This is a genomic window from Brachybacterium hainanense (genome assembly GCF_042434575.1).
GTDB lineage: Bacteria > Actinomycetota > Actinomycetes > Actinomycetales > Dermabacteraceae > Brachybacterium > Brachybacterium hainanense.
The window spans coordinates 1-220,584 of the sequence record NZ_JBHLSV010000001.1 but is presented as its reverse complement, the minus strand read 5'-3'; the positions used below and the strand labels follow the sequence as shown (position 1 = coordinate 220,584).

The following is a 220,584-nucleotide window of genomic DNA, read 5'->3' as shown; positions in this document are numbered from 1 at the left end:
CAGCGACCGCCAGGCGGGGCCGCAGCCCCAGCTCCGGGAAGCGCGCCGGGATCCGGCGGTAGGACTCCGCGTGCAGACGCCCCATCCACCCCAGGCTCACCAGGCCGACCCCGATCTCCCGCATCAGCTCACTCCCCGCCCAGCTCGGCGATGATCCGCTCGCGCATGCGCCGATGGATCGCATCGGCCTGCTCCTCCCAGCCGAACACGCACACCGAGACGGGGCCGTCGTAGGCCCGCTCCCGCAGATAGGCGAAGGCACGGTCCCAGTCGATCTCGCCGTTGCCGATCTCGTTGTGCTGGTGCACGCGCGCGTCGACCCCGGGCGGGTTCACGATGTAGCGGTTGCCGACGTTCGCGGTGTGGTCGAAGACATCGGCCACATGGAGGTGGCGCAGGCGATCGCCGGCGTAGTCCATCATCTCGCCGACGTCCCGGGCTCCGCGTCCCAGGTGGAAGGCGTGCGGGAAGCAGAACTCGTAGTTCAGCCAGTCGCGGTCCACGCCGCGGATGATCTGCACGGCGCGGTCGTTGTCCTCGACGAAGTCGTAGGGGTGCGCCTCGATCGTGCACTCCAGGCCGTACTTCTCGAAGTGGGGGATCAGCTCCTCGATCGAGCGGTAGAACTGGTGCTCGCTCTGCCGGGGCCGGGTCGGATCGCCCGAGAACTCGGTCGCGATCAGCGGCACCTCGAGGGCGTCGGCGATCTCCAGCAGACGACGCCAGTTGCGCACCTGTGCCTGCCGCTCCTGCTCATCGGGACTGGCCCAGTCGAAGACGGGGTTGAAGGACCAGATCTTCACCCCCGTCTCCGCCATCGCCGCCTTCACCTCCGCGATCTGGTGCCGGTCGACCTTGGGGTAGTGGTGCCATTCGTGGAAGTCCGCGCGGGGGGACAGCTCGAGGTAGCGGTAGCCCAGCTCCGCGGCCTTGCGCACCTCGCCGGCGACCGAGAGATGCGGGTGGTACATGCTCGGATCCAGCAGGACCTTCACCATCGGGGTCTCCTTGCAGATCAGCGCAGGCCCAGGCCGCAGTCGGCCAGGAACTCGCGGGTCGCGATCGCATTGGGCAGCGGGAGCTCCGGATCGCAGGGATACAGGTCCTGCTCGCAGATGACGTACAGCTCCTTGTCCATCGCCGCGAGCTTGGCCACCAGATCGCGCATGTCCGGCAGCCCGGCGGGCGGGCGCACCGAGGCGCCCTTGGCGACGGCCTCCCCGAAGGGCCAGTCCTTCTCGTGAGCCTCGCGGGTGATGTCCGGGTCGAAGGCCTTGATGTGCACGTATCCGATCCGCTCGGGATACTCGTCGATCATCTGCAGCGGGTCGCCGCCGCCGTAGACGATGTGCCCCGTGTCCAGGCAGAACGACACGAGCTCCGGATCGGTCGCCTCGAAGACACGGGCGATCTCCTCCGGGGTCTCGATGTGGCTGTCCCCGTGCGGGTGCAGAACCATCGTCAGCCCGTAGTCGTGCTTCATGATGCGGCCCAGCTCGTTGGCGTTCTCGACGTAGCGCCGCCATGCCTCGCCGGTCAGCTCGCGCTCGTCGGTGAACTCCCAGGTCTTCTCGTCGCGGTACATGGGCGGCAGGTGGACCATGTACTCCGCGCCCACGGCCGCATGCGTCTCGGCGATGGCCCGGAAGGTCCGCTCGGTCTCCGGCCAGGCCTCCTCCTGGTGCAGGATGCCCCAGCCGGTCCCGGCCACCACGCGGAAGCCGTGCTCGTCCATGACCGAGCGCAGCTCCTTCGCGTCCTTCGGGAAATAGCCCCACGGCCCGGTCTCCATCACGGAGAACCCGGCCTGCGCCATCTCCGCGAGCGCGGTGCGCCAGGGGATCTGCTTCTCGTCCTCGGGGAACCAGACGCCCCACTGGTCGGGGCACACGCCGATGGTGAGCTTGTCGAACGGCGCCTCGGGGTTGCGCGAGAGGTCCGCGGAGGCGGGGGTCTGTGCGGTCACGGCGGTCGTCTCCTGGAAGGTCAGTCGTGGGTGGGGAAGCTCATCGAGGCCTCGACGTGCTCGTCCTGGCGGGGCCAGCGCGTCGTGATCGCCTTCTGACGCGTGTAGAAGCTGATCCCCTCGGGCCCGTGGGCATGGTGCTCGCCGAACAGCGAGTCCTTCCAGCCGCCGAAGGAGTAGTAGCCCACCGGGGTCGGGATCGGCACGTTCACGCCGATCATGCCCACCTGGACCTCCTCCTGGTAGCGGCGCGCGTAGTGGCCCGAGCCGGTGAAGATCGCGGTGCCGTTGCCGAAGGGGGAGGAGTTCACGAGCTCGAGCGCCTCGTCGAAGTTGTTCACGTGCATGACCACCAGCAGCGGCCCGAACACCTCGTCGGTGTAGGTGGGGTGGCTGCGGTCCAGGTCCGTGATGACGATGGGGCCCACGAAGTTCCCGCCCTCGTAGCCCTCGACCACGAGGCCGCGGCCGTCGACGACGATGGTGGCGCCGGCCTGCTCGGCCTCGTCGGCCATGCGGATGACGCGCTCGCGGGCCTCCTTCGTGATGACCGGGGGCATGTCGGTGGCCGGGTCGTCGCCCGGTCCGACCTTTAGCTTCCGCGCCTCGGCGGCGATCGCCTCGACGAAGGCGTCATGGACGTCGCCGACGGTGACGGCGACCGGCACGGCCATGCAGCGCTCGCCGGCGGAGCCGAAGGCGCCTGAGGCGATCTGCGCGGCCGCGAACTCGATGTTCGCATCGGGCATGACGACGGCGTGGTTGTTGGCCCCGCCGAGGGCCTGCACCCGCTTGCCCGCGGCCGATGCGGTGGCGTGGACGTGCTTCGCGATCGGCGTGGAGCCCACGAAGGACACGGCGGCGATGCCGGGATGCGTGCACAGCGCGTCGACCGTCTCCTTGCCGCCGTGGACGACCTGGAAGACGCCGTCGGGCAGGCCGGCCTCCTGATAGAGGCGGGCGACGATGTTCGAGGCGGAGGGGTCGCGCTCGGAGGGCTTGAGGACGAAGGCGTTGCCGGTCGCGATCGCGATGGGATGCATCCAGAAGGGCACCATGGCGGGGAAGTTGAAGGGCGTGATGCCCGCGACCACGCCGAGGCTCTGGCGCATGGTGTGGCCGTCCACACCGGTGGAGACGTTCTCGGAGAAGCCGCCCTTGAGGTCCTGGGTGATGGAGGTGGCGAACTCGAGGGTCTCCAGGCCCCGGGCGATCTCACCCTTCGCGTCGCCGATGGTCTTGCCGTGCTCGCGGGAGATGGCGACGGCTATCTCCTCGGTCGCGTCGATGACCAGCTGGCGCATCCGGTACAGGATCTGGGTGCGCCGGGACAGGGAGACCTGTGCCCAGGCGTGCTGCGCCTCGCGCGCGACCTCGACCGCGCGGTCCACGGTCGCCGCATCGCCCAGGTGCAGCGTGCCCACCTGTGCGCCGGTCGCCGGGTTCAGGATGGGCTGGGTGGAGCCGGTGCCGTCGGCTTCCTCGCCGGCGATCCAGTGCTTGACGTCGTACATGATGCTCCTTCGTCGGGGAGGTCGTGGGGGCTCGGGCGCAGAGGTGCGCGGGAGGGGGCGTGCGGGTCAGAGGTAGTGGCGCTGCGGGGCCTTCGCGGCCTCATACACCGCGGAGGCCTGCTGCGTGGACTCCAGACGGGAGACCTGGGAGACGGGCACGTCCCACCAGCCGATGCCGGGCGGGTTCGGGCCGTACAGGTTCGTGTTCACGACGATCGCGGTGGCCTGCGCGGAGGACTCCGCGCGGCGGAAGGCGGTGCGGAAGTCCTCGGTGGAGGAGACCTCCTGCACCTCGATGCCGTAGGAGCGGATGTTCGCAGCGATGTCCATCGGCAGCTTCGCCCCGTCGAGCAGGCCGGACTCCTTCGAGCGCATCCGGTACTTCGTGCCGAAGCGCTGGGAGCCGTGGGACTCGGACAGGGAGCCGATGGAGGACCAGCCGTGGTTCTGCAGGATCACGAGGATGACCTTCACGTCCTCCGCGACGATGGTCGCGATCTCCTGCGGGGCCATCTGGAAGGTGCCGTCGCCGATGATCGCGACGACCTCGCTGTCCGGGGCCGCCATCTTCGCGCCGAGGGAGGCGGGCAGCTCGTAGCCCATGCAGGAGTAGCCGTACTCGAGGTGGTACTGCAGCGGGGAACGGGCCTTCCACAGCGCCTGCAGGTCCCCGGGCATCGAGCCGGCGGCGTTGATGAGGATGTCCGTATCGCCCATCATCTCGTTGAGCGCGCCGAAGATCTCCGTCTGCGCGGGCAGCTCCTGGTCGTGCGGGGCGAAGCAGGGGGCCACGCGCTCCTCCCAGGCGGCGACGAGCTCGCGGGCCCGGGCGACGTGCGCGGCATCGGCGCTCCAGCCGTCCAGCTCCGCGACGAGCGCCTCCAGGCCGGTGCGGGCGTCGGCGACGACCATCTCGGCGGAGTGCTTCGCGGCGTCGAAGGCCTTGACGTTGAGGTTCACGAAGCGCACGTCCGGGTTCTGGAAGGCGGTGTGCGAGGCGGTCGTGAAGTCGGTGTATCGGGTGCCGACGCCGATCACGACGTCGGCCTCGGCGGCGAGCGTGTTGGCTGCGTCGTTGCCCGTGGAGCCCACGCCGCCGACGCTCGCCGGGTGATCCGCGCTCAGCGCGCCCTTGCCGGCCTGCGTGTCGGCGACGGGGATGCCGGTCGCCTCGGCGAAGGCGGCGAGGGCCGCGGAGGCCTCGGAGTAGATCGCGCCGCCGCCGGCGACGAGCAGGGGCTTGTTCGCGGAGCGGATGATGCTCGCGGCGCGCTCGAGGGCGGCGGGCTCCGGGACCGGGCGGCCCACGTGCCAGGTGCGCTCGCGGAAGAACTCGACGGGCCAGTCGTAGGCCTCGGCCTGCACGTCCTGGGGCAGGCAGATCGTCACGGCGCCGGTCTCCGCGGGATCGGTGAGCACCCGCATCGCCGCGAGCGCGGAGGGGATGAGCTGCTCGGGTCGCCAGATGCGGTCGAAGTAGCGCGAGACGGGGCGGAAGGCGTCGTTGACGCTGACGTCCATGGCGCGCTCGTCCTCGAGCTGCTGCAGCACCGGGTCGACGGCGCGGCTGGCGAACACGTCGCTGGGCAGGATCAGCACGGGGATCCGGTCGATGGTCGCGAGCGCCGCTCCGGTGACCATGTTCGTGGAGCCGGGGCCGATGGAGGCCGTGCAGGCCATGGTCTGCAGGCGGTTGCGGGTGCGGGCGTAGGCGACGGCGGTGTGCACCATGTTCTGCTCGTTGCGCGCCTGGTAGTAGGGCATGTGCGCCTCGGCCTCAGCCGCGTCGTCCGTGGCCGGGTCGAGCTGGTTCTGCAGGAGCGCCTGCCCGAGGCCCGCCACGTTGCCGTGCCCGAAGATGCCGAAGGTCCCGGAGACGAGGCGGTGCCGCTGCCCGTCGCGCTCGCTGTGCTGCGCGGCGAGGAAGCGGACGAGGGCCTGGGCCACGGTCATGCGGACGGTGCGGGCGGGAGAGGTGCTGGCGGATGACGTGCCTGCGTGCTCGCTCAATGCTGCCTCCGGAAGTGGGGCCCGCTGCGGAGGCGGGCCGGGGTCGGTGCCGGGGGAGCGGATCGCCTCGGCCGTGAGTGCATGGGTCCAGCATGACGATACCGCCCGATGATGTCAACGCTTTGTCTGGACAAGAAGAAAGTGCGTCGCGCCCGGTTGGGGGTTTCGCGATCGTGGTAGCACGTGCTAACGTCGCCGCCACGCCATCGCGAGGCCAGACATGACCGGACAAGAACGTCCGGTCGTCGGATCGGACGCCGCAGTCCGGTCGACCCCCGCCTCGCGCTCTCCCGCCGCCACGGAGGATCCATGAGCTCCCGCCCCCGTCCCCGTCCGCTCTCCGTCGCCGTGATCGGCGCCGGCATGGCCGGTCGCACGCACGCCAACGCCTGGCGCCAAGCCGGGACCGTCTACGAGCTGGGCCTGCCTCCCGTGCGCCTGGCGACCATCGCCGATGCGCACCTCCCCTTCGCCGAGGACGCCGCCGCGCGCTACGGCTACGAGAGGGCCGTCGGCGACTGGCGCGCCGTCGCCGAGGACCCCTCCATCGACGTGGTCTCGATCGTCGTCGGCAACGCCCTGCATCGCGAGATCGCCGCCGCGCTCGCCGAGGCGGGCAAGCACGTGCTGTGCGAGAAGCCCCTCGCCGGGACGCTCGAGGACGCCCGCGCCATGGCCGAGATCGAGGCCGCCCATCCCGAGCTCGTGCTCGCCACCGGCTTCACCTTCCGCCGCAACCCCGCCGTCGCCCAGCTCGCGCGGCTCGTCGCCGACGGCGCGCTCGGCACCGTCAACCACCTCGAGGGGCGCTACTGGTGCGACTACGGCGCGGACCCGCTGGTGCCCATGGCCTGGCGGTACAGGGGGCCCATGGGCTCCGGCGCGCTCGGGGACATCGGCAGCCACCTGGTCGACACGGCCGAGCTCATCGGCGGCCCGATCGACTCCGTCTCCGGGGCCGTGCTGACCACGTCGATCACGGAGCGCCCCGTGGCCTCCGCCGCGGTCGCCGGAGGCCGCGGCGTGCAGGCGAGCGCCGATGATCCCCGTGAGCCCGTCGAGAACGACGATGTCGCGACCTTCACCGCTCGCTTCGCCTCCGGCGCGGCCGGCACCTTCTCCTGCTCCCGCGTCGCCTTCGGCCGCCCCAACCAGATGGCGATCGACGTGAGCGGCTCGCACGGCTCGGCGAGCTGGGACCTGGCGCGCGCCGGGGAGATCCAGCTCGCCGACGCCACGAGCCCCGCAGGTCTGGGAGGCTTCCGCCAGGTCCTGGCGAACCCTGCCTTCCCCTATTTCGCGAACGGGTCCTCGATGGCCTTCGCCGGCGTGGGCCTGAACCAGATCGAGCAGTTCACCTACCAGGCCCATGCCTTCCTCCAGCAGGTCGTCGCGGCCCGCGGGGAGGGCGATGCCGGCTCCCTCCCGCCCTGCGCGACCTTCGCCGACGGCTATCGCGAGATGCGCATCCTCGAGGCGGTGGCCCGCTCCGCCGCCTCCGGCGGTGCCGCCGTCGCCATCTCCTGACGCCGAAGGCCCCGACCCCTGCGTCCCGATCCCGCTCGCCCGCACGCCCGCGAAGGAGACATCGATGTCTTTCACCTACGGCGCCTACACCGCCTGTCTGCATGACCGCCCGCTCGGCGAGGCCCTCGACGTCCTGCGGGGCGTGGGCCTGACCGGGGCGGAGGTCAACACCGGCGGGTTCATCCCCTCGCCTCACGCCCCCGTCGACCTGCTGCTCGCCAGTGCGCAGGCCCGAACGGAGTACCTCCGAGTCTTCGCGGACCGGGAGATGCGGCTGACGGGGCTGACGGCCTCCGGCAACCCGCTCTCCCCGCTGCCGAGCGAGGGGATGGTCCACGCCCACGACCTGCGCCGCACCATCGAGCTCGCCGGCCTGCTAGGGGTCCGGGACGTCGTGGCCATGTCGGGAACCCCCGGCACCGATCCGGGCGCGCGATATCCGGCCTGGGTCGTGAACCCGTGGAACGGGATCGACCTCGAGGTCCTCGAGCACCAGTGGTCCGTCGCGGTCCCGTTCTGGCAGGAGATCGATGCGCTCGCCCGTGCGCACGACGTGCAGGTCTGCCTCGAGATGCACCCGCGCAACCTCGTCTTCTCGCCGCTGACCTTCGAGCAGTTCGTCGAGCGGGTGCGTCCCACGAACATCGGCGTGAACCTGGATCCCTCGCATCTGTTCTGGCAGCAGATGGATCCGATCGTGTGCATCGAGAGGCTGGACTCGCACATCCGCCATGTGCATGCGAAGGACACGGCAGTGCTGCCGGGGGCGGCGGTGCGCGGCGTGCTCGACACCGCCTTCGGGCCGGTCCCGGAGGATCCCGCGCAGCGCACGCCCACCGGGATCGGGCACTACTGCTCCTCGTGGCCGGAGGACCCGGCGTGGCGCTTCGTGGCGCTCGGCGAGGGGCATGACACGGACTACTGGTCCCGGTTCCTCGCGACGCTGTGCGCGGTGAACCCGGATCTGCATGTGAACATCGAGCACGAGGACGCGGCCTTCGGCCGGATCGAGGGGATCGAGCGCGGAGCCCGCACGCTCCTCGCGGCCGCGGCGTCCGCGCGCGCCTGAGCGGGGCGCCGGCGGATCGGGACCGTCCCGGCGGCCGCTCCCGGAGCGATCGGAGCCCGGAGACGGCAGCCAAGCTCCATATCTTTGTCTGGACAAAGCAGGCAGAGTGTGCGACGATGTCAGGGCGCCCCCCTGGAGCGCATCGACGCAGCCCGCCCCGCATCCTCCGAGACCCCGGGAGGTCCCATGCCCCTCGTCCGCATCACCACCCAGGTCGGGCGCACCCCGGCGCAGATCCAGGAGCTCGGCGACATCGTCCAGGACGTCATGCTCGAGCACTTCGCAGCCCCGCCCGGCGACCGGTACCAGATCATCGAGGAGCTCCCCGTCGGCGCGATCCGCGCCGAAGACACCGGGCTCGGGATCGAGCGGAGCGCCGGGGTCACGATCATCCACATCACCCAGCAGGGGCGGGACGCCGCCCAGAAGCAGGCCGTGTACGCGCGGCTCGCGCAGCGTCTGGGCGCGGCGGGCCTGGTCCGACCCGAGGACCTCGTCGTCGCGGTGGTGCTGAACGGCCGGGAGGACTGGTCCTTCGGGCATGGCCGGGCGCAGTTCCTCACCGGAGAGCTGTGATCGACTCCTCGGCCACGCCGAGCCACCGCGTCTAGTTGTATGGACAAAGTTCTCTTCGGAGGGCAGGATGTTCCCATCGGCCCCGGCAGCCGCGGGAACGACCCCGCCCGGCAGCCCGGACATCCGGCACCAGCACGGACCCACCGCCAACCACGCCTCCTCCGCGGAGGCCCACGACCCAGGGAGGCACCCGTTCCCATGGCAGCAGATCTCGACATCATCACCTTCGGTCGCAGCGGGGTGGACCTGTATCCCCTCGCCGTCGGAGTCGGCCTCGAGGACGTCTACAGCTTCGGCAAGTTCCTCGGCGGCAGCCCCGCGAACGTCGCCGTCGCCGCGGCGCGCCTGGGGCATGCGCCCGCGCTCATCAGCGGCGTGGGCGAGGACCCCTTCGGCCGCTACGTCCGGCAGGAGCTCGTCCGCCTGGGCGTCAGCGATCGCTTCGTCATCACGGCCGAGGAGCTGAAGACCCCCATCACGTTCTGCGAGATCTACCCGCCGGACGACTTCCCGCTGTACTTCTACCGCAAGCCCAGCGCCCCCGATCTGCAGGTGCGCCCCGAGGACCTCGACCTCGACGCGATCCGCGAGGTGCCGCTGTTCTGGTTCTCCGGGACGGGCCTGTCCGAGGAGCCCAGCCGCTCCGCCCACCACGCGGCCCTCGCGGCACGCGGCCGCACCGCCCACACCGTCTTCGACCTCGACTACCGGCCGATGTTCTGGTCCTCGCCCGAGGAGGCGCGCGAGCAGTACCGCCATGCGCTGCAGTTCACGACGGTCGCGGTCGGCAACAGGGAGGAGTGCGAGGTCGCCGTCGGCGAGACCGAGCCCGAGCGCGCGGCCGACGCCCTCCTCGAGGCCGGCGTCGAGATCGCGATCGTCAAGCAGGGCCCGAAGGGCGTGCTCGGCAAGACCCGCGACGAGCGCGTCGAGGTCGCCCCCAACCTGATCCAGGTCATCAACGGCCTGGGCGCGGGGGACAGCTTCGGCGGTTCGCTGTGCCACGGCCTGCTGTCCGGGCAGTCCCTCGAGGAGACGCTGACCCGCTGCAACGCCGCCGGCGCGATCGTCACCAGCCGCCTCGAGTGCTCGACCGCCATGCCCACCACCGAGGAGATCGACCTGCTCATCGCGGGAGGCGACCCGAACCACGGGCAGACCATCGACGAGATGCTCGCGGGGATCCACGACCGCGGCCTCGCCCAGGAGGCCCGCGCATGATCACCCCGATCACTCCGGCCGGCACCGATGCCGATGCCTTCGCCCGCAGCTACGCCGAGGTCACCGACATCCGGGTGCAGGACCCCGGCCGGATCGCCCGCCTCGCCCGGACCCGGCGCCGCCGCACCGTCGCCGACACCGACGGCCGCATGCTCATCGTCGCCGCCGACCACCCCGCGCGCGGCGCCCTCGGCGCCGGCAGCCGCCCCACGGCGATGGCCAGCCGCACCGACCTCCTGGACCGCATGCGCGCGGCGCTCGCCGTGCCCGGCGTCGACGGGGTGCTGGGGACCGCGGACGTGCTCGAGGACCTGCTGCTGCTGGGCGCGCTCGAGGACAGGATCGTCTTCGCCTCCATGAACCGGGGCGGGCTGCAGGGCGGGTCCTGGGAGATCGAGGACCGCTTCACCGCCTACGACGCGGCCTCCATCGCCGCCGCCCGCTTCGACGGGGGCAAGATGCTCACCCGCATCGACCTCGAGGACGACCGCACCTCCCGCACCCTCGCCTGGTCCGCGGACGCCGTCACCGACCTCGCCCGCCACGAGCTGATCGCCATGGTCGAGCCCTTCTGGTCCTCGCGCCGCGACGGGAAGGTCGTCAACGACCTCAGCCCCGAGGCCGTCATCCGCTCGATCCATGTCGCCCAGGGGCTCGGCGCGACCAGCGCCTACACCTGGCTGAAGCTGCCGGCGGTGCCCGACATGGAGCGGGTCATGGACGCGACCACGCTGCCCACGCTGATCCTGGGCGGTGACCCGGTGGGCGCGGACCCGGACGCGGTGCGCGCCACCTGGGAAGCGGCCCTGGCCCGTCCCAACGTGCGGGGCCTTACCGTGGGGCGCACCCTGCTCTACCCCGAGGATGACGACGTCACCGGTGCTGTCGCCGCCGCCGTCGACATGATCCGCTGACCTGGAAGGACATCTGGAATGAATGAGCTGCACATCCCGGCGGGAGCCTCCGCGAGCGGGAGCTTCGACACCGTCATCGACCCGGGCGGGCGCGAGGGCTGGGTCCACACCGGGCTGCGCGTCCTCGCCCTGCCGGCGGGCGGCGGCGAGACCTGGACCGCGCACGGCGTCGAGGTGATGGTGGTGCCGCTGACCGGCGCCTGCGAGGTGAGCATCGGCGAGGAGGCCTTCGCCCTGCGCGGCCGGGTCGATGTGTTCGCCGGTCCCACCGACGTGCTGTACGCCCCCGAGGGCACGCAGCTGCGCATCGCGAGCGCCGCGGGCGGCCGCTTCGCGCTCGCGACCGCGGCCGTTCCCCCCGCGCAGCGGGGAGAGCACCCCGTCGCGGTGATCCGCGCCGAGGACGTCCCCGTCGAGATCCGCGGCGGCGGGACCATGACCCGCCAGGTCCGCAACTTCGGGTCCGTCGGCGCCTTCGACGCCTGCGACAAGCTCATCGCCTGCGAGGTCGTCACCCCCGGCGGGAACTGGTCCAGCTACCCGGCCCACAAGCACGATACGACCACCGAGACCGAGTCCGAGCTCGAGGAGATCTACTACTACGAGGTCCAGAGCGCGCCCGACGGCGGGCCCGGCTTCGGCTTCCATCAGACCAGCTCCACGGATCCGGAGCGGCCCATCGACGTGCTCACCGAGGTCCGCAGCGGCGACACGGTGCTGGTCCCGCACGGCTGGCACGGCCCGTGCGCCGCCGCCCCCGGGCACGACATGTACTACCTCAACGTCATGGCGGGCCCGGCCCCGGAGCGCGCCTGGAACATCACCGACCATCCCGAGCAGACCTGGGTGCGCGGCACCTGGGCCGCCGCCGGCCCCGATCCCCGCCTGGCCTGAGCGCCGGCACCTCCGAGGAGAGCTTCATGAGCAGCACCGAGACCGTCCCCGCAGCCCCGTCCCTGCCCGCCGACGTCCGCGTCGGCGTGATCGGCGTGGGCCAGATGGGCGCCGACCACGTCGAGCGCATCGCCCGCCGCATCAAGGGTGCGCGGGTCAGCGTGGTCACCGACTACTTCCGCGAGAAGGCCGAGGAGATCGCGGCCGGCATCCCCGGCTGCCGGGTCGCAGACGGCCCCGAGGAGCTGATCGCCGCCGAGGACGTCGACGCCGTCCTCATCGCCAGCCCCGGCGCCTTCCACAAGGACCAGGCGATCGCCTGCATCGCGGCCGGGAAGCCCGTGCTGTGTGAGAAGCCGCTGGCCATGAACCCGCAGGACGCCTACGCGGTGGTCGAGGCGGAGAAGGCGGCCGGGCGGCCCCTCGTCTCCCTCGGTTTCATGCGCCGCTTCGACCGCGAGTACGCGGAGCTCAAGGACGCGATCGACTCCGGCGAGCTGGGGCAGATCAGCATCATCAACTGCAAGCACCGCAACGCCCGGACCCTGCCCGGCTTCGTGGACGCGATGATGGTCTACGACTCCGCGGTCCACGAGATCGACGCGATCCACTACTTCCTGGACGAGCCGATCGTCGCCGTCCAGGCGGTGCTGCCCGTGCCCGGCCCGCGAGCCGACGAGGGCCAGCACGATCCGATGATCCTGCTGCTGCGCACCGCATCCGGCCGGATCGTCACCGACGAGCTGTACGTCAACACCGACTCCGGCTACGAGGTGCGCACCGAGGTGCTGGGCTCTCGCGGGATCGCCACGATCGGCCAGGAGATCGCCCGGGTGACGACGCAGAAGCCGGGCGGCGCCTGGGGCGGCGCGATCCCGGCGGACTTCCGCCCCCGCTTCGTCGACGCCTACGACGCCGAGGTCCAGGCCTGGATCGCCGCCGTCGCCGACGGCTCGCTCGTCGCCGAGCGCTCCGCGACCGCCTGGGACGGCTACCTCGCCGCCGCCGCCTGCGAGGCCGCGGAGGCGGCGCTCACCACGGAGGGCTTCGTCCCGGTCACGGTGCTGTCCCGGCCCTGACCCGCCCCGCCGTCCCGGTCCCGAGCGATCGGGACGGCCCTCGACGCTCTTCGGGCGTCCTCCCGGCTGCCCGCCTGCGCACCGCGCGTCCACCGCGCGGTCCGCGGCGACCCCGGCGGACGCTCGTCCACCCATGACAAAGGAGTCATCATGTCCGATCATCACCCCGATCCTGCGGAGCGGGACCTCCCGCCGCTGGGCACCGGACCGTTCCGCTCGCGCCTGGCACAGATCACGGTGATCGCCTGCTTCGGCGGTCTGCTGTTCGGCTACGACACGGGCGTCGCCAACGGCGCCGAGGGCCCGATGCAGATCGAGCTGGGCCTGTCCGATCTCCAGATCGGCTTCGTCATCAGCGCCCTCGTGTTCGCCGCGGCGATCGGCGCCTTCGTCGGCGGCACCGTCTCCGACCGCATCGGCCGCAGGCGCAGCATCCTCATCATGTCGGGTCTGTTCCTGGCCGGCGCCCTGCTGGTGGTCCTGTCCCCGGCAGGCCCGCAGCTGGGCGAGTTCTACGCCCCCGGCTACGCCCTGCTGATCGCCGGGCGCATCCTGCTGGGCCTCGCCGTGGGCGCCGCCTCCTCCGTCGTGCCCGTGTACCTGGCCGAGCTCGCCCCGTTCGAGATCCGCGGATCGATCGCGGGCCGCAACGAGTTCGCGATCGTCACCGGTCAGCTGGCCGCCTTCGTCGTCAACTACGTCATCTTCGCGACGCTCGGACACCTCGACGGGATCTGGCGGATCATGTTCGCCGTCTGCTGCCTGCCCGCGATCGCGCTCTTCGTCGGGATGCTGCGCATGCCGGAGTCGCCGCGCTGGCTCGTGGACAAGGGACGCCGCGCCGATGCGCTGCAGGTGCTGCGGACGATCCGCTCCGAGGAGCGCGCGGTCGCGGAGATCGGCACCGTCGAGGACATCGCCGGGGAGGAGAAGGAGACGTCCCAGGTGGGGATCCGCGCCCTCCTGACCAACCGCCACCTGATCACGATCCTGCTGATCGCGATCGGCGTGGGCTTCGTGCAGCAGCTCACCGGCATCAACTCGATCATGTACTACGGGACCCGGGTGCTCGAGGAGTCGGGCATGTCGGAGGCTCAGGCCCCGCTGGCGAACATCGCCTTCGGCGTGGTGGCCGTCCTCGGCGCGGTCATCGCCCTGCGGAACATGGACCGTCTGGACCGACGCACCACCTTCCTCATCGGCCTGGCGCTGACCTCGATCTGCCATGTGCTGGTCGGCATCGCGTCCGTGCTGCTGCCCGAGGGCAACCCGGCCCGCCCGTTCGTGATCCTCGTGCTCGTGGTCGGGTTCGTCCTGTCGATGCAGACCTTCCTCAACGTCGCGGTGTGGGTGTGGCTCTCGGAGATCTTCCCTCTGCACATGCGCGGCCTGGGGATCGGCATCGCCGTGTTCTTCCTGTGGATCATGAACGGGATCGTGGCGCTGTTCTTCCCCTCGCTGGTCAGCGGCGTGGGGATCACCGGCACGTTCTTCCTGTTCGCGGGGGTCGGCGTGCTGTCGCTGCTGTTCGTGTGGCGCTTCGTTCCGGAGACGCGGGGCGTCAGCCTCGAGCTGCTCGAGGAGAAGGTCACCACTGGCGAGATCCATATCGTCACGCGGAAGAAGCGCGTGGTCGATGCGCTCACGCGCAGGCGCTGAGCTCGGATCCTGCGGCGCGCCGGGGGAGGGGGCCCGCGAGGCCGTCGGCCCCGGCGCCCGCGTGCACTAGATTTGTCATGACCAGCCCTCACGCACGAAGGAGTCCGGCATGGCCGTCGCCCCGCAGGACCGCTTCCAGGTCCAGCTCACGCTGGATCGCTCCGCCGGGTCACCGCTGTACATGCAGCTCGCCCGCGGGATCGAGGCGGCGATCCGATCCGGGGAGCTGACCCCCGGATCGCGGCTCGAGAACGAGCTCGAGCTCGCCGGCCGCCTGGGCCTGTCCCGGCCCACGGTGCGCCAGGGCATCCAGGAGCTCGTGGACAAGGGGCTGCTCGTGCGCAAGCGCGGGGTCGGCACCCAGGTCGTCGAGTCGCAGGTGAACCGCCCCGTCGCGCTGACCTCGCTGTACGACGACCTCGCGCGCGCCGGGAAGAACCCGAGCACCGAGGTCATCGAGTACCGCATCGGCAGGCCCTCGGCGGAGGCGGCAGGCCGCCTGCTGCTCGAGCCGGGCGAGCTGGTGCTCGAGCTCATGCGGGTGCGCTCCTCGGACGGGGAGCCGCTCGCGCTCATGCGCAACACGCTCCCGGAGCGGATCGCCCCGACCCGTGAGGAGCTCACGGCCAGGGGGCTGTACGCGGCGCTGAGGGAGCGCGGCGTCATCTCCGCGGTCGCACATCAGCGCATCGGCGCGATCACGGCAGACGAGGAGCACGCGGGCCTGCTGGGGGAGACCGTGGGAGCGCCCCTGCTGGTCATGGACCGCAAGTCCTTCTCGAACGACGGCGCCGTCATCGAGTACGGGCATCATCTCTACCGCGCTTCGCGGTACAGCTTCGAGGTCACCCTCGTCGACGGCTGATCATGGCCGGAGCGGGCGGCGGCACGCACTAGGATCTGCTCGTGAGACCTTTCGTGCTGATCGCGACCCGGGCCGAGGACGACGCCGCCGACACCGAGTACGAGACCTTCTGCCGGTTGACCGGGCTCGCCCCCGAGCAGCTGCTGCGGATCCGACTCGAGCGCGAGCCGCTGCCCGAGCTCGACCTCGAGCAGCTCTCCGGCATCATCCTCGGCGGCAGCCCCTACAACGCCTCGGACCCCGCCTCGTCCAAGTCCGCGGCCCAGCTGCGCGCCGAGGCCGAGCTCGCCGGCCTCATGGACCGGGTGATCGCCGAGGACCTGCCCCTGTTCGGCGCCTGCTACGGGGTCGGGGCGCTCGGCACCCACCAGGGCGCGATCATCGACCGCACCTACGGCGAGCAGGCCGGGGCGATCACCGTGCGCCTCACCGAGGAGGGAAAGGCCGACCCCCTGATCCGCGAGGCCGGCCTGCCGGACGAGTTCCTGGCCCTCGTGGGCCACAAGGAGGCCGTGCGCGAGCTGCCCCCGCACGCCGTCCACCTGGGACGCGGCGAGGCCTGCCCCGTGCAGATGTTCCGCATCGGCACGCGCCAGTACGCGACCCAGTTCCATCCTGAGCTCGACAGCGAGGGGCTCGTCGTCCGGGCCGGCATCTACCGGGAGCACGGGTACTTCGAGCCCGCCGAGTTCGAGGAGCTCGCCGCGAGGGTCCGCTCCGTGAAGGCCGACGAGTCCGCGGCGCTGCTGTCCGCCTTCGTGCGCCTCTACGCCCGCTGAGAGCCGCAGGCGCGCCGGGAGCCCCCGCGAGAACCTCCCGCATCGCCCCCGGCGCGGCGTCGCGGTCCCCGGCACGCGCATTCCGTAGGCTCCCGGCATGCCTCGGTACACGCGCGAGCAGGTCCGGCGACGTCGCCGCACTGTCGCCGGATGCTGCGCGGTCCTCATCCTCGTCCTCGCCGTGGCCGCCGTCTCTTGCACGATCCGCGTGGTCCGCGGCACCGGCGCGGAGGCGGATCCCGCCGAGGCATCGGCCGCTCCGGCGACGACCGGGGTGCGCCTCGCCGATCCGGAGGCGATGACGCTCGCGGAGACCCCCGCGGACGCCCCCGCCCGCGCCCAGCTCCCGGAGGGCATCGAGCTCGAGCCCGGAGAGACCATGGGCATCGACGTCTCCTCCCATCAGGGGCAGATCGACTGGCAGGCCGTGGCGGGGGACGGCTACACCTTCGCCTACATCAAGGCGACCGAGGGCAGCGGGTACACCGACCCGCAGTTCGCCGCGAACTGGAAGGGCTCCGGCGAGGCGGGGCTGACCCGCGGCGCCTATCACTACTTCACGCTCTGCTCGCCGGGCGCGGACCAGGCTCGGGACTTCCTCGCCGCGGTACCGCCGGAGGATGCCGCCCTCCCTCCGGTCCTGGACCTCGAGTTCGACGGGGCCTGCCAGGAGCGGCCCGAGGCGGAGCAGGCGCAGGCGGAGATCGACGCCTTCACCCGGAGCGTCGAAGCGGCCTGGGGGCGGCGCGTGGTCGTCTACTCCTCGAGCGAGTGGCGCCTCCACTACGGTCTTCCGGTGGGGGACGGCCGCGCCGCCTGGCACTACGACGACGATTCCCGTCCCGAGGACGGGGACTGGGCCGTGTGGCAGGTCCGCTTCGACGGACAGGTCGCGGGGATCGGCCGCACCGCGGACGTGGACGTCCTGCGCAGCGAGGTGCTGCGGGAGTTCTCGTCGATCAGCGAGGACGAACGGGTGGCGCTGTCCGGTCAGCTGTGAGCGGTCCGCGACCCCCGTAGGAGGCGACGACCTCCTCGAGGATCCCGGTCCAGTGCTCGAGCAGAGCCTGGCGCTCGGCCGGGCCCAGCAGGCGCTCCTGATGGATCGCGATGGTGGTCCCCTGGGCGGCCTCGACCAGCGTCACCTGGAAGACGGTCTCGTGGTCCAGCTGCGGCGGATGCCAGCGCAGACGGATCCGCCGACCCACGTGGCATCCGGTCACCCGGCCGCGGACCAGCTCGCCGCGGCGCAGCGGCGCCCCCACCATCTGCGGGACCGAGTCGACCTCGAGCCAGGAGAGCAGCCATTCGTTCAGGAGCCGGTGCCAGATCTCCTCGGCATCGGCCCGGACGGTGCGGCGCACGCCGAGCTGCCATCCGGCATCGCGGGTCAGGCCGACGGGAAGGGAGCGGTCGACGTCGGGGAGGGTGTCCATGCCTCTCACTCTAGGAGTGCGCGGCGGATTCGGGGAGAGGTCCGAGGAATCCGACGATCGGATGCCCGTCTCCGTTCCCGATCTGCTCGCCTGGCCGTTCCCGGACCGTCACCTGCGCGCTCGGGTCCTCCGATCTCCCGGCGCGTCACTCTCCGACGATGGCGAGATGCAGCTCCCCGGGCACGGTGTAGTCGCCGGTCCACTGCTCCCCGTCGAGATAGACGCTCGGCGTCCCGGAGATCCGCTCGAGGGCCGGGGGATAGACCGTGTCGTTGACCCAGCCCGTGTAGGTGTCCGCCGCGATGCACGCCGCCGTGTCCTCGTCCGCGCCGAGGCCCTCGGCCAGATCCGCGAGGTCCTCGCTCGTGAGCGAGGGGCCCTCGGCCTGCTGGGCGAACAGGGCCTCGGACATGTCCCAGAACAAGGCGGGATCCTGTGCGTACATGCAGGTCGCGGCCGATGCGGCACGCTCCGAGTAGCCGGCAGAGGACGCGTTGAGCATCGGCAGCGGGCGGATCTTGAGGTTCACCATCCCGTCCTCCGACAGCTGGCGCAGATCGGGATCGTTGATCTCCGCGAAGTCCGCGCAGTGCGGGCAGGCGAAGTCGATGTACAGCTCGACCTCCGGCGAGGCGGCCGAATCCGTGCCGAAATGCAGATGGTCCGTCTCCAGGACGGCGGCATCAGTGCTGGGAGCAGGGCCGGACGCAGTGGGCGCGTCCGGCTCCGCGTTGCGGATCACGAGGTAGGCCACCACGCCGATCCCGCCGATCACGAAGGCTGCCACGGCCGTCACGGCGCAGATGATGCCGATGATCAGCGGTGCCTTCGAACGGCCGGGAGGGGCAGGGGGAGGTGTCATCGGAGCGTCCTTGCCTGGGCGGGATCGGGGAGGTCGGGGTGCGGGGGTCGGAGGTCACGGAGGTGGGGTGCGGTGTCCGCGGACCATGCGGATCTCCGCGAGGTCCTCGAGCGAGGGGTCGACCTTGCGCAGGCCGTCCTCGACGAACCCCATCTTCGTATAGAAGCGGCGGGCGCGCGGGTTCTCCTGCGCGACCCATAGGCTCGCCGGCAGGTCCCCCAGCAGCTCCGTGAGCAGGGCGGCGCCCGTGCCCGTCCCGTACCAGGGGGAGAGCACGTACAGGGCGTGCAGCTCGCGAGGGTCCTCCTCGGCCGGGCCGGTCAGCGCGAAGCCGATGACGCCGCCCTCCGCGTCCCTCGCCACGCGGAGGCGCTCGGCGATCCGGTCGGGATGCCAGCGTGTGATCAGCTCCCACATGCGCACTCGGCCGGCGAGCGCCTCCGCGTCCCAGAATCGCTCCGGCAGCAGATACTCGTAGGCCTCGCGCCAGCCGGTCACGTGCACCTGCGCGATCGCAGCCGCATCCGCGGGGACGGGGAGGTCGACCCGGGCAGGGGCGGGGGAGGGCGTGCTCACGGCTGCAGCCGCCGATGCGTCCAGCCGCCCTCCGGCGCGCGCTCGTACACGATCCGGTCGTGCAGCCGGCTCCCGCCCCCCTGCCAGAACTCGATCCGCTCCGGGACGAGGCGCAGCCCGCCCCAGTGCGCAGGACGCGGCACCGGCTCTCCGGCGAAGCGGGCCTCGACCTCGGCGTACGCGGCCTCGAGCGCGGCCCGCGAGGCGATCGGCTCCGACTGCCGCGAGGCCCAGGCGCCCAGCTGCGAGCCCCGGGGACGGCTCGCGAAATAGGCGTCGGCCAGGGCGTCCTCGACCTGCTCGAGGCGCCCCTCGATGCGCACCTGACGCTGCAGCGCGTACCAGGGCAGCAGCATCGCGCCCGCTGGGCTCGCGAGCGCCTGGCGCCCCTTGGCCGAGCGCAGGTTCGTGTAGACGACGAAGCCGTTCGCGTCATGCCCCTTCAGCAGCACCGTCCGCGAGCGCGGCTGCGGCCCCGCATCGGTGAGCTCCACGGTCGAGAGCACCACGGCCGTGGGCTCGGCGAGGTCCCCGTGATCCGCGCGGCGTGCGAAGGCCTCGGCGAGCCAGGCGTCGAACAGCGGCATGGGGTCCGCGGGCTCGGCATCGGTCAGGCGGCCGGCCCGGTAGTCGGTGCGCTCGGAGGCGAGGCGTGCGGAGGCGTCGGTGTCGGGAGCGTGGTCGGCGGAGGGGGCCATGGCACGATCCTAGGGGAGCCCTCCCGCGCCGGAGCCGGGACGGCCCGCGCTGCGGAAGGAGCGCAGGCGGGAGTCCTGCACCGCGGCGACCTCCGACTGTCGACGACCTGGGGCCCGGGGGAGGAGGGACGGCTTCCCGGGCGATCGGGCGGATGACAGCATGACCTCATGAACGACACCCCGATCCCGCAGCCGCGGCTGCGCACCGCGCGCCTGCTGCTGCGCCCCTGGCGTCTCGAGGACGCGCCGATGCATCGGCGGCTGTGGGAGGAGCGGGACCCTCGGGTCCCGGCGAGCCGGAGGATCGACGCGGAGGGCCGGCCCACCCTCGCCGATCTCGAGGACCGGATCCGCCGGGGGCCCGCTGGCCCGGGCCTGGGAGTGCTGGTCCTCGAGCGTCGCGAGGAGGGGGATCCGATCGGATACTGCGGGCTGATCCGCGGCGGGAACGCACCCCCGGACGCTCCGGAGCTCGCCGTCGAGCTGCTCGCCGATCATCACCGCCGCGGCTACGCGACCGAGGCGGGGCGGGCCGTGGTCGAGCATGCCCGGGCGCAGGGGCATCGGCGGCTGTACGCGACGGTCCGGGACTGGAACACCGCCTCGCGCAGACTGCTGGCGGGACTCGGCTTCGTCGAGGACGGGACGGCCGATCCGGATCCGGTGCATGGAGGCTCGCTGCTGACGATCCTCGATCTGCGCGGCTGAAATACCCCGAACCGCGGGTATCACGAACGCACGGTATCGGGTAGTCTGTCGCCAGCCGTCCTGCCCCGCCGTCGAAGGAGACCCTGTGCCCGAGGCTGTCATCGTCGCCGCCGCCCGCTCGCCCATCGGCCGCGCCCGGAAGGGGTCGCTCGCCGCGCTCCGCCCGGACGAGCTCGCCGGGCAGATGCTCCGCGCGGCTCTGGACCAGGTGCCCCAGCTCGATGCGGAGAGCATCGACGACCTGCAGCTGGGCTGCGCGATCCCCGAGGGCTACCAGGGCGGCAACCTCGCCCGCACCCTCGCGGTCGCGCAGGGCCTGGACACCGTGCCCGGCGCGACCGTCACCCGCTTCTGCGCCTCCTCCATCCAGACGACCCGCACCGCCTTCCATGCGATCCGCGCCGGCGAGGCGCACGCGGTCATCAGCGCCGGCGTCGAATCCCTGTCCTTCAGCACCGGCAAGCTGCAGGAGGAGGACACGCGCAGCCCTGCCTTCCAGGAGGCCTGGGAGCGGACAGCCGCCCGCGCTTCCCGCGAGATCCCCGCGCCCTGGCACGACCCGCGCGAGGACGGCCTGCTCCCGGACCCGTACATCCTCATGGGGCAGACCGCGGAGAACGTCGCCGAGCTGCGCGGCGTCACCCGCGAGGCGCAGGACGCCTACGCCGTCCGCTCCCAGCAGCGGGCCGAGGCCGCGATCGCCTCCGGCTTCTTCGCCCGCGACATCACCCCCGTCGTCCTCCCCGACGGCACCGTGATCGCCGCCGACGACTCCCCGCGCCCCGGCGTCACCCTCGAGGCCGTCTCCGCGCTGCAGCCCGTCTTCCGCGAGGACGGCACCGTCACCGCCGGCAACTGCTGCCCCCTGTCCGACGGCGCCGCCGCCCTCGTCGTCATGTCCGACGTCCGCGCCCGCGAGCTCGGCATCACGCCGCTGGCCCGCATCGTCTCCACCGGCATCTCCGGCATCAGCCCCGAGATCATGGGCCTCGGCCCCGTGGAGGCCACCCGGCGCGCCCTCGCGCTCGCCGGCATGAGCATCGGCGACGTGGACCTCGTCGAGCTCAACGAGGCCTTCGCCGCGCAGGTCATCCCCTCCGCGCAGGACCTCGGCATCGAGGAGGACCGGCTCAACGTCCACGGCGGGGCGATCGCGCTCGGCCACCCGTGGGGCCAGACCGGCGCCCGCATGACCACCACCCTGATCCACGGCCTGCAGGAGCGCGATGCGCAGGTGGGCCTCGCGACCCTCTGCGTCGGCGGCGGGCAGGGCATGGCCCTTCTCCTGGAGAGGATGTCCTGATGACCACTCGCGAGACCCCTGCCTCCGTCGTCACCGAGCGCGCCGTGGTCAGCGCCCTGGACCCGAGCGCCGCGACCGCGGCGGAGCTGCTGCCCGTCCACGCCGACCACTACTCCCTGTTCCAGGACGTGACCGGTTCCGAGCTCGAGGCCTGGGCCGCGGCCCGCGCGATCGCGGCGGACGTGCAGCCGATCATCGACGACGCCTGGGACCGCGCCGAGTACCCGACGCACCTCATCGGCCGCCTCGGCGAGCTCGACCTGCTCGTGGACGGCCTCGACGTGCCCGGGCACCGCGTCCTCAGCCCGCTGGGCGCGGGGCTCGTGAACATGGAGCTGAGCCGGATCGACGGCAGCGTCGGCACCATGGTCGGCGTGCAGGGCGGGCTCGCGCTGCGCTCGATCATGCTGCTGGGATCCGAGCAGCAGAAGCAGCGCTGGGCCGAGCCGCTCGTGACCGGAGCGGAGCTCGGGGCCTTCGCCCTCACCGAGCCCGACCACGGCTCCGACTCCGTGTCCCTGGAGACCACGGCGCGTCGCGACGGCGACCAGTGGGTGCTCAGCGGGCAGAAGCGCTGGATCGGCAACGGTGCCGGCGGCCAGGTATCCGTCGTCTGGGCCCGCGTCGAGGACCCCTCCGACGAGGCGCTGGACGGCCAGGTCGGCGGCTTCCTGGTGCGACAGGACCTGCCCGGCTACCGCGCCGAGGTGATCCGCGGGAAGGTGTCGCTGCGCGCCATCCACCAGGCCCACATCACCCTCGATGAGGTCCGGGTCGACCTCACCGATCGTCTTCCCGGCGCCCGCTCCTTCAAGGACACCTCGCGCGTGCTCTTCGCGACCCGGGCGGGTGTGGCCTGGGGAGCGCTCGGCCACGGCATCGCCTGCTACGAGGCGGCGCTCGAGCACGCCACCACCCGCATCCAGTTCGGCAGGCCGCTCGCGAAGGCCCAGCACGTCCAGGTGCGGCTCGCGGACATGCTCGGCACCCTCACCGCCATGCAGCTGACCTGCGTGCGCCTGGCCGAGCTCGAGGCCTCCGGCCGGATCCGCCCCGAACAGGCCTCCCTCGCGAAGGTGCAGAACACCCGCGGGGCCCGGGCGATCGCCGCGAACGCGCGGGACCTGCTGGGCGGCTCCGGGATCCTGCTCGAGAACCAGGTGATCCGCCACCTCGCGGACGTCGAGGCCCTGCACACCTACGAGGGCACCGACACCATGCAGTCGCTCATCGTGGGCCGCAGCGTGACCGGCACGAGCGCCTTCGTCTGAGGCCTCCGGATCCTCGCGGCCCGGCCCGGCTCCCTCTCGGTGCCGGGCCGCGACACGCCGAGGAGACGCGTCCCGGCCGACGAGTTCTGTCGATTTGACACGCTCGATAGGCTCTGGACACGTCCTCTCTCCTCATCAATGGGTGTGTGCACTTCCTCAGAGCCTACGGTTCGCAGACAGCCCGTCCAGGGCTCGATCCGGCGCGGAATCACCAGGTCAGGACCGTAAAGTGGAGCCATGGACATCGCCGTGGGGAACCCCTTCGACCTCGATGAGCTCTCCCGCCACCGCCGGCTGAGCCAGCTCGGCGCCGCGACCCTCACGCTCGCCGTGCTCGCCACCTCCCTCTCCCTCACGATGGAGGCGCTCACCCACCTGGGCAGCCTCGTGCAGCTGCTCGTGATGGCGTTCCTGCTCGTCCTCGCCCAGGCGGGGGCGCTCGGCGCTCTGCTCCTGCGCCCCCTCGCGCTGCGGGTCCTCGGGACCGTCGTCGCGGTCCTCGCCCTGCTGCTGCTGGAGAAGGTAGGACCCGGCGGGTTCTGGATCCTCGCCGTCGCGACCGCCGTCGCCCTCGGGGCCCGGGAGGCCGCCGCCCGGTGGCGGCGCCTGGCGTCCGCGCTGCTGGTGATCTTCGCGGCCGCCGCCGTCGCGATGTGGGGGAACTCCGTCGCGACCGCGGGCTTCGTGCGGGCGCCGATGGTCCTCGCCTGCCTCCTCGCGCTGCTGGCGGGCCTGCTCCTGCTGCTCAACTTCCTCGCCGGCCGCGATGCCTGGGGCTCGGCGATCGTGGTCTCCGGGCTCAGCCTCGGCATCGGAGGCCTGTTCGGGTTCATGGGGTCGATCCTGGATGCGGCCCGCGCCGGGGAGGACTCGCTCTCGCTGATCCTCTTCGGCGTCGGCATGCTGGGCACGTCTCGCCTGGACATGATCCTCGCGCTGGTCACGGCGCCCGTGATCGTGCTGGTCGGTCTGGTGCGCATGATGCGGGGACCCGAGGGACGCGCACGCGGCCACGCTCCCGCGTCTCCTCGCGTGCAGGCCCTCGCCCTCGTGCTCGCCGGGCTCACCCTGGTCCCCGCGCTGCTGGGCCTGCTCAGCGACGACCTCGGCGCGGTGATCGGCCTCGTCGTCGACGCGGCGTACTCGATCGTCTGGGTGGTGTGCCTGGTCGCCTGGTACCGCGCGCATCGCGGGGTGATCGCGCACCGGCTGCCGCTGACGGCGCTGAGCCCGGACCACGCCCTGGTGCTGGGAACCATCGTCCTCTCGCCGCTCGTGCGCGGCGTCCTGTCCTGGATCGGGATCATCATCGAGGGAGGGCCGATCTTTGCGAACCTCTGACCTGTCCCCGCGCACACGGGAGCTCCCGCTGCGCCTGCCCGTGCGGATCGTCGCCGCGCTGTACGCGCTGATCCTCGTGGGAGGTCTTCTGTGGTCGGTGCAGGACTTCCTGTTCTCCGATCGCCAGAACGCCGCCGGCACCCACGCGGATCCCGCCGCCCTCGAGGTCGGCGAGGAGATCACCGTGAACAAGATGCGATACCACGAGGGCTGGTCCCTGGCCGAGGACCCCGAGCACGGCAAGCCCACCGTCGTCGACCTCCGCGTCACCAACGAGCACGGGGACGGCCTGCTCCTTCCGGGGGACCGGGACGTGCTGGTGGACGTGTACTTCTACCGCGGGGACCAGGTGGTCTACGAGGTCCTGTGCGAGTCGCCGGGCGCGGTCGCCGCGGGTGCCACCGCGGAGATGGACTGCGCCCCGTACCTGTACGACTGGACCGAGGACTACGAGAGGATCGAGTTCGTGCAGGTCGACCGGAGCTGACGTGGCAGGGCCGAACGGTTCGTCTCCGTCGGATGGAGACGTTCCGAGCGCCCGGATCCGCACCGAGGGAGGCGAGCACGGCGCGAGGAGGCGGTGATCTCAGCGCTCGGTCCCATGGGATCGCAGGCCCGGGACGCGGTGCCCGTACCGCCGCGTGCCGTCGTCTCCTCGGGTCATGCGCAGGTTCGGCTCCTCTCCCTCGGGGAACAGGATGAGCCAGTCGACGTCCTCCGCAGGGAGGGCGCTGTCGATCCCGAGCGTCGCGAAGACCTCGGCGACGCTGATCCCGACGTCCAGGGCGATCCGCTGCGTGGTCTGCTCCGCGTCGAAGCGCTCGCGTATCTCGCGCTGCACCTCGGCCGACGGCTCGGCCGGGCTCCGGCGGGCACCGGGTCCCGGTGCGGCCTCCTGCCCGGTCCCGGCCGGACTGTCGCGCAGCACCGCCTGCACGTCCCCCAGGCTGAGGCAGGTCTCGACGGCGATCCGGTCCGGCGACTGACCGGCAGAGGCGCGCGAGCGCACCTCGCGGGTCAGACGGGCGATTCGTGCGGCGGAATCGGATTCCGGGACAGGGGGCATCGTCGGCCTCAGCTCACGAAGGCGGTGGCGCCGAGGATAGCGGAGAGATCCGGGTCGACGGCCCCCGATGCTCAGGCGAAGCGGTGCCCGAACAGGCGGAGGCCGTGACCCCGGTGATGCCCGCGGCCGGTGCGGGCGCGCCCCTCGCGGGCGGGGCGGTCCGCGGCCTCGGCCCGGCGCGCCGCACGGGCCTGCTCGAGGGCGAGATCATCGGTGCGGCGGCGCTCGGCACGGAGGCGCCGCAGCTCGGCGAGCTCCGCGGCGTCGCCCCAGGCGGCGTGGAAGGGGCGGTAGACGATCGGAGCGGGAGTCGGGTCGGCGGCGGTGCGGTCCTCGGTGATGGTGCTCGTCGTGTTCATGGCTCCACGATCCCGCCGCGAGGGCGTCCGACGCGTCGCCCGCGAGGATCGACCGCATCATCCCGGCGGTGGATCCCGCGCGCGGAGGACCCAGACCGGGAGGTGACGCAGGCCCCGGACGGCGCCTACAGTGAGCCAGACCCCATGGGAGGAGACGCCGATGTCCCCGCGCGAGTTCGAGGAGAAGGCCCTGCCGCCGCTGCGCCTGGCCGCACGCCGGATGAGCGTTCCCGACCAGCCGTCGGTCGGAGCGGTCGTGGGCGGCCTGTTCGACGCCGCGGCCGAGGCGATCGGCCCGGCCGCCGCGCGGGCCGGCACGGCCATCGCCCTCTATGACATGGACGGAGACGGCGTGCACATCACGGTCGGCTTCACCGTCGACGGACCGACTCCGGGCCGGGCTGAGGTGCTCGAGATCCCGGGGGTGCCGCATGCGCTGTGCACCGTGCATCTCGGCTCCCCGGAGGGGATCGGGAGCAGCTGGGCCGCGCTGCACGAGGCCCTCGCCGCCCGCGGGCTCACCCCGACGTGGCCCAGCCGCGAGGTCTACCGGGAAGGCGAGCCCGAGGATCCGTCGGGCTGGGTGACCGAGCTCCAGCAGGGGTTCGACCCGGCCGGGCGGCGCACGGACTGAGCGCGCGGCGTCCGGAGCGCAGCGCGGGCTACCCTGCGGAGGGACGCGGTCCGGCCCGGCGGCCGCGGCGGAAGGAGGGGATCACCCCGCATGAGCACGCACAGCACCCCGGTTCCGCAGGCGATCGATGCCCCGCTGACCCGCGCCGCGACCTTCCTCGTCCTCGTCCTCGAGGACGGGCCAGGGCCGCTCGCCGCGGTCCGCGAGGCTCTCGGAGGGATGGAGGACCTGCTGAAGACCGTCGGCTTCCGCAGCCCCGGTGGGCGCCTGAGCTGCACGGTCGGCATCGGCGCCCGGGTCTGGACGGCGCTGACCGGTCGCCGGCTGCCCCGGGAGCTGCACCCCTTCCGGGAGATCGCCGGCGCGAGGCATACGGCTCCCGCGACCCCCGGGGACGTGCTGCTGCACATCCGCGCGGACCGGGCGGACCTCTGCTACGAGGTCGAGCGCCTGCTGCTCGCGCAGCTGGACGGGCAGGTCACCACGGCCGATGAGACCACGGGCTTCCGCTACTTCGACGCCCGGGACCTGCTGGGCTTCGTGGACGGGACCGCGAACCCCATCGGCCCGGATCTGCCGGAGGCGACGCTCGTCGGGGAGGAGGACCCGGAGTTCGCGGGCGGCAGCTACGTCGTCGTCCAGAAGTACACGCATCCGCTCGCGGCCTGGGAGGCGCTGAACACGCAGCAGCAGGAGCAGATCCTGGGCCGCCGCAAGTTCGACAACGTCGAGCTCCCCGATGCCGAGACGGGCCAGAAGTCCCACAAGACGCTCGCCACGATCGAGGACGCGGACGGCGAGCACGACATCCTGCGCGACAACATGCCCTTCGCCCGGCCCGCGGCGGGGGAGTACGGGACCTACTTCATCGGCTTCACGCGTCGGCTGTGGGTGCTGGAGCGGATGCTCGAGCGCATGTTCATCGGCGACCCGCCCGGTCTGCATGACCGCCTGCTGGACTTCTCGACCGCCCGTACCGGCAGCACGTTCTTCGCGCCCTCCGCGGAGCTGCTCGCCTCCCTCGGCGACGAGCCCGAGCCCGACAGCTCTCTGCTCAGCCGCCGCGCAGCACCTCCGCCACCTCGGCCGTCGGCCCGGTCGGGCACAGGGGGAACCGCAGGGTGATCGTCGGGGAGGTCTCGCGGGTCAGCGCGAGCTCCTCGGACGCCTCCGGGCAGGAGCCGGCGGCGGCCCCGTCCAGCAGCAGCACGTTGATCGGGGCGAGCAGCGCCGCCGTCCCGTCCCAGCCCAGGTCGCGCGATGCGGCACCCTCCTGCCGGAGGGCCAGCCCGTCGGCGAGGGTGGTCTCGGTCGTGTACGCCTCCCGGTCGCCGATCTCGAAGCGCCAGGTGTCCGAGGGGCGCGCGAGGTCCGCCACGCGCTCGTCCTGCATCCCGCGGGCCGTGAGGAGGAGGGCGCGCAGGGGCGTCTCCTCGTGGCAGTCCTGCACCGTGGAGCTGTGCTCCGTCATGCCGGTGACCTCGACGGTCGTGCTGGGGATGTCCGTGCAGGGGACGCGCTCGTCCTCCGAGAGCCGGCGCTCCCAGGCGAGGTAGTCCTCCACCGCCTCCACCGCGGTCTCGCGCTCGGCGGGCTCCAGGTCGCGGGTGACCGTGTAGACCACGGCGTCCTCAGGCACGGTGTAGCGGCTGGTGATCGTCTTCGGGCCGATGCTGATGCTCGACTCGCCGAAGAAGCCCGCCATCCCGCCGGACGGGCTGCGGACGGTGATGACGTCCTCGGCACCGAGCTCAGGGGCAGGACCGAGGGGGAGGGGCAGACCGGGCACCATGCAGCCCGACAGCAGCAGTGCGAGCCCGGCGAGCAGCCCCGCACCTCGCCGCGGCCGATGCGGGATGCGCCGCGCAGTCGTCATGTCTCCCCCTCCAGCTCGGGGCGGCCAGGGTATCGCGAGCTTCGTCGTCCCGGCGCCTACCGCGGCGTCCGCGCACCCCAGAACGACAGGCGCCGGCGCAGGCGGAAGCCGAGCTTCTCGTAGGCCCGGATCGCGCCGGTGTTCTCCGCGGAGGCGTGCAGCAGCGCCCGGTCCCCGCGCTGCTGGATGTGGAAGGCGATGTCGAGGACCATCCGGGAGGCGAGGCCCTGGCGGCGGAAGCGGTCATCGACGCAGACCGCGCTGATCTCGGTCCAGCCCGCAGGGTGCAGGCGCTCCCCGGCCATCGCCACCAGGCGGCCGCCCCGGCGCACACCGACGTAGCGGCCCATCTCGTGGGTCCGGGGGCGGAACGGGCCGGGCCTCGTCCTCTCCACGAGGTCCATCATCTCCGCGGCATCCTGCGCGCCCAGCTCGACGGCCTCCGCATCGGGTCGCGGGCTCAGCTGCTCGGTCTGGACCAGCTGGACGCCGGGCACCCGGTAGACCTCGGTCCAGCCCGCGGGCAGCACCGGCTCCGCGTGGGAGATCCCGACCTCGGCGTCGTGGCCCATCAGCTCGATGATCGCCTCCCACACGTCCGGATCCGCGAAGTCGCGCACCCCCATGAAGGGAGAGACGTCCTCGGGGTAGCGCCGGACCAGATCGCCGCCGATCGCCAGCGGGGCGTGGAATCCGGTCAGCGAGGACCAGGCGGGGTTGTCGAGTGCGCTCTCCCCGGGCAGGACGGGGCGGGCGGCGGAGGGGTCGGCAAGGACCATGGGGGCTCCTTCTCACGGGTGGGTCTGCGCTCACGCTAGACCCCTCCGGCGCGCTCTGGCACGGCAGGATCTCGCTCTGTGACCGAGGACGGGCTCCGGGGATTCCTCAGAACTGAACGATCGGTAGGTGACCACTGGACGGTTGTTATGCGACCGTGATCCGTCGGTCGCCCGAGGCCCTCGCGAAAGGGCCCTGCACCCCGCGTCCGAGGGTGGCGGAGGCACTGGCCAGCCCCTCATTCGTCCATCTCCTCCGGGGTCGGTCGAGACGGCTCACGAGACGTCCCCGTGACGTGAACCCCGGGTCGGATATCGCCTTGACCTGCGCTCATCGACCCGGATCCGGTTTGAGAACTCGCCATGACGGTGCCAGCGTGGAGCGTCGGGCCGGTCGCCGCGCAGCGCTCAGGAGCACACCGCCATGCGGTCGCGCGATCTCCGCAGCGGGATCGGCCTCCCTGCCGAGAACATCGAAGGAGCCTGAGTGCCAGTCATTGCAGCCGACGGTCTGTACAAGGTCTTCGGGCGTCGCCCGGGCCGCGGGGTCGAGGCGCTCGAGAACGGGGCCACCCGCGAGCAGCTGCGAGAGGACGGGTTGACCGCTGCCGTGATCGATGCGAGCTTCAGCGTCGAGCCGGGGGAGATCTTCGTCGTGATGGGACTGTCCGGCTCGGGCAAGTCCACCCTCATCCGGATGGTCAACGGCCTGTGGCCCGCGACCGCCGGGGAGCTCGAGATCGGCGGCGAGAACCTCGCTGCGATGAATCCCGCCCAGCTGCGCCAGGTGCGCCGCGAGCGGATCTCCATGGTCTTCCAGCACTTCGCGCTGCTGCCCCATCGCACCGTCGGCGAGAACGCCGCCTACGGGCTGCAGATCGCGGGCATGAACCGCGCCGACCGCGAGGAGAAGGCCGCCGAGGCCCTCGAGATGGTCGGTCTGAAGGGCTGGGGCGGCTACCGGCCCTCCGACCTCTCCGGCGGCATGCAGCAGCGCGTGGGCCTGGCCCGGGCGCTCGCCGCCGGCACCGACATCCTGCTCATGGACGAGGCCTTCAGCGCCCTGGACCCCCTGATCCGGCGCGATATGCAGGACCAGCTGGTCGACCTCCAGCAGCGCCTCGAGAAGACCATCCTGTTCATCACCCACGACCTCAACGAGGCCATGCGCATCGGCGACCGGATCGCCATGATGCGCGACGGCCGCATCGTGCAGATCGGCACGAGCGAGCAGATCCTCAACGAGCCCGCCAACGACTACGTGGCCCGCTTCATCCAGGACGTCGACCGCAGCCGCGTCCTCACCGCGGAGGCCATCATGGAGCCGCCGCCCTCGGTGCTCGGCGCCGGACAGGGGCCGCGCAGCGCCCACAAGCTCATGCGCGAGCAGCAGAACTCCTGGCTCGTGGTGCTGCGCCGTGATCGCACGCCGCAGGGCGTCCTCTGGGAGGAGGACGTCGCCGCCGCCGTGAGGGCCGGGCAGGACGAGCTGCCCTGGTCCGACGTCCATGAGATGCCGGTGGTCGACGCCCAGACCCCGATCGCGGAGCTGTTCGCCCTGTCCGCGCAGCACCGCAGCCCCCTCGTCGTCACCGGGGAGGACGGCCGCTTCGCCGGCGTGATCCCCCGCGTGACCCTGCTGACCGCAGCCGGCGCGATGCAGAACGACGACCCTGCCGACACGACCACCCAGGAGGCCGACGCCCGATGAACCCGACCGGCGACTTCTTCCTCCGCATTCCCCTGGGCGACGGCGTCAAGTGGCTGATCGACTGGCTCAAGGACAACGTGTCGTTCCTCTTCGACGCCTTCAGCTTCGTCATGACGTTCCTGATCGACGGGCTGTCCGACCTCCTGCTGCTCCTGCCGGCGCTGCTCATGGTCGTCGTGTTCGGGCTGCTGTCGCTGGTCTTCCGCTCCTGGAAGTTCGCGATCGCGACGGTGCTGTTCTTCCTGTTCGCCCTCGCGATCGACGTGTGGGAGCCGATGATGCAGACGATGGCGCAGGTCATCGTCGCCACCGCCTGCGCGATCGTGATCGCGGTGCCGCTGGGCATCCTCGCCGGCGTCAGCCGGACCGTCAGCACGATCGTGCGACCCGTCCTCGACTTCATGCAGACGATGCCGGCCTTCGTCTACCTGATCCCCGCGGTCACCTTCTTCTCGATCGGCGTGGTCCCCGGCATCTTCTCGACCATCATCTTCGCGCTGCCCCCGGGGGTGCGCATGACCGAGCTCGGGATCCGCCAGGTCGACGGCGAGACCGTCGAGGCGGGTGAGTCCTTCGGCGCGACCCCCGGACAGATCCTCACCGGCATCCAGCTGCCGCTGGCGATCCCCACCATCATGGCCGGCATCAACCAGGTCATCATGCTGTCGCTCTCGATGGCCGTGATCGCCGGGATGGTCGGCGCCGATGGCCTGGGCAAGCTCGTCGTCCAGGGCATCAACACCATGAATCTCCCGCTCGGCGTCGAGGCCGGTGTGGGCGTCGTGCTCCTGGCCGTCTTCCTGGACCGCCTCACCGCCGCGCTCGGCAATCCCGGCTCCTACCCCTCCTCCCTCATCGCGCTGATCCGGGCATCCCTCGCTCGCAGCGCCGCCGCCCGCGCCGATGCCGAGGCGGCAGAGGCCGAGGAGCCCGTCCCCGCAGCAGCCTGACCGCCATCTCCCGACCGCTCTGAAAGGACCCTCGATCATGATGAACCGACGCACCTCCCGACCCTCCACCTCCTCCGCCGTCTCCCGCCGTGCCGCCCTCGCGGGCGGTGCGGGCCTCGTGGGCGTGGGGCTCGCGGCCTGCGGCTCGGGCGGCGACGGAGGCTCCGGCGACGACAAGACCATCACCCTGGGGTACATCGCCTCCTGGACCGATGGGCTCAGCACCGCATACCTGCTGGACAACCAGCTCACCGCGATGGGCTACACCGTCGAGCACGAGCAGATCTCCGATGCCGCGCTGCTGTACACGGCGCTCGCCAACGGCGACGTGGACATCTACCCCTCGGCGTGGCCCGAGGTGACCCACGCCGACTACATGAAGGAGTACGGCGAGGACATCGAGGACCTCGTCGCGTACTACCCCAACGCGAAGCTCACCATCGCCGTTCCCGACTACATCGACGACATCGCCTCCATCGCGGACCTCAAGGGCCAGGGCGACCGCTTCGGAGGGCGCATCGTCGGCATCGAGCCCGGCGCAGGCCTCACGAAGGCGACGCAGGAGCAGGTCATGCCGCAGTACGAGCTCGAGGACGAGTACGAGCTCGTGACCTCCTCGACCACGGCCATGACCACCGAGCTCGAGGGCGCCGTGAAGGACCAGAAGGACATCGTCGTCACGCTGTGGCGTCCCTTCTGGGCGAACTCCGCCTACTCGGTGAAGGATCTCGAGGATCCCCTGGGCGCGCTCGGCGAGACCGAGGCCCTGCACTTCCTGGCCCGCAAGGGATTCGGCGAGGAGCACGCGGACATCGCCGAGTTCATCGGCGGGATCCAGCTCGACGACGACCAGTACGGCAGCCTCGAGGACAAGGTCGTCAACGAGTTCGGCGAGGGCAAGGAGGCCGAGGCCGTTGAGGCCTGGCTCGAGGAGAACCCCGACGTGCTCCCGGCGATCGACGCGTCCTGAGCCGACCCCTCGTGCATTCGGGAACCCGCGCCGACCACCCCTGACCGCATCCGCGGTCGGGTGAGGGAGCGCGCCCTGCGCGACACCGCTCGACCAGAGGCCGACGGCCTCCGCCTCCCGGGGCGGAGCCGTCGGCCTCTTGCATGCCCCCGACCCCCTGACAAGGAGACCCCATGCAGATCACACGACGGAGCACCCTTCTCGGCGGCGGCCTCGCCGCCCTCGCGCTGGCCGGATGCTCCGGCGGCGGAGCATCCGACCGCCCGATCCGGATCGGCTACATCGAGTCCTGGACGGACACGGTCTCGCTCGCCTTCGTGCTGAAGAGGCAGCTCGAGGCGATGGGCCATGAGGTCGAGTTCGAGACCCTGGGAGATGCCGCGCTCATGTACGCGGCCCTCGCCAGCGGGGACATCGACATCTTCTCCTCGGCCTGGCCGGACGTCACCCATGCCTCCTATATGGAGGAGTTCGGCGGGGACATCGAGGATCTCGTGACCTACAACGCGGGCGCCATGAACATGCTCGCCGTCCTCGACCGCACCGACATCACCTCGATCGAGGAGCTCGCCGCGGATCCGGGTCGCTTCGGGGGACGGATCATCGGGATCGAGCCCGGCGCCGGGCTCACGGGCATGGTCACCGACGCCGTGATCCCCGAGTACGGCCTCGCCGATGCCGGCCTCGAGCTGGTCACCTCCTCGACCGCGGCGATGCTCGCAGAGCTCGAGAGCGCCACGGATTCCGGCGAGGACGTCGTGGTCACCCTGTGGAAGCCGTTCTGGGCGAACCAGGTCTACCCTGTCCGGCAGCTCGAGGATCCGCGCGGCGCCTTCGGCGAACCGGAGACGATGCACGTGCTGGGGCGCACGGGCTTCGCGGAGACCTGGGCCGATGCCGCCGCCTACATCGGCGACCTCGCGCTGAGCGACGATCAGTATGCGACGCTCGAGGACAAGGTCGTCAACGAGTTCGGCGAGGGCCAGGAGGCCGACGCGGTCGAGGCCTGGATCGAGGAGAACCCCGACGTGCTCCCGCCGCTGCCGGAGACCCAGGGCTGAGCAGGAGCGTCACTAGACTGGGATGAGAATCGGGCGGCGCCCGCGCGGTCGATGCGCGGGCGCCGCCCTCCCCGAGCACGGAGGACCGGACATGAGCGGAATCGACCGCGGCTTCATCGACGCGCTGCCCAAGGCAGAGCTCCACCTGCACATCGAGGGGACGCTCGAGCCGGAGCTGAAGCTCGAGCTGGCAGAGCGCAACGGTGTGGACATCGGCCAGAGCAGCATCGAGGACGTGCGCGCGAGCTACGAGTTCACGGATCTCACCAGCTTCCTCGCGGTGTACTACCCGGCGATGGAGGTGCTGCGCACCGAGGACGATTTCCGGGATCTGGCGCTCGCGTACCTGCGCCGGGCCGCCGCCGACGGCGTGGTCCGTGCGGAGATCTTCTTCGACCCGCAGGCGCACACCAGCCGCGGGGTCCCCTTCGCCACCGTGATCGACGGGCTCTGGTCCGCCGTGCAGGAGGCGCCGTCGCTGGGCGTCGACGCCGCTCTGATCCTGTGCTTCCTGCGGGACATGAGCGCGCAGTCGGCGATGGAGACGCTCGAGGCATCCCTGCCCTACCGCGACCGGATCGTGGGGGTGGGCCTGGACTCGGACGAGCGCGGCAACCCTCCGGAGAAGTTCGCGGCCGTGTTCGCGCGGGCGAAGGAGGTCGGCTACCGGCTGACGATGCACTGCGACATCGACCAGGTCGGCTCGATCGAGAACATCGGCACGGTCCTGCACGAGATCGGTGTGGAGCGCATCGACCACGGCACCAACATCCTCGAGGACCCTGCGCTGGTGGCGGAGGCCGTCGAACGCGGCATCGGCTTCACCTGCTGCCCCGTCTCGAACTCCTTCGTCACCGCGGACATGAAGGGGGCGGAGATCCTCGCCCTGTCCCGCGCCGGGGCGAAGGTCTCGATCGCCTCCGACGATCCGGCCTACTTCGGCGGGTACGTGGGCGACAACATCGAGGCGCTCGCCGCGGCGCAGGAGCTGACCCGCGAGGACGTGGTGCGCCTGGCCCGCGACTCGATCGAGATCAGCTGGGCCGATGATGCCGCGAAGGCCCGCTGGCTGGCGCGGATCGACGAGCTCGCCGGCTGAGAGGATCCTCGGGCTGCTGCGCCGTCCGCGGGCGGCGCCATCCGTCATCGGCGGATCACGATTCGGGAACGGAACCTCGGAATCCGGGCTTGGCCTGGGATGATGCGCTCAGGCACCGTGCACGGTCGCATTCGTCCTCTCCTGACGCGAGGTCCCGATGGTCTCTGATTCGCCCGGCGATCCCTCCGGCGGCGCCCCCGATCCCTCGTCCCTCCCGGACTTCCAGGCCGGGCAGGCCGATGCCGCCCGCAGCGCGGCACCGTCGTCCGCGGAAGGCGCCGTCCCCGTCTGGCAGATGCCGCCTCCGGGGCAGCTGCCGGGCGCGGGGGCGCCGGCGGCCCAGGAACCCGCGCCCTTCCCGACGGCTGTGCCCGTCCCGGAACGGCGGGGGATGGGTCCCGGCTGGATCGCGGCGATCGTCGCGGTGGTCGTCGTCCCCGTGGTCGGCGCGGTCGCCCTGGGGGCGATGGCGCTCATGGGCCTGTTCGTGGTCTTCGAGGGCTCGGAGCAGGAGACGTGGTCCGAGCAGGGGTGGTACGACGAGGAGGGGGTCTACACCGAGGGCACGGTCATCGACGCCGCGACCGGCGCCGTCGTGCCCGGGATCGGGACCGGGGACCGGCCCGCGGAGGTCGGCGCGCACACCTTCACATGGCGGGACGAGTCCGGAGGCATCGTCGAGGTCACGGTCGAGGACGTCGTCTGGGATGCGACGGATCTGGTCGCGGCCGCGGACCCGGACAACCCGCCTCCTGCGCCGGGGCACGTCTACGTGCAGGCGCAGCTGCGGATCGGGTACGAGGGACCGGCGTCCTTCGACGCCTTCAGCTCGCTCTGGATCAGCGCGGAGAACGAGGACGCCTGGAGCTATTACGACGAGGTGACGGCGGAGCCCGGGAATCCGCTGCGGGGGCAGCGGCTGATCCGGGACGGGGAGGAGATCACCGCCGAGGTCCTGTTCGAGCTCCCGGGCGGGGACCGGACCCAGGCCCTGATCGTCGTCAAACCGTCCTTCGGGATGCCGCTGTACGCGTGCGACGTCTGATGGGCCCGGTGTCCGGCTGACCGCGGTGGGGACCACCGCACGGGAGGTGCGTCCTCAGGCCCGGTGGTGGTCGTGGCGCACATGCTCGGCGGAGGCGTCGCAGCCCGCGGACCAGGGTCGATGCAGGTGCACGGCGTGGTCTCCTGAGCCGAGGCGGGCGCAGGCGAGGTCGACGGCCGCGCAGCCCTCGAGCCCCACCCAGGCCGCATGCATGTCAGGGGCGGCACCGGCGGCGCACACCCATTCCTGCGTCCAGGCGTCGAGCGCCTCGACGGAGCGGACGCCCCGGGCGGTGCCGCCGCGGTGCAGGTAGGTGAGCGTGATCCCGGCGGGGTGCGGCAGGCGGGGGGAGATGCCGTCGGGCATCTCGAGGTAGATGCTGCCGGCCGCCTGATCGGGGAACTGCTCGAGCATGGCCCGGAGCAGGGGGAGGTCGGACTCGTCGCCGATCATCAGATAGCGCTCGGGAAGGCTCTGCACCGTGCTGCTCCTCGGGGGTCGATGTGCGGCTCCGGGCCGCCTGGGATCACGCTAGGCGAGGCAATTACGGAACGCAAGACTTGCCTTAATGGATGAGATGCGCCTGACGCGCGAGGCCTCGGTGGACAGTCCGAGATCGGTGCGGCACGATGTATCTGAAACTCCCGGTATCAGGCAGTGCCGGGCGCATCGCCGTGGAAAGGCCGAAGATGTCCGCATACACCGAGCACGTCACCCGGGTCCTCGCCGAGGATGTCCGGCACCCCGCGCTGGGGAACGTCGCCGTCCTCCGCTTCGCACCGCCCGAGGGCAGCAACCGGCCCGCGACCCTGGGCCCGCGCTCGGTGGATGCCGTCGCCTGCGCGATCGGCGGCGCCCTGGACCGTGCGGCGGCGGGCGAGATCGCCGCGATCGCCCTCACCGGCGAGGGCCGCGTCTTCCTCGCCGGCGCCGACCTCGCCATGTTCGCGGATCCCGCCGTCGCCGCTCGGTCCGTCGGATCCATGACCGCCGCCGTCCACGCCCTCCATCTGCGCGTGCGCACGAGCCCCGTCCCGATCCTCGCCCACCTGGGCGGCGTCGCCCTCGGCGGCGGTCTCGAGATCGCCCTCATGGCCCATGTCCGCACCGCGGCCCCGGGCGTGCGCGGGATCGGCCTGCCCGAGACAGGTCTCGGCATCCTGCCCGGATGGGGCGGCACCACGCTCCTGCAGAGCGTCGTCGGCGCGGAGACCGCGACCCGCATGATCCTCGAGGACCCGGCGCGCGACCGGCAGCTCAGCGCCGAGGCCGCGCTCGAGATCGGACTCGTCGATGCGCTCGCCGCCGACCTCCCGGCGGCCCTCGACGCCTTCGCGGAGATCGTGCGCACCGGCGCTGCCGACCGCCCGGAGGCGCTGCCGGCCGCGGGGTCGGAGCGTGCCGCCGAGATCCAGGCGGCGCTCGTAGCCCCCCACGGCCACGCCGAGACCCGCCGTGCCTGGGCGGATCGCCGCGTCGTACAGGGGGCGCCCGCGGTCGCCCGGGCCGCCGATCTCCTCGCCCAGCTGCCCGGAGCGACCCTTGCCGAGGCCCTGGACCGGGAGGCGCAGGCGCTCGCGGACCTCCTCGGCTCCGATGCCGCCGCCGGATCCCTCTACTCCGCCGAGCTGCTGCGCCGGGGGAAGCCCTCCCGCACCCCCGTCGAGGGGGCGCGGGAGCTGCGCCGGGTCGGCGTCGCCGGCGCCGGGCTCATGGCCGCCCAGATCGCCGCGCAGCTGGCTCTGGGCCTGCGCGTCCGCGTCGTCCTGCGGGACCTCGACGCGGAGATCGCCCGGACGGGGCTCGACCACGCCCGGGAGATTGTCCTCGCCGCCGGGGCGCCCGAGGTCGCCGAGCTCCTCTCGGCCACCGCGGACGTCTCCGAGCTGGCCGGCTGCGACCTGGTCCTCGAGGCCGTCCCCGAGGTCCTGCGGATCAAGCAGCAGGTCTTCGCCGAGCTCGAGGAGGTCCTCGACCCGGCGGCGCTGCTCGTCTCCAACACGTCCTCCCTCTCCGTCGCCGCGATGGCGAGCGGCCTCGAGCATCCCGAGCGCGTGCTCGGCCTGCACTTCTTCAACCCGGTCGCGAAGATGCCGCTCGTCGAGGTCATCCATACCCCCGCCACCGATGCGGCCACGCTCGCGACCGGCCTCGAGGTCGTCCGGCGGCTGCGGAAGTTCGCGGTCCGCAGCGCGGATGCGCCCGGCTTCGTCGTCAACCGCCTCCTGTTCCGGGTGCTGGGAGAGGTCTTCGCGAGCCTCGACGCCGGTGCCGACCCGCAGGCCGTGGACGCCTCCCTCGACGAGATCGGCATGCCGATGCGCCCCCTAGCCCTCCTGGACCTCGTCGGGCATGCGGTCGCCGACCACGTCGGAAGGGTCCTCGCGGCGGAGCTGGGGGAGCGCTTCCACGCCTCGCCCGCCCTCGGCGCCTGGGTTGATCGCGGGGAGCCCTTCACCCGTCGTGACCCGGAGAGCCCCCACGCGGCGGTCCGGGCCGAGGTCGCCGAGGTCTTCGGCTCCGCGGCCCGGGACGCGGGCAGGGCCGGGGAGGCGGCGACCGGCCCCGAGCTGCGGGAACGGGTGCTGCGGGGCCTCGCCGAGGAGATCCGTCTCATGCTCGACGAGGGCGTGGTCGAGCATGTCTCCCAGATCGACCTCGCCCTGATCCTCGGGGCGGGATTCCCTCGCCACCGCGGCGGCGTGTCCGTCTACCTCGACCAGTGCGGCGCTGCCGAGCGCGCCACGGGCGGCACCTTCCACGCGGACCGCTTCCGTCGCGCCTGAGCGCGGAGCCGGCCATGGGGAGGAGTCCCCATGGCGGGCCCGCAGGCGGCGCCCTACCGTGGATCCGTCCGGAGCGTCCGGACCTGCGCTCCCCCTGGAGAGGAGGAGCGGCCCCCGCCCCGGGGCGCCGCGCCAGCCATGAGCACTCCGCCGTCCGGCTCCGATCCCTGGTCCCAGCCCTCCGGCTCCGCCGGCCCTGCGGCATCCCCTGACCTGGGCGGCTACGCCCCGGCCCCCTATGAGGCCGTGGGCGCCGGGCTTCCGGACTACGAGTCCCCCCAGCCCGCGGGCGGCAGCTCCTCGGACTTCTCGCAGTCCTCTTTCCCGGTCGGCGGGCCCGCTCCGGTGCAGCCTGCCCGGGGCGGCGGCAAGGGCACGGTGTGGGCGCTCGTCGGCTGCGCCGGCTGCGCCGTCATCGTCCTGCTGCTCGTGCTCGTCCTGGGCTTCGTGCTGGTCCTGCGTCCCGCCGATCAGCCCGAGCCGGCCACCGTCGAGCCCACCGCCACGACCGAGAGCGATCCGGCCACGACGGAGAGCGATCCCGCCACGACGGAGGCCGGTCCGACGGATGATCCGGTCGCCTCGGGCGCTCCGGCGGCGGAGGGGGAGCGCGGCACCCTCGAGGCTCCGCTCCCGGCCGGGACCATGGTCACCGTCGAGGCGGCGGATGTCGACGGCAGGACCGACGTGAGCCTCGGCCAGGTGAACTGGAACGCGGACGAGGTCATCGCCGGCGTCTGGGAAGGCAATGAGAAGCCGCAGGCGGGCAACGTGTTCATCCTGGTCACCGTGACGTACACGTATCACGGCGAGGGCACCTACTCCCCGGCATGGGACCTGAACACCGACTTCACGGGTGCGAGCGGCACCGAGTACACGTGGTCCCCGGTGCTGACCCCGCAGAACTTCACGGACGCCGCGGACCTGACCGACGGTCAGAGCACCACCTGGGATGTGGCTTTCGAGGTCTCGGCGGAGGACGCGACCGCCGCGACTGGCAGCTTCCACGTCTACGAGATGCTCAACTGGGAGGACGAGGGCTTCTACGTCGCCGCGCAGTGAGGGGCCCGGGCGTGGGCGCTCGGGCGGATCCCGGCCCGGCGTCTCGCGGCCGGCGCAGGGGAGCCGAGCTGACCTGCGTCGTCGATACCTATGAGGGGGATCGCATGGCCCTCTGATGTGCCGTTACGATGGTCCGCATGTCCTCTGCCCCCTCCTCCTCCGCTCACCCCGCGGGCGGTTCCGGGACGTCGGCCCCCCGTCCGCGCGCCGCTGATCCGCGCCCGGCGCGCACCCGGCAGGCCGTGCTGGACGCGATGATGCGCCTGGCCGCGGGTGGGACGGGCGACATCACGGTGTTCTCGCTCGCCAAGGAGGCCGGCATCTCCCGGGCCGCCTTCTACACGCACTTCTCCGACCTCGAGGACGTCGCGATCGCGATGATCCGACCGGCCCTCGAGGGCCTCGAGGGCCTCGACGAGGCGGATCGCGCGGCGGGCCTCGAACCTGCTGAGAGGGGCATGAGGAGCCTGCTGCGGGTGATCGGCGTCCTCGTCGACCGGGCGGAGGTGGTCCGTGTGGTCAGCCGCTGGAAGGTCTCTGCCGCCGTCGACAGCATGATCACCGCGGCCTACGCGAACCGCTTCGAGGAGATCCTGCGCCAGTACCCGGCCGTCCTGCCGGGGACCGGGGGAGCCGAGGAGCAGCGGAGGTACGCGCTGTTCCTCGCCGGGGGCCTGTTCGTCTCTCTCGCGACCTGGCTGACGGCCGAGCCGCAGATGCCTCTCGAGGAGGTCCGCGACCGTGCCCGCGGCATGGTCGAGCATCTGCTGCGGATCGCCGCGTCCGCCCAGGAGCGCACCGGCTCCTGACCGTCCCCGGGGACACGGCCCGGAGTCCGTCAGCAGGTCACGACGAGCCGGAGCAGGGTGCGGGCGCCGAACCGCACCGCGTCCACGGGGACCCTCTCGTCGACGCCGTGGAACATGGCGGAGAAGTCCAGGTCGGCGGGCAGCCGGAGGGGCACGAAGCCGTATCCCCGGATGCCGATGGTCGAGAGGGCCTTGTTGTCGGTGCCGCCGCTGAGGCAGTACGGCAGGACGCGCGATCCCGGGTCCTCCGCCTCGATCGCGGCCGTCATCGCATCGATGAGCGGACCCGTGGTCGGGGACTCGACGGAGACGCTGACGCTGTCGAGGATGACCTCGACGTGCTCCCCGGCGAGGTCCTCGAGGAGCGCGAGGAGCTCCTCCTGGTGCCCGGGCAGGAAGCGGCAGTCGATCCCCGCCTCCGCGAACTGCGGCACCACGTTGACCTTGTAGCCGGCGTCCAGGGTGGTCACGTTCATGGTGTCCTGCAGGGTGCCGGCGACGAAGCGTCGCGCCCCGCCCAGACGCGGCAGGATCCCTTCCGGATCTGCGGGATCCCAGCCGTCGCCGGTGATCTCGGTGACCCCGTCGAACAGCTCGCGCACGCTCGCGATGCACTCCTTCGGGAACTCGTGCGCGTCGATGCGCGCGATCGCCTGCGCGAGGCGGACGATCGCGTTCTCCGAGGTCGGCATCGAGCCGTGGCCCGCACGCCCGTGGGCCCGCAGCCGACCCCAGGCCAGACCCTTCTCCGCGGTCTGGATCAGGTACGCGCGCACGTCCTCGCCCGTCTCCTGCTCCGGGAGGGTGATCGAGTAGCCGCCCACCTCGCTGATCGCCTCCGTGCAGCCGGCGAAGATCTCCGGGTGGGTCTCCACGACCCACGTCGACCCCCAGGTCGAGGCGTTCTCCTCATCGGCGAAGAAGACGACGACCAGGTCGCGCGGGGGAGTGATCCCCTCGCGCGCGAGGTGCCGGACCACGGCCAGCATCATGCCGAGCATGTCCTTCATGTCGACGGCGCCGCGGCCATAGATCATGCCGTCGCGGATCTCGCCGCCGAAGGGGTCCACGCTCCAGTCCTCCGCCGCGGCGGGGACCACGTCGAGATGGCCGTGCAGCACCAGGCCGCCGCGATCCCGGTCCACGCCCGGGATCCGCAGATGCACGCTGGCCCGCGTTGGTGCGGCCTCGATGATCTGGGGATCCAGACCGACCTCGCGCAGGCGGGCGGCGACGTACTCCGCCGCTTCGATCTCCCCTCGGCCCCAGCGCGCGGGGTCGTCCCCGCCGTAGGTCGTCGAGTCGATGCGGATCAGCTCCTGGGTGAAGCGGACCGCCTCGTCCTGGAGGAGCTCGAGATCGCCGCCGACGAGCTCCGCGAGCGACGCGGCGGGCATGGTGGCGGGGGAGGGGGCGTCAGGCACGGGAGTTCCTCCGGAACGGGATCGGGTGCACAGGTTCGGCCAGCCTAGCGGCGCGGGGCCGTGCACGCGGGACGGTCAGCGGTTCGATGCAGGGATGTCGCATTCTCCCCGGAAATGACGGGGCTGCGCCGAGGTACCTGGAGAATGTGGATAACTCTGCATGGGGAGGAGTGGTGGATTTCGGTCCATGTGAGAGATGTGGCATGACGTCGCAGGTCACACGAGTGGTTATGATGTCCGGGTGGCTGACGATGGGCCCGCGGATTATGGAAGGAGGAAAGCTGTCCACAGGGCTCGCGAAATGGCGCTCGACAGGGTAGGATGAAGAGGATTTCGAACACAGGTACGAGCCGGATGTGACGCCGGTGCGCAGGTGCAGGACACGGAAGCCCGGGAAGGAGGAGCAATGCTGGAGGATCGCCGGACCGCGACAGGAGCAGAGGACGCTGCAGTGCGGCCCGCCCTGGAGGGCGCTCCGATCCCGGGAGGTGTGCTGCGCCCCGCCGGCCCGGCGGGCCCGACCGCCTCCACCGGCCTGCAGGGTCCACGGGAGGTCCGCCTGCTCGCCCCCACCTTCGGCCCCGGGCAGTCCTGGAGGGTGGAGGACCCGCGGCACGCGGCCCGGCGTGCGGCCTATCGCCAGGCGATGGCGGACGGGGCTCCGCTGCCGATGGCCTCCGTCCCGGATCCTCCTCTGTCCGGCGTCGCGGCCTTCGTCTCCGCGGCCCCGGCGGCCATGCGGGCCACGAAGGTCGTGCGGCCCCATGCCAGGGAGACCTTCCTCGGGCACCTCGCCGAGAGTGGCTGGCAGGCCCCGGACGGCGTGGTCATGAGCGAGGCCGCCCGGCTGATCTGGGACCTCGGCACGGCGGAGGGCCCCGCCCTCGCAGCGAAGTACGCGGCCCTGGCGGCCCTGCGGCATCCGGCCGACGCCGCCGATGCCGCCGACGCCGGGACCGGGGAGGCGCCCGGGGCCTCGGCGGCCGGCGCCCCGGCGGAGGACGACGACGATGTCAACGCGCTCGTGGCCGCCGCGGCGCTCCGCATCGGCGTGCGCCGTGCCCGGCATCTGGTCCGCGACGCGCACCGTGCCCTGACGTCCTTCCCGGCCTGCTACGCGCAGCTCGCCGACGGGCGGTTCCCGGCCGGCTGGTTCACCCGCATGCTGCGGGACACCCGCGACCTGACGGAGGTCGCGCGCCAGGGGATCGACCGGCTCATCAGCTCGTGGGACCTGCGGGTGAGCCCCGAGCGCTTCGAGAAGCGGCTGCGCGAGCTGGTCCGCTGGGCGGAGCAGCTCGAGGAGCAGGAGCGCCGCGAGCAGGCGGAGCCGCCCGCACCGGTCGAGCGGTCCGTGCAGATCATGGATGTCGGCAAGGGCATGTCCTGCCTCCAGGTGTACGGGCCTGCGCCGGAGGTCGCCTCCCTCGCGCGGCGGCTCGACGTCACCGCGCGTGCCGTCCAGGCCGCGCAGCGCGCCGCCGTCGCCGCCGGCGATCAGGAGATCCCGTGGGACGTGGACGGGCTCGTCGCGGAGACGGGCTCGGTGCTGCGCAAGGACGTGCTGCGCTACCTCCTGCTCACGCGGGCGCAGCTCTCCGCGGACGGCGTCGACATCCCGCGGGACCGCTTCCGGCTCGTCGTGACCGTGCCCGCACTGACGCTCCTCGGCCGCTCGGAGGCCCCGGCCTCCCTCGACGGGATGACGCCGCTTCCCGCGGACATGGCGCGCGCCCTCGCCGGCACCGAGGACACCTGGTACCGCGTGCTCACGGATCCGTGCACCGGGACGTTCCTGCCGCTGCCCGCCCAGACCTACCGGCCCACCGCCGCGATGCAGGAGCACCTGCGACTGCGCCACCCCCGCTGCGCCGTCCCCGGCTGCGAGCGGTGCTCCTCCTTCGCCAGCCAGTGCGACCACATCGAGGAGTTCCTCGACGGCGGCCCCACCGATATCGAGAACCTCCACTGGCTGTGCGAGCACCACCACCAGCAGAAGACGGAAGGGCTGCTCGACCCGACCCGGGTGCGCGCGGCCGGACCGGATGCCGCGGGCAGCTGGCAGCCGGGCACGACCCGCTGGCTCCTCGGTGCGAACCGGGGGCAGCACGTCGTCATCGACGAGCGCGACGACGTCGACATGATCGGCGCCGAGGCCTCCCGATGGCTCGTCGACCACCTCCGCGCCCACCCGGACGCGCCCTGCGATGCGCTCTGCCTCTCCGGAGCACGCCGGGATCCCCTCATCGACCCGGCGGATCGATCACCGGGCCCGGACCGCGACCGATCGCCCGACCGCGCCCCCGAGGCGACCGAGAAGCGCATCCTCGAGCTGCCCGCATGGTCGCAGCACTGGCCGCGGCTGTGGCGATGGCTGCTCAGCGAGGACTGGAGGAGGCTCGAGTCCCCGCGGATCCTGCCCCTCCCGCCGCCGACACCTCCCGCGATCCGCTGCGACGCCTGCGGGCACGAGCATCCCGCCCCGGTACCGGCCCCGGTGCCGATCGGATCCCTCGCGCGCGTCGATCTCACCACGATCGCCGAGCCGCCGGACGGCTGGGGACCCCAGGGCCCGCCGCCCTTCTGACCGGCGGCTACACCTCCCGGCGCTGCGGAGCGAGCGTGGTGATGATCGCCGAGTCGTCCAGCGCGCCCTTGTCCTGAGCGGCCCCCAGCAGGAACAGCTGCTGGGCGGCGCTCGCGACCGGGACGGGCAGGCCGTGACGGCGCGCGGCATCGGTCACGATCCCGAGGTCCTTCACGAAGATGTCCAGCCGCGAGAGGACCTCCGCGCCGTCCTCCTCGTACGCCTCGAGCATGCGCGGGCCGCGGTTGCCGAGCATGAACGACGAGGCCGCCCCCGCCTGCAGCGCGTCGAGCGTCGCCGCCTGGTCCAGGCCCAGCCGATCCGCGAGCGCGAGCGCCTCTCCCGCCGCCGCGATGTGCACGCCGCACAGCAGCTGGTTCACCGTCTTCAGCGCCTGCCCGTCGCCCGGCCTCCCGCCGACGATCGTGAGCGTCGAGGCCAGTCGCTCGAGCACCGGCCGCGCGACCTCGAGATCCGCGGGAGCCGCCCCCACCACGATGAGCAGGTCCCCGTCGCCCGCACGCACCGGACCGCCCGAGAGCGGGGCATCGACCAGACCGATCCCCGATTCCGCGAGGCGACCGGCCGTCGCGACCACCGGATCGATGCCGACGGTGCTCGTGAGCAGCACGACCGCGCCACGAGCGAGGTGCCGGGCGATCCCCTCCGCGCCGAACAGCACCTCCTCCAGCTGGGCGCCGTCGCGGACCGCCAGCAGCACCGCGTCGGCGTCGGCGACCGCCTCCCGCGCCGATCCGGCGACCGCGACCCCTGCCTCGGCGGCCAGGCGCCCTCGTTCGGCGGAGATGTCGAAGCCGCGCACCGACAACGCCGGATCAGAGGCGAGGCGGGCGGCCATCGGCAGGCCCATCGCCCCCATCCCCAGCACCGCCACGGTGCGCCGCGCCTGGGCGCTGAGGACGCGGGTGACCTGCAGCAGTGACGCGTCGTCCCCGACGTTGCCGGCGAAGACGACGAAGGGGATCCCGCGGGCGGGGCCGTCGACGGCCTGCCACAGGGAGACGACGCCCGGGAGCATCGGCCCGCGCACCACGGCGCGACGGATCTCCAGTCCGTGCGCGGCCACATCCGAGGAGGTGATCCCGCCCTTGGCGATCACGAATCGCGGCGGTGCGGCGGCGAGGGTGCGCCGCACCGTCTCCACGACCGCGGCGCTCACCGATCGCGCGATCGCGAGAGAGCTCTCCCCGTCCTGCGTGCGCACGAGCTCGCGCGAGGTGTGCACGATGACGTCGCCCGCATCGAGCGCCGCGACGATCGCCGCGACGCGCTCGCGCAGATGCCGCTCGCGCGCGGAGGGCTCCAGCAGCAGCGGCACCTCCAGCTCGATCGTGCGCGCGCCCGGATGCCCCGCCCGCAGCCGCTCCAGCTGACGGGTCGTGAGCCCCACGTGGGAGCCGACCACGATGAGGCCTCCCCGCGTGCGCCGCGTCGGATCCTGCCCGGCGTAGACCTCGGCCGCGGTCAGCGGCGTGCGCGGCTCCTGGCCGATGCGGGCGCGCACGAACGGCGGCCCCACCCGGCAGATCGCGCGCAGCCCGTCCTCCTCGGCGAGGTCCAGGCCGGCGGCGAGCGCGCGCATGTCGTCCTCGTGCTCGGCATCGGCCACCATCACCCGCGCCCCCGAGCGCAGGGCGTCGGCGATCCCCTCGGCGCCCCCGCGCAGCAGCGCGAGGTCCAGGACCTGCACGTCCGCGGCCCGCACGCGGCCCGTGGTCTTCTCCTCGACCCAGTCGGGCAGGTGGCTCGCGCGGTAGCCGAAGCTCGCATCGCGCGCGAACTCGGAGGACCCGACGGGCGTCAGCGTCCCGTCGGCCCCGCGCAGCAGATGCGTGCCGTCGATCGTGACCCGGCCGGCCTCCGGGAAGGCCGGCACCAGCAGCACCAGATCCGCGCCGCGTCCCGTGACCTCGGCGAGCACGCCGTCCAGGACATCGGTCTCGAGCGGGAAGTGTCCGCGCAGCGTCGAGTCGGAGCGGGAGACGAAGGCGATCTCCACCCCCGTCTGCCGTGCGGCGGCGAGCGCGGCCCGGGCCACCTGCTCGTTGCGCTCCGCCGCGGCCTCTGCGTCGAGGCTGCGGCTGTTGGTCAGGACGTACACGGCCGCCGGCTCCTGCGCGAAGGCCCACAGCAGGTCCGGGACCTCCCAGCGCGTGAGGACCGGCAGGTCGTGGACCGACTGGGTACCGGTCGGGTCGTCGTCGAGGACCACGAGGATGCGCCGCGGAGCGGACATGAGGACTCCCTAGCTTGTAACATGTCTGACATCTGACAGGGTGCAGTGTGGCATGCGAGAATCACGCAGGGCAAGACCGGATGAGGAGGCCCGATGGTGCGACGGCTGCTGGTCGAGGACGTCCTCGACGGCCTGCGCGAGCGGATCATCGCCGGCGAGTTCCCGGTCGACTCCCCGCTGCCCGGGGAGCTCGAGCTCGTGGGGCAGTACGAGGTCAGCCGCGTCACCGTCCGCGAGGCGATCAAGGTGCTGCACGCCCAGGGCCTCGTCCGGGCCGAGCGGGGACGCGGCACCTTCGTGAACCCCATGCGCCGCTGGACGTCCCTGCCCGCGGTCGTCCGCGCTCTCGGCGCCCAGGGCGATCCGCGCCAGGTCTCCCTCGACCTGCTCGAGATGCGTCGCGTGCTCGAAGGGGGAGCGGCGGAGCTCGCCGCGCAGCGCATCGGATCCGAGGAGCTCACCGCGCTCGCGCGTCTGCTCGAGACCATGCGCGGCGCCTCCGCAGCGGCCGATGTCGAGGCCTTCGTCCGTGCCGACCTCGGCTTCCACGCCGAGATCCTCGCCGCCAGCGGGAACGCGTTCCTGCCGGTGCTCATGGAGCCTCTGTCCGCCGTGCTCGCGGCGGCCCGCGCCCAGACCAGCGCCGTCCCGGAGATCCAGGCCCACGCCATCGAGGAGCATGCGCGCATCCTCGCAGCGCTCGCCGGGGGCGACGGCGCCGCGGCTCGCACGGCCATGGACGCGCACATGCAGCAGACGGCGGAGGACCTCTCGCGCTACATCATCGCCTGAAACCCCAGGATCCCCCGCGAGAACCAGAGGAAGAACAGCGCGAAGCCGATCATGACGACGGCGGAGAGGATCGGACCCGCCAGCCGGAGCAGGTTCGGGGAGCCGCCGTCCTTCGGGGCGATGAAGCGGTCGGGCCGCTGCTCGTCGTAGCAGACCTCCACCTCCATGCCGGTCCGGTCGAGCATGCCGACGTCGGAGACCGCCGGGATCGCGCGCACGCGCTGCCCGTCCCGGGTCCGGAACTCGATGGTCTCCACCAGGGCGCGGGTGGTGCGCGAGCCGCTCGAGCCCGAGGAATGGGAGGTGACCTGGAGGTTCGAGCTGATCACGGTTCCGGTGGTCCGGGCCCCGCGGGAGGTCAGGGAGAGCGCCTGCAGCAGCCGGCGCACGGCGCGGAGCGCGGTGACCAGCGCGATCGCGATGATGAGCAGCGGGACCGCCATGAACAGGATGCTGAAGTGCTCGAACATGCGGACACCCTACGGCGGACAGCCGCCCGCTCCGGCGGGCGCCGCCGTACGATCCCCCTGTGAACAGTCCCGACGCCGCCTCCGCCCCGCCGACCCGAGCGCGAGCAGGGGCGCGCGTGACCGCGACCCTCGCGATGCTCGCGATGATCGGCCCGTTCACGATCGACACGGTCTTCCCCGCCTTCGGTCGGATCGGCGCGGAGTTCGGCAGCGACGAGGTCGCGCTCCAGCAGCTGGTCAGCGCCTACCTCGCCTCCTTCGCGATCATGTCGGTCTTCCACGGCCCGCTGTCCGATGCGCTGGGCCGCAAGAAGGTCATGATCGGCGGGCTCGTGATCTACACGGCCGCGATGGTCGCCTCCGCCTTCGCCCCGGACCTCGGCGTGCTCATCGCGCTGCGGATCGTGCAGGGCGCGAGCGCGGGTGCGGCGACGATCGTGAGCCGCGTCGTCATCCGCGACCTGTTCTCCGGGGCCGAGGCGCAGCGGCTCATGGCGAGCGTGATGATGATCTTCTCCGTCGCGCCCGCGATCGCGCCGATCCTCGGCGGCTGGGTGCTGCTGCTGGGCAGCTGGCGCCTCGTGTTCCTCGCGATCTCCGTGTACGCGCTCGTGGTCATCGCGCTCACGGTCCTGCTGCCGGAGACGCTGCCGCCGGAGCGGCGCTCGCCCCTACAGGTGCGCGCGATCCTCGGCTCCCTGCTGCGGGTGGGCCGATCGGGCCGCATGCTGCGGCTCGCGATCGGCTCCGCCTTCGGCTTCGCGGCGCAGTTCATCTACATCGCGGGCGCCTCGATCTTCGTCACCCGCCTGCTGGGGATGGGCGAGCAGGACTTCTGGGTGCTGTTCCTCCCGCTGATCATCGGCATGATCGCGGGGGCATGGGTGACCGGCCGGACCGCGGACCGGGTGCCGCGGCCGCGGCTGATCACCCTCGCCCTGCTGGCGACGCTGCTGAGCGCGGTCATCAACGTGATCCTCGCGCGCTTGGGCCCGCCGGTGGACGGCACTCTGGGCTGGGGGGCGCTCGTGGCCGTGATCGGCCCGCTGCTCATCGCCTTCTCCGTGGCCGTGTTCTTCTCGCCGATCCAGCTGGAGATCCTCGACCTGTTCCCTCACGAGCGGGGAACGGCCGCCTCGCTCTCGACGTTCTTCTCGCTCGTGCTGAACGCCCTGCTGGCCGGTGTGATCACGCCGATCGTCATGGTGGACCTGGGCTCGGTCGCGCTGACCTCGCTCGGGTTCATCGTCCTCTCGCTCATGCTGTGGGGCTGGCACCTGCGGACAGAAGCGCGTCGATCTGATTGATCGCCGAGGTCGAGCCCTCGACGACGCCCATCGCGAGGACCTGCTCGAGCCCCTCCCGGCTGGGGAACGTCGAGGTGTAGACGGCCTGCGTGCCGCCGTCGGCCTCGGTGAAGGTGTAGACGTTCACCGACTCCGGCAGCTCGGTGTTCTTGGCGAAGGTCTCGTCGGCGAAGCCGTCGCGGAAGGTGAAGGACCGGGGCTCCTCGACCGCATCGACCTCCCAGTAGCCGTAGTGCCGGTCGCCCTCCGGTCCGGTCATGTAGTAGGTGACCCGGCCCCCGGGGGCCAGCTCGTGGTCGACGACGGTGGCCGGGTACTCGACCGGGCCCCAGACCTTCTCGAGCTGGCGCGGGTCGGCGTAGATCTGCCAGACGCGGTCGAGCGGCGCGTCGAAGCGGGCGGTCAGGGTCAGGGTGAGGGCGTCGAGGTCGTGGGTCACGTCGGTGACGGGCATGGGTCATTCCTTCTGGGATGAGCTCGTCAGGAGCTGGTCGATGCGCGCCACGCGGCCCCGCCAGATCGCTTCGAGCTCGGTGAGCATGTGCTGGACCGAGCGCACCGCCTCGACGTCCCCGCGGGCCAGGGATTCCCGGCCCGCGCGGCGCCGGGTGATGAGGCCGGCCCTCTCGAGCACCGCGACGTGCTTCTGCACCGCCGTGAGGCTCATGTCGTACTTCCTCGCGAGCGCCGACACCGAGGACTCGCCGCTGAGCACGCGCCGCAGGATGTCGCGGCGTGTGCGATCGGAGAGCGCATGGAACCAGGCGTCGGCCCGGTCCTCCTCGTCGATGTCGAGCACGGAGCCCAATCTACAACCATGAGGTTGTAGGTTGTCAAGGGGTCGAGGTGACGCAGATCATGGCCGCGGAGTAGGTTGGGGTCATGGACTACTCCGGGAAGATCGTCGTCGGGCATGACGACTCCGCCGCCTCCTCGCTCGCCGTGCGCTACGCCGCCCGCCTGGCCCTCGCCGCCGGCAAGGAGCTGCGCATCATCCATGCCTGGATCTGGCCGCTGCTCGGGAAGAACGTCGAGCCCGTCGACGGCGTCGCCGACTCCGGCCTGCGCAATCAGGCCCTCGCGCTGCTGCGCGGCGCGGCCGAGGAGGCGCGGGCCGCCGCACCGGGGGTGCAGGTCGGGACGTCGCTCATCACGGGGCATGCGCGCGTCGTCCTCGGCGAGGCCTCCCGCACCGCGGACCTCGTGGTGGTGGGGCACCGGGGGCTGGGCGGCTTCTTCGGCATGCTGCTGGGCTCGGTGAGCCTGGGCCTGGTCACTCATGCCGGCTGCCCGGTGCTCGTCGTGCGCACCGAGGAGGAGCCCGAGGGGCCCGTCCTCGTCGGCGTCGACGGCTCGCAGGCCGGCGCCGAGGCGGTCGTCTCCGGCGTCCGCATCGCCCGCATGCGGCGGTCGCCGCTGAAGATCGTCCACGTCCACCGCGTCGTCGACGGGCGCTCCGCCATGAGCGCGCAGGAGGCCGCCCAGGTGCTCGAGGAGGGCGTCGCCCAGGCGCGCGTCGAGCTGGGCGAGGACGCGGGGATCGAGGTGACCGGCGAGCTGGTCGAGAGCCGCACGGTCCCGCAGGGTCTCCTGGCCGCCGCGCAGGAGGCGAGGATCGTCGTGGTCGGCTTCCAGGGGCAGGGGCGGCGCCGCTTCGGCTCGACCGCGCACGCGATCATGCATCATGCCCCCGGCAATGCCGCGATCTGCCGCCATGAGCATATCCCGGTCGAGACCGACGAGGCCCCGCAGGTCGTCGAGGAGAGCTGAGCGCTCAGGCGGCGGCCTTCTCCTTCAGCTGACGCTTCACGCGGGCCAGCATCCCCGCCATGCCGCGCAGGCGCAGGGGGCTGACGACCTCGGCGAGGCCCAGCTCCTCGGTGACATCGGCCGGGACGTCGAGGATCTGGCCCACGGACAGGCCGTCCAGGCCCTCCGCGAGGATGCCGGCGAAGCCGCGGGAGGTCGGGGCCTCCGGCGGGGCCGAGAAGAACAGGCGCGCCGCGGCGTCCCGCCCCGTGCCCTCGACCTCGGTGATGAGGAAGATCGGGGACTGGCACTCCGGCACGGGCTCGAGCAGCTCGGGATGGTCGGCGTAGCGCTCGGGCAGCGCCGGCAGGCCCCGGGAGAACTCGAGCAGCAGCTGGAGGCGGTCGCGCCCTCCGAGCGCCTGGAAGTCGCCGACGATCTCCGCGAAGGCCTCGGGCAGGACGCGCGGGGACTCGGGGCTCATCGGGCCGTGACCTCGCCCGGCTCCGTGCCGATCGCGATCGGCAGGCGCACGGCATTGCCCCATTCGGTCCACGAGCCGTCGTAGTTGCGGACGTCCTCGAAGCCCAGCAGGTAGCGCAGCACGAACCAGGTGTGGCTCGAGCGCTCGCCGATGCGGCAGTAGGCGATGGTCGCCGCGGCGGGATCGAAGCCCTTCTCGCCCAGGTAGATCGCCTCCAGCTCCTCGCGACCCCTGAAGCGCCCGTCCTCGGCGGCCGCCCGCGCCCACGGCACCGACTGCGCGGTGGGGATGTGGCCGCCGCGGACCGTGCCCTCCTGGGGGTAGTCGGGCATGTGGGTGCGCTCGCCGGTGTACTCCTGGGGGGAGCGGACGTCGACGAGCTGACCGCCCAGGAAGTCCAGGACCTGCTCGCGGTAGGCGCGGATGGGGGCGTCCTCGCGCTCGATCACGGGGTACCGGGCCGGCTCGCGGAGGGGGACGTCGGTCGTGTACGCGCGACCCTCCGCCTCCCAGGCGGCGCGACCGCCGTCGAGCAGGCGCACGTCCGGATGGCCGAACAGCTCGAAGACCCAGAGCGCATAGGCCGCCCACCAGTTCGACTTGTCGCCGTAGACGACGACGGTCGTCTCGCGGGTGATGCCGTGGCGCCCCAGGAGCTCCGCGAAGGCCTCGCCGTCGATGTAGTCGCGGGTCACCGGATCGTTGAGATCCAGGTGCCAGTCGATCTTCACCGCGCCGGGGATGTGGCCCGTCTCGTAGAGGAGGACGTCCTCGTCGGACTCGACGACCACGAGGCCCTCCGCCCCGAGGTTCTCCGCGAGCCACGCGGTGCTCACGAGCTTCTCCGGATGCGCGTACTGCTGGAGGGAGGCGGCGGGATCGAACGGGACGGTCATAGCGTCTCCTTGGGTCGATGGTCGATGGTTCCAGTGTGTCACTGCTGCCGAGGATCCGCACCGGCGGTCGCGAGCACGGTCACACTCACACCGCGTGCTCGGCGAAGGCGGCCCGGAGGCGGGAGGCGTCCGCGCCGTCCGCGAGCAGGACCTGCAGCAGCAGCCGCGCCTTGTGGGCGCTCAGCAGGCCGGCCATCACGGCCCCGGCCCGCTGCAGGTCGACCTCGCTGCCGGGATAGGAGTAGTGGCGGTCCGAGGTCCCGCCGCGCGGGGTCCGCGTCGCGACCACGACCGCCGTGCCGCCGGCGATGTGCGCGCGCACCCGGTCCATCGCCGCGGCCGGCACGTGCCCCATCCCCGAGCCGATCAGCACGAGGCCCGCGAGGCTCCCGGCCGGGACGGCGTCCAGCAGCGCGGCCTCGTCGCCGATGCCGAGCGCGAGCACCGGCACGGAGGGCAGCTCGCGGGGCAGGTCCCCGCCCACGAAGCCGCGGCGCGGCAGCGGGCCCTGCAGCAGGTGCAGGTCGTCCGGGGCGACGATCGCGAGGGGGCCGCCGGGCTCCGAGCCGAAGGCGCCCACCTCCCGCGAGGACAGCTTCGTCACCCGGTCCGCGAGATGCGCGGCCGCGTCCATCACCACGAGCACGCCGAGGCCGCGCGCCGAGGGGGCCGCGGCCGCGAGCACCGCGTCGCGCAGGTTCGCCGGGCCGTCGGCGCCCGGGGCATCCGCGGCCCGCATCGCGCCGGTGAGCACGAGCGGGGCCTCCCGGTCCCAATAGCGCTGCAGCAGGAAGGCGGACTCCTCGAGGGTGTCGGTGCCGTGGCTGAGGACCACCCCGAGCGCGCCCCCGTCCACCGCCTCCCGGGCCAGATCCAGAGCCGTGCGCAGGTCCGCAGGGCGGATCGAGGGGGAGCCGATGTTCGCGATCTCGCGGTGACGGACCTCGATCGCCCCGGCGTCGATGCCCGCGACCGCCGCGGGACCCCGCGAGCCCGGTGCGGCGGCGCCGCTCGCGTCCTGGGACATGAAGATCGTGCCGCCCAGGGAGAGGACGATGACGTGGGGGGAGGTCATCGGGCCAGGATATCGGGCGCGGCGCGGCGCAGGAGGACCACGACCTCCTCGTGCTCCGTGTGCGGGAACATGTCGACCAGGCGCCCGGCCGCCACCTGCAGGGACGGCATCGCCGCGAGGTCCCGGGCCAGCGTCGTGGGATGGCAGCTGGAGTAGACGACGTCCCGCACCCCGCTGTCCTCGAGGAAGCCGGCGAGCTCGGGGCCGATGCCGCGCCGCGGCGGGTTCACGATCACCGCCTCGGGAGGCCCCGATCGCGCGGCCTCCGCGATCGCCCAGGTCGTCGCATCGGCCGCATGGAAGGTCGCCGGGATGCCCTCCGCCTCGGCCGCCTCGCGCGCCGCCTCGATCGCCTGCGCGGACAGCTCGACCCCCGTGACCTCGCGGCCGGGGGTGCGCGCGCAGTGGAGCGCGAAACCGCCCACCCCGCAGTACAGGTCCCAGACCGAGGCCGGCCCGACCTCGTCCATCCACGCCGCGACCTGCCGGTACAGGGCTCCGGCCACCTCCGTGTTGGTCTGCAGGAAGGACTGCGGGCGGATCCGCAGCGTCACGTCCCCGGTCCGCATCCTCAGAGCCGCATCGCCGACGAGGTGGATCTCCTCGCGGCCCTCGAGGACCGCCCTGTGCTCGGGGTGGATGTTCGCGCTGACCACTCGCAGGCGCGGGGCGCGGGAGAGCAGCGTGGGCAGATGCTCGCGGATCCGGGGCAGGGGCGCGGTCGAGCGCAGCACCAGGCGGAGCATGAGCTCGCCCTCGGGAGAGATCGTCACCAGCACGTGCTTGAGCTCCCCGCGGCGCCGCGCCACGTCGTACGGCGGGACCTGGGCCCGGCGGATCAGCCAGCGCACCTGCTCGAGCAGCTCCTCCACGCCCGGCGGGTACAGGGGGCAGTCCACGAGGTCGACGCCCGTGGCGATGCCGAGCACGGGCTCCGCGGCGGTGCCGGTCGCGACCATCTTCGCCTTCGCGCGGAAGCCGGCGTCGGCGCTGAGGACCGGCGGGGACCACACCGGCCCGCCCGGTGCGGCGAACGGGGCCAGCAGCTCCTCGACGCGAGCGCGGGAGCGCTCCACCTGCGCGTCCCGCGGCATCGCCAGCAGCGTGCAGGAGCGGCAGGTGCCCGCGTCGAAGTGATGGCAGCGCACCGGGGAAGTCTACGGGGGGCGGTAGGGTCCGAGCATGGACGCGGCGCTCGGGGCAGGTCTCGCGGCGGGCCTGGTGGGGCTCGCCCTCGGGCTCGCGGCCGGGCTGCTCCTGGGTCGGCGCCGTCCGCGCACCCCGGCGCGGGAGGCCCCGCCCGTGCCCGAGCGGACCGTCGTCCGCCTCCTGTCCCATGAGATCCGCACCCCGCTCGCGCTCGTCAAGGGAGCCGCGGATCTGCTCGCCGAGGAGAGCCCGGGCCCGCTGAACCGGCAGCAGCGCTCCTTCGTGACGACCATCGTGGACAACACGACGCTCGTGATCGGCATGGCGGAGGGCTTCCTGCTCGAGGCCCGCTGGGACGCGGGCGCCCCCGACCTGGACCGCACCGCCGTGGACGTGCGCGCGCTCGTGCGGGAGACCGTCCTCGAGCTGCGACGGATCCGCCGTCGGCCCGTGGAGCTCGACAGCCGCGGGGGTCCCCTCGTCCTCGAGGCCGATGCGGGCATGATCCGCCAGGTGCTCTGGAACCTGCTCGGCAACGCGATCCGCCACGCCGGGCCCGAGGCCCGGGTGGCCGTGCGCGTGGACGAGACGGCCGAGGGCGCCGTGATCGAGGTCGCCGACGACGGCGCCGGCATGGACGAGCAGGCCCGCGGTGACCTGTTCGCCCCCGCCCGGAGCGGCCATCCGGAGGGCACCGGGATCGGCATGGACGTGATCACCCGGATCGTCGACGCCCATGGCGGACGTGTCGTGGTCGACACCCTCAGCCGCCGCGGAACCCGCATCATGGTGGTGCTGCCCTGGCCGGAGCCGGGCGGACCGGATGCGAGCAGGCAGGAGGGCTGAGATGGGGGAGGCGGACCCGCGCGCCCCGCGGATCCTGGTCGTCGACGACGAGGAGCAGATGACGGCGATCATCGCCTTCGCCCTCGAGACCCAGGGGCTGCGGACCGTGACGGCGCGCCATGCCGCCGCGGCCCGCGAGGTGCTCGCCGGCGGCGGCATCGACCTCGTCGTGCTCGATGTGATGCTGCCGGGGGAGAGCGGCGTCGAGCTGTGCCGCAGCCTCCGCGAGACCTCCGACGTGCCCGTCATCCTGCTGACCGCCCTCGGCGAGGTCGACGACCGCGTCGCGGGTCTCAGCGCCGGGGCCGACGACTACCTCACCAAGCCCTTCAGCCCCCGCGAGCTGGCCCTGCGGGTCAGCGCCGTGCTGCGCCGCACCGCCGCCGCGGGGGCTGCGGGCTCCGCAGCGGACATGCTGCGCTGCGGGGCGCTGCGGGTGGACCCCGGCGCCGGGGCCGCGAGCTGGGACGGCGCGCCCTTGCAGCTGCCGGAGACCGAGCTGCGGCTGCTGGCCCGCCTCGCCCAGGAGGCCGGGCGGCCCGTGCCCCTGCGCTCCCTGCTGCGCGACGTCTGGGGGACCGCGAGCACGGAGGGCGGACGCGACATGGTCAAGTCGATGGTGTACCGCCTGCGCCAGCAGATGCGCTCCCAGGGCGCCCCCGAGGACCTCATCGAGGCCGTCCGCGGCCAGGGCTACCGCCTGCGGGTGCTGCCCGCGGAGCATCGTCACCGAACGTCACCGGGCGACACCCCGCGGTCACCGAGCCGCTGACAGGGTGGCATCGACCCTCCCCGACGATGAAGGAGAACGATGTCCGCCCCGACGAAGCCGGCCGCGACGACGCGCCGCGGGTTCCTCGCAGCCCCGCCCCCCAGGCCCCGCCTCAGCGATGAGGAGGTCCGCCGGATCTACCCCCGCCGGCGCTTCGGCGTGTTCATGGGGATCTTCATCGGCTACGCGGGCTTCTACCTGATCCGCAACAACGTCTCCCTCGTGGCGCCGCTGCTCATGGAGGACACCGGGATCGATGAGGTCGGGATCGGCCTGATCGCCAACGCCGTCCTGTTCGCCTACGGCCTCTCGAAGTTCTTCATGGCCACGGTCTCCGACCGGTCCAACGCCCGGTTCTTCCTGCCTCTGGGCCTGGCCCTCAGCGCGATCGTGAACCTGTTCGTCGCGACCGTCCCGTGGGTCTCCGGCTCGATCGCCGTGTTCGCGACCGTCATGTTCATCAACGGCTGGTTCCAGGGCATGGGCTGGCCCGCCTCCGGCCGCACCCTCGTCCACTGGTTCTCCACCAACGAGCGCGGGTGGAAGACCTCCATCTGGAACACCGCCCACAACGTGGGCGCCGCGGGCCTCGGCGTCGCCGCGGCCGCCGCCCTGAACTGGACGGCCGACGACTGGCGCGCCGCCTTCTGGTTCCCCTCCCTGATCGCCCTCGTCGTCGCCGCCGTCGCCTTCTGGCTGATGCGCGACACCCCCGAGTCGGAGGGCCTGCCGCCCATCGAGGAGTACCGCGACGACCCGGCGAAGGTGTCGATCGAGCTGGACGGCGAGGAGAAGCCGTCGATGTGGCAGTTCGTGCGCACCCACGTGCTCACCAACCGGGTGATCGTGCTTCTCGCCGTCGCCAACGTGTTCGTGTACGCCCTGCGCTACGGCGTCCTGAACTGGATCACCGTCTACCTCGCCGACGTCCGCGGCGCGGAGATCGGCGACGGCATCACCGGCTTCGTCACCTTCGAGCTCGCCGGGATCCTCGGCACCCTCGCCTGCGGCTGGATCTCCGACAAGATCTTCCGCGGCTACCGCTCCGGCACCGGCATGCTGTTCATGGCCCTGGTCGCGCTCGCCCTGCTCGCCTACTGGCTGCTGCCCCTCGGCGCGCCCATCTGGATCTCCATCGTCCTGGTCGCCGTGATCGGCGGGCTCATCTACGGCCCCGTCATGCTCATCGGCCTGCAGGCCATCGACCTCTCGCCCCGCGAGGTCGCCGGGACCGCGGCCGGCTTCACGGGCCTGTTCGGCTACCTGCTGGGCGCGACCCTCGCCTCCTCCGGCGTGGGGCTCATGGTCCGCTACCTCGGCTGGGACGTCGCCTTCGGCGTGCTGACGGCCTGCGCTCTCGGCGTGGTCGCGATCATGGCGGTCATCGGCCGCGAGGAGAAGAAGCTCATGCGCAGGGCGCACTCCTGAACCGCCGCTATCGTGCAGGGTCATGAGGACCCTCCGCCGGATCGCCGCCCAGGCGGTGCTGGGGGCCGTGCTGCTCGCGACCGCGGGCTGCACGGCCCCTGAGGCATCGGCGTCCGTCACCGTCCTGTGCTCGAACGACGCGGCGATCTGCGCCGCCTGGGCGGAGGACTTCGCGCGGCAGACCGGCACGGCGGTGACCATGGACCGCCTGCCCACCTCCGAGGCGCTCGAGCGGATCCGTCGCGGGGAGGGCCTCCCCGAATACGACGTCTGGCACGGCGGCGGCTCCGAGATGTACGTCGCCGCCGCGCAGGAGGGGCTGCTCGCCCCGTACCCCTCCCCGCAGGCGGAGGGGATCCCCGCGGAGCTGCGCGAGCCCCGCGGCCGATGGACCGGCGTGTACGTCTCCTTCCTGGGATTCTGCGCCGATGCGGCGCGGCTCGAGCAGATCGGCGCCCCGGTGCCGCGCAGCTGGGAGGACCTCCTGGACCCCGCGCTCGCCGGCTGGGTCAGCGCCGCCTCGCCCCGCACCTCCGGTACCGCCTACACCACGATGCTCGTGCAGCTGGACCGCCGCGGCGAGCAGGAGGGCCTGGACTACCTCTCCCGGCTCTATGCCCAGGTCCCGCAGTTCACGCGCTCCGGGACGGCGCCCGCCCAGGTCGTCGCCCAGGGCGAGGCCGCGGTCGGGATCAGCTTCGCGCCGTACTGCGAGGCGGCCGCCGCCGCGGGAGCCCCGGTCACGACGATCCTGCCGCGCGACGGCACCGGCTATGAGGTCGGCGCGGTCGCCGTGCTCGCCGATGCTCCCCATCCGGCGGCGGCTCGCCGCTACGTCGATCACGCGGTCTCCGAGCAGGGCCAGCGCTCGGGGGCATCCTCCGGGATCCACCAGGTCCCCACCCAGACGGGTCTGCCGGGATCCTTCGGCGCGGTGCGCGGACGGCTCGCGGCGCCCCTGCTGATGGCGCCGCTCGAGGAGCGCGCGGCCCGTCGCGACGCGCTGCTGGACTGGTTCGCGGCCGAGGTCCCGCAGTGAGCCGCATCGGCTGCGCGGCCCGCGTGCTCCCGCTCGTGCTGCTGGTGGGAGCGGCGCTGGCCGTGGGCTGGCCGCTGCTGCGCATCCTGGCCGAGGCCCTCGCCTCCCTGCGCGGCGGGATCGCACCGGGGCTGGGACGGACCGCGGCCGTCTCCGGGGCCCTCGCCGCGGGGGCGACGGTCCTGGCACTCCTCGGCGGGCTCGCGGCCGCGCTGACGGCCCGCTGCCTGCCGCCGGGACCGCGGCGCCTCCTGGACGTGGCGCTGCTGTCGCTGCTGCTGGTCCCGCCGTACACGGCGGCGGCCGCCGTGCTCGCCCTGGGCGGGCGCGGCGGCCTGCTCCACGGGATCCTTCCGCCCCTGCTCGGGGCCCGGGGCATGCTGGCCGCGCTCGTGATCACCCTGCTGCCCTACCCCTACGCCGCCGCCCGCCTCGCCTGGCGCGGGGTGGACCCCCGGCTCGTCGATGCGGTCCAGGTGCACGGCGGAGGCGCCGGGCGGGTGCTGCGGCTCGTGCTGCTCCCGCCGCTGCGGAGGCCCCTCGCCGCGGCCTGCGTGCTCATGCTGCTGACCGCGCTCGCGGACCCCTCGATCCCCGCCGTGCTGCGCGGGCGCGTCCCCACCCTGGCGCACACCGCCTATCTCGAGGTGATGGCCTGGGGCGATGAGGGCACCGCCGCGCTCATCGCCGTGCTGCTGGCCCTGCCGGCGCTGCCGCTCCTGCTGCTGGTCCCCTCCGGCCCGGGCGCAGGACTCACCGAGCCGTGGTACGGCCACGGCGCCGGTCCCGCGCTCGCGCTGCCGACCTCCCCGCTCCTGCATGCGGCCCGCCTGCTCACCCTCCTCGTCCTCGCCGGGATCGGGGCCCTCCTGGCCGCCGCGATCCTGCGCACCGCCGGCGCGCCCGGGGAGCTGCTGGGGCAGGGGGCGGTCCTGACCCTCGTCTCCACGCTCCAGCACGCCCTGCTCGCCCTCCTCGTCGCCGTGCCCGCCGGGCTCGGCACGGCCCTGCTCGCCTCCCGCGGGCCGCGCGGACTGGCCTCCGTCGTCGACGGCGCGCAGCTGGTCCTGCTGGTGCTGCCGGGCACGACCCTCGGGCTGGCCGTCTCCCTCGCCTACCGCCTGGGGACCCCGACGCCGCTGGGCATCCTGCCCCCGCTCGTGGGAGGAGCCTCGCTCGGCTCCGGATCGATCGCGATCGTGCTCGTCCTCGCCGCCTCGACCGCGCCGCTCGTGCACGTCGCGACCCGTGCCGCCCGCGCCCAGATCCCCCGGAGCGAGGAGGAGACCGCCCGCGTCCTCGGCATCGGTCGGCGCCGGCGCCTGATGCGCCTGGTCCTCCCGCAGGCCGCTCCGCTCGTCGCGGTGACCGCGGCGGCCGTCCTCGTGCGCATGATGGTCTCCGTGACCCCCGTCGTCCTCGTAGCCGCCCCCGACGCGCCGATGGTCCCCGCCCTCGCCCTCGATCTGCTGGACCGCGCCGCGCTCGCCCCCGTCTTCGTCCTCACCCTGCTGGTCGCCCTGGTCATCGCCGTGCTCGCGCTGGGCGCGGCCGCCGCCGGGAGGCTCCGATGACGCCCCCGTCCCACCCGGCCCTCGAGATCGCCGGAACCCCGGGGTGGGACCTGCAGGTCGCGGCGGGGGAGCTGCTCGCGATCATCGGCCCCTCCGGCGCCGGGAAGACGACCCTGCTGCGCGCCGTGACCGGCCTCGACCCGCTCGCGCAGGGCCGGATCCTGCTGCGCGGACGGGACGTGACGACCGTTCCCGTCCACCGTCGCGGCGTGACCATGATGTTCGAGGTCCCGGCTCTGTTCGCGCAGCTCGACGTCGCCGAGAACATCGCCATGGCGCTGTCGGCCCGGCGCGGCCCGCTCGAGGAGGACCAGCTGGAGACGGCGCTCACCGCGCTGGACCTGCACCATCTCTCCCGTCGCCTCCCGCACCAGCTCTCGGCCGGACAGCGCCAGCGCGTCGCCCTCGCCCGCGCGCTCGTCAGCCGGCCCGAGGTGCTGCTGGTGGACGAGCCGCTCGCCCACGTCGACCCCGCCGCCCGGGTCGGCCTGCGCCGCGAGATCCTCCGCACCCACCGGCGGATGTGCACCGCGGCCCTGTACGTCACCCACGACTGGGCGGAGGCGCTCGCCGTCGCCGACCGTCTCGCGGTGCTGCGGGAGGGCCGGATCGTCCAGATCGGCGCCCCGCGCGAGGTGTACCGGCGGCCGCGCGACGCCTGGGTCGCCCAGCGCATCGGCGTCCCGAACCTGCTGCCATGCCCGGTCCTCGCCGCCCGGGCAGGCCAGGTGCGGGTCCGCGCCCTGGGCCGGGAGCTGTGGGTCCCCGCGGACCCGGAGCTGGCGGCGACGGGGGAGGAGGCGCTCGTGCTCGCGCACGCCCATGCGATCAGGATCCGCCCGCAGAGCGGGGACGGGCCCGCCCCGCCGGACGAGCTCGACCCCGCGTGCGGCCGGATCCTGGGCGGCAGCTTCGGCGGGGATCACGTCGACTACGACGTCGAGACCGCGGCCGGGACCCTCGTCTCCCGCCGGGTGCTGGGCCCGGCCGAGGATCCGCTCGCACCCGGGACCCCGGTCGAGGTCTGCCTCGACCCGGAGGCCGTCTGGGCGGTGCGGGCCTGAGGATCGGCGGGCGCCGCCCCTCGACAGCAGCGCCCGATCCGGGCAGGCTGGAGTGATGAGCAGCACCCTGTCCGTCCCCGCCGCCCTCTTCCTCCTCCTCACCAAGGACACCGGCTACGCCGAGGCCGGCAGCAGCCGTCGTGCGCCGCTCGCGGCCGGCGCCGTCACCGAGCTGATCCTCGCCGGCCGGATCGAGCTCGAGGAGGCGAAGAACCCGCGGGTGCGCCTCCTCGACGACGCGCCGACCGGTGACCCGGCCCTCGACCGGGTCCTCGCCGCGATCGGGCAGCTCCCCGGTCGGAAGCTGCAGAGCCTGGTCAGCCATTCGAGCCTCGATGTCACGCACGTCATCGGGCGGCAGCTGTGCGAGAGGGGCGTGCTCGAGGAGCAGAAGGGGATCTTCTCCACCCGCTACAGCACCCAGGAGCCCGGGCCCGAGCAGGCGCTGCGACGGCAGCTCGCCGCCGTCCTGCAGGAGGAGGAGCCGGCCTCCCCGCGCGCCGCCGCCGTCCTCGGGATCCTGCGGGCCATGGACCTCGCCCACCGGATCCTGCGCGAGGACGTGCCGGGCATGGGCCGTCGCGCCATGCGGGACCGCATCGAGGAGATCGCCCGGGACGTCCCCACCGTCGACGCGGTCCGCGCCTCCTACCAGGCCATGCAGACGGCGATGATGACCGCGGTGATCGTGCCCATGATGATGATGGGCAGCTAGATCGCGCTCAGACCGCTGCCGTCCCCGCGCATCGTGTACGTCGTCGAGGTGTACTCGTCGCCGACGGAGAAGATGATCTCGACCGGTCCGACAGGCAGACCGAAGTCCTCGCTGTCCATGTCGTGGCCGGTCGCACGGCGGATCGTGAAGATCGTGTCGCCGGGGCCCTCGAGGCCCTGCTCGGCGGCGGCCTGCTCCGCCGCGGGCCACAGCGCCTCCCAGGCGATCTCGGAGGCGGAGAACTGCTCGCCGGGGGAGTCGGGCTGCACCGTGGCGGGACCCTCGCTCTCGAGGATGCCGTGCCGGGAGGTCCAGGCGTCCGTGGCGAGCTCCCCCGCGCGCACGGGCACATCGGCGCTCAGGAAGTCCGGGCTGACGGTCACCTCGAGCAGTCCTTCATGGCCGACCTCCCTCTGGATCTGTGCGAGCCCGCGCGAGATCCCCTCGGGGGAGCGGGCGTCCATGCGCACCGTGCCCTCCGGCAGGACGGCGAGGGTCTGCTCGACCGACTCCCGGTAGGGCAGGAGTGCGAGCCCGGCGGTCAGCAGCATCACGAGGGTGAAGACGAGCACCCGCAGCGGACGGGTGCGCGGGTCGATGCTGACGATCGGCCGCTGCCGGGTGCCGTCGACGCGCAGCGGACCGGGGGCGGGCACGCGCAGCGGGAGCGCGGAGGACGCCGCGGGGACGACCGGCAGGCTGTCGATCGGGACCTGGCCGTCGACGAACTGCACGTCGGGCTCGCCCTCGGCGGGGATGACGACGGGCCGCACCAGCCCGGGCTGGACCTGCGGGATCTCCGTCAGCGGGATGATGTCGCGCCGCCGGGTCCGGTAGGCGGGGCCGAGGCGAGGCTGCACGGTCAGCTCGAGGTCGCAGACCGGCTGGTCGTTGATCATCGTCCCCGTGCGGCGCAGGCCGTCGATGCGGGCGGCGCCGGTGCGGCCCGCGGACAGCGCCTCCTGCACGAGCTGCGGCGGGACCGAGGCAAGTCGGCTCGTGGTGCGGGAGACCCCCAGCAGCACCGAGGTGAAGATGGCCAGGGTCAGCCCGAGCGGCAGGGTCCACCACGCGGCATCGGTACCTGTGATCAGCCAGATCACCGCCCCTGCGAGGAGGAGTCCCAGGCCGATCATCCGCAGCAGTCGAAGCACGAGCGAAGACCCTACCCTGCGAGCGGGTCCTCGGGCCATGCGTGCTTCGGGTAGCGGCCCCGCATCTCCTTGCGGACCTGCTGGTAGGGGCCGGCCCAGAAGGAGGCCAGGTCCTCGGTGATCGCGAGCGGCCGCCGGGCGGGGGAGAGCAGGTGGAACAGCACCGGGATCCGCCCGTCGACGATCCGCGGGGAGATGTCCGCGCCCAGGAGGTCCTGCAGCTTCACGGCGACCACGGGCCGCTGCTCGGCATCGGTCGTGTAGGCGATGCGGGCGCTGCGCCCGCCGGGCAGGGGCAGGCGCTCGGGGGCGAGGGTGTCCAGCCGGCTCGCCTCCGGCCAGGGCAGCAGACGGCGCAGGGCGGAGGCCACGTCGATCGCGGCGAGCCGCGGCCGGGCCCTCTGTGCGGTGAGGTCCGGGCCCAGCCACTGCGGAAGGGCGGCCAGCAGCGCCTCGTCGTCGACGGCGGGCCAGGGGGCGCCGAGCGCGCCGTGCAGCAGGGCGAGCCGGGCGCGCAGCGCGAGAGCGGCATCGGACCAGGTCAGCAAGGAGAGGCCCTGGGTGCGCAGCTGCTGGAGGATCGCCGGGCCGATGTCCTCCGGGCGCGGCGCCACCGGGGTCGAGGACAGGGTGATCGCGCCGAGAACCCGCACCTCGCGGGCGAGCACGCGCCCGCTCGCATCCAGCTCCACCGTGCGGGTCGCGGTGAGCAGGGGACCGGCCAGCAGCTGGGCCTCCTCCTCACCCAGCGGCGCGGCCAGGCGGATCACGGCACCGGTCCCGTCGGCCGAGCGCCCCTGCGCCCGCTGCACCTCCCAGACCGCGAGCCACTCCTGCCCGGCGAGGCCGCTGCCCTCCGGAAGGGCGGCCCTGGTCCCGGAGGCCAGCAGATAGCTGCGCGAGCCCTCCGCCACGCGCCGCGCGATCCGCTCGGGGCGGGCGAGGGCGAGGACCGTGCCGGGGCCGGCACCGGTGGGACGGGCGCCGGGCAGCTCCGCGAGGCGGGTCAGCCGGTCGCTCTCACGGCGCCAGCGGTCGGCGCCGGGGGAGCGGCCCGAGCGCAGGTCGCGCAGCAGGGATTCGAGGTCAGCCCCCTGGGCCCGGTGGTCATCGGAGACTGCGGCGACGACCTCGGCTGCCGCGCGGGCATCGCCCAGCTCGCGCACTCCCTCGAGCAGGGCCCGGGCCTCCCGCACGCCGACCGGCATGCGGGCGACGCGCAGGCCCAGCGGTGTGGGCCGGTCGTCCTCCCCAGTCAGCTCGAGGTGCCGCAGGGTGCGCAGCGCCTGCGCGACGCTCGCCGGGGGCGGCGCGTCCCACAGCGGCAGCCCGTCCCCGCCCGGGGTGCCCCAGGCGGCCATCGTGAGCGCCGCATCGGTGAGGTCGGCGACCGCGATCTGCGGCAGCGCACGGGCCGGCATCCGGGCCTCATCGGTCTCGGAGAAGGCACGGATCGCGGTGCCCGGGCCCTGTCGGGCGGCCCGGCCGGCGCGCTGGACGATGGACTCGCGGGAGGCGCTCACCGTGACCAGGCCCGCCATGTCCCGGCCGCGGTCGCGGCGCACCTCCCGGGACAGGCCCGCGTCCACGACCAGGCGGACGCCCGGCACCGTCAGAGACGATTCCGCGAGCGCGGTCGAGACCACGATCCGCGGTGCCTCGCCGGGGCGGCGGCCCGCGGTCGCCCGGTCCTGCGCGGCGGCGGGCAGGCGTCCGTGCAGCGGCAGCACCTCGACCTCCGGGGCGAGCGGGCGCAGACGGCGCACGAGCTCGTCGACCTCGTGCGCGCCCGGCAGGAACACGAGGGCGTCCGTGTCCTGGCGGGAGCGGGCATCGGCCGTGATCCGGGCCAGGTGGTCCAGGAAGTCGCGGCGCACGCCGCGCTCGTCCAGGCGTCCTGCGGGCGCCGGGGCGTGCTCGATCGTGAGGGCGTGCAGCGGCGAGGGGATCTCGACCACCTGCGCGCCCAGCAGCTCCGCCACCGCACCGGCGTCCAGCGTCGCGGACATCGCCACGACCAGCAGGTCCTCGCGCACCTCTCGGACCTGGGCGAGCATGCCCAGCAGCAGGTCCTGGTCCAGCGAGCGCTCGTGGACCTCGTCGAGCACCACGGCGTCCACACCGTCCAGCAGGGGATCCGCGAGCAGACGGCGCAGCAGCACGCCCGGGGTCAGCATCTCCAGCCGGGTCTCGGCGCTCGCCTGCCGCTGCCCGCGGACGGTGAACCCGACGGGGCCGCCCAGATCGCTGCCGTCGAGGTCCGCGACGCGGCGCGCGGCCGAGCGGACCGCGACGCGGCGGGGCTGGGTCACCAGCGTCCGGCCCGCGACGATGTTCGCGATCAGCGGCGGGAGGACGGTGGTCTTGCCGGTTCCGGGTGGGGCGAGGACGACCATCGCCCCCGCGGCGGCGGCATCGGTCAGCTCCTGCATGGCGCCTGCGACGGGCAGCCCGGCGCCGATGGCGGTCAGGTCGAAGCGATGCATCGTGCTCACGTCGCGCGCTCGGCCTCCGAGCGCAGGACGCAGAACTCGTTGCCCTCGGGATCGGCGAGGACCACCCAGCCGCTGCCGGGGCCGTACTGCCCCCGACGGTCGGCGATCTCCGTCGCGCCCGCGGCGAGGAGCCGGGCCACCTCCTCGGCCTGCGTCAGGTCGCGCGGCCGCAGGTCGAGGTGGATGCGGTTCTTGACGGTCTTGCCCTCGGGCACCTCGATGAACAGGAGCTGATGCCCGGTCTCGGGGTCGCGGATCATGCACTCCTCGTGACCGGGGAGGTTGGGGTCGCCGTCGATGTCCTGGTAGCCCAGGACGAGCTTCCAGAACTCGGACAGGGCGTAGGCGTCGGCGCAGTCGAAGGAGGTGTGGGACACGAAGCTGCTCATACCCGGCACGTTAGCCTCTGTCCATGACTCTCGACCGCATCGCCGTGGTGTCCGATGTCCATGGGAACCTCACCGCCTACCGCGCCGTGCTCGCGGAGATCGACCGGCGCGGCATCCCGATCGTGCTGAACCTGGGCGATGTCGCGGGGAAGGGGCCGCGTGGCGCGGAAGCCGTCGCCCTCACCCGGGAGCGCTGTGCCGTGACGGTGCGCGGGAACTGGGACGCCTTCCTGGGCGAGGACGGGCATCAGCTCTCCGCGGGCATGCGATGGTGGCGGGACGAGCTGAGCACGGCGGACCGGGCGTGGCTCGCGGACCTGCCGGGTACCCATGACCTGCTGCTGAGCGGGCGGCGCGTGCGCCTGTTCCACGCCTCCTCGACGGACGAGTTCACGCGCGTGCATTTCCACCACAGCGCCGAGCAGTTCGCGCAGATGTTCGCGGCCACGCCTTTCACCGGCGACGGTCCGGCCCCGACCGTCGTCGGCTACGGCGACATCCACGACACCTACGTCGAGGTCGACGCGGGACGGACCCTGTTCAACGCGGGCAGCGTCGGCAACCCCCTCGACGAGCCGACCGCGGCCTTCGCGGTGCTCGAGGGCGAGCTCGGATCCGATGCTCCCGGTCCCTTCTCGCTCTCCTTCGTGCGGGTGCCCTACGACGTCGAGGCGGAGATCGCCGTGGCCCGCGATCTCGGCATGCCGGAGGCGGATTCCTACGCGATCGAGCTGCGCACCGCGGTCTACCGCGGACGGCACGCGGAGCTGGGCCTCCGCCTCGAGGGCTGAGCCATGCGGCCCTGCCGGCTCCACGTGATGGGCGCGAGCGGCGCCGGCACCACGACTCTGGCACGCGCCGTGGCCGATGCCTGGTCGGTCCCGCACGCGGACGCCGACGACTACTTCTGGCTGCCGACGGATCCGCCGTACAGGGAACCGCGGCCCGTCGAGCGGCGCCTGTCGCTCATGGAGGAGGTGTTCGCGCCCCGCGCGGCCTGGGTCCTCAGCGGGGCGATGATCGGCTGGGGTGGGCGCGTCCTCGCCTCGGTCGATGCGGTCGTCTTCCTGACGCTGGAGCCGGAGGAGAGGCTGCGCCGGCTCGAGGCGCGCGAGACCCGGCGCCGGGGCGAACCCGCACGCGGCGCGGGCTGGGAGGCGTTCCGCGAATATGCGCGGCGCTACGAGGACCCCGGCTTCCCCGGACGCAGCCGGCACCGGCACGAGGAATGGCTCGCCGGGCTCGAGGTGCCGGTGCTGCGCCTGGACAGCGCCTCCGGTCCGGATGCGCTGCGGGATGCGGTGCTCAGCTGGGGGGCGGAACCGGGCCGGTGACCGGGTCCGGGTAGCGGACCGTCCGCGGCCGGGGACGCAGGTCGAAGGCGTGGGCGATGGCGCGTGCCGAGGCCTTCGGAGAGCTGATGCCCGTATCGATCACGAGATCCGCGGGCGGCTGCTCGACCGCCGCCGCGGTCTCCGTCGCCCGAAGACGGCGCAGCGTCGCGCGGCTGTTCAGCTTGTGGAACTCGGCGCGGTCGGGGTTCTCGATCCGCTGCTCCTGCACCTGCTCGCTGACCTCGAGGCGCACGAAGCGGACGCGGCCGCCCTGCTCCTCCACGGTCGCGCGCACCCGCTCCGCGAATCCGTGCCCGACGGTCGGCTCGGGGGCGAAGGTGAAGCTCAGGGACCGGTCCTCGCGGGCCGCCTCGCGCATCACCGCGAGCCAGAACGCCTCGCGCAGATGCACGAAGGACGCGCTGCCGAAGGGCAGGACGGCGGTGAGCGCGTCGACGACCAGATGGTTGTGGAAGACGGGCAGCCCCACGAGGTCCTCGAGAGCGCGAGCCGTGGTCAGCTTCCCCGCCGCGGCAGGGCCATGCAGGAAGACGAGGTCCATGCAGGGTCCCTTCGAGTCAGTTCACCAGGTCGAACTCGACCGAATCGGCGCAGATGCTGGTCACGGAGATGGTCCACAGGTCGATCTCGACGCTGTCGCCCACCGCCGCCGGAGCGATGGCACGCGGATCGGAGCCGTCGAGGCTCGCGGCGAGCTGGGCCCGCCCCTCCGCGTCGACCCCGGTGAGGGTGATCGCGAGACTGCCGGCGGCCCGCTCGGGAAGGGCGGGGGAGGCCGTCTCGCCCACCATCGCCCGATGCATGCCCTCGCCGGTGCAGTCGTCCGCGAGCTCGATCGGCTCCGCGGGCGGGGTGACGGGATAGGGCTGCTCCGCGGCCGCTGAGGGCTCCGGGGAGGCGCCGCCGGCGTCGGAGGGCGCATCGGCCGAGGGATCGGCGCCGCCTCCGTCGCTCGCGGCGGGTGCACTCGTGCTCGTCGCCGGCTGCGGGGCAGGTTCGTCCCCGCCTCCGCAGCCGCCCAGGAGCAGGGCGAGAGCCGCGGCCGCGGCGAGGACACGAGGAGCAGGACGGAGGTGGAGCACGCGGCCACGGTACCCGAGGGCGCGCGAGTGCGGCACCATGGACGGGTGCTTGCCTCCCCGCCTCCGGACCGACCCGTCTCCCGTCCCACGCCCCGTGCGCTGCAGGGCCGCCGGGACCCGGCCGCGCGGGTCCGGCCCGTCGACTGGGCGGCGACCGGGCGGAGCGACGCGGCCGCAGCCGAACCGCCGTCCGCGTCTCTGCCCCGGCGGCGAGCCCGTACCCTCGAGCTGCCCCGCCCGCAGGCGCCCGAGCAGCCCGGCTATGCGGACCGTCCCCTGCGCATCGTCGAGGATGACCTCCGCGTGGTCGGCGCCGAGGAGGCGACGCAGGAGCAGATCGTCCTCGCCGTCGCCGATCCGGAGGACGCCTGGACCGCGGACGCCGGCGTGAGCGACCATTTCCAGCGCGGCGACCTCACCGTGCAGGTGCGACGTCTCGACAACGCCGTGATCGGCGTGTTCGCGACCCGCTACGCGCTGTCCGTGCGGCCCGAGGAGTTCGAGCGCACCCCCGAGACGGCGATGCTCGCCGCAGGCCCCTCGGCGCGCCGGGGCCTGGGGACCCGGCACCCGACCACGCGCCGCGAGCTGCTCGCGCGGATGGAGGAGGCAGGGTTCGTGATCGCCCCCGGCTCCACGCACGGCCGCGTGAGCCATCCGGAGCATCCTGGCCTGTTCGTCCCGATGGCCAGCACCCCTTCCGACGTCCGCTTCACGCGTCACGCGGTGGCGCAGATCCGTCGGGTGTTCGGGATAGATCTGCGTCGATGATCGAGTGGGAGGCGTGGCCCAGCGCCCGCAGCACCACGAGCAGCCGGGAGTAGGAGATCGAGCCGACGACCGCGCGCAGGACGATCGCATCGGCGGACGGCGGGGGAGCGTCCTCGCCCCCGCCGGCGCGGATGTCGCGGAGATCCTCGGCGGCGATCCGGCCCATCGGCCGGGCATAGCGCAGGAGCGCAGCCGGCGGCAGGGGAATCTGCTGGGCCTCCATCTCCCGGAGCATCGCGCCGAGGGCCAGGCGCGGGGCGGAGGAGGCATCGGGCCAGCCGAGCTCCGCGAGCAGATCCCGGACCCGGGGATCCTCGTCCTCCGGGATCCCGGGCTCCAGCAGGTCGACGTCGAGGCCCAGCGCGAGGGCCTGGGCGATCTCGAGAGCGGCGACGAGCGGCCGCTCGGGATCGTCGAGGGCGGCGCAGAGCACCCGCACCGAGGCGACGGAGGCATGCGCGAGCTCCCGCATCACCTGGATCAGCTGGAGCCGGTCGAGGTGGTGCGGACCGTAGTCCGAGCGGGTCGCGGTGATCCGCTCCCCGGGAGGGAGCAGGCCCTCGCGCCGGTAGAACTTGATCGAGGCGGTGCTGACGCCGCTTCGTCGGGAGAGCTCCTGGAGCAGCACGGGACCTCCTGCGCGATGCCTGCTGATGGGGTCTGCCGATGGGATAGTGCGGCGGGCCCGCGCTATCCTGATGGCGCTGGTGGGATACCCGCACTATCTTACGAGGCATGGACGCCTTCACCCCGCTCATCGCCCTCCATGCCCTGTGCGCCCTGTTCGTGATCCTGCTGGGCCCCGTGCAGATCCTGCGGCCGCGCCGCGACCGCGCCCATCGGCGTCTGGGCACGGCGTGGGTCGCGGTCATGGTGGTGACCTGCCTGACCAGCCTCGGCATCCATCCGGACGGCTTCAACGCGCTGCACGTCCTGGCGATCTGGACGCTGGTGTGCATGGTCATCGCCGTGGTCGCGATCCGACGCCGGAACGTCGGGACGCATCGGGGCTTCATGGTCGGCTCGTACATCGGCACGCTCATCGCCTTCGGCTTCGCGGTCCTCGCCCCGGGGCGGGCCATCATGGGCCTGCTGCGGCAGGATCCGCTCGTGGCGCTGGCCGCGCTCGCGGCCACCGTCGCCGTCATCGGGGCCGGCCTGCTGCTCGCGCTGCGAGAGCCGCCGGTCGCCGATGCACGAGAGGTCTGATCCGCATCGGTCGGCGGGTCCGGCGGCGCAGGGCCCCGGACAGGAAAGTGCCCCGGCTCGTCCCCACGAGCCGGGGCCATCCCTTTCCCCCGCGGTCCCGGTCAGCGGTCCCCGGCGTCCTCCTCAGTCAGCCGGTTTCCTCACGGGAACGCGTTGGGTAGAACATAACCCGATCCGGCTGGATTTTCACCGTCCGCTCGCTCCCAAACCGCTGGGAATCCCCAGGCAGGACGCGTGCGGGGGTGCTCCGCGCGGCGAATGCACATGTGGCGGAGCCGAGGCGGGGGTGATCGGTGGGGTATCGGGGAGGCAGTGCCCCGGGGAGAAGTCCCCATCGACGGGCGCCGGGATCCGGAGCAGGCTGGAAGGACCGTCAGGGTCGGGTCGCCCGCTCCGATGCGGCGCTGTCGGCCGCATCGGAGCGGCGGTACAGCGCCGCCAGCAGGGCGCCGGAGAGGTTGTGCCAGATAGAGAACACCGCTCCCGGGAGGGCCGCGGCGGGGGAGAAGTACTGCGCGGCGAGCCCCGCGGCCAGTCCCGAGTTCTGCATGCCGACCTCGATGGAGACCGTGCGGGCCGCACGGACCGGCTGCCGGCAGGCGCGGGCGACGCCGTAGCCCAGCAGGTACCCCAGGCCGTTGTGCAGGATCACCGCCGCCAGCACCAGCAGCCCGGCCTGCAGGATCTGGTCGGCGCTGTTGCCGACGACGGCGACGACGACCAGGGAGATCGCGATCACGGAGATCCACGGCAGAGCGGGCAGGATCCGGTCCACGAGGCGGCTCAGCAGGAGGCGGACCACGAGCCCGGCGGCGACGGGCAGCAGCACGATCTTGAGGATGGTCAGCGCCATCGCACCGCCGTCGACGGGCATGTACTGCCCCGCCAGCAGCAGGGTGAGCGCGGGGGTGAGCAGGGGTGCGAGCAGGGTCGAGATCGAGGTCATCGTCACGGAGAGGGCCGTATCCGCCTTGGCGAGGTACGAGATGACGTTCGAGGAGGTGCCGCCGGGGGCGCAGCCCACGAGGATGACACCGGCCGCGAGCTCGGGCGGCAGCTGCAGGGCGAAGGAGACGCCCAGTCCGACCAGCGGCATGATGACGTACTGCGCGACCACGCCCAGCAGGACCGGCAGCGGTCGGCGGGCGACGAGGGTGAAATCCGGGACCGTGAGCGTGAGGCCCATGCCGAACATGATGATGGCGAGCAGGGTGTTGACGTAGGGGACGAGGCCGGAGGCCGGTCCGGAGAAGGCGAAGCCGACGGCGGCGCCGGCGAGGACCAGGAGCGGGAAGACCGTGACGGCCACCCGGGCGCTGCGATCCTCCTTCGCCGTCGCCGCAGGGGCGGAGGAGGCGGGCGCGTCGGTGGGGGATGTGGAAGACATGCGCCCGAGAGTACGCCTATGAGACGACCTTCTCGCGATGTGATACGCATGCTGGACGTGTGACGTGCAGATCCTGTGGCGGGGCTGGGGAGAGGGACCAAGGTCCCTTGCCGGGCCGAGGCGCCGGAGGGGAGCATCGGGGCATGACCGGAGTCCAGGACGACCAGGATGCGCCCGCGGGCCAGCGGGCGGCGCGGCTCGTCGCGGTCGGCGGGACGCTCGGCGTCCTCGCCTACCTCGTGCTGTGCGGCCTCGAGATCTTCGTGCTCGCACCGCGCGCCGGCGCCCCCGGCCGGACCCTCGCCCAGATCTACGCCGACCTCGGCGCCTCCGGGGAGCTGCCCCACGCCATGGCGCTGCCCGCCGTCGTCCTGCTGGGAGGGCTCGCCGTCTGCCTCGCGGTGATCGCCGTGACCTTCGTGTATCGGCGCATGACCTGGCTCGCCTCCGCGCTCACGTATCTCGCCCTGCTCACGATGGGCGCGCCCATGCTCGTGATCGCCGGATTCGCCCCCGGCATGGCGCTCTCCGACGTCTACGGCAACTCCGGCGCGGACTTCCACACCGTCCTCAGCGCCGGGCTCGTCGGCCTCAGCGGGGCGGCCCTGCTGTCGCTGCTCGTGCTGTGCGGGATCCTCGCCGTGGACGCGCTGCGCTCCTCCTCCCCAGGGGTCGGTCGTCCCCAGGGAGGGACCACCGCCCGCTGATCGTCCGGGGGCTCTGCGAGACTGCGGGGTATGAGCACCCCACCCGGCACCCCGCCCGTGACGCCGCTCCACGAGGAGGCCCTCGCCGCGCTGCGCGAGCTCACCGGACGGGAGGACGCCGTCTTCCACGACGGGCAGTTCGAGGCGATCTCCGCGCTCGTCGCGGAACGGCGCCGCGCACTCGTGGTGCAGCGGACCGGCTGGGGCAAGTCCGCCGTCTACTTCCTCTCCGCGCTCCTGCAGCGCCGCCGCGGCCGCGGCCCCGCCCTCATCGTCTCCCCGCTCATCGCGCTCATGCGCGACCAGGTCGCCGCCGCCCAGCGGGCCGGGGTGCGCGCCGTCGCGATCTCCTCCGCGAATCCCACGCAGTGGGAGGAGATCGAGCAGGACCTCGCGGCCGATGCCGTGGACGTTCTGCTCGTCTCCCCGGAGCGCCTGGTCAACCCGCGTTTCCGCGAGCAGCAGCTCCCCCGGCTCATCGCCCGTCTGGGGCTGCTGGTGATCGACGAGGCCCACTGCATCTCCGACTGGGGCCATGACTTCCGCCCCGACTACCGCCGCATCCGCGACCTCGTCGCGGAGCTCGAGGACACCGTCCCGGTCCTCGCGACCACGGCCACCGCGAACGAGAGGGTCGTGCAGGACATCGGCGAGCAGATCGGCCGCCGCGCCGACGGCACGCACGCGGACGTCCTCACCGTCCGCGGGCCGCTCGCCCGCGACTCCCTGCGGCTGGGAGTGCTCAGGCTGCCCGCGGACCGCGACCGCCTCGCCTACCTCGCCGCGGTCCTCGACTCCCTTCCCGGCAGCGGCATCATCTACACCCTCACCGTCTCGGCGGCGGAGGACGTGGCACGCCTGCTGGACGCTCCGGGCCGCCCCGTGAAGGCGTACACGGGACGGACCGACCCGGACGCCCGCATCGCCCTCGAGGCGGATCTCAAGGACAACCGCGTCAAGGCGCTCGCCGCGACCAGCGCCCTCGGGATGGGCTTCGACAAGCCGGACCTCTCCTTCGTCGTCCACCTCGGCGCCCCCTCCTCCCCGATCGCCTACTACCAGCAGGTGGGGCGCGCCGGCCGCGGCACGCCGCGAGCGGATGTGCTCCTGCTCCCCGGCGCCGAGGACCCCCGCATCTGGGAGTACTTCGCGACCGCCTCCATGCCGACGCGGGACCGCGCCGAGGCCGTCCTGGCCGCCCTCGCCGACGCCGACCGGCCCCTGTCCACCGCCGCCCTCGAAGCCCGTGTCGACCTGCGTCGCACGACGCTCGACCTGCTCATGAAGGTCCTCGCGGTCGACGGCGCCGCCGAGGCCGTCCCCGGCGGCTGGATCTCCACCGGGGCGCCCTGGTCCTACGACGCCGAGCGCTACGGGCGCATCGCCGCCGCCCGCCGCCACGAGCAGGAGCAGATGCTCGCCTACGAGCGGGCGGAGGACTGCCGCATGGTCTTCCTCGCCCGCCAGCTCGACGACCAGCAGGCCCGGCCCTGCGGGCGCTGCGACGTCTGCGCCGGCCCCTGGTACCCCGCCGCGGACGCGGTCACCACCGCCGAGCGCGAACAGGTCGGCGTCGTCCTGGACCGTGTCGGAGCCGAGGTCGCCCCGCGCGCCCAATGGCCCAGCGGCCTCGAGCGCCTGCACGTGCGCGGTCCCGGCGGCGGCCCCGTCTCAGGTCGCATCCCCGCGCAGGAGCGGGCGGAGGAGGGCCGGGTGCTCGCCCGCATGTCGGACCTGGGCTGGGCCGGACGCCTGCGCGAGCTGCTCGCCCAGGACGTCGACGGGATGCCGATCGACACCGAGGTCTCCCGCGACGTCGGGGACGGGATCGTGAGGGTCCTCGCCGCCTGGGACTGGCCCGTCCGCCCTGTCGCGGTCGTGCCCCTCGCCTCCGCATCCAGACCCCGTCTGATCGGATCCCTCGCCGCGGGCCTCGCCCGCATCGGGCAGATGGAGCTGCTGCCGGAGCTGTCCCTGAGCGACCGCGCCGCGGCCGAGGGGCGCCCGCGCGCAGGCGGCAACAGCGCCTTCCGGGTCGCGGCACTCTGGGACCGCTTCCTCGTGGGCCCCGACCTCGCCGCCGCCCTCGCCCGCCTCGGCGGGGCGCCGATCCTCCTGGTCGACGACGTGATCGACTCCCGCTGGACGATGACCGTCGCCGCTCGCACGCTGCGACGCGCCGGTGCCGGCCCCGTCCTCCCTCTCGCGATCGCGCAGATCGGCTGAGGGAGCGCGCCCCGCCGCCCGACCCGGCGGGCCCTCCGCGAGCTCAGCGGCGGTGCGCGGACTTGGGCCAGTCGTGCACCGGTGCCCCGGAGCGGACGCCCTCGGCGTAGAGGCGGGTCATCTCCGCGAGCGCCTCGGGACGGGTCGCCCCGTGCAGCTCGAGCGAGCCGACGGTGTCGATCTGCCAGCGCGCGCCGTTGCGGCCCGATCGCGCCCGGCCCAGCAGCACCTCCTCGTACCGGGAGACGACCGCCTCGTCCGCGCCCAGGTCCCGCAGCCCGTCGACGGCCTGGGGGATCAGATGATGGACCAGCAGGTCCGCGACCCGCACCCGGCCCAGCCGCGGCCAGGTGATCCGCGCCTCGAGCCCCCAGCGGGCGCAGGCGAGGAAGGCGTCCTCGGCCTGCGCGAAGCTCATCCGCGACCACAGCGGGCGCCGCTCCTGCAGCAGGGAGTGCACCAGGCCGTAGAAGAACGCGGCGTTCGCGGCCATGTCCAGGCTCGTCGGCCCCGCCGGGAGCAGACGGTTCTCGAGCCGCAGATGCGGGGCATCGGTCCCGGGGTCGTAGATCGGCCGGTTCCACCGCCACACCGTCCCGTTGTGGAGCATCAGCTCGTGCAGCCGCGGGGCCGCGCCCTCGGTGAGCAGCGGCTCCTCCGCCATCGTCCGCGTCTCCGGGATGAGCGCGGGGAACATGCGCACGTTCTCCTCGAACAGGTCGAACATCGACGTGATCCAGCGCTCCCCGAACCACACCCGCGGCCGCACGCCCTGCTCGGCGTACTCCGGCGGGCGCGTGTCCAGCGACTGCACGAAGGCCGGGATGCGGGTCTCATGCCACAGCCGCTTGCCCAGCAGGAACGGGGAGTTCGCGGCGAGCGCCACCTGCGGGCCCGCGATCGCCTGCGACGCGTTCCAGGCGGCAGCGAACATCTCCGGCGCCACCTGCAGATGCAGCTGCATCGAGGTGCACGCCGACTCCGGGGAGATCGAGTCGAACAGCATGTCCAGCCCGCGACCCTCGCCATCGATCCGCAGATGGATCTCCTCCCCGCGGGCCTCGAGCACGATCTGGTCGAGGGCGTCGTAGCGGGCGCCGGGGGCCCGCCACTGCGAGCCGGCCAGCAGGTCCTGCGTGATGGTGGGCAGATGGCCGATCGGCACGATCCGGCTGCCATGGACGCGGGCGGCGGCATCGGCCCGGTCGATCCGGGAGGCGAGCTCGTCCTCGAGATCCCGCAGCCCGGTGCCCGTGGGGTGGGTGACCGGCAGGTTCACCTCGACGTTGAAGCGGCCGATCTCATGGACGTAGTCCTCGTCCAGATCCGCGAGCACCTCGACCGCGGTGAGCGCCGGCTGCTGCTCCCCGTCGACGAGGTTCATCTCGAGCTCGACGCCGATCGTCCCCTCCGCGACGAAGCTCGCCGTGTCCAGGTAGGACTCGAACAGGTCGAGGTTCCGGCGCAGCTCCAGCCGGTAGGCGGTGCGCTGCGCGCGCGTGTACTGGGTCGAGCCGATCTCACGTCCCATGCGGACCTCCGGAGCCGGGCGAAGCGGGGGAGCTCAGCATGCCACGGCGAGCACGTCGGAGGCCTCCTCCGACCGCGGACGGGACAGGGTCCGTACAATCCCTCTGGTGACCACCTCGATCCCCGCTCCGTCCCCCCTGCCCGGCGCCGATCCCGCCCCCGTGCGCAAGGCCGTCGTCCTCGCCCGCGGGCTCGGCACCCGGATGCGGCGCGCCGATGCGGACGCCCAGCTCAGCGACGCCCAGGCCGCCGTGGCCGCCTCCGGCGTGAAGGCGCTCATCGACGTGGGCCGCCCCTTCCTCGACTATGTCGTCTCCGCGCTCGCCGATGCCGGCATCACGGAGGTCTGCCTCGTCATCGGCCCCGAGCACGAGGCGCTGCGCGACTACGCGGCCGCCACCAGCGGCGGTCGCGTGCGCGTCGTCACGGCCGTCCAGGAGGAGCCCCGCGGCACGGCCGATGCGGTCGCCGCCGCCCGCGACTTCGCGGGCTCGGACCGGGTGATCGTCCTGAACTCCGACAACTACTACCCGGCCGAGGCGCTCTCCGCGCTCGCCGCCGCCCCCGGCACGGCCCTGCTGGGCTTCGACCGCGCCGCCCTCGTCGAGCGCTCGAACATCCCCGCGGAGCGGATCCGCGCCTTCGCGCTCGTCGCCGTCGACGAGGGCGAGCGGGAGGGGCTGCTCGCGGACATCGTCGAGAAGCCCGACGAGCAGACCCTCGCCGCCTATGGGGAGCAGGCCCCCGTGTCGATGAACGCGTGGCTGTTCACGCCCGCCGTCTTCGACGCCTGCGCCCGCACCGAGCTCTCGCCCCGCGGTGAGCTCGAGATCATCGACACCGTCCGGCTCCTCCTCGCCGACGGCGAGCCCATCACCGTCGTCCCCGCCGCCGTCGGCGTGCTCGACATGTCCTCGCGCGGCGACGTCACCGCCGTCCAGGACGCTCTCGCGGCCGTGGAGGTGGCCCTGTGACCAGCAGCATGACCCGCACCGGCATCTCCGCCGCGGACCCCGGCCGCGGCCCGGACGCCAGCACCTGGTTCGTGCCGGGTCGCATCGAGGTGCTCGGCAAGCACACCGACTACGCGGGCGGACGCTCTCTGCTCGCCGCCGTGGACCTGGGCCACACGGTCGCCGCGACGGTCCGCGAGGACCGGATCCTCCGCGTCACCTCCTCCCTCTCCGCGGACGAGGTCGTCCTTGACCTCGACGCCCTGCCGGAGGAGGACGCGGGCGACGGGCACTGGGGCGGATACGTCCGCGCCGTCGCCCAGCGCCTGGACGCGAACTTCCCGGGCCTCCTGCGCGGGGCGGACGTCACCGTCACCTCGACCCTGCCGGCCGCGGCCGGCATGTCCAGCTCCTCGGCGCTCATCGTCGGCGTGGCACTCGTGCTCATCGACCTCTCCGGCATCGGCGAGGACCCGCGGTTCCTGCGCGCGGTCCCGGACCGGGAGCGGCTCGCGGAGTACCTGGGCACCGTCGAGAACGGCCAGAGCTTCGGCGAGCTGGCCGGGCATCGCGGCGTCGGCACCTTCGGCGGCAGCGAGGACCACACGGGCATGCTGTGCGGGGAGAAGGACGCGCTGGTCCAGTTCTCCTTCTGCCCGGTGCGCCGCGAGCGCGTCGTCCCCTTCCCGGCCGGGCACGTCTTCGTGATCGCGGTCAGCGGCGTCGAGGCCCGCAAGACGGGGCCTGCCCTGACCGCCTACAACCGGGTGTCGCTGGCGGCATCGGAGCTGGTCCAGCGCTGGAACCTCGAGAAGGCCCGCATGGACCGCACCCTCGCGGAGGCCGTCGCCACCGCTCCTGTGTCCGGCGAGGCGATCGCCGCGCTCGTCGCGGGGGAGGAGTACCTGCCGGGCCGGCTCGCCCAGTTCCTCGCCGAATCGGAGCGGCTCGTCCCCGCGGCGGCGATCGCCCTCGAGGACGGGGACCTCGTCGAGTTCGGCGACCTGGTCGACGAATCGCAGCGCGCCGCCGAGGACGGGCTCGGCAACCAGGTCCCCGAGACGATCGCCCTGCAGCGGGGCGCGCGCGAGCTCGGGGCGGTCGCTGCGAGCGCCTTCGGCGCAGGCTTCGGCGGCAGCGTCTGGGCCCTGGTGCCCGAGGACCGGGCCGACGCCTTCGCCGCGGACTGGGAGCGCACCTATCTCGAGCAGTTCCCGCAGCATCGAGGCGCCGCCTCCGTGCTGCGCACGCGCCCGGGCCGAGCCGCGCACCGCATCGATCCGATCCGGCAGGAGGGCTGAGCCGGTGGATCCCCGTCCGGTGGACTGGCCCGGCAGCGCCCTGCTCCCGGTCGCTCCGCTGCGCCCCGTCCTCGAGCGGCTCGCCTCCCTGGCCCGCACCCACGAGGACGACGTCGAGCTCGTGCCCGGACTCGCCGAGGCGGAGGCAGCGGGGGATCCGCCGCCGGCGCTCGTCCAGATCGTCGAGGAGCTCGGGGGGATCTCCGTGCGCGGCGGCTCGGGCCTGGAGCTGCTGACGGCGAGCCGCAGCGATGAGGGCCCCTACACGCTGCTGGGCGCACCCACCACCTTCTACCCGCTGCACGAGGGCGCCGATGTCGCGGTCGTCCTCACCCTCGACGAGGACGGGCGGCCCGGCGCGGTCCACGGGATCGGCGAGGACCTCGCGCTGCGCCTGGCGGCCCCGGACCTCGGCACCTACCTGGAGCGCTACGCCGACGCCCTCGAGGCGACGCTCACGGCCCTCGACGCCTCCCCCGCGGAGGGGAGCGCCCGCGACGAGGCCGCCCGGGACCTCATGGACGAGCACCTCTTCGACGCCCTGCTGGGGACCGGCGCCGCCGCGGAGCTCCCGCTGCGCGAGATGGTCGCCCCCGCCCGTGCCGAGGGCGTGGAGCTGCCGGTCGGGGCGCTCGCCTCCGGGGACCTGCGCGATGCCGCGGTCGGGACGGGGCTCGACGTGATCGACGCCCCGATCGACGGGGATCCGCTCGAGCACCATCTGGCCTGGTGCGCGGAAGGCCTGGTCGTCTGCTGGGTGCCACGGCCATGAGCGCGCCCGGTCCGCAGGACGTGCCGGGGATCCTGGACTTCGTCTCGAGCTGCCATCCGCTGGACCGGATGCCCCCGTCGGTGTCCTACGCCCTCGCCGCGGCCGCGGACACCGTCGTCGTGCCCGAGGGGACGGTGGTGTTCGCCGACGGCGACCTGAACGACCTGGTCCACCTGGTGCGCAGCGGCGCGGTCGAGCAGCGCGAGAGCGACGGCTCGCTGCGGGCCCGGCTGGGCGAGGGGGACTTCTTCGGTCGTCGCTCGGCGACCTCCGGGACGCGCACCGGCTACTCCGCGACCGCGATCGAGGACACGGTCCTGCACCGCTTCCCGATCGGGATCTTCGACGAGCTGGTCGCCGAGGTCCCCGACGTCCGCGAGGCCTTCGCCGGCGCCGAGGTGCGCCTGCAGCATGCGCTGCGCAGCACCGGGGCGATCACCGCGATGGGCACCGTCACCGGCTCCCCGGTCCGCGATCTCGTCGCCCGGCCCGCCGTGCGCATCGGCCCCGGGTCGACCGTGCAGGAGGCCGCGGCCGCCATGACCGCCGCCGGCACCTCCCTGGCCTGCGTGCAGCAGGGCGAGGAGCTGGTCGGCGTGGTCACCGACCGCGACCTGCGCGCACGCGTCCTCGCCCAGGGGTGCGGGCTCGACACCCTCGTCGCGCAGGTGATGACCCCGGATCCGTGCACGATCCTCGGCAGCCGCTCCGCCTTCGAGGCCATGATCGTGATGGTCGAGAATGACGTCCGGCATCTGCCGGTGCGCGAGGGCGGGATGATCCTCGGGGTCGTCTCCGCGACGGATCTGTTCCGCGATCATCACAGCGTGCAGCCCATCGACCTGGCGCGCCGGGTGTCCGAGGCGTCGACCATCGGGGAGCTCGCGACGACCATGAGCGAGCTGCCGCAGCTGCAGGCCGCCCTGCTCCTGGCCGAGCAGTCGCCCGAGGAGGTCGCGCACGTGGTGACCAGCATCGTCGATGCCTGCACCTCCCGGCTGCTGGTCCTCGCCGAGGAGCGCCTGGGGCCGCCTCCGAGCCGTTACGTGTGGATGGCGGCGGGGGCGCAGGCGCGCCGCGGGCTGACCGTCGGCTCCCCTCAGAGCAGCGTGCTCGTGCGGGAGGACCTCGATCTCGGGGACGAGTTCGCCCTCGCCGACGCCGAGCAGTATTTCTCCGAGCTGGCCCGCCGCGTGAACAACGGTCTCGAGGTGTGCGGCATCGAGCAGAACGGCCACGGCCTCACCACGACCTTCCCCCGGTGGCGCCAGCCGCTGAGCCAGTGGCGGGAGTACTACGAGCGGTGGATCGTCGACCCGGACGCGGAGGAGCTCCGCGCCGTCACCGATCTGCTGGACGTCCGTCCCGTCCACGGCGATGCGGGTCTCGCGGAGGAGATCGAGGGCATCCTGAGGGATCTGCTGCGGCGTCCGGTGCCGCTGCTGCGGGCGCTGACGAGCAATGCGCTGCGCACCTCGCCGCCGCTGGGCTTCTTCCGCACCTTCGTCCTCAGCCGCGACGGCGAGGGCCAGAAGGTGCTCGACATCGAGAGCGGCGGCATCGGCCCGATCCTCGACATCGCCCGGATCTACGCGCTCGCGGCCGGGAGCCTCGCCCCCGAGTCCTTCGCGCGGCTCGAGGCCGCGCAGGAGGCGGGTCTGATGACGCCGGCCGCGGCGCGCGACCTGCTCAACGCGCTCACGCTGATGGCAGGCGTGCGGCTGCGGCATCGGCAGGAGCGGCGGGAGAGCGCACTCGCGATGAACGACGACCTCGCGCCCGATGCGATGACCGGCTACGAGCGCGGCCACCTCAAGGATGCGTTCACCATCGTGCGGGACGCGCAGACGGAGCTGCGGCGCTTCGCCGCGCAGCTGGCCTGAGCCTGCCGCCCTCTGTCCTGATCCTCAGCCCGATTCCGCGATCGCGGCGGCGAGGTCGGCGGCCAGGCGCTCGGCCTCGGCGTGCTCGAGCTCGTGCACGGTCAGGCGCAGGTGGCGCGAGGGCGGCGCGGCCTCCCCGCCCTGGCCCGTCCCCGCGTCGAGCCGGAACTCGTCCCCGGTGCGGGCCAGCCAGCCGCGGCGCATGAGCTGGTGCGCGACCTGCTGGGCGGGGGCGCGGAGGGGGACCCACAGGCTCAGCCCGTCGCCCGGCGGCACCTCGATGCCCTGTGCGCCCAGCAGCCGGGCGAACTCGGCGTTCCTGCGCGCGTACAGCGCTCCCGCCTCCTCGATGAGCTCCCGCGCCGCCGGATCGCGCAGCACCGCGTGTCCGATCCGCTGGAGCAGATGGCTCACCCAGGTGGTCCCGGCGCCCAGGCGCAGCGAGAGCCGCTGCGCGGTGCGGGGATCGGTCGCGAGGACGGCGAGGCACAGGTCGGGACCGGCGAACTTGGACACGGAGCGGACCAGCGCCCAGCGCCGATGCTCGGGGCCGATGATCGGGTGGAACGGCCTGCGGGACAGCAGGGAGTAGTAGTCGTCCTCGATGACCAGCACGTACGGGTGGTCGGCGAGGACCTCGCGCAGCTGCGCGGCGCGCGCGGCGGTGCGGGAGGCGCCGGTCGGGTTCTGCGCCCGCGGGGTGCACACGACCGCGCGGGCGCCCTGCTCGAGGGCGGCGCGCAGCCCGTCGGGGGTCATGCCCTCCTCGTCCATCGGCACGGGGAGGGCGCGGTAGCCGCCCAGGCGGACCGTGTGGATGCTCGCCAGGAAGCAGGGGTCCTCGAGAGCGACGAGGTCATCGCGCATGAGGGCCTGGGCGAGGAGCCGCTCGAGCGCGTCGACGGCGCCGCCGGCGAGGCTGAGGGACAGCTCGTCGGCGGGGACCGGGACGTCGGGGGCCATCCAGGCGCGGGCCCAGTCCTCGAAGCCGGGGTCGAAGGCCGCCTCCCCGTAGAGGACGGGGCGGCCCGCGGCGGCCGCGAGCGCCGCGCGCAGGTCGGGGATGAGAGCGGGGGAGGGGTTGCCGGCGGCCACGTCGCGCAGGGCGCCCGCCTCCGTGTAGCCCTCGCGCGCCGGGACGGCCGCCGAGGCGACGTGCGTGCCGGCGCGGCCCTGGGAGCGCACGGCCCCGGACTCGGCGAGACGGCGGTAGGCGGCGGTCGCGGTGTTGCGGTTGACGCCGAGCTGCTGCGCGAGCGAGCGGACGGGAGGGAGCGCGTCGCCGGGGGACAGGGCGCCGCGCTCGATGAGGGCGCGGATGCTGTCGGCGATCTCCGCGGCGGTGCTGCCGGAGATGGCGGGACCGGTGGGGGCGGGCACGGGGGCGAGTCTATCGGCCCGGTGCCCGGCGCCGGGCTGTCCGGCCCGTGGACGCCGCATCACCGCCGTGCTCTGCATGGGCCAGAATCGCATTTGGCATAGGTCAAACGATGAGGAGTGCAGTCATGACGGAGCAGACGACCGGCGCCGGAGAGATCGGCCGCGGACTCGCGCAGATGCTCAAGGGCGGCGTCATCATGGACGTCGTCACGCCGGAGCAGGCGAGGATCGCGCAGGAGGCCGGGGCCGTCGCCGTCATGGCCCTCGAGCGCGTGCCTGCGGACATCCGCGCCCAGGGCGGTGTCGCCCGCATGAGCGACCCCGACCTCATCGACGGCATCATCGCCGCGGTGACCATCCCGGTCATGGCGAAGGCGCGGATCGGGCACACCGTCGAGGCGCAGGTCCTGCAGGAGCTGGGCGTGGACTACATCGACGAGTCGGAGGTCCTCTCCCCGGCGGACTACGTCCACCACATCGACAAGAGGCCGTTCTCCGTGCCGTTCGTGTGCGGGGCGACGAACCTGGGGGAGGCGCTGCGCCGGATCGCCGAGGGCGCCGCGATGATCCGATCCAAGGGCGAGGCCGGCACCGGGGACGTCTCCGAGGCGACCAAGCACATCCGCACCATCACCGCGCAGATCCGCGCCCTCGCCGCGACCGGCCCCGAGGAGCTGTACGTCGCCGCGAAGGAGCTGCAGGCCCCCTACGAGCTGGTCGCCCAGGTCGCCCGGGACGGCGCCCTGCCCGTGCCGCTGTTCACCGCGGGCGGCGTCGCCACCCCGGCCGATGCCGCGCTCATGATGCAGCTCGGCGCGGACGGCGTCTTCGTCGGCTCCGGCATCTTCCGCTCCGGCGATCCCGCCGCCCGCGCCGCCGCGATCGTGAAGGCCACGACCTTCCACGACGACCCGCGCGTGATCGCCGAGGCCTCCCGCGGGCTCGGCGAGGCGATGGTCGGCATCAGCGTCGCGGAGATCCCCGCGCCGCATCGGCTGGCCGAGCGGGGCTGGTGAGCCCGCGGATCGGCGTCCTCGCCCTGCAGGGCGACGTCCGCGAGCACGTGCGGATGCTCGTGGGCATCGGGGCCGAGGCGCTCCCCGTGCGCCGCTCCTCCGAGCTCGAGGCGGTGCACGGCCTGGTCGTCCCCGGCGGCGAGTCGACCGCCATGATCCGCCTGCTGCGATCCTTCGACCTGCTCGGACCTCTGCGTGCCGCGGTCGCCGGCGGTCTGCCCGTGCTCGGCACCTGCGCCGGGCTGATCCTGCTCGCGGACCGGATCGTCGGCGGGGAGGACGGGCAGGAGGGCATCGGCGGGCTCGACGTGACCGTGCGCCGCAACGCCTTCGGCCGCCAGATCGACTCCTTCGACGCCGACCTCGACGTGCCCGTGCTCGGCCCGGAGCCGGTGCGTGCCGCCTTCATCCGCGGCCCGGTCATCGAGGAGACGGGCTCCGGCGTCGAGGTCCTCGCGAGCCTGCCCGACGGCCGCGCCGTCGCCGTGCGCCAGGGTCCCCTGATCGGCCTGTCCTTCCATCCGGAGATCACGGGCGAGGACCGCTTCCATCGGCTGCTGCGTGACGTCGTGCGGGGGTGAGGGAACGTCAGGAGGTCTCCACGTGCCGCGCCGCGGGCAACAGGAGGGCCGGAGGAAGCGCTGTCAGCGCGGTTGTGGCGAGGAACCCGGCGGGCCATCCGTGTGCCTGGATGAGCGCCCCGACCGGAGGTGCCGATGCCCCGGCGAGTCCGGCCAGGGCGACCGGTGCAGGCAACGGCCATTCTCGCATGCAGCCGGTCGCCAGCATGGCGCAGCTCAGCAGGAACAGCGTCGCTGTCGCCGAGACGACCCGCCGCTGGCCCCAGCGGTCGATGAGTCGGGCAACCTGCGGTCCGACGGCCGCATCGGCGATGGCGAACGCGCCGGTCGCTGCGCCCGCTTGCGCGAAGGATCCTGCAGCCGACTGGACGGCCCACAGCACGGCGAGGCGGCTCATCGCGACGCCGAGGCGCGCGATCGCGGCCGGGACGAAGAAGCGCAGCCCGCCCGGGGCTGCGAGCACACCGCGGTAGCGTGCGAGAGCAGGGGAGGAGAACAGGGAAGAGGGGGGACCTGTATGCATGGTGGCCTCAAGGGGTTCATCACCGCGAGCCGCCAGACAGGTCGGACTGGGACATCAGCTCGCACGGGCGTCCTGGGAAGCCCAGAGGGACCTTATCCCGGGCATGCCCGGGGGACAAGCGCCACCCCATGGGCAGTCCTCCCCATGGCCTGCCGCCGCGGCTTTCCGTAGGCTCGACCGGAGTCCCCGCTCGGGGGTATGCGCGACGGACGGAGTATTGCTCGATGGCCATGTTCCTCGGCGCGGACACGGACATGCTGCGCGATGTGTCGATGCTGTACGCCCGGCGGGCGGAGCTCCTCCAGGACCTCGGGTTCCGCGTGCACGTGCTCGTGGAGACCACGACGTGGACGGGCGAGGACGCGGAGTCGTTCCGCACGGAATGGTCCTTCCGCGTCCGGCCGCGCCTCGCCGATGCCGCTCTGCTGGTCCGCCGCCGCGGCCTCGAGCTGGCCGCGCAGGCCGGGGCGCAGGACGGCGTCTCCGCCCCTGAGGCTTCGGGGCCGATGCCGATCGCCGTCCCGGGACCGACGGTCCCGACGCCCCTCGGCCGGTTCGAGACCCTGCCGGCCCCCGTCGTCCCGCTCCCCACCTGGCTCCCGCCGATGCCGGATCCGCCCGTGTGCCCGCCCTACCGCCCCCTCACGCCGGAGGTCGTGGGCGACATCGGCTGGGACGACCACCGGCTCATCCGCTGCGAGATCGTCCCGGGAACCCGCGCCTCGGCGGAGCTGGGCGCCGCGTGAGCCACGGCGAGTAGCCTGGTCGGGTACGTCCGCCCGGAGCCTGTCCGGGCGCGTCTCGAGCACAGGAGTCCCCGATGTCCGCACAGCCCGTCCTCGTCCTCGTCCCGGGTGTCACCGGCGCCTCCGCGGACGGAGCCCCCTTCGCCCGGGCCGACGAGGCCGCGGCGCAGCTGACCGTCATCGACCTGGGCGTGACCCGCGGCGACGGGATCTTCGAGACCGTGGGCGTTTTCGACGGAGCCCCTCAGAACCTGGGACCCCACCTGCGCCGTCTCGCCCGCAGCGCGGAGATGCTGGAGCTGCCCGCCCCGGACCTGGGCATCCTCGAGGAGGCCTTCGCCCTCGCGGTCGCGGAGCACGAGGACGTGCCCGAGCTGTCGGTGCGGGTGGTCATGACCCGCGGCGACGAGGGCACGGGAGTCCCCACCGCCTGGATCCATGCGCGAGAGTCCGCGGACTGGTCCCGCGAGCGGGCCGGCATCCGCGTCTCGGCGCTCAGCCGCGGCCTGCCCTCGACCGTCGTCGCCGACTCGCCGTGGCTCCTGGCCGGGGCGAAGACCCTCAGCTACGCCGGGAACATGTCCGCGGTCCGGGAGGCGAAGCGCCGCGGTGACGACGACGTCCTGTTCGTCTCCACCGACGGCTACGCCCTCGAGGGCCCCACCTCGACGCTGCTGGTCCGCCTGGGCGAGACCTTCGTGACCACCCCGCTCAGCGCCGGAGTCCTGCAGGGGACCTGCGTCGCCTCCGTCTTCGAGATGCTCGCCGCCGCCGGCCGCACCACCGGCGAGAAGCTCCTCACCCCGGCCGAGGTCCTCGCCTCCGACGGCGCGTGGCTCCTGTCCAGCACGCGTCTGGTCGCTCCCATCACGCATCTGGACGGACAGGAGCTGCCGGTGGATGCGGAGCTCACCGCCCGCCTGCTCGCGCACCTGCGCGGAGCCTGATGGGGAAGAAATGTGCGGATTCCCCGTCCGGGCGGCCGCGGGGGCGGTGACGCCCTGCCCGGGCGCTAGATTCGGGGCATGACCTCCCTCTCCGTCCCCTCCGCTGCTGCCTGGCGGTCGGCGGCGATGATCTGCGCAGGGGTCATGATGGTCCTCGCGGTCGTGGTCATGGCGGCCGCAGGGCACCATGCCTCCGCCCTCGGCGCGGACCCCGGGTGGGTGCTGTTCCCGGAGGAGGAGCGCGTCGACATCTGGGCCGATGCGCGCGAGCACTACCGCCGGGTCGTCCGCTTCGGACTGGTGGCCTGGGCGGGGGCATGGACGGCGATCGCGGTCGTCCTCTTCGCAGGTCCGGCCGCGCCGCATCCTCCGCCTGGGCCCTCGAGCGGGCGGGGCGGGCACGCGACCGTCCCATGGCTGCTGGGGCCGCTGCTGGTCCTCGCGGTCGTGGTGAGCGGGGCGCTGCTGGGCAGCTCGATCCCCGCCCTCGTCGCCGGCTGCACCGCAGGGGTCTCGCTCTCCGCCCTCGCCTCCTGGCTGTGGATGCGGTCCGAGACCCCGCGCCGCGGTCTCGCCTGGGTCCTCGCCGGGCTGGGCGTGCTGATCGGAACGGTGGGTGGTGTGCTCCTGGGCGCGGCCCTCCTCGGGGCCTGGATCATCCTCGGCGCCCCGGGCATCGGCGTCCTCGGCGCCGGCGTGCTGCTCCTGATCGCCATGACGCCGGCGCTCGGCATCGGCGCCCTCCTGGCTCGCGGGATCCTGCGCGCGTTCGTGGCCGATCCCGAGGCCTCTGCGGCCCCGGCGGCACCGGGTGCCTGCCGCACCGGGCTGCTGCTGGCCGCGCCGGTCGTCCTCGCCCTGGTCCTCGCGTCGGTCGCCCTCTCGCGTCCGGTGCCGGCACCGCCCGCGGATGCCGAGGCCCCGCTCGCCCGGACCTGGGTCGACCTGCCCGTCAGCGGGCCGGACCCGGCGGAGGAGGAGAGCGTGGACCCGAGGCAGGCGGACCCCGTCCCGGTGCCCGCGGACGTGCCCGTCTGCACCGCGGATCAGCTGCGGCTGCGCGCCGGGGACTGGGACCTGGGCGGGGCCCGGTCGACGGCGACCCTCGAGGCCCGCAACATCTCGACGCGGACCTGCGCGCTGCGCGGCCGCCCCGAGCTGCAGCTGCGCCAGGGCGGGGGCGACATCGACCTGCGGATCGTCCCCTCGGCCGGGCAGGAGGGCGAGGACCCGGACGGCCTCGGCGCGGTCCTGCCCGCGGGCGGGGTCGCCGTGTCCCCGCTGGAATGGTCCGGCGGCGGCGAGGCCGCCGACCGGGAGACCGGGCAGCGTCTCGCCGTCCGGCTTCCGCAGTCGGGAGGGAGCATCGTCCCCGTGCCCGTCGTGATCCTCGCGTACCCGCTGGTGGAGGAGTCCTTCGCGGGCATGCCCGGTGCGCAGGCCGGGACGGGCGTCGACGCCGGCTGGGGCGATCCGCCGCCGGCTCCCGTCGACGTGAGGGACGGGGAGCCCGGCGGTGCCGAGCTGGGGGCCGGGATCTGGGCGCTGATCAGCTGAGGCGCAGGCCCCTGGGGCGACGGTAGCCTGGATCGGTCCGCGCCGCCGCGGCATCTGGCCGCGGCCCGTTCCCGAGGAGCTCAGCACCCATGCCCAGCACACCCGTTCTCCGCTTCCATGACGGCCGCTCCATCCCGCAGCTCGGTTTCGGGGTCTGGCAGGTCGCGCCCGAGCAGACGGCTGATGTCGTCTCCCGCGCCCTCGAGGCCGGCTACCGGCACATCGACACCGCCCGCGGCTACAACAACGAGCACGGCGTGGGCCGTGCCCTCGCGGCCTCCGGTCTGGATCGCGATGAGGTCTTCGTGACCAGCAAGGTCCCCAACCAGGACCAGGGGCGCGAGGCGACCCTCGCCTCCTTCGACGCGACCATGGCGGACCTGGGCCTCGAGGAGCTGGACCTCTACCTCATCCACTGGCCCGCCCCGGAGCGCGGCCTCGCCCTGGAGACCTGGCGGACCCTCGTGGAGCTGCAGGCCGCCGGCCGGATCCGCTCGATCGGCGTCTCCAACTTCCGCATCGAGGACCTCGAGATGCTCGAGCGGGAGACCGGCGTCCTTCCCGTCCTCAACCAGATCGAGCTGCACCCGTACTTCGGGCAGGCCGAGCTGCGCGCCTTCCATGCGGATATGGGCATCCGCACGGAGTCCTGGTCCCCTCTGGGGCAGGGCGGCGGTGAGCTGGAGGATCCGGTCATCACGCGGATCGCGGAGTCCCACGGCGCCTCCGCCGCGCAGGTCGTCCTCGCCTGGAACCTGGCCCTGGGCAACATCGTCATCCCCAAGTCGGTGACCCCCGAGCGCATCGTCGCGAACCTCGCGAGCCGCGAGCTGAGCCTCAGCGCGCAGGAGGTCGAGGCGATCACCGCCCTCGACAAGGGGCCCGAGGGCCGCCGCGGCGGGAACCCTGCCGGCTTCAGCGGGCATCAGGGCCGTTGAGCGGGCCGGGCCCGCGCTCCCCGCGCGTCGGGGTGAAGGCGCTGATCCTGCGGGATGACGCGATCCTCCTGAACCGCTCGCAGATCCGGCAGGCCGACGGGACGGTGCAGGACGTCTACGACCTCCCCGGCGGCGGTCAGGAGTTCGGGGAGACCCAGGAGCAGGCGCTCGTGCGCGAATGCCGCGAGGAGATCGGCGCGGAGATCCGGGTGCACGGCGCGGCCCTCGTCTTCGAGCTGCAACGGCGTGGCACCGATCGGGGTGAGGTCGAGTTCCAGCAGGTCAACGTCGCCTTCTGGGCGGAGCTTCGGGAGGGCGAGGTGCCGGGGCTCGGCCCCGAGCCCGATCACGCGCAGCTCGGCACGGCCTGGCTCCCGATCGCCCGGCTCGACCGCTACGTCGTGTACCCGCCGGCGGTCGCCGCCTGGCTGCGGGCGGATCCGGGCTCCCGGCCGTTCGGCCTCGGCATGCTGGAGATCCCGCCGGTCGGCTGACCGGAGCGCTGACGAGCGGCGCCCCGTCCGCATCTGCGGACGGGGCGCCGCTCGCGTGCGCTCGGTCCCCGCCTCCCGGCCGGGGTCTGCACATCGGTGCGTGTGCACGGGGAAGTGCTTGCGCGGGTGGGGTGGGCGGGGCAAGATGGGCGACGCAAGTACACAGGTGTGCTTCAAGATCGTCACATCTGTGACAATAGAAGGAAGCATCGGCCGGCCCGGCCCGTCGGACCAGCGACGGGACCGGTGCATGGGAGCCGGGCTCGGCCGCGAACGGGGAACCCTCGCGACCGCCGCGGCTCACGACCCCGCCCAGACCTGCGCGCCTCCGGGCGCGCCTCGTGGATCGAAGGAGATTCACCATGACCAGCTTCGCCCCGCTCGGGGCCGGCCCGCAGGACCTCGCAGGAGGCCTGATCCTCGCCGATCCCGCAGCCCCCGCCGTCGGCGCGGACAACCCGGTGATGAAGGCGATCACCTGGGTCGCCGAGCACTTCATCGGCCTGTTCCAGGCCGCCGCCGAGAGCTTCATGGGCCTCTTCACCGGCGTCCTGCCGCTGCTGATCGTCCTGCTCACCGCGATGTACGCGGTCACGACCTGGATCGGCGAGGACCGCGTCACACGCGCCGTCCAGTGGTCCGGGAAGTTCGCCCTGACCCGCTACACGATCATGCCGATCCTCGCGGTCATCATGCTCACCAACCCGATGGCCTACACCTTCGGCCGCTTCCTGCCCGAGCGCTACAAGCCCGCCTTCTACGACTCCGCGGTCTCCTTCGTCCACCCGGTGACGAGCTTCTTCCCGCACGCCAACGCGGGCGAGATCTTCGTGTGGACGGGAGTGTCCGCAGGCGTGCTCGCCATCAACCCTGGGGCCTACACCAAGCTCGCCGTCATGTACTTCCTGGTCGGCATCGTCGTGATCCTGATCCGCGGCGTCGTCACGCAGTGGATCACCTCCGTGATGATCCGACGCAACCCCGAGCATCGGGCGACCTTCGCGACGTTCGACGAGGACTACGCCGCAGGCGCCATCCAGGGCGGTGCCCGATGAGCGCGCGCAGCGTCCGCGTCCGGCACGGCCGCGGCGGCTGGGGGCCGGGCCTCGTCCTGACCCCCACCGAGGAGAAGACCGTCGTCCTGTCCGTGACCAGCGGCGGGATCCATCCCGTCGCCGCGCGGATCGCCGAGCTCACCGGTGCCGAGGCCGTCGACGGCTTCACCCACCACGTCGAGGACGCGAAGGTCCTGTGCGCCGTCATCAACTGCGGCGGCACCGCCCGCATCGGCGTCTATCCCAAGAAGCGCATCCCCACCGTCGACGTGTACCCGGGAGAGCCCTCCGGGCCGCTCGCCCAGTTCATCACCGAGGACATCTTCGTCTCCGCCGTGGGCGTGGGCGATGTGGAGCTCGTGGACGGAGCGGGCGACCCGGCGCCGGCCGCTGCCGCCCCCGTCGACCCGAAGAGCCTGCCCACCAAGCAGGAGCGGATCGAGGCGACCGGCGCGGCCATGGCCGCGGGCGGCATGGGCGGCTTCACGAAGATCGTCGTCGGCTTCGGCGGCGGGATCGGCTACGTCATCAACACGCTGCTGTCCTCCGGACGCCAGGCGATCCAGCTGTGCCTGCAGACGATCATCCCGTTCATGGCCTACGTGTCGCTGCTGATCGGCATCGTCACCTACACCGGCATCTCGGAGGCGATCGCCCAGGGCGTCACCCCGCTCGTGCAGAACCCGCTGGGCCTCGTGCTCCTGGGCATCATCACCGCGATCCCGATCCTGTCCCCGATCCTCGGGCCGGGCGCCGCGATCGCGCAGGTCGTCGGCGTGCTCATGGGCACCCAGATCGGGGCCGGGAACCTGCCCGTGCAGTACGCGCTGCCGACCCTGTTCGCGATCAACGGCCAGGTGGGCTGCGACTTCATCCCCGTGGGCCTGTCGCTCGGGGAGGCGAAGCCGGAGACGGTCGCGGTCGGCGTGCCCGCCGTGCTCTTCTCCCGCCTGATCACCTCGCCGATAGCCGTGGTCATCGCCTACCTCGCCGGCTTCCTCGTCAACTGACCCGCCCGACCCTCCGAAAGGCCCTCCCATGGCACAGGACCTCTACACCTCCACCGTCACCGGCATCGGCGCCGATGCCCCCAGCATGTTCGAGGCCGGCGTGATCATCCTCTTCGGCGAGCCGGTGCCGCCGGCGCTCGCCGAGGTCAGCGTCGTGCACACGCACGGCTCCTCTCTCGAGCGGGACATCGTCCCCGGCGACGTGATCGCGATCGGCGCAGCGGAGTACACGGTCGAGCGGATCGGCGAGCAGGCGAGCGCGAACATGCGCGAGCTGGGCCACGTCGTCCTGTACGTCGACGCGGGGGAGCAGAAGCTCCTGCCCGGCGCCGTCCACGTCTCCGGCCCCGCACCGGATCCGCAGACGGGCTCCCGCGTCGTCGTGCGCGGAGGCTGACCGATGGACCAGCTCGGCTTCGTCATCATCCTGATCGCCGCGATCGTCCTGTCCTTCGCGTTCAGCTATCTGCAGCACCGCGCCTACTCGCGGACCGTCCGCGAGATGGCGATCGCCCATGACCGCCCCGGCGTGGTCGTCGTCTCCGGTCGCGGCAAGGGCTTCCTGCGCGGCTGCGTGGTCATCCTCGCCGTCGACGCGACCACCCGGAAGGTCCTCGAGGCCCGCACCATGCAGGGCTCCACCGTCCTCGCCCGGTTCCGCCGGGCTCCGGGCCTCGAGGGCTCCCTGAAGACCATCGAGTCCCGTTCCACCAGCCGCTGGATGACCGAGGCCCTCCAGCAGGCCGCCGTCCAGTTCCGTGCGACCGCCCGCAGCACGGCCGCCCATCGCTCGCGCCGCGTCGCGACCTCCTAGAGAAGGACCACATCATGAGCTACACCCAGAAGCTGATCGCCCGTGAGGCGCAGCTCGGCCGTCCCGTCCGGGTCGGCGTCGTCGGTGCCGGGCAGATGGGATCGGGCCTGGTCGCCCAGGTCCATCGGGCCCGGGGCATGGAGGTCGCGGCCGTCGCGGACATCGCGGTCGACCGCGCCGAGCAGGCGCTCGCGAACGCGGGCCGCACCGATGTCGTGCGCGCCGGCAGCATCGAGGAGGCCGCCCGCGTGATCGAGGCCGGGCAGGCCGCGGTCCTCGACGACGGGCTGCGCCTGGCGGAGCTGCCGCTGGACATCGTCGTGGAGGTCTCCGGCATCCCCGACGTCGCCGCGCAGGTCGCCCTGTCCTGCGTGCTCGCCGGGCGCGACGTCGCCCTCATGACCGTGGAGGCCGATGTCACCGTGGGCCTGCTGCTGGCCCGGATCGCCGCGGCCGGAGACGCCGTGTACACGGTGTGCCGCGGCGACGAGCCCGTCGAATGCGTCAAGCTCGTCGAGTACGCGGAGGACCTGGGCCTCGAGGTCGTCGTCGCCGGCAAGGGCAAGAACAACCCGATGCGCCCCACGGACGTCCCGGAGGACGTCGAGGAGGAGGCGAGGCGCAAGGGCATGAACCCGAAGATGCTCTGCTCCTTCACCGACGGCACCAAGACCCAGATCGAGATGGCGGCGCTCGCCAACGCGACGGGCTACGCGATCGAGGAGCCGGGCATGCACGGCGAGGCGGTCGACCTGGCCGACCTCGCGACGAAGCTGCGCCCGGCCTCCGAGGGCGGGATCATCCAGGGCGAGGGCCCCGTGGTCGAGTACGTGACCGGCGACGTCGCCCCCGGCGTCTTCGTGATCGCCCGCAGCGACAACGACGTCGTCACCGAGGAGCTGCACTACCTGCGCCTTCCCGGGGAGGGGAACTACTTCCAGATCTACCGGCCCTTCCACCTCGCCTCCATCGAGGCGCCGCTGTCGATCGGAGAGGCCGTCCTCGAGCGCCGCGCCTCCTTCGAGCCGACGGCCTGGAGCGCCGATGTGATCGCGTGCGCGAAGTCCGACCTCGTCGCCGGCACGGTCCTCGAGGGCATCGGCGGCCACCACGTCCACGGCACCGCCTACGACGCCGGCGCCGCCCGCGAGGCGGACCTCCTGCCGATCGCCCTCGCCGCGACCTCGACGCTGCTGCGCGACGTCCCGGCCGGGCAGGCCCTCACCTACGCCGACGTCGAGCTCGACGAGTCCCGGCCGCTGGTGGCGATGCGCCGCCTGCAGGACTCGATCCTCGCCGCGGGGGTGATCCGATGACCGCCCCGGCACCGGATCTGCTGACCGACCCGGACGAGGCGCTCGCAGCCCTCGCCACGATGTGGCGGATCCGCCTGTTCGAGGAGGCCGTCGAGGATCTCTACGGGCGCGGCATGATGCACGGCACCATGCACCTGTCCATCGGGGAGGAGGCGATCCCCACCGCGACCTGCCGGAACCTCGAGGACGGCGACCAGATCACCTCCACGCACCGCGGCCACGGGCACTGCATCGCCCGCGGGGCGGACCTCGGGAGGATGATGGCCGAGCTGCTTGCCAAGGACAACGGGTACTGCCGCGGCCGCGGCGGCTCCATGCACATCGCCGACGTCGCCACCGGCAACCTGGGCGCCAACGGGATCGTCGCCGGCGGCGTGCCGATCGCCGCCGGGGCGGGGCTGACCAACCAGCTCACCGGCAACGGGAAGGTCGCCGTGTGCTTCCACGGCGACGGCGCCGTGGGCGAGGGGGCCTGGCACGAGGCCCTGACGCTGGCCTCCATGTGGGACCTGCCGGTCGTGTTCGTCTGCGAGAACAACCAGTACGGCATGTCCATGTCCTCGAAGCTGGCCTTCAAGGTCGAGAACCTCTCCGACAAGGCCGCCGGCTACGGGATCCCCGGCGTGACCGTCGACGGCAACGACCTCGTCGCCGTGCAGCAGGCCACGGCGGAGGCCATCGACCGCGCCCGCTCCGGGGGCGGCCCCAGCTTCGTCGAGGCCCTCACCTACCGCTGGCGGGGACATTCGAAGTCGGACAAGAACCGCTACCGCTCCAAGGAGGAGATCGCCGAGTGGAAGGAGAAGGACCCCATCGCGGCCTTCGCCTTCCGGATCCTCGAGCAGGGCCTCGTGACCCAGGAGCAGCTGGATGGGGCGCAGACCGAGGCGCGCACCGCGATCCGCGAGGCCGTCGTCTTCGGCACGAAGGGCGAGGACCCCGATCCCGCGGCGATGCTCGACGCCGTGTACGCGCCCTCCGCCGTGGACGCGACCGACACCCGACTGCAGGAGGCGACCCGATGACCCGGGAGATGACGTACTCGGAGGCGATCCGCGAGGCCATGGCCCAGGCCATGACGCAGGACGAGCGGGTCTTCCTGATGGGCGAGGACGTGGGCCTGTACGGCGGCGCCTTCGGCGTGGAGAACGACCTCATCGACCGCTTCGGCGCCGCGCGCGTGCGCGACACGACCATCTCGGAGCTCGGGATCGTCGGGATGGGCGTCGGGGCGGCGATCACGGGCATGCGCCCCATCGTCGAGATCCAGTTCTCCGACTTCACGGCGCAGGCGATGGACCAGATCGCCAACCAGGCGGCGAAGCTGCACTTCATGGTGGGCGGGCAGGCGAGCGTCCCGCTCGTGATCCGGGCCCCCGGCGGCTCCGGCACCGGCGCCGCCGCCCAGCACTCCCAGTCCCTCGAGGCCTGGTTCACCTGCATCCCCGGGCTGAAGGTCGTCATGCCCTCGAACGCGACCGACGCGGCGGAGCTGCTGCTGGCGGCGCTCGAGGACCCCAACCCCGTGATCGTCCTCGAGCACAAGCTGCTGTACAAGCAGACCTTCGAGGTGCCCGACAGCTTCGGCGTCGGCGTCCTCGGGAAGGGCCGGATCGAGCGCGAGGGCAGCGACCTCACCATCGTCGCGACCGGTGTCGAGGTCTCCCGCGCCCTGGAGGCGGCCGAGCAGCTCGCCGCCGAGGGCATCAGCGCCGAGGTCATCGACCCCCGCACCCTGAAGCCCCTGGACCTGCCGCTGATCACGTCGTCCGTGACGAAGACGGGACGGGCGCTGCTGGTCCAGGAATCGGTCCGCTTCGGCGGCTTCATGGGCGAGATCTCCGCGAGCATCGTCGAGTCCGAGGCCTTCGGGCACCTGCAGGCGCCCGTGAAGCGGCTGTGCGGGCTCGACATCCCCATCCCGTACAACCCGGATCTCGAGAAGGCCGCGGTCCCGCAGGTCGCGGACATCGTCCGCGAGGCGACCGCCCTCGTGAAGGAGTGGTGAGCATGGCCGACATCCCGCTGACCATGCCGAAGATGTCCATGACCATGGAGGAGGGCACCCTCACCGAGTGGCAGGTCGCCGAGGGTGACGTGATCGCCAAGGGCGACGTGGTCGCCGTCGTCATGACCGACAAGGTCGACATGGAGGTCGAGTCCCCCGCCGCCGGCACCGTCTCGCAGCTGCTGTGCGCCGAGGGCGACGTCGTCCCCGTCGGCGGGCACATCGCGATCATCGCGAGCGAGGAGGAGGACCTGCTCGGAGACCTGTTCTCCGGGGACGGGGACGAGGGAGAAGCGGAGACGCAGGCGGGCGAGGAGCCGCCGGCCGCTCCCGTCCCTGCCCCCGCCCCGCTCGATCCCGACGGCGCGTTCCCGCCCGCCGTTCCCCTGGCCCGGAAGCTCGCCCGCGACCACGGCCTGGACCTGCGGGCGATCACCGCGACCGGCCCTCACGGCACCGTCCGGGTCAAGGACGTGAAGCAGGCGATCGCGGCGGCGGAGACGACCGGCGCCGTTCCCGCGGCCCCCGCTCCCTCGGCGCCCGCCGCGGCCCCGGCCGCTCCTCTCGTCGAGGCCGCCCCCGAGGAGCTCCTGGGCAGCGCTCGCGAGCGCCGCACCCGGCAGCTGACCGCGCAGGCCATGGCCGCGACCCCGCTGATCCCGCAGTTCACCGCCTACCGGCGGATGGACCTGTCGACCGCGGCCCGCGCCCGCACCGGCGTGCTGAAGGGCATCAGCTGGACCACCCTCATCCTGCGCGCCTACGCGATGCTGCTGCGCGGCAGCGAGCAGCTCAACGGGTCCTGGGCCGGGACCGGCGTGAAGCGCAACCCCGGCGTGGACGTGGTCCTCGCTGTCGACACGCCGAACGGGCTGCTCGTGCCCGTGCTGCGCGACCCCGACCAGCTGCCCGTGCGCGAGCTGGACGCGCAGATCCGCGCGATCTCCGCCTCCGCGAAGGAGGGGAAGGTCGACCCGTCCCTGTTCGGACCGGCGACCGGGACCCTCTCGAATCTCGGCGGGATGGGGGTCGATCGCTTCAACTCGCTGCTGACGCCTCCGCAGGCGACGGCGCTCAGCGTGGGTACGGTAGGGCACGCGCCCCATATCGAGCCCGACGGGACGCTCATCGCGCGCATGGAATGCGAGCTGGGTCTGACCATCGACCATCGGGTGGCCGATGGCGCGGACGCCGCCCGCGCCCTCCAGGTGATCCAGGACCTGCTGGAGGATCCGCTGCGCCTGAGCCTATGAGGGGCCGGAGAGGAGTCCCGTGATTCCGCTGATCGGCATCGGCAGCCCCACCCTGGCGCTGGAGATCGAGCTGCTGGGCATGACGTTCCTGCTGTGCTCCCTGATCGGGGTCGAGCGTCAGTTCCAGCGCAAGTACGCCGGGTATCGCACCCACGTCCTCGTGGGCCTCGGCTCCTGCGCGTTCACGATGGTCTCCGGGTACGGCTTCGCGGCCGTGCTCGGGACCGACGTGACCCTCGACCCCTCCCGCATCGCCGCCCAGATCGTCTCCGGCATCGGCTTCCTCGGCGCCGGCGTGATCTTCAAGGGCCGCAGCACCGTGCGCGGGCTGACCACGGCCGCGACCATCTGGGTCGCCGCCGCGATCGGCATGGCCTGCGGGGCCGGGATGCTGTCCCTCGGGATCATCCTGACCCTCCTGCACCTGGTCACCCTGTGGGTCGTGGCCCCGCTCGTGCGGCGGATCCCCGACCGGGACCGGCGCCGCACCCTGCGCCTCACCTACGTCGACGGCAAGGGCGTGCTGCGCTCCGTGCTCGGCGCCGCCACCGACATGGGCTGCACCGTCGGCATCATCCGCACCCGCCGCACCGCCAAGAAGGGGGAGGAGGCCCTCGTGCATCTCGACGCGAAGTTCTTCGGCAAGCCTCCCATCCACGACCTCGTCACCGAGCTCACCGAGGTCGACGGCGTCCGCCGTGTCCAGGTCCTCGCCCAGGGCGAGGACGCGGACGACGACTGAGCCCGCCCGTCCCACCACATCAGGAGTTCCCATGACCACCAAGAAGGTCCTCATCATCTGCGGCACCGGCGTCGCGACCTCGACCGTCGTCGCCGCGAAGGTCCGCGACCACCTCGCCGCGGCCGGCATCGCCGCCGATGTCGTCCAGGGCAAGGTCATGGACCTCCTGGGCGGCGCGCCCGAGGCCGACCTCATCGTCGCGACCACGGAGATCCCCGCCGCGGTCGAGATCCCCGTGGTGCGGGCGCTGCCGCTGCTGACCGGCGTCGGCCAGGACGCGGTGCTCGCCGACATCGCCGCGCGGCTGTCCTGAGGGGCCGGCGATGCAGGGAATCCTCGGCCCGATCTCGGGCTATCTCAGCGACCTGGGCCCCAGCGTGGTCCTGCCGGTCCTCATCACGATCTTCGGCCTGATCCTGGGGCTGCGGCTGGGGAAGTCGTTCCGCGCCGGGGTCACGATCGGCATCGGCTTCATCGGCATCAACCTCGTCATCGGTCTGCTGGGCGGGCAGGTCGCGCCGGCGGCGACCGCGATGGCGCAGGGGCTGGGCGTGAACCTCGACATCGTCGACGTGGGCTGGCCGTCCTCGGCCGCGATCGCCTTCGGCTCCTCGATCGGCGCGATGATCATCCCGCTGGGCCTCGTCGTCAACGTCGTCCTCCTGGTCACCGGCCTCACCCGGACCTTCGACATCGACCTGTGGAACTACTGGCACAGCGCCCTGATCGGCGCCCTGGTCGGCGCCATGACCGGGAGCTATCTCCTGGGCCTGCTCAGCGCCGCCGTGCACCTGGCCCTGATCCTCGCCCTCGGGGATCTCACGGCCCCGATCGTCCAGAAGTACTTCCAGCTGCCGGAGATCTCCTTCCCCCACGGGACCTCCGCGCCCTACGGCCTGCTCGCGATCCCCATGAACTGGATGTTCGACCGGATCCCGGGCCTGAACCGGGTCGATGCGACGCCGGAGGCGATCCAGCGGCGCTTCGGGCTGTTCGGGGAGTCGCTCATGATGGGCCTCGTGCTGGGCCTGCTGATCGGGGTGTTCGGCTACGGCTTCGACGACCCGGCAGAGGATGCGAAGGCCATCCTGACCCTCGCGATCTCCCTGGCTGCGGCGATGTTCCTGCTGCCGCGCATGGTCGCGATCCTCATGGAGGGGCTCATGCCGATCTCGGAGGCGGCTCGCGGCTTCGTGCAGAAGCGCTTCCCGGGCCGCACGTTCTACATCGGGCTCGACTCCGCGGTCGCCGTGGGCCAGCCCTCCGTGATCGCGACGTCCCTGCTGCTGGTGCCCGTCACCCTGCTGATCGCGGTCGCCCTCGCCCCGGCGGGGAACCGGGTGCTGCCGCTCGTGGACCTGGCGACGATCCCGTTCATCGTCGCGGTCATGGTGCCGATCTTCCGGGGGAACATCGTGCGCAGCGTGATCGGCGGCGGCCTGCTGATCGGGGCGGGCCTGTTCATCGCGACCTGGATCGCGCCCACGTTCACGAAGGTCGCCGTCGCCTCCGGCTTCGCGCTCGAGGACGGGCAGGCCACGATCTCCTCGCTCGTGGACGGCGCGAACCCGCTGACCGGCGTGTTCTATGCGGCCGCCCGCCTGGGGACGCCCGGCGTGCTCGTCGTCGCGGCGGTGTGCCTGGCGGCAGTCCTCGCGGTGCGGCAGGTGATGGCCCGCCGCGATCGGGCGGCGGCCGCTGCGGCCGAGGAGGGAGCGGGATGAGCGCGCCGCTGCGGCTCATCCCGGGCGCCGCGATCGCGGACCTCGGGGCGGCCGATGCCCCTGCGGTGCTCTCCGCCCTGTCCGCCCGGCTCCTCGCGGCGGGTGCGGTGACCGGCGGCTTCGAGGCGGCGGTCCTCGCCCGGGAGGAGACCTACCCGACGGGGCTGCCGACCGCGATTCCCGCCGCGATCCCGCATACCGACCCCGAGCACGTCCTGCGTCCAGGGCTCGCGGTCGCGACCCTGCGCGAGGCCGTCGCCTTCGGCGAGATGGGCTCCGCGGACCGGAGCGTCGCGGTGCGTCTGGTGGTCATGCTGGTCCTCGCCGATGCGCACAGCCAGCTCGAGGCGCTGCAGGGCGTGATCGGCCACCTGCAGGACGCGAGCGGTGTCGAGGAGGTCCTCGCCGCCGCGGACGATGCCGAGCTCGCGCGCCGCGTCACCGCCTGGCTGGAGGGCTGAGGGCTCACACCCGTGCCAGGACCTCCCGCGCCAGCTCCGCGTCGAGCACGACGGTGTCCACGACGCCGCTGCGCAGCACGCCGGTGACGCCGGGGGCCTTCTCGATCCCGGCGGCGACGCCGAGCACCTCGGGGATGCCCAGCAGCTCCTCGAAGGTCACGGCCAGCACCCGCTCGGAGGACGGCGACCCGAGCGGCCGCCCGGCGGCATCGACGAAGCGGGCGCACACGTCCCCGACCGGCTCCTGCGCGGCGAAGGCGGAGGCCTCGTCCTCGTCGAGGTTCATCTGCTGCACGATGTGCGGGGAGGAGTAGAAGCCCGTGGAGCCGATGCCGACGATCGCGAGCTCCACCTGCGCGGCGGCCTCGAGGATCGCCCCGATGCTCGACTCCGAGCGCAGGCTCCGCACGGTCGTCGCGGACTCGAGGACCGCCGGGGCGTACAGGGTCTCCGGTCTCGCCCCCAGCCGGGAGGCGAGCACGCGCAGCACGGATTCCCCCGAATCGAGCTGGTCCATCGCGCTGTGCCCGCCGACCAGGGGCAGCACCCGGGGCGGCGGTCGCAGGTGCAGCGACTCGAGGTGCGCGACGATGCTCTGGACCGTCTGCCCCCAGGACAGGCCGATGCTGCGCATCTGCGGCGCCCGGTCGGTGATCAGGGCGGCGCTCTCGCGGGCGACAGCCTCGATGCCCGGCATGCGCGGGGCGGAGACGACGTGCGCCTCCCGCACCGAGAACGCGGCTCGCAGTGCCGCCTCGAGGGCGGAGTCGCGGCGCGGCGGGCCCTCCGGGTCGTGGATCGTGATCTCGACGATGCCTCGGTCCCGTGCCTGCGTGAGGATGCGCGACACGTTGGAGCGGGACAGGTTCAGCTCCTGCGCGACCTCGGTCTGGGAGCGGCCCTGCTCGTAGTACAGGCGGGCGGCCCGCACGATCAGCGCGGTGTCGCGGGGAGCTGGCATGGGGCCTCCTCAGGTGCTCCTCCCAGCGTACGCACTCGGGGCGCGGCGGGGGTCAGCCCAGGGCGGACGCCGGGGCGATCTCGATCTCCTCCTGGCCCCGCTGCAGCGCCTGCTGGAGGGGCAGCACATGGGAGGAGCCGATGACCAGGAGAACCCGGCCACCCGGATGGGCGCCGATGACACCGCGCAGGTGCGCGGCGATGTGCAGGTTCCGGGCGCGCCACGCGCCGAGATGGGCGGCAGCCGGGATCTCGTGGCCGGGGAGGTCCCGCCAGGTCCCGGACTCGAGAGCGTCGAGCCTCCGCTGCGTGCCGGGCTCGTTCATCCACGACCACAGCGGCCAGAGGTCGCCCGCGGCGAGCGCTGCGGTGCGGCGCGCGGCGATCTCGGCGCTCACTCCGGAGGCTTCGGCAGCGGGCGCGGCAGCGGCGAACATGTCCGGCAGGGCGGCGGGGTCGACGCGGGCGAAGGCCTGGCTCTGGACGTGCTGGTCGATCTGGTGCAGCCGGTCGAGCCCGCATCGCGACGCGGCGGAGCCTGCCACGCGCCAGGCCTCGGATCCGCGGTCGCGGAGCGCCTCGAGCGCGCCGACGACGGCTGCGGGGAGGCCGGGGACGGCGCGGGGATCGCCCTGGCAGAGCAGCAGCGCCGTGTACGGCTCGCGGGCGGCGCACCAGGCGAAGATCCGATCGGCGAGGGGGCGCTGCAGATCCGCTCCGATCTGCTGCAGCCCCCACCAGGTCGGTGCGAGGCTGGCGGCAGGGCCTGTCGTGACTGCGGCGCAGCGCTCGATCGGGTCCTGGGTCGTGAACGGCGCGCCCAGGCCGTGGTGAGCGGTGCCGACAGGCCCGGCCTGCACCTCGATGCACAGCGCGTCGGGGCGCCAGCGGGCGATCCTTTCGATGACGGGGTCGAGCGCCCGATCCGGTTCGCGGTCCGAGCCGGTGCGCAGGTGCACGGCGCCGAGGATCAGGAGCGTGGTCCGCTGGCTCATGGGGCCATGCTCCCATGCGGTGTCCGGGCCAGCTTCCTACACTGGCGCCATGGCTGAGGAGAACGAGTCCGTGACCATCCCGCCGACCCGTCCGCTGGAATGGCGGCCGCTCGCCGATGCCCTCGGCCTGGTGCCGGGTCCGGTGGCCGATGCCGTCCGTGCCGGCCACGTCCCCGGGGCGCGCGTCGCCCCGGTCGAGGACGAGCTCGCCGACACCGCCGAGTTCTGCGCCGCCTACGGGGTCGCCCCGGAGCTCACCGCGAACTGCGTGCTGGTCCGGGGACGTGGCGGAGGCCGGGACATCCATGCGGCGGTGCTGGTGCTCGCGAGCGACCGGGCGGATGTGAACCGCGCGGTGAAGAAGCATCTGGGGGCCAGCAGGCTGTCCTTCGCCCGCACGGAGGAGGCGGAGGAGCTGACGGGGATGACGACCGGCGGGATCACGCCCATCGGCCTACCGGCGGGTTGGCCGATCCTGCTGGACACCGCGGTCGCGGCCCTTTCCGATGTGCTGATCGGCGGGGGAGGACGCACCGCGAAGATCCTCGTTCCCGGCAGGGATCTCGCAGCTCTGCCCGGGGCGGAGGTCCTCGCTCTGGCGCTGTGACGGGTCAGAAGGGCGGGTCGCCGTAGGAGTCGAAGGCGGCGGTGTTCGGCGGCGGGGATGCCGTCGGCCTGGGGTCCAGGGCGTCGGCGAGCCGCGCGTCGCCCGACCGCGCCAGGTGCTCGGTGCCCCCGCGGCATGCCTCCTCGACCTCCAGGGGCGGAGGCGGCGGGGGCGGGGCCTGCGGGACGGGTCGGGGCCGCCTGCCAAAGTGGTGGCAGGTGCTGTCGCACAGCTCGTGAGGATGGTCGCGGAAGTGCTCCTCGAGCATGTTCAGGGACAGCGCCCCGATCAGGTCGGTGTCGTCCTGCATGGTGACGTAGGCCAGAGGGTCCGCCGCGGTGCCGATCCGCCAGCGGGTGATCCCCGGACGGTGGGTGCCGTCCGCGGTGGTGCCCGGGCCGTGCAGCCGCACCGGGTCGAGCCGGCCGGCCGTCTTCTCCTGGTGGTGGAAGCGGCACAGCAGGTGGAGGTTCTCGATGTCGGTGCGCCCGCCGTCGAGGAACTCCTCGATGTGGTCGCATTCGGCGGCGTCGGTGACGCGGCGGTCGCAGCCGGGGACGGCGCAGCGCGGTCCCCGCAGACGGAGGTGCTCGAGCATGCCGGCGCTGGGCCTGTAGGTCTGCGCGGGCAGGGGGAGGAAGGCGCCGCTGCACGGGTCGGTCAGCACCCGGTACCAGGTGGACTCCCCGCCGGCGAGGCGGCGGGCGAGGTCTGCGGGGACGGGCATGCCGCCGTCCAGCAGCCCGGGCGCGTCCGCCTCTCCGAGGAGGGTGAGGGCCGGGACGGTCACGGTGATCCGGAAGCGATCCGTGGGAACGGGAGCCTGCTGCGGGTCGAGCTCCGCGCGCGAGAGCAGGAGGTAGCGGAGGGTGGACAGCCGCATGGGCTTCCCGGTCCGGGCGACCTCGCCGTCGAGGTCCCAGGGGATCGGCATGCCCTCCGCGAGGGCCGTGCGCTGGGCGTCGCGGACGGCCCGGGCGGTCACGTCCAGGCGACGGGAGGCCTGCACCAGCTCCGGGGCGGGGCCCACGAGCTGCAGGAGTGCGAGCCCGCCCGGCAGCGGGGACAGGGTCACGGAGCGCTCGACCGGGGTCGCGTCCCGGGTGCCGTCGTCCGTCTCGAGGTCCTCGAGCCAGTGCACGAGCGAGGACAGCCAGGAGCTGAACGTGTCTGCGCTCATGTGCAGATCCCAGCCGGAGACGACCTGGTCGAGCGCCTGGCGCGAGAGCGAGGACAGGCCGCGCGTGCGGTGGAGGATCTGCATCAGCCACGGCGCGGGGAAGACGCCCTCCTCCAGCAGCGCGAAGCAGGCGGGGAGATCGTGGACGGCCCGATGCGCGTCCCGGATCAGGCGCTCGGCCTTGCGCAGCGTGACCCGCAGTGCGACCGCGGCCGCGATCGCATGGGCGTCGCGGTCGGGGGACCCGTCCGGGGCCTCGGCATCCCCGGCCCACAGCTTCGCCAGGGCATGCAGGGTGCGGGACGCGGCGATCCCCTCCGCGGCGGAGGCGTCCCAGATGTCCTGCACGTCCGCGCTGAGCACGGGGTCGGTCGAGACGCCGGCGATCTCCGGCAGCACGTCGCGGGTCACCGCCGAGCGCGTGCGCGCCTGACGGATCCGCTCCGGGACGCGCCGAGCGAGGTCCGCGGCCTGCGCGCCGTGCACAGCGGCCGTGGATCCGTCCCGCTCTCCGCCCGATGGTGCTCCGGGGGACGGGATCATCAGCTGGGTCATCGAAGCACCTCCTCGTCGGCGGGCCTTCGCTGGCGTGCCATCATCCCCTTATCCTATCGACCCGACCGACAGGCGAACGCGATCCCTCCCCGGTTTGTGGACAACCCGCGGCAAACCCGCAGACGCTATTCCTCCCCACCCCTGTGGCCAGCAGTCATGCATGCCGAACGCAGATCTTTTTCGCGCGGGCTTCGGTGATGCGTCCCCGGCAGTCATATCTATCCTGCAGGTGCTGATCCTCCCCAATGCGCGGTTGTCCACAATCGGTAGGCGGGGGTCGGGTATCTCATATGATGTGTCGATGGGAACTCTCGAGGAGGCATTTTTGGTTGTTCGATGTGAAAATTTCTCTCCTGACGTATCAGTCGTCGGAGAGCCGTCGCCGACCCCCGTCCGCCCATCCCCAGCACAGGCCCCGCGCACATCGTGCCTTCCCGGACCGCCGGGATCCGCCCGGCTGGTGATGACGTCTGCGCGCTCATGCGCGGGGACCGGAGGCAGGACGCAGACCTGATCCAGCTCACGGAGGCGGCGCTCTGCCTCGCCTCAGGGCTGACGTGCTGCTCGGCGAGATGGTCGACGTCGGGTGAGGTATCGGGCAGTGGAGGGAGCGCACCGCCATCCTCAGCTCCCGTCGTCGCCGAGCTCCTGCTCCAGCAGCACCGTGATGAACTGCGGGAACTCCTTGACGCCCACCTGCACGAAGCCCTGTGCGGCGTAGTACGGGAGCAGATGAGGGGCGCAGTCCAGACGCAGCATCGACAGCTCGCGGGCGGCTGCCTCCTTCGCGGCGAGTTCGAGCACCCGCCTGCCCAGGCCCCGGCCGGCGGCGGACACATCGACCATGAGCGCGTGCACGTACAGCGCGGGTCCGATGTCCGCACCCCAGAACTCCGGGTCCGCCTCGAGCAGTCGCGCGGCGGCGAGCAGGTCCTCACTCGGGCCGTGCAGGCGGAACCACTCGCCCCGTGCGACCTGTTCCGCGATCATCGTCGCAGCCAACGAGCCGATCTCCCACTGGTCGATACCCCGATCGCGCATCCAGCACTCGCGGCTCCGGCGCATCTCCGCGAGACGCGGAACGTCCCTCGCGTCGCAGCGCCGCAGAGTCGTGCTCACAGCGGCAGACGCACGTAGGTCGTCTCGAGATACTCGGCGAGACCCTCATGGGAGCCCTCGCGGCCCAGCCCGGACTCCTTGATCCCGCCGAAGGGGGCCGCAGGGTCGGAGGCGACGCCCAGGTTCACGGCGACCATGCCCGCCTCGATGCGGCCTGCGACGTCCGTGACCTCGCGCAGGTCCTCGCCGATCACGTAGCTCATGAGCCCGAACTCGGTGTCGTTCGCGGCGGCGACCATGGCGTCCACGTCGTCCATGACGATCACCGGCGCGACCGGGCCGAAGATCTCCTCGCGGTTCACGCGCGCCTCGCGCGGCACATCGGCTAGGACGGTCGGCGCGTAGAAGAAGCCCTCCCTCGCCAGCCGATGCCCGCCGGTGAGGATCCGGGCCCCGCGGGAGACGGCATCTGCCACGAGCTCCTCGACCTTCGCGATCCCCGCCTCGTCGATGAGCGGGCCGATGGTGCTCTCCTGCTCGATGCCGGGGCCGGGCACGAGCGCCTCCGTCCTCGCCGCGAGCCGGCGTGTGAACTCGTCGGCGAGGGACGCATGGACGTAGAAGCGGTTCGCGGCGGTGCACGCCTCGCCGTTGTTGCGGAACTTCGCGGGCATCGCCGCCTCGACGGCGACGTCGACGTCCGCCGAGGGCAGGACGAGGAAGGGCGCGTTCCCGCCCAGCTCCATCGAGGTGCGCAGCACATGCTCGGCCGCCTGGGCGAGCAGGGTCCGGCCCACCGGGGTGGAGCCGGTGAAGGAGACCTTGCGCAGGCGCGGATCGGCCATCAGGGTGCTCGAGAGGGTCCGGGAGTCGGAGGTGACCACGCAGGAGACGACGCCTGCCGGCACACCCGCATCGGCGAGGATCTGCAGGAGCAGCAGGCTCGTCAGCGGCGTCTTCTCCGCGGGCTTGAGCACCACGGTGCAGCCCGCGGCGAGGGCGGGGCCGATCTTCCGGGTGCCCATCGACAGCGGGAAGTTCCACGGGGTGATCGCGAGGACCGGTCCCACGGGACGGGCGCGGGTGAGGATCGCGTGCTCGGCCGCGGGGGCATGGCGGAAGCGGCCGGGCGCGCGCACCGCCTCCTCCGCGAACCAGCGCAGGAACTCCGCGCCGTAGGTCACCTCGCCGTACGCCTCCGCGAGGGGCTTGCCCATCTCGAGGGTCATCATGAGCGCGAGGTCGTCGGCCCGCTCGTGGCACAGCTCGAAGGCGCGGTGGAGGATCCGGGACCGCTCGCGGGGGAGGGTCGCCGCCCAGGATTCCTGGGCGGCGACCGCCGCGTCGAGAGCGCGCAGGCCGACGTCCGCGGGATCCGCATCCACCACCTGCACGAGCTCCCCGCCCGTGGCCGGGTCGATCACCCCCAGCGAGGGGACGCCGCCGATGAAGGCGCCGTCGAGGAAGGAGCTGCGCGGTGCGCGGGAGAGGAGATCCTCGATCCTCTCCGGGGTGATCTGCGGGAACGGTGCCATGGGTCTCTCCTCAGTCGAACATGATCACCTGGCGGATCGCCTCGCCGTCGGCCAGCTGGTCCATCGCGGAGCACACGTCCTCCAGACGGATCCTCCGGCTGATCAGCTCGTCGACGGGCAGCTTGCCCTCCAGGTACAGCTGGGCGTAGGCGGGGATGTCGCGGCGGGGGACCGCCGAGCCCAGGTAGCAGCCGATCACGGACTGCGCCTTCGCCGTGATCGGCAGCGGCGGGATCGTGACGGTCGCGTCCGAGGCGGGAAGCCCCACCGTGACCATGGTGCCCCCGAAGCCGATCGCTCCGAAAGCCGTCTCGAAGGCCCGGGGATGCCCCGCCGCCTCGATCACCCGGTCCGCGGTGACGCCCTGCGCGGCGACCTCCTGCGGGGTGAGGGCCCGGTCCGCGCCCAGCTCCCTCGCCCTCGCGAGCTTCGCCGGGAGCGCGTCCACGGCGATCACCTCCCGCACGTCCTGCGAGATCGCGGTGATGAGCGCCGCCATGCCCACGCCGCCGAGGCCCACGACCATGATCGAGTCCTCGGGCCCGGGGCGGGCGACGTTCAGGACGGCGCCGCCGCCGGTGAGGACCGCGCAGCCCAGCACCGCGGCGATGTCCGGCGGCACCGCATCGGGGACGACGACCGCGCTCGCCGCGTCGACGACCACGTGGTCGGCGAACCCGGAGACGCCCAGATGGTGGTGGACGAGCTGCCCGTCGCGGTGCAGGCGGCGCCCGCCGTGCAGAAGGGTGCCCTCGGTGTTCGCGGCCGATCCTGCCGAGCAGGGCAGGCGCCCGTCGGTCGCGCACTCGCGGCAGGACCCGCAGCGCGGCAGGAAGCTCATGACCACGCGGTCGCCGACCGCGATCTCCTCGACCTCGGCCCCGACCTCCACGACGCGGCCCGCGGACTCGTGGCCCAGCAGCATCGGCAGCGGGCGGGGCCGGTTGCCGTCGACGACGGACAGATCCGAGTGGCACACCCCCGCCGCCTCGATCCGCACGAGGATCTCGGTGGGGCCGGGCGGGTCCAGCTCGAGCTCGCAGATGGCGAGGGGACGGGACTCGGCGTAGGGCCGGGGCAGGCCCATCTGCTCGAGGACGGCGCCGCGGATCCTCATCGGGCACCTCCTGCCGCGGGCCTCGTCGTCTCCGAGGTCCCGAACGTCGCCTTCGCGACCGCGGGGACCAGGGCATCGCCCGAGCGCAGCGGGCGTCCCTCGAACACGCCCTCGTGGGCGAGGACGGGGCGACGGTCCCCGGCGAGCTCGGGATGCTTCTCCTCGAGCTTCTCGCGCCGGGTCATCTCGCGATGCCAGCCGCGCACCACGTCCGGGTGCCCGCCGGAGATGCCGCGCCAGGTGGTCGGCATCTCCTCGCGGGATCGGCCGGCGCTCGCCGCGCCCAGCTGCCGGACCGCGGCGGGGACGCGGCTCGTGCCCGCCCCGCACGGGCAGTCGGGGTTGTCGGCGAACATCGAGGGCAGCCCTGCTTCGAAGCGGTGGCCCGCCGTGCAGCGCAGATCGTAGAGGATCATGTCCGTTCCTCCCGCCCTCAGGAGTAGAAGCCGTGGGGCGCGAGGGTGAGGCCTCGTCGCTGCTCGGCATCGTGTCCGAAGATCATCTCCGCGCCGGTCTCCTGCTGGATGCGGCGCAGCTTGTCGACGGACTCGAGCCAGCCCACGGAGTCCCAGACGATGCCGGCGCCGATCGCAGGCGGGCCCCAGCTCGCCCCGAGGTACACGGCGTCGGAGGTGAAGATCTTGGTGCCGTCCTCGGGCAGGTCCACGCGCAGGCTCATGGTGCCCCAGGTGTGGCCGGGGGTGGAGATGACGCTGACTCCTGGGACGATCTCGGCATCGCCGTGGACGGCCTCGAGCGGGAGACCGGAGAAGTCGCTGACCAGATGGGCCCCGGCGAACTCGCCCTCGATCGTCTTCACGCCCTCGATCTCGTCGGCCTGGGCGAGGATGCGCGTCTTCCCGTTCTCGAACATCTTCGCGTTCGCGGCGTGGTCGAAGTGCAGGTGCGACAGGACGAGGATGTCGATGTCCTCGGGGGTCAGCTCGAGATCCGCCAGAGCGGTGTCGAGATAGCCGGGACCGGCGGGATCCTCCTGGACGGGGAAGAAGTCCTGGAAGCCGGTGGGCGCCCAGCGCGACTCCCAGTCGCGCGGGACCCCGGTGTCCCACAGGATGCGGGCCTCCGGGGTCTCGACGAGCACCGCATGGGTGGGGCACTCGCCCCAGGCGGCGGGCTTGTCCCGGTGATGGCGGTCGGTGATCGTGTTCCCGGCCTGCAGCAGGAGCCAGGTGTGATCGCATTCCATGACGCCGGTGGAGAGGATGTGCAGCTTCATCGCGGGATCGCTCATCGTCGGTCCTTTCCTCGCGGGCGTCGCCGTCGACGCCTCCTGGGCCCGAGGCTATGCCGCCGCCCACCCCCTGACCATGTGCGCAGATACCATCCTCACCATGGATCGATGGAGATTTCCCCACGTCCCGCCGGGCGGTGCGTCTGCCGCCGCTGACCCTGCGGACGTCGCCGACCTCCGTCGCCGCGCCGCGCTGCTCGAGGTCACGACCGACATCGCCTCCCAGACCACCGCCCGCAGGGACCTCGGCGAGGTGCTCGCCGCGATCGTGCGCCGCACCCGCGAGCTCACCGGCGCGGACATGGCCTACATCGCGCTCAACACGCAGGAGGAGACCTTCATCCGCTACAGCGACGGGGTGCGCACCGAGGCCTACCGGACCATCCGGATGCCGCTCGGCTCCGGCGTGCTGGGCAAGGCCGCGACCGGCCGCGCCACGGTCCTCACGAGCGACTACCTCCTGGACGGGACGATCTCGCATCTGCACGACATCGACGAGATCGTGCGCGAAGAAGGCGTCCGCGCGATCCTCGGCGTCCCCATGACCCTGCACGGCGTCGTGCACGGGGCGCTGCTCGTCGCCGACCGGAGCCCGCGCCGCTACACGGCGGAGATGGTCGACACCGTGAGCATCCTCGCCCGCCACACGAGCGCCGCGCTCGCCGGAGCGCGCCGGCTCGAGGAGGTCACCGCGGCCCTCGCACGCCTGCACGAGGACCGCGATGCGGACCTCGAGCGGATCCTCGACCTCCAGGAGGTCCTCGAGATCGATGCCCGTCTGCTCGAGTCGATCACAGCCCATGCGGAGGTGAGCGCCTACGCGCAGGCGGCATCGGAGCTGATCGGCCTGCCCCTGTCGGTCCTCGACGCGCAGGGCGCCGTGCTCGCCCGGGTCGGCGCCGATGGCCGGGGCGCCTCCGCGACGACACCGCTTCCGGACCACCGGCTCGAGCGGACGATCCGCCGGGCACGCGCGACCGGGATGCCCGTGGCCGAGGACGGGCGGACCGTCGCCTGCGCCCTCGGCGGCGAGGAGCATCTGGGCACGCTCGTGATCCACGATGCCCTTCCCGCGCCGCTGCTGCCGCGCCTCCAGCGGGTCACCGTGTTCCTGGGGATCCTGCTGCTGCTCCTGCGGGTGAGGACCGATGACCAGCATCGACGGGAGCGGGCCCTGCTCGACGTGGTGATCGGCGGCGGTCCCGTCCCCGCCGAGCTGCGTCCGGCGCTCGCGATCCTCGACGTGCCCGGCACCGGGGTGCGGGTCCTCGCCGTCGAGGCGCACCCCGGGCCCGCGGAGGCGACCTCCGCCGCGGCGCCCGATATCGGCGGCCTCGCCCTCGCGGCGCTGCGCAGCGCCACCGAACCCCACCGGGCCGTCGTCGCCCCGCACGGTGCCCACGCCTGCGCCCTCGTCCAGGACGCCGCCGCCGAGACCGTCGCGCAGGAGGTCCTCGCCCAGGCCGCGGAGCGGGACGTCGACGTCACCATCGGCATCTCCGGAGTCTGCACCGACCTCGCAGCCGTGCCCTCCGCGCACCGGGACGCCGACCGGGCGCTCGCCTCCCTCGCCGCCCTCGGCCTGCGCGGCAGGGCCGCGCACGGCGAGGACCTGGGTGCGGTCGGACTGCTGCTCGAGGCCCTGCGCGCGGACCCGCACGCCCCCTCGCCGCTGGACGCCCTGGCCCCGCTCGTGGACCACGACGCGGCCCGCTCCGGGGAGCTGACGCGCACGGCATGGGTCTTCGCGGAATCGGGCCAGAACGTCGGTCGCACCGCGGAGCAGCTGTTCCTCCATCCCAACACCGTGCGTCAGCGTCTCGAACGGATCGGGAGGGTCCTCGGCCCCGACTGGCGGGACCCGGCCCGCTTCCTGGACCTGCACCTGGCGCTGCGGGCCTGGGCGATCGGCGGGGGCGCCGGCCCCGCGCCCCGGCGGCCCTGATCCCCGCCCGCCGCGATCCGGGGTGGGCACAGGCCTCCGGGCGAGGCAGGATGGAGGGACCGAGGACACCTGACAGAAGGAGCGGATCATGAGCGAGAACGGCGTCGAGCAGATCAGCGCGGACGGTCCCGACGAGAGGACCGCCGCGGAGCAGGGCAACCGCGAGGGCGACGAGATGGCCGCCGAGGGTCAGGACCGCTCGGAGCTCGCGGATCTGACAGGCGATGCGCTCGAGGTGGATGCGCTCGTCGAGGAGGCGGATGCCGAGGGGCTCGGCGGGGACGGGGACCCGCTGGAGGACCTGCACGTCCAGGACGACGACACGGAGCGCTGACCCGGCCGTCTCAGGAGGCGAAGGCCAGCAGACCCGCGACGGCGAGGAACAGGGAGCCGAAGACGCGGTCAAGCAGCCGGGCTCCGCGATCGGTCGTGGTCAGGCGCCGCAGGGGCCGTGCCGCGGCGGCGAAGAAGAACCACATGACCGCGACGTCCACCAGGACGACGGTCGCGCCGAGCACCAGGTACTGCGGCAGCGCCGCCTGGTCGAGACGGATGAACTGCGGGACGAAGGCGAGGAAGAAGACGATCGCCTTCGGGTTCAGCAGGTTCACCCAGAAGCCGCGCCGCGCCATCGACCAGCCGCGCTCGGCGGAACCGGCCGTCCCGGCGGAGCGCGAGACCGCGCCGCCGCGCTGCATCAGCATCCGGATCCCCAGGTAGACGAGATAGGCCGCGCCCGCCCAGCGGATCGTGGTGAACAGCAGCGGGGAGCGGGAGACCACGAGCCCCACCCCCGCGGCGACGATCCCGATGTGCACGACGAGCGCCGCCTGCTGGCCGATGATCCCCCACAGCGACCGCCGCCAGCCCTGCGTCAGGGAGTTGGTCATCGTGTTGATCGCCCCGGCGCCCGGGGTCAGGCTGATCACGAGGCAGGCGAGGAGGAGAGGAATCCAGACGGTCCAGGTCACCCCAGGATTTTACGGATCCGGACCGGGGCGGGAGAAGGCTCTCGAACGGACATCACACGGCGGGTGCGGGCGCCGCGTCCGCGGTGAAGGCGCCGCACCGCGCGAAGTAGTCGGTGCAGGCCGCCGGGTCCCAGCCGTGGCCCTGGGCGAGGCCCTCGGTGAGCATCGAGAGGTAGGCCGGCACCGGCAGCCCGGGCTCGAGCTCGCGCGCCCCGGCCGGTGCGGTGAAGGTGAGCATCGGCCGGCCCTCGCGCTCCCCGACGTTCAGCAGGGTCTCGTAGTGCCCGGGGCCTGCCGTGAAGCTGCCGCCGGGCACGCCCGACCGGACGACCTCCTCGAGCAGGTCGTCCGTGGAGGGCTCCCGATGCATCTCCTGTGCGGCCACGTCCACGAACTGCTGAGCGGTGAGGAGGTAGGCGCGGGCAGCCGTGGGTCCGGGGGAGTGGTGGTCGTAGAAGGCCATCGAGCCGCCCCAGACCGCGGAGCGGGAGGCGAAGCGCAGCCGTCCCGGCAGCATGACGCCCGCCGAGGCCCGCGGCGGGGTTCCGTCGCGCGCCCCCGTGTAGGTGATGAGGGCGCCCTCGGGGCGACCGCCGCGCAGATAGCAGTCCAGGCGCTGCGCGTTCATGTTGGAGCCGTAGCTGACGTACCAGACCAGGGAGTCGTGCTGAGGGGGGTCATGAAGGGGAGGCATCGTGACTCCCATGGTGCCGCATCCACGGGTGCGAACGCGCGGTCTCCTTGACGACGTCGCCGGTGCCGAGGGGTCGTCGAAGGCGACGCTCCGGAGCGGTGAGCGGCCTCCCATGGGCCCTCAGACGCTCTCGAGCTCCGGCTCCCGCGGGACGGTGGCGCGGGTCCCGGCGGCGGGGGACAGGAAGACCGCGACGATGACCACCGCCATCGGCAGCAGCAGGGCGGCGCGCAGGCCGGTGTGCTCGCCGACCATGCCCAGGATCGGCGGGCCCACGAGGAAGGCGAGATAGCCGAGCGTCGAGGCGAGCGCCACGCGGGCCGATGGGTCCGGCCCGGAGTCCCCGGCCGCGGACAGCGCGACCGGGAAGCCGAGGGAGGCGCCCAGGCCCCACAGCACGACCGCGATGGCAGCGACCGCCTGATGGTCCACGAGGGAGACCAGCGCCATGCCGAGGGCGGCGAGCGCCGCGCCGCCGCCGAGGGTGCGGGCCCGGCCGAAGCGCTCGAGGACCGGGCCGCCGCAGAAGCGGCCCACCGTCATCGCGGCCGCGAAGATCGCGAACACGGCGCTGCCCAGCGCCGCGTCGAAGCCGTGGCCGTCGACCATCACCAGCGGCAGCCAGTCGCTCGCGGTGCCCTCGGCGAGCGCCATCGCCAGCACGATCCCGCCGATCAGCAGGAGACGGCGGTCCTTCCACACCGCGGGGCGCGGGGCGGAGAGGGCGGCCTCGCCGGGAACGGCCCGACCGGTCGCGGCCGGCAGCTTGGGGACGGACCAGGCGATCAGGCCGATGCCGACGAGGCCCACGGCCAGCAGGTGCAGGACGACGGGGGCGTCGATCGCGTTGGCGAGGAAGCCGGCTCCGGCACCGATGACGGTGCCCAGGCTGAAGCAGCCGTGCAGCATCGGCAGGAAGGAGCGGCCGGTCGCCTCCTCCACGGCCGCGCCCTCGATGTTCATGGCGACCTCGCCGCCCCCCATGGAGGCGCCGAACAGGCCGAGGCCCATCGCGACCACCGGGGCGATCCCGGCAGCAGCACCGAGGGCGATCACCGGCATCGCGAGCACCAGCAGCGACGAGGCGACCAGGATGACAGGGCGGGCGCCGAAGCGCATGACCGAGGGGCCGGAGGAGAGGATGCCGAGCATCGATCCGACCGAGAGCCCGAACAGCACGAAGCCCATCTGCGCGGTGGACGCCTCGAGCAGGTCGCGGATCGCCGGAGTGCGCGTCACCCAGGAGGCGACGCCGATGCCGGGCAGGAAGAACAGGGCGAACAGCGCCCAGCGGCGCAGGGCGACGGGGGCGGCGGAGGGCGTGGTCACCCGCTGAGCGTACAGTCGTACGTCCGCGGGGCGACAGAGGGGGTGCTCGCCTGCGGCACGGGTCGTTCATCACACCGTCACGCCGGGGCCACGGCGTCGTTGGCGGGCGATCACCCCGGCGGGATCGGATCGGGGGAGCCACCCTCCCGCCCTCCCTGGAAGCGAGCCCTCCGTGCCCGAGACTCCCGCCGCCGGTCCCCTCCTGCTCATCTCCGTGGATGCGATGCACACGAGCGACATCCCGTTCGCCCGGACGCTGCCGGCCTTCTCCCGGATCCTCGAGCGGGCCGCCATCGCCGAGGTCGAGGGGATCTACCCCTCGGTCACCTACCCCAACCACACCGCCCAGATCACGGGCTGCGGACCTGCGACCAGTGGCGTCTACAACAACCTCCGCTTCCAGCCGGGGAAGGGAGACGCCTCCGACTGGTTCGCGGAGGCCTCCGCGATCCGCGTGCCCACCCTGCTGGACGCCGCGGGCGCTGCCGGGCTCGTCACCGCCTCCGTGCAATGGCCCGTCACCGTGGGTGCGGAGTCCGTCCGCTGGCTGGTCCCCGAGCTCGCAGGCGCCCGCTACGGGCAGGGCGACCTCGCCGCGCACTTCCGAGCCTCCACGGACCCGGCGAGCCTCGAGCGCTACGTGCTGCCGAACCTGCCGCTCGTCGCCGAGGGCCGCCCGGGCCGCTTCTTCGACTTCGTCGGAGAGGTCGCCGCGCAGATCCTCGAGCGCGAGCGGCCCGATCTGCTGCTCGTGCACTACGTCGAGGTCGATACGGCCCGCCACGCCCACGGGGCGGAGGGTGTCCACGTCGAGCAGGCGCTGCGCGAGGTCGACGCGCATCTGGGGCGTCTGCTCGCGGCGCTCGAGGACACCGGACGCGCGGAGACGGCGGACATCGTCCTGGTCTCCGACCATGGCCATCTTGACGTCGAGCAGCATACGAACCTCAACGCCGTCTTCGCCGAGCGCGGCTTCCTCCGCCGGGACGAGGAAGGGAACCTCGCGGACTACGACGTGATCTGCCTGGGGGCAGGGCTGTCCGGCCAGCTGTTCCTCGCCGAGGACCTGACGGCTGAGCGCTACGCCCAGGTCGCCGAGATGCTCGCCCAGCTCGAGGCCGATCCGGAGCTGCGCATCGAGCGCATCTGGACCTCCGAGGAGACCCGGCGCGGCTACGGGCTGGACGGCCCGTTCTCCTTCGTCGTCGAGTCCGAGCCGGGGGTCGTGGTGGGCCATGCGCTGGACCGCCGCCCGGTCGTCCGCGCGGGGGACGAGGACTTCCCCGCTCTGCGTGGCGCGCACGGTCATGCCCCGCGCCACGGCGGCCAGCCCGTGCTCATCGCCTCCGGCCCCTCCTTCCAGGAGGGCGTGGACCTCGGCCGGCGCAGCATGCTCGACATCGCCCCGACCCTCGCCCGGGTTCTCGGCGTGGAGCTGCCCGATGCGGAGGGCGCGGTCCTGACCGAGGTGCTCGCCCCGCAGCCGGCCGCCACCGCCTGATCCGCGGGATTCGCCCTCAGTCGACGGCGGCGATGTCCCGCTCGTCCTCGGCGCCGGGCTCGTTGTCGGAGACGATCATGCGGATCGGGTCGAGCTTCGCCCACGCGAAGAACAGGGCCGAGAAGACGATCAGCGCGATGCCCGCCCACAGGTTCGCGTTCAGCCCGTCGGTCTTCGCGGATTCGGCGGCGTCGAAGGCGAACAGGCCCAGCGCCGTGAGGATCAGGCCGTACAGGCCGGTCAGCGCGGCGATGAAGCGGCGGATGTCGAAGGCGCCCGCGGTCTCGACGTGCGAGCTCGGCGGGATGTGATCTGCGGTGCTCATGAGGGTTCCTCCTCGCGATCAGGCGAAGGCGACGTTGAGGGCGATGACCATCGCGAGCGCGAGGAGGGCCATCGGCACGGGGCGGCGGTAGAAGGGCAGCGACTCCTCGTCCGGGTCGACCAGCTGCGTCTTCGGCGTCTCGGAGTAGACCAGACCGCGCAGCTCGTGCACCGGCTTCGGGGCGGTGAACTGCGTGACCACGACGGAGACGAGGATGTCGGTCACGAAGGCGACCGAGGCGGAGAGGAAGGCGAGGCCCTGCCCGCCGCCCAGGCTGAACAGGCCCCCGAACTCCGAGGCGGACCACACCGCGACCGCGGCGAGGGTGCCGGAGACGAGGCCCGCCCAGCCGGCTGTCGGCGTCATCCGCTTCCAGAACATGCCGAGGATGAAGGTCGCGAACAGCGGCGCGTTGAAGAAGCCGAACAGCGTCTGCAGGTAGTCCATCAGGTTCGAGAACGAGGCGGCGATGAGCGCGGTGAAGATCGCGATGATGCAGGCCAGCAGCGTCGCGACCCGCCCCACCTTCAGGTAGTGCGCATCGGGGGCATCCTTCTTCACGTACTGCTGCCACAGGTCGTAGCTGACCACTGTGTTGAAGGCGGAGATGTTCGCGGCCATGCCCGCCATGAACGCGGCCAGCAGACCCGCGATCGCGAGGCCCAGCAGGCCGTTGGGGAGCACGTCCCGCATCAGCAGCAGGAGGGCGTCGTTGTAGGTGACGCCGGTGGCATCGGCCGCGGCGGTGTCCCCGGCGAAGTCGTAGCGCTTGAACTCCGCGAGCTCGTTCACGAGGACCGCGGCGATCATGCCGGGGATGATGACGATGAAGGGGATGAACATCTTCGGGAACGCGCCGATGATGGGCGTCATCCGGGCGGCGGTGATGTTCTTGGATGCCATCGCACGCTGGACCTCGACGAAGTTCGTGGTCCAGTAGCCGAAGGACAGCACGAAGCCGAGGCCGAACACGATCCCCACCACGCTGAGGAACGGGTTCTGGAAGCCGGAGAGCTGCTCGCCCGGCCAGGTCGACAGCTGCTGGGCGCCCAGCATGCCATCGCCCGCGATCCGCTCCTTCAGGCCGCTCCAGCCGCCCACGCGGTGCAGGCCCACGAGCGTCAGCGGCAGCAGCGCCGCGACGATCACGAAGAACTGCAGCACTTCGTTGTAGATCGCGGCGGAGAGCCCGCCGACGGTGATGTAGAACAGCACGAAGGCCGCGGCGAGGATGAGCCCCACCCACATCGGCCAGCCCAGCAGGCGGTTCACGATCGTCGCCAGCAGCGCCAGGTTCACGCCCGCGATGAGCAGCTGCGCGACCGCGAAGGAGATCGCGTTGACCAGGTGCGCGCCGGTGCCGAAGCGCATGCGCATGAACTCGGGGACGGAACGGACCTTGGAGCCGTAGTAGAACGGCATCATCACCACGCCCAGGAACAGCATGGCGGGGATCGCGCCTACCCAGAAGTAGTGCATCGTGGGCAGCCCGTACTGGGCGCCCGTCGCGGACATGCCCATGATCTCGACGGCGCCGAGGTTCGCGGAGATGAAGGCGAGGCCGGTGACCCAGGCGGGCAGGGAGCGGCCGGAGAGGAAGAACTCGATCGAGGAGGAGACTCCGCGCTTCGCCCACCAGCCGACGCCGAGGACGAATGCGAAGTAGAGCGCGATGACCAGGTAGTCGATCCATTGCGCGTCCAGACGGATGGAGACCATGACGGCGTTCCTTCGGGGAGAGGGGAAGAGGCCGTGCGGGTCCGGGGTGCGGGAAGGGGACGCGGGACGTCCGGGCGGCCTGGGGGTGCCGGGGTCGATCACGCTACCACTCGGCCGCGGCTGCCGGGAGGCGGGCGGGCGCGGCCCCGCGGCGCCGCGGGGAGTAGGATTCCCAGCGGCCCTCCGGCGGTGCCGCAGGTGCCCGGCGGCACCGCCCGCCGGTCGTCGCCGCCGTCCACGCCCGTCCAGGAGGACCCCCGTGAGCATCCCCGTGCACGCTGAGCGCGTGCGCTCCCGCACCGAGCGGCTCGACGAGCTGCCCATGTCGCCGCGGCATTGGAGGATGCTGGGCGCGAGCGGCATCGGCTGGGCGCTCGATGCGATGGACGTCGGGCTCATCTCCTTCGTGATCGCGGCGCTCGCGGTCCACTGGGACCTCGGCATGGGGGAGCGGTCGCTGATCGCCTCGGCCGGCTTCGCGGGGATGGCGCTCGGCGCCGTGCTCGGCGGGCTGCTCGCCGACCGGATCGGCCGCCGCCAGGTCTTCGCCCTGACCCTGCTCGTGTACGGGCTCGCGACCGGAGCGTCGGCCCTGTCCACCGGCCTGGTCATGCTGATCGTGCTGCGCGTCGTGGTGGGCCTCGGCCTGGGGGCGGAGCTGCCGGTCGCCTCGACGCTCATGAGCGAGTTCGCGCCGCGGCGCATCCGCGGCCGCGTCATCGTGTGGCTCGAGGCGTTCTGGGCCCTGGGCTGGATCCTCGCCGCCGTCGTGGGCACCTATGTCGTCGCCGCCTCCGATGCGGGCTGGCGCTGGGCGCTCCTGCTGGGCGCGGCGCCCGCCCTCTACGCCCTCGTGATCCGCTGGAAGATGCCGGAATCCGTCCGCTACCTCGAGTCGCGGGGTCGGCACGAGGAGGCCGAGCGCACCGTCCGCGCGCTCGAGGAGTCCGCGGGCGTCCCCGCTCCGAGCCTGCAGGAGGCCGCACGGACCGGCACCGATGCGGGCCCCGCCGCGGAGCCCGCCGCCGGGCGCGCGAGCATCTGGTCCGCGGCCCTGCGGGGACGCACCGCCGCCCTGTGGATCGTCTGGTTCTGCGTGAACCTCTCCTACTACGGCGCCTTCATCTGGATCCCCTCGCTGCTGGTCGAGCGCGGATACGACCTCACGAGGTCCTTCACCTTCACGCTCATCATCACCCTCGCGCAGCTGCCCGGCTACGCGGTCAGCTCCTGGCTGATCGAGGTGATCGGGCGGCGCTGGACGCTGTGCGTGTTCCTGCTCGGCTCCGCCGGCTCCGCGATGCTGTTCGGGGTGGCCGACAGCCCCGCGGCCATCATCGCCGCCGGCTGCCTGCTGTCCTTCTTCAACCTGGGCGCCTGGGGCGCGCTGTACGCGATCAGCCCCGAGATCTACCCGACGCGGGTGCGCGGCACGGGCAGCGGCGCGGCAGCCGGCTTCGGCCGCCTCGCCTCGATCATCGCGCCGATCATGGTGCCCGTCGTGGTCGCCGCGAGCGGGATCGCCGCGGCCTTCGGCGTGATCGCGGCGGCCTTCGCGATCGCCGCCTGCGCCGCCTTCTGCCTGCCCGAGCGCCGCGGGGAGGCCCTCGTATGAACCTCGCCGAGCTGACCCCGCTGGTGTGGACCGTCCTCGCCGCCGGAGCGCTCGTGGTGGGGCTGTCGAAGACCGCGGTCCCCGGCGCGGGCACGATCGCCGTGGCGATGTTCGCCTCCGTGCTGCCGGCGAAGGCGTCCACGGGCGCCCTGCTGGTGCTGCTGATCGTCGGCGACATGATGGCGTTGCTGGCCTATCGCCGCCACGCCGACTGGCGGGTCATCCTGAGGATGGCTCCGGCCGTCGTGCTCGGCCTGGTCGCCGGCTGGGGCTTCCTGGCGCTGGCCTCCGATGCCTGGGTGCGTCGCGGCATCGGGGCGCTGCTGCTCATGGTGATCGCCGTGACCCTGCTGCGGCGCTGGCGCGCCGCCCGATCCACCGCGGCGGCGCGGCAGGAGGACGCGGCCGAGGCGCCCGGCGGCGGAGGACTCGCGGCCTGGACCTACGGCGGGCTCGGCGGATTCACGACGATGGTCGCCAACGCCGCGGGCCCGGTCATGTCGATGTACTTCCTGGCCGCGAAGTTCCCGGTCAAAGCATTCCTCGGCACCTCGGCCTGGTTCTTCGCGACCGTGAACCTCGCCAAGCTGCCCTTCAGCATCGGCCTCGGCATCATCACCCCGACCTCGCTGCTGCTGGACCTGATCCTGGTGCCCCTCGTGCTGCTGGGAGGCCTCGGCGGACGACTCATCGCCCAGCGCATCAGCCAGAGAGCCTTCGAGTGGGCGGTCGTGATCCTCACGGTGCTGGGCGCCGGCTACCTGCTCGTCTGACCGGGCCGCAGGCGCCCTCGGTCCCGCGTCTCAGTCCTGCTTCCGACGGCGGGCCATGCGGGTCAGCTGGACGGCGATCCAGAGGATCCCACCCGTCGCCAGCACCGGCAGGCCGACCGTGAGCAGCAGCGGGATGACCTCCCAGCCGTTCAGTCCCAAGGATTCCATCGTGCGCTCCCCTCCTGCGTCACCGACTGCGATCCCTGCTCAGCGTACAGGGCCTCCGCGCGCGCGTCAGCCGATCAGCCCGTGACCGACCGGGGGACCAGCACCACCGGTGCATGGGCCCAGCCGCCCAGAGGGGCGATCTCCCGTTCCCCGGGCTCCTCGGCGGGTCGCGCATCGGCCGCGGCGAGGAGCTCCCGCACCAGGACGCGCAGCTCGAGGGTCGCGAGCGGGCGGCCCGGGCACGCATGGGGGCCGGCGCCGTAGACGAGGTTCGCGGACGCATGGGCCGCCGGGTCGACGGAATCGGCCCGCCCGAAGACCCTCTCGTCGCGGTTCGCCGAGGTCCAGTGCACGAGCACCCGGTCCCCGGCGGCGATCTCCTCCTCGCCGATCCGCACCGGGCAGCGGGCCACCCGCCGGTTCGCCACGAAGGGGTCGTCGATCCGCAGCAGCTCGTCGATGATCGCCGTCGCCTCCGCCGCGGAGCCCGTCCGCAGGCGCGTCGCGAGGACGGGCCGATGCGCGAGCTCCCGCAGGATCACCCCCAGGCACAGGGCGATCGAGCCGAGGTCCCCGCCCGTCCAGTTCCGCAGGACCGAGACGAGCTCCTCCTCGGTGAACAGGCGGTCCACCGCCCCCGGGGTGTCCGGGTCTGGGAGGGCGACGCGCACGCGCATGAGCTGCGCGGTCACATCGCCCGGATCCTCGGAGCCGAGTGCCCGGCGCGGGGCGAGCACGGAGCGGATGATCTCGTCGAAGCGCTCCGCCGCCGCCGCGGTGCCGGCGAGGTCCCCGGAACGCGTGGCCTCATGGTTCTGCGACATCCAGGCCAGCAGCTCCGGCTCGAGCGCCGCGGGCCAGCCCAGCCAGGCCGTCTGGGCGCGCACCGCGAAGACGGCACCGATCGCCGCGACCGCGTCGACCTCCGTACCCGTCCCGGGCACGTCCTCGAGCAGCTCCGCGACGAGGCCACGGGCGATCCGCACGAGCACCGGCTCGAGCCGCGCCATCGCCTCCGGGGCGAAGAAGCGATCGGTCGCGGCGCGGACGGCCGCATGCTCCGTCCCGTCCAGGCCGTTGGGGACCTGCAGGAAGCGGGAGACCGCGGAGGAGAACGCCTCCGCGTCCTCGACCACGCGCCGCGCCTCGGCATGCCCGAGCACCACCCACGTGCCGTCCTCGCTGCGGGCGAGGGGCGCCACAGCGCGCTGCTCGTCGGTGATGCTGCGGGGTTCGAGGCCATCGAGCGAGATCCGGGGAGTCGACATGCTCGCACCGTAGGCGGGGCATCGTCCCGGGGCGCGGGACCTCGGTCCCGGCCGCACGGTCCGAGCCCAGGTCGCGGGGCGGTGGTGTTGGATGGGTCGCATGAACGCACCGAGCAGACGCGCCCTCCTGTCCCTGGCCGCCGCGCTCCCCGCGGGGGCGGCCCTCGCATCCTGCGACGACGCCGGCTCCGGGGGCGGGGGAGAGGATGCCCGCTCCGAGGTCACGCCGCTCGAGCCGGGACCCGTCTCGCAGGCCCACGGCGCGCTCAGCCCCTTCACGGCCGCGCTCCTGCCCGCCGCGCTCGAGGCCGCGGGGACGGCGAACCTCGTCTGCTCCCCGACCTCCGCGCTCGTGGCCCTCACCATGGCGGGCCTCGGCGCGCAGGGGACGACGCGCAGCCAGATGGAGGAGGTCCTCGGCGCCCCGATGGACCAGCTCGCCGAGCTCTCCACGATCCTGCGCACGAGCCTCGCCGCGATCCCCACCCAGGAGCGCAGCGGCGAGGAGGAGGACCTGCCCGATCCCGACTCCGCGTCCCTCGCGAGTGGCGTCTGGCTCGCCGAGGGGCTCGATGTGCGGCGCCCCTACCTCGACGACCTCGCCCGGTACCTCGACGCCGGGATCCGCACCGCGGACTTCGCGCAGGAGGAGGGCCGAGAAGCCGCGCGGGAGGCGATGAACGCGTTCGTCTCCGAGGCGACCGAGGGGATGATCGAGGACCTCGTGCCGGAAGGCGCGCTCACCGAGGCCACGGTCCTCGCCCTCGTCAATGCCCTGCACCTGCGCGGCGCCTGGCACGCCCCGCTGACCGACGCAGGACCGGTGACCTTCCACGCCGAGGGAGGCGACGTGCCGGTGCCGATGCTCGCCGGGAAGGCATCGGGCTGGTACGAGGACACGTATGCGCAGGCGACGCTGCTGCCGACCGCGGACCGCGACCTGGGGCTCGTGCTGGTCCGGCCGAGCGCCGGCCTGCCCGCGCTCCTGCAGGCATGGACGGAGGATCCGACGATCCTCACCGCCCTGCTCGTCGAGGTGGTCGCCGGGGCCGACACCGTCGCGCTGACGATGCCCGTCCTCGACCTCGACTCGCGGCTCTCGCTCGGCGACGTCCTCGCCGGGCTCGGGATGACCGACGCCTTCGGCGACGCCGCCGATTTCACCGGCATCGTGGGCGCCGGCGGGATCGCGCTGTCCCAGGTGCTGCAGAAGGCCACGATGGTCGTGGACGAGAAGGGCATGGAAGCCGCGGCCGCGACCGCCGCCCTCGTCGAGGTCACCTCCGCCCAGATCGATCCGCTGACCCTCACCCTCGACGTCCCCTATGTCGCCCTCGCGATCTCCACGGCGACCCTCGCCCCGCTCGTCGTCGCCCTCGTCGCGGACCCGGCGGGGCAGGGGTGAGCGAAGCCGCCGTGGAGCTCCTCAGCACGGGCCTCGTGGTCCTGGGAGCCCTGGCGATCCTGGCCTCGCTCACGCTCAGCCTGCTGCTCGCTCCACGCGGGACGTCCCTCGGGCAGCGATTCCTCTGGGCTCGGGACTGGTCTGCGGGAATGCCCTGGATCCGGCTCCGCATCGGGCTCCTGCTCGCCGGGTTCGGCGCTCTCGGCCTGATGAACACGGTGCAGGTGTCGCGCGGCGATCCCGCTCGGTACATGGAGTACGTGATCCGGTCCGTCACGGAGTCCGATTGGATCTTCTGGGGGATCCTCACGGCGGTCATGGCTGTTCCGGTCACGATGCTCCACATCGCTCTTGCGGAGGACGAGCTGAGCAAGGACAGGTCCGGACGTCGGCATCGGATCATCGCGCGTGCCGTGATCGGCGTGCTGTGGAAGCTTCCGCTCCTCATGATCGGCGTGAAGGCTCTGGCGATCTTCCTGGGTCTCTAGGGCGGTGGATGACGCGGCCTGCCCCTATCCTGGCCAGATGCCTGTCCCCATCAGGGTCCGCCGCGGCCCCGATCTCGCCCCGGCGCAGCTCTACGCGCTGCTGCGGCTGCGGACCGACGTGTTCGTCGTCGAGCAGGAGTGCCCCTACCCGGAGCTCGACGGACAGGACCTGCTGCCGGGGACGGTGCACCTGTGGATCGAGGACGGAGCGGAGGGCGGGGCGCCGCGGCGCGTCCTCGCGACGATCCGGATCCTCGGCGCCGACGGCGCACGACCGGTGATCGGCCGGGTCGCGACCGCGGCCGACGCCCGGGGCCGCGGACTCGCCGCCCGCCTGCTCGAGCACGGCATCGGCCGGTGCGATGCGGGCTCGCCTATCGGCCTGCACGCCCAGGCCCACCTCGAGGGCTGGTATCGCCGCTTCGGCTTCCTCCGCGATGGGGACCCCTACCTCGAGGACGGCATCCCCCACGTCCCGATGCTGCGCCCCCGGGCCGCTGTCGAGGAGGCGTGAGAGTCGACCGCCGGGGGACTCGTTCGGCGCGGCCGATGAGTTCCCCGGCGGTCGGATTCTGCGGCAGGTCCGCCTGCGACCTCAGTCGTCGCCGCGCACCCACTGCGCGAGATGGGCGGACAGGGCCAGACGGCTCGGCTCGTGGCAGTACATCATGTGCCCGGCCTCGTAGTCCTCGACGCGGATCCGCTGCTCGTAGGTCTCCCGCGGCACCGCCAGATGCGCGAGGACGTGCTCGGAGGCGTGGAAGGGCGTCGCCGCGTCGTGGTAGCCGTGGGCGACGAAGACTCGCGTGGACGGCGACTTCCGCAGCACCCGCGCGAGGTCCGAGGCGACCTCGACCGACCGGTTCTCGAAGTCCTTGTAGCTCCACGGGTGCACGCGGGAGGACATGATCTCGTAGACCACGTCGCTGCTGAACTCGAGCTCGGTGCGCAGGTACTGGTTGATGCCGGCGGTGTAGGCGGGTGCGAGCTGGTCGATCGACGGGTCCGTCTCCATCTGCGCGCCGATCCCATCACCCGCCGGAGCGCTGAAGCGGCCGTCGATCCGGCCGGTCACCAGGCCGCGGTCCCGCTGCAGCTCCGCGAGGAAGGCCATGTGCTCCACGCGCAGGTCCACCCGCTCGACCCACTCCGGATCCACGCCGATCAGGGAGCCGATGGTCTCCGCCGCCGCCCGCTTCTCCTCCTCGCCCAGGCGCAGGCCCTGCGCGAGCAGCTGCGGATACTGCTGCTCCGCGAACGCCTCCGCCTCGTCGACGACGTCCTGCAGCAGACGACCCTCATGCTTGCCATGGGCGTGCGCGATCGCCGCGTACGTCGGCAGGTAGTGCAGGTACGGAGCGTCGTTCCCCGGCGTGAAGAACACGGTCCCGAAATCGAGGACCGGGGAGATCAGCGCGATCCCGCTGGGCACCACGTAGTAGCGGTCCGTGAGGCGTCCCGCGACCGCGGAGGCGCGGGTCGTGCCGTAGGACTCGCCCGCCAGGAACAGCGGGGAGTGCCAGCGCTCGTGCCGGCTCAGCCAGTCCACGACGAAGGAGGCGATCAGATCGCGGTCCTCGGCGAAGCCGTGGTGGCGGTCGGGCTTCGCCCCCGGCGCGGGGCGGGAGTAGCCGGTCGTCATCGCATCGACCATCACCAGATCCGCCTCGCGCAGCAGCGTCTCGTGGTTGTCGAGCAGCCCGAAGGGCGGAGGGGTCAGCGCACCCGCGTCCCCGGAGTCCACGCGCCGCGGCCCGAACAGGCCCAGGTGCAGCCACACCGTCGAGGCACCCGGTCCGCCGTTGAAGGCGAACACGACCGGCCGCTGATCCCCACGACCGGAGGCCACGTAGCTGACGGAGAACACCTCCGCGTACGCCTCCGCCCGCTGGTAGCCGTCCCCGGAGGGCTCCTCGCGCAGCACCGTCGTGCCCGTGTGCGCGGTGTAGGACAGCGGTCCGTCCGGCAGCTCGAGGACATGCGCGGTCACCGACATGCGGTCGGCGGGCTCGGGCTTCTCGGCGCCGTCCCGGGCGGCGGCATCGGCGGTGGTGCGGGTGCTCTGGTCGGTCATGGGGTCCTCTCGGCGGATGGGCGGCCAGGCGGCCGCATCGGGGCTGGTGGGCGGGATGCGTCCCGCGATCCTGCCCCCACTCTATGGGGCCCATCACGTCCTGTACGGTGGTCGGTGCTGTGCCCGAGTTCGACGAGGAGAGGTGAGGACGCATGCGACCTCGCAGACGTTCAGCCACCGCGGGCATGTCCCGCCGCGGGGCGATGATGGGCGGGGCCACGGCCCTCGCCGCAGGATTGGCGGCCTGCGCGCCGCCCGGGACCGCGAACATCAACGCGAAGCCCACCATCCCCGCCGCGGACGGGAAGGTCACGGTCACCTACTGGGCGTGGCTCAAGGACCTCGACAAGGTCGCGGACGTGTTCAACAAGAGCCAGGACCGCATCACCGTGGAGACGTCCTGGATCCCCGGAGGCAACTCGGGCGGCTACGCGAAGATCCTCTCCGCCGTCTCCGCCGGCGGCGGGCCCGACATCGCCCAGGTCGAGCTGCGCTCCCTGCCGGAGTTCGCGCTCGCGGGAGCGCTCACCGACCTCGCCCGCTACGGCTTCGCCGAGAAGGAGCCGCTGTTCGACCCCGGGGCGTGGGCCCAGGCGCAGATCGGCGGTTCCGTGTGGGGCGTCCCCCAGGACACCGGGCCCTGCGCCTTCTTCTACAACCGCGAGGTCTTCGAGGGGGAGCTCGGCATCGCCCCGCCCACCAGCTGGGAGGACTTCCGCACCGCCGCGCAGCAGGTCACCGAGGCCGGCAAGACCCTGATGACCCTCGACCCGACCGACGGCTCCCATCCCGTCATGTGGGCGATGCAGTCCGGGGCCGTCTGGTTCCGGCCCGAGGGGGACGGCTGGATCATCGACATGCAGGACCCCGCCTCGCTCCGCGTCGCCGAGTACTGGGACCAGGTCCTCGCCGACGGCACGATCGACACCGGATTCGGCTTCGCCACCACCCCGTGGATGGCAGCGGCGGGCGACGACCAGGTGCTCGGCTTCATCGGCGGTTCCTGGGGCGACGCGCTCATCGAGTCCGTGCCCGGCGGCTCCGGACGATGGGCCGTCGCGCCGATGCCCCGCTGGGAGGACGGATACGCCTCCGGCGGCCACGGAGGATCCTCCGCCGCGATCCTCGCGAACTCGCAGCACCCCGCGGAGGCCCTCGAGTTCCTCACCTGGATGTGCACCGACCCCGCCGGCATCGACGCCATGATCGAGTTCTCCGGGATCGGCTGGTCCCCGGCGAAGGACTACATCGGCCAGAAGCGGCTGCAGCCCTCCGAGTTCTTCTCGGGGCAGAGCTACAACGAGGAGGTCATCGTGCCGATGGCCGCGGGACAGAACCTCGACTGGACCTGGGCGCCGCTCATGCAGCGGGCGATGGCCGCGATCGGCGACAACATGACCCGGGTCGTGAACAAGGAGATCACCATGGTCGACCTGCTGGGCGACACCCAGGGCACGATCATCGAGATCATGCAGGGAATCGGACTGAACGTGGAGGCCGGATCATGAGGACCAAGTCAGCTCCCTGGGTCCTGCTGGCCCCGTTCCTCGTCCTGTTCGTGGGCACGATGGTCATCCCGATCATCATGGCGATCGGCTACAGCTTCACCCGCGTCGAGCGCAGCGGCCTGCTGGGCGAGGCGGGCAGCGCCTCCGTCTTCGCGGGCCTGGACAACTACGTCGCGGCGCTCAGCAACGTCAACTTCCTCGCCTCCATCGGGCGGATGATCCTGTTCGGCGTCGTGCAGGTGACCGTCATGATCGTCGCCGCGACGGTGCTCGCCCTGCTGCTGGAGAGCGCGAGCGCGAAGTGGCCCGGCTTCTTCCGCTCCTCGTTCTTCCTGCCCTACGGCATCCCCGGCGTGATCGCGACCATCCTGTGGTCCTTCCTGTACATCCCGGGCCTGAGCCCGATCGTGGACGTGCTCGGGATCGTCGGGATCGACGTCGACTTCCTCGCTCCCGGCGTCGTGCTCTGGTCGATCGCGAACATCGTGACCTGGACCTACACGGGCTACAACATGCTCATCATCATCGCCCAGCTCAAATCGATCCCGAAGGAGCTGTACGAGGCGGCGACCATCGACGGAGCCGGGCCGATGCGGATCGTCCGCTCGATCCAGCTGCCGCTGATCCGGCCCGCCCTCGTGCTGACGATCATCTTCTCGATCATCGGCACCCTGCAGCTGTTCGCGGAGCCGCGCCTGCTCATGACGATGAGCTCCGGCATCACCACCGAGTACACCCCGAACATGTCCGCCTACGCGTACGCCTTCCAGTACAACGAGATCGGGATGGCCGCCGCGCAGGCCGTCATCATCGCGGTCTCGGCGTTCATCCTCTCCGCGATCGCGCTGGGGATCTCCTCGCGGACGGAGAAGAAGTCATGACCACCACCCCCGCCCCGGCGCGCTCCCGCGCCGCCCAGGACGACGGACGGGCCGGGACCCGGTCCGCCGGCCGGAAGCCTGCCGTCACGATCATCGTCACCGCCGTCCTCGCGATCGTCGCGATCTACTTCCTGGTCCCCGTGTACTGGGTGATCGTCAACGCCTCGAAGTCGACGGAGGACCTGTTCGGCACGAGCGGGTTCTGGTTCGGCCACCAGTTCCAGCTCTTCGACAACCTCAAGGCGGTGCTCACCGCCCGCGGCGGCATCTTCAGCCGCTGGGCCCTGAACTCGCTGCTCTACTCCGGGGTGGGCGCGGTGCTCGCGACCTACTTCGCGGTCGCCGGCGGGTACGCGCTCGCGAAGTACCGCTTCCGCGGGAAGAACCTCGTGTTCGCCATGGTCCTGGGCGGTGTGCTGGTCCCCGGCACGGCGACGGCCCTGCCGCTGTTCTTCCTGTTCAGCGCCGTGGGCCTGACCAACACGTACTGGTCGGTGCTGATCCCCTCGCTGGTGAGCCCCTTCGGCCTGTTCCTCGCGCGGATCTATGCGGGCGCCGCGGTGCCCGACGAGGTCCTCGAGGCCGGGCGGATCGACGGCGCGGGAGAGCTGCGGATCTTCCACTCGATCGCGCTGCGCCAGCTGACCCCGGCGATCGTCACGATCGTGCTGTTCCAGTTCGTCGGCATCTGGAACAACTACTTCCTGCCGCTGGTCATGCTCGCGGACGAGAACCTGTACCCGATCACGCTGGGGCTGGACAACTGGCGGGCCCAGACCGACCGTCTGCCGGAGTTCTTCCAGCTCACGATCGGCGGAGCGCTGCTGTCGGTGATCCCGCTGGCGATCCTCATCCTGGTCCTGCAGCGCTTCTGGCGCGGCGGCCTCACGGAGGGGTCGGTCAAGGGGTAGCGGCACCGATCTCGGGCTCCGTCCCGTTCGATGGGCGGTTCCGGTTCAGATGCTCTGCGGTCTGAACCGGAACCGCCCCTTCGTCCTTCCGGGGCTGATCCGGCCGCCTCAGCCGGTCACGTCCGCAGCAGCGATCTCCCCGGTGACCGCGGCCGGTCCCTCGAGCACCGCCTCGTCCTCGTCGGGATCCACGCCGCTCGCGAACTGCGACCAGTACAGGCGGTGGTAGGCACCCTGGGCCGCGAGCAGCTGCTCGTGGGAGCCCTGCTCGACGATGTCGCCATGCTCCATCACGAGGATCACGTCGGCGTCGCGGATGGTCGAGAGGCGGTGGGCGATCACGAAGCTCGTGCGGTCGGTGCGCAGCGCGGCCATCGCCTCCTGCACGAGCACCTCGGTGCGGGTGTCCACGGAGCTGGTGGCCTCGTCGAGGATCAGCAGCGCCGGGTCGGCGAGGAAGGCGCGGGCGATCGTGATCAGCTGGCGCTCGCCGGCGGAGACGTTGGCGCCCTCGTCCTCGATCACGGTCTGGTACCCCTCGGGCAGGGTGTGCACGAAGCGGTCCACGAAGGTGGCCCGCGCGGCGGCGACCACCTCCTCGTCGGTGGCCTCGAGCCGGCCGTAGCGGATGTTCTCCAGGATGGTCCCGCCGAACAGCACCGCGTCCTGCAGCACCATGCCGACCTGGCTGCGCACCGCGCCGCGGTCCAGCGCCCGGATGTCCGTGCCGTCCAGGCGGATCTGCCCGCGGTCGATCTCGTAGAACCGCATGATCAGGTTGACCAGGGTCGTCTTCCCGGCACCGGTGGGGCCGACGATCGCGATGGTCTGCCCCGGCTCCGCGACCAGCGACAGCTCGGTGATCAGCGGCTTGTCCGGGGTGTAGGAGAAGGCGACGCGGTCGAACTCGACATGGCCGCGGGTGGGGCCGGCGAGCTCGGCGCGGGCGATCCGCTGCGGGGCGCTCCCGTCGGCGGGACCGGCGGCGGTGATCTCGCCATCGGCCTCCTGCTCCTGCGCATCCAGCAGCTCGAAGATCCGCTCCGCGGAGGCGACGCCCGAGATCAGCATGTTCGCCATCCCCGCCACCTCGCCGAGCGGCGCGTTGAACTCGCGGGAGTACTGGATGAAGGCGACGACCTGGCCCAGGGACATCTGCCCCGCGGCGATCCGCAGCCCGCCGACCACCGCGATCCCGACGTATCCGAGGTAGGTCACCCACTGCATGATCGGCATGATCATGCCGGAGTAGAACTGGGCCCGGAAGGCCGCCTCGTACAGCTCCTCGTTGCGCTCGTCGAACCGCTCGCCCATCGCGTCCTGGCGGTCGAACAGGGTGACCAGATCATGCCCCGTGAACGACTCCTCGACGTGCCCGTTCACGCGGCCGGTGTTGCGCCACTGGGCCGCGAAGAGCTTCTGCGACCGGGAGCCGATGATCCCGATGACGACGCCGGAGATCGGCAGCGCGACCAGCGCGATCAGGGCCAGCTGCCAGGACAGCCAGAACATCATCGCAGTGATCCCGACGATCGTGAGCACGGCGTAGACGAGGGAGGCGAAGGCCTGCTGGAGCGCTGACTGCACGTTGTCGACGTCGTTGGTGGTGCGCGAGAGCAGGTCCCCGCGCTGGCGCGTGTCGAAGTAGCTCAGCGGCAGGCGGTTGACCTTCGCCTCGATCCGCTGACGCAGCCGGTACACGATCCGCATCACGACGTCGTTCAGCAGCCGGCCCTGCAGCCAGTCGAACAGTGCCGCGACCAGATACATGCCCAGCACGAAGAGCAGCAGCCGGCCGAGCGCCGGGAAGTCGACCCCGGTCCCGCTGATCACGCCGTCGAAGATGACGTCCATCGCGTCGCCGAGGACCGACGGCGCCCACACGGTCAGCGCCGTGGAGAGGATCCCGAAGGCGAGCACGACGGCGAGGCCCAGCTTGTGGTCGCCGAAGCTGCCGGCGAGCCGGATCGCGGAGGGCCAGAACGCCTTCGCCTTCCGGGGCGCGGACTCGCCCCATTCGCCGCCCATGGAGTCCTGCATCTGCAGGATCTCCTCCTCGGTGAGCTCCGCGGAGCCCGCATCCGGCCTGTTCTTCTCGGCGGCGCTCATGCCGGCTCCTCCACGGTGATCTGGGAGTCCACGATCTCCCGATAGGTCGGACTGCTCGTGAGCAGCTCCTCGTGCGTACCGCGGCCTACGATGCGGCCCTGCTCGAGCACGAGGATCTGATCGGCGGCGGTGATGGTCGAGATGCGCTGGGCGACGATGATGGTGGTGGCGCCCTGGGTGTGCTCGGCCAGGCCCGCGCGCACGGCCGCGTCGGTGGCGACGTCGAGCGCGGAGAAGGAGTCGTCGAAGACGAACACCCGCGGTCGGGAGACCAGGGTGCGGGCGATGCACAGGCGCTGGCGCTGACCGCCGGAGACGTTGGTGCCGCCCTGGGAGATGGCGGATTCGAGGCCGGTGCGGGCAGCCTCGCCCTCGCCGGTGGTGCGGCTCTCGACGAACTCGGCGGCCTGGGCGATGTCGAGGGCCCGCCGCAGCTGGTCGTCATCGGCCGTGGGATCGCCGAAGCGGAGATTCTCCGCGATGGTCCCGGAGAACAGGTACGGGCGCTGCGGCACCAGGCCGACGGTGCGGGAGATGGTGGTGCGGGCGAGGTCCGTGACCGGGACCCCGTCCAGGAGCACCTGGCCGCGGGTGGCGTCGTGCAGACGGGGGATCAGGCTGACCAGGGACGTCTTGCCGGATCCGGTGGAGCCGATGATCGCCGTGGTGCGACCGGCCTCCGCGGTGAAGGAGACACCGTCCAGGACGGGGGCCTCGGCACCCGGGTAGGAGAACGTCACGTCGCGGAACTCGACGGCGGCGCCGCCGGAGGAGGTGAGCTCCACGGGGCTGCGGGGCTCGGTCAGCGCGGGGGTGACGTCCAGGACCTCGGCGATGCGCCGCGCGCTGATGACCGCGCGCGGGAACATCATGAACATGAAGGTGCCCATCATGACCGCCATGAGGATCTGCAGCAGGTACTGCATGAAGGCGGTCAGGGAGCCGACCTCGACGAGCCCCTGGTCCACGCGGTGGCCGCCGAACCAGAGCACGGCGGCGGTGGCCAGGTGCAGCACGATGGTGATGGCGGGGCCCATGATCACGAACAGCCGGCCGATCCGCACCGAGGTGTCCGTGAGGGCCGCGTTGGCGTCGGTGAAGCGCTGCGTCTCGTGCTCCTCGCGCACGAAGGCCCGGACCACGCGGATGCCCATGATCTGCTCGCGCATGACGCCGTTGATCGCGTCGATGTTGTCCTGCATCCGCTGGAACAGGGGCATGAGCTCCTTGACCAGGACGCCGACGATGAGCACGAGCAGCGGCACCGACACCCACACCAGCCAGGACAGCCCCGGATCCTCCTGGATCGCCATGAGGATGCCGCCGATCGACATGATCGGCACCATGACCATGAAGTTCAGCGCCATCAGCACGAGCATCTGGATCTGCTGGACGTCGTTGGTGGCGCGCGTGATGAGCGTGGGCGCCCCGAAGCGGCCCAGCTCCTCGGTGGAGAAGCGGTCCACGCGGGTGTAGACCGAGCGGCGCACGTCCCGGCCGATGCCCATGGCGACGCGCGCGCCGAACCACACCGAGGCGATCGCGGTGATGACCTGGACGACGGCGACGAGCAGCATGATGCCGCCGACGCGCCAGATGTAGCCGGTGTCCCCGGTGGCGACCCCGCGGTCGATGATGTCGGCGTTGAGGCTCGGGAGGTACAGGGTCGCGAGCACGGTCGCGAGCTGCAGGACGAGGACGGCGACCACGTGGAGCCGATAGGGACGCAGATGTCGGCGGATGACGGTCCAGAGCATGGAGGTCCTCACGAGAGCAGGGGAGGGTGAGCAGAGGGCGGCGTCGGCGCGGGTGGCGTCCGGGTCCATGATCCCGGGGAACGCGGACGGAACCTGTCCGCGAACCCGGGAGTTCCGGGGCATGCCCGGAACGCGCGCCTCGATCCTGCCGCAGTCCTGGGGCCCGGCGCATCCGACTTCTGGCGGAGACCCGGGCGGACCGGAAGAAATCCGGTGCGGGCCGGACCGGTCTGTGAAAGGTTTGACCGATGGGCATCTTCGCGGTGGGGGTCTGGAGCATCCGGCAGGCATGGGCGGCGGCGCCGCGGCGCGTCGCGATCACGGTCGTGCTCGCGCTGCTCGTCGCAGCGGTTCCATCCCTCCAGGTCGTGCTGATGGCGCAGTTCGTGGGAGCCCTCACCGGCGCGGACTCCTTCGGCGACGTGGCGGCGCCCTTCGCCGGCATGGTCGCGCTGATCGCCTTCACCGGGCCGGTCGAGGCGATCGTGGGCACGCTGCAGTGGCGGCTCGTGGACCTCATCGGCCTGCATGCGAAGCAGGAGGTCGCCGCGACCCTCGCGACCCTGCCGCCGACCGTGCTCGCGGACCCGGAGGCATCGGCCCAGATCGAGGCGGGCAACAAGGCGGCGGAGGACGAGATCTCCTTCCTCTACCCGCACATCCTGTCGCTGCTGCAGCAGACCCTGTCGGTGATCGGCGTGTTCGTGACGCTCGCGGCGATGAGCCTGCCGGCGGCGCTGCTGGTGCTGGTCTCCCTCGCGCCGATGGTCCTCGCCTCCCAGCGGATCGCCCGCATCGACTCGAAGATGTGGGACGACGTCGGCAAGCTGTACTGGCGCTCCCGCTACCTGCACCAGCACCTGGTGACCACGACCCCGTCGATCGAGCTGACCTCGCTGGGCGCGAGCGGCCAGATCTCCGCGAAGGTCGCCGACACCATCCAGCGGATCACCGACCGCAAGGCGCAGACCTACCTCCCGATCCTCGCCTGGCGGCTGCTCGCGGGCGTGTCCACCTCGCTGCTGCTGGGCGCCGCGCTCGCCGCCCTGATCGTGGGAGTGCACTACGGTCCGGCGGCTGCGGGCGGCGTGTACGGGGTGATGGCGGCGATGGGCGCCGTCGGCGGGCTGGGCGCGAACCTCGGCTATGTGGTCGAGGGCAGCGCGCCCTTCGAGCGGTACCAGATCCTGCTGGGCCTGCGGCGCGAGACCCGCGAGCCGGTCGTCGCGGATACGGCGGACAGCCTCGTCGTCACGGGCCTGACCCACACCTACGAGGGCAAGGAGGAGCCGGCGCTGCGGGGCCTGGACCTGCGCATCGACCGCGGGAGCATCGTCGCCTTCGTCGGCGTCAACGGGGCCGGGAAGACCACGGCGATCAACGCGATCGTCGGCACGCTGGACGCGCAGGAGGGGACGGTGGCGATCGACGGCCGCTCGCGCGCGGACATGTCCTTCCAGGAATGGGTGGGGCATTTCGGGACGCTCACGCAGGAGTTCGGCCGCTACGAGCTCACGGTCCGCGAGTCCCTGCTGCTGGGCACTCCGCGCACCGACGTCACCGATGCGGAGCTGTGGGCGGCGCTCGAGGCCGCGAACGCGGCGGGCATGGTGCGCGGCTTCGAGAAGGGGCTCGACCAGCAGCTGGGCTCGCAGTGGGACGGGGGAGTGGGGCTCTCCGGCGGGCAGTGGCAGCGCATCTCGCTGGCCCGCATCCATCTGCGCTCGGCACCGATCTGGATCCTCGACGAGCCCACCAGCGCGATCGACGCGGAGGCGGAGCAGGAGATCTTCCGCGAGCTGCAGCGCTCGAAGGCGGGGCGCATCACGATCGTCGTCTCGCACCGGGCGTGGACCCTGCGCGGCATGGACGAGATCCTCGTGGTCGATGCGGGACGGGTCCTCGAGCGCGGGCGCTACGACGAGCTCCTCGCCCGCGGCGGTCGCTTCGCGGAGATCTTCGCGGAGCAGGCCGCCTGACCGGGACCATCGCCTGACCTGGGCGTATCCGCTCCCGGAATGGCTGCCGGGCCCCTAGACTGGTGGGGCCTTCCCGTCCTGCATCCGATGGAGGAACCATGACCGCAGCCCGCCCCTGGCCCGTCGGCGTCGAAGGGCTCGCCTATGGCGGCGACTACAACCCCGAGCAGTGGCCCGAGCAGGTCCGCATCGAGGACATCGAGCTGATGCGCGAGGCCGGGGTGAACCTGGTCAGCGTCGCGATCTTCGCGTGGGCGACCCTCGAGCCGCGCGAGGGCGAGTACGACTGGGGGTGGCTGGACGCCACCCTGGACCGCCTGGCCGATGCCGGGATCAAGGTCGCGCTCGCGACGGCGACCGCCTCTCCGCCGCCGTGGCTGACCCGCTCCCACCCGGAGATCCTGCCGGTCACCGCGGACGGGACCGTGCTGGGCCAGGGCGGCCGGCAGTCCTACGCCGTGTCCTCGCCCGTCTTCCGGGAGTACGCGCTGCGCATGACCCGCACCATCGCCGAGCGCTACGCGGAGCATCCCGCGCTCGCGCTGTGGCATGTCGACAACGAGCTGGGCTGCCACGTCCCCCACGACTTCTCCGACAGCGCGGCGGCGGCCTTCCGCCGCTGGCTGGAGACCCGCTACCGCAGCATCGATGCGCTCAACGAGGCCTGGGGCACGGCCTTCTGGTCCCAGCGTTACGACTCCTTCGCGGAGGTCCTCCCGCCGCGCGCGGCCCCGACCTACGCGAACCCCACGCAGCAGCTGGACTTCGCCCGCTTCTCGAGCGACGAGCTGCTCGCCCACTACCGGGCGCTGCGGGACGTGCTGCGCGAGGTCACCCCGCGGATCCCGACCACCACGAACCTCATGTGCTCCTCCGCCACGAAGTGGATGGACTACTTCTCCTGGTCGAAGGACCTGGACCTCGTCGCCAACGATCACTACCTGATCGCCGCCGACCCGCGCGGTCAGATCGAGCTCGCCCTCGCCGCGGACCTCACCCGCGGTGTCGCGGGGGGCGATCCGTGGGTGCTGATGGAGCACTCCACCTCGGCCGTGAACTGGCAGCCCCGCAACCGGGCGAAGGGACCGGGGGAGATGCTGCGCAACTCGCTGTCCCATGTCGCCCGCGGCGCGGACGGCGTCATGTTCTTCCAGTGGCGCCAGTCGAAGGCGGGGGCGGAGAAGTTCCACTCCGGCATGTACCCGCATGCGGGGCGGGACTCCGACGTGTGGCGGGGCACCCTCACCCTGGGTCGGGCGCTCGAGAAGCTCGCGCCGGTGCGCGGCAGCCGTGTCCTCTCGCGGGCCGCGATCGTCGTGGACTACCCCTCCTGGTGGGGCGCGGAGCTCGACTCCCACCCGACGAGCGAGCTGTCCTATCCCGGGGAGCTGCTGCGCTGGTACACGGCGCTGTGGGATCTGGGGATCGGGGCGGATCTGGTACCCGTCGCCGCGGATCTCGCGAGCTACGACCTCGTGATCGCCCCGACGCTCTACCTGCTCCGCGACGAGGACGCCGCTCGCCTCGCGGCCGCGGCGGAGGGCGGGGCGCAGGTCGTCGTGTCCTTCTTCTCCGGGATCGTCGACGAGGCCGACCACGTGCGGCTCGGCGGCTACCCCGGCGCCCTCCGGGAGCTCCTGGGCGTGCGGACCGAGGAGCTCTTCCCCCTGCTCGAGGGCGAGGTGCTGCACCTCGATGACGGCACCCGCGCCGACCTCTGGAGCGAGAAGACGCACCTCGAGGGCGCGAGCGCGGTACGGACCTGGGCCGATGGCGCCCTGCACGGCTGGCCGGCCGTGACCCGGCACGAGGTGGGCGAGGGAGCGGCCTGGTACGTCGCGGCGCGCCCGGAGGCCGACGGTCTGCGAGCGCTGGTCGGGGAGATCGCGGCCGCCGCGGGCGTCGAGCCCACCGTCAGCGGCCTTCACCGCGATGTCGAGGCGGTCCGCCGCTTCGCCGAGGACGGCACCACCTATCTCTTCGTCCTCAACCATTCCGACCGGGACCAGGTCGTGCAGGTCGCCGGCCGGGAGCTGCTGCGCGATTCCCGGGCGGACGGCGCCTTCACCGTGCACGCCGGTGCCGCGGCGGTGTTCGAGGAGGCCTGAGCGGGCCTGGCCGGGTCGGTCGGATCGGATCCTCAGGCCCGGGGCGGGGCGATCTCGCTCTGCTCGGGCAGGACATGGATCATCGACTCCCACGCCCGGATGGACGTGACCGGCACGAGGAGCATCCCCTCGTCGCTCTCCTGCACGAGGAGGTGGTCGTCCCCGCGTCGCAGATGCACCGACAGGTCCTCGGCATCGGTCCCGTCGACGGACGTCCAGGTGCAGCGCACCTCGACGATCTGCCAGGACGGGTCCGCCGCCGGAGGCAGCGCCGCATCCAGGGCGGCGCCCACGAGGTCCCAGCCCCGCCGGCGCTCGGCGGCATCGGACGAGGCCAGAGCGCCCAGGTCGTCGACGGGGACGGGGATCGTCGGGGCGTCCTCGGCCGGGGCCGGACCAGGACGGAAGCGGACGAGGCGGGTGATGCCGCCGGGAAGGGTGGCCAAGGGAAAGGCCGCCAGCTCGCTCAGCCCGTCCTTCAGCGGGCTCGTCCGGACGCCGACGCCGGTGTCCGCAGCGATCAGCCGATGGCGATGCTGTGCTCCGGGGCCGGAGACGCCCACCTCGAGCGTGAACAGCGGCCGGCGGAGCGCTTCGCCGAGAGCGGCTGATCCGGGATCCGGCGGGATCTCGGGGGCGAGCCCTGCGAGGACCTCGGCGACCGGTCCGCGTCCCGGGTCGGCGAGGGCGTCGCGGAGGCCGTCGATCTCCGTGTTCGGGCCCCGGAAGGCGGCGGTGCTCGGGTCGTAGGTGATCATCGGTCCTCCTGCGGCCGGGTGCCGGGGCGGATCCCGACCCCGGTGAGGATCTCCTCGGCGACCGGGGCGAGCACGCGGTCGCGGAAGGGGAAGCTGGTCAGCGCCACGGTGACCAAGGACTCGTCGGCCACCGCGAGGAGCTGGCGCACCACGACGGTGATGCCCCCGGGCACCGTCTGCAGGAGGGCGCGGAAGCGGCCCTCGAACCCGTCCACGAGGGCGGGTCGATCGTCGATGAGATGCAGATCCGGGACCGAGGCATGCAGCTGCAGGAGCGCCATGGAGGCGACGGCCTCGATCCCGTCGGGAACGCCGTCGGGACGCGGCTCGACGCCGACGACGAGGCTGTCCGCGAAGGGGCCGGCCACGGCATCGGGCATCCGGGAGACGAAGGCGAAGGGCCCCTCGTCGGGGCGGGCGATCTCCCACCCTCGGGGCACGTCGACGTCCACGGCGGCGCCGGTGCGGCCGAGGACGGTCTCACGGGTCAGGTCCATCGGTCCTCCTGCGGTCGGTTCCGTGCGGTGCGGTCGGGGGCGGATCCCATCATCCCAGGAGCCAGTCGACCAGACCGTTGGCGGCGCCCCCGCCCAGCAGGCCACCGGCGATCCCCCCGATCACGCCCCCGACGACGGTGCCGATCCCGGGGCAGATCATGGTGCCGAGGGCGGCTCCTCCGGCGGCGCCGCCCCAGGCGCCCAGTCCTGCTCCGGCGGCGTTGGCTCCGCCGTCGACGACGGCGCGCGTGATGCGCTCGCCGGTGCTGAGGCTGGGATCGGCCGAGTCCTGCTCCCACCGGTCCCACCCGGCGAAGCCCGCGGTCGCCACCAGCCCGACGGGGCCGAGGACACGGCTGAGCCGTGAGGCCGCCCCTGCCGCGCCCGTCCAGGCGCGCACGGCATCGTCCCCGCCTGCGGCGAAGAGCGTCACGAGCGTGCGCGGGTTCATGACGAACTTCGTGAACCCCGTGAGCGCTCCGCCGATGCCGTCGAGGATCCCGGCGATCCCGGAGCCGAGCACGTCCTCCCAGTCGTTCCAGCTCGGGAGGAAGTCGAGGATCGACGGGGCGTCGTCGGAGATGCGGAAGATGTCCCGCAGCCATTCGCCGGCGGCGTCGAGGGCATCGGCAGCGGAGGTGACGTCCTGTGCCTGCGCCTGCGCCGCGAGGTCCCGCGCGAGCTCCATGATGCGCTCGAGCGTCGGCTCGATCCGGCCGCTGCGCAGGTTGTTCCACGACTCCTGGAACGCATCCGCGTCAGGGCCGATCCAGGAGGATCCGATGCCGCTCACGGTCGAGGCGAGCTGTGCCACGCGATCGGCGGCGTCCCCGCGACGCGTCGCCATGAGCTGGGCGAAGTCCTCCCCCTGAGCGGTGTCCATCCCGTAGAACGCCATGTGTGATCCTCCGAGTCCTGAGCCGTGCGTCCATTCTCGGGCGGCCGGACGTGCGGGGCGATGGGGAGGAGTCCCCATGTCCGGCGCGAGGGACGGCCCGGGCCGTCTGGGATGATGGCCGCATGCTCGAACGTGCCGGGATCTCCGCCGTGCTCGCCCTGCTCGGCCTCGTGCTGCTCCTCGCGGCGGCGGCGCTGCGGGGCGGGACGCCATCGGCGCTCCGCTTCTGGATGGACCCCTGGTACGAGAACTGGCAGGCGGAGCGCGTCGTCCTGCTGGGCATTCCGCTCGCCGGGGCCGCCCTGCTCTGTGCGGCGGCGATCGCCGCTCCGGTCGAGAGCTCCGTGCCGCGGCTGCTGGGCATCGGCGGTCTCGTGGTGCTGTGCGTGCCGGGGCTGTACTTCCTGCTGGCCTTCCTTCCTCTGCCCGGGTTCCTCTACCCCCGGTGGGCGCGGCTGATCCGGGCCGGTCGCGCGCAGCGGCTGCAGATGCTCCGCGGGCGCGGCCTGCATCGGTGACCTGCCGGCCCCGGGACGGGCATGATCGTCCCGCCGAGACGGGTCGGCTGGCACAATGATGGAAAACGCTTTACAGAAAGGCTGGCACCGATGCCCGCTCTGCTCGAGCCGACCCCCGAGGGCTTCCTCCGCGACGGCGTCCCGCACCAGATCGTCTCCGGTGCGGTGCACTACTTCCGCATCCACCCGGAGCTGTGGCGGGACCGTCTGCGCCGTCTCGTCGCGATGGGCTGCGACACCGTCGAGACCTACGTCGCCTGGAACATCCACCAGCCCGCGCCGGGGGTGACGACCTTTGAGGGGATCGCGGACCTGGGTCGCTTCCTGGACATCGCCGCGGAGGAGGGGCTGGACGCGATCGTGCGCCCGGGCCCGTACATCTGCGCCGAATGGGAGAACGGCGGCTTCCCCGGCTGGGTGACCGGCACCGCGCCGGCCGACCGCCGCGCCGGCTCCCTGCGGCTGCGCACGAGCGATCCCGAGTACGTGGCCCTCGTGGACGCCTGGCTGGACGAGCTGATCCCCGTGATCGCGCAGCGGCAGGCGTGCCGCGGCGGGAACGTCGTCATGGTGCAGGTCGAGAACGAGTACGGCAGCTACGGCGACGACGCCGCCTATCTCGCGCACCTGCGCGACGGGCTGCGTGCACGCGGGATCGAGGAGCTGCTGGTGACCTCCGACGGCCCGGCCCGCATGTGGCTGACCGGCGGCACGATCCCGGACGTGCTGGGCACCGTGAACTTCGGCTCCCGCACCGAGGACGTGATCGAGATGGCGGCGACGGAGCTGCCCGATCAGCCGCTGATGTGCATGGAGTTCTGGAACGGCTGGTTCGACCACTGGGGCGAGGAGCACCACGACCGCGAGGCCGATTCCGCCGTCCACGAGCTCTCGGTCATGCTCGAGGCCGGCATGAGCGTGAACTTCTACATGGCCCACGGCGGCACGAACTTCGGCCTCACCGCGGGTGCCAACAACCCGGACGGTGTCCTCCAGCCGACGACCACCAGCTACGACTACGACGCCCCGATCGCCGAGGACGGGGGCCTGACCGCGAAGTTCCGCGGCTTCCGCGAGGTCATCGCCCGTCACCGGGAGCTGCCTCCGCTCGAGGAGCACCTGGAGCAGCTGGGGCTGTCCGCGCAGCCTGTGCGGCTGCCCGCCGCGGACGTGCCCGTCGCCTCGGTCGTGCCGTTGCGGCCCACCGAGCTGTTCACCCGGGAGGCTCCCGTGCACCCGGGCCCGCCGACCTTCGAGGAGCTTGGCCTCGAACGGGGGATCCTGCGCCTCGCGCGAGAGATCGAGATGGTCCGCTGGGGCAGGGCCGAGGACGGCTCGCCGCAGCTGCCGCCGCTGAAGCTGCACGGCCTCCACGACCGCGCCTGGGTCTTCGTCGACGGCACCCTCGCCGGCATCGCCGATGACGCGCAGGACCCCGCCGTCATCGACCTGAGCCCGCTGGCCGAGCGGATCCTCGCCGGGCAGGAGCATCGCACGGTGCGCGTGGAGATCCTCGTCGAGAACCTGGGCCGCGTGAACTTCGGCCCCTACGTCGGGCAGCGCAAGGGCATCCTCGGTGGGATCTGGCAGGGCGTGCGCTTCCATGACGGCTGGCAGGCCGATCCCTGGCCGCTCGAGGACATGGCGGCCGAGCTCGCCGGTCTCGCCTCCGCCGGGGAGCGCGCCGATGCCGCGGCGCTCGCCGATCCCGCCGCCTCGGAGATCCTTCCGGCCCTGGTCACCGCCTCCTTCGCGGCCGACGCGGCCCGCGACACCTTCCTGGACGTCTCCGCGGCCGGGCACGGCGTCGCCTACGTGAACGGCTTCTGCGTGGGCCGCTACTGGGGCATCGGCCCTCAGCAGGCCCTCTACGTCCCCGCCCCCGTGATCCGCGAGGGCGAGAACGAGGTCCTGCTCCTCGAGCTCGAGCGGATCCCCGCCTCCCTCGCCCTGGCCGACGGCCCGATCTGGCACACCCCGGACCCCGTCACGGAGGCCTGATCGCCGCCGGGCCCGACGCATTCCTGTCCCGGAGCGAGGGACCCGGTCCGTCTCGACGATCGTGAGGCGGAGCGGGTCCCCCGTGCGGCCCCGGGAGCCGGCGCTCGACATCGGGTCGCGACGGACCCGAGACCGAGCGGGGATCTCTCTCAGCCGAGGGTCGCGGGGCGGTCCCAGGACTCGCCGCGGACGTGCTCGTCCAGGAAGGCGAGGAACGTGCGGTACCAGACCTCGGCGTTGCCGCGGCCCAGGATCCAATGGCCCTCGTCGGGGAAGTACAGGAAGCGGTGACGGGTGCGGCCCTGCTCATCCTTCGGCGTCGCCGAGAAGGTCAGCAGGTCGTACCAGAGGGCGTGGCCCTGGGCGATCGGCACCCGGTAGTCCTTGTCGCCGTGGATGACGAGCATCGGCACGGTGATGTCCCGGACGTACTCCTTCGGGTTGTACTTCGGGTTCTGCGGGCGCATGGGCCGGTCCCAGCCGGAGTTGTCGGTCGTGTGCCCCATCGTCTCGGTGTCCCACAGGGAGGCGTGGGTGACGATGCAGCGGAAGCGGTCGCCGGTGTGCCCCGCGACCCAGTTGGCCATGTAGCCGCCGTAGCTGCCGCCGGAGAAGGCGGTGCGCTCCTCGTCGATGTCCCCGCGTGCGACCGTGGCGTCCACGAGCGCCATGATGTCGGTGAACGGCGCGCCGCCCAGCTCGTGCTGGCCGCGCTCGATCATCGCCTGGCCGTAGCCGGTCGAGATCGCCGGGTCCGGCAGCAGCACCGCGTAGCCGGCGGCGACGAAGGGCTCCGGGTTCCAGCGGTAGGTCCAGGCGTTCCACGAACCCCAGGGCCCGCCGTGCGCGAAGACGACCAGCGGGTGCGGGCCCTCGCCGTTCGGCACACGCAGCCAGGCGCGCAGATCCGTGCCGTCGAGCGCGGTCGCGGCGACCTCGGTGAGCGAGCCGGACTGGGAGAGGACCTCGGCCGGGTTCGGCAGGGCGACGAGCGTGCCGTCCGCCGGGTCCACCTGCACGGGATGCGGGGCGACGGCCACGCCGGAGGCGGAGGCGATGACCTTCCCCGCCGCGACCGAGACCCCGCCGAAGGAGAGCGGCTGCCCCGGCCCGCCCGCGAGGCGGCGCGGGACGGGATCGGACAGGCCCCCGATCCACAGCGAGCCGCGGCCGGTGTCGTCGCTCGCGGCGACCACGGTCGCATCGTCCAGCCACACCGGGTCGATCCAGCGGTCCAGCTCGGGCCACAGGTCCGTCGCGTCACCGGTGGAGAGATCCAGGACCTGGACCTTTCCGTCGGCCGATGCGGTCTCCGACCAGGTCTGCTCGCGGCTGATGAGCGCAAGCGTCCCGTCGGGGGAGAAGGGGCCGGGGTGGAACTCCTCCGTCGCGGTGCCGGCGCGGACCAGGCGGGGCTCCTCCTGTCCGGTGAGATCCAGCAGATACAGGTGCGGGACGCCGATGAGCTCGCCGATCGAGTCCTGCATCGCCACGAGCGCCCGGGTTCCGGCGCGGTCGGCGGTCCAGCCGGTGAGCCGCCCCGGAGGCATCGTGACGTAGCGGAAGTGGAGGACGGACTCCTGCGGCTCATCATCGTCCGCCCCGCCCGCCGAGGCCTGCGGATCCGGGGTCGGCGCGGCGCGCAGGAGGTCCGCGGGGAGCTCGGCGACGGCGAGCAGGTCGCGGGCCGGGCCCAGGTCCGCGCTCCAGTATCGGGTCGGGAAGCCGGTGTGCAGGGCGGCGGTGACCTTGGCGTCGGCGCGGGTCTTCGACAGCTCCGCGTGCTCGGCCTCGGTCGTCGCCTGGGAGTGCACGGGCAGCTCCGCGATCAGCACGCCGTCGCCCACGTGCAGGTCCCCGAACCCGCCGGGGCGGGAGGCGATCTCCCGCGCCTCGCCGCGGAGGGGGAGGGCCCACAGCTGAGCGTCCTCGGCGCTGTCCCCGTCCTCGCCGGCGCGCTTCGCGGTGAACAGGGTGGTGCCGTCCTCGAAGGCGGCGGCTGCGCCCACCGAGGCGCTGCCGCGGGTGAGGGTCACCAGCTCCTGCCCGAGCAGCTCCACCAGCTCGGTCCGGTAGCCGGTGCCCTTGGCGTCCGGCCGGGAGACCTTCGCGAGGATCCTGCCTCCGTCCGTGGTCATGAGGCCGGACAGGCGCGCGGCGTCGAGCAGGTCGAGGAGGGGGCGATCGTCCATGGCGGGGTGTGCCTTCCGTTCGGGGACAGCTGTGTCGGTGCGTCGATCGTATCGGGTGGTCGACGGGCGGTGATGGGCCGTGCTTCGGCCTGTGAGCAGGGCCGATGGGCCGGATGCGGGCGCGGGCCGGGATCGTGACCCGTCCGTGATGGATGGGAGTTGACGTCCCGCAGGGCGGACCCTACGCTCTGTAAAACGTTATCGCAGGTGATCGCCCTCACGGGACGGAGCAGTCCCGTGGGGCGTCCCTGTGCGGTGCCGCTGGGCCCGCGCCCTCGCTCCACCTGTCAGGAAAGGTCGTCGTCGCCATGAGCCAGGCCACCGCCACCGGCCACCGGGATGTCGTCCTGGAGGAGCCGCTCAGCCCGCCGCGCCTGAGGCCCGGAATCGCCGGGGGGGGGGTGCTTCCCGGGAAGGGACGTCAGGCCTACGTCCTGAGACGTCTGGGGAGCTATCTCGTCGTCATCTGGGCGGCGGTGACCCTGAACTTCATCATCCCGCGGTTCATGCCGGGCGATCCGGCGGAGGCCGTGCTGCGCAGCATCCGGCAGAACACGGGGCAGCCTCCCACTGACGCGCAGGTCGAGTCGGTGCGCCGCATGTACGGCAATCCGACGGAGAACATCCTCCAGCAGTACCTCGACTACTGGGTGGGCGTGTTCCGGTTCGATTTCGGGGTCTCCACGGCGCACTACCCGACCCCGGTGGCGGACATCGTCCTGCAGGCGCTGCCGTGGACGCTGTTCCTCATCGGCGTGAGCACGATCGTGGCCTGGATCATCGGCACCGCGCTCGGCGCGATCATGGGCTGGAAGCCCGGCAGCCGCTTCGACTCCTGGTTCGCCCCGCTCTCGACGTTCTTCCATGCCTTCCCCGGGTTCTGGATCGCCCTCGTGCTGCTGTGGGTGTTCTCGATCCAGCTGGAGTGGTTCCCCGTCTCCGGCGGATACGACCCGTCGGTCCCGATGTCGCTCAACAACTTCTACTTCGTCATGAGCGTGTTCTTCTACGGCGCGCTGCCGATGTTCGCGCTCATCTTCATCGGCTTCAACGGCTGGCTCTTCTCGATGCGCAACGTCATGGTCGCGACCGTCACGGAGGACTACGTCCTCATGGCGCGCGCCAAGGGACTGCCCGAACGGACCGTCCTGTTCGGATACGCCGCCCGCAACGCGCTCCTGCCCAACGTCACGGGCCTCGCGATGGCGATCGGCGGCGTGATCGGCGGCGCGGTGCTCATCGAGGCCGTGTTCACCTATCCCGGCATGGGCTACCTGCTGCAGACCTCGATCACCGGGCATGACTTCCCGGTCATGCAGACGGTCCTGCTCATGCTGACGTTCACCGCGATCGCCGCGAACTTCATCGCCGATTCCATCTACGTGCTGCTCGATCCCCGTGCGGCCGAGACGAACTGAGGACCCGCAGACATGTTCACCGGATTCCTCCGCAACCGCCGTGTCCAGTTCGGCCTGATCGTCTTCGGCCTGTGCGCCGCCGTCGCCGTGTTCGGCGACGTCATCCTCGAGGTCTACGGCTTCGGGCCCCTCGAGGTCGACTACGACAGCATCGCCACCCCGCCCGGGGTGGGCGGCCATGCCCTGGGGACGACGGTCTCGGGCCAGGACGTCCTGGCCCAGCTCGTCTCCGGCGCCCGCGGATCCCTCGCCGTCGGCTCGCTCTCCGCCCTGCTCGCCTGCTCGATCGGCGCGGTGCTGGGTGTGTCCGCCGGCTACCTCGGCGGCATCTTCGACACCGTCGTCACCGCCATCACCAACGTGTTCATCACGATCCCGTCCTTCGCCCTCACGCTCATCGCCGCGGGCTACATCTCCGCCGCCGGCGGGCCCGGATCCGCCGGCATGGGCTGGGTCCTCATGGCGTTCCTGATCGGCATCTTCGAATGGCCGGGCATGGCCCGCTACATGCGCGCGCAGACGCTCACGCTGCGCGGCCGCGACTTCTCGATGGCGACGCGGCTGCTCGGGGAGTCGACCTGGCGCCTCATCTTCTCCGAGATCATGCCGCACCTCCTGGGCATCATCTCGGCCCGGTTCCTGGCCGCGATCATGGCCGGCATCCTCGCCGAGGCGGGCCTGAACTTCCTGGGCGTCTCCACGGGCGGGGTCATCTCCTGGGGGACGATGATCACCAACGCGCAGAACCAGGGAGCGCTGACGCTCGGCTGGTGGTGGTGGTTCCTGCCGCCGGGACTCGCGATCGCCGTCATCGGCACGGCGACCGCCTTCGTGAACTTCGGCCTCGACGAGGTCACGAACCCGAAGCTCCGCACCGGCAACGAGAAGGCCGTCCGACGGTTCCTCACCGGTCAGCGGAAGGCCGCCCGCGCGCTGGAGCGCACCGCGGCCTGATCTCGCAGCACCCCCTCCTCTTCGCAGAACAGGCAACGACATGACCCTCAGCACCACCCGCCGGCGCTTCCTCGCCGGATCCTCGGCCGCTCTGGCCGCCGGCGCGCTGGCCGGATGCAGCTTCGAGAAGACCGCCGGCGACGGCGGCACCTCCACCGGCGGCGGCGCCTCGATCACCGTCAACCCCTTCGGCGTGCGCCCCACCTTCATCGAGAACTTCAACCCGTTCTCCCCGACTGACGGCGTCGTCGGCTCGAACTACCTGTACGACACGCTCGCCTACCTCGACATGAACAAGCAGTACGAGATCGTCCCGTGGCTCGCCAAGAGCATCGAGTTCGATCCCGAGGCGCGGAAGGCCACCGTGACCCTGCGCGACGACGCGACCTGGTCCGACGGCGAGAAGATCACGACCGCCGACCTCGTCTACACCGTGATGGAGCTTCCGAAGCAGGCCGAGGAGCAGCAGGCGAACGTCACCTCCTATCCCTTCGAGGTGACCGCGCTGGACGAGTTCACCGCCGAGGTCACCTGGAGCGAGGAGAACGCGGACTCCAACGGCGACCGCGCGCTCGCCGTCGTGCCGCTGTATCCCAAGCACGTCTTCTCCACGGAGGACCTGTCCACCTTCACCAACCCGAACCCGGTCACGTCCTCCCCGCTCACGGTCCAGGAGTTCACCCCGCAGCGGGTGTCCCTCGCGGTGCGCGATGACCACTTCATGGGGGCGTGGGACCACATCTCCACCGTCAACTGGGCGCCGTACGGCAGCGCGGAGATCGGGAAGTCGATGGTGCTGCAGGGGACCCTGGACATCGCGACCCTCGGCCTCCAGGACGCCGAGCAGACCGTCATCGCCAAGGGGAACCATTACTGGACCGTCCCCCTCGTCGGCTCCGAGGCGATCATCTTCAACACCGCGAAAGCGCCCTTCGACGACGTGCACGTGCGCAACGCGGTCTACGCCGCGCTCGACACCGACACGATCCACTCCCTCTACGACATCGGCCTGGACTCGACGAGCCCCACGACCATGTCGGAGAAGGTCTTCGGCGAGGCGATCCTGGAGGAGTACCGGGCTCCGCACACCGCGGACCCGGAGGCGGCGAAGAAGCATCTGGCCGACGGCGGCTGGACCGTCGAGGGCGGGGCGCTGGTCAAGGATGGGAAGACCTACAAGATCTCCTACAAGACGGTCTCCGACTACGTGAACTGGTCGACCTGGTCCGATGGCGTGAAGGCGCAGCTCAAGGAGGTCCTCGGCCTGGACGTGTCCGTCCTGAAGATCCCCGACGCCCAGATCTGGGACCAGTTCTCCAGCGGGGACTTCGACTTCGGCATGTCCTGGGTCGGCGGCGGTCCTCATCTGGCCCGCGTCTACGCCGACTTCCACTCGAAGAACGCCGTCCCGCTCGGGGAGGCGACCGACATCAACTACGGGCGCGTGAAGAACCCCGAGCTCGACGCCCTCCTGGATGCGGCGGCCGGCGAGTACGACGAGACGAAGCTGCTCGAGCTGAACCAGCAGATGCAGCGGATCGTCGTCGAGCAGTGCTACTTCGGTCCGTTCAACTCCTCCGCCTCCTTCCTCGAGGCGAGCGGGAAGAACTTCGAGGGATTCCCGGAGATCCCGCTCCCGGAGGGCGCGATCATCCCGCGGCCCTACGGACCCGAGGGCTGGCAGACCATGGCCAAGCTCTCGCCGACCGCCTGACCGCATCGGCCCTGCCTCGTCGCGGGCGGGCGCCGCGCCGGCGCCCGCCCACCCCCATCGAAGGAGAACCCGTGCCTCGCAGAGACGTCGGAGAGGTCCTGCTCGACGTGCAGGACCTGAGCGTCGACTACCTGACGCTGAACGGCGCCGTGCGCGCCGTCAGCAATGCCTCGTTCACGCTGCGTCGCGGCGAGATCCTGGGACTCGCGGGGGAGTCGGGCTCGGGCAAGTCGACTCTGACCACGGCGCTGCTGCGGCTGCAGCGCTCCCCGGCGGTCACCGTCGGCGGGACGGTGCTGTACCACGGGGAGGACGGCTCCGTCCTGGACCTCGTGCCCCGCACCGACAAGGAGCTGCGCCGCCTGCGATGGAGCTCGCTCGCGATCGTCATGCAGAGCGCCATGGATGCGCTGAACCCGGTCAAGCGGCTCGGAGCCCAGTTCGTCGACGTGCTCCGGGAGCACGACCCGCGGATGACCACGAAGGAGGCGCTCCGACGGGCCGGAGACCTCCTCACCCTTTCCGGCATCCCCCGGGACCGGCTCGACTCCTTCCCGCACGAGATGTCCGGCGGGATGCGTCAGCGCTCGCTCATCTCGCTCGCGCTCGCCTGCGACCCGGACCTGGTGGTGATGGACGAACCCACGACCGCGGTCGACGTCGTCATGCAGCGCACCATCATGAGCCAGGTGCTGCGGCTGCAGCGCGAGCTGGGATTCTCGATCATCTTCGTCACCCATGACCTGTCGCTGCTGCTGGAGCTCTCGGACCGGCTCGCGATCATGTACGCCGGGAAGATCGTGGAGATCGGACCGGCCGAGGAGCTCTACCGCCGTCCCCGCCACCCGTACACGAAGGCGTTGCGAGACTCCTTCCCGCCCCTGCATGCCCCGCTCGTGGAGATGCACGGGATCCCCGGCTCCGCCCCGGATCTGCGGAACCTGCCCGCCGGCTGCGCCTTCGCGGACCGCTGCCCGGAGGCCTTCGACCTGTGCGGGACGCAGCGTCCTCCGCTCGTCGCCGTCGGCGACCAGGTCGACGCCGCCTGTCATCTCCACCATGCCGATCGGGAGCCGGACGCGGCCCCCGAGTCCGTGAAGGGACGTGCCGCATGAGCACCCACGCCAGCACGAGCCCGTCCCCGTCCCCGTCCCCGCATCGCCCCGCCCAGCCCGGCGCGGCGGAGGTGGTCCTCGAGGCCCGCGGAGTCACGAAGCACTTCGAGGTGCGCGGCCGGAAGGGCACCTCGATCGTGCGGGCCGTCGAGGACATCGACCTGCAGCTGCACCGCGGCGAGATCGTCGCGATGGTCGGCGAGTCGGGATCCGGCAAGACGACGGTCGCCCGCCTGCTGAGCCTCTACTACGAGGCGACCTCCGGCGAGATCCTGCTGGACGGGAAGCTGGTCGACCACGTCTCCGGGAAGAGGGCCCGCGACTACTACGCCCAGGTCCAGCTGCTGTTCCAGGACCCCTTCGCCTCGCTGAACTCGCTCAAGCCCATCCGCCACATCCTGGGGCGGGCGCTGCGGATCCACGGCCGGGCCCGATCCCGCCGGGAGACCGAGGAGAAGATCCACGAGCTGCTGCGGCGCGTGAACCTCACCCCGCCGGAGCAGTACATCGACAAATACCCGCACGAGCTCTCCGGCGGCCAGCGCCAGCGCATCGTGATCGCACGCGCCCTCGCGGTGGAGCCGCAGGTGATGCTGGGCGACGAGCCGATCTCCATGCTCGACGTGTCCATCCGTCTGGACGTCCTGAACCTGCTGAAGAAGCTCCGGGACGAGGAGGGCCTGGCCCTGCTCTACATCACCCACGACATCGCTTCCGCCCGGTACATCGCGGACCGCATCAACGTCATGTACGCGGGGCAGATGATCGAAGGCGGCTCCTCCGAGGACGTCATCCAGTCCCCGCAGCACCCGTACACCCGACTGCTCCTGGACTCCTCCCCGGATCCGGCGCGCGGGCTGGACGGCGACCAGCAGTCGCTCTTCGACGAGGTCGGGGATCTGGGGGAGCCGCCCAGCCTGATCACCCCGCCGAAGGGCTGCCGCTTCAATCCTCGCTGCCCCTTCGCGATGGAGATCTGCAACCGGGAGCAGCCGGAGAAGATCGAGATCTCACCGGGCCACTGGGCCCGGTGCTGGCTCCATCAGGAGGGGAAGGCGCATCTGCTGCGGCAGGAGACCATCCGATTCGGCGTTCCGATCGAAGCGGCGGCGGAGCTTCCCGACGGCGGCGCCCCCGATATCGCCGATGTCTTCGACCGCGAGGACGAGCCGGAGTCCGATTCCTGAGGACGTCGCCGGGGACCGGTCGCCGAGCCTGGGAGAGGGCCGGTGCGCGATCGCGCACCGGCCCTCTCCTGCCGTCGGGCAGAGGCTCCGAACGAGGGGATCAGCGGTTCGGCGGCGTCACCGCCACGTCCTCGGGCAGCACGGCCGCATACTCCTCGAGGATCTTCTTGCCGCCGCGCTCCTCCCACTCCTTCACCGCGGCGGTGAAGTCGTCGATGGTCTTGCGGCCCTGGATGACGTCGTTGCGGACATCGTTCACGCGCGTGGACAGCTCGGTGCCCTTGGAGGACGCGGTGTCGGAGTACAGGCCCTTGGTGGGGCTGACCTGCGCGAGCTCGAGCAGCTTCTTCTCCTGCTCGTAGATGTACTCCGAGTCCTCGGGGATCGAGTTGTAGATGACGCCCTCGCCCGCCGTCATGATGTCAAGAGCCGAGCGCAGCCCGGGGACGTCCTTCTGACCGGACTCCGTGAGCACGTAGTTGCCGTCGGTGAGTGTGTAGTCCTCCCCTTCGGTGCCCCAGGACTTCTGCATGTACTCGGTCGTGCCGAACGGTGCGGACAGCCAGTTCACGAGGTCCAGCAGCTCGCGGATCTTCGCCTCGTCGTCGGTCTTTCGGAACGGCGTGTAGCCGACGGTCCCGTAGCCCATGTTGTAGTTCGGCTTCCGGCCCTCGACCGCGGCGAAGGGGATCATGATCTCCGAGCGGATCTCCGGGTTCAGGTTCCGCACGGCCGTCGCCCCGCGCGGGCCGACCTCCACCATCGCGCCGATCGAGCCGTTCGCGAAGTACTGGGCGCCCTCGGCGAGGTTCAGATCAGGGTAGAACGCGCCGGCCTTGAACACCTTCTGCGCGTACTCGAGGGTCTCGAGGTACTCCTCCGTCTGGAAGTTCGCGGTGAGGGTGCGGTCCTCGTTGACGCGGTACCCGTTGGGGACGCCGTGCCATTGGCTGAACATGTGGAACGCGTTGGGCAGGAACGGCTCGAGCGCCCAGCGCTTGCCCGGGATGAGGATCTCGGTGCACTTGTCGAGGAACTCCTGCGCGCTGCTGGCCTGGAAGCCTCCCACCGACTCCCACACGTCGGGGTTGCCGAGGTACACCTGGCCGAAGGGCGTGGACGGGATCGGCGCACCCCAGATCCGGCCGTTGACGACCGCGGTCCGCCACGAGCCCGGGGTCAGGGCCGCGAGGTTCGGGTACTCGAGCACCGCGTCGCCCGCGAGGTACTCCGTGAGGTCCGTGAACTGCGATTCGAGCATCGGGCCGACGTTCGGGATGCCCTGGTTCGGCGGCACCCACATGAGGTCGGGCAGGTCCCCGGAGGCGAGGATCGTCGCGAACTTCTCCGGGTACGAGTCGACGACGATGTCGAGCTTCAGCGTCCCGCCGAGCGCCGTGTTCAGCCGCTGCCAGAACCCGTTGTCCTGCATCGGCGGCGACGGCGTCGCGAAGGTCTGGGTGAGCGCGGTGATCTCACCGGAGGTGATGGGCGGGGCATCGGTCGTGGTGAGCAGCTCGGCGGGCGCCTGGAGGTACACGTTGTGCAGGCCCTGCTCGTTGCCGGGCAGGTCCGGGCTGAGGCCCTCGATCGGCTGGTAGGTGGGGAGCGTGACATCGGCCGATGCCTCCGCTCCGCCCTCCTGGGTCGAGCCGCCGGAGCACGCGGCCGCTCCGAGGGCGACGGTGCCGGCGACGCCGGCGGCCAGGACGTCGCGTCGACGCAGGGAGAAGGTCATGGTCATGCCTTTCGGGAGTGGGACGGGGAATGCCAGGAGCAGAGACGATCAGTCCTGTGGGATGGCTGATCAGCCCTTGATGGCGCCGGTGATGACGCCCTTGGAGAAGTACTTCTGGAGGAACGGGTAGACGAGGACGATGGGGGCGAGGGCCACGACGACGACGGCCATCTTGATCGACTGCGGCGGAGGCGCCTGGGCGACCCCCAGCTGGTCCGCGGTCAGCGAGGTCCCCTGGATGACATAGCTGCGCAGGATCAGCTGGATGGGCCACAGGGTCTGGTCGGAGATGTAGAGCATCGCGTTGAAGAACGAGTTCCAGAACCCCACCGCGTAGAACAGGCCGATCACCGCGATGACCGCCTTGGACAGCGGCAGCACGATCTTCCTCAGGATCGTGAAGTCGGAGGCGCCGTCGATGCGCGCCGACTCCAGCAGCTCCTTCGGGATGCCCATGAAGAAGGACCGCATGATGATGAAGTTGAAGGCCGCGAACAGCCCCGGGAGGATCAGCGACCACACCGTGTTCAGCAGGTGCAGCTCCTTGATCATGAGGTACATCGGGATGATGCCCGGGCTGAAGAACATCGTCACGATGATCGCCATGAGCATGAACTTCCCGCCGATCACGGGCCGGCTGAGCGCATAGGCCATGCTCACGGTCACCGCGAGGGCGAGCACCGTGCCGATCACGGTGATGAACACGCTGACGCCGAGGGCGCGGAACACCAGGGGGCTGGAGAAGATCGTGCGGTACGCCTGGAGCGTGGGATCGGTGGGGAACAGGACGTACCCGCCGGCGTCGCGGATCTGCTCGTCGGAGGCGAAGGACGTCGAGACGACGATCAGCATCGGGACGATGATGGAGATCGACACCAAGATGATGACCAGGGCCTTCACCCCGGACATCGGGACGGAGGGGCGCTCCATCCAGGCGGCGCGCTCGGAGCGGCCGAATGCCCAGCCCCACAGGCGCTGATGGATCGAGGACCCGCTCGTGCCGGTCGCGGTCATGAGGGCCTCCCTCGGTAGATGCCGTCCTCGCCCAGCAGATGGGCGACCTTGTTCGCGGAGAGGATCAGGATCGTGCCGACCACGCCCTTGGCGAGGCTCGCGGCGGCGCCCATCGACCAGGACCCGCCGATCACGCCCGTGTAGTAGGCGTAGGTGTCCAGCACCTCGGCGGCATCGGCCCCCACGGCGTCGCGCTGCAGGATGAACTGCTCGAAGCCGACGGTGAGGATCGAGCCGAGGTTCAGGATCAGCAGCAGCACGATCACCGGGCGCATGCCGGGCAGGGTGATGTGCCAGATCCGGCGCCAGCGGCCGGCGCCGTCCGCGGCCGCGGACTCGTAGAGCGAGGCGTCGATGCTCGCGAGCGCGGCGAGGAAGATGATCATGCCCCAACCGGCGTCCTTCCAGGCCACCTGCAGGACCACCAGCAGCGGGAAGGTGTCCGGGTTCGTCATGAACCCGATGGCCTCGCCGCCATGGCTCACGATCCACTGGTTGATGAACCCGGCTCCGCCGAGGACCTGGTGGAACAGGGCGATCACGAGCACCCAGGACAGGAAGTGGGGCAGGTAGACGATCGACTGGAAGGCCCGGCGCAGGCGCGGGGTCATCATCGAGTCGACGATGAGGGCGAGCGCGATCGGCAGCGGGAAGAACAGCACCAGCTGCAGCGCGGCGAGGACCATCGTGTTGCGCAGCGCGAGGCCGAAGCGGTCGTCGTAGAGCAGGTCCGTGAAGTTCTGGAAGCCGACGAACGGCGCCTCCCAGATCTTGAGATAGGGCTGGTAGTCCTGGAACGCGATGACGTTGCCGAGGATCGGGATGTAGAAGAACAGCAGGAGGCAGAGCGCTCCGGGGACCATCAGCACGAGCATCTGCCAGTCGCGCCTCAGCAGCGCCCCGATGCTCTTCCTGGCGGGGCGGCCGACGGGTCTCGAGGCCGGCGGCGGCTCCTGGCCGGTGCGCGGCCCGGGCGGCGCGCTCTCCTGCTCGGTCGACATGGTCACGGAGTGGGTTCCTCTCGGTCCGGGCCTGTCCTCCTTGACAGGGTGCCCCCGAGAGTAAATGCTTTCACATGCGGTGTCCAGCGATCGTCTCCGACAGGCGACCTCCCTCGGACCCCCCGAACGCCCCCCTGCATCGATGCATAGTGGGGCCTGCCGGGCGTGGAGCCCACGGCATGACCCTCGACAGCACTCCCGGATTGGTGGAACCAGCACATGGAAGACCTCAGGATCGGCATCATCGGCTTCGGCGCCCGCGGGCCGATGTCCCGCCACGCCCACAAGCCGGGGGAGGGTTCGCGGGTGACCGTCGTGGCCGAGCCGACGCAGCGCGGGAAGGAGGAGGCGCGCAAGACCCTCGGGGAGGACATCGCCCTGGTCGACAGCGTGGAGCAGCTCGTGGCGGAGCACGAGGTCGACGCCGTCATGATCCTCGCCCCCGATTTCGCGCATGCCGAGATCGCCCTGGTCACCCTCGGCGCCGGGATCGCCACGTTCTCCGAGAAGCCGATGGCGATCCGGATCGAGGACACCGATGCGATGCTCGCCCTCGCGATGGAGAAGCGCACCCGCCTGTTCGTCGGCCACAACATGCGGCACATGCCGGTGATCCGGCAGATGAAGGCGATCGTCGACTCCGGGCGCATCGGCCGCGTGCGCGCGATCTGGTGCCGGCACTTCGTCGGCACCGGCGGCGATTTCTACTTCAAGGACTGGCACGCCGACCGCTCGAAGGCGACCAGCCTGCTGCTGCAGAAGGGCGCCCACGACATCGACGTCATCCACTGGCTCGCCGGCGGGTACACGCGGCGCGTCTCCGGGATCGGCGACCTCGCGGTCTACGGCGACATCACCGATCGTCGCGACAACTCCGACCGCCGCATGTGGGACTGGTACGACGCCGACGTCTTCCCGCCCACCGCCCAGAAGGAGCTGAACCCCGTCGTGGACGTCGAGGACATCTCGATGCTCAACATGACCCTCGACAACGGGGTGCTCGCCTCCTACGAGCAGTGCCACTTCACGCCGGACTACTGGCGCAACTACACGGTGATCGGCGACGCCGGTCGGATCGAGAACATGGGGGACGGCGGAGGCGAGCAGATCCACATCTGGTCCTCCCGCCGCTCCGGCCCGGGACACCCCGACGACGTCGAGGTCATCTCCCGCGGTGACGGCGGGCACGGCGGCGCCGATCCGAACCTCGTCGCGGAGTTCCTCCGCTTCGTGCGCGAGGGCGGGGCGACGGACGTGTCCGTGATCGCCGCGCGGGAGGCCGTCGCGACCGGCTGCGCCGGCGCGGAGTCCATCCGCAGCGGCGGCGTGCCGATCGACATCCCCGCCGTCCCGGCGGAGATGCGCGCCTACTTCGACGGCGGCCAGGCCTGAGGAGCTGAGAAGGCAGCCCCTTCTTCCTCTGCGGCGGCCTCGATGGCGCAGCTCCTCGGTATCGAGGGCGGTGTCGTCGAGGCCGTCGCTTCTGTCCGCGCCGGAGCCTGACGGGGTCAGGCTCCGGCGCGGTCACTCTGCGCCTCCTGTCGCGGCGCGAGCGGCGGGAGGCGCAGGATTCGAAGCGCCGGTGTGCCATCTGGCGGGGCCCGAGAGGCTCGAACATGCATCTTCTTGATGGATATATGCCCGTATGGGCATGTTCGTTGCATGTTCGCGGGGAGGGTTGTATGGTCTGGGTCACCCACCTGCAATGACGGAGGTCCTCCTCATGACCCGCCAGCAAATCGATTCACATCCCTCTCCCTCAGCCGTCCCTTCGATGCCGCGCGGTCTCAGCCGACGGGCTCTCCTGCTCGGCGCCGCCGCCGCGGGCACCGTTCTGGTCGCCCCGGCCATCACCGCACCGCAGGCATCGGCCGCGAGCGGCGCGACGACATCGCGGACGCAGACCGTCAGCGCCTTCCCTCGAGCCCGCGAGGTCGGAGACGGTCGCACCTACCAGGCGCTCTCCGCGAGCGACCTCAACCCGACCGGTTTCTACCTGGCCCCCGACGTCGCTCTCGAGGTCACCGTCTCCCAGGCGACCGCCGAGGAGCACATCCTCGTCGTCGGCGCACCGGACGCGGAGATCGACGAGGCCAAGCGCGCCGTGCGGGAGTACCCCCTGAAGAAGGGCAAGGTCACCGTGACCGATCCCTTCGGCGGTCCCATCTACTGGAAGGTGATCGGGCATCGCGGCTATCTCCGCGCCACCCTCGGCTCCGCCGCGGCACGCATGCCCTTCTTCATCCACGGCACGACCACGGAGTCCGAGTTCCAGGATCAGCTCGATGCGCGGGACACCCCGTACGCGGAGCTCGTGAGCAGCCACGCCCTCGTCACCGTGCAGATCGAGGCGGCTCGGCGCTTCCGCGGCGAGGACCATGCGAGGCTCATGAGCACCTTCGAGGAGATCATCGGCATCGAGGACGCCCTCGCCGGCCTCGACGACACGAGCGCCCTGCATGCGCGGCTGGACCACCGCTACCACTTCGTCACCCGGGCTGCGGGGATCGAGGGCGTTGGCGCCTTCGCCACCCACGGGCACATGCTCTTCCCCGCCCCGATCCAGGACCGTCTGCTCACGGTCGACGCGCTGCGCCTGCGCGGCTGGGGCGTCTACCACGAGCTGGGCCATCAGCATCAGCAGACCGTGTACAAGCCGTCCGCCCTCACCGAGTCGACCGTGAACTGGTACTCCCTCGCCGTCAACCGGAAGTTCGGGACGCTCTACGGACAGGCCCCGAGGCTGCACGTGCCGGAGTCCACGGGGGAGACCGTCTGGAGCAGCGCGGTTCCCAAGATCGGGATCGAGGGCGTCGACTTCCTGACGACCTTCACCATCATGGAGCAGCTCGTCATGTACGAGCAGCTGCGCCTCGCCTACGGCGACGCGCTCTTCCGGGACGTGCACCGTCTGGTCCGCGAGGAGAAGCCGGAGCCCGGCGACTACGACGACAACGACTACCGCCTGGGGATGCTGGTGTACTACCTGTCCAAGGCCGCCGGAGCGGACCTGCGGGAGTACGCCGCCGCCTGGGGGATCCGCTATCGGCCCTCGATCGCCGAGGACATCGCCGCGCTCGCCCTGCCCCAGCCGGAGCAGGACCTCACCGCGATCCGCGACGAGGACGGAGCGGCCCTTGCCGCCCAGGTCCTCGCCTCGCCCACGCTGCGCCGGGCCAACGGCCTGGGCTGAGGGCCGGTCCTCTGACGGGGCGGGGCGACCGGCTCGCTGCTCGCGGACCCGGCGCGGCCGCGTCCGGAGGCGCCGCATGCTCGCCTCGCCCTCGCGCAGCCCGGTCTCCTCGATGCTCGACGTCGTCCGCAGGCGCCGTCATCTGCGCAGATCAGGGGGCATAGGCTTCGCAGGCCTCGGCGGACCATACCGAGGCGCCGGGCTCAGGGGCTGGAGAGGTCCTGCGCGTCGAGCTCGTCGACGAGGTCGCCGTGAGCGTCGGTCAGCACGTTCAAGGAGACCGTGCGGGCGTCGACGATGTGCTTGGCGAGGTAGGTGGGGCCGCCGGGCGCGCTCGCGGTGACGGTGAGGGCGAGGGGGCATTCCGGTCGGGCGGAGCCGGTCCAGCGGCGGGTCGGGGAGGTGGAGGGCGCCATGCGCAGGGAGGTCAAGGTGGCGGCTTTGCGGTAGCGGGCGCCGAGCCGGGCGAACATGGTGCCCGCACCCTCGGGGGTCGGCTCCTGCGCGGCCTCGATGACCTCGAGCGTGCTCGCGACGACGGTGTCGCCCACGCGCACGAGGCTCTCCCAGGTCGCGATCTCGCGGCCACGCTCGATGTCCAGGAGTCGGGCGCTCCATCCGGTCGCGGGGGAGATGCGCCGTACCAGGCGCTCGACCGAGGCCTCCTCGCCGCTGAGCAGCATCTCCTCGAGGGGGCGGACCGCCCCGATCGGCATCGGCGCCCGGTGCGCGACCTGCCGGCGACGTCCGGGTCCGCGCTCGAGCACGCCGTCCTCCTCGAGCAGGGCGAGGGCCTGACGGACGGTCGTGCGGCTGACGGCGAGCTGTCGTGAGAGCTCCTGCTCCGTGGGGAGGACGACGAGGTCCTCGTCGGGGCGGATGAGGGTGTCATAGAGCCGGTCGTAGACCTGGACGGCGAGGGGTCGGCGGTCGCGAACGGGCGGGATGTCCATGCTTGTCATCATGCCAGAGGCAGGCAGTTGCCGAAGGGGACCGCCGTATGTATATTGTCTAGCACTAGACAAACGAACGGCGTTGTTCACAGGAGGTACGGGTGCCGATCGCAGCCATCCACACCGTCGGAGGGTTCACCATCGACGCGATCATCCACGCCGACGGCAGCTGGTCCACCGGCCGCCTGGGCGGCAACGCCCTGTGGGCCTCGATGGGCGTGGCCCTGCAGGACGGAGGCAGACCTGTGGCCCACGCGGTCGTCGGCGGTGACTATCCCGACTCCGCGATCGACCGGATCGCTGCGCGCGGTGTCGACGTCGCCGATGTCCATCGGCACCCCGACGTCCGCACTGCACGGGTCACCTTCGCCTACCGCGAGGACGGCTCGCGGACGCAGCCCGCCCCCCGCGAGGCGGTCGCCGTTCTTCCCGAGGACGTGCAGGCCCAGTTCGCCGACTCCACCCGCGACCCCGCCCGTACCCTCGCCTCCCTCCCGGATGCCGCGATGCTCGAGGCGATCGCGCGCGCTCGAGGCGGCTCCTGGCATCTCGGCCTCCTGCCCGGAACCCGCTTCGCCGATCTCACCTCCGCCCTGCGCCGCGGCGGCGCCGACTACGTCCAGGCCGACTGCCCCGCGCGGGCCGAGCTCGCTCGTGAGGGGGAGGGGCTGCTCGAAGAGCACCTCGGGGCGCTCGACGTCTTCCTCCCCAGCACCTCCGACACCGACGTGTTCGCCCCCGGCGAGGACCATCGCGACCTTGTCCGCCGCTTCCACGACTACGGCGCCCCCGTCGTCGTCCTCAAGCGCGGCGAGCTCGGCGCGCTCGTCTCCGACCGCGCCTCCGGGCGCATGTGGTCCGTGCCGGCGCTCCCCGCCCCGGCCGATGCCGACGCCACCGGTGCCGGGGATGTGTTCTGCGGCAGCTTCGCTCACGCCTACCGCAGCGGTCGCACCCTCCTCGAGGCCGCGATCGAGGCATCGGCTGCGGCGCACGCCGCCCTGGCGAGCTCGAGCCCCCTGGACCTGCACCGCCCCCAGACGAGCGACCGGCGCTCTACCGTCGCCGCCATCGCAGAAGGAGTGACCCCCCTATGAGGAAGACGACGATCGGCGTCATCGGCAACGCCTCCCGCCCCGGAGTCGTGCTGCCCGCCGCCCTGCTGGAGGCCGCCGAGGAGACCGGACGGGAGATCGCCGAACACGGCGCCGTGCTGGTGACCGGCGGCACCGGCGGCGTCATGGAGGCTGCCGCGCGCGGCGCCCAGGAGAGGGACGGGCTCAGCGTCGGCTTCCTTCCCCAGGCCGACCACGCCCACGCCAACCCGCACCTGGACCTGGCCTTCCCGACCGGCATGGGCACGATGCGCAACCTGCTCACCGCCCGCTGCTGCGATGCGCTGATCATGATCGGCGGCGGCGTCGGCACCCTCAACGAGCTGACTATCGCCTACGACGTCGGCACGCCCGTCATCGCCCTGCGCGGCAGCGGCGGCTGGAGCGACCGCATCGTGCACGCCTTGGTCGACGGCCGCTGGCTCGACGAGCGCCGCGTCGCCGAGCTCGAGTTCGCAGGCTCACCCGCCGCCGCCGTCCGGCTGGCGCTCGCTGCGAGCACCCGGCCCCGTCGCACCGGGGGCCTCACCGCCCACACCGGTCACGCGGGCGACTGATCCCGCTCCCCACCACCCGCGCTTTTCTCGACGAGGAGAGAATCGATGTCGATGACCACATCCGCCCGGGCCCCGCAGGGGCCGCTCACCCGCGGCAGGGCGACCCTGCTGACCGGCCTCACCATGGCTGTCATCGCGTTCCAGCTGAACGCGACCATGCTCAACCCCGCCGTCACCCAGATGGAGATCGAGCTCGGCGTCACGACCGCCGCGATCGCCTTCTCCTCGGCCCTGTTCTTCCTGTCGAAGGCGATCTTCCAGGTGTTCATGCCGCGGCTGTCGGACATGGTGGGACGCCGACGCGTCCTGCTCGTGCTGCTCGCGATCCTCGCGGCCGGCACCGTGATCGCCATGGTCGGCCCCACCGTGGAGTGGCTGTACGTGGGCCGCTTCATCCAGGGCACCTGCGGACCCGTGTTCACGATCGCCCTGCTGACCCTGCGCGAGGCGATCCCCGATGAGAAGGAGTACGGGACGCGGCTCGGCGTGATCATCGCGATCAACGGCGGCATCGCCGGCATCGACGTGATCCTGGGCGGCTGGATGGCCGAGCACTTCGGCTTCCGCTCGATCCTCGCGCTGTGCCTGGTGCTCACGATCGCCGCGATCCTCGCCGTCATCGCCTGGGTGCCCTCCGGTATCGCCACCCCGGGCGCACGGATGGACTGGTGGGGCGTCGCCTTCATCGCCGTGGTCGTGGTGGCCCTCAGCTGGGCCGTCGGGGGTGACCCGTTCGGGCACCGCTTCCCGAGCCTCTGGGCCTTCGGATACATCGCCCTCGCGGCTCTCGCGCTGCTCGCCTTCGTCGCCCGCCAGCGCAGCGCCCGGGATCCGCTGATCCCCGCCGATCAGCTGGGCAACCGGGCGATCTGGGCCATGCCGCTCACCACGATCCTCACCCTCGCCGGGGTCATGGCCGTCGCGAACCTGGTCGGTCCGTCGTTCGCGCAGAACCCGGCCGCGGGCTGGGGGATGAGCGCGACCCTCGCGTCGATCCTGTTCATCGCTCCGTACGCCCTGGTCGGCTGGGTCGTGGGCCCCTTCGCCGGCCGGCTCGCCCCGCGCGTGGGCTACGTCCGCCTCCTCCAGCTGGGCCTGCTCAGCTCGGCCGTGGTGATCGCGGCGCTCGCGCTCGTGGGGCTGCGCAGCCCGATCGCGTTCGGGGTGCTGCTGTTCGTCCTGGGCATCACCTACGGGGGCATCACGAACGTGATGCTCAACGGCCTGGGCGTGCTGCTCTCTCCCGCGAGCGCTCCGGGTCTGCTGCCGGGCCTGAACGGCGCCTCCTTCGCGATCGGGGCGGGCCTGTCCTTCACGATCGTCGGCCAGGCGATCACGAACGGGTCTCCCGCCGGGGCCGAGTCCTCCCTCGGCTACGCGCACGGGCTGTGGATCTGCGCGGGCATCGCGCTGCTGGCTCTGCTGATCACGCCTCTGCTGCCGAAGCCGCAGCTGAACGGGGCCGGCGGGCAGGCCTGACCATCAGCGGCGGCTTCCAGGAGCGGCCGCAGGCGAGCGCAGGGAGTCTCGGGGGACGAGGCGCGGCGGATCGATCACGCGGCGGATCGGCTCCGAGCTCGTCTCGAGCGCCCGCAGCACCTGCACGGCCGCGCTGCCGAGGATCTTCGGGTCGCGGTCGATCGCGCTGATGGTCGGGGAGCGCATCCCCAGACCGGGCGTCGACTCCCAGGAGATCACGCCGACGTCGCGGGCGATCGCGAGGCCGTGGTGGTCCAGCCGTGCCAGGGTCGCGAGGGTGATCGCCTCGTCCTCGCACAGCAGCAGGTCCGGCATGCCCTCGCCGACGAGTGCGTCGATGTGCGAGGCGACCTGGTCGCGGGTCGCTTCGTCGGAGGTCTCGATGATCGGCAGGGCGACGGCAGCGGTGAAGCCGCCGGCCCCGGACGTCTCCGATCCCCCCGCCGGGTCCGGGACGGCCGCAGTGAGGGCGTCCAGTCGTGCCTGGGAGTGGCGGTAGTCGCTCGCGGCGTGGAGATAGGCGAGGGAGCGATAGCCCAGCTGTGCCGCATCGGCCAGCAGGTTCGTCATGACCTGCGCGTCGTCGACGAAGACGCTCGAGGCCTCCGGGTAGCCGCGGGTGTCGCCGAAGAAGACGGCGCGCAGCCCCAGACGGGCGACGAGGGCGGGGCGCGGGTCGTCGGTGCGGGGGTTCACGAGCGCGACGGCGTCGACCCGGTTCTCGGCGTGCCAGGTGCGGATGGCCGCGAGCTCGTCCTCGAGCGATTCGACCATCTTCAGCACGAGGGCGATCGGCGTGGAGTCGAGCTCCGCCTCGATGCCTGCGATGAGCCGCAGGTAGAAGGTGTCCTGGGCGAGGGTCGCGAACGGCGCGGTGATGACGAGGCCGATCGCGCCGACCTTCGAGGAGGACAGGGCGCGGGCTGCGGCGTGGGGCGTCCAGCCGAGCTCGCGGGCCCTGCCGAGGATCCGCTCCCGGGTGGCCTCGGACAGACCGGGACGGCCGTTGAGGGCGAAGGAGACGGAGGCGGTGGAGACTCCGCAGTCCCGGGCGATGTCCGCGATGGTCGGTCGACGCATCCTATGGATGATACGCTTGCTAAAGCGCTTAAGCCGGCGGGGTCCGCCTCCTGGCGTCATCGGAGCCGCCATCCGCTGTTCCGTACGCTGACCTCGTCACTCCGTCCCCGACACACCCGACAAGGTGATCGACCATGACCCGTGCCGCGATCGGCGCCAACTACACCCCGCGCCGTGGCTGGTTCCACTCCTGGGGCGCCTTCGAGCCCGGCCCGGTTTCCGAGGACCTCGCCCAGATCGCCGAGCTGGGCCTGGACCATGTGCGGATCTTCCCGCTGTGGCCCATCCTCCAGCCCAACCGCACCCTCATCTCCACCGCCGCCGTCGACGACGTGCTGACCGTCGTCGACCTCGCCGGGCGGCACGGGCTGCGGATCTCCGTCGACCTGCTCCAGGGGCACCTGTCCAGCTACGACTTCCTGCCCGCCTGGATCTCCACCTGGCACCGGCGGAACATGTTCACCGACGAGGGCGTCGTCGCCGCGCAGGCCCAGCTGGCCCGTGTCCTGGGAGGCGAGCTCGCCTCCCGCGAGAACGTCACCGGCATGACGCTCGGCAACGAGATCGGACAGTTCGCCGTGTCCTACCACCCGGACCCGCACCCGGTCACGAGCGAGCAGGCCACCGCCTGGACCCGCGATCTGCTCGCCGTCGTCGACGAGGTCCTGCCCGGTCGCCGCAGCCACCACAGCTTCGACGACACGCTGTGGTTCAAGGACGACCACCCGTTCACGCCCTCCGACGCCGTCCACCTCGGGGCTTCCACGACCGTCCACTCCTGGGTGTTCACCGGCGCGGCACAGGCGCTCGGCGCGGACCACCCCGGGCTTCCCCTGTTCGGCCGCTACCTCATCGAGGTCGCCGCGCTGTGGCAGCGCCTGCTCGGCGCCCCTGCCGACCGGCGCATCTGGCTGCAGGAGATCGGCGCTCCCGTGCCGTGGGTCGATCCTGCGCGCGGCGCCGAGTTCGCGGAGGCCAGCATCCGCGCCGCGGTCGGGAACCCGCTGGTCGAGGCGGTGACCTGGTGGTGCTCCCACGATGTGCACCGCGACCTGGGCGACTTCCCCGAGGTCGAGTACAGCCTGGGCCTGTTCGATGCGCAGGGGCGCACCAAGCCCATCGGCGAGGCCGTCGGACGCCTGGCGCGCGAGCTCGCCTCCGGCGCCGATCTCTCCGCCCCCACGGCATCGGCTCCCGAGCCGCTGCAGATCCATGGCCTCGCCCTGGACGGCTCGAACCGCTCGATCCTCGGACCGCGCGGTGACATCTTCCGTCTCTGGGCGACCGAGGCGCTCGAGGGGACCGTCCGTCCGCTCGCCGCCGCGGAGACCTCCCCGGACCTCGCGGCGCGCGGCGTCGAGCACAACGCGAGCCCCTCGGCTCCCAGCAACCAGCACTGAAGGAGACCCCGTGCACGACAATCGTCCCACCAGCGAGGACCGCGTCCGCCGGTTCCTGAACGAGCAGCTGCCCGCGCGCCGCCACCTCGCGACCGCGGAGCTGACCATCGAGGCCTGGGAGGTGCCGGACGAGCCCGTCCCCTTCGACGTCGCCCGCGCCCAGACCTACACCCCCATCGCCGTCGGCGACCGCTGGGGCAGGCCCTGGTCGACGCTGTGGCTGCACGTGACCGGCCAGGTGCCCGAGCACTGGAGCGCCGCCGAGGACCGCGACATCGAGCTGCAGCTGGACCTGTCCTTCACCAACATGCCCGGCTTCCAGGCCGAGGCGCTCATCTGGACGCCGGAGGGGGAGACCGTCAAGGCCGTCAACCCCTACAACCAGTACCTCACGCTCGAGCCGGGTCAGAAGATCGACTACTACCTCGAGTGCGCCGCCAACCCCAACGTCCCCGGAGACTGGACCTTCGCGCCCACCGCCCTGGGCGACAAGGCGACCTCGGGCACCGACCCGATCTACGACCTCACCCAGCTGCGTCTGGCCTGGCGCAGCCGCAGCATCTGGGAGCTCGAGCAGGACGTCGTGGCGCTGAACGGCCTCATGCACACGCTGCCCGAGCAGTCCCCGCGCCGCTTCGACATCATGGCCGCGCTGACCTCCGCGCTCGACGCCGCCGACCCCGACGACCTGCATGCGAGCGCCCCCGCGGCCCGCGCGGCCCTGCGCCCCGTGCTCGACGCCCCCGCGAACGCCTCCGCCCTGACCGTCGTCGCGACCGGTCACGCGCACATCGACTCCGCCTGGCTGTGGCCGCTGCGCGAGACCAAGCGCAAGTGCGCCCGCACCTTCTCCAACGTGTGCTGGCTGCTCGAGCACTACCCGGCGCTGACCTTCTCCTGCTCCTCCGCCCAGCAGTACCAGTGGATCCGCGACGAGTACCCGGGCCTGTGGGAGCGGATCCGCGGTCATGTCGAGACCGGCCGCTTCGTGCCCGTCGGCGGCATGTGGGTCGAGTCGGACACCAACATGCCCGGCTCCGAGGCGATGGCCCGCCAGTTCCTGCACGGCAAGAAGTTCTTCCTGCAGGAGTTCGGGCTCGAGACGACGGAGACCTGGCTGCCGGACTCCTTCGGCTACTCCGCCGCGCTCCCGCAGATCTGCGCCCTCGCCGGCAACGAGCACTTCCTGACCCAGAAGGTGTCCTGGAACCAGTACTCGACCTTCCCGCACCACACCTTCCGCTGGGAGGGCATCGACGGGACCACGCAGTACACGCACTTCCCGCCGATCGACGCCTACAACGGCCAGCTCACCGCGAAGGAGCTCGCCTACTTCGAGACGAACTTCAAGGACAAGGGCGCGAGCCACATCGGCCTCACCCCGACCGGCTGGGGCGACGGCGGCGGCGGCCCCACCCGCGAGATGATCGCCTCCCAGGAGCGCTTCGCCGACCTCGACGGCGCCCCCAAGGTCGAATGGTCCACGTCCCGGGACTTCTTCACCCGCGCCCAGGCGGAGCATCCCGACGCGCCGCTGTGGAACGGCGAGCTGTACCTCGAGCTGCACCGCGGCACCTACTCCTCGCAGATCCACGGCAAGCAGGGCAACCGCCGCACCGAGGCGCTGCTGCATGACGTCGAGCTGTGGAGCGCGACCGCCGCGTACCTGGTCCCGGACTTCGCCTACCCGTACGAGGAGATCGACGCCCTCTGGGACAAGCTGCTCCTGCTGCAGTTCCATGACATCCTCCCCGGCTCCTCGATCGCGTGGGTGCATCGCGAGGCCGAGCAGTCCTACGAGTTCATCACCGAGCGCGGCGAGGCCCTCGTCGCGGCGGCCCTCGCGGCCCTCGGCGACGAGGACGGCGCTCCGCGGCGGGCGAGCTCGCTCTCCCGCACGGCCGCGGGCGTCGCCCCGCTCGGCATCGGCGTCCCCGCGGCACCGGCCGATGCCCCCGTCCTCACCCGCGAGGGCGGACGGCTGCTGGTGGACACCCCCGGCCTGCACGTCGAGATCGACGAGAGGGGCCTGCTCACCTCGCTGCGCGCGGGGACGGACGGCCGCGAGGCGATCGCCCCCGGTGCGGCCGGCGCGCTCCTGCAGCTGCACCGCGACGCCCCGAACGCCTGGGACTCGTGGGACATCGACGAGTTCTACCGTCACGTCCACCGCGACCTCGAGGCGGAGGGCGAGCCGCTCGCCGAGGTCGAGGCCGATGGCACCGTCCGCATCGAGGTCGCCTACCGCACCCGCCCGGAGGGCTCCCCGGAGCGTCCCTACGACGCGGCGCCCTCGATCGGCACCGGGTCGCGGATCGTCCTCGCCTACACGATCGCCCCCGGCGCCGAGGACCTCGGCATCGCCCTGGACGTGGACTGGCACGAGCGCAAGAAGGTCCTCAAGCTCGCCTTCCCCCTCGACGTGCGCGCCGCCGTGATGAGCAGCGAGATCCAGTTCGGCCACCTCGACCGGCCGATCCCCGTGAACACCAACGAGGACTTCGGCCGCTTCGAGACCTGCGCGCACCGCTGGGTGCGCGTGGCCGAGGCCGACTTCGGCATCGCGCTCGCGAACGACTCCTCCTACGGACACGACGTGCGCCGCGTGCTGCGCGAGGACGACGGCGGCACCACCACCGTCGTGCGCGCGACCGTCCTGCGGGCCGCGACCTTCCCGGACCCGCTGGCCGAGGAGGGCACCTACACCCTCCGCTACGCGATCCGGCCCGATGCCGGCGTCGCCGAGGCCATCGACATGGGGGAGGGGCTGGGCCAGACCGTCCGCACCGTCCGGCGCCGCGAGGACCTCGCACCGCTGGCCGCCCTCGACGGCGGCAGCGCCCGCATCCAGACGGTCAAGCTCGCCGAGGACCGCTCCGGCGACGTGATCGTCCGCCTGTACGAGGCGGAGGGCCGCCGCAGCCCGGCAGCCCTCACCGTCCCCGGGGCGCGCGAGCTCACGGTCGTGGACCTGCTCGAGCGCCCGCTGACCGCCCAGTCCGTGCTGGGCCACCGCGCCGCGACCGCCGAGGGCGAGATCCTCGCCCTCACGCTCAAGCCCTTCGAGATCACGACGGTCCGCGCGACCTTCTGACCCGCCGGGCCCCGGCACGACCGCCGCATCCCGCGACACCGCATGACCGCTTGACCGTTCCACCCACTGCCGGGCCGCCCCTTCGGGCTGCCCGGCAGCGTCTTTCCCAGGAGGACCCTGCACATGAGAGCGACGCGCCGCACCGCGCTCGTCGCCGGAGGAGGCGGGCTCACCGCGCTCGCCCTCGCCGGCTGCGGACTGCGACCCACCGGCCGGCCCTCGGCCGACATCATCCGCGAAGCCGCCGAAGGCGATATCGGCGGAGAGATCGCCTTCCAGACCTGGTCCCTCAAGAACGAGACCTTCACCCCGTTCTTCGAGCAGGTCATCGCCGACTTCGAGGCCCAGCACCCCGGCACCTCGGTGCGCTGGATGGACCAGCCGCCCGAGGGCTACGAGGACAAGCTCCTCGCCCAGGCGAACTCCGGCTCCCTGCCCGATGTCATCAACCTCGCGCCCGACATCGCCTTCGCCCTCGCCCGGGCCGGGCTGCTGCTGGACGTCGGCGCCGTCCAGGACGACCTCGAGGAGGTCTACGTCCCCGGCGCCGTGGAGTCCTTCCGCTACGACCAGGTCGAGGGGACCTTCGGCCTGCCCTGGTACCTGGGCACCGACATGAACTGGTGGAACCTCGCCGGGCTCGGGGAGGCCGGCGTCGACGCGGCGTCCCTGCCCACCAGCATGGACGAGCTCTTCGAGGTCGCCCGGGCCGTGCACGAGGCGGGCTCCCGCAACCCGGTCATCTCCAACATGCCGGACTTCTCGATCACCAGCGAGGGCGACGAGTTCACCTTCGCGACCGAGGAGAACGTGCAGCTCGTGACCGGCTACGCCGAGCTGTACCAGTCGGGGGCGATGCTCCCCGAGGTCCTCTCCGGTGCCGAGCAGGGCAACACGGACCTGTTCATCCAGGACAAGGTCCTGTGGACCACGGCGACCTCGACTTTCGCGAGCGACCTCGCGAAGCAGGCACCCAGCCTGCTGGAGACCACCGCGGTTTCGCCCCGCATCGGCATCCCGCCCCTGTACGGGCAGGGCGTCTCCATCGCCTCGACCTCGAGGAACCTCGCCACCGCTCTCGCCTTCGGCCGCTTCCTCACCTCCGACGAGTACCAGATCGGCTTCGCGAAGCTGGCCCCCGGCTTCGTGCCGGGCACCCAGGCGGCCGCGGCCGATCCCTCGCAGTACGCCGTCCAGGACGGGAGCCCGCTGCTCGAGGAGTCGGTGCAGATCGCCGCGACCTCGATGGAGACCGCCGAGGTCATGTCGAACCCGCTGTGGACACCGGACATGAAGACCAACCTCACCCAGCTCATCTCCCGGGCCATGACCGGGGAGATCACCCCGCGCCAGGCGCTCGAGGACGCCGTCCGCTACGGCAACCTCAACCTCCAGTAGCGCCCTTCCGCACCCCTCACCTGCACCACCGATCCGACGAAGTCTGAGGCATATGCGCGCCTACCGTGCCCACATCCCCTGGCTGCTCGCGGGGCCCGCCCTGATCTGGGTGTGCGTCTTCGCGCTCTGGCCGTTCATCAACACCGTCGTGCTCTCCTTCTCCGATGCGCGCCCCCTCGCGGGCGGCACGTTCATCGGCCTCGAGAACTACGCGACCCTCCTCCAGGACCGCCGGTTCTGGAACTCCCTGCTCACGAGCCTGGTCTACGCCGTGCTGTGCGTGCCGCTGCTGACGTTCCTCCCGCTCGTGCTCGCGATCCTCGTCGAGAAGCAGATCCCCTTCATCTCCGCCTTCCGGACCACCTTCTACTTCCCGGTGATCGCCTCCGTCGTCGTGGTGGGTCTGATCTTCACGTGGCTGTTCGACTCGCGCGGCATCGTCAACGAGGCGCTCGCGTTCGTGGGCCTCGTCGATGCGCCCATCCCCTTCCTCGCGAGCCGATGGGGGATCACCCTCACCGCGATCCTGCTGACCGTGTGGAAGGGCCTCGGCTACTACATGGTCGTCTACCTCGCAGCGCTCGGGAACGTGGGCCGCTCTCTGCACGAGGCGGCCGCGATGGACGGCGCCGGCGCGATCCGCCGCTTCTGGACGATCACCGTCCCCGGTGTGAAGGGAGCGATGTTCCTGGTCAGCGCCATGGTGACGGTCGCCGCGATGCGCGTGTTCACCGAGCTGTACGTGCTCTCGGAAGGCTCTGGCGGCCCCGGCGGCGACGCCATGAGCCTCGTCATGCTGGTCCAGCAGACCGGCAGCGGCCTGCAGGGACGCCTGGGCTACTCCTCCGCGCTGAGCGTGGCCCTGTTCGTGGTGACCATCGGCCCCCTGCTGCTGGTCGCCTACCTCAACAGCCGCGGGGACTCCGCGGCCGCGAAGGAGGACGCATGAGCACCACCGTCCTGGAGAACCCCTCGGCGCCGGCCGCCGAGGCCCGCCGTTCCTCGGCCCCGGCGGGCCGCCGCCGGGAGCGGCCGTACCGCACCAAGGGAGCGGGCGGCTTCGGCAAGCCCACGCTGACCGGCCTGATCCTGCGCTACGTGCTGCTGGTGGCCGTGCTCGTGCTCGCCGTCGGCCCGTTCGTGTGGCAGCTGTCGACCTCCCTGAAGGGGCCGATGGACGACATCTACTCCTTCCCGCCGTCGCTGATCCCCTCGGATCCGACGCTCGGGAACTACACGACCGTCGCCGCGACCATCCCGATCCTCCGCTACGCGGGGCATTCGCTGATCGTCGCCCTCGCCCTCGCGATCGGGAACGTGGTCCTGGGGACGGCAGCGGGCTACGCGCTGGGCTGCCTGCGCTTCCGCGGGAAGAAGATCGCGATGGGCATCCTGCTGGCGACCCTGCTGCTGCCCGGCGAGGTCACGATCATGAGCCAGTTCCTCACGATCAAGTCCCTGGGGCTCGCCGACAGCCTGGGCGGCGTGATCCTGCCCGGTCTCGTCGGCGCGATCAACGTGCTGCTGCTGACCGCGGCGTGCCGCGCGATCCCGCAGGAGCTGCTCGAGGCGGCGGTGCTCGACGGCGCAGGAACCTGGCAGGTGCTGCGCAGCATCGTCTGGCCGAGCGTCCGCGGCATGGCGAGCGTCGTGGCGATCTTCGCGTTCATCGGCGGCTGGGACGACTTCCTGTGGCCGCTGGTGGTCCTGTCCGATCCGGCGAAGTACACCCTGACCGTGGGCATGGAGTACCTGAACTCCGCCTTCGGCTCGGATCCCCGCGTGGTCGCGGCCGGCACCATGATCGCCCTGGTCCCGATCATCATCTTCTTCGCCGTCTTCCAGAAGTTCTTCTTCCGCGGCGTCGAGGACGGGGCGGTCAAGGGCTGATCGTCTCCGCTCCGGCCGGAGGGAGGGCGAGGGACGAGCGCTCCCGCAGGCCGGTGCGGTGGCGATCGGCCATCCAGAACAGACCTGATCGTCTCCGCTCCGGCCGGAGGGAGGGCGAGGGACGAGCGCTCCCGCGGGCCGGCGCCCGCCCTCAGGCGGGGAGCGGCGCGGGATCGGCGAAGAGCCGCTGGAGGCGGGCGGCCTCGGCGCGTCCGGCCTCGCGGCCCGGGCCGAACCAGCGGCGCGTGTCGACCGGGGCCCCCTCGCCGGTGAGGACCTCCCGCACCGAGCTCGTGACCACCTGGTTCAGATGCGTGGACACGTTGATCTTCGTCATCCCCGCGCGGATCGCGGCCTGGATCCCGGCATCGGACACCCCGGAGGATCCGTGCAGCACGAGCGGCACCGGGACGGCGCGGGCGATCCGGTCGATGAGGTCCAGGTCCAGCTCGGCGTCGCGCGTGGTCATCGCATGGGAGGAGCCGACGGCCACGGCCAGCAGATCCACGCCCGTGTCCTCGACGAACCGCGCGGCCTCGCCGGGATCGGTGCGCGCCGTGGGGGAGTGGACCCCGTCCTTGCCGCCGACCTCGCCCAGCTCCGCCTCGACGCTGACGCCCAGCAGATGCGCGGCCCGGACCACGTCGCGGGTGCGGGCGCGGTTCTCGGCATCGGGCAGGCGGGATCCGTCGTACATGACGGAGGTGAAGCCCAGCCGCAGGGCCTGGCCGATCAGGTCCAGGTCATCGGCATGGTCGAGGTGCACGACCACGTCGACGGAGCAGGTGCGGGCGATCTCGAGGGTGCCCAGCGCGATCGGGGCAAGGGAGCCGTGGTAGCGCGCCGCGTTCTGGCTGATCTGCATCACGACGCCTTGTCCGGTCTCCTCGGCGGCGGCGGCGAAGGACTCGGCGTTCTCCAGGTGGATCACGTTGAAGGCAGCGAGGCCGCGGCCGGCCTCGCGGGCGGCACGGGCGAGGGGCGCGAGCGGGGCGAGGGTCATCGCATCTCCAGGGGGGTGCAGGTCTCGGGGCGGATCTCGGCGAGCAGCGCGGCGCGCAGGTCGGGGTCGATCTCGCCGGCGACGGGGCGAGCAAGGGCGGAGGCGCTGGTCGCGACCGCGTCGACGAGGGCATCGGCGGTGACCGGCGCCGGATGCGGGGACCTCGCGCGGGCCAGATGGCGCAGGAGCGCGGCGACGGCGGCATCCCCTGCTCCGGTCGGGTTGCCGGCGATGCTGCGGGGCGGGCGGGCCCGCAGGAGCCGCCCGTCCCGGGAGGCGACGAGCATGCCGTCGGGGCCGAGCGAGCAGACGACGGATCCGGCGCCCAGATCCAGCAGGGCGCGGCAGGCGGCGGAGGGATCGGTCGCCCCGGTCGCGGCGAGGGCCTCCTCGCGGTTGGGCTTGAGGACATCGGCTCCGGCGCGGGCCGCGGCCAGCAGCGCCGGTCCGGAGGTGTCCACGAGCACCGGCACCCGGGCCGCGCGGGCGGCGGCCACGAGCGCGGACAGGCGGGCGTCGCCCATCCCCCGGGGGAGGGAGCCGCTGATGCCGAGCGCCCGCGCCCCGGGAAGCCGGTGCAGCACGGAGGCCTCGAGCGCGTCGAGCTCCGAGCCGTGCAGCTCCGGGCCCTGCTCGTGGATCCCGGTCGCCTCCCCCCGGGCGAGCAGGGTCACGGTGCGCCGGGTCTCGCCCCCGATCTCGACGAAGCCCTGGACGATGCGGGGGCTCGCCTCCGCCAGCAGGGTGCGGATCCCCCGGCCGGTCGCGCCGCCCAGAGGGCCGAGGACCGTCACCGCCTCGCCGAGCGCGTCGAGCACGCGCGCCGTGTTCAGACCCTTCCCGCCGGGCATGGCCCGGACCTCCTCGGGTCGATGGACGGCGCCGGGGCTCAGGGCCGTGAGCGTCTCGGTGATGTCGAGGGCCGGGTTCGGCGTGAGGGCGAGGATCATGCCTGCGTCCCCGTCAGAACTGCCGCCCGGGCGCGCTGGGCCAGGAGCCCGGCGCCGCGGCAGCCCGCCCACATGCCGAGGGTCGCCGGGACGATCGGCGGGGCGGGGATGGCCCCGAGACGCGGGGCGATCGAGCCGCGCAGCGGCGCGAGGACGATGTCCCCGCCCTCGGCGAGCCCGCCGCCGATCACGATCGGCACCGGGCCGATCCCGGAGATGATCGTCGCGAGCGCCTGCGAGAGCGTGTCGAGCGCCCCGAAGAGGATCTCCTCGGCGGCCCGCTCGCCCTCGCGCGCGAGGTCGACGACGTCGTGGGCGCTGATCGCGAGGGCGGCGTCGGTGCCGGTCGCCTCCGCATAGCGGCGCGAGATCGCGCTGGCCGAGGCCACGGCTTCGAGCCGCATCCGCGCGCCGGTGACCGGCTCGAGCACCTGCAGCTGGCCGATCTCCCCCGCGTAGCGGTCGCCCAGCAGGCGACCCTCGTGGACGACCGCGGCGGCGACGCCGGTGCCGATGGGGACGAACACCAGGTCGGTGGGGGCGTCGACGCCGTGGGTGCGGTCGTCGTGATCGGCGCGGCGGCGCAGGAGCCGGCCCGCTCCCCAGGTCGCCTCCGCGAGAGCACCGGCGCGGACGTCGTGGCCGACGGCCACCGGGCCGGGCAGCGCCTCCTCCAGCAGGGCGCGGATCGGCAGATCCTCCCAACCCAGGTTCACGGCGAGCTCGACGACGCCCGCGTGCTCGTCGAGGACGCCCGGCACCACGACGCCGACGGGGGTGTGCTCGGCGAGACCTGCCCGGGCGCGCAGGCTCGCGACGCCGGCGGCGAGGGAGGAGACGACCTGGCCGGGGGCGTCCGGAGTGGGCAGGGAGACCTGCAGCCCCAGCTCGCCGGACGGGCCGATGAGGCCGAGCTTCATGCGGGTGCCGCCCACGTCGACGCCGATCACGACATCGGGGGCGAGCGGTGCGGGGGTGCTCATGGGATGCTCCTCATCGGGGGCCGGTCAGCTGTCCAGGTGCACGGCACGGGTGAGGTGGCGGGGACGGTCGGGGTCCAGACCCTTCGCCTCGGCACGGCGCACGGCCCACAGGTGGATCGCGACCAGCTGCGCGAGGGGGTCGCGGTCCGAGGTCACGAAGGTCGAGCCCGCCCGCTCCGTCTGTGCGGCCAGACCCTCCGGGGCGAGGCCGAGCTGCACGGTGACGCGGCCGGGCTGGGCGATCGCGATGGGGCCGTGGCGGTACTCCATCGCGAAGTACGACTCGGTCCAGGACTGCGAGGACTCGCGCATCTTGAGGGCCGCCTCGTCGGCGAGGCCCTTCGTCCACCCGGTGCCGAGGAAGGTCACCTGCTCGGCGGCGACGAGCTCGGGAGCGGGCTCCTCTGCGAGGAGAGTGCGGGCGTCCGCGATCGCGGGGGCGAGGTCCTCGCCGAGGCTCGCCCGCAGCAGGGCGAGCGTCGTGGTCGCGAAGCGGGTCTGCACGACGGAGGTCTCGTCGGCGAAGTCGAGGACGATCTCCGCATCGGTGTGCTGGGCGGCGGGGCCGGCGGCGACGGCGGTCACGAGGGTGGAGGGGACGTCGAGGGCGGCGAGGACCGCGATGATCTCGCTCGTGGTACCGGACCGGGAGATCGCCAGGACGCGGTCGTACTCGCGCACGGGGCTGATCTCGGTGGCGGTGGCGGCATCGGTGGTGCCCTGTCCGGAGGCCTCGCGGAGAGCGGCGTAGGAGGCGGCGATGAACCAGCTGGTGCCGCAGCCGACCACGAGGACCCGCTCGCCGGGACGCGGGAGGTGCGCGGCGACCTCGGGCAGCAGGCGGACGGCGCGGTCCCAGGTCTCGGGCTGGCTGCGCAGCTCCTGCTCGGTGGCGGTGATGGAGGCGGCGGGCGCGGTCATGTGGGCTCCTGAGGGTGGACGCGATGCTTCGTAAGACTGATTGGAACTGATCGTACTCGCATACTGCGATCAGATACAAGCAATTTTGAGTCGGGATGCGGACGAGGTCCCGAGGAGCGGGCATGAGCTGAGTACGCTCGTGCGAAAGCGCTGCAGCGCAGGGGCGCGAGCCCCAGGAACGAGACCGAGGAGCCATGGACGAGCACCCCCCTGCCGCCCCGCGCCGTCCGCGCGGCGTCCACCGCAGTCGGCGCGAGCGCCTGGACGATGTGCTGAACCTGATCATCGAGCGCGGCCACATCGCCGTCGAGGAGCTCACCGACGAGCTCGGCGTCTCGCCCGCCACCGTGCGCCGCGACCTCGACCACCTCGCCGGCCAGCAGCTCGTCATCCGCACCCGCGGGGGCGCCTCCGCGCATGCGAGCGCCGCCGCCCTCCCGCTGCGCTACAAGGCGTCCCGGCACGCCCGGGCGAAGGAGGCGATCGCCCAGGTCGCCGCGTCCCTCGCCGAGCCCGGCAGCGTCATCGGCCTCAACGGCGGCACCACGACCACGACCCTCGCCCACGAGCTCGCCCTGCGCCCCGCCTTCGTCGAGTCCGAGCGGCAGACGGTGCTGGTGACCAACGCCGTCAACATCGCCCAGGAGCTCGCCGTGCGCAGCCATCTGCAGATGGTCGTCACCGGCGGGATCGTCCGCGAGCAGTCCTTCGAGCTGGTCGGGACATGGGCCGACCAGCTGCTCGCGCAGATCCGCATCGACACCCTGTTCCTGGGCGTCGACGCGATCAGCGCCGCCGACGGCGCCCGCACCCACAACGAATCGGAGGCCGCGATCAACGCCCGGCTGGTCGAGCGGGCCCGCCGCGTGATCGTGCTCGCCGACTCCTCGAAGGCCACGGCCCCGGCCTTCGCCCTGATCTGCCCGATCGGCCGCGTCGACGCGCTCGTGACCGACACCAGCATCGGCGCGGAGGACCTCGCCGCGCTCCGAGCCGCCGGGGTCGAGGTGCACCTCGCCGACCCGCGCGGCCTCGCCGGGGAGCCCGAGCTCGCCGCCGATGCTGCGGAGGACGCATCGTGACCGGGGCGGATGCCGGCTCCGAACCGGGAGCCGTGGCGGAGCGGTCCGCCTCGGGAGCAGCCCGGCGCCCGGGACCGGCGACGCTCGTGGACGTGGCGCGCCGAGCGGGGGTATCCGTCGCGACCGCGAGCTTCGTGCTGTCGGGACGCTCCGGCGGCAAGCCCTCGGGAGCGCCCGAGACCCAGCAGCGGGTCCGCGCGGCGGCCGAGGAGCTGGGCTACATCCCCAACCGCAACGCCCGCGCCATGCGCACCGGCCGCAGCGACTCGATCGTCCTGGCCCTGGGCAACGTCGAGGACCCGTGGGGCATCTCCCTGGCGCAGCAGGTCTGCCTGCGCGCCCTGCCGAGGGGGCTGTCCACGCTCACCCTCGCCGACGAGCGCTGGTTCGAGTTCCTCTCCGGATCGCCGCACGACTGCTCCTTCGTCACGAGCGTCGACTTCTCCGAGTCCGCCGCCGATCAGGTGCGCCAGCTCTCCCGCGGCAACGGCGGGATCGTCGCCTTCAGCGAGCGCATCGAGCCCGAGTCCTTCGACGTCGTCTGCTCCTCGGCGGAGCCCGCCGTGGCCCAGGCGTACGACAGCCTGCGCGCTCGCCACGACCAGGTCTCCTTCCTGACCCTGCCCGGGCCCCGCCTGCATCACCGCGGCTACGGGCCCTCGCGGGTCTGGGCCTACCGCGATGCCGCGGCGGCCCGCGGCGAGGACGTGTCCGGTCTGATCCGCGCCCCCCGCGACCACTCCCGCCGCGAAGCCCTGCAGGAGTGCACGGCCTGGCTGCTCGGACCGGAGAGACCTCGCGCCGTGATCTGCGCGACCGCCTACCTGGCCCTCGCCCTGCAGGCGGCCGCGGCGAGGCTCGGCATCTCCGTGCCCGAGGAGCTCGAGATCATCGCGATCGGGGACGTGCCCGAGGAGTCGCAGTTCCTCGAGCCCGTCAGCTTCTACGGCGTGCGCGACGTGTTCTCCCGCATCGCCGAGATCATCGTCCACCGAGCGCGCGTCCGCCGCGACGAGCCCGGGGCGAAACACGAGTTCACCTGGGAGTTCTTCCCGGGCGAGACGACCCGGCAGGACTGAGCCTCCAGGGTGCGACCTGTTCCGCCCGGCCGGACATGGCACGGGCGTCGGCCTCGGTCCGCGCGGATGATGCGCGCGGACCGAGGCCCAGGGGCCCCGTCCGCCTCCGCGACGCGCAGCGCACCGCGGAGGAGACGGCCGTGATCGCGGGTGCGCGGCGGACCCGGACGCGGAAGGGGCTCGGGCGCCGGTCCGCGGGGATGGACCTCGTGGACCCGCACCCGAGCCCCGACTGAGCTCGAGACGGCTCAGACGTCCGCGAGGGAGACGACCTCGCCGGTCCGGGCCGAGCGCTGGGCGGCGGCGACGATGCGGACCGTGCGCAGTCCCACGTCACCGGTCGGCTCGACGGCCGCACCGGCGCGGACCGCCCCGAGGAAGGCCTCCAGCAGCTTCGCGTCGAGGTCCACGCCGTAGGGATGCCACTGGTTCGGGCCGCCCACGTGCTCCGCGAAGGCGTCGACCTTCAGCTGGCCGCCGGTGCCGAGGGCCTGGAGGGTCAGCCCGCCCCAGGTGGGGCCGTCCGCCGGCATCGACCACGAGCAGTCGATCGTGGCGACCATGCCGGAGGCATAGGTCAGCGTGACCAGACCGCCGGTCTCCGCGTCCTCGCCCGCGCGATCCGCGTAGAGGATCCGGTTGGCGACCGCGTGCACGGACTCCGGCTGGCCGAAGGTCGCATCGAGGATCTGCGCGATGTGCACGGTGTGATCCACGAGCGAGCCGCCTCCGGACTTCGACACGTCCGTGAACCAGTCGCGCCCCGCCGGCAGCATGCCGTTGTTCGTGCCGGTCAGCCCCACGACCTCGCCGAGCCTCCCGGCGGAGACCGCGGCGCGCAGCGTCTCGACCGCCGGGGAGAAGTGCACGGGGTAGGCGGTCATGAGGACGACCCCGGCCTCGCGGCAGGCGGCGACCATGGCCTCGGCGTCGGCGACCGTGGTCGCGAGCGGCTTCTCGCACAGCACGTGCACGCCGCGCCGCGCCGCCTCGAGCACGAGGTCGCGGTGATCGGCGTTGGCGGAGGTCACGACGACGGCGTCGGGTCCGCCCTCGAAGGCGTCCCAGGCCTCCTGATAGGAGCCGACCACGCGGCCGGCCTCCGCAGGGAGCTGCACGTCGCCGAAGCCGTCGGGATCGGCGACGACGAGGTCGACGTCCGCACGGGCCCCGAGGATCGCGGCGTAGCCCGCGGCATGGGTGTGGGCGCAGGAGAGGATGGCGATCTTCAGCACGGGATGCTCCGTCCGGTGGCGAGGGACTCGAGGGCTGCGAGGGAGGCGCGCACGGCGGCGAGGCCGTCGGCGGCGGCGACCCGCGGGGTGGTTCCGGTCGAGAGCGCGGCGACCGCGTCGAGGATCTCCTCGGCGTAGGGGCTGCGCATGCCGCTGATGTCCGGGAGCAGGGCGTCGCCGTCCCCGCCGGCGCCGCTGCTGGCGACGGCGTCGAAGCGGACCGAGGAGTCGTCGGCCGAGTCGTAGTCGAGGCGCCCGCGATCTCCCGCCAGGGAGAAGCCGTAGCGGAACTCGGTGCCGGCCGGACCCCAGAATCCGCGGCAGTGGGAGATCGCGCCGGAGCCGTGGGTGAGCACGACGTGCGCGGTGCGGACCTCGCCGTTGTCGGCGGCGACGTGCTCGCGCGCGTAGACGGACGCGACCGGGCCGGCGACCCAGATCGCCTGGTCGATGTCGTGGATCATCTGGTCCATGACGATCCCGCCGGAGGACTCCTGATCCGCGAACCAGGGCATCCGCGGGAACTGGCCGGTGCGCTCGTACCGCAGCACGGCGGGGGTGCCGATCGCCCCTGCGTCGATCGCGGCCTTCGCCGCCGCGTACTGCGGGAAGTAGCGGACCACATGCGCGGGGAAGAGGAGCTTCCCGGCGCGCTCGGCGTGCTCGAGGAGGGCCTCGGCATCGGCGAGGGTCCGGGTCAGCGGCTTCTCGCAGATCACGTGGCAGCCGGCGTCGAGGGCTCGGTGGGCGATCTCCGCGTGGACGGGGGTGGGGGTGCAGATGTCGACGACGTCGACGGCGGCGAGCAGGGAGTCGAGGGACTCGTGGACGGTGGCGCCGAAGCGCTCGCCGAAGGCCGGGGCGCCCTCGAGGCTGTAGGCGTGCAGATCCACGCCCGCCTCGACCCAGCCGGGTCCGTGGGCGCCGGCGATGCCGCCGGTCCCGATGACGCCGACGACGAGGGCGCCGGTACGGGGTTCGCTCATCTGTTCTCTCCAGTCGTTGCGGTGATGCTCGTCCGAGGTCATGCGCGGGTGGGGGCCGTGTGCGGATGGGGCGGCGGCGTCCGTGCCCTGTGCCCGATCCTGTCACGGGATACTGCCCGCGGGACGATATGAAACCAGCTTCCATAATCGTAGCGAGGTGCGCCGGGGTGTCAATGGCTCCGGCGGGGACGAGGATCCCTCGCCCGTCCGCACCAGCAGCCCCGTCACGACCGCCCCGGACGAGGAGGCCGCCGCTGCGGACACGACCGCCGCTGAGGCGCCGACCGAGGAGACGACCCTCGCCGTGCCCGCCGGCGAGATCGGGACCAGCCGCGACAACCCCGCCCAGCCCGTCACCGACTCCCTCGTCTTCGACGCCGAGGACGGAACGACCGCGGTCACCCTCGGCAATGTCGTCTGGGACGCGAACGGCACGGTCGCCGACGCCAACATGTTCAACGAGGAGGCTCCCGAGGGGCAGGTCTGCATCACCGTCCCCGTGACGATGTCCTACTCCGGTTCCGCCTCGATCACGCCGTGGCTCGAGCTGAGCATCTCCTGCATCGCCGACGACGGCCGTGGCTACGACGAGGCGACCCTCGTCCTCGAGGATGACCTCATGAACGTCGGGGACCTCTACGACGGCGGTGTCGCCGAGGGCGGCGTCGTCTTCCTCATCCCCGAGAGCGCCGTGGGCAGCGGGGTCTTCTCCGTCGCGCCGCTCATGAGCATCACGGGCGAGGAGCTGTTCGTCGCCGCCGTGTGAGCCCGACGTGCGGCATCGGCCCCGTCGCGAGAGCTCTCGCGACGGGGCCGATGCGTCGTCACCCTTTCTGCCGCCCCTTGAAGCGCGGATTCTGCTTGTTGATGACGTAGATGCGTCCGCGGCGGCGGACCACCTGGGCTCCGGGCTTGTCCACGAGGGAGCGGAGGGAGGCGCGGACCTTCATCGAGTCCCCTCGGACGATCGGCGGCCGTAGCGGCGGCGGAAGCGCTCGACGCGCCCGGCTGTGTCCAGGACCTTCGCGGTGCCCGTGTAGAACGGGTGGGAGGCGGAGGAGACCTCGACGTCGATGACCGGGTAGACGGTTCCGTCCTCCCAGGTCACCGTGCGGTCCGAGGTCGCCGTGGACCGTGTGAGGAATGCGAATCCGGCGCTCTGGTCGCGGTAGACGACGGGCCGGTACTCGGGGTGGATGCCGTGTTTCATGGTGCTCTCTCTGTGCTTCACCAGCTGGACTTCGTGATGCCCGGCAGCTCGCCGCGGTGGGCCGCCTGCCGGAAGCGGACCCGCGAGAGCCCGAAGGTGCGCAGGTGTCCGCGGGGGCGTCCGTCGACCGCGTCGCGGTTGCGCAGCCGGGTGGGGCTCGCGTCGCGCGGGAGCCGCTGCAGGGCGCGCTGCGCGAGGATCTTCTCCGCCATCGGGGTGGAGGGGTCCTTGATCGTGCGTTTGAGGGCGCGGCGCCGCTCGTCGTGCCGGGCGACGATCTCGCGACGTCGGGCGTCGGCCGCGATCTTCGAGGTCTTCGCCATCAGCGCTCCTCACGGAACAGGGCGACCGCGCGCAGTCGCGGGTCGAACTTGCGCATGACCAGGCGGTCCGGGGTGTTCCGACGGTTCTTGGTGGTCATATAGGTGTAGCCGGTGCCGGCGGTGGAGCGCATCGTCACGGCGGTGCGCACCTCGTTCCTGCGGGTCATGGGAGACGTCCTTCCTGGGGTGAGGGGTTGGCGGTCAGATCTTCTCGCCGCGGGCGCGGATCTCCGCGACCACGGACTCGATGCCCCGGCGGTCGATGATCGCGATGCCGCGCGCCGAGACGCGCAGGCGGACGGTCCGTCCGAGCGAGGGGACGTGGTAGCGCTTGGTCTGGATATTGGGGTCGAAGCGGCGAGAGGTGCGGCGATGCGAGTGGGAGACGCGCTTGCCGAAGCTCGGCGCGGCTCCGGTGACTTGACAGTGACGGGACATGGGAGGCGATACTAGTTCTTGAGAATCATTATCGTCAAGAGGGAGGGTGAGGCACCCGATGGCCTCCGACCACCGCGCGAGCCGGCCGGGAGATCCGCACGGCCGCCAGTTCCTGCAGGCACCCCATGCGCAGCACCGCACCGCCGCGCACCGTGCCCGCCGCAGCACCCCCGTCGCGCTCGTCACCGCGATCGACCCCATCCTGCGGGAGGCACTGCTGGGAAGCATGTTGCTGGACGCCCCGTCGACCGCGATCCTCCGCTACGAGGTCGAGCCCCGGACCGCGGCCCTGCGCCGGCTCGTCGTCGACATGGGCGGCGTGCTCGAGGACGCGCTGGTCGAGCTCGAGCATCCCTGCGTCTCCTGCGCCATGCGCGAGGACGCCGTCGCCGTGCTGCATCGCCTGGCCGCGGACCCGCGCACCGACGCGGTCCTGCTGGCCCCGCCCATCAGCGCGGACCCCCTGGTCGTCGCCGGAACGCTGGTCCCTCACCAGGGGCGATGGCATCTCTCCGGCGCCGTCTGCGTGCTCGAGGCCGAGCGTGCGATCGACGACCTGCTGGGCGACGCGACGCTCGCCGAGCGCGGGCTGCAGTGGGCCTCGGAGGACGAGCGCAGCATCGGCGAGGCCCTCGCGGCGCAGATCGAGTACTCCGACCTCGTGGTCCTCGACGGCGCCGCGGAGCATCCCGCCGAGGCCGAGCTCGTCGAGCACCTCCGCGCCCCGGAGCAGCACCTCGTCCCCGCCGTCCACCGGGTCGGGCCGGGCATGCTGCTGCGCGGCGCGCTCGACCACGGCGGCGGTATGCGACGTCGCGACGTGCGCCGCGTGGAGGCCTACGGCGGGCCCGTCGAGCACGGGACCTGGACCCTCGACCTGAGCTCGGAGCGCCCCTTCCACCCGCAGCGGTTCCTCGAGGACATCGAGCTGCTGGGCGCGGGCCGCATGCGGGGGCGCGGTCGCTTCTGGGTCCCGGACCGGCCCGGCACGATCTGCCAGTGGGACGGCGCGGGCGGACAGGTCTCCATCGGCTCCGCCCACGAGGCCGGGACCGAGCTGCCCACCACCCGGCTCGTGATCACCGGCATCGACGCGGAGGACCTCCCGCGCGTGCGCGACGCCTTCGCCCGCTGCCTGCTCACCCCGCAGGAATGGGCGCAGGGGCTCGGCCCGTGGCTCGGAGCCGAGGACGCTCTGGCCCCGTGGCTCGGAGAGCGGGACGCCCGCGTCTGATCGCCCGGGGGGACCCGGGGGCCCGAGCGCCGTCGCCGATGATGCGCTACCGTCGTTCCGGCACGGACGAACGGAAGGATTGCGCCGCGACGGTGCGGTGCTGGTGACAGCATGACGAACTCCCCGATGGGCCCGACCTCGAGCTCGGCCCCGAACCGGACCTGGATCTGGATCGTCTCCGGATGCTGCGTGCTGCTCCTCCTGGCGCTGCTCGTGCTCGGGGTCGCCGGCTTCGTGGTCTACCGTGCGAACCAGCCCGGCGGCGACCCGACCGCCACGGCGACCCAGGAGACCGACCCCGGCGGTGGGACCGCCGTCGGCGAGGCGGTCGAGGTGCCGACCGAGAACGGCACCGCGACCGTGTCCTTCGGGGCGGTGGACTGGGACGCGAACGCCGAGGTCGCCGAGGCCAACTCCTCCAACGCCGCTCCGCCGGAAGGGCACGTCTACATCGTCGTCCCGGTGACGATGACGTACGCGGGCACCGGTGAGTTCACCGGCTGGCTCGACGTGACCGTCACCTTCGTCGGGGCCGACGGTGCCGAGTACTCCTCCGACGGCGCCGTGGTCGAGAAGGACCTGTTCCTCGAGCCGGCGGTCACCGACGGCGGCACGACCGAGGGCAACCTCGTCTTCCTCATCCCGGCCGAGGCCGCCGAGGGCGGCGAGTTCCACGTGAGCACCTGGGAGATGGACGAGCCGCAGAGCGTCCCGGCCGTCTGAGGCCGGCGGGTCGGCGCGCCGCCCTCACGGCGTCCCGACCGGTGCCGCCGCATCGTGATCGACGGCCTGCGCACGGCGGCTGAAGGCCCGGTGCGCGGAGAGGGCCAGCCGCAGCAGCGCGCCCACGCTGATCAGCCCGATGACCACGTGCAGAGCGCCGCTGGTCGTCGCGTCCCAGGCCGTGTGCAGGACGACCGCGCCGAGCCAGGCGCCGAGGCCGCCACCCCGGGCCAGGAGGGCGTCGACGCCGATGACGATCCCGCCGCCGCGGGTGCGCCGATGCGCGAGCAGCAGCACCAGAGCGGGGACGACCAGCAGCACGGTCGGCAGCAGAGTCGGGTTCCGCGTCAGCAGCATGATCACGAAGATGACGACACTGCCGAGGATCCCTCCCACCAGGGCGAGGATCCCGGACAGACGCAGGTGTCAGGGGAGCGGGGCATCACGGGTCCTTCTTCCGACCGGGCCGCGGACCTCGCCGTGGTGACTGGGCGCAGTATGCGCCCGCCGCCGAGCGCCTGCCCGGGCTCCGCTCAGCCGATCTCGCGACGGTTCCAGCGCAGCGTGCCCGCGACGAGGGGAGCGAGGACGAGCAGGGCGACGGCGCCCACGTTCTCCGGGCGCACCGAGCCGTCCGCGATCGCGGCCGTCGCCTGGGACAGGTCCAGCACGGCGATCAGCCGGGTGACGAGCTCGGAGTCCAGGAGCATCGTGAGTCCTCCCGCGACCGTCACCGCGAAGGGCACCGCGAGGGAGGCGACCAGGGCGAGGGGCGTGGACTGCAGAAGCGTGCCCATCGCCGTGCCGAAGGCGAGCGTGCCCAGCAGGTACATGATCTGGGCGAGGATGGTGGTCCCGGCCTGCGAGTAGTCCGCACCGGCCCCGGTGACCGCACCGGCCGCGGCGGTCGCCGCGATGGACGCGAGCAGCCCGGCGGCGATCACGACCGCACCGAGGATCAGCGCCGCGAGCAGCTTCGAGGCGAGGACGGCGCCGCGGCGGGGCCGTTGCAGGAACGTCGTCTGGATCGAGGAGCTCGACCAGTCGGAGGCGACCATGACCGAGCCCAGGACCGGCAGCGCGATCCCCAGCGGGAGCGCCATCACCACGAGCGTGCCGTACAGGAGGACGGGCGCACCGTCGGTGAACACGGGCTGGAGGAACGCCGAGAGGAGCGCTGCGCCGATGCCGGAGGCGAGCGCGAGGACCGTGAGGACCGTGCCGCCACGGGTGTCGAGAAGCTGGCGGAGATCGAGCATCGGGCGCATCTCAGGCCTCCTGGGCGGTGACGAGGGCAGGGGTCGCGGGTGCGGCCGGATCCGCGGTGAGGGAGAAGAAGGTGTCCTCGAGGCCGCCGGTCTCGACGGCGCCGAGGGAGGTGAGGATCAGCCGGTGCTCGAGGGCGAGGCGCCCCACCTGCACCGGTTCGAGGGGCACGTCGACCAGGCCGTCGGAGCGCTGCGTGTGCCCCGCGCCGATGGCGTCGAGCGCCGCGACCAGCCGTTCCGGCTCCGTCACGCCGACCCGGGTGCCGCCCGCGGAGACGACCTCCTCCAGCAGGCCCTGGCGGACCAGGCGGCCGCGCGCGATCACCAGCAGATGGTCGACGGTCGCCTGCACCTCGTGCAGCTGGTGGCTCGAGAGCAGGACCGTCCCGCCGCGGGCTGCGAAGTCCTGCAGCAGCAGCCGCATCCAGCGGATCCCCTCGGGGTCCAGGCCGTTCGCGGGCTCGTCGAGGATCAGGACCTGCGGCTCGCCGATCAGCGCGACGCCGATCCCGAGCCGCTGCCGCATCCCGTACGAGTACGAGGCCACGCGCTTGCGGCCCGCACCCTCGAGCCCCACCAGGTCCAGGACCTCGGCCGCGCGGGAGGCAGGCATGCCGGCGATCGTGGCGGCCAGGCTCAGGGTCTCGATGCCCGTGCGTCCGCCGTGCAGCGATCGCGCATCCAGCATGACCCCGACCTCGCGGGACGGGGCGGGCAGGTCCCGGTAGCGGCGGCCGCGGATCAGGGCCCGGCCGGCGTCGGCATCGGCGAGACCGGTGAGGATCCGCAGGGTGGTGGACTTCCCGGCCCCGTTGGGGCCCAGGAAGCCGGTGATCGTGCCGGGCTCGCAGTCGAAGTCGATGCCGTCGACCGCCGCGCGGTCTCCGTACTGCTTGCGGAGGCCGCGCACGCGGATGCCGACGTCGCGGGGGTCGGGCGGGGCTGAGCTGGTCATGCCTCGAGCATGCGCGGGACGGAGCTCGCCGCGGCACCGCCGGAGGGTCTGCGGCGGAGCGACTTTCGTCGTCCTGCCGGCCCCTCCGGGTGGTGCCTGGGGTGGAGTGCGCGGCGACGATCAGACCGCGCTCCCGACTCCGTCGCATCGCCGGTTCGGGCCGCGCCATCGCCCGAGTGCGGCGCAGATGTCGCTTTCACCTCCCGATACCCGCATCTGTGCCGCACTCGGAGCGGGGACAGGGGTCGGAAGTCCGAGTGTGCGGTGAAGGTGCCGCTCTCGGAGCCGGATTCCCTCACGTGCTCCGCACCCGGGGTGAAGACGTGGGCCTGAAGGCTGGGGACGGGGCGGGACGTCCAGACGTGCGGCGGACGTGTCGCTGTCGGATCTCCATACCCTCATGTGCTCCGCACTCGGCGGGGATCGGGACGCTGATCAGACCATCGAGAGGATCGCCTCAAGGCCGGTGATGCGCCGGGGGCACGAGCCGCCCCGGTCAGGTCCGTCGGAGGACGCCGCGGACGAGCGATCCAGGTGGACCGCGCGCATGCCGGCTGCGATCGGTCCCCGCACGTCGTTCTCGACGTCATCGCCGACATGGAGCACCTGCTCAGGAGCGACGTCGAGCACCTCGCAGATCGCTGCGTACATCCGGGGGTCCGGCTTGCGTGATCCGACGCTCTCGCTCGTGCACAGCGCATCGACACGGGTATCGATCTCGAGGGCCCGCAGCTTCCGTCTCTGACGATCCTCCGGGCCGTTGGTGAGGACACCGAGCCGGAGCCCTGCTGCACGCAGCCGGTCCAGCGTCGCATGCGCGTCGGGGAACGCGATCCAGGAGTCCTCGTACAGCTCGAGATACTGCGCGTAGGTCTGGTCGAGGACATCGGGGGCATGGGTCATGCCGTCCGCGTCGGGGTGGCCTGCCGCGGCGAGCAGATGCGCCACCCGGGCCCTGCGATATCCTTCCGGGCCCAGCGTTCCTGCCCGGTGTCGCTCCATCAGGCGGACCGCCTGCTCCTCCCAGGACCTCGCGAGTTCCGGTGTGGGACGGAGCCCGAGCTCCGCGAGGAGCCGGAGCACGCCGCGTCGCATCGATGTCGCGTGATCGAACGGCGTGTCGTCGAGGTCGAGGACCACGGCGCGGATCGGTGTCGTGGACTCGGAAGCGCGAGGCGACGCCCATGCCGTCATGGTCCCGAGTCCTCCAGGGGCCTCACCGGTCCCCGTCGTACCGCGCGGAGCGCGGCTCGGCCGGCCTCGGACCCCACGCGACCGGCGATGACGGCGGTGACCGCCTCGCGAGAGGAGGCGGGCACGAGGTTCGCCGCGGGCAGGTCCGCGAGCGGCAGCCACATCGGCCGATAGAGGTTCGTCGGAGTCGCACGCTCCTTCTCGGGACCGCCCAGCGCCGGCGTCCCCTGCGCGCTGACCGCGAACAGGACGGTGTCCTCCGGGGCGGCAGACGGAACCTGGAGAGGACCGAGCATCCTCCCGACCAGGCCCGTCTCCTCCCAGAGTTCGCGCAGGCACGCCGTCTCCGCTTCCTCACCCGCCTCGATGCCGCCGCCGGGGAGCACTGCGTAGCGGCGGCCGTCCTTCACACGGCCGATGAGGAGCACCATGCCGTCCTCGACGACGACGGCGACAGCCCGTCGCCGCGGCAGGGACGGTTCGGGAACGGAGCGGAGATCGGCGGCCACCGCACCAGGCTAGGGCCCGGGCCTCACAGAGTCAGCATCACCTTGATGGCGCGGCGCTCGTCCATCGCGCGGTAGCCCTCGGCGGCATCGGCGAGCGGGAGGACGAGGTCGAAGACCTTCCCGGGATCGATCGTCCGGTCCCAGATCAGCTGGATCAGCTCGGGCAGGTAGCGGCGCACCGGGGCGGGACCGCCGTGCAGATGCACACCGGAGAAGAACAGCTCCTCGCCGGGCAGGCTCACCCCGTGCGAGACGCCCACGTAGCCGACGTGGCCGCCCGGCCGGGTCGCCCGGATCGCCTGCATCATCGCCTCCTGCGTCCCGACCGCCTCGATCGTCGAATGCGCGCCGTACCCGCTGGTCAGCTCCTTGATGCGCGCCACGCCGTCGTCGCCCCGCTCCTCGACGACATCGGTCGCGCCGAACTCTCGGGCGAGCGTCTGGCGGTCGGCGTGACGGCTCATCGCGATGATGCGCTCGGCGCCCATCTGCCGCGCGGCGAGGATCCCCAGCAGGCCCACCGCCCCGTCTCCGACCACGGCGACCGTCTTCCCCGGGCCGGCTGCGGCGGCGTCTGCCGCGAACCAGCCGGTGCCCAGCACGTCGGAGGCCGCGAGCAGGGAGGGGAGGAGGTCCCGGTCGGGCATGCCGGGAGTCTTCACGAGCGTGCCGTCGGCGAAGGGGATGCGGGCGCGCTCGGCCTGCGTGCCGATCCCGCCCATCGGGACGACATGCGCGCAGCGGGACTGGTAGCCGGCCGCGCAGATCTCGCAGGTGCCGTCGGAGGCCATGAAGGAACCGACGACGAAGTCGCCGGGGGACAGGGTCGTCACCGCGGAGCCGATCTGCTCGATAACGCCCACGTACTCATGACCCATCGGCGTCTCGTGGACGTGGTCGTCGCCGCGGTAGGGCCAGAGGTCGGAGCCGCAGATGCAGGTGGCGGCGAGGCGGATCACCGCGTCGGCGGGCTCGACGAGCACCGGGTCCTCGCGCTCGCCGATGCGGACGTCGCCGGGGGCATGCATGATCACTGCGCGCATGGGGTTCTCCTGAGGTGGGGACGGTGGTTCCCGTCCATCGTGCTCGCCCGCGCACGGTGCGAGGAGACCCTCGCGAGAGGTGTACCGGCAGGGGACCCCACAGCGCCGCCGACCATGCCTAGGGTGCGGTCATGGACAACAGAGCAGAGGTCCGTCAGTTCCTCATGTCGCGCCGCGCGAAGGTGACGCCGCAGGCGGTCGGCCTGCCTGCGGGGACCGGGCGGCGGGTCGCCGGCCTGCGTCGCAGCGAGGTCGCGATGCTCGCCGGGGTGAGCGTCGAGTACTACGCGAAGCTCGAGCGCGGCGCGATCGCGGGGGCGAGCGCCTCCGTCCTCGATGCGCTCGCGCGGGCCCTGCAGCTGGACGAGACCGAGCGCGTGCACCTGCTGGATCTCGCCCGAGCGGCCGATGGCATCCCCACCTCGGGTCGGCCTCGCCGTCGCTCCGCCCCGCGCGCCGGGATCCGCCCCAGCCTGCAATGGGCTCTGGAATCGCTGACCCACGGCGTCGCCTTCGTCCGCGACCAGCATCACGACCTCCTGGCCACCAACGCGCTGGGCCGCGCCTTCTTCTCCCCGATCATCGGGGAGGCGGATGCGGGCGGCTCCCCGTCCGGGATCTGGGTCGCCGATCCGACCGGTCCCGGACGGGTCCCGAACCTCGCCCGCTTCCAGTTCCTGGACCCGGTCGCGAAGGACTTCTACCCGGACTGGGAGCTGTTCGCCCGCATGTGCGTGGGGATCATGCGGGCGGATGCCGGCCGGGACCCGCATGATGCGGCGATGCAGGATCTGGTCGGGGAGCTGTCGACCTGCTCGGACCTGTTCCGCACGCTGTGGGGCCAGCACGATGTGCGCACCCATGGCGCGGGCGTGAAGCGCTACCGTCATCCCGTCGTCGGCGCGGTGAGCCTCGCGTACGAGGAGCTCGCGATCACCGCCGAGCCGGGCTGCGTGCTCCTGGTCTACACGGCCGAGCCCGGCAGCGAGAGCGCCGAGCGTCTGCGGCTGCTGGCCAGCTGGCAGGCCTCGCAGGGGGCAGGTGCCCTGAGCCGCGACGAGAGCTGAGCCGGACCGACCTCGGCCGGTGACGGGGCCCGCTGCGCGGACGGCGGTCGGGCGCTGGTGGACCGCACGGGGCGAGCACCGGAATGTATCGCTGATATAGAATCGCGGGATTGGGATACAGTGAGCGCATGTCCCGAGCCACCTCGCTCCGCCTCCGGCCGATGCTCCCGCGCGATCCCCACGAGAGCGGCCGCGTGGCCTCGACTCTCGAGCTGTTCTTCGACCTCGTCTTCGTGATCGCCGTGTCGATCTCCGCCGTGCAGCTCCACCACGCCCTGACGGAGGGCCACGTCGGCGCCGGAGCGCTCAGCTACCTCATGGTGTTCTTCGCGATCTGGTGGGCGTGGATGAACTTCACCTGGTTCGCCACGTCCTTCGACACCGATGACTGGCTGTACCGGGTGCTGACGATCGTGCAGATGGGCGGGGTCCTGGTGCTCGCCGCCGGGGTCGTGCCCGCCTTCCAGGAGCACGACTTCCGTCTGGCGATCCTCGCCTACGTCGTCATGCGCCTCGCGCTGGTGGCGCAGTGGCTGCGCGCCTCGCGGCACACGCCGCTGCGTCGGACCGCGCTGACCTACGCGGTCGGGGTGAGCCTCGTGCAGCTGCTCTGGGTGCTGTTCCTGCTCGTGCCCGATGAGCTGGCGCTGCCGGCCTTCATCGTCCTCGCGCTGTGCGAGCTCGCCGTGCCGGTGATCGCCGAGCGCACGGGGACGACCCCGTGGAACCCTCACCACATCACCGAGCGTTACGGGCTGTTCGTCCTGATCCTGCTGGGCGAGAGCCTGCTGGCCTCGGCGAACGCGATCATCGAGGCGGTCGGCGAGGGAGAGCACATCGGCGAGCTGGCGTTCCTCTCGTCCCTCGCGCTGGTGGTGACGGCGGCTCTGTGGTGGATCTACTTCTGGGCGCCGCACCACACGGCGATCACCAGCCTGAGGGGCTCCCTCACCTACGGGTACGGTCACATCGCGATCTTCGCGGCCGCCGGCGCCTTCAGCGCCGGCATCGAGGCCGAGGTCGACCACATCCTCGGGCACAGCAGCCTCTCCGCCGTCGGGGCGTCCTTCGCGTACACCATCCCGATCGCCGTGTTCGTGCTGGGCACCTGGGCGCTGGTGATCCGGCGCCACGGCGACGCGTGGGTGAACACCTGCGTGCCGCTGGGCGCGGTGCTGGTCCTCATCGATCCCGTGATCCCCGTGCCCTTCGCGCTGACCGCCGTGATCATGATCGGCATGGTCGCGGTGCTGGTGTGGCGCAGGCCGGCGGGCGTCGAGGCAGCCGACGAGCACTGAGCCGGGGAGCCGGGGCGCGTCGCGCCATGGCACGGCGCCTTGACGCCGGGCTCCGCACGGACATACAGTTCGGTCCGTTCGCAGGATTGTGACTCCTCGGAGGCAAGACCTGGCGCAGCGCACTGCCCTGGAGCCCTCCCATGTCCTCCGCGTCCTCCGCCGTCGATGCCGATGAGCGCCCTGCCTCCGACGGTCCCGGCACCTCCCGGTCCCTGAAGGCCCGCCTCGGCTCCCCGTTCAAGAACCTGCAGAAGGTCGGCAAGGCCTTCATGCTCCCCATCGCCATCCTGCCCGCGGCCGGTCTGCTGCTCGGCATCGGCGGGGCCCTGTCGAACCCGAACACGGTCGGCGCCTACCCGGTGCTCGACAATCCCGTGCTCCAGGGCATCTTCACCGTCATCGCCGATGCCGGGACCGTCGTCTTCAGCAACCTCGCGCTGCTGCTGAGCATCGGCCTGTGCATCGGCCTCGCCAGGCGCGACAAGGGCACCGCCGCGCTCGCCGGGATCGTCGGCTACCTCGTGATGACCGGCGCGACCGCCTCGATGCTGAAGATCTTCTCGCCCGAGGGCGAGCCGATCGACACCGGCATCGTCGGCGCGCTCGTGATCGGCGCGATCGCGGTGACCCTCCACAACCGCTACCACGACATCCAGCTCCCGCAGGTGCTCGGCTTCTTCGGCGGGTCGCGCTTCGTGCCGATCGCGGTCTCGCTCGCCGCGATCCCGGTGGGCGCGGCGTTCTTCCTCGTCTGGCCGCCCATCCAGCACGCGCTGGTCGGCGCGGGCGAGGGCATCGCGACCCTGGGGCCGCTCGGCACCTTCCTGTACGGATTCCTGCTGCGGCTCTCCGGCGCGGTGGGCCTGCACCACATGATCTACCCGATGTTCTGGTACACGCCGCTGGGCGGGACGGAGACCGTCGCGGGCGCCAGCGTCTCCGGCGCCCAGAACATCTTCTTCGCCCAGCTCGCAGATCCGGGGCACACGGGCCTGTACACCGAGGGCACCAAGTACTTCGCCGGCCGCTTCGGCACGATGATGTTCGGCCTGCCCGGGGCGTGCCTGGCCATGTACCACTGCATCCCGAAGGACCGCCGCGCGAAGTTCGCGGGCCTGTTCATCGGCGTCGCCGCGACCTCGTTCATCACCGGCATCACCGAGCCGATCGAGTACATGTTCCTGTTCGTCGCCCCGCTGCTCTACGTGCTGCACGCCTTCTTCGACGGGCTGTCGTTCCTCGTGGCGGACCTGCTGCAGATCCGCATCGGCAACACCTTCTCCGGCGGCGCCATCGACTTCACCCTCTTCGGGATCCTCCAGGGCCAGGACAAGACCCACTGGCTGTATGTCCTGCCGGTGGGTGCGCTCTGGTTCGTGCTCTACTACGTGTCCTTCCGCTTCCTCATCACCCGCTTCGGGATCAGGACCCCCGGCCGGGACGCGGCCGCCGATGAGGTCGACCCCGCCCGGGAGCCCGGCGCCGTGCCGGTTCCCGCGACGGCGTCCACGGTCCCCGCGTCGCGCGGCGGTTCCGCGGCCTCGCGCAAGGAGGAGCTGCGGTCCACGAGTATGCAGATCATCGAGGCGCTCGGCGGGGCGGGGAACCTCGAGGACGTCGACGCCTGCATCACCCGCCTGCGCGTCTCCGTCCATGACCCGTCGACGGTGGACAAGGCGCGGCTGAAGCAGCTCGGCGCGGTCGACGTGTTCGAGGTCGCCGGCGGGGTCCAGGCCGTGTACGGGGGCAAGGCCGTCCTGTACAAGGGCGTCATCAACGAGATCATCGGACACGACGACTGATCGGGCGCGCTCCGGCCGGAGGCTTCGCGAGGGACGAGCGGATCCGCAGGACGGTGCGCGGTCGATCGGTCAGACAGGGACGACTGATCGGGCGCGCTCCGGCCGGAGGCTTCGCGAGGGACGAGCGGATCCGCAGGACGGTGCGCGGTCGATCGGTCATGCAGACACGACCACTGAAGGAGGAGTCCGATGTTCGGATTCGGCAAGAAGAAGCAGCCCCTGGAGCAGACCCCGGCGGCGGTGGACGTGACGGCGCCCGCGCCCGGCGTCCTGCTGGGCCTGGACGCGGTGCCGGACCCCGTGTTCTCCGGGGGCCTCGTGGGCCCCGGCTTCGCGGTGAACCTCGCCGGCGGGAGCATCTGCGCGCCGGTCGCGGGCACGGTCGTGCTCGTGCCGGAGACCCGGCACGCGATCGGCATCCGCGCCGAGAACGGGGCGGAGGTGCTGGTCCACGTGGGTGTCGACTCGGTCGCGCTGAAGGGCGAGGGCTTCGCCGCGCGTGTCCGCGAGGGCGAGGAGGTCGCCGCCGGCCAGGCGATCCTCGACGTCGACCTGGAGCTGCTGCGTGCCCGGATCCCGTCGGTCATCACGCCCGTGGTGGTCTCCAACGCGGACGGCTTCGAGATCGAGGGGCCCGTCCTGGACGCCGCGGTCGGGGAGCGGGTGCTGGCGGTCCGGGCCCGATGATCCCGCCGCAGCGGCTCGTGATCCAGCGGGTCCACAACAACAACGTCGTGCTCGCGCTCGATGCGCGCGGCCGCGGCGTCGTCGTCACCGGGCCGGGCGTCGGCTTCGGCGCACGCCGCGGCGTGCTCGTGGACACGGAGCGCGCGGAGGCGGTCTACGTCCCCGAGGACACGAGCCGCGCCGATGCCGCCGCTGGGACCCTCGCGCAGATCCCGCCCGTGGAGATCCTGCTCGCGCGGGGGATCCTCGAGCAGGCCACGGCTCTGACGGGGCTCGCGCGGCCGGAGACGCTGCTGCTGCCGATCGCCGATCACCTGCACCACGCGATCGCACGAGCCCGCGAGGGTGTCGTGATCGACCTGCCCCTGGTCTGGGAGGTCCGGCATCTGTATCCGCGCGAGCTCGCCGCCGGGAGGACGGCGCTCGACATGATCGAGCAGCGCCTGGGCGTGCGCCTTCCCGGGGATGAGGCCACCGCCTTCGCCCTGCACTTCGTCTCCGCGACCTTCTCGGGCGAGGTCCTGGACCGCACCGTGTCGATGACGCAGGCGCTCGCCGAGATCTTCGATGTGCTCGAGGAGGAGACGGGGACGCGCCTGGACCGCGAGAGCGAGGCTGCGGCCCGTTTCGTCACCCATCTGCGGTTCCTGTTCGTCCGCCTGGCTGACGGCCGCAAGGTGACGGTCGCCCCCGCGCTCGTCGGCGAGGCCCTCGAGAGCTCCGTCCCCGAGGTGGTGCGCCTGGCCCGCGAGGTCGCCGCCGTCCTCGACGCGACCTGGGGACAGCACCTCAGCGTCGACGAGACCACCTACATCGCCCTGCACGTGCACCGGCTGCTGTCCGATGCCGGGCACGGCCACTGACCCAGGAGAACCAGCCATGCATCCTCTCGTCGCGGCCCTCGAAGGCCGCCTCATCGTGTCCTGCCAGGCCTACCCGGGAGAGCCGATGCGCGATCCCCGCACCATGGCGCAGGTCGCCGCTGCCGTCGAATCCGGGGGCGCGGCTGCTGTGCGCGCCCAGGGCCTCGAGGACATCCGCCAGGTGACGGCGGCCGTGTCCGTGCCGGTGATCGGCATCTGGAAGGACGGTGCGGACGGCGTGTTCATCACGCCCACGCTCGAGCACTGCCGCGCCGTGATCGCCGCCGGTGCGGACATCCTCGCCCTCGACGGCACCGAGCGGGAGCGTCCCGACGGGCGCACCCTCGCCGAGACCATCGCCGCCCTCCGCGAGGACGGCTTCGACGGTCCGATCATGGCCGACTGCGACAGCCTTCCCTCCGCGCTCGCCGCGGCCCGGGCCGGTGCGGAGATCATCGGCACGACCCTCGCCGGCTACACGGGCGTGCGCGAGAAGACCGACGGGCCCGACCTCGCGCTGCTCGCGGAGATCGCCGAGCAGCTGGGCGAGGGGGCGGTGCTCGTCGCCGAGGGCCGCGTCCACACCCCCGCGCAGGCCGCCGCCGCCCGTGATGCCGGGGCCTTCGCGGTCGTGGTCGGCACCGCCATCACGCACCCGAGCACGATCACCGGCTGGTTCGCGCGGGCGGTCGCCGGGGCCTGAGGGGCGCGGACGAGCCGAGGCGGCACGCCACCGCTTTGATGGGTCCGCGGATCGTCGCCGAGCCTCACGACAGAGCCGACACCAGCCGCTGACCGCGGTGGACGCACCGGCTCGTCCCGGTGGGGGCGCTGATCGTGTGTGAGGCACGGGCTCGTCCCGGAGGACGTGCTGACCGTCTTTGAGGCACCCGCGCTACGGTTCTGGCTCATCCCCGGTCCGCCACGGCGGACCTGTGTCGTTCTGGCTCATCCCCGGTCAGGCTCCGCCGCATGTCATCCGCGTCCCGTCAGCTCCCCGGACGCGCCGTCGACTCCCGCATGTACAGCTCGCTGCCCAGGTGGACCACCCCGGGCTGCCCCCCGGCGCCCTCGAGCATCTCGGAGATCTCGTGGACGACGAGGCGTCCGACCTCGTGGCTGCGCACTGCGACCGATGTCAGCGGCGGGTCGGCGACCGCGTCGAAGGGGATGTTGTCGAATCCGATGACGCTGAGGTCCCTCGGGATGGACGCGCCACGGCTCTTCGCGTAGCTGATCATGCCGAGCGCGACCAGGTCGTTATGCGTGACCACCGCTGTCACGGCGGAGTTGAGGACCTCGTCGGCGATCGATGCTCCGCCCCCGATGGTCGGCTCGACCGGCCCGAACGCGAGGAAGTCGGCGCCTCGGGCGGTGACCTCCTGCTTGACGTGGGCCGCCAGGGCTCCGCTCGCCCGCGAGCTCGCCGGTCCCGAGATGTAGCCGATGCACGCGTGCCCGAGCGCGACCAGGTGCCCCACGGCCTGGCTGACACCGGTGGTCGCATCGACGTTCACCGACCGGAACCCGGGGACGGCGCGGTTGACCAGCACGGTGCGGCGCGGATCGAGCAGCTCGGTGATCTCGGCGTCGTCGAGCCGCGGCGCCACAGCGACGGTGATGTCGCAGTCGCGCTGCATCTGGCGCAGGGTCCGACGCTCCACCCGGCGGTCCTCCATCACATCGGTGACGGACACGCGCATCGAGGCGACCCGGGCAGCCCGTTCGACTCCGGCGCACAGGGAGATGAAGAAGGGGTTCGTCCAGTCGGGGACGACCATGCCGATGAGCCGGACGTCGACACGTGCACGCACGACCTCGGAGGCGGAGGCGCGGGCGTCATCGGGGGCGTCTCTCTGCCGACGCACGCGCGTGCCGCTCGCCCGGCTCCGCACGAGGAGCCCCTCGTTCTCGAGCAGGCGGAATGCCTGGCGGAGGGTGGGGCGGGAGACCCCGAGCTCGTCGCTGGCCTCGTTCTCCGAGGGCAGGCGCTGGCCCTCGCTGAGCCGTCCCTCGTCGATGCTCGCGCGGATCCCGTTCGCGACCTGGATGTACAGCGGGCTCGCGAGGTCCCGATCGAGGTGCACGAGAGTGCTCATGCGGGGCAGCTCGTGCAGATCCATCTCGTCCACTTCCTCTTCGCGATCGTCGCGGCGGCACAGATCGCACCGACGGGCTCCACCGGGGCACCGGTGTCGATGCTCATTCTCCCGAACCCGAGGAAGCGCCCCGCCGTGATCGGACCGCGGTGCGCTGCGCCACCGAGCCCTCATCGCGCGGGAACCGGCGATCCTCGCCGACAGGCCCCTCGAGCTGGTGGGAGCATACCTTATTTACAACGAAGTCGTCTGCAGGGCACTCGGCGGCGATCCTGCTGAGGGCCTCCCTTCTCGGGGGGGGGGGGGTCCTCGCACTGAGCAGGGCGAAGACGTCGCGTCCGTGCGCGGGACCCTGCTCGTTGTTCGTTACCTCTTCGAGACTTGCAACACAACAATACTTACATCTATGCTGACGACGCGGGCTTACAAGACGGTTCGTCCGCCTCTCCGGAGCGGCGCGGTCGCAGAGGATCGGCGCCCGAGACACCAAGGAGCATCCATGCAGCGTCGCACCTTTCTCCTCGCCCCCCTTCCCCTCGCCGCAGGCCTCGGGCTCGCCGGCTGCGGGAGCGCCGGCGGCGGCAGCCCCGAGGGCGAGCTCAACGTCCTCGTCTCACCGCACACGATCACCTCGACCCTCGAGGAGCGGATCGCGGAGTTCGAGCAGGCCCACGACGTCACCGTCAACCTCACCTCTCTCAACGAGGACCAGGTCTCCCAGCAGCTGCGCGTGGAGTACGGCGCCGGGAACTTCGACACCGACGTCTTCCTCTTCCGCCCGCTCCAGGACCAGGCCCAGTTCGAGAACAACGGCTGGCTGCTGGACCTGTCGGAGTACGTGACGGAGGACGGCTACGACTGGGAGGACTTCGGGGCTCCGGCCCGGGAGGCCTCCACCTCGCGCGAGGGCCAGGTCGTCTCGGTGCCGCTCGGCACCGCGCGGCAGATGCTCTTCTACCGCAAGGACCTCTTCGAGGAGGCCGGGCTGTCCGGCCCTCCGGCGGATCTCGAACAGCTCGAGCAGTACGCGGCGGCCCTCACGAGCAGTTCGGTGCGAGGTATCGCCCTGCGCGGCCAGCGGGCGCAGGCCGTCACCACCTTCGCGCAGTTCCTGTACGCCCACGACGGCGACTGGAACGTGGACGGCGAGCCCTATGGCGACGCCGCGATCAACAGCCCCGAGGCTGTCTCCGCTCTGGAGTACTACGGCCGGATCCTGCGGGAGTCGGGCCCGGACGGCGTGCTCAACATGTCCTGGGCAGAAGGCACGGCGCAGTTCCAGCAGGGGCATGTCGCGATGTACATCGAAGGCGACGACCGCTGGCCCGAGTTCACCGACCCCGAGGTCTCCACCCTCACCGAGGAGCAGGTCGGATACGCCCCGAGCCCCGCGCACACCAGCGTGGTCCCCGCCCAGGCTCTCGGGATCGCCTCGGGCTCCAGCAAGCCGGACATCGCCTGGGCGTTCGTGAAGTGGGCCTCGAGCAAGGAGATGGCAGCGGCGATGCAGAGCAAGGGCGTCATGGGCGCCCGCGACTCCGCCTGGGAGTCGCCCGAGACGGCCGAGGTGTTCCCCGAGGAGGTCATCGCCGTGGTCCAGGCGGGCAACGCCGACGGCATCCCCTACGACCGTCCGCGGATCGTCAAGGTCGGCGAGGCCCGCGACGCCATCGGCACCGCGATCGCCACCGCCATCGAGGGCGGGGACATCGCCGCCGCGGCGGAGTCCGCGAACGCCACGTTCCAGGGGCTGCTCGATGCCGAGAAGTCCGAGTTCGGGATCAGCTGATCAGCGTCCCGCCTGAGCCCAGAGTCTCGAAGGAGGATGTCATGACCACCGCCGCTGTCCGGGCCACCGGGAAGCCCGGCATCGCTGCGCAGGAGCGGAGATTCAGGATCTCGTTCCTCCTGCCGGCGCTGACCGTGAGCCTCGCCCTGGTGGCGTTCCCGATCGTCTACACGCTCTACATGAGCACCACCGCGTGGAGCGGGACCGCGCTCAACCCGCCCCGGTTCACCGGGTTCGAGAACTTCGCGGCCCTGGTGGAGCCCGGCAGCAGATTCCTCGGCGCGGCCGGACGCACGGTGCTGTTCACCGCCGTCACGGTCGTGGTGGAGGTGGCGGTGGGCTACGTCGTCGCTCTCGCGCTGCGCAAGCCGTTCCGCGGGGACGGGATCGTCCGCACGATCGCCCTCATCCCGGTGGTCCTCACACCGGTCGCGGTCGCGATGGCCTGGATGCTCATCCTCGACTCCGGCATCGGGCTGGCCCCGCGGATCCTGGAGCTGGTGGGGATCAGCGGCCACCAGTTCCTCTCGGACCCCTCGGCTGCCCTCGGCTGGCTCATGGTGATCGACGTCTGGCAGTGGACGCCCATGATGGTGCTGATCCTGCTGGCGGGCCTCACCGCCCTGCCGGAGGAGCCCTTCGAAGCCGCGGAGGTGGACGGCGCGAGCCCGCTGCAGCGCTTCTTCCACATCACCGTCCCGCTGATGCTGCCGGTGATGTTCTCGGCGATCATGCTGCGCCTGGTCGACTCGCTCAAGACCTTCGACATCATCTACGCGACCACCAAGGGCGGGCCCGGATTCGCCACGGAGACGCTGAACACCTATGCGTTCGTGCAGGCCTTCGAGTACACGAACTTCGGCTCCTCGGCATCGGTCGTCGTGGGCTTCATCCTCATCGTCGTCGCGATCACCGCCTCTCTCGCGATCGTGCAGAACCGCGCGGAGGCGATCCTGCGATGACCCTCGCCGCCCCCGCACCCGCCGCCGACCGCCGGGCGGACACCGTCTGCCCCGACCCCGATGGAGGATCCGTGCACCGTCGACGCCGACCGCGCTCCGCGTCATCGTTCCTGCGCGCAGCGGTCATCCTCGTCTTCACCCTCTGGTGCGCTCTGCCGCTGGTGTGGATGGTGCTGTCCGCCTTCAAGACCAACGTGGACATCAACAACGTCTCCCGGCTGCTCGTCTTCACCCCGACCCTGAAGAACTTCGAGACGATCCTCGCCAGCTCGAACCTCGTCGAGGCGGCATGGAACTCGCTCATCGTCGCCGTCGGCTCCACCGCGCTGGCGGTGCTCCTGGGACTGCCCGCGGCCTACGTCATCGCCCGCTACTCGATGAACAGGACCGCTTTCGTCCTGCTCGTGATCCGCATGCTCCCCGGGATCATCTACCTCATCCCCTGGTACATCATCTTCACCCGCATCGGCCTCGTGGGCAGCTATGCCTCGCTGATCCTCAGCCATCTCGTCATCGTCATGCCGATGACGATCTGGATCATGATGGGCTTCTTCGCGACCGTGCCGAGAGAGCTCGAGGAGGCCGCCTCGATGGACGGCCTCACCCGCGCCCAGGCCTTCGTCCGGATCGTCCTGCCGGTGGTGCGCAGCGGGATCGCCACCGCCGCGCTGCTGAGCTTCATCTTCTCCTGGAACCAGCTGCTGTTCTCCATGGTGCTCGGCTCCTCACGGCTGAAGACGCTGCCGGTGGCCCTGTTCGACTTCATCGGTTACGCCTCGATCGACTGGGGCGGCCTGATGGCGGCGGCCGTGCTCATGAGCCTGCCGATCTTCGTCTTCTCCATCGTCGCCCAGCGCCACATCGTGGCCGGGCTGTCCGCAGGCGCTACGAAAGGCTGACCACGTCCCATGGCTTCCACCACCGCCCGGCCCGACTCCGCTCCGGCCACCGCCCTGGATGACCGGTGCGCCCACACCCTCCGCAAGCTCGCGGTCGAACAGGTCCTCGCCGCGGGCTCGGGGCACTACGGCTTCCCGCTCGGCGCCGCGGACCTCGTCGACGAGCTGTTCTCCCGCTACCTCCGCTTCGACGGGACCGCCCCGCAGTGGCCGAACCGCGACCGCTTCGTGCTCTCGGCCGGACACGGCTCGGCGATGCTCTACGCCGTCCTCCACCTGGCCGGATACGATCTCACCGCCGATGACCTCCGCGCCTTCCGCACCCTGCACTCCCGTACGCCCGGCCATCCCGAGCGCGGCGAGACCGACGGGGTCGAGGTGACCACCGGTCCGCTCGGGCAGGGGCTGGCCAATGCGGTCGGCCTCGCCATCGCCGAGACCGCGCTGCGCGCGCAGCTCGGGGCCGATGTCATCTCGCATCGCACCGTGGTCCTCGCCTCCGACGGCGACCTCATGGAGGGCATCGCCTACGAGGCGGCCGCGCTCGCCGCCGAGCAGCGCCTGGGGAGCCTGATCGTCTGCTACGACGACAACGACATCGTCATCGACTCCGCGGCATCATCTGTGATGAGCTCCCAGGGCGTCTGCGACGCCTTCGCGGCGCTCGGCTGGCGGATCGTGGAGGTGGCCGACGGGAACGACCGCGCGGCCCTGCGGGAGGGCCTGGACGAGGCCTTCGAGCAGGGCGACGGTCGGCCGACGCTGGTCCGGGTCCCGACGGTCATCGGGCTCCTCTCGCCGAGGGCCGGCACCTCCGCCTCGCATTCCGGAGCGCCGACGACCGAGGAGCATGAGGAGATCGTCCGCGCCCTCGGGCTGGAGGACGTCGGCCCCTTCGAGGTGCCCGCCGACGTCGCCGACCGCTGGCAGGCGGTCCGTGAATGCGGTGCCGCCCTGCGCAGGCAGTGGGAGGAGGCCCAGGGCGAGGCGTGGGATCGACACGCCCGCGAGCTCGCCGAGAAGGTCGCCGAGGCCCGGGAGCGCATCCTGGAGCTTCCCGCGCCCACCGCTCCCGTGGCGACCCGCGTCTCCTCCTCGCGCGCGCTCGCCGCGCTCCCGGGGCTCGACGTCGGCATCCTCGGCGGCTCGGCGGATCTCGCCGGAGCCACCGGCACCGTGCTCGCCGACGGGGGGATCTTCGGTCCCGACGATCGCCGCGGCGCGAACATCCGCTTCGGGGTGCGCGAGCACGCGATGGGGGCGATCGCCAACGGCATCACCGCTCACTCCGTGCTGCGCGGCATCGGCTCCACCTTCCTCATGTTCGCGACCTACGAGGCGAACGCGCTGCGCATGTCCGCGATCCAGCGCCTGGGCGCGATCCACGTCTTCTCCCACGACTCGATCCTGGTGGGGGAGGACGGCCCCACCCACCAGCCGGTCGAGGTGCTCCCGTTCCTGCGCGCCATCCCGGACTTCGAGGTGTGGCGCCCGGCCGATGACCTCGAGACCCGGGTCGTCTGGGCAGAGGTCCTCGCGACCCCGGATCGCCCGGCGGCGATCGTGCTCAGCCGCTCGGGGGTGGACCAGATCCAGGCGCTCCGCACCCCGGACGACATCGCCGCCGGTGCGTACGTCGCCCATGACGCGGACGAGCCGGAGGCGGTGGTCTTCGCGACCGGCGCTGAAGTCACCACCGCCGTGGACGCCGCGCAGCGCGCCGCCCATCGCGTCCGCGTCCTCTCCGTGCCCAACCTCGAGCGGTTCCGGGACATGCCCCGCGATCGGCGTGAGGAGCTCGCGCCCTCGTCGCTGCCGCGGATCTGCGTCGAAGCCTCCCACCCGATGAGCTGGTACGGCATCGCTCGCGACGGGGACGCTGTGATCGGCGTGAGCGGCTTCGGGGCGTCCGCGCCCGCCGCGGATGTCGCGGCGGAGCACGGGATGACCGCGACGGCGGTGTGCTGCGCGATCGAGCGGGCGATCCAGTGACCCTCGGCGGCAGGGGTGCTCGCTCGCGCGGCCGCGGCCCTGCCGCCCATGGTGCTCCCTGCAGCTCTGCGCTGCCGTGCCGGCTGGTGGCCTCGTCCTCGACCGCCCGTCAGCCGCGGTCCCCGGTCAGCGTCGCCGCCGGCAGCCAGTCGGCGCCGAGCAGCCGTGCCACGTCGCCGAGGCCCGCGGTGTCGCCGCCCACGGTGTCGGAGGCGGCGGCGATGCGCTCCACCATCAGCTTGCTCACCTGCTCCTCGACGGTGCCCTCGGCATAGGCGATGTGCCAGGGGGAGACCTGCTGGTCGCGGTGGGTGCGGCCGGTGACCTGCCGGCCGGCGATGCCCGAGAAGCGGGCCTGGTGGAACAGGCCCACGCGCGGCAGGGGGCTGGCCTGCTCCCCGTCGGGCAGGGTCTCCCCGGCGTGGAGGCTGATGGAGGCGACGGTGGTGAACACGCACACCGGTGCCTGCCCACGCTGGAAGCGGAGCCGCTGCTCCTCGACGTCGAAGCGGTCCCGGCCGTAGATCGTGGCGACCTCGATCCCGGCGTCCTGCAGACGTTCCACGATCGGGTCCGCGGCGGTGTCCACGAACTCGACGGAGCAGGCCACCTGGCGCTCGGCCTCGACCTGCTGCGCGATCCACGCGACCGTCGAGTCCACGCGGATCAGGCCCGCCTTCTGCCGGAACCGCAGCAGCGCGGCCCGGCCCTTGGCGGTGGAGCGGCCGCGCCGGGCCAGATCCATCTCGCGGCAGAACTCGCCCCATTCGGCCTCGTACGCCGCGTGCTCCGCGGGCGTGAGCGCGACCGGCATCCCGGAGATCGGCACCGGCCCCCAGGGCGCCGCGCGGTGCAGCATCGCGACGGGACGTGCATCGGCCAGCCAGCCGCGCACCCGCGCGAGGTCCTCGGCGCGGCGGGTCGCATCGCTCGTCCAGGTCGCGCCGTAGCGGCCCTTCTCGAGAGCGATGCCATGCCGCTCGAGAGCATCGGCGAAGGTCGCCTCCGGCCGGGTGGCCGAGGCCCACCGCGACATCGGCTCCCCGTGGGCCTGCGCGTAGGCGGGGGCGAGGTAGGGCAGCTCGAGCGGGGTGTGGCCGGGCGTCGCCGTGGTCGCGATGACGAACGGCGCCGCCGCATGCTCGCTCCGGTGGCCCGAGATCTGCGCCCAGAGCTTCCAGCGCTTGGTGGAGGTGCGGCGCAGCGCGTGCGCCTCGTCGGCGATGATCACGTCCCAGTCGTGGTCCGCGACCTTCTCGAGGCGATCCCAGGTGATGACGACCCATTCGAGGCCGCTGTCGCCGAGCGCGGTGATGCTCCGGCACCAGTGACCGATCGTGATCGCGGCCGGGCGGTCGGCGACGACCAGCACCCGTCGGGCGCCGCGCAGGGAGCCGACGGCGCTCGCGCCCAGCACAGCGGAGATCGTCTTGCCGACGCCCGGCTCATCGGCCAGCAGGAACATCCGCCCGCCCGCGGCCGCGCGCTCCGCGATCGCATCGGCCGCTTCGAACTGGGCCCGGCGCGGCTCGAGATCCTCCGCGGGCGGCGGTACAGGAGCAGGATCTCCGGGGTTGAGGGAGTTCTCGAGGAAGCGGCCCAGCGTGTGCGGGCCGGGGGCGTAGGGCTGCAGGTGCGCGGGCAGCGCGCGACCCACGAACAGGTGCATCCGCACCGCGGGGTGCCAGGACGCGCCCTCGACCTGCGTCCCGTAGGGGACGTCGAGCACCCACAGGCGCTCGCCGGGACCCACGAACGGCAGCTCCCGGGGTGCGGACCGCGCCCCCGTGCGGCGGGAGGAGCGGCGGCGGCCGCGAGTGCTGGATCGGCGGGTGCTGCTCACCCCGCGACCCTACCGGGACCGTCCCGCCGGGGCGTCGAGCGCGGTCCGTGCGCGCACGCGTCCCCGGGCTGCGCTCTGCGCACCCCACCGGCTCGCCGCTCGCCCCCGTGCCTGCGCGGGGACCACTCTCCGGCGAGCTCGTCCATCATGTACGAGTCCGCCGAGAGCACCTCCGCTCCGAGGGCAGGTTCGGGGGCAGGCCTCAGCTGCCTGCGCGGTGCCAGCCCGTCTGCCGGACCCAGCGCGCCGGCGGAACGAAGTCCTCGTCCCAGGGCATCGGCTCGTAGGGGCGGCAGGCAGGATCGCCGGCTCCCGGCCACGCCCGACCGAAGGACCGGCGGCATGGGCAGGTCAGCGGTGTGTTCGGGTTCTGCAGCACCCGGAACCGGGGCGGGCGGATCCTGACGGCGTAGTCGAGCCTCGCGTCCGCGAGCAGATCCGATGCCGCTGTGCTCACGTGCAGGTACGCCCCTGGGCAGCCGTAGCGCTGGGATCCCGGCGGCGCATCCCCGGGAACGGTGAACACCCAGGCGGTCCCGCTGCACCCGCCCGGCTCGGCGTCGACCAGCAACGCCCCGCCGAGCTCCTCGATGCGGGAGATCGCCGCGAGCGTGACGGTGAAGGGCGGCAGCATCGTGCTCATGCCCCGATCCTCGGGCAGGTCGAGGACAGCTCATGTCCGCGATGTGCCCGGGCGCCTGCGCGAAGCGTCCGCATCCTCTCCCCAGGATCTTCCCGGTTCGGACCCGGGCCCTGCTCCGATGCGGCCATACGCTCAGGCCATGAGCACATTCCGGGAGGGCGGGACTCCGCTCGAGGCGCGGATCGACGCGGTCGCCGCACGTCGCCTGCAGGCCCTCGCCGCCGATGCCGGGCCGCTGCGACGCGGCATGATCGAGCTGGCGGTGTTCACGCTCAAACAGGCCTGGGCCTGCATCTTCGGCGCCGCGATGCTCGCGCTGCTGGTCCTGGCCCGTCTCGTCTACCCCGATGACGCGGTGCTCGTCCGTGCCGACGCCCTGGTCCTCGCCGCGGTCGCGCTGCAGATCGCGATGGTGGCCCTCCGCCTCGAGAGCGGGCGGGAGCTGTGGGTGATCGTCCTGTTCCATGTCGTGGGCACGGCGATGGAGGTGTTCAAGACGCAGGTGGGCTCGTGGTCCTACGAGACGGACGGCATGCTGCGCATCGGTGCGGTGCCGCTGTACACGGGCTTCATGTATGCGGCGGTCGGCTCGTACATGGTGCGCGTGTTCCGCCTGTTCGACCTCCGCTTCCGCCGGTATCCGCCGCTGTGGGCGACCGCGGTGCTGGCGGCGGCGATCTACGTCAACTTCTTCGCCCACCACTACCTGCCCGATGCGCGCTGGGTGCTGCTGCTCGCCGTCGCCGCCCTGTACGGGCCGTGCGTCATGAGCTTCCGCAACCACCGCGGAGGTACGCGGTACCGGATGCCGATCCTGCTGGCCTTCCTCGGCGTCGCCTTCTTCCTGTGGGTCGCGGAGAACATCGGCACCGGCGCGGGCGCATGGATCTACCCCCACCAGCAGGCGGGCTGGGAGATGGTGCCGCTGGCGAAGCTGGTCTCCTGGCTGCTGCTCATGCTGATCTCCGTCGTGCTCGTGACCGCGGTGTACCGGCCGCGGGCGGAGGAGGACGTGATCCGGGTTTCCTCCGGCGGGAGGACCACCTAATATCTAAGCATGAGTGAAGATTCGAAGAGATGCACCTTCGGGCCGGACAGCCAGTACGCCGATGTCGCGGCGGAGGTGTTCACCCTCCTGTCCGATGCCACCCGGATCCGCATCATCCTCGCCCTGCGCGAGGGGGAGATGTCCGTGGGCGCGCTCGCCGAACGGATCGGGAAGTCCCCGACGGTCATCTCCCAGCACCTCGCCAAGCTGCGCTGGGGACGGATCGTCGAGCCCCGCCAGGAGGGCACCCGCGCGTTCTACCGGCTGATCGACGAGCACGCCCGACAGCTCGTCGCCCACGCCGTCTTCCAGGCCCAGCACGTCCTGGACCCAGCGCCCGCCCACCACGGCAGCGCCCATCCGGCCCCCGAGGACCTGCGATGACCCAGGCCGCGGAGCGCGAGTCCCTGTGGCGTCGCATCGACCGTCGCGACCTCGCCCGCACCGTCCTCGTCGCGGTCTGCGCGCTCGCGGTGGGCCTCGGGCTGACCGGGCCCTGGCCTGCCGTGCCGATCCTCGCGGTCGTCGGGATCGTCGTCGGCTGCTGGCCCATCGCGACCGAGGCCCTCGAGGACGTCCGCCACCGCCGCATGAGCATGGAGCTGTCGATGCTCATCGCGATCGCCGCCGCGGCCGCGATCGGAGAATGGACGACAGCTCTGGTCATCACCGCTTTCGTGCTCGCCGCGGAGATCCTCGAGGACCTCTCGATGGACCGCGGACGCGACGCCCTCACCGACCTCATGAGCTTCCTGCCCCAGACCGTGCAGCGCCGCCGGGGCAGCGAGGTCGAGACCGCCGCCCTCGCCGAGGTCGCCCCCGGGGACGTGCTCGTCATCGCCCCCGGCGGCAGCATCCCGGTGGACGGGACCGTGGTCGCCGGGCGCTCCGCCGCAGACCAGTCCCGCATCACCGGGGAGCCGCTGCCCGTGGACATCGGCCCCGGGGACGCGGTGCCCTCCGGCTCGATCAACCAGGTCGGCGCGCTCGAGATCCGCGCCGAGCGCGTGGGCGCCGACTCCCCCTACGGTCGGATCATCGCCGCCGTCGAGCAGGCGCAGGCCTCCGAGCCGCCCGTCCAGCGCCTCGCCGACCGGCTCGCGGCGGCCCTCGTGTACCTCGCCCTCGCCGGCGCCGCCCTGACCTTCGCGATCACCCGCGACCTCACCGCGACCATCTCCGTGGTCGTCGTCGCCGGGGCCTGCGGCATCGCCGCCGGCACCCCGCTCGCGGTCCTCGCCGCGATCGCCCGGATCGCCCGGTCCGGCGCCTTCGTCAAGGACGGCGCCCACCTCGAGGAGCTCTCCCGCGTCGACACCGTCGTCTTCGACAAGACAGGAACCCTCACCACGGGGGAGCCGAGCGTCCTGGCCGTGCAGGCGACGGGGGACGTCGACGAGGAAGGGCTGCTGGTCCTCGCCGCCTCCGCCGAGTCCTACTCCGAGCACCCCCTGGGGCGGGCCATCACCGCGCACGCCCGCGCGCAGCATCTTCCGGTGGGCCCCTGCGCCGACTTCGTCTACCTGCCCGGCCAGGGCGTGCGGGCCCGCGTCGCCGGGCGGACCGTCACCGCCGGAAGCCGCGCCCTCGTGGCCGATGCACCAGAGGCCCTCCCGGAGCAGGAGGCGGCGACCGCCGTGCACGTGGCGCTGGACGGCGCCTACGCCGGGACGATCCTGCTGGCCGATGCGCTGCGCGACAGCGCCCAGGACGCCGTCGCCGCGCTGCACCGCCGCGGGCTGCGCACCCTCATGATCACCGGCGACCAGGAGGCCACCGCCCGCGCCGTCGCCGCGCGGCTCGGCATCCAGGACGTCCGTGCCGGGCTCCTGCCGGAGCAGAAGCTCGCCGCGATCGACGCCGAGCGCGCCGCCGGGCATCGCCTCGCGATGGTCGGCGACGGCGTCAACGATGCACCGGCGCTCGCCCGCGCCCAGGTCGGCATCGCCATGGGATCGGGCACCGACATCGCCCGCGAGAGCGCCGACGTCGTCCTCATCAGCTCCGACCTGCACGACCTGGTCCGCACCCAGCACGTCGCCCGGCGGGCCCGCCGCATCGTGATCGCGAACTTCGTGGGCACGATCGTGATCGACCTGATCGGCATGGGCCTCGCCGCCGCGGGGCTGCTGTCCCCGGTCGCCGCCGCGTTCATCCACGTCGGCAGCGAGACCGCGTTCATCCTCAACTCCGCGCGGCTGATCCCGGGCCCGTCCTCCGGGCGCGGATCCGCTCCCGGTCCTGCGCCCGCGCGGGCCGCAGCCATGGCGGATACACCCACAGAGGCATGATCGTGCGACAGCCGAACAGGACGGCCGCCGCGAGCAGGAGGGCGAGCTCGCCGATCACCGCGACCGGCGGGCACCGGGGCGGGGGAGGCGAGAGGGATCGCGGGGAAGGCAGGGTGCGTTCGGGAAAGCCGTACATCATGGACGTGATGTACGTGTCTTCCCGGCGACCATGCCCTCCCCGGAGCCCCTCCGCGAGCGGGACGTGCGCTGCGGATCAGCGCGGCCGGCGCTCCTGGCGCGAGCCGATGTACCCGCCGACCCCGACGGGCCGGTCCTGGTACCAGTAGGCCACCGTCGCCAGATCGTCGCAGCGCTCGAACAGGCCGCCGTCCCAGTCGCCGATCATCTGCTGGGTGATGCGCAGATCGGAGGCGAAATGGATCGGATCCACGAGGTGCCAGCGGTACATGTCGAACTGCGGGGGCATCGCGCGCTCATAGTTCGAGAACTTCGTGGACTCCTTCGTGGCGACCCGCGTGAAGCCGAGCGAATGGCTCGAATAGGTCTGCGGGACCGGCTCGGGATTCTTCTGCAGGCCGTCCTGGAAGGCCCAGGAGCCGCCCACGTAGTCCTCGAGGCCGGTGCTCGTGAGCGAGGGCCAGCGGTCATCGCCGTCGACGAAGAACTTCAGCTCGCCCTCGCCCCACCAGAACCGCTCGAGGGAGGTGAGCGAGAAGAACGTCCCCAGGTACATGCCGCGTCCCCGGACGCCGTCCAGCACGACATGGTCCTGCCCCCGGGCGAGGTCCCCGTTCGAGCGCCGCCACTGCGCGTGGAAGTACCCGGTGTCCTCGCCCAGCTCGTCGCCGGTGGTCGCATCGACCTGGTAGAAGAAGCCGCGCACCGTATCCGGATGCTCGCTGCGCACCACGATCCGGGCGCGGCTGCGGAACGGCATGGCGATGAAGCTGTTGAAGCCGGAGTTGGGGGCGACCACGATCGGCAGCGAGTCCACGCGGCTGGAGACCGCTCCGCCGCAGCAGAAGAAGTCCCCCAGCGGGGCGATCACCGAGGGCTCCTCCGCATCGTCCCAGGTCATCTCGAGCACCAGGTTGCGGTAGACGAAGGGGTCCGTCTCCGTCATGGCGGCGCAGGTGATCCAGATGTGCCGGATCACGCCGGGCCCCTCCACATCGGCGAGCACCAGCTCCTCACCCGGACGCAGGTCCGTGGCGGGGGAGCCCTTGCGGCCCACGCCCAGGCGGGAGGCGGACTGGGCGGCGACGCCCTTGCGGCCCTGCGGGTTCTCCGCGTTGAAGCTGCGGGAGGTGAGGCCGCGCGGCATGCGGGTCGGGTCGACGATCTCGAACAAGGAAGCTCCTCGGGTCATTTCACGGCACCGGCGGTCACGCCGTTGCTCAGGGTCCTCTGGAAGATGAGGAAGAAGACGATGGTGGGGACGAGGGACAGGAACGAGCCGGCGTTGACGACCGTCATGTCCACGGTGTGCTGGCCGCGCAGGGTCGCCAGCGCGATCGGGATGGTCTGGGCGCTCTGATCGCTGAGCAGGACGACAGGGATGTAGAACTCGTTCCACGTCCAGATGAAGAAGAAGACCATGAGGACCGACCGGGTGGGCCGGAGCACGGGGGTGACGATGCTCCACAGGATCCGCCACCGGTCCGCGCCGTCGACGCGTGCGGCCTCCAGCAGCTCCCGCGGGAACGTGCCCAGCACCCCGGAGAGCAGATACGTCCCGAAGGCGCCCTGCAGGACGATGAAGATGATGGTCACCGACCAGATCGTGTTCAGCGTCCCCGTCGCCTGCGCGAGGTAGAACAGCGGGTAGATGAGCGCCTCCTGCGGGATCATCGTCGCCAGCAGCAGGATCGCGAGGACCCCGGTGCGCATGCGGATCCGGCCGATGCCGATCGCGTACGCGGCCAGCAGCGAGAGCAGGACGCCGCCCGCCGCCACGAGGCTCGAGATGACCACCGAGTTCAGGAGCGCCCGCGGGAAGTCGACGATCTCGAGGTACGTGCGGACCGGCCCCAGGTCCAGATGCTGCGGCCAGGCGAGCGCCCCGTGGGTCGAGTAGTCGGCCGGGCTCTTGAAGGCGTTGAGCACGACCAGCAGGAACGGCGCCAGCACCGCGAGCGCGGCCAGGACCGTGAGGCCCAGGACGAGCACGGAGCCGGGGCGCAGCCGCGCAGGCAGGCCTCGGCCGCGAGGCGCGGCCTGCGCGGGGGAGCGGTCGGCGAGCAGGGTGTCAGGCATTCTCGGTCCTCCTCTGGAACCAGAGCATCACGAGGGCGACGACGAGGATGACGCCCGCCATCACGGTCGCGATCGCGGAGCCGTACCCGACCTCCGAGAGCTCGAAGAAGTTCCGGTACGCGTAGTAGGACGGGACGACGGTGGAGCCCTCGGGTCCGCCGCCGGTCAGGATGAGGATCGGCGCGAACACCTTGAGCGCGGCGACGGTCGCGGTGAGGGAGACGATGAAGATCTCCGGGCGGATCTCCGGGATCGTGATCCTTCGCAGCTGCTGCCCGAAGGAGGCGCCGTCCAGATCCGCCGCCTCGTACAGGGAGGGGTCCACGCGGCCCAGCGCCGCCATGAAGATGACCAGCGGATATCCCAGCTGCAGCCACACCATCATGAGCATCACGGTGAGCATCGCGATCCGCGGGTCGCCCAGCCAGTCCGGCGGGTCCTGCACGCCGATGCCGCGCAGGAAGGAGTTCACGGCCCCGGCGTCGGTGTTCATCACCCAGCTCCAGATGAATCCCGCGACCGCGATCGGCAGGATCTGCGGGAGGTAGAAGCTGCCGCGCAGGAAGCTCGCGATCCGGCTGCCGTACCGGGGCGCGACGAGGTTGAACAGGAGCGCCGCGAGGACCAGGCCCGCGAGCGTCGGGACCACCACGATCGCGACGATCATGAGCAGCGAGTTCTGGAACGAGCGCCAGAACAGCTCATCGGACAGCAGATCCGTGTAGTTGCGCAGGCCCACCCATTCCATGTCCGAGGCCCCGCCGCGCCAGTCGAACAGGCTGATGCCCACGTTCGCGAGCAGCGGGATCAGCACGATGACGAGGAATCCTGCGGTCATCGGCACCAGGTAGGGCCAGTAGCGCTCGCGCGGCCGGGACCGAGGGCGCGCCGGGGCGAGAGGGGAGGCGGCGGTCACCGGGCGGTCCCCTCGTCGTAGAAGGTCTGCAGCGCGTCCAGGAACTGCGCGGCGGTCTCGTTCCCGTTGGACATCTTCTGCATGTGCTCCTGGATGAAGTCCAGGAAGCCCACGACCGGGTAGTCCGGGTAGTAGGAGAGCTCGTTGTCATCCATGAGCTGCACGAATCCCTCCGTGTAGGCCCGGATGCGCTCATCGGTGATCGTCGCGGGATCCCCGGCGATCGGCAGCCCGCCCTTCTCACCGATCAGGTCCTGGATCTCGGGGGAGAGGGTGATGTCGATCCAGTCGTAGGCGAGCTCCTTGTTCTTCGCCCGCTCCGGGACGCCCCACAGGTGCCCGGAGGAGCCCATGACGAGGTGCGCGCCCGGCATGGTGATCCAGCTCCAGGCGAAATCGGCCTCGGAGATCGCGCGATGGAACACGCCGTGGTTCCACATGACCATCGCGGCCTTCCCGCTGAGGAAGTTGACGGTCGCCTGCTCGAAGTTCAGACCGGAGATCCCGGTGCCGACGTAGCCGCGCTCGATCCACGCCTGGAACCGCTCCGTGCCCTCCTTCCAGGCGCCGGAGGAGAAGTCGACCGGGCCGCGGACGAACATGAAGTCGTCGATCTCCTCGCGGGACGCGGAGGCGCACACGAGCGAGTACCAGATCCACATCTGGTTGAAGCCCTGGCTGGTCGCGGCGGAGCTCGCGATCGGCGTGATGCCGGCGGCGAGCAGGGCGTCCATCCCGGCCTCGAGCGCGTCGAGGTCCGTGAAGTCCGCGCTCACGCCGTGCTCGGCGAGGAGGTCCTCGTTCAGGAAGAGGGTGACGTACTCGCCGATGTTCGGGATCCCGTACCAGTCGCCGGAGCCGGCCATGCCGTCCTCGTACTGGGCGAAGGAGCGCATCGACTCGCCGACCTTCTGGTCCCAGCCGCGCTCGGTCACGACGTCGGTCAACGGGGAGAGCAGGCCCTGCGCGGCGAGCTGGCCGCCGTCGGCGTTGCCCTTGTTGAACTCGATGACGTCCGGGACGTCGTTCCCGGCGAGGGTGATCTTCGCGTTCTGGCGGACGGCGTCGAAGCTGGTCTGCTGGAAGTCGACCTCGACATCGGGATGCTTCTCCTGGAACAGCTCGAGGGCGCGCTTCCAGGCCTCGCCCTGGGCGGAGGTCGGATCCTCGTACTGGAGGATCCTGAGGGACTTCCCGTCCCCTTCGCCGGAGGAGCCGCAGGCGGTGAGCCCGGTGGCGAGGGCGGGAAGAGCGGCGGCGGCGCCGAGCGCGCCGAGGGTCTGTCGACGGGTGAACGTCATCGTTCGAGCCTTTCTGATGAAGGAACAGCGGGGCGGACGGAATCACGGTGGATGAGCGGACAGGGGACGGTGATGCGGAGGGGATCGGAGCGGGGATGCTCGATCCGATGGACGAGCTGACGCACCGCTTCGGCGCTCATGCGCTGGTGCGGGAGCTCGACGGTCGTCAGGCGCGGGCTGAAGAACTCGGAGGTGTACTCGACGTTGTCGAAGCCGACGATGCTGAGGTCCTCGGGAAGGCGCAGACCCCGGGCCCGGGCGGCCTGGGCGACGCCGAAGGCGGTGCGGTCCGAGAAGCAGAACAGGGCCGTGGGCGGCTCTGACCCCGCCCGTTCGAAGAGCTGGTGGGCGGCCTGCTCCCCGGCGGAGATGGAGGGGTCCGCGGCGTTGACGATCAGCGGGGCGGCCCCGGAGCCGAGGTGCTCGCGCAGCGCCGCACGGAAGCCGCGCTCGCGCAGGTGCCGGGCGAGGTAGCGGTCGTCGTCCACCCCGATGTAGCCGATGCGGGTGTGCCCCGCCGCGAGCAGATGCGCGGTCGCCTCGAAGGAGCCCTGGACCTCGTCGGCGATCACCTCCGTGACCACCGGGTTCGCGCCCGTGCTCACGCAGTCCAGGAACACGAAGGGCGTCGAGTCCGGGACGCCGGGGATGCTGCGGCGCCGGTAGAAGTCCGCGGCGAAGACGATCCCGTCCACGTCGCGCTGCAGCGCCGTCTCGATCGCCTCCGCCTCCGCGCCGGGAGCGGAGGAGACCGGGATCGTGATGAGGATGTAGCCGGCATCCGTCGCCGCGGCCTGCGCGCCGCCGGTCATCGCCGAGAGGAACGGGTCGTCCGGGCTGGTCCGGCAGATCAGGGCGATCGCGTGGCTCTTGTTGAGCTTCAGCCCCAGGGCGTGCAGGTTCGGCGTGTAGCCCATCTCCTGCGCGGTCGCCCGGATCCGCTCCGCGAGCGGTGCGTTCACCCGCCCCTGGTCCTTCCGGTTCATCGCCAGCGACACCGTGGACACCGAGATGCCCAGGTGATCGGCGATGTCGCGCATCCGCACCATGGCTGCTCCCTCCGGTCGTCGTCAATCGATTGATGACGGACGGTAGGGGCGTCAATCGGTTGACGCAACGGGCGGGCGGAAGGTGATCGGGATCATGATCCGACCTGCTGGTCCGCTATCCTGCGCCGGATGGGACGCCGAGGGACGGCTGCCCTCCTGCCTCAGCACCTCGGGAACGGAACCCTCATGGAGCACGTGGATCTCATCGCCGCCATCGACGTCACGCCGGGGGAGGTCGACGCCGTCCGGGACCTGCTCGCGCAGTACGCCGAGGAGGTGCGCAGCGAGGCCGGTAACCTCCGGTTCGAGGTGTATGCGGCGGATGGCGAGCCGTCGCGCATCCTCGTGGTCGAGCGGTATGAGGACCCGGCCGCATTCGAGGTTCATCTCGCCGATCCGCGGAACGCCGCGTTCAACGCCGCCCTCGAGGACGTCCTCGACGGGGCGGGGTCGCGTCTGACGATGCTGCGCCGACTCGTCTGACGGGGGACGTCAGGCGCCATCGGGCATGGGATCGCCTCGGCGCAGGGTCAGGCGGGTCTCGATCCGGGTGCTGCGCACGGGGGCGGAGTCATGCGCGATGCGTCGTTCAAGGGTCTGGGCGGCCTGAGCGCCCAGCGCCTCCGCGTCCTGCGCGACCACGCTCACCCCTCCGTGCACGACCTCGGCCAGAGGGAAGTCGTCGAAGGCGATGAACGCGTCGGTCCCCGCATCGAAGCCGGCGCGGAGCATGGCCAGGGTGGTCAGCGAATTGCCCGAGACCATCGCCGTCGGAGGATCGGGAGTGCTCCGCAGCCAGGTGAGGTGACGGCCGATCCGCGCGGGGTCCGGACGGTGCTCGTAGACGAGCGCCGCATCGTGGGTGATGCCGCGTGCGGCGAGGGCGTCGCGGTAGCCGCTGAGCCGTTCGCGCTGGGTGAAGACCTCTGGCGCGTCGCCCAGGTAGGCGATCCGGTGGTGCCCCTGGGACAGGAGGTGCTCGACGGCGCGCCGCATGCCGCCGACGTTGTCCGAGAGCACGAGGTCCGTCTGCGCTCCGAGGACGGGCCGGTCCACGCAGACCACGGCCGTCCGCCCCAGGGCGCGTAGCAGCCGGGGCCGCGGGGCACGCGTCGGCGCCAGGATGATGCCATCGATCTGTCGTGCCGCCAGCGCCTGCAGCGTCTCCGCCTCCCGCTTCGGGTCGCCCATCGTCGAGGAGACGATGACGATCGTGCCAGGAGCGATGGTGTGCTCCACGGCGAGGGCGAGCTGGGAGAAGAAGGGCTCCGAGATGTCCTCGACGACCATGGCGATCGAGCCCGAGCTGGTGCTGCGGAGGTTCTGAGCCGCGGGGTTCGGCCGGTACGCCAGGGCGTCGATGGCCTCCTGCACCCGAGTCCGCAGAGCATCCGAGACGTAGTTCTCGCAGTTCAGGACGCGGGAGACGGACTTGATGCTCACCTCGGCGCGCGCCGCGACGTCCCGGATGGTCGGGGGCCGGTCCGCAGCTGCGCGCGGACCCGCTGACGGACGCGGATCAGACAACGGTGTCATACGGTGCCATCTGGCCTTTCGTCGCGAGGGGGTGGGTCTCCGGACCTGATGCGGCCCTCGGCGCCGCAGACAGGGAGCCGTGCCGACCGGAGACTGGCGACAAGGATGTCATAGCGACGGGGGAGACCTTCGCGAGGACATCGACCATCGATCAAGGAGGATGAAGAGGCATGCGACGACGCAGCTTCTTGGGCGCTGTCGGGGCGCTCGGACTGGCCGGCGCCACCAGCGCCTGCGCCGGGCCCGAGACGATCCCAGGGGACGCCCTGCAGTTCTTCAACGACGCCGCGTCCTGGGAGCCCGGCTACCTCGCCGCCGGCGACGTGCTGCGGGAGCGGACGGGCTGGGGGCTCTCTCCGCAGACCATCCCCAACGCGTCCTCGTACGAGCAGGTGATCCGCTCGCTGCTCCAGACGAAGAACCCTCCCGATCTCGTGAAGTGGGGAAGCGGGTACCGGATGCGCGATCTCGCCCGCGCCGGCTCCCTCGCCGAGCTCAGCAGCGCCTGGGACGCCTCCGTCGCGGCGGGGTGGCTCGACGACGCGATGCGCGAGGACTTCACATATCAGGGCGGCATCTACGGCATGCCGTTGATCCAGGGCTACTACGTGATGTTCTACAACGTGGAGGTCTTCGGACGGCTGGGCCTCGAGGCGCCGACGACGTGGGACGACTTCCTCGCCGTGTGCCACGCCCTCAAGAACGACGGCGTCACGCCGATCGGCACGACCCAGATGAACATCTGGCCGGTCGCGAACTGGTTCAGCATGCTGGCTGCCGCCTACGACGCGCCGTGGTACCGCGCCCTGTGCCGGAATGAGGCAAGCTTCCTGGACGACCAGGCCATCGGGTTCATGGAGCTGTGGCAGGACATGATCCGCCAGGGCCTGCACACCAGCGCCGACTCCGTCGGCGACAACTTCCCCTCGATGCTGGCCTCCGGTCAGATCGGCATGCAGCCGACGCCCGTGAGCTGGAGCACCCAGTCGATGGAGCTCGCCGGCATGGAGTCCGGGAGCGGGTTCGACGCGTTCCTCCTGCCCGCCGTGCAGGCTCCCGCTCCGACCGTCGTCACGGAGATCGCCGGACTCGTTGTCCCGGACCGGTCTCGGCATCTGGCGGAGGCGACCGAGGCCATGGCGTCCTGGCTGGCCCCCGACGTGCAGCAGCCCTGGTCCGACTTCCTCAACGGCTCGAGCGCGAACCTCCAGGTCACCTGGTCCGATCCGGTCAGCCAGCGGCTCCAGGACATGATCCGTGACGACGGGGTCGACGTCGTGAACCGGTACTGGGAGAACTCGCCACCCCCGCTGGTGGTCGGGGTCACCCAGGACCTCGGAGGGTTCATGGCCGATCCCTCCGACCCGCGCGGGGTCCTCGAGTCCCTGCAGCGCAAGGCCGAGTCCGAGTGGTCCTACTGGCAGGAGGCGACCCGATGAGCACGATCCTCGATCCGCAGGCCGCACTCGCCGCGCAGCGACGACGCGACCGCCTCGTCCGCGGGGCGCCTCGTCTCGCCTTCCTCGCCCCGGCCGTCCTCCTGGTCGCACTGCTCGCGCTGCTGCCCTTCACCATCACAGTCGGCCGCAGCTTCCTCGACGACTCCGTGACCGATCCCGGCTTCGCGGGGCTCGCCAGCTACGCCCGGCTGGTCACCGACCCGGTGATCGTCCTGTCCAGCGTCAACACCCTGTTCTGGCTCGTGGGCACGGTCGTGATACCCGTGGGCCTGGGCCTCGCGATCGCGGCGCTGACGAACTCGGTGCCCTGGGGCCGCTTGGCCCGCCTGTCGATCGTCCTGCCGTACGCCCTGTCCGGCACCGCAGTCGCCGTGGTGTGGAACTTCGTGCTGCAGGACTCCGGGGCTCTCAACTCCCTGCTGCGGGGCCTGGGCCTCGGGACGCTCGCCCAGCCCTGGCTGCTGAACTGGCCCGGGAACACGATCGCCCTGATCATCGCCAACTCCTGGCAGGCCACGGGCGTCGCCGTCATCCTCTACCTGGTCGGCCTGCAGGGAATCCCCCGCGAGACCATCGAGGCCGCGGCCCTCGACGGCGTGGACGGGATCCGCCGATTCCGACTGATCGTGGTGCCGCAGCTGCGCACCTCGACCGCGGTGGTGATGGGCATCAGCCTCGCCGGAGGACTGAAGGCCTTCGACCTCATCTGGGTGCTCACCAACGGCGGTCCGGGGCGCGCCACCGAGACCCTCGCCGTCTCGATGTACTGGCAGAGCTTCGTCCTGCAGCGCCCCGGGTCCGGGGCCGCCATCGCCGTGGTCCTGACGATCATCGTCGTCGCCGTCTCCGTCGCGTACCTGCGCAAGCAGCTGCGCACCCACTGAGGAGCACTCCATGAAGACTCTTCGTTCCGTCGCCGTCGTCCTGATCTCCGTGATCTGGTTCGTCCCGTCCTACCTCATCATCGTCAATGCCTTCACCCCCAGCGACGCCTACACGGGAGAGGCCCGCTGGGTGCCGGGCGGGGCCGCGCTCCTCGCGAACATGGCGGCGGCCTGGGACGCCGCGAAGCTCGGCCCCTCCATGCTCAACAGCCTCGCCTACGCGGTGATCGCCGGGCTCCTCGCGGTCCTGGTCGCGGCCGTCGCCGGCTTCGCGGTCACCGCCATCCCCGGAGGGCGGCGAGTCCTGTGGTTCTGGGTCATCTATGCCGGCTCCCTCTTCCCTGCCCAGGCCTTCCTGCGGCCGCTGTTCACCGGATACGCCGAGAGCGGGCTCTACGACACCCGGCTGGGGCTGCTCCTGATCTACGTCGCCACCTGCATACCCTTCTCGTTCTTCATCCTGCGGAACCACATGCTCACCCTCCCGTCGGAGATCGCCGAGGCCGCGCAGCTGGACGGTGCGGGGTGGTGGCGCATCTTCACGGGGTTCTTCCTGCCGCTGAGCCGGTCCGCGCTCGCCGCGGCCTTCATCTTCCAGTTCGTGTGGGTGTGGAACGAGCTCCTGTTCGGCATCACCCTCAGCTACAGCGAGAGCATCCGTCCGGTGATGGCGGCCCTCGCCGGCCTGCAGAGCGCCTACGGGACCGTCGGCCCGCCGGTGGTCCTCGCCGGTGCGCTGCTGGTCTCCCTGCCCACCGTCATCGTCTTCCTCGCCTTCCAGCGCGTGTTCGCCTCCAGCCTGGGCGGCACGCGGATCTGACCCGGTCCGGCGCCCCAGCGCGCCGGGTCGCAGCGGAGCCGCGGCTCCGGTCCCCTTGACCCGACCCCGATCGAAGGATTGATCAGCACCATGCCCGACGTGTACTACCAGCATCCCGGCACCTGGTTCGGCGACTGCATGCCGTTCTTCCATGACGGCGCCTTCTACCTGTTCCATCAGCGCGACGGCCGCGACCCCGGTCCGCTGCCGGACTGCGAGCCCTTCGGCTGGCACCTCGTCCGCACGACCGACTTCGTGGAGTACGAGGACCTGGGGGAGGCGATCGTCCGCGGCGGCGAGCACGACCAGGACCAGTTCATCTATGCCGGCTCCGTGTTCGAGGCCGAGGGCACCTTCTACGCGATGTACACCGGCTACAACCGCGACCATTTCGCGGACGAGGGGAAGCCCTCGCAGGTCCTCATGATCGCCGAGAGCGACGACCTCATCCACTGGCGCAAGACCGACAGGTCCCTGGTCGCGCCCCAGGACGGGTATGACCCCGACGACTGGCGCGACCCCTGGGTCATCTACGACGAGGACGCCGGACAGTGGGTGATGATCCTCGGCACCCGCAAGGCCGGGCCCAAGACCCAGCTGAGCGGCTCCACGGTCTACTTCACCTCGAGCGACCATGAGACCTGGGAGTTCCAGGGCGACTTCTGGGCCCCGGGCCTGTTCACCATGCATGAGATGCCCGACGTCTTCCGCGAGGGCGACTGGTGGTACCACCTCGTGACGGAGTACAGCGACAAGTCCACGACGGTCTACCGTCGCTCCCGCTCGCTGTACGGGCCCTGGGAGGCCACCGATGACGACGCCTTCGACGGCAGGCCCTACTACGCGGCACGCTCCGTCTCGGACGGGGAGCACCGCTACCTTGTCGGCTGGGTCGCCACCCGCTGGGAGGACGACGACACCCGGACCTGGCAGTGGGGCGGCACCCTCGTCGTCCACGAGGTCGTCGTGCGCGAGGACGGAACCCTGGGCACCAAGATCCCCGATGCCGTACAGCGGCATCTCCGCGGCACCGAGGTGGCGGCGGCCGCGCCGTTCGCCCTCTCCCGGGCCGATGGCAGGGCCGAGCAGCTCCTTGCCGAGACCGCGCCGCGGCCCTGCCTGCTCGAGACGACGATCCGCGTCGCACCGGGCACCCGCGAGGTGAACCTGCGCTTCGGCGAGGACCGCGCGACAGGGGTGGGCTACCAGTTCTCCCTGATCATCGACGAGCGACGGCTCGAGTTCGACAAGCGGCCCAACTGGCCGTGGGGCCAGCTGGACAGCCGCGGACTCGATCGGCCGCTGCCGGACATCGCGGACGGGGGCGAGCACCGCCTGCAGCTCGTGCTCGACGCGGACATCGCCGTGCTGTACGTCGACGACGTCGCCCTCAGCACCCGGTTCGAGGCACCGGCCGGGACGGCGGTCCTGCTCGAGGTGATCGAAGGGGAGGCGGAGGTCAGCGCGACCGTGCTCTCCACCGCAGCTGCGAAGCCCAGCTGAGGCGTCACGGGCAGCCGGCGCCGTGCACCTCGAGCAGGTGCACGGCGCCGGCCCTCATCGGACGACCGTGATGACTCCGGTGATGATGAGGGCCGTCAGCGTCGTCCAGCCGACGATCGCGATGCCCTGCCACAGCAGGATCCATCCCTTGCGGACCCCGGTCGCGGCGAGCATCGTCGCGGTGAAGTGGGTGGGCAGCAGCAGCGGGCCCAGCAGGCTCACACCCGGGACGCCGAAGCGCTCGTAGGCGCGCTGGAACTTCTCACGGCGAGCGGCGGCGCGCGGAGACACGTCCGAGCTCTCCGGGAGCGCATCGGCCCCCTCGGCATCGACCGCCGCAGCTCCGTCGGCGCCGACGGCGGCCGGAACCTCCGTGCGGACCGTGCGGCGGCTGCGGGCGACGACCGCCCGACGCGCCCCGGAGCTCGCGAGGACGAGCACGGCGACGACGAGGAAGTTCCCGGCGATCGCGGCAAGAGCCGCGACGATGGGCGGGACGCCGCCCAGGATCCCGATCGCGGCACCTCCCTCGCCCTCGACGAAGGGGATCATGCCCGCGAGCGCGGACACGAGCGGTTGCAGCGGCCCGGGCAGGTGGCCCAGCAGGTTCTGGAGATGGTCGATGAGGTCCATGAGGTGCTCCTGAGTTCTCGGGGACCGGGCCGGTCCCGGGGGATGTCTCCAGTCCACTGCCTGTGAGCGCTGCGCAGAAGTGCTCCCGCGTCATCGACGCCCGGGTGGAACACCCGCCCGGACCCTGACATATGTCATGGCTGTAGCGTGGCCGCATGAGCGACGTGTCTCGTCCTGCCGCGCAGGCCGCAGAGGATCGAGCCCGGTCCTTGCCGCTGCGGCGCAGCGTCACCGCGACCTGGTGGTACGTCGCTAGCGGGATCGTCTTCTTCGAGCTCTGCCTGGTGCTGCTGATCGTCGCGGGGCTCGCCGCGGGCGGCACCGGACGCGCCCTCCAGCTGGGCATCGGCCTCGCAGGCATCGCCTGGGGGTCGCCGCCGGGCTGATCGTCCTGGCCGACTACCGGCGCCGCACCCCCGGATCGCCGCTGCTGCGCTGGCCCCGCGCGGTCGGGCCGCTGACGGCCTCGGTGCTGCCGGGATGCGCGGCGGGGCTCGCGACAGGGCTGTGGATCATCGCAGTGCTGCCCCTCGTCCAGATCCTGCTGCTGCTGAACTGGCCGCCGGGGATGCGGCTTCGCCTCGCGATCGCGGTGACCGTGCTGCTGGTGGCGCTCGTCGCCATCGACTCCCGCCAGGGCCCCGCCGCGCAGGCAGGGGAGCGCTGGTACCAGCTGGTCCTGCTCGTCATGATGCTGCCGCTGGTGTCGGTCTCGCCGCCAGGTTCCGTTCCGTGCCGCTCGAGGACGAGCTCGCCAACGCCGCGGACCTGCTGCGCGCCGCCGGGGCGCACGTCGACCTGGACGTCGCACCTCAGGTGCCGCGCGCGCCCGCTCACGTGCTGGGCCCCGTGATCCGCGAGACGACCACCAACGTCCTGCGCCATGGCGGCGGCCGATGGGCGCGCCTCGCGCTCCATCTCGACGGAGCCTCCTGGCGATACGAGATCGTCAACGACCTGCCGGTCGCGCCCGCCGCGCCGACGCTCATGCCCGGCTCCGGGACCGGCCTCGCCGGCATCGACCGACGCCTCCAGGAGAGTGGAGGAGCCCTCGACGTGCGGGAGGAGGACGGCACCTTCGCCCTCGTCGCCACCGTCCCCGATCCGGCAGGGAGCCCTCGATGATCCGCGTGCTCCTGGCCGATGACGAGGGCATGATCCGCTCCGCCCTCGCGGCACTCCTGCGCCTCGAGAGCGACATCGACGTCGTCGCCGAATGCGCCGACGGCGCAGATGCCCTCGAGCAGGCGCAGCGGCTGCGGCCCGATGTGTGCCTGCTCGACCTGGAGATGCCGCGGATGGACGGCGTCGAGGTCGCCGAGCAGCTGCGCCGCAGCCTCGCGACCCGCTGCGTGATCGTCACCCGGCATGCCCGCCCCGGGGTGCTGCGCCGGGCCCTCGCCTCCGGGGCGGCGGGATTCCTGCCCAAGTCGCGCGGGGCCGACGAGGTCGCCGCGGTGATCCGCCGCGTCGCCGGTGGCGCCCGCTACGTCGACCCCGAGATCGCGGCCGATGCCCTCAGCGACGAGCGCTCCCCGCTGACCGACCGGGAGCTGGACGTGCTGCGCGCTGGTCGCGGCGGCCAGAGCACGCGGCAGATCGCACAGGCCCTGCACCTGGCCCCCGGGACGGTGCGCAACCACATCTCCGCCGCACTCGGGAAGCTGAGAGTGGAGAACCGGCAGCAGGCCGTCGCGATGGCGGAGGAGCGGGGGTGGATCTGACCCGCTCGGGGCGACGGGGGCGACGCGTCAGATCAGGTGTATGCCGGCATCCGCTTATGCGCGCCCTCGTGGTCGATCGCCGGCGCAGCAGCTGCGCCTCCAGCCAGGACTGCTTCCGCGCGGGGGCCAGGACGGCGAAAGCCTGACGGAGCTGCGGCTCCTCGTCATCAGCAGCCAGCGCGCCGTCCCGCTGGGTCAGACCCTATGAGGGTGGTGGGTTGCGGTGGTCTTGTGGGCCGGGGCCTCACCGTGCAGAGTTCGTGGATCACCCGGACCGGACAGGGGTCGGGG

General features: G+C 72.1%; 212 protein-coding genes and 1 pseudogene (1 of these 213 only partly in view). 124 read left to right on the top strand and 89 right to left on the bottom strand.

Annotation, left to right across the window (positions count from 1 at the left end):
* The 5 genes from ACFFF6_RS01065 to iolD all read right to left on the bottom strand — a co-directional run.
* A protein-coding gene (locus ACFFF6_RS01065; protein WP_376977394.1) for a Gfo/Idh/MocA family protein crosses the window boundary here: on the bottom strand, positions 1 to 124 show its beginning. Its footprint begins 1,061 nt before the window's first position; 124 of the gene's 1,185 nt are visible here — the first part of the coding sequence; its start codon is at positions 122 to 124; its stop codon lies beyond the left edge, outside the window.
* 4 nt (positions 125 to 128) lie between these two features.
* Positions 129 to 998 (bottom strand): sugar phosphate isomerase/epimerase family protein, encoded by an 870-nt coding sequence (locus ACFFF6_RS01060; protein WP_376977392.1) that lies wholly within the window; start codon positions 996 to 998, stop codon positions 129 to 131.
* 17 nt (positions 999 to 1,015) lie between these two features.
* Positions 1,016 to 1,966, bottom strand: a complete 951-nt coding sequence (locus tag ACFFF6_RS01055) for a TIM barrel protein (protein ID WP_376977390.1) — start codon at positions 1,964 to 1,966, stop codon at positions 1,016 to 1,018.
* A 20-nt stretch (positions 1,967 to 1,986) separates the two neighbouring features.
* Positions 1,987 to 3,480 (bottom strand): CoA-acylating methylmalonate-semialdehyde dehydrogenase, encoded by a 1,494-nt coding sequence (locus ACFFF6_RS01050; protein WP_376977388.1) that lies wholly within the window; start codon positions 3,478 to 3,480, stop codon positions 1,987 to 1,989.
* Between the two features lie 66 nt (positions 3,481 to 3,546).
* Positions 3,547 to 5,433: a 3D-(3,5/4)-trihydroxycyclohexane-1,2-dione acylhydrolase (decyclizing) gene (iolD, locus tag ACFFF6_RS01045; protein ID WP_376977386.1), complete on the bottom strand. Its 1,887-nt coding sequence runs from the start codon at positions 5,431 to 5,433 to the stop codon at positions 3,547 to 3,549.
* A 366-nt stretch (positions 5,434 to 5,799) separates the two neighbouring features.
* Between iolD and ACFFF6_RS01040 the strand changes: the two genes are divergently transcribed.
* The 11 genes from ACFFF6_RS01040 (at position 5,800) to ACFFF6_RS00990 (ending at position 17,073) form a co-directional block, all read left to right on the top strand.
* Positions 5,800 to 7,017, top strand: coding sequence for a Gfo/Idh/MocA family protein (locus ACFFF6_RS01040; RefSeq protein WP_376977384.1), 1,218 nt, complete (start codon positions 5,800 to 5,802; stop codon positions 7,015 to 7,017).
* 64 nt (positions 7,018 to 7,081) lie between these two features.
* Positions 7,082 to 8,086: a sugar phosphate isomerase/epimerase family protein gene (locus ACFFF6_RS01035; protein ID WP_376977382.1), complete on the top strand. Its 1,005-nt coding sequence runs from the start codon at positions 7,082 to 7,084 to the stop codon at positions 8,084 to 8,086.
* A 186-nt stretch (positions 8,087 to 8,272) separates the two neighbouring features.
* Complete coding sequence (locus ACFFF6_RS01030; RefSeq protein WP_376977380.1) at positions 8,273 to 8,662, top strand: tautomerase family protein; 390 nt, start codon at positions 8,273 to 8,275, stop codon at positions 8,660 to 8,662.
* 198 nt (positions 8,663 to 8,860) lie between these two features.
* Positions 8,861 to 9,883, top strand: a complete 1,023-nt coding sequence (iolC, locus tag ACFFF6_RS01025; protein ID WP_376977379.1) for a 5-dehydro-2-deoxygluconokinase — start codon at positions 8,861 to 8,863, stop codon at positions 9,881 to 9,883.
* Positions 9,880 to 10,797: a Cgl0159 family (beta/alpha)8-fold protein gene (locus ACFFF6_RS01020; RefSeq protein WP_376977377.1), complete on the top strand. Its 918-nt coding sequence runs from the start codon at positions 9,880 to 9,882 to the stop codon at positions 10,795 to 10,797. Before iolC ends, ACFFF6_RS01020 begins: the two co-directional genes overlap by 4 nt.
* 18 nt (positions 10,798 to 10,815) lie before the next feature.
* Positions 10,816 to 11,691, top strand: a complete 876-nt coding sequence (iolB, locus tag ACFFF6_RS01015; protein ID WP_376977375.1) for a 5-deoxy-glucuronate isomerase — start codon at positions 10,816 to 10,818, stop codon at positions 11,689 to 11,691.
* Between the two features lie 26 nt (positions 11,692 to 11,717).
* A complete protein-coding gene (locus tag ACFFF6_RS01010) occupies positions 11,718 to 12,770 on the top strand; it encodes a Gfo/Idh/MocA family protein (protein ID WP_376977373.1) in 1,053 nt (350 codons plus the stop codon).
* A 150-nt stretch (positions 12,771 to 12,920) separates the two neighbouring features.
* Entirely contained in the window at positions 12,921 to 14,429 is a 1,509-nt protein-coding gene (locus tag ACFFF6_RS01005; protein WP_376977371.1) for a sugar porter family MFS transporter, read from the top strand.
* A gap of 109 nt (positions 14,430 to 14,538) precedes the next feature.
* Positions 14,539 to 15,294 (top strand): GntR family transcriptional regulator, encoded by a 756-nt coding sequence (locus ACFFF6_RS01000; RefSeq protein WP_376977369.1) that lies wholly within the window; start codon positions 14,539 to 14,541, stop codon positions 15,292 to 15,294.
* Positions 15,295 to 15,335: 41 nt separating this feature from the next.
* On the top strand, positions 15,336 to 16,073 hold the full coding sequence (locus tag ACFFF6_RS00995) for a glutamine amidotransferase (RefSeq protein WP_376977367.1): 738 nt from the start codon (positions 15,336 to 15,338) through the stop codon (positions 16,071 to 16,073).
* Between the two features lie 97 nt (positions 16,074 to 16,170).
* Positions 16,171 to 17,073 carry a GH25 family lysozyme gene (locus ACFFF6_RS00990; protein ID WP_376977365.1) on the top strand — a complete coding sequence of 301 codons (903 nt, stop codon included), beginning with the start codon at positions 16,171 to 16,173 and terminating at the stop codon, positions 17,071 to 17,073.
* Here ACFFF6_RS00990 and ACFFF6_RS00985 read toward each other — a convergent pair.
* From ACFFF6_RS00985 to pdxH, 4 genes are all read right to left on the bottom strand, one after another.
* The gene (locus ACFFF6_RS00985) at positions 17,033 to 17,509 is read right to left on the bottom strand and encodes an SRPBCC family protein (RefSeq protein ID WP_376977363.1); all 477 of its coding nucleotides are present in this window, start codon (positions 17,507 to 17,509) and stop codon (positions 17,033 to 17,035) included. The two genes, ACFFF6_RS00990 and ACFFF6_RS00985, sit on opposite strands and share 41 nt — an antisense overlap.
* Positions 17,510 to 17,654: 145 nt before the next feature.
* Positions 17,655 to 18,371 carry a DsbA family protein gene (locus tag ACFFF6_RS00980; RefSeq protein WP_376977362.1) on the bottom strand — a complete coding sequence of 239 codons (717 nt, stop codon included), beginning with the start codon at positions 18,369 to 18,371 and terminating at the stop codon, positions 17,655 to 17,657.
* 54 nt (positions 18,372 to 18,425) lie between these two features.
* Positions 18,426 to 18,947: a GNAT family N-acetyltransferase gene (locus ACFFF6_RS00975; RefSeq protein WP_376977360.1), complete on the bottom strand. Its 522-nt coding sequence runs from the start codon at positions 18,945 to 18,947 to the stop codon at positions 18,426 to 18,428.
* Complete coding sequence (pdxH, locus tag ACFFF6_RS00970; protein WP_376977358.1) at positions 18,944 to 19,645, bottom strand: pyridoxamine 5'-phosphate oxidase; 702 nt, start codon at positions 19,643 to 19,645, stop codon at positions 18,944 to 18,946. The genes ACFFF6_RS00975 and pdxH overlap by 4 nt, the downstream gene beginning before the upstream one ends.
* Positions 19,646 to 19,813: 168 nt before the next feature.
* Between pdxH and ACFFF6_RS00965 the strand changes: the two genes are divergently transcribed.
* From ACFFF6_RS00965 to ACFFF6_RS00945, 5 genes are all read left to right on the top strand, one after another.
* Positions 19,814 to 20,353 (top strand): GNAT family N-acetyltransferase, encoded by a 540-nt coding sequence (locus ACFFF6_RS00965; RefSeq protein WP_376977356.1) that lies wholly within the window; start codon positions 19,814 to 19,816, stop codon positions 20,351 to 20,353.
* Between the two features lie 85 nt (positions 20,354 to 20,438).
* Positions 20,439 to 21,656 (top strand): acetyl-CoA C-acetyltransferase, encoded by a 1,218-nt coding sequence (locus ACFFF6_RS00960; protein WP_376977354.1) that lies wholly within the window; start codon positions 20,439 to 20,441, stop codon positions 21,654 to 21,656.
* A complete protein-coding gene (locus tag ACFFF6_RS00955) occupies positions 21,656 to 22,927 on the top strand; it encodes an acyl-CoA dehydrogenase family protein (protein WP_376977352.1) in 1,272 nt (423 codons plus the stop codon). The genes ACFFF6_RS00960 and ACFFF6_RS00955 overlap by 1 nt, the downstream gene beginning before the upstream one ends.
* Positions 22,928 to 23,164: 237 nt before the next feature.
* Positions 23,165 to 24,268 carry a hypothetical protein gene (locus ACFFF6_RS00950; RefSeq protein WP_376977350.1) on the top strand — a complete coding sequence of 368 codons (1,104 nt, stop codon included), beginning with the start codon at positions 23,165 to 23,167 and terminating at the stop codon, positions 24,266 to 24,268.
* Positions 24,255 to 24,755 (top strand): hypothetical protein, encoded by a 501-nt coding sequence (locus ACFFF6_RS00945; protein ID WP_376977348.1) that lies wholly within the window; start codon positions 24,255 to 24,257, stop codon positions 24,753 to 24,755. Before ACFFF6_RS00950 ends, ACFFF6_RS00945 begins: the two co-directional genes overlap by 14 nt.
* A gap of 99 nt (positions 24,756 to 24,854) precedes the next feature.
* Here the strand turns inward: ACFFF6_RS00945 and ACFFF6_RS00940 are convergent, their stop codons facing one another.
* On the bottom strand, positions 24,855 to 25,334 hold the full coding sequence (locus ACFFF6_RS00940) for a hypothetical protein (RefSeq protein ID WP_376977346.1): 480 nt from the start codon (positions 25,332 to 25,334) through the stop codon (positions 24,855 to 24,857).
* 71 nt (positions 25,335 to 25,405) lie between these two features.
* Complete coding sequence (locus ACFFF6_RS00935; protein ID WP_376977344.1) at positions 25,406 to 25,693, bottom strand: hypothetical protein; 288 nt, start codon at positions 25,691 to 25,693, stop codon at positions 25,406 to 25,408.
* Positions 25,694 to 25,853: 160 nt separating this feature from the next.
* Between ACFFF6_RS00935 and ACFFF6_RS00930 the strand changes: the two genes are divergently transcribed.
* Positions 25,854 to 26,327 (top strand): GyrI-like domain-containing protein, encoded by a 474-nt coding sequence (locus ACFFF6_RS00930; protein WP_376977342.1) that lies wholly within the window; start codon positions 25,854 to 25,856, stop codon positions 26,325 to 26,327.
* A 90-nt stretch (positions 26,328 to 26,417) separates the two neighbouring features.
* Complete coding sequence (locus tag ACFFF6_RS00925; RefSeq protein ID WP_376977340.1) at positions 26,418 to 27,452, top strand: Dyp-type peroxidase; 1,035 nt, start codon at positions 26,418 to 26,420, stop codon at positions 27,450 to 27,452.
* Here ACFFF6_RS00925 and ACFFF6_RS00920 read toward each other — a convergent pair.
* Both ACFFF6_RS00920 and ACFFF6_RS00915 read right to left on the bottom strand, forming a co-directional pair.
* Positions 27,382 to 28,203, bottom strand: coding sequence for a hypothetical protein (locus ACFFF6_RS00920; protein ID WP_376977339.1), 822 nt, complete (start codon positions 28,201 to 28,203; stop codon positions 27,382 to 27,384). The two genes, ACFFF6_RS00925 and ACFFF6_RS00920, sit on opposite strands and share 71 nt — an antisense overlap.
* A gap of 56 nt (positions 28,204 to 28,259) precedes the next feature.
* Positions 28,260 to 28,982 carry a GNAT family N-acetyltransferase gene (locus ACFFF6_RS00915; RefSeq protein ID WP_376977337.1) on the bottom strand — a complete coding sequence of 241 codons (723 nt, stop codon included), beginning with the start codon at positions 28,980 to 28,982 and terminating at the stop codon, positions 28,260 to 28,262.
* A 484-nt stretch (positions 28,983 to 29,466) separates the two neighbouring features.
* Here ACFFF6_RS00915 and ACFFF6_RS00910 point away from each other — a divergent pair, with 484 nt between their 5' ends.
* From ACFFF6_RS00910 to ACFFF6_RS00885, 6 genes are all read left to right on the top strand, one after another.
* The gene (locus tag ACFFF6_RS00910; RefSeq protein WP_376977335.1) at positions 29,467 to 30,690 is read left to right on the top strand and encodes a quaternary amine ABC transporter ATP-binding protein; all 1,224 of its coding nucleotides are present in this window, start codon (positions 29,467 to 29,469) and stop codon (positions 30,688 to 30,690) included.
* Complete coding sequence (locus ACFFF6_RS00905; protein ID WP_376977334.1) at positions 30,687 to 31,640, top strand: ABC transporter permease; 954 nt, start codon at positions 30,687 to 30,689, stop codon at positions 31,638 to 31,640. The genes ACFFF6_RS00910 and ACFFF6_RS00905 overlap by 4 nt, the downstream gene beginning before the upstream one ends.
* A gap of 40 nt (positions 31,641 to 31,680) precedes the next feature.
* Positions 31,681 to 32,610, top strand: a complete 930-nt coding sequence (locus tag ACFFF6_RS00900; RefSeq protein WP_376977559.1) for a glycine betaine ABC transporter substrate-binding protein — start codon at positions 31,681 to 31,683, stop codon at positions 32,608 to 32,610.
* Between the two features lie 173 nt (positions 32,611 to 32,783).
* A complete protein-coding gene (locus ACFFF6_RS00895; protein ID WP_376977332.1) occupies positions 32,784 to 33,671 on the top strand; it encodes a glycine betaine ABC transporter substrate-binding protein in 888 nt (295 codons plus the stop codon).
* A gap of 91 nt (positions 33,672 to 33,762) precedes the next feature.
* Positions 33,763 to 34,770 (top strand): adenosine deaminase, encoded by a 1,008-nt coding sequence (gene add, locus ACFFF6_RS00890; protein ID WP_376977330.1) that lies wholly within the window; start codon positions 33,763 to 33,765, stop codon positions 34,768 to 34,770.
* A 157-nt stretch (positions 34,771 to 34,927) separates the two neighbouring features.
* Positions 34,928 to 35,815 carry a hypothetical protein gene (locus ACFFF6_RS00885; protein WP_376977328.1) on the top strand — a complete coding sequence of 296 codons (888 nt, stop codon included), beginning with the start codon at positions 34,928 to 34,930 and terminating at the stop codon, positions 35,813 to 35,815.
* Positions 35,816 to 35,869: 54 nt separating this feature from the next.
* On the opposite strand, the gene ACFFF6_RS00880 is transcribed toward ACFFF6_RS00885, so the two are convergent.
* A complete protein-coding gene (locus ACFFF6_RS00880; RefSeq protein WP_376977327.1) occupies positions 35,870 to 36,295 on the bottom strand; it encodes an SIP domain-containing protein in 426 nt (141 codons plus the stop codon).
* 209 nt (positions 36,296 to 36,504) lie between these two features.
* On the opposite strand from ACFFF6_RS00880, the gene ACFFF6_RS00875 reads away from it, so the two are divergent.
* The 3 genes from ACFFF6_RS00875 to ACFFF6_RS00865 all read left to right on the top strand — a co-directional run bounded on the left by ACFFF6_RS00875 (position 36,505) and on the right by ACFFF6_RS00865 (position 40,472).
* On the top strand, positions 36,505 to 38,601 hold the full coding sequence (locus tag ACFFF6_RS00875) for a 3-hydroxyacyl-CoA dehydrogenase NAD-binding domain-containing protein (protein ID WP_376977325.1): 2,097 nt from the start codon (positions 36,505 to 36,507) through the stop codon (positions 38,599 to 38,601).
* A 138-nt stretch (positions 38,602 to 38,739) separates the two neighbouring features.
* Positions 38,740 to 39,663, top strand: a complete 924-nt coding sequence (locus tag ACFFF6_RS00870) for a hypothetical protein (protein ID WP_376977323.1) — start codon at positions 38,740 to 38,742, stop codon at positions 39,661 to 39,663.
* A 137-nt stretch (positions 39,664 to 39,800) separates the two neighbouring features.
* Positions 39,801 to 40,472 (top strand): TetR/AcrR family transcriptional regulator, encoded by a 672-nt coding sequence (locus tag ACFFF6_RS00865; RefSeq protein WP_376977322.1) that lies wholly within the window; start codon positions 39,801 to 39,803, stop codon positions 40,470 to 40,472.
* A gap of 29 nt (positions 40,473 to 40,501) precedes the next feature.
* Here ACFFF6_RS00865 and ACFFF6_RS00860 read toward each other — a convergent pair whose 3' ends face one another.
* Positions 40,502 to 41,869, bottom strand: coding sequence for a M20/M25/M40 family metallo-hydrolase (locus tag ACFFF6_RS00860; protein WP_376977557.1), 1,368 nt, complete (start codon positions 41,867 to 41,869; stop codon positions 40,502 to 40,504).
* A gap of 433 nt (positions 41,870 to 42,302) precedes the next feature.
* Here ACFFF6_RS00860 and ACFFF6_RS00855 point away from each other — a divergent pair, with 433 nt between their 5' ends.
* A complete protein-coding gene (locus ACFFF6_RS00855; RefSeq protein ID WP_376977320.1) occupies positions 42,303 to 44,483 on the top strand; it encodes an HNH endonuclease signature motif containing protein in 2,181 nt (726 codons plus the stop codon).
* 7 nt (positions 44,484 to 44,490) lie between these two features.
* Here the strand turns inward: ACFFF6_RS00855 and ACFFF6_RS00850 are convergent, their stop codons facing one another.
* Positions 44,491 to 45,420, bottom strand: a complete 930-nt coding sequence (locus ACFFF6_RS00850) for an NAD(P)-dependent oxidoreductase (RefSeq protein WP_376977556.1) — start codon at positions 45,418 to 45,420, stop codon at positions 44,491 to 44,493.
* A gap of 12 nt (positions 45,421 to 45,432) precedes the next feature.
* A pseudogene (locus tag ACFFF6_RS00845) lies at positions 45,433 to 46,740 on the bottom strand (four-carbon acid sugar kinase family protein); the annotation flags it as partial.
* 93 nt (positions 46,741 to 46,833) lie between these two features.
* Between ACFFF6_RS00845 and ACFFF6_RS00840 the strand changes: the two are divergent.
* Entirely contained in the window at positions 46,834 to 47,532 is a 699-nt protein-coding gene (locus ACFFF6_RS00840) for a FadR/GntR family transcriptional regulator (RefSeq protein ID WP_376977319.1), read from the top strand.
* Here ACFFF6_RS00840 and ACFFF6_RS00835 read toward each other — a convergent pair.
* Entirely contained in the window at positions 47,517 to 48,002 is a 486-nt protein-coding gene (locus ACFFF6_RS00835) for a DUF3592 domain-containing protein (RefSeq protein WP_376977317.1), read from the bottom strand. The two genes, ACFFF6_RS00840 and ACFFF6_RS00835, sit on opposite strands and share 16 nt — an antisense overlap.
* A gap of 59 nt (positions 48,003 to 48,061) precedes the next feature.
* Here ACFFF6_RS00835 and ACFFF6_RS00830 point away from each other — a divergent pair, with 59 nt between their 5' ends.
* Positions 48,062 to 49,309 (top strand): multidrug effflux MFS transporter, encoded by a 1,248-nt coding sequence (locus ACFFF6_RS00830; protein WP_376977315.1) that lies wholly within the window; start codon positions 48,062 to 48,064, stop codon positions 49,307 to 49,309.
* Here ACFFF6_RS00830 and ACFFF6_RS00825 read toward each other — a convergent pair.
* On the bottom strand, positions 49,260 to 49,763 hold the full coding sequence (locus tag ACFFF6_RS00825; protein ID WP_376977313.1) for an SRPBCC family protein: 504 nt from the start codon (positions 49,761 to 49,763) through the stop codon (positions 49,260 to 49,262). The genes ACFFF6_RS00830 and ACFFF6_RS00825 overlap by 50 nt on opposite strands.
* Positions 49,764 to 49,766: 3 nt before the next feature.
* Positions 49,767 to 50,108: an ArsR/SmtB family transcription factor gene (locus ACFFF6_RS00820; protein WP_376977311.1), complete on the bottom strand. Its 342-nt coding sequence runs from the start codon at positions 50,106 to 50,108 to the stop codon at positions 49,767 to 49,769.
* Between the two features lie 83 nt (positions 50,109 to 50,191).
* Here ACFFF6_RS00820 and ACFFF6_RS00815 point away from each other — a divergent pair, with 83 nt between their 5' ends.
* Positions 50,192 to 51,079 carry a universal stress protein gene (locus tag ACFFF6_RS00815; RefSeq protein ID WP_376977309.1) on the top strand — a complete coding sequence of 296 codons (888 nt, stop codon included), beginning with the start codon at positions 50,192 to 50,194 and terminating at the stop codon, positions 51,077 to 51,079.
* Between the two features lie 4 nt (positions 51,080 to 51,083).
* Here the strand turns inward: ACFFF6_RS00815 and ACFFF6_RS00810 are convergent, their stop codons facing one another.
* From ACFFF6_RS00810 to rlmC, 4 genes are all read right to left on the bottom strand, one after another.
* Positions 51,084 to 51,542, bottom strand: a complete 459-nt coding sequence (locus tag ACFFF6_RS00810; protein WP_376977307.1) for a SufE family protein — start codon at positions 51,540 to 51,542, stop codon at positions 51,084 to 51,086.
* Positions 51,539 to 52,438, bottom strand: a complete 900-nt coding sequence (locus ACFFF6_RS00805; RefSeq protein ID WP_376977305.1) for a sulfurtransferase — start codon at positions 52,436 to 52,438, stop codon at positions 51,539 to 51,541. The genes ACFFF6_RS00810 and ACFFF6_RS00805 overlap by 4 nt, the downstream gene beginning before the upstream one ends.
* Positions 52,439 to 52,523: 85 nt before the next feature.
* Positions 52,524 to 53,513, bottom strand: a complete 990-nt coding sequence (locus tag ACFFF6_RS00800; protein ID WP_376977303.1) for an asparaginase — start codon at positions 53,511 to 53,513, stop codon at positions 52,524 to 52,526.
* On the bottom strand, positions 53,510 to 54,661 hold the full coding sequence (gene rlmC / locus ACFFF6_RS00795; RefSeq protein ID WP_376977301.1) for a 23S rRNA (uracil(747)-C(5))-methyltransferase RlmC: 1,152 nt from the start codon (positions 54,659 to 54,661) through the stop codon (positions 53,510 to 53,512). The genes ACFFF6_RS00800 and rlmC overlap by 4 nt, the downstream gene beginning before the upstream one ends.
* A gap of 34 nt (positions 54,662 to 54,695) precedes the next feature.
* On the opposite strand from rlmC, the gene ACFFF6_RS00790 reads away from it, so the two are divergent.
* Genes ACFFF6_RS00790 through ACFFF6_RS00760 form a run of 7 tightly spaced genes read left to right on the top strand, consistent with a single transcriptional unit; the run spans position 54,696 to position 62,100 of the window.
* Entirely contained in the window at positions 54,696 to 55,508 is an 813-nt protein-coding gene (locus ACFFF6_RS00790; protein ID WP_376977300.1) for a sensor histidine kinase, read from the top strand.
* A 1-nt stretch (position 55,509) separates the two neighbouring features.
* Positions 55,510 to 56,280: a response regulator transcription factor gene (locus ACFFF6_RS00785; protein ID WP_376977298.1), complete on the top strand. Its 771-nt coding sequence runs from the start codon at positions 55,510 to 55,512 to the stop codon at positions 56,278 to 56,280.
* A 39-nt stretch (positions 56,281 to 56,319) separates the two neighbouring features.
* Positions 56,320 to 57,708, top strand: coding sequence for an MFS transporter (locus tag ACFFF6_RS00780; protein WP_376977297.1), 1,389 nt, complete (start codon positions 56,320 to 56,322; stop codon positions 57,706 to 57,708).
* A gap of 22 nt (positions 57,709 to 57,730) precedes the next feature.
* Positions 57,731 to 58,747, top strand: a complete 1,017-nt coding sequence (locus ACFFF6_RS00775; RefSeq protein ID WP_376977296.1) for an ABC transporter substrate-binding protein — start codon at positions 57,731 to 57,733, stop codon at positions 58,745 to 58,747.
* Positions 58,744 to 60,321, top strand: coding sequence for an ABC transporter permease subunit (locus ACFFF6_RS00770; RefSeq protein ID WP_376977294.1), 1,578 nt, complete (start codon positions 58,744 to 58,746; stop codon positions 60,319 to 60,321). The genes ACFFF6_RS00775 and ACFFF6_RS00770 overlap by 4 nt, the downstream gene beginning before the upstream one ends.
* Positions 60,318 to 61,385 carry an ABC transporter ATP-binding protein gene (locus tag ACFFF6_RS00765; RefSeq protein ID WP_376977293.1) on the top strand — a complete coding sequence of 356 codons (1,068 nt, stop codon included), beginning with the start codon at positions 60,318 to 60,320 and terminating at the stop codon, positions 61,383 to 61,385. The genes ACFFF6_RS00770 and ACFFF6_RS00765 overlap by 4 nt, the downstream gene beginning before the upstream one ends.
* Before the next feature lie 55 nt (positions 61,386 to 61,440).
* On the top strand, positions 61,441 to 62,100 hold the full coding sequence (locus ACFFF6_RS00760) for a GOLPH3/VPS74 family protein (RefSeq protein WP_376977292.1): 660 nt from the start codon (positions 61,441 to 61,443) through the stop codon (positions 62,098 to 62,100).
* On the opposite strand, the gene ACFFF6_RS00755 is transcribed toward ACFFF6_RS00760, so the two are convergent.
* Genes ACFFF6_RS00755 through ACFFF6_RS00745 form a run of 3 tightly spaced genes read right to left on the bottom strand, consistent with a single transcriptional unit; the run spans position 62,097 to position 66,138 of the window.
* The gene (locus ACFFF6_RS00755) at positions 62,097 to 63,254 is read right to left on the bottom strand and encodes a hypothetical protein (protein WP_376977291.1); all 1,158 of its coding nucleotides are present in this window, start codon (positions 63,252 to 63,254) and stop codon (positions 62,097 to 62,099) included. The two genes, ACFFF6_RS00760 and ACFFF6_RS00755, sit on opposite strands and share 4 nt — an antisense overlap.
* Before the next feature lie 11 nt (positions 63,255 to 63,265).
* The gene (gene hrpB, locus ACFFF6_RS00750; RefSeq protein WP_376977554.1) at positions 63,266 to 65,740 is read right to left on the bottom strand and encodes an ATP-dependent helicase HrpB; all 2,475 of its coding nucleotides are present in this window, start codon (positions 65,738 to 65,740) and stop codon (positions 63,266 to 63,268) included.
* Between the two features lie 5 nt (positions 65,741 to 65,745).
* The gene (locus tag ACFFF6_RS00745; protein WP_376977290.1) at positions 65,746 to 66,138 is read right to left on the bottom strand and encodes a VOC family protein; all 393 of its coding nucleotides are present in this window, start codon (positions 66,136 to 66,138) and stop codon (positions 65,746 to 65,748) included.
* A gap of 23 nt (positions 66,139 to 66,161) precedes the next feature.
* On the opposite strand from ACFFF6_RS00745, the gene ACFFF6_RS00740 reads away from it, so the two are divergent.
* Both ACFFF6_RS00740 and ACFFF6_RS00735 read left to right on the top strand, forming a co-directional pair.
* Positions 66,162 to 66,929 carry a metallophosphoesterase family protein gene (locus tag ACFFF6_RS00740; protein WP_376977288.1) on the top strand — a complete coding sequence of 256 codons (768 nt, stop codon included), beginning with the start codon at positions 66,162 to 66,164 and terminating at the stop codon, positions 66,927 to 66,929.
* 27 nt (positions 66,930 to 66,956) lie between these two features.
* Positions 66,957 to 67,472 carry a P-loop NTPase family protein gene (locus ACFFF6_RS00735; protein ID WP_376977286.1) on the top strand — a complete coding sequence of 172 codons (516 nt, stop codon included), beginning with the start codon at positions 66,957 to 66,959 and terminating at the stop codon, positions 67,470 to 67,472.
* On the opposite strand, the gene ACFFF6_RS00730 is transcribed toward ACFFF6_RS00735, so the two are convergent.
* Positions 67,444 to 68,034, bottom strand: a complete 591-nt coding sequence (locus ACFFF6_RS00730; protein ID WP_376977284.1) for a hypothetical protein — start codon at positions 68,032 to 68,034, stop codon at positions 67,444 to 67,446. The two genes, ACFFF6_RS00735 and ACFFF6_RS00730, sit on opposite strands and share 29 nt — an antisense overlap.
* A gap of 16 nt (positions 68,035 to 68,050) precedes the next feature.
* Positions 68,051 to 68,575: a hypothetical protein gene (locus tag ACFFF6_RS00725; protein WP_376977282.1), complete on the bottom strand. Its 525-nt coding sequence runs from the start codon at positions 68,573 to 68,575 to the stop codon at positions 68,051 to 68,053.
* 45 nt (positions 68,576 to 68,620) lie between these two features.
* On the opposite strand from ACFFF6_RS00725, the gene ACFFF6_RS00720 reads away from it, so the two are divergent.
* Positions 68,621 to 69,346: a hypothetical protein gene (locus ACFFF6_RS00720; protein WP_376977281.1), complete on the top strand. Its 726-nt coding sequence runs from the start codon at positions 68,621 to 68,623 to the stop codon at positions 69,344 to 69,346.
* On the opposite strand, the gene ACFFF6_RS00715 is transcribed toward ACFFF6_RS00720, so the two are convergent.
* Positions 69,288 to 69,974: a MerR family transcriptional regulator gene (locus ACFFF6_RS00715; protein WP_376977279.1), complete on the bottom strand. Its 687-nt coding sequence runs from the start codon at positions 69,972 to 69,974 to the stop codon at positions 69,288 to 69,290. The genes ACFFF6_RS00720 and ACFFF6_RS00715 overlap by 59 nt on opposite strands.
* A 107-nt stretch (positions 69,975 to 70,081) precedes the next feature.
* Here ACFFF6_RS00715 and ACFFF6_RS00710 point away from each other — a divergent pair, with 107 nt between their 5' ends.
* The gene (locus ACFFF6_RS00710) at positions 70,082 to 70,555 is read left to right on the top strand and encodes a DUF2306 domain-containing protein (protein ID WP_376977277.1); all 474 of its coding nucleotides are present in this window, start codon (positions 70,082 to 70,084) and stop codon (positions 70,553 to 70,555) included.
* 373 nt (positions 70,556 to 70,928) lie between these two features.
* Here the strand turns inward: ACFFF6_RS00710 and ACFFF6_RS00705 are convergent, their stop codons facing one another.
* On the bottom strand, positions 70,929 to 71,942 hold the full coding sequence (locus tag ACFFF6_RS00705; RefSeq protein ID WP_376977275.1) for a bile acid:sodium symporter family protein: 1,014 nt from the start codon (positions 71,940 to 71,942) through the stop codon (positions 70,929 to 70,931).
* A 143-nt stretch (positions 71,943 to 72,085) separates the two neighbouring features.
* On the opposite strand from ACFFF6_RS00705, the gene ACFFF6_RS00700 reads away from it, so the two are divergent.
* Complete coding sequence (locus tag ACFFF6_RS00700; RefSeq protein WP_376977274.1) at positions 72,086 to 72,649, top strand: hypothetical protein; 564 nt, start codon at positions 72,086 to 72,088, stop codon at positions 72,647 to 72,649.
* 30 nt (positions 72,650 to 72,679) lie between these two features.
* On the top strand, positions 72,680 to 74,875 hold the full coding sequence (locus tag ACFFF6_RS00695) for a RecQ family ATP-dependent DNA helicase (RefSeq protein ID WP_376977272.1): 2,196 nt from the start codon (positions 72,680 to 72,682) through the stop codon (positions 74,873 to 74,875).
* A gap of 43 nt (positions 74,876 to 74,918) precedes the next feature.
* Here ACFFF6_RS00695 and ACFFF6_RS00690 read toward each other — a convergent pair whose 3' ends face one another.
* Positions 74,919 to 76,406: a glutamate-cysteine ligase family protein gene (locus ACFFF6_RS00690; protein ID WP_376977271.1), complete on the bottom strand. Its 1,488-nt coding sequence runs from the start codon at positions 76,404 to 76,406 to the stop codon at positions 74,919 to 74,921.
* Between the two features lie 106 nt (positions 76,407 to 76,512).
* On the opposite strand from ACFFF6_RS00690, the gene ACFFF6_RS00685 reads away from it, so the two are divergent.
* The 4 genes from ACFFF6_RS00685 to ACFFF6_RS00670 are packed head-to-tail and all read left to right on the top strand — an operon-like array spanning position 76,513 to position 81,314.
* Positions 76,513 to 77,379 (top strand): nucleotidyltransferase family protein, encoded by an 867-nt coding sequence (locus tag ACFFF6_RS00685; RefSeq protein WP_376977270.1) that lies wholly within the window; start codon positions 76,513 to 76,515, stop codon positions 77,377 to 77,379.
* Positions 77,376 to 78,659, top strand: a complete 1,284-nt coding sequence (locus ACFFF6_RS00680) for a galactokinase family protein (RefSeq protein WP_376977268.1) — start codon at positions 77,376 to 77,378, stop codon at positions 78,657 to 78,659. Before ACFFF6_RS00685 ends, ACFFF6_RS00680 begins: the two co-directional genes overlap by 4 nt.
* Positions 78,660 to 78,663: 4 nt before the next feature.
* Positions 78,664 to 79,431 (top strand): hypothetical protein, encoded by a 768-nt coding sequence (locus ACFFF6_RS00675; RefSeq protein ID WP_376977267.1) that lies wholly within the window; start codon positions 78,664 to 78,666, stop codon positions 79,429 to 79,431.
* The gene (locus ACFFF6_RS00670) at positions 79,428 to 81,314 is read left to right on the top strand and encodes a putative nucleotidyltransferase substrate binding domain-containing protein (RefSeq protein WP_376977266.1); all 1,887 of its coding nucleotides are present in this window, start codon (positions 79,428 to 79,430) and stop codon (positions 81,312 to 81,314) included. The genes ACFFF6_RS00675 and ACFFF6_RS00670 overlap by 4 nt, the downstream gene beginning before the upstream one ends.
* Before the next feature lie 24 nt (positions 81,315 to 81,338).
* On the opposite strand, the gene ACFFF6_RS00665 is transcribed toward ACFFF6_RS00670, so the two are convergent.
* Positions 81,339 to 82,694: an aminotransferase class I/II-fold pyridoxal phosphate-dependent enzyme gene (locus ACFFF6_RS00665; protein WP_376977265.1), complete on the bottom strand. Its 1,356-nt coding sequence runs from the start codon at positions 82,692 to 82,694 to the stop codon at positions 81,339 to 81,341.
* A gap of 125 nt (positions 82,695 to 82,819) precedes the next feature.
* On the opposite strand from ACFFF6_RS00665, the gene pdxS reads away from it, so the two are divergent.
* Positions 82,820 to 83,710, top strand: a complete 891-nt coding sequence (pdxS, locus tag ACFFF6_RS00660; RefSeq protein ID WP_376977263.1) for a pyridoxal 5'-phosphate synthase lyase subunit PdxS — start codon at positions 82,820 to 82,822, stop codon at positions 83,708 to 83,710.
* Entirely contained in the window at positions 83,704 to 84,291 is a 588-nt protein-coding gene (pdxT, locus tag ACFFF6_RS00655; RefSeq protein WP_376977553.1) for a pyridoxal 5'-phosphate synthase glutaminase subunit PdxT, read from the top strand. Before pdxS ends, pdxT begins: the two co-directional genes overlap by 7 nt.
* A 7-nt stretch (positions 84,292 to 84,298) precedes the next feature.
* Here the strand turns inward: pdxT and ACFFF6_RS00650 are convergent, their stop codons facing one another.
* A complete protein-coding gene (locus ACFFF6_RS00650; protein WP_376977262.1) occupies positions 84,299 to 84,754 on the bottom strand; it encodes an MFS transporter in 456 nt (151 codons plus the stop codon).
* A gap of 284 nt (positions 84,755 to 85,038) precedes the next feature.
* Here ACFFF6_RS00650 and ACFFF6_RS00645 point away from each other — a divergent pair, with 284 nt between their 5' ends.
* From ACFFF6_RS00645 to ACFFF6_RS00565, 17 genes are all read left to right on the top strand, one after another.
* Complete coding sequence (locus ACFFF6_RS00645; protein WP_376977261.1) at positions 85,039 to 85,560, top strand: hypothetical protein; 522 nt, start codon at positions 85,039 to 85,041, stop codon at positions 85,558 to 85,560.
* A 74-nt stretch (positions 85,561 to 85,634) separates the two neighbouring features.
* A complete protein-coding gene (locus tag ACFFF6_RS00640) occupies positions 85,635 to 86,507 on the top strand; it encodes an aminotransferase class IV (RefSeq protein WP_376977259.1) in 873 nt (290 codons plus the stop codon).
* 78 nt (positions 86,508 to 86,585) lie between these two features.
* Positions 86,586 to 88,064: a DUF4232 domain-containing protein gene (locus ACFFF6_RS00635; protein ID WP_376977258.1), complete on the top strand. Its 1,479-nt coding sequence runs from the start codon at positions 86,586 to 86,588 to the stop codon at positions 88,062 to 88,064.
* A gap of 89 nt (positions 88,065 to 88,153) precedes the next feature.
* On the top strand, positions 88,154 to 89,002 hold the full coding sequence (locus tag ACFFF6_RS00630) for an aldo/keto reductase (protein ID WP_376977256.1): 849 nt from the start codon (positions 88,154 to 88,156) through the stop codon (positions 89,000 to 89,002).
* Positions 89,003 to 89,034: 32 nt separating this feature from the next.
* On the top strand, positions 89,035 to 89,496 hold the full coding sequence (locus tag ACFFF6_RS00625) for an NUDIX domain-containing protein (protein ID WP_376977254.1): 462 nt from the start codon (positions 89,035 to 89,037) through the stop codon (positions 89,494 to 89,496).
* 362 nt (positions 89,497 to 89,858) lie between these two features.
* A complete protein-coding gene (gene srlA, locus ACFFF6_RS00620) occupies positions 89,859 to 90,551 on the top strand; it encodes a PTS glucitol/sorbitol transporter subunit IIC (protein WP_376977252.1) in 693 nt (230 codons plus the stop codon).
* A complete protein-coding gene (gene srlE / locus ACFFF6_RS00615) occupies positions 90,548 to 91,561 on the top strand; it encodes a PTS glucitol/sorbitol transporter subunit IIB (RefSeq protein ID WP_376977250.1) in 1,014 nt (337 codons plus the stop codon). Before srlA ends, srlE begins: the two co-directional genes overlap by 4 nt.
* A 28-nt stretch (positions 91,562 to 91,589) precedes the next feature.
* Positions 91,590 to 91,958: a PTS glucitol/sorbitol transporter subunit IIA gene (locus tag ACFFF6_RS00610; protein WP_376977249.1), complete on the top strand. Its 369-nt coding sequence runs from the start codon at positions 91,590 to 91,592 to the stop codon at positions 91,956 to 91,958.
* A 3-nt stretch (positions 91,959 to 91,961) separates the two neighbouring features.
* A complete protein-coding gene (locus ACFFF6_RS00605; RefSeq protein ID WP_376977247.1) occupies positions 91,962 to 92,375 on the top strand; it encodes a transcriptional regulator GutM in 414 nt (137 codons plus the stop codon).
* Between the two features lie 14 nt (positions 92,376 to 92,389).
* Complete coding sequence (locus ACFFF6_RS00600; RefSeq protein ID WP_376977245.1) at positions 92,390 to 93,691, top strand: NAD(P)H-dependent oxidoreductase; 1,302 nt, start codon at positions 92,390 to 92,392, stop codon at positions 93,689 to 93,691.
* Positions 93,688 to 94,716, top strand: a complete 1,029-nt coding sequence (locus ACFFF6_RS00595) for a thiamine pyrophosphate-dependent dehydrogenase E1 component subunit alpha (protein ID WP_376977244.1) — start codon at positions 93,688 to 93,690, stop codon at positions 94,714 to 94,716. The genes ACFFF6_RS00600 and ACFFF6_RS00595 overlap by 4 nt, the downstream gene beginning before the upstream one ends.
* On the top strand, positions 94,713 to 95,699 hold the full coding sequence (locus tag ACFFF6_RS00590) for an alpha-ketoacid dehydrogenase subunit beta (protein ID WP_376977242.1): 987 nt from the start codon (positions 94,713 to 94,715) through the stop codon (positions 95,697 to 95,699). Before ACFFF6_RS00595 ends, ACFFF6_RS00590 begins: the two co-directional genes overlap by 4 nt.
* 2 nt (positions 95,700 to 95,701) lie before the next feature.
* Complete coding sequence (locus ACFFF6_RS00585) at positions 95,702 to 96,952, top strand: dihydrolipoamide acetyltransferase family protein (RefSeq protein ID WP_376977240.1); 1,251 nt, start codon at positions 95,702 to 95,704, stop codon at positions 96,950 to 96,952.
* A 19-nt stretch (positions 96,953 to 96,971) separates the two neighbouring features.
* The gene (locus ACFFF6_RS00580; RefSeq protein ID WP_376977238.1) at positions 96,972 to 97,694 is read left to right on the top strand and encodes an MgtC/SapB family protein; all 723 of its coding nucleotides are present in this window, start codon (positions 96,972 to 96,974) and stop codon (positions 97,692 to 97,694) included.
* A 31-nt stretch (positions 97,695 to 97,725) separates the two neighbouring features.
* Entirely contained in the window at positions 97,726 to 98,007 is a 282-nt protein-coding gene (locus ACFFF6_RS00575) for a PTS sugar transporter subunit IIB (protein WP_376977236.1), read from the top strand.
* A gap of 10 nt (positions 98,008 to 98,017) precedes the next feature.
* Positions 98,018 to 99,418 carry a PTS galactitol transporter subunit IIC gene (locus ACFFF6_RS00570; protein ID WP_376977235.1) on the top strand — a complete coding sequence of 467 codons (1,401 nt, stop codon included), beginning with the start codon at positions 98,018 to 98,020 and terminating at the stop codon, positions 99,416 to 99,418.
* Positions 99,415 to 99,879, top strand: a complete 465-nt coding sequence (locus ACFFF6_RS00565; protein ID WP_376977233.1) for a PTS sugar transporter subunit IIA — start codon at positions 99,415 to 99,417, stop codon at positions 99,877 to 99,879. Before ACFFF6_RS00570 ends, ACFFF6_RS00565 begins: the two co-directional genes overlap by 4 nt.
* Before the next feature lie 4 nt (positions 99,880 to 99,883).
* Here the strand turns inward: ACFFF6_RS00565 and ACFFF6_RS00560 are convergent, their stop codons facing one another.
* On the bottom strand, positions 99,884 to 100,840 hold the full coding sequence (locus ACFFF6_RS00560) for a sugar-binding transcriptional regulator (RefSeq protein WP_376977231.1): 957 nt from the start codon (positions 100,838 to 100,840) through the stop codon (positions 99,884 to 99,886).
* Positions 100,841 to 100,892: 52 nt separating this feature from the next.
* On the bottom strand, positions 100,893 to 101,834 hold the full coding sequence (locus tag ACFFF6_RS00555; protein WP_376977230.1) for a DUF5694 domain-containing protein: 942 nt from the start codon (positions 101,832 to 101,834) through the stop codon (positions 100,893 to 100,895).
* 49 nt (positions 101,835 to 101,883) lie between these two features.
* Between ACFFF6_RS00555 and ACFFF6_RS00550 the strand changes: the two genes are divergently transcribed.
* On the top strand, positions 101,884 to 102,441 hold the full coding sequence (locus ACFFF6_RS00550; RefSeq protein WP_376977228.1) for a YbaK/EbsC family protein: 558 nt from the start codon (positions 101,884 to 101,886) through the stop codon (positions 102,439 to 102,441).
* Between the two features lie 4 nt (positions 102,442 to 102,445).
* Here the strand turns inward: ACFFF6_RS00550 and ACFFF6_RS00545 are convergent, their stop codons facing one another.
* From ACFFF6_RS00545 to ACFFF6_RS00520, 6 genes are all read right to left on the bottom strand, one after another.
* Entirely contained in the window at positions 102,446 to 104,176 is a 1,731-nt protein-coding gene (locus ACFFF6_RS00545) for an HNH endonuclease signature motif containing protein (RefSeq protein WP_376977227.1), read from the bottom strand.
* Positions 104,177 to 104,800: 624 nt separating this feature from the next.
* Complete coding sequence (locus tag ACFFF6_RS00540; protein ID WP_376977225.1) at positions 104,801 to 105,295, bottom strand: GNAT family N-acetyltransferase; 495 nt, start codon at positions 105,293 to 105,295, stop codon at positions 104,801 to 104,803.
* A complete protein-coding gene (locus ACFFF6_RS00535; protein WP_376977224.1) occupies positions 105,292 to 106,770 on the bottom strand; it encodes an NAD-dependent succinate-semialdehyde dehydrogenase in 1,479 nt (492 codons plus the stop codon). The genes ACFFF6_RS00540 and ACFFF6_RS00535 overlap by 4 nt, the downstream gene beginning before the upstream one ends.
* 10 nt (positions 106,771 to 106,780) lie before the next feature.
* Positions 106,781 to 107,887 carry an alcohol dehydrogenase catalytic domain-containing protein gene (locus tag ACFFF6_RS00530; RefSeq protein ID WP_376977223.1) on the bottom strand — a complete coding sequence of 369 codons (1,107 nt, stop codon included), beginning with the start codon at positions 107,885 to 107,887 and terminating at the stop codon, positions 106,781 to 106,783.
* Positions 107,884 to 108,303, bottom strand: coding sequence for a zinc ribbon domain-containing protein (locus ACFFF6_RS00525; RefSeq protein ID WP_376977221.1), 420 nt, complete (start codon positions 108,301 to 108,303; stop codon positions 107,884 to 107,886). Before ACFFF6_RS00525 ends, ACFFF6_RS00530 begins: the two co-directional genes overlap by 4 nt.
* Before the next feature lie 17 nt (positions 108,304 to 108,320).
* Positions 108,321 to 109,139, bottom strand: a complete 819-nt coding sequence (locus tag ACFFF6_RS00520; protein ID WP_376977220.1) for an N-acyl homoserine lactonase family protein — start codon at positions 109,137 to 109,139, stop codon at positions 108,321 to 108,323.
* On the opposite strand from ACFFF6_RS00520, the gene ACFFF6_RS00515 reads away from it, so the two are divergent.
* Both ACFFF6_RS00515 and ACFFF6_RS00510 read left to right on the top strand, forming a co-directional pair.
* Complete coding sequence (locus tag ACFFF6_RS00515) at positions 109,111 to 111,084, top strand: helix-turn-helix domain-containing protein (protein WP_376977218.1); 1,974 nt, start codon at positions 109,111 to 109,113, stop codon at positions 111,082 to 111,084. The two genes, ACFFF6_RS00520 and ACFFF6_RS00515, sit on opposite strands and share 29 nt — an antisense overlap.
* Positions 111,085 to 111,172: 88 nt before the next feature.
* A complete protein-coding gene (locus tag ACFFF6_RS00510) occupies positions 111,173 to 111,418 on the top strand; it encodes a hypothetical protein (RefSeq protein ID WP_376977216.1) in 246 nt (81 codons plus the stop codon).
* A 10-nt stretch (positions 111,419 to 111,428) separates the two neighbouring features.
* On the opposite strand, the gene ACFFF6_RS00505 is transcribed toward ACFFF6_RS00510, so the two are convergent.
* The 3 genes from ACFFF6_RS00505 to ACFFF6_RS00495 form a co-directional block, all read right to left on the bottom strand.
* A complete protein-coding gene (locus ACFFF6_RS00505; protein ID WP_376977214.1) occupies positions 111,429 to 112,055 on the bottom strand; it encodes a LysE family transporter in 627 nt (208 codons plus the stop codon).
* Between the two features lie 52 nt (positions 112,056 to 112,107).
* The gene (locus ACFFF6_RS00500) at positions 112,108 to 112,749 is read right to left on the bottom strand and encodes a histone deacetylase (protein ID WP_376977212.1); all 642 of its coding nucleotides are present in this window, start codon (positions 112,747 to 112,749) and stop codon (positions 112,108 to 112,110) included.
* Positions 112,750 to 112,869: 120 nt separating this feature from the next.
* Positions 112,870 to 114,078, bottom strand: a complete 1,209-nt coding sequence (locus tag ACFFF6_RS00495; protein WP_376977210.1) for an MFS transporter — start codon at positions 114,076 to 114,078, stop codon at positions 112,870 to 112,872.
* Between the two features lie 172 nt (positions 114,079 to 114,250).
* Between ACFFF6_RS00495 and ACFFF6_RS00490 the strand changes: the two genes are divergently transcribed.
* Complete coding sequence (locus tag ACFFF6_RS00490; protein WP_376977208.1) at positions 114,251 to 115,579, top strand: alkaline phosphatase family protein; 1,329 nt, start codon at positions 114,251 to 114,253, stop codon at positions 115,577 to 115,579.
* A gap of 16 nt (positions 115,580 to 115,595) precedes the next feature.
* Here the strand turns inward: ACFFF6_RS00490 and ACFFF6_RS00485 are convergent, their stop codons facing one another.
* Together ACFFF6_RS00485 and ACFFF6_RS00480 are read right to left on the bottom strand one after the other, a co-directional pair.
* Positions 115,596 to 115,904, bottom strand: a complete 309-nt coding sequence (locus tag ACFFF6_RS00485; RefSeq protein WP_376977206.1) for a hypothetical protein — start codon at positions 115,902 to 115,904, stop codon at positions 115,596 to 115,598.
* A gap of 18 nt (positions 115,905 to 115,922) precedes the next feature.
* Positions 115,923 to 117,623: a sodium:solute symporter family protein gene (locus ACFFF6_RS00480; RefSeq protein WP_376977204.1), complete on the bottom strand. Its 1,701-nt coding sequence runs from the start codon at positions 117,621 to 117,623 to the stop codon at positions 115,923 to 115,925.
* 322 nt (positions 117,624 to 117,945) lie between these two features.
* Here ACFFF6_RS00480 and ACFFF6_RS00475 point away from each other — a divergent pair, with 322 nt between their 5' ends.
* Positions 117,946 to 119,238 (top strand): MFS transporter, encoded by a 1,293-nt coding sequence (locus ACFFF6_RS00475; protein ID WP_376977551.1) that lies wholly within the window; start codon positions 117,946 to 117,948, stop codon positions 119,236 to 119,238.
* Entirely contained in the window at positions 119,235 to 120,011 is a 777-nt protein-coding gene (locus ACFFF6_RS00470) for a TSUP family transporter (RefSeq protein WP_376977202.1), read from the top strand. The genes ACFFF6_RS00475 and ACFFF6_RS00470 overlap by 4 nt, the downstream gene beginning before the upstream one ends.
* A gap of 30 nt (positions 120,012 to 120,041) precedes the next feature.
* Here the strand turns inward: ACFFF6_RS00470 and ACFFF6_RS00465 are convergent, their stop codons facing one another.
* Both ACFFF6_RS00465 and ACFFF6_RS00460 read right to left on the bottom strand, forming a co-directional pair.
* On the bottom strand, positions 120,042 to 120,179 hold the full coding sequence (locus ACFFF6_RS00465) for a hypothetical protein (protein ID WP_376977201.1): 138 nt from the start codon (positions 120,177 to 120,179) through the stop codon (positions 120,042 to 120,044).
* Between the two features lie 74 nt (positions 120,180 to 120,253).
* Complete coding sequence (locus ACFFF6_RS00460; protein ID WP_376977199.1) at positions 120,254 to 121,447, bottom strand: cytochrome P450; 1,194 nt, start codon at positions 121,445 to 121,447, stop codon at positions 120,254 to 120,256.
* A gap of 100 nt (positions 121,448 to 121,547) precedes the next feature.
* On the opposite strand from ACFFF6_RS00460, the gene ACFFF6_RS00455 reads away from it, so the two are divergent.
* From ACFFF6_RS00455 to ACFFF6_RS00445, 3 genes are read left to right on the top strand one after another with little or no spacing between them, the layout of a single operon-like run.
* Entirely contained in the window at positions 121,548 to 122,852 is a 1,305-nt protein-coding gene (locus tag ACFFF6_RS00455; RefSeq protein WP_376977197.1) for a serpin family protein, read from the top strand.
* Complete coding sequence (locus ACFFF6_RS00450; protein WP_376977196.1) at positions 122,849 to 123,340, top strand: hypothetical protein; 492 nt, start codon at positions 122,849 to 122,851, stop codon at positions 123,338 to 123,340. The genes ACFFF6_RS00455 and ACFFF6_RS00450 overlap by 4 nt, the downstream gene beginning before the upstream one ends.
* Before the next feature lie 37 nt (positions 123,341 to 123,377).
* Complete coding sequence (locus tag ACFFF6_RS00445; RefSeq protein ID WP_376977194.1) at positions 123,378 to 123,854, top strand: GNAT family N-acetyltransferase; 477 nt, start codon at positions 123,378 to 123,380, stop codon at positions 123,852 to 123,854.
* A gap of 81 nt (positions 123,855 to 123,935) precedes the next feature.
* Here ACFFF6_RS00445 and ACFFF6_RS00440 read toward each other — a convergent pair whose 3' ends face one another.
* Positions 123,936 to 125,414: a S10 family peptidase gene (locus tag ACFFF6_RS00440; RefSeq protein WP_376977192.1), complete on the bottom strand. Its 1,479-nt coding sequence runs from the start codon at positions 125,412 to 125,414 to the stop codon at positions 123,936 to 123,938.
* 152 nt (positions 125,415 to 125,566) lie between these two features.
* Here ACFFF6_RS00440 and ACFFF6_RS00435 point away from each other — a divergent pair, with 152 nt between their 5' ends.
* Genes ACFFF6_RS00435 through ACFFF6_RS00425 form a run of 3 tightly spaced genes read left to right on the top strand, consistent with a single transcriptional unit; the run spans position 125,567 to position 128,714 of the window.
* Positions 125,567 to 126,922 carry an ABC transporter substrate-binding protein gene (locus ACFFF6_RS00435; RefSeq protein WP_376977190.1) on the top strand — a complete coding sequence of 452 codons (1,356 nt, stop codon included), beginning with the start codon at positions 125,567 to 125,569 and terminating at the stop codon, positions 126,920 to 126,922.
* Positions 126,919 to 127,803 (top strand): carbohydrate ABC transporter permease, encoded by an 885-nt coding sequence (locus ACFFF6_RS00430; RefSeq protein ID WP_376977188.1) that lies wholly within the window; start codon positions 126,919 to 126,921, stop codon positions 127,801 to 127,803. Before ACFFF6_RS00435 ends, ACFFF6_RS00430 begins: the two co-directional genes overlap by 4 nt.
* Positions 127,800 to 128,714 (top strand): carbohydrate ABC transporter permease, encoded by a 915-nt coding sequence (locus ACFFF6_RS00425; RefSeq protein ID WP_376977186.1) that lies wholly within the window; start codon positions 127,800 to 127,802, stop codon positions 128,712 to 128,714. Before ACFFF6_RS00430 ends, ACFFF6_RS00425 begins: the two co-directional genes overlap by 4 nt.
* Before the next feature lie 108 nt (positions 128,715 to 128,822).
* Here ACFFF6_RS00425 and ACFFF6_RS00420 read toward each other — a convergent pair whose 3' ends face one another.
* A complete protein-coding gene (locus tag ACFFF6_RS00420) occupies positions 128,823 to 130,823 on the bottom strand; it encodes an ABC transporter ATP-binding protein (RefSeq protein ID WP_376977185.1) in 2,001 nt (666 codons plus the stop codon).
* Positions 130,820 to 132,580 (bottom strand): ABC transporter ATP-binding protein, encoded by a 1,761-nt coding sequence (locus tag ACFFF6_RS00415; protein WP_376977184.1) that lies wholly within the window; start codon positions 132,578 to 132,580, stop codon positions 130,820 to 130,822. Before ACFFF6_RS00415 ends, ACFFF6_RS00420 begins: the two co-directional genes overlap by 4 nt.
* A gap of 248 nt (positions 132,581 to 132,828) precedes the next feature.
* Here ACFFF6_RS00415 and ACFFF6_RS00410 point away from each other — a divergent pair, with 248 nt between their 5' ends.
* Positions 132,829 to 134,559: an ATP-binding cassette domain-containing protein gene (locus ACFFF6_RS00410; protein WP_376977182.1), complete on the top strand. Its 1,731-nt coding sequence runs from the start codon at positions 132,829 to 132,831 to the stop codon at positions 134,557 to 134,559.
* A 98-nt stretch (positions 134,560 to 134,657) separates the two neighbouring features.
* Entirely contained in the window at positions 134,658 to 136,667 is a 2,010-nt protein-coding gene (locus tag ACFFF6_RS00405; RefSeq protein ID WP_376977180.1) for a beta-galactosidase, read from the top strand.
* 32 nt (positions 136,668 to 136,699) lie between these two features.
* Here ACFFF6_RS00405 and ACFFF6_RS00400 read toward each other — a convergent pair whose 3' ends face one another.
* The 3 genes from ACFFF6_RS00400 to ACFFF6_RS00390 are packed head-to-tail and all read right to left on the bottom strand — an operon-like array spanning position 136,700 to position 138,820.
* A complete protein-coding gene (locus tag ACFFF6_RS00400) occupies positions 136,700 to 137,425 on the bottom strand; it encodes a hypothetical protein (protein ID WP_376977179.1) in 726 nt (241 codons plus the stop codon).
* Complete coding sequence (locus ACFFF6_RS00395; RefSeq protein WP_376977177.1) at positions 137,422 to 137,922, bottom strand: hypothetical protein; 501 nt, start codon at positions 137,920 to 137,922, stop codon at positions 137,422 to 137,424. Before ACFFF6_RS00395 ends, ACFFF6_RS00400 begins: the two co-directional genes overlap by 4 nt.
* 49 nt (positions 137,923 to 137,971) lie before the next feature.
* Positions 137,972 to 138,820 (bottom strand): WXG100 family type VII secretion target, encoded by an 849-nt coding sequence (locus ACFFF6_RS00390; protein ID WP_376977176.1) that lies wholly within the window; start codon positions 138,818 to 138,820, stop codon positions 137,972 to 137,974.
* 122 nt (positions 138,821 to 138,942) lie between these two features.
* Here ACFFF6_RS00390 and ACFFF6_RS00385 point away from each other — a divergent pair, with 122 nt between their 5' ends.
* Positions 138,943 to 139,338, top strand: a complete 396-nt coding sequence (locus ACFFF6_RS00385; protein WP_376977174.1) for a hypothetical protein — start codon at positions 138,943 to 138,945, stop codon at positions 139,336 to 139,338.
* 90 nt (positions 139,339 to 139,428) lie between these two features.
* Positions 139,429 to 141,339 carry a glycoside hydrolase family 35 protein gene (locus tag ACFFF6_RS00380; RefSeq protein ID WP_376977172.1) on the top strand — a complete coding sequence of 637 codons (1,911 nt, stop codon included), beginning with the start codon at positions 139,429 to 139,431 and terminating at the stop codon, positions 141,337 to 141,339.
* Between the two features lie 149 nt (positions 141,340 to 141,488).
* On the opposite strand, the gene ACFFF6_RS00375 is transcribed toward ACFFF6_RS00380, so the two are convergent.
* A complete protein-coding gene (locus ACFFF6_RS00375) occupies positions 141,489 to 143,531 on the bottom strand; it encodes a S9 family peptidase (RefSeq protein WP_376977171.1) in 2,043 nt (680 codons plus the stop codon).
* A 308-nt stretch (positions 143,532 to 143,839) separates the two neighbouring features.
* On the opposite strand from ACFFF6_RS00375, the gene ACFFF6_RS00370 reads away from it, so the two are divergent.
* From ACFFF6_RS00370 to ACFFF6_RS00350, 5 genes are all read left to right on the top strand, one after another.
* Positions 143,840 to 144,949 carry an ABC transporter permease gene (locus tag ACFFF6_RS00370; RefSeq protein ID WP_376977169.1) on the top strand — a complete coding sequence of 370 codons (1,110 nt, stop codon included), beginning with the start codon at positions 143,840 to 143,842 and terminating at the stop codon, positions 144,947 to 144,949.
* 12 nt (positions 144,950 to 144,961) lie between these two features.
* Complete coding sequence (locus tag ACFFF6_RS00365; protein WP_376977168.1) at positions 144,962 to 145,903, top strand: ABC transporter permease; 942 nt, start codon at positions 144,962 to 144,964, stop codon at positions 145,901 to 145,903.
* A gap of 40 nt (positions 145,904 to 145,943) precedes the next feature.
* Entirely contained in the window at positions 145,944 to 147,617 is a 1,674-nt protein-coding gene (locus ACFFF6_RS00360; protein WP_376977166.1) for an ABC transporter substrate-binding protein, read from the top strand.
* A 71-nt stretch (positions 147,618 to 147,688) separates the two neighbouring features.
* Positions 147,689 to 148,732, top strand: a complete 1,044-nt coding sequence (locus ACFFF6_RS00355; RefSeq protein ID WP_376977164.1) for an ABC transporter ATP-binding protein — start codon at positions 147,689 to 147,691, stop codon at positions 148,730 to 148,732.
* Positions 148,729 to 149,919: an ABC transporter ATP-binding protein gene (locus ACFFF6_RS00350; protein ID WP_376977163.1), complete on the top strand. Its 1,191-nt coding sequence runs from the start codon at positions 148,729 to 148,731 to the stop codon at positions 149,917 to 149,919. Before ACFFF6_RS00355 ends, ACFFF6_RS00350 begins: the two co-directional genes overlap by 4 nt.
* Positions 149,920 to 150,019: 100 nt before the next feature.
* Here ACFFF6_RS00350 and ACFFF6_RS00345 read toward each other — a convergent pair whose 3' ends face one another.
* The 3 genes from ACFFF6_RS00345 to ACFFF6_RS00335 all read right to left on the bottom strand — a co-directional run bounded on the left by ACFFF6_RS00345 (position 150,020) and on the right by ACFFF6_RS00335 (position 153,678).
* Entirely contained in the window at positions 150,020 to 151,657 is a 1,638-nt protein-coding gene (locus ACFFF6_RS00345) for a type 2 periplasmic-binding domain-containing protein (protein WP_376977161.1), read from the bottom strand.
* 69 nt (positions 151,658 to 151,726) lie between these two features.
* Entirely contained in the window at positions 151,727 to 152,587 is an 861-nt protein-coding gene (locus ACFFF6_RS00340; protein ID WP_376977549.1) for a carbohydrate ABC transporter permease, read from the bottom strand.
* Between the two features lie 80 nt (positions 152,588 to 152,667).
* Positions 152,668 to 153,678: an ABC transporter permease gene (locus ACFFF6_RS00335; protein ID WP_376977159.1), complete on the bottom strand. Its 1,011-nt coding sequence runs from the start codon at positions 153,676 to 153,678 to the stop codon at positions 152,668 to 152,670.
* A 213-nt stretch (positions 153,679 to 153,891) separates the two neighbouring features.
* On the opposite strand from ACFFF6_RS00335, the gene ACFFF6_RS00330 reads away from it, so the two are divergent.
* Both ACFFF6_RS00330 and ACFFF6_RS00325 read left to right on the top strand, forming a co-directional pair.
* A complete protein-coding gene (locus ACFFF6_RS00330; protein WP_376977158.1) occupies positions 153,892 to 155,064 on the top strand; it encodes a Gfo/Idh/MocA family protein in 1,173 nt (390 codons plus the stop codon).
* A gap of 331 nt (positions 155,065 to 155,395) precedes the next feature.
* Positions 155,396 to 156,865, top strand: a complete 1,470-nt coding sequence (locus ACFFF6_RS00325; RefSeq protein WP_376977156.1) for a M60 family metallopeptidase — start codon at positions 155,396 to 155,398, stop codon at positions 156,863 to 156,865.
* A gap of 203 nt (positions 156,866 to 157,068) precedes the next feature.
* Here the strand turns inward: ACFFF6_RS00325 and ACFFF6_RS00320 are convergent, their stop codons facing one another.
* On the bottom strand, positions 157,069 to 157,818 hold the full coding sequence (locus tag ACFFF6_RS00320; protein ID WP_376977155.1) for a GntR family transcriptional regulator: 750 nt from the start codon (positions 157,816 to 157,818) through the stop codon (positions 157,069 to 157,071).
* Between the two features lie 101 nt (positions 157,819 to 157,919).
* Between ACFFF6_RS00320 and ACFFF6_RS00315 the strand changes: the two genes are divergently transcribed.
* From ACFFF6_RS00315 to ACFFF6_RS00305, 3 genes are read left to right on the top strand one after another with little or no spacing between them, the layout of a single operon-like run.
* Positions 157,920 to 158,915: a carbohydrate kinase family protein gene (locus ACFFF6_RS00315; RefSeq protein ID WP_376977153.1), complete on the top strand. Its 996-nt coding sequence runs from the start codon at positions 157,920 to 157,922 to the stop codon at positions 158,913 to 158,915.
* A complete protein-coding gene (locus tag ACFFF6_RS00310; RefSeq protein WP_376977151.1) occupies positions 158,912 to 159,490 on the top strand; it encodes a TIGR00725 family protein in 579 nt (192 codons plus the stop codon). The genes ACFFF6_RS00315 and ACFFF6_RS00310 overlap by 4 nt, the downstream gene beginning before the upstream one ends.
* Positions 159,491 to 159,541: 51 nt before the next feature.
* Positions 159,542 to 160,969, top strand: a complete 1,428-nt coding sequence (locus tag ACFFF6_RS00305; protein WP_376977149.1) for an MFS transporter — start codon at positions 159,542 to 159,544, stop codon at positions 160,967 to 160,969.
* Positions 160,970 to 160,972: 3 nt separating this feature from the next.
* Here ACFFF6_RS00305 and ACFFF6_RS00300 read toward each other — a convergent pair whose 3' ends face one another.
* Positions 160,973 to 162,049, bottom strand: a complete 1,077-nt coding sequence (locus ACFFF6_RS00300; RefSeq protein WP_376977147.1) for a LacI family DNA-binding transcriptional regulator — start codon at positions 162,047 to 162,049, stop codon at positions 160,973 to 160,975.
* 134 nt (positions 162,050 to 162,183) lie between these two features.
* Here ACFFF6_RS00300 and ACFFF6_RS00295 point away from each other — a divergent pair, with 134 nt between their 5' ends.
* From ACFFF6_RS00295 to ACFFF6_RS00275, 5 genes are all read left to right on the top strand, one after another.
* Complete coding sequence (locus tag ACFFF6_RS00295; RefSeq protein ID WP_376977145.1) at positions 162,184 to 163,449, top strand: glycoside hydrolase 5 family protein; 1,266 nt, start codon at positions 162,184 to 162,186, stop codon at positions 163,447 to 163,449.
* Positions 163,450 to 163,459: 10 nt separating this feature from the next.
* The gene (locus ACFFF6_RS00290; protein WP_376977144.1) at positions 163,460 to 166,543 is read left to right on the top strand and encodes an alpha-mannosidase; all 3,084 of its coding nucleotides are present in this window, start codon (positions 163,460 to 163,462) and stop codon (positions 166,541 to 166,543) included.
* Between the two features lie 123 nt (positions 166,544 to 166,666).
* A complete protein-coding gene (locus ACFFF6_RS00285; protein WP_376977142.1) occupies positions 166,667 to 167,941 on the top strand; it encodes an ABC transporter substrate-binding protein in 1,275 nt (424 codons plus the stop codon).
* Positions 167,942 to 167,993: 52 nt separating this feature from the next.
* Positions 167,994 to 168,890, top strand: coding sequence for a carbohydrate ABC transporter permease (locus ACFFF6_RS00280; protein WP_376977141.1), 897 nt, complete (start codon positions 167,994 to 167,996; stop codon positions 168,888 to 168,890).
* Positions 168,887 to 169,831, top strand: coding sequence for a carbohydrate ABC transporter permease (locus ACFFF6_RS00275; RefSeq protein WP_376977139.1), 945 nt, complete (start codon positions 168,887 to 168,889; stop codon positions 169,829 to 169,831). Before ACFFF6_RS00280 ends, ACFFF6_RS00275 begins: the two co-directional genes overlap by 4 nt.
* Positions 169,832 to 169,982: 151 nt before the next feature.
* Here ACFFF6_RS00275 and ACFFF6_RS00270 read toward each other — a convergent pair whose 3' ends face one another.
* From ACFFF6_RS00270 to ACFFF6_RS00255, 4 genes are read right to left on the bottom strand one after another with little or no spacing between them, the layout of a single operon-like run.
* Positions 169,983 to 170,834, bottom strand: coding sequence for a class II fructose-bisphosphate aldolase (locus tag ACFFF6_RS00270; RefSeq protein WP_376977138.1), 852 nt, complete (start codon positions 170,832 to 170,834; stop codon positions 169,983 to 169,985).
* Complete coding sequence (locus tag ACFFF6_RS00265) at positions 170,831 to 171,784, bottom strand: 1-phosphofructokinase family hexose kinase (protein ID WP_376977136.1); 954 nt, start codon at positions 171,782 to 171,784, stop codon at positions 170,831 to 170,833. Before ACFFF6_RS00265 ends, ACFFF6_RS00270 begins: the two co-directional genes overlap by 4 nt.
* Positions 171,781 to 172,767: an ROK family protein gene (locus ACFFF6_RS00260; RefSeq protein ID WP_376977134.1), complete on the bottom strand. Its 987-nt coding sequence runs from the start codon at positions 172,765 to 172,767 to the stop codon at positions 171,781 to 171,783. Before ACFFF6_RS00260 ends, ACFFF6_RS00265 begins: the two co-directional genes overlap by 4 nt.
* Positions 172,768 to 172,791: 24 nt before the next feature.
* Positions 172,792 to 173,688, bottom strand: a complete 897-nt coding sequence (locus ACFFF6_RS00255) for an SIS domain-containing protein (protein ID WP_376977133.1) — start codon at positions 173,686 to 173,688, stop codon at positions 172,792 to 172,794.
* 194 nt (positions 173,689 to 173,882) lie between these two features.
* On the opposite strand from ACFFF6_RS00255, the gene ACFFF6_RS00250 reads away from it, so the two are divergent.
* Positions 173,883 to 174,770 (top strand): DeoR/GlpR family DNA-binding transcription regulator, encoded by an 888-nt coding sequence (locus tag ACFFF6_RS00250; protein WP_376977132.1) that lies wholly within the window; start codon positions 173,883 to 173,885, stop codon positions 174,768 to 174,770.
* Positions 174,767 to 175,849 (top strand): LacI family DNA-binding transcriptional regulator, encoded by a 1,083-nt coding sequence (locus ACFFF6_RS00245; protein ID WP_376977130.1) that lies wholly within the window; start codon positions 174,767 to 174,769, stop codon positions 175,847 to 175,849. Before ACFFF6_RS00250 ends, ACFFF6_RS00245 begins: the two co-directional genes overlap by 4 nt.
* 248 nt (positions 175,850 to 176,097) lie before the next feature.
* On the opposite strand, the gene ACFFF6_RS00240 is transcribed toward ACFFF6_RS00245, so the two are convergent.
* Together ACFFF6_RS00240 and ACFFF6_RS00235 are read right to left on the bottom strand one after the other, a co-directional pair.
* The gene (locus ACFFF6_RS00240; protein WP_376977129.1) at positions 176,098 to 177,084 is read right to left on the bottom strand and encodes a Gfo/Idh/MocA family protein; all 987 of its coding nucleotides are present in this window, start codon (positions 177,082 to 177,084) and stop codon (positions 176,098 to 176,100) included.
* Positions 177,078 to 178,070, bottom strand: a complete 993-nt coding sequence (locus ACFFF6_RS00235) for a Gfo/Idh/MocA family protein (protein ID WP_376977128.1) — start codon at positions 178,068 to 178,070, stop codon at positions 177,078 to 177,080. Before ACFFF6_RS00235 ends, ACFFF6_RS00240 begins: the two co-directional genes overlap by 7 nt.
* Before the next feature lie 157 nt (positions 178,071 to 178,227).
* On the opposite strand from ACFFF6_RS00235, the gene ACFFF6_RS00230 reads away from it, so the two are divergent.
* The gene (locus ACFFF6_RS00230; RefSeq protein WP_376977127.1) at positions 178,228 to 178,836 is read left to right on the top strand and encodes a hypothetical protein; all 609 of its coding nucleotides are present in this window, start codon (positions 178,228 to 178,230) and stop codon (positions 178,834 to 178,836) included.
* Positions 178,837 to 178,894: 58 nt separating this feature from the next.
* Here ACFFF6_RS00230 and ykgO read toward each other — a convergent pair whose 3' ends face one another.
* The 5 genes from ykgO to rpmB are packed head-to-tail and all read right to left on the bottom strand — an operon-like array spanning position 178,895 to position 180,041.
* Positions 178,895 to 179,020: a type B 50S ribosomal protein L36 gene (gene ykgO / locus ACFFF6_RS00225; protein ID WP_376977126.1), complete on the bottom strand. Its 126-nt coding sequence runs from the start codon at positions 179,018 to 179,020 to the stop codon at positions 178,895 to 178,897.
* Positions 179,017 to 179,280 (bottom strand): type B 50S ribosomal protein L31, encoded by a 264-nt coding sequence (locus tag ACFFF6_RS00220; protein WP_376977124.1) that lies wholly within the window; start codon positions 179,278 to 179,280, stop codon positions 179,017 to 179,019. The genes ykgO and ACFFF6_RS00220 overlap by 4 nt, the downstream gene beginning before the upstream one ends.
* A 17-nt stretch (positions 179,281 to 179,297) precedes the next feature.
* Positions 179,298 to 179,603 (bottom strand): 30S ribosomal protein S14, encoded by a 306-nt coding sequence (gene rpsN / locus ACFFF6_RS00215; RefSeq protein ID WP_376977122.1) that lies wholly within the window; start codon positions 179,601 to 179,603, stop codon positions 179,298 to 179,300.
* Positions 179,603 to 179,770, bottom strand: a complete 168-nt coding sequence (gene rpmG / locus ACFFF6_RS00210; RefSeq protein ID WP_376977121.1) for a 50S ribosomal protein L33 — start codon at positions 179,768 to 179,770, stop codon at positions 179,603 to 179,605. The genes rpsN and rpmG overlap by 1 nt, the downstream gene beginning before the upstream one ends.
* Before the next feature lie 34 nt (positions 179,771 to 179,804).
* Positions 179,805 to 180,041, bottom strand: a complete 237-nt coding sequence (gene rpmB / locus ACFFF6_RS00205) for a 50S ribosomal protein L28 (RefSeq protein WP_376977119.1) — start codon at positions 180,039 to 180,041, stop codon at positions 179,805 to 179,807.
* Between the two features lie 58 nt (positions 180,042 to 180,099).
* Between rpmB and ACFFF6_RS00200 the strand changes: the two genes are divergently transcribed.
* Together ACFFF6_RS00200 and ACFFF6_RS00195 are read left to right on the top strand one after the other, a co-directional pair.
* Entirely contained in the window at positions 180,100 to 181,275 is a 1,176-nt protein-coding gene (locus tag ACFFF6_RS00200) for a GTP-binding protein (protein WP_376977117.1), read from the top strand.
* 111 nt (positions 181,276 to 181,386) lie between these two features.
* Positions 181,387 to 181,998, top strand: a complete 612-nt coding sequence (locus tag ACFFF6_RS00195) for a hypothetical protein (protein WP_376977116.1) — start codon at positions 181,387 to 181,389, stop codon at positions 181,996 to 181,998.
* Between the two features lie 24 nt (positions 181,999 to 182,022).
* Here ACFFF6_RS00195 and ACFFF6_RS00190 read toward each other — a convergent pair whose 3' ends face one another.
* The 6 genes from ACFFF6_RS00190 to ACFFF6_RS00165 form a co-directional block, all read right to left on the bottom strand.
* On the bottom strand, positions 182,023 to 182,355 hold the full coding sequence (locus ACFFF6_RS00190) for a hypothetical protein (protein ID WP_376977114.1): 333 nt from the start codon (positions 182,353 to 182,355) through the stop codon (positions 182,023 to 182,025).
* 176 nt (positions 182,356 to 182,531) lie between these two features.
* On the bottom strand, positions 182,532 to 183,266 hold the full coding sequence (locus ACFFF6_RS00185) for an ABC transporter permease (RefSeq protein ID WP_376977113.1): 735 nt from the start codon (positions 183,264 to 183,266) through the stop codon (positions 182,532 to 182,534).
* Position 183,267: 1 nt separating this feature from the next.
* On the bottom strand, positions 183,268 to 184,221 hold the full coding sequence (locus ACFFF6_RS00180) for an ABC transporter ATP-binding protein (RefSeq protein ID WP_376977111.1): 954 nt from the start codon (positions 184,219 to 184,221) through the stop codon (positions 183,268 to 183,270).
* Between the two features lie 435 nt (positions 184,222 to 184,656).
* Positions 184,657 to 185,415 carry an HAD family hydrolase gene (locus ACFFF6_RS00175; protein ID WP_376977109.1) on the bottom strand — a complete coding sequence of 253 codons (759 nt, stop codon included), beginning with the start codon at positions 185,413 to 185,415 and terminating at the stop codon, positions 184,657 to 184,659.
* Complete coding sequence (locus ACFFF6_RS00170) at positions 185,412 to 185,924, bottom strand: NUDIX domain-containing protein (protein ID WP_376977107.1); 513 nt, start codon at positions 185,922 to 185,924, stop codon at positions 185,412 to 185,414. The genes ACFFF6_RS00175 and ACFFF6_RS00170 overlap by 4 nt, the downstream gene beginning before the upstream one ends.
* 23 nt (positions 185,925 to 185,947) lie before the next feature.
* Positions 185,948 to 186,967 carry a zinc-dependent alcohol dehydrogenase family protein gene (locus ACFFF6_RS00165; protein ID WP_376977106.1) on the bottom strand — a complete coding sequence of 340 codons (1,020 nt, stop codon included), beginning with the start codon at positions 186,965 to 186,967 and terminating at the stop codon, positions 185,948 to 185,950.
* Between the two features lie 131 nt (positions 186,968 to 187,098).
* Here ACFFF6_RS00165 and ACFFF6_RS00160 point away from each other — a divergent pair, with 131 nt between their 5' ends.
* The 6 genes from ACFFF6_RS00160 to ACFFF6_RS00135 all read left to right on the top strand — a co-directional run bounded on the left by ACFFF6_RS00160 (position 187,099) and on the right by ACFFF6_RS00135 (position 193,387).
* Positions 187,099 to 188,034 carry a helix-turn-helix transcriptional regulator gene (locus ACFFF6_RS00160; protein ID WP_376977104.1) on the top strand — a complete coding sequence of 312 codons (936 nt, stop codon included), beginning with the start codon at positions 187,099 to 187,101 and terminating at the stop codon, positions 188,032 to 188,034.
* 128 nt (positions 188,035 to 188,162) lie between these two features.
* On the top strand, positions 188,163 to 189,332 hold the full coding sequence (locus ACFFF6_RS00155) for a low temperature requirement protein A (protein ID WP_376977103.1): 1,170 nt from the start codon (positions 188,163 to 188,165) through the stop codon (positions 189,330 to 189,332).
* 140 nt (positions 189,333 to 189,472) lie between these two features.
* Positions 189,473 to 191,134, top strand: a complete 1,662-nt coding sequence (locus ACFFF6_RS00150) for a PTS transporter subunit EIIC (RefSeq protein ID WP_376977101.1) — start codon at positions 189,473 to 189,475, stop codon at positions 191,132 to 191,134.
* 189 nt (positions 191,135 to 191,323) lie between these two features.
* A complete protein-coding gene (locus ACFFF6_RS00145) occupies positions 191,324 to 191,821 on the top strand; it encodes a PTS sugar transporter subunit IIA (protein ID WP_376977100.1) in 498 nt (165 codons plus the stop codon).
* Complete coding sequence (locus ACFFF6_RS00140) at positions 191,818 to 192,684, top strand: BglG family transcription antiterminator (RefSeq protein WP_376977098.1); 867 nt, start codon at positions 191,818 to 191,820, stop codon at positions 192,682 to 192,684. Before ACFFF6_RS00145 ends, ACFFF6_RS00140 begins: the two co-directional genes overlap by 4 nt.
* A gap of 16 nt (positions 192,685 to 192,700) precedes the next feature.
* Complete coding sequence (locus ACFFF6_RS00135; protein ID WP_376977096.1) at positions 192,701 to 193,387, top strand: N-acetylmannosamine-6-phosphate 2-epimerase; 687 nt, start codon at positions 192,701 to 192,703, stop codon at positions 193,385 to 193,387.
* A 286-nt stretch (positions 193,388 to 193,673) separates the two neighbouring features.
* Here ACFFF6_RS00135 and ACFFF6_RS00130 read toward each other — a convergent pair whose 3' ends face one another.
* Positions 193,674 to 194,807 (bottom strand): GntR family transcriptional regulator, encoded by a 1,134-nt coding sequence (locus ACFFF6_RS00130; protein ID WP_376977094.1) that lies wholly within the window; start codon positions 194,805 to 194,807, stop codon positions 193,674 to 193,676.
* Between the two features lie 475 nt (positions 194,808 to 195,282).
* On the opposite strand from ACFFF6_RS00130, the gene ACFFF6_RS00125 reads away from it, so the two are divergent.
* Genes ACFFF6_RS00125 through ACFFF6_RS00110 form a run of 4 tightly spaced genes read left to right on the top strand, consistent with a single transcriptional unit; the run spans position 195,283 to position 200,425 of the window.
* On the top strand, positions 195,283 to 196,572 hold the full coding sequence (locus tag ACFFF6_RS00125; RefSeq protein WP_376977093.1) for an ABC transporter substrate-binding protein: 1,290 nt from the start codon (positions 195,283 to 195,285) through the stop codon (positions 196,570 to 196,572).
* 41 nt (positions 196,573 to 196,613) lie between these two features.
* Positions 196,614 to 197,534, top strand: a complete 921-nt coding sequence (locus tag ACFFF6_RS00120) for a carbohydrate ABC transporter permease (protein ID WP_376977091.1) — start codon at positions 196,614 to 196,616, stop codon at positions 197,532 to 197,534.
* Entirely contained in the window at positions 197,531 to 198,433 is a 903-nt protein-coding gene (locus ACFFF6_RS00115; protein ID WP_376977090.1) for a carbohydrate ABC transporter permease, read from the top strand. Before ACFFF6_RS00120 ends, ACFFF6_RS00115 begins: the two co-directional genes overlap by 4 nt.
* 9 nt (positions 198,434 to 198,442) lie before the next feature.
* A complete protein-coding gene (locus ACFFF6_RS00110; RefSeq protein WP_376977088.1) occupies positions 198,443 to 200,425 on the top strand; it encodes a thiamine pyrophosphate-binding protein in 1,983 nt (660 codons plus the stop codon).
* Between the two features lie 109 nt (positions 200,426 to 200,534).
* Here the strand turns inward: ACFFF6_RS00110 and ACFFF6_RS00105 are convergent, their stop codons facing one another.
* Both ACFFF6_RS00105 and ACFFF6_RS00100 read right to left on the bottom strand, forming a co-directional pair.
* The gene (locus ACFFF6_RS00105; protein ID WP_376977086.1) at positions 200,535 to 202,268 is read right to left on the bottom strand and encodes a DEAD/DEAH box helicase; all 1,734 of its coding nucleotides are present in this window, start codon (positions 202,266 to 202,268) and stop codon (positions 200,535 to 200,537) included.
* Between the two features lie 202 nt (positions 202,269 to 202,470).
* Positions 202,471 to 202,911, bottom strand: a complete 441-nt coding sequence (locus ACFFF6_RS00100) for a HesB/IscA family protein (protein ID WP_376977085.1) — start codon at positions 202,909 to 202,911, stop codon at positions 202,471 to 202,473.
* Between the two features lie 139 nt (positions 202,912 to 203,050).
* Here ACFFF6_RS00100 and ACFFF6_RS00095 point away from each other — a divergent pair, with 139 nt between their 5' ends.
* The 3 genes from ACFFF6_RS00095 to ACFFF6_RS00085 are packed head-to-tail and all read left to right on the top strand — an operon-like array spanning position 203,051 to position 206,250.
* On the top strand, positions 203,051 to 203,959 hold the full coding sequence (locus tag ACFFF6_RS00095) for a DUF817 domain-containing protein (RefSeq protein ID WP_376977083.1): 909 nt from the start codon (positions 203,051 to 203,053) through the stop codon (positions 203,957 to 203,959).
* 9 nt (positions 203,960 to 203,968) lie between these two features.
* The gene (locus tag ACFFF6_RS00090) at positions 203,969 to 204,343 is read left to right on the top strand and encodes an ArsR/SmtB family transcription factor (RefSeq protein WP_376977082.1); all 375 of its coding nucleotides are present in this window, start codon (positions 203,969 to 203,971) and stop codon (positions 204,341 to 204,343) included.
* Positions 204,340 to 206,250 carry a heavy metal translocating P-type ATPase gene (locus ACFFF6_RS00085; RefSeq protein ID WP_376977080.1) on the top strand — a complete coding sequence of 637 codons (1,911 nt, stop codon included), beginning with the start codon at positions 204,340 to 204,342 and terminating at the stop codon, positions 206,248 to 206,250. Before ACFFF6_RS00090 ends, ACFFF6_RS00085 begins: the two co-directional genes overlap by 4 nt.
* A 214-nt stretch (positions 206,251 to 206,464) precedes the next feature.
* On the opposite strand, the gene ACFFF6_RS00080 is transcribed toward ACFFF6_RS00085, so the two are convergent.
* From ACFFF6_RS00080 to ACFFF6_RS00060, 5 genes are read right to left on the bottom strand one after another with little or no spacing between them, the layout of a single operon-like run.
* Positions 206,465 to 207,562: a glycoside hydrolase family 172 protein gene (locus ACFFF6_RS00080; protein ID WP_376977078.1), complete on the bottom strand. Its 1,098-nt coding sequence runs from the start codon at positions 207,560 to 207,562 to the stop codon at positions 206,465 to 206,467.
* Positions 207,563 to 207,576: 14 nt separating this feature from the next.
* Complete coding sequence (locus ACFFF6_RS00075; protein ID WP_376977076.1) at positions 207,577 to 208,467, bottom strand: carbohydrate ABC transporter permease; 891 nt, start codon at positions 208,465 to 208,467, stop codon at positions 207,577 to 207,579.
* A complete protein-coding gene (locus ACFFF6_RS00070; protein ID WP_376977074.1) occupies positions 208,460 to 209,383 on the bottom strand; it encodes a carbohydrate ABC transporter permease in 924 nt (307 codons plus the stop codon). The genes ACFFF6_RS00075 and ACFFF6_RS00070 overlap by 8 nt, the downstream gene beginning before the upstream one ends.
* Positions 209,380 to 210,684: an ABC transporter substrate-binding protein gene (locus tag ACFFF6_RS00065; RefSeq protein WP_376977073.1), complete on the bottom strand. Its 1,305-nt coding sequence runs from the start codon at positions 210,682 to 210,684 to the stop codon at positions 209,380 to 209,382. Before ACFFF6_RS00065 ends, ACFFF6_RS00070 begins: the two co-directional genes overlap by 4 nt.
* On the bottom strand, positions 210,681 to 211,733 hold the full coding sequence (locus ACFFF6_RS00060) for a LacI family DNA-binding transcriptional regulator (RefSeq protein ID WP_376977071.1): 1,053 nt from the start codon (positions 211,731 to 211,733) through the stop codon (positions 210,681 to 210,683). The genes ACFFF6_RS00065 and ACFFF6_RS00060 overlap by 4 nt, the downstream gene beginning before the upstream one ends.
* A gap of 186 nt (positions 211,734 to 211,919) precedes the next feature.
* Here ACFFF6_RS00060 and ACFFF6_RS00055 point away from each other — a divergent pair, with 186 nt between their 5' ends.
* Entirely contained in the window at positions 211,920 to 212,216 is a 297-nt protein-coding gene (locus tag ACFFF6_RS00055) for a putative quinol monooxygenase (protein WP_376977069.1), read from the top strand.
* A 9-nt stretch (positions 212,217 to 212,225) separates the two neighbouring features.
* On the opposite strand, the gene ACFFF6_RS00050 is transcribed toward ACFFF6_RS00055, so the two are convergent.
* A complete protein-coding gene (locus tag ACFFF6_RS00050; protein ID WP_376977068.1) occupies positions 212,226 to 213,269 on the bottom strand; it encodes a LacI family DNA-binding transcriptional regulator in 1,044 nt (347 codons plus the stop codon).
* A 170-nt stretch (positions 213,270 to 213,439) separates the two neighbouring features.
* Between ACFFF6_RS00050 and ACFFF6_RS00045 the strand changes: the two genes are divergently transcribed.
* The 4 genes from ACFFF6_RS00045 to ACFFF6_RS00030 all read left to right on the top strand — a co-directional run bounded on the left by ACFFF6_RS00045 (position 213,440) and on the right by ACFFF6_RS00030 (position 217,936).
* Complete coding sequence (locus tag ACFFF6_RS00045) at positions 213,440 to 214,708, top strand: ABC transporter substrate-binding protein (RefSeq protein WP_376977067.1); 1,269 nt, start codon at positions 213,440 to 213,442, stop codon at positions 214,706 to 214,708.
* Positions 214,705 to 215,613, top strand: coding sequence for a carbohydrate ABC transporter permease (locus ACFFF6_RS00040; protein ID WP_376977066.1), 909 nt, complete (start codon positions 214,705 to 214,707; stop codon positions 215,611 to 215,613). The genes ACFFF6_RS00045 and ACFFF6_RS00040 overlap by 4 nt, the downstream gene beginning before the upstream one ends.
* Positions 215,614 to 215,623: 10 nt before the next feature.
* Positions 215,624 to 216,433: a carbohydrate ABC transporter permease gene (locus tag ACFFF6_RS00035; protein ID WP_376977064.1), complete on the top strand. Its 810-nt coding sequence runs from the start codon at positions 215,624 to 215,626 to the stop codon at positions 216,431 to 216,433.
* 90 nt (positions 216,434 to 216,523) lie between these two features.
* Positions 216,524 to 217,936 (top strand): glycoside hydrolase family protein, encoded by a 1,413-nt coding sequence (locus tag ACFFF6_RS00030; protein ID WP_376977063.1) that lies wholly within the window; start codon positions 216,524 to 216,526, stop codon positions 217,934 to 217,936.
* A gap of 54 nt (positions 217,937 to 217,990) precedes the next feature.
* On the opposite strand, the gene ACFFF6_RS00025 is transcribed toward ACFFF6_RS00030, so the two are convergent.
* Positions 217,991 to 218,569 (bottom strand): small multidrug efflux protein, encoded by a 579-nt coding sequence (locus ACFFF6_RS00025; protein WP_376977062.1) that lies wholly within the window; start codon positions 218,567 to 218,569, stop codon positions 217,991 to 217,993.
* 155 nt (positions 218,570 to 218,724) lie between these two features.
* On the opposite strand from ACFFF6_RS00025, the gene ACFFF6_RS00020 reads away from it, so the two are divergent.
* Positions 218,725 to 218,955, top strand: a complete 231-nt coding sequence (locus ACFFF6_RS00020; protein WP_376977061.1) for a hypothetical protein — start codon at positions 218,725 to 218,727, stop codon at positions 218,953 to 218,955.
* A gap of 13 nt (positions 218,956 to 218,968) precedes the next feature.
* Here the strand turns inward: ACFFF6_RS00020 and ACFFF6_RS00015 are convergent, their stop codons facing one another.
* Entirely contained in the window at positions 218,969 to 219,259 is a 291-nt protein-coding gene (locus ACFFF6_RS00015) for a hypothetical protein (RefSeq protein WP_376977059.1), read from the bottom strand.
* 42 nt (positions 219,260 to 219,301) lie between these two features.
* Between ACFFF6_RS00015 and ACFFF6_RS00010 the strand changes: the two genes are divergently transcribed.
* Both ACFFF6_RS00010 and ACFFF6_RS00005 read left to right on the top strand, forming a co-directional pair.
* On the top strand, positions 219,302 to 219,694 hold the full coding sequence (locus ACFFF6_RS00010) for a sensor histidine kinase (RefSeq protein ID WP_376977057.1): 393 nt from the start codon (positions 219,302 to 219,304) through the stop codon (positions 219,692 to 219,694).
* Positions 219,691 to 220,293, top strand: coding sequence for a response regulator (locus tag ACFFF6_RS00005; RefSeq protein ID WP_376977055.1), 603 nt, complete (start codon positions 219,691 to 219,693; stop codon positions 220,291 to 220,293). Before ACFFF6_RS00010 ends, ACFFF6_RS00005 begins: the two co-directional genes overlap by 4 nt.
* Positions 220,294 to 220,584 lie beyond the last annotated feature (291 nt).

What these genes read in the sequence shown, in the direction of transcription:
- ACFFF6_RS01060 (WP_376977392.1), bottom strand. Translation starts at nt 998, where the DNA reads ATGGTGAAGGTCCTGCTGGATCCGAGCATGTACCACCCGCATCTCTCG.
- ACFFF6_RS01050 (WP_376977388.1), bottom strand. Translation starts at nt 3,480, where the DNA reads ATGTACGACGTCAAGCACTGGATCGCCGGCGAGGAAGCCGACGGCACC.
- iolD (WP_376977386.1), bottom strand. Translation starts at nt 5,433, where the DNA reads ATGACCGTGGCCCAGGCCCTCGTCCGCTTCCTCGCCGCGCAGCACAGC.
- ACFFF6_RS01040 (WP_376977384.1), top strand. Translation starts at nt 5,800, where the DNA reads ATGAGCTCCCGCCCCCGTCCCCGTCCGCTCTCCGTCGCCGTGATCGGC.
- ACFFF6_RS01035 (WP_376977382.1), top strand. Translation starts at nt 7,082, where the DNA reads ATGTCTTTCACCTACGGCGCCTACACCGCCTGTCTGCATGACCGCCCG.
- ACFFF6_RS01030 (WP_376977380.1), top strand. Translation starts at nt 8,273, where the DNA reads ATGCCCCTCGTCCGCATCACCACCCAGGTCGGGCGCACCCCGGCGCAG.
- iolC (WP_376977379.1), top strand. Translation starts at nt 8,861, where the DNA reads ATGGCAGCAGATCTCGACATCATCACCTTCGGTCGCAGCGGGGTGGAC.
- ACFFF6_RS01020 (WP_376977377.1), top strand. Translation starts at nt 9,880, where the DNA reads ATGATCACCCCGATCACTCCGGCCGGCACCGATGCCGATGCCTTCGCC.
- iolB (WP_376977375.1), top strand. Translation starts at nt 10,816, where the DNA reads ATGAATGAGCTGCACATCCCGGCGGGAGCCTCCGCGAGCGGGAGCTTC.
- ACFFF6_RS01010 (WP_376977373.1), top strand. Translation starts at nt 11,718, where the DNA reads ATGAGCAGCACCGAGACCGTCCCCGCAGCCCCGTCCCTGCCCGCCGAC.
- ACFFF6_RS01005 (WP_376977371.1), top strand. Translation starts at nt 12,921, where the DNA reads ATGTCCGATCATCACCCCGATCCTGCGGAGCGGGACCTCCCGCCGCTG.
- ACFFF6_RS01000 (WP_376977369.1), top strand. Translation starts at nt 14,539, where the DNA reads ATGGCCGTCGCCCCGCAGGACCGCTTCCAGGTCCAGCTCACGCTGGAT.
- ACFFF6_RS00990 (WP_376977365.1), top strand. Translation starts at nt 16,171, where the DNA reads ATGCCTCGGTACACGCGCGAGCAGGTCCGGCGACGTCGCCGCACTGTC.
- ACFFF6_RS00985 (WP_376977363.1), bottom strand. Translation starts at nt 17,509, where the DNA reads ATGGACACCCTCCCCGACGTCGACCGCTCCCTTCCCGTCGGCCTGACC.
- ACFFF6_RS00980 (WP_376977362.1), bottom strand. Translation starts at nt 18,371, where the DNA reads ATGACACCTCCCCCTGCCCCTCCCGGCCGTTCGAAGGCACCGCTGATC.
- pdxH (WP_376977358.1), bottom strand. Translation starts at nt 19,645, where the DNA reads ATGGCCCCCTCCGCCGACCACGCTCCCGACACCGACGCCTCCGCACGC.
- ACFFF6_RS00965 (WP_376977356.1), top strand. Translation starts at nt 19,814, where the DNA reads ATGAACGACACCCCGATCCCGCAGCCGCGGCTGCGCACCGCGCGCCTG.
- ACFFF6_RS00955 (WP_376977352.1), top strand. Translation starts at nt 21,656, where the DNA reads ATGACCACTCGCGAGACCCCTGCCTCCGTCGTCACCGAGCGCGCCGTG.
- ACFFF6_RS00950 (WP_376977350.1), top strand. Translation starts at nt 23,165, where the DNA reads ATGGACATCGCCGTGGGGAACCCCTTCGACCTCGATGAGCTCTCCCGC.
- ACFFF6_RS00940 (WP_376977346.1), bottom strand. Translation starts at nt 25,334, where the DNA reads ATGCCCCCTGTCCCGGAATCCGATTCCGCCGCACGAATCGCCCGTCTG.
- ACFFF6_RS00935 (WP_376977344.1), bottom strand. Translation starts at nt 25,693, where the DNA reads ATGAACACGACGAGCACCATCACCGAGGACCGCACCGCCGCCGACCCG.
- ACFFF6_RS00930 (WP_376977342.1), top strand. Translation starts at nt 25,854, where the DNA reads ATGTCCCCGCGCGAGTTCGAGGAGAAGGCCCTGCCGCCGCTGCGCCTG.
- ACFFF6_RS00925 (WP_376977340.1), top strand. Translation starts at nt 26,418, where the DNA reads ATGAGCACGCACAGCACCCCGGTTCCGCAGGCGATCGATGCCCCGCTG.
- ACFFF6_RS00920 (WP_376977339.1), bottom strand. Translation starts at nt 28,203, where the DNA reads ATGACGACTGCGCGGCGCATCCCGCATCGGCCGCGGCGAGGTGCGGGG.
- ACFFF6_RS00915 (WP_376977337.1), bottom strand. Translation starts at nt 28,982, where the DNA reads ATGGTCCTTGCCGACCCCTCCGCCGCCCGCCCCGTCCTGCCCGGGGAG.
- ACFFF6_RS00905 (WP_376977334.1), top strand. Translation starts at nt 30,687, where the DNA reads ATGAACCCGACCGGCGACTTCTTCCTCCGCATTCCCCTGGGCGACGGC.
- ACFFF6_RS00900 (WP_376977559.1), top strand. Translation starts at nt 31,681, where the DNA reads ATGAACCGACGCACCTCCCGACCCTCCACCTCCTCCGCCGTCTCCCGC.
- ACFFF6_RS00895 (WP_376977332.1), top strand. Translation starts at nt 32,784, where the DNA reads ATGCAGATCACACGACGGAGCACCCTTCTCGGCGGCGGCCTCGCCGCC.
- add (WP_376977330.1), top strand. Translation starts at nt 33,763, where the DNA reads ATGAGCGGAATCGACCGCGGCTTCATCGACGCGCTGCCCAAGGCAGAG.
- ACFFF6_RS00885 (WP_376977328.1), top strand. Translation starts at nt 34,928, where the DNA reads ATGGTCTCTGATTCGCCCGGCGATCCCTCCGGCGGCGCCCCCGATCCC.
- ACFFF6_RS00875 (WP_376977325.1), top strand. Translation starts at nt 36,505, where the DNA reads ATGTCCGCATACACCGAGCACGTCACCCGGGTCCTCGCCGAGGATGTC.
- ACFFF6_RS00870 (WP_376977323.1), top strand. Translation starts at nt 38,740, where the DNA reads ATGAGCACTCCGCCGTCCGGCTCCGATCCCTGGTCCCAGCCCTCCGGC.
- ACFFF6_RS00865 (WP_376977322.1), top strand. Translation starts at nt 39,801, where the DNA reads ATGTCCTCTGCCCCCTCCTCCTCCGCTCACCCCGCGGGCGGTTCCGGG.
- ACFFF6_RS00860 (WP_376977557.1), bottom strand. Translation starts at nt 41,869, where the DNA reads ATGCCCGCCGCGTCGCTCGCGGAGCTCGTCGGCGGCGATCTCGAGCTC.
- ACFFF6_RS00855 (WP_376977320.1), top strand. Translation starts at nt 42,303, where the DNA reads ATGCTGGAGGATCGCCGGACCGCGACAGGAGCAGAGGACGCTGCAGTG.
- ACFFF6_RS00840 (WP_376977319.1), top strand. Translation starts at nt 46,834, where the DNA reads ATGGTGCGACGGCTGCTGGTCGAGGACGTCCTCGACGGCCTGCGCGAG.
- ACFFF6_RS00835 (WP_376977317.1), bottom strand. Translation starts at nt 48,002, where the DNA reads ATGTTCGAGCACTTCAGCATCCTGTTCATGGCGGTCCCGCTGCTCATC.
- ACFFF6_RS00825 (WP_376977313.1), bottom strand. Translation starts at nt 49,763, where the DNA reads ATGCCCGTCACCGACGTGACCCACGACCTCGACGCCCTCACCCTGACC.
- ACFFF6_RS00815 (WP_376977309.1), top strand. Translation starts at nt 50,192, where the DNA reads ATGGACTACTCCGGGAAGATCGTCGTCGGGCATGACGACTCCGCCGCC.
- ACFFF6_RS00810 (WP_376977307.1), bottom strand. Translation starts at nt 51,542, where the DNA reads ATGAGCCCCGAGTCCCCGCGCGTCCTGCCCGAGGCCTTCGCGGAGATC.
- ACFFF6_RS00805 (WP_376977305.1), bottom strand. Translation starts at nt 52,438, where the DNA reads ATGACCGTCCCGTTCGATCCCGCCGCCTCCCTCCAGCAGTACGCGCAT.
- ACFFF6_RS00800 (WP_376977303.1), bottom strand. Translation starts at nt 53,513, where the DNA reads ATGACCTCCCCCCACGTCATCGTCCTCTCCCTGGGCGGCACGATCTTC.
- ACFFF6_RS00790 (WP_376977300.1), top strand. Translation starts at nt 54,696, where the DNA reads ATGGACGCGGCGCTCGGGGCAGGTCTCGCGGCGGGCCTGGTGGGGCTC.
- ACFFF6_RS00785 (WP_376977298.1), top strand. Translation starts at nt 55,510, where the DNA reads ATGGGGGAGGCGGACCCGCGCGCCCCGCGGATCCTGGTCGTCGACGAC.
- ACFFF6_RS00780 (WP_376977297.1), top strand. Translation starts at nt 56,320, where the DNA reads ATGTCCGCCCCGACGAAGCCGGCCGCGACGACGCGCCGCGGGTTCCTC.
- ACFFF6_RS00775 (WP_376977296.1), top strand. Translation starts at nt 57,731, where the DNA reads ATGAGGACCCTCCGCCGGATCGCCGCCCAGGCGGTGCTGGGGGCCGTG.
- ACFFF6_RS00765 (WP_376977293.1), top strand. Translation starts at nt 60,318, where the DNA reads ATGACGCCCCCGTCCCACCCGGCCCTCGAGATCGCCGGAACCCCGGGG.
- ACFFF6_RS00760 (WP_376977292.1), top strand. Translation starts at nt 61,441, where the DNA reads ATGAGCAGCACCCTGTCCGTCCCCGCCGCCCTCTTCCTCCTCCTCACC.
- hrpB (WP_376977554.1), bottom strand. Translation starts at nt 65,740, where the DNA reads ATGCATCGCTTCGACCTGACCGCCATCGGCGCCGGGCTGCCCGTCGCA.
- ACFFF6_RS00745 (WP_376977290.1), bottom strand. Translation starts at nt 66,138, where the DNA reads ATGAGCAGCTTCGTGTCCCACACCTCCTTCGACTGCGCCGACGCCTAC.
- ACFFF6_RS00740 (WP_376977288.1), top strand. Translation starts at nt 66,162, where the DNA reads ATGACTCTCGACCGCATCGCCGTGGTGTCCGATGTCCATGGGAACCTC.
- ACFFF6_RS00735 (WP_376977286.1), top strand. Translation starts at nt 66,957, where the DNA reads ATGGGCGCGAGCGGCGCCGGCACCACGACTCTGGCACGCGCCGTGGCC.
- ACFFF6_RS00730 (WP_376977284.1), bottom strand. Translation starts at nt 68,034, where the DNA reads ATGGACCTCGTCTTCCTGCATGGCCCTGCCGCGGCGGGGAAGCTGACC.
- ACFFF6_RS00710 (WP_376977277.1), top strand. Translation starts at nt 70,082, where the DNA reads ATGGACGCCTTCACCCCGCTCATCGCCCTCCATGCCCTGTGCGCCCTG.
- ACFFF6_RS00705 (WP_376977275.1), bottom strand. Translation starts at nt 71,942, where the DNA reads ATGTCTTCCACATCCCCCACCGACGCGCCCGCCTCCTCCGCCCCTGCG.
- ACFFF6_RS00700 (WP_376977274.1), top strand. Translation starts at nt 72,086, where the DNA reads ATGACCGGAGTCCAGGACGACCAGGATGCGCCCGCGGGCCAGCGGGCG.
- ACFFF6_RS00695 (WP_376977272.1), top strand. Translation starts at nt 72,680, where the DNA reads ATGAGCACCCCACCCGGCACCCCGCCCGTGACGCCGCTCCACGAGGAG.
- ACFFF6_RS00690 (WP_376977271.1), bottom strand. Translation starts at nt 76,406, where the DNA reads ATGGGACGTGAGATCGGCTCGACCCAGTACACGCGCGCGCAGCGCACC.
- ACFFF6_RS00670 (WP_376977266.1), top strand. Translation starts at nt 79,428, where the DNA reads ATGAGCGCGCCCGGTCCGCAGGACGTGCCGGGGATCCTGGACTTCGTC.
- pdxS (WP_376977263.1), top strand. Translation starts at nt 82,820, where the DNA reads ATGACGGAGCAGACGACCGGCGCCGGAGAGATCGGCCGCGGACTCGCG.
- ACFFF6_RS00645 (WP_376977261.1), top strand. Translation starts at nt 85,039, where the DNA reads ATGGCCATGTTCCTCGGCGCGGACACGGACATGCTGCGCGATGTGTCG.
- ACFFF6_RS00640 (WP_376977259.1), top strand. Translation starts at nt 85,635, where the DNA reads ATGTCCGCACAGCCCGTCCTCGTCCTCGTCCCGGGTGTCACCGGCGCC.
- ACFFF6_RS00635 (WP_376977258.1), top strand. Translation starts at nt 86,586, where the DNA reads ATGACCTCCCTCTCCGTCCCCTCCGCTGCTGCCTGGCGGTCGGCGGCG.
- ACFFF6_RS00630 (WP_376977256.1), top strand. Translation starts at nt 88,154, where the DNA reads ATGCCCAGCACACCCGTTCTCCGCTTCCATGACGGCCGCTCCATCCCG.
- srlA (WP_376977252.1), top strand. Translation starts at nt 89,859, where the DNA reads ATGACCAGCTTCGCCCCGCTCGGGGCCGGCCCGCAGGACCTCGCAGGA.
- srlE (WP_376977250.1), top strand. Translation starts at nt 90,548, where the DNA reads ATGAGCGCGCGCAGCGTCCGCGTCCGGCACGGCCGCGGCGGCTGGGGG.
- ACFFF6_RS00610 (WP_376977249.1), top strand. Translation starts at nt 91,590, where the DNA reads ATGGCACAGGACCTCTACACCTCCACCGTCACCGGCATCGGCGCCGAT.
- ACFFF6_RS00605 (WP_376977247.1), top strand. Translation starts at nt 91,962, where the DNA reads ATGGACCAGCTCGGCTTCGTCATCATCCTGATCGCCGCGATCGTCCTG.
- ACFFF6_RS00600 (WP_376977245.1), top strand. Translation starts at nt 92,390, where the DNA reads ATGAGCTACACCCAGAAGCTGATCGCCCGTGAGGCGCAGCTCGGCCGT.
- ACFFF6_RS00595 (WP_376977244.1), top strand. Translation starts at nt 93,688, where the DNA reads ATGACCGCCCCGGCACCGGATCTGCTGACCGACCCGGACGAGGCGCTC.
- ACFFF6_RS00590 (WP_376977242.1), top strand. Translation starts at nt 94,713, where the DNA reads ATGACCCGGGAGATGACGTACTCGGAGGCGATCCGCGAGGCCATGGCC.
- ACFFF6_RS00585 (WP_376977240.1), top strand. Translation starts at nt 95,702, where the DNA reads ATGGCCGACATCCCGCTGACCATGCCGAAGATGTCCATGACCATGGAG.
- ACFFF6_RS00575 (WP_376977236.1), top strand. Translation starts at nt 97,726, where the DNA reads ATGACCACCAAGAAGGTCCTCATCATCTGCGGCACCGGCGTCGCGACC.
- ACFFF6_RS00570 (WP_376977235.1), top strand. Translation starts at nt 98,018, where the DNA reads ATGCAGGGAATCCTCGGCCCGATCTCGGGCTATCTCAGCGACCTGGGC.
- ACFFF6_RS00565 (WP_376977233.1), top strand. Translation starts at nt 99,415, where the DNA reads ATGAGCGCGCCGCTGCGGCTCATCCCGGGCGCCGCGATCGCGGACCTC.
- ACFFF6_RS00560 (WP_376977231.1), bottom strand. Translation starts at nt 100,840, where the DNA reads ATGCCAGCTCCCCGCGACACCGCGCTGATCGTGCGGGCCGCCCGCCTG.
- ACFFF6_RS00555 (WP_376977230.1), bottom strand. Translation starts at nt 101,834, where the DNA reads ATGAGCCAGCGGACCACGCTCCTGATCCTCGGCGCCGTGCACCTGCGC.
- ACFFF6_RS00550 (WP_376977228.1), top strand. Translation starts at nt 101,884, where the DNA reads ATGGCTGAGGAGAACGAGTCCGTGACCATCCCGCCGACCCGTCCGCTG.
- ACFFF6_RS00545 (WP_376977227.1), bottom strand. Translation starts at nt 104,176, where the DNA reads ATGACCCAGCTGATGATCCCGTCCCCCGGAGCACCATCGGGCGGAGAG.
- ACFFF6_RS00535 (WP_376977224.1), bottom strand. Translation starts at nt 106,770, where the DNA reads ATGGCACCGTTCCCGCAGATCACCCCGGAGAGGATCGAGGATCTCCTC.
- ACFFF6_RS00530 (WP_376977223.1), bottom strand. Translation starts at nt 107,887, where the DNA reads ATGAGGATCCGCGGCGCCGTCCTCGAGCAGATGGGCCTGCCCCGGCCC.
- ACFFF6_RS00525 (WP_376977221.1), bottom strand. Translation starts at nt 108,303, where the DNA reads ATGATCCTCTACGATCTGCGCTGCACGGCGGGCCACCGCTTCGAAGCA.
- ACFFF6_RS00515 (WP_376977218.1), top strand. Translation starts at nt 109,111, where the DNA reads ATGTGCAGCTTCATCGCGGGATCGCTCATCGTCGGTCCTTTCCTCGCG.
- ACFFF6_RS00520 (WP_376977220.1), bottom strand. Translation starts at nt 109,139, where the DNA reads ATGAGCGATCCCGCGATGAAGCTGCACATCCTCTCCACCGGCGTCATG.
- ACFFF6_RS00510 (WP_376977216.1), top strand. Translation starts at nt 111,173, where the DNA reads ATGAGCGAGAACGGCGTCGAGCAGATCAGCGCGGACGGTCCCGACGAG.
- ACFFF6_RS00500 (WP_376977212.1), bottom strand. Translation starts at nt 112,749, where the DNA reads ATGCCTCCCCTTCATGACCCCCCTCAGCACGACTCCCTGGTCTGGTAC.
- ACFFF6_RS00485 (WP_376977206.1), bottom strand. Translation starts at nt 115,904, where the DNA reads ATGAGCACCGCAGATCACATCCCGCCGAGCTCGCACGTCGAGACCGCG.
- ACFFF6_RS00480 (WP_376977204.1), bottom strand. Translation starts at nt 117,623, where the DNA reads ATGGTCTCCATCCGTCTGGACGCGCAATGGATCGACTACCTGGTCATC.
- ACFFF6_RS00475 (WP_376977551.1), top strand. Translation starts at nt 117,946, where the DNA reads ATGTCGCCGCGGCATTGGAGGATGCTGGGCGCGAGCGGCATCGGCTGG.
- ACFFF6_RS00470 (WP_376977202.1), top strand. Translation starts at nt 119,235, where the DNA reads ATGAACCTCGCCGAGCTGACCCCGCTGGTGTGGACCGTCCTCGCCGCC.
- ACFFF6_RS00465 (WP_376977201.1), bottom strand. Translation starts at nt 120,179, where the DNA reads ATGGAATCCTTGGGACTGAACGGCTGGGAGGTCATCCCGCTGCTGCTC.
- ACFFF6_RS00460 (WP_376977199.1), bottom strand. Translation starts at nt 121,447, where the DNA reads ATGTCGACTCCCCGGATCTCGCTCGATGGCCTCGAACCCCGCAGCATC.
- ACFFF6_RS00455 (WP_376977197.1), top strand. Translation starts at nt 121,548, where the DNA reads ATGAACGCACCGAGCAGACGCGCCCTCCTGTCCCTGGCCGCCGCGCTC.
- ACFFF6_RS00445 (WP_376977194.1), top strand. Translation starts at nt 123,378, where the DNA reads ATGCCTGTCCCCATCAGGGTCCGCCGCGGCCCCGATCTCGCCCCGGCG.
- ACFFF6_RS00440 (WP_376977192.1), bottom strand. Translation starts at nt 125,414, where the DNA reads ATGACCGACCAGAGCACCCGCACCACCGCCGATGCCGCCGCCCGGGAC.
- ACFFF6_RS00435 (WP_376977190.1), top strand. Translation starts at nt 125,567, where the DNA reads ATGCGACCTCGCAGACGTTCAGCCACCGCGGGCATGTCCCGCCGCGGG.
- ACFFF6_RS00430 (WP_376977188.1), top strand. Translation starts at nt 126,919, where the DNA reads ATGAGGACCAAGTCAGCTCCCTGGGTCCTGCTGGCCCCGTTCCTCGTC.
- ACFFF6_RS00425 (WP_376977186.1), top strand. Translation starts at nt 127,800, where the DNA reads ATGACCACCACCCCCGCCCCGGCGCGCTCCCGCGCCGCCCAGGACGAC.
- ACFFF6_RS00420 (WP_376977185.1), bottom strand. Translation starts at nt 130,823, where the DNA reads ATGAGCGCCGCCGAGAAGAACAGGCCGGATGCGGGCTCCGCGGAGCTC.
- ACFFF6_RS00415 (WP_376977184.1), bottom strand. Translation starts at nt 132,580, where the DNA reads ATGCTCTGGACCGTCATCCGCCGACATCTGCGTCCCTATCGGCTCCAC.
- ACFFF6_RS00410 (WP_376977182.1), top strand. Translation starts at nt 132,829, where the DNA reads ATGGGCATCTTCGCGGTGGGGGTCTGGAGCATCCGGCAGGCATGGGCG.
- ACFFF6_RS00405 (WP_376977180.1), top strand. Translation starts at nt 134,658, where the DNA reads ATGACCGCAGCCCGCCCCTGGCCCGTCGGCGTCGAAGGGCTCGCCTAT.
- ACFFF6_RS00400 (WP_376977179.1), bottom strand. Translation starts at nt 137,425, where the DNA reads ATGATCACCTACGACCCGAGCACCGCCGCCTTCCGGGGCCCGAACACG.
- ACFFF6_RS00395 (WP_376977177.1), bottom strand. Translation starts at nt 137,922, where the DNA reads ATGGACCTGACCCGTGAGACCGTCCTCGGCCGCACCGGCGCCGCCGTG.
- ACFFF6_RS00390 (WP_376977176.1), bottom strand. Translation starts at nt 138,820, where the DNA reads ATGGCGTTCTACGGGATGGACACCGCTCAGGGGGAGGACTTCGCCCAG.
- ACFFF6_RS00385 (WP_376977174.1), top strand. Translation starts at nt 138,943, where the DNA reads ATGCTCGAACGTGCCGGGATCTCCGCCGTGCTCGCCCTGCTCGGCCTC.
- ACFFF6_RS00380 (WP_376977172.1), top strand. Translation starts at nt 139,429, where the DNA reads ATGCCCGCTCTGCTCGAGCCGACCCCCGAGGGCTTCCTCCGCGACGGC.
- ACFFF6_RS00375 (WP_376977171.1), bottom strand. Translation starts at nt 143,531, where the DNA reads ATGGACGATCGCCCCCTCCTCGACCTGCTCGACGCCGCGCGCCTGTCC.
- ACFFF6_RS00370 (WP_376977169.1), top strand. Translation starts at nt 143,840, where the DNA reads ATGAGCCAGGCCACCGCCACCGGCCACCGGGATGTCGTCCTGGAGGAG.
- ACFFF6_RS00365 (WP_376977168.1), top strand. Translation starts at nt 144,962, where the DNA reads ATGTTCACCGGATTCCTCCGCAACCGCCGTGTCCAGTTCGGCCTGATC.
- ACFFF6_RS00360 (WP_376977166.1), top strand. Translation starts at nt 145,944, where the DNA reads ATGACCCTCAGCACCACCCGCCGGCGCTTCCTCGCCGGATCCTCGGCC.
- ACFFF6_RS00350 (WP_376977163.1), top strand. Translation starts at nt 148,729, where the DNA reads ATGAGCACCCACGCCAGCACGAGCCCGTCCCCGTCCCCGTCCCCGCAT.
- ACFFF6_RS00345 (WP_376977161.1), bottom strand. Translation starts at nt 151,657, where the DNA reads ATGACCTTCTCCCTGCGTCGACGCGACGTCCTGGCCGCCGGCGTCGCC.
- ACFFF6_RS00340 (WP_376977549.1), bottom strand. Translation starts at nt 152,587, where the DNA reads ATGGAGCGCCCCTCCGTCCCGATGTCCGGGGTGAAGGCCCTGGTCATC.
- ACFFF6_RS00330 (WP_376977158.1), top strand. Translation starts at nt 153,892, where the DNA reads ATGGAAGACCTCAGGATCGGCATCATCGGCTTCGGCGCCCGCGGGCCG.
- ACFFF6_RS00325 (WP_376977156.1), top strand. Translation starts at nt 155,396, where the DNA reads ATGACCCGCCAGCAAATCGATTCACATCCCTCTCCCTCAGCCGTCCCT.
- ACFFF6_RS00320 (WP_376977155.1), bottom strand. Translation starts at nt 157,818, where the DNA reads ATGGACATCCCGCCCGTTCGCGACCGCCGACCCCTCGCCGTCCAGGTC.
- ACFFF6_RS00310 (WP_376977151.1), top strand. Translation starts at nt 158,912, where the DNA reads ATGAGGAAGACGACGATCGGCGTCATCGGCAACGCCTCCCGCCCCGGA.
- ACFFF6_RS00305 (WP_376977149.1), top strand. Translation starts at nt 159,542, where the DNA reads ATGACCACATCCGCCCGGGCCCCGCAGGGGCCGCTCACCCGCGGCAGG.
- ACFFF6_RS00300 (WP_376977147.1), bottom strand. Translation starts at nt 162,049, where the DNA reads ATGCGTCGACCGACCATCGCGGACATCGCCCGGGACTGCGGAGTCTCC.
- ACFFF6_RS00295 (WP_376977145.1), top strand. Translation starts at nt 162,184, where the DNA reads ATGACCCGTGCCGCGATCGGCGCCAACTACACCCCGCGCCGTGGCTGG.
- ACFFF6_RS00285 (WP_376977142.1), top strand. Translation starts at nt 166,667, where the DNA reads ATGAGAGCGACGCGCCGCACCGCGCTCGTCGCCGGAGGAGGCGGGCTC.
- ACFFF6_RS00280 (WP_376977141.1), top strand. Translation starts at nt 167,994, where the DNA reads ATGCGCGCCTACCGTGCCCACATCCCCTGGCTGCTCGCGGGGCCCGCC.
- ACFFF6_RS00275 (WP_376977139.1), top strand. Translation starts at nt 168,887, where the DNA reads ATGAGCACCACCGTCCTGGAGAACCCCTCGGCGCCGGCCGCCGAGGCC.
- ACFFF6_RS00270 (WP_376977138.1), bottom strand. Translation starts at nt 170,834, where the DNA reads ATGACCCTCGCCCCGCTCGCGCCCCTCGCCCGTGCCGCCCGCGAGGCC.
- ACFFF6_RS00265 (WP_376977136.1), bottom strand. Translation starts at nt 171,784, where the DNA reads ATGATCCTCGCCCTCACGCCGAACCCGGCCCTCGACATCACCGAGACG.
- ACFFF6_RS00260 (WP_376977134.1), bottom strand. Translation starts at nt 172,767, where the DNA reads ATGAGCACCCCCGCACCGCTCGCCCCCGATGTCGTGATCGGCGTCGAC.
- ACFFF6_RS00255 (WP_376977133.1), bottom strand. Translation starts at nt 173,688, where the DNA reads ATGACCGCGCCCGCCGCCTCCATCACCGCCACCGAGCAGGAGCTGCGC.
- ACFFF6_RS00250 (WP_376977132.1), top strand. Translation starts at nt 173,883, where the DNA reads ATGGACGAGCACCCCCCTGCCGCCCCGCGCCGTCCGCGCGGCGTCCAC.
- ACFFF6_RS00235 (WP_376977128.1), bottom strand. Translation starts at nt 178,070, where the DNA reads ATGAGCGAACCCCGTACCGGCGCCCTCGTCGTCGGCGTCATCGGGACC.
- ykgO (WP_376977126.1), bottom strand. Translation starts at nt 179,020, where the DNA reads ATGAAGGTCCGCGCCTCCCTCCGCTCCCTCGTGGACAAGCCCGGAGCC.
- ACFFF6_RS00220 (WP_376977124.1), bottom strand. Translation starts at nt 179,280, where the DNA reads ATGAAACACGGCATCCACCCCGAGTACCGGCCCGTCGTCTACCGCGAC.
- rpsN (WP_376977122.1), bottom strand. Translation starts at nt 179,603, where the DNA reads ATGGCGAAGACCTCGAAGATCGCGGCCGACGCCCGACGTCGCGAGATC.
- rpmG (WP_376977121.1), bottom strand. Translation starts at nt 179,770, where the DNA reads ATGACCCGCAGGAACGAGGTGCGCACCGCCGTGACGATGCGCTCCACC.
- rpmB (WP_376977119.1), bottom strand. Translation starts at nt 180,041, where the DNA reads ATGTCCCGTCACTGTCAAGTCACCGGAGCCGCGCCGAGCTTCGGCAAG.
- ACFFF6_RS00200 (WP_376977117.1), top strand. Translation starts at nt 180,100, where the DNA reads ATGGCCTCCGACCACCGCGCGAGCCGGCCGGGAGATCCGCACGGCCGC.
- ACFFF6_RS00195 (WP_376977116.1), top strand. Translation starts at nt 181,387, where the DNA reads ATGACGAACTCCCCGATGGGCCCGACCTCGAGCTCGGCCCCGAACCGG.
- ACFFF6_RS00190 (WP_376977114.1), bottom strand. Translation starts at nt 182,355, where the DNA reads ATGCTGCTGACGCGGAACCCGACTCTGCTGCCGACCGTGCTGCTGGTC.
- ACFFF6_RS00185 (WP_376977113.1), bottom strand. Translation starts at nt 183,266, where the DNA reads ATGCGCCCGATGCTCGATCTCCGCCAGCTTCTCGACACCCGTGGCGGC.
- ACFFF6_RS00180 (WP_376977111.1), bottom strand. Translation starts at nt 184,221, where the DNA reads ATGACCAGCTCAGCCCCGCCCGACCCCCGCGACGTCGGCATCCGCGTG.
- ACFFF6_RS00175 (WP_376977109.1), bottom strand. Translation starts at nt 185,415, where the DNA reads ATGACGGCATGGGCGTCGCCTCGCGCTTCCGAGTCCACGACACCGATC.
- ACFFF6_RS00165 (WP_376977106.1), bottom strand. Translation starts at nt 186,967, where the DNA reads ATGCGCGCAGTGATCATGCATGCCCCCGGCGACGTCCGCATCGGCGAG.
- ACFFF6_RS00160 (WP_376977104.1), top strand. Translation starts at nt 187,099, where the DNA reads ATGGACAACAGAGCAGAGGTCCGTCAGTTCCTCATGTCGCGCCGCGCG.
- ACFFF6_RS00155 (WP_376977103.1), top strand. Translation starts at nt 188,163, where the DNA reads ATGTCCCGAGCCACCTCGCTCCGCCTCCGGCCGATGCTCCCGCGCGAT.
- ACFFF6_RS00150 (WP_376977101.1), top strand. Translation starts at nt 189,473, where the DNA reads ATGTCCTCCGCGTCCTCCGCCGTCGATGCCGATGAGCGCCCTGCCTCC.
- ACFFF6_RS00145 (WP_376977100.1), top strand. Translation starts at nt 191,324, where the DNA reads ATGTTCGGATTCGGCAAGAAGAAGCAGCCCCTGGAGCAGACCCCGGCG.
- ACFFF6_RS00140 (WP_376977098.1), top strand. Translation starts at nt 191,818, where the DNA reads ATGATCCCGCCGCAGCGGCTCGTGATCCAGCGGGTCCACAACAACAAC.
- ACFFF6_RS00135 (WP_376977096.1), top strand. Translation starts at nt 192,701, where the DNA reads ATGCATCCTCTCGTCGCGGCCCTCGAAGGCCGCCTCATCGTGTCCTGC.
- ACFFF6_RS00130 (WP_376977094.1), bottom strand. Translation starts at nt 194,807, where the DNA reads ATGGATCTGCACGAGCTGCCCCGCATGAGCACTCTCGTGCACCTCGAT.
- ACFFF6_RS00125 (WP_376977093.1), top strand. Translation starts at nt 195,283, where the DNA reads ATGCAGCGTCGCACCTTTCTCCTCGCCCCCCTTCCCCTCGCCGCAGGC.
- ACFFF6_RS00120 (WP_376977091.1), top strand. Translation starts at nt 196,614, where the DNA reads ATGACCACCGCCGCTGTCCGGGCCACCGGGAAGCCCGGCATCGCTGCG.
- ACFFF6_RS00115 (WP_376977090.1), top strand. Translation starts at nt 197,531, where the DNA reads ATGACCCTCGCCGCCCCCGCACCCGCCGCCGACCGCCGGGCGGACACC.
- ACFFF6_RS00110 (WP_376977088.1), top strand. Translation starts at nt 198,443, where the DNA reads ATGGCTTCCACCACCGCCCGGCCCGACTCCGCTCCGGCCACCGCCCTG.
- ACFFF6_RS00100 (WP_376977085.1), bottom strand. Translation starts at nt 202,911, where the DNA reads ATGAGCACGATGCTGCCGCCCTTCACCGTCACGCTCGCGGCGATCTCC.
- ACFFF6_RS00095 (WP_376977083.1), top strand. Translation starts at nt 203,051, where the DNA reads ATGAGCACATTCCGGGAGGGCGGGACTCCGCTCGAGGCGCGGATCGAC.
- ACFFF6_RS00090 (WP_376977082.1), top strand. Translation starts at nt 203,969, where the DNA reads ATGAGTGAAGATTCGAAGAGATGCACCTTCGGGCCGGACAGCCAGTAC.
- ACFFF6_RS00085 (WP_376977080.1), top strand. Translation starts at nt 204,340, where the DNA reads ATGACCCAGGCCGCGGAGCGCGAGTCCCTGTGGCGTCGCATCGACCGT.
- ACFFF6_RS00075 (WP_376977076.1), bottom strand. Translation starts at nt 208,467, where the DNA reads ATGCCTGACACCCTGCTCGCCGACCGCTCCCCCGCGCAGGCCGCGCCT.
- ACFFF6_RS00065 (WP_376977073.1), bottom strand. Translation starts at nt 210,684, where the DNA reads ATGACGTTCACCCGTCGACAGACCCTCGGCGCGCTCGGCGCCGCCGCC.
- ACFFF6_RS00060 (WP_376977071.1), bottom strand. Translation starts at nt 211,733, where the DNA reads ATGGTGCGGATGCGCGACATCGCCGATCACCTGGGCATCTCGGTGTCC.
- ACFFF6_RS00055 (WP_376977069.1), top strand. Translation starts at nt 211,920, where the DNA reads ATGGAGCACGTGGATCTCATCGCCGCCATCGACGTCACGCCGGGGGAG.
- ACFFF6_RS00050 (WP_376977068.1), bottom strand. Translation starts at nt 213,269, where the DNA reads ATGACACCGTTGTCTGATCCGCGTCCGTCAGCGGGTCCGCGCGCAGCT.
- ACFFF6_RS00045 (WP_376977067.1), top strand. Translation starts at nt 213,440, where the DNA reads ATGCGACGACGCAGCTTCTTGGGCGCTGTCGGGGCGCTCGGACTGGCC.
- ACFFF6_RS00040 (WP_376977066.1), top strand. Translation starts at nt 214,705, where the DNA reads ATGAGCACGATCCTCGATCCGCAGGCCGCACTCGCCGCGCAGCGACGA.
- ACFFF6_RS00035 (WP_376977064.1), top strand. Translation starts at nt 215,624, where the DNA reads ATGAAGACTCTTCGTTCCGTCGCCGTCGTCCTGATCTCCGTGATCTGG.
- ACFFF6_RS00030 (WP_376977063.1), top strand. Translation starts at nt 216,524, where the DNA reads ATGCCCGACGTGTACTACCAGCATCCCGGCACCTGGTTCGGCGACTGC.
- ACFFF6_RS00025 (WP_376977062.1), bottom strand. Translation starts at nt 218,569, where the DNA reads ATGGACCTCATCGACCATCTCCAGAACCTGCTGGGCCACCTGCCCGGG.
- ACFFF6_RS00020 (WP_376977061.1), top strand. Translation starts at nt 218,725, where the DNA reads ATGAGCGACGTGTCTCGTCCTGCCGCGCAGGCCGCAGAGGATCGAGCC.
- ACFFF6_RS00015 (WP_376977059.1), bottom strand. Translation starts at nt 219,259, where the DNA reads ATGACGAGCAGGACCAGCTGGTACCAGCGCTCCCCTGCCTGCGCGGCG.
- ACFFF6_RS00005 (WP_376977055.1), top strand. Translation starts at nt 219,691, where the DNA reads ATGATCCGCGTGCTCCTGGCCGATGACGAGGGCATGATCCGCTCCGCC.